The 228,104-nt window shown below is 71.6% G+C and carries 202 protein-coding genes and 1 pseudogene (1 of these 203 running past the window's edge); 91 read left to right on the top strand and 112 right to left on the bottom strand.

Features of this window, described 5'->3' with window-relative positions; translation table 11 throughout:
• Positions 1-1,002 (bottom strand): annotated as a pseudogene (locus AC27IY_RS42630) (RNA-guided endonuclease InsQ/TnpB family protein) (its annotated part extends 198 nt beyond the left edge of the window); the annotation flags it as partial.
• A 152-nt stretch (positions 1,003-1,154) separates the two neighbouring features.
• On the opposite strand from AC27IY_RS42630, the gene AC27IY_RS42625 reads away from it, so the two are divergent.
• From AC27IY_RS42625 to AC27IY_RS42615, 3 genes are read left to right on the top strand one after another with little or no spacing between them, the layout of a single operon-like run.
• Positions 1,155-3,359, top strand: a complete 2,205-nt coding sequence (locus tag AC27IY_RS42625) for an FdhF/YdeP family oxidoreductase (RefSeq protein ID WP_487181505.1) — start codon at positions 1,155-1,157, stop codon at positions 3,357-3,359.
• Positions 3,356-4,198 carry a formate dehydrogenase accessory sulfurtransferase FdhD gene (gene fdhD, locus AC27IY_RS42620; protein WP_487181504.1) on the top strand — a complete coding sequence of 281 codons (843 nt, stop codon included), beginning with the start codon at positions 3,356-3,358 and terminating at the stop codon, positions 4,196-4,198. The genes AC27IY_RS42625 and fdhD overlap by 4 nt, the downstream gene beginning before the upstream one ends.
• A 56-nt stretch (positions 4,199-4,254) precedes the next feature.
• Positions 4,255-5,337, top strand: coding sequence for an epoxide hydrolase family protein (locus AC27IY_RS42615; protein ID WP_423443409.1), 1,083 nt, complete (start codon positions 4,255-4,257; stop codon positions 5,335-5,337).
• 9 nt (positions 5,338-5,346) lie between these two features.
• Here AC27IY_RS42615 and AC27IY_RS42610 read toward each other — a convergent pair whose 3' ends face one another.
• From AC27IY_RS42610 to AC27IY_RS42600, 3 genes are all read right to left on the bottom strand, one after another.
• Positions 5,347-7,968 carry a phosphoenolpyruvate carboxylase gene (locus AC27IY_RS42610; RefSeq protein WP_487181503.1) on the bottom strand — a complete coding sequence of 874 codons (2,622 nt, stop codon included), beginning with the start codon at positions 7,966-7,968 and terminating at the stop codon, positions 5,347-5,349.
• Positions 7,969-8,036: 68 nt separating this feature from the next.
• Positions 8,037-9,611 (bottom strand): hypothetical protein, encoded by a 1,575-nt coding sequence (locus AC27IY_RS42605; RefSeq protein ID WP_487181502.1) that lies wholly within the window; start codon positions 9,609-9,611, stop codon positions 8,037-8,039.
• On the bottom strand, positions 9,608-10,468 hold the full coding sequence (locus AC27IY_RS42600) for an ABC transporter ATP-binding protein (RefSeq protein WP_487181501.1): 861 nt from the start codon (positions 10,466-10,468) through the stop codon (positions 9,608-9,610). The genes AC27IY_RS42605 and AC27IY_RS42600 overlap by 4 nt, the downstream gene beginning before the upstream one ends.
• A 36-nt stretch (positions 10,469-10,504) precedes the next feature.
• On the opposite strand from AC27IY_RS42600, the gene AC27IY_RS42595 reads away from it, so the two are divergent.
• Together AC27IY_RS42595 and AC27IY_RS42590 are read left to right on the top strand one after the other, a co-directional pair.
• Positions 10,505-12,094: an acyl-CoA carboxylase subunit beta gene (locus tag AC27IY_RS42595; RefSeq protein WP_344210371.1), complete on the top strand. Its 1,590-nt coding sequence runs from the start codon at positions 10,505-10,507 to the stop codon at positions 12,092-12,094.
• Positions 12,091-12,303 (top strand): acyl-CoA carboxylase subunit epsilon, encoded by a 213-nt coding sequence (locus tag AC27IY_RS42590; RefSeq protein WP_487181500.1) that lies wholly within the window; start codon positions 12,091-12,093, stop codon positions 12,301-12,303. Before AC27IY_RS42595 ends, AC27IY_RS42590 begins: the two co-directional genes overlap by 4 nt.
• 47 nt (positions 12,304-12,350) lie before the next feature.
• On the opposite strand, the gene AC27IY_RS42585 is transcribed toward AC27IY_RS42590, so the two are convergent.
• A complete protein-coding gene (locus AC27IY_RS42585) occupies positions 12,351-12,575 on the bottom strand; it encodes a hypothetical protein (protein WP_344210482.1) in 225 nt (74 codons plus the stop codon).
• Between AC27IY_RS42585 and AC27IY_RS42580 the strand changes: the two genes are divergently transcribed.
• The 4 genes from AC27IY_RS42580 (at position 12,501) to AC27IY_RS42565 (ending at position 16,266) form a co-directional block, all read left to right on the top strand.
• Positions 12,501-13,349 (top strand): NYN domain-containing protein, encoded by an 849-nt coding sequence (locus tag AC27IY_RS42580; RefSeq protein WP_344210478.1) that lies wholly within the window; start codon positions 12,501-12,503, stop codon positions 13,347-13,349. The two genes, AC27IY_RS42585 and AC27IY_RS42580, sit on opposite strands and share 75 nt — an antisense overlap.
• Positions 13,350-13,419: 70 nt before the next feature.
• Positions 13,420-14,838 carry an AlkA N-terminal domain-containing protein gene (locus AC27IY_RS42575; RefSeq protein WP_487181499.1) on the top strand — a complete coding sequence of 473 codons (1,419 nt, stop codon included), beginning with the start codon at positions 13,420-13,422 and terminating at the stop codon, positions 14,836-14,838.
• Positions 14,835-15,341, top strand: coding sequence for a methylated-DNA--[protein]-cysteine S-methyltransferase (locus AC27IY_RS42570; protein WP_364450065.1), 507 nt, complete (start codon positions 14,835-14,837; stop codon positions 15,339-15,341). Before AC27IY_RS42575 ends, AC27IY_RS42570 begins: the two co-directional genes overlap by 4 nt.
• Positions 15,342-15,378: 37 nt before the next feature.
• Entirely contained in the window at positions 15,379-16,266 is an 888-nt protein-coding gene (locus AC27IY_RS42565) for a hypothetical protein (RefSeq protein ID WP_487181498.1), read from the top strand.
• Between the two features lie 262 nt (positions 16,267-16,528).
• Here AC27IY_RS42565 and AC27IY_RS42560 read toward each other — a convergent pair whose 3' ends face one another.
• The 12 genes from AC27IY_RS42560 to AC27IY_RS42505 form a co-directional block, all read right to left on the bottom strand.
• The gene (locus AC27IY_RS42560) at positions 16,529-17,458 is read right to left on the bottom strand and encodes a hypothetical protein (RefSeq protein ID WP_487181497.1); all 930 of its coding nucleotides are present in this window, start codon (positions 17,456-17,458) and stop codon (positions 16,529-16,531) included.
• The gene (locus tag AC27IY_RS42555; protein WP_487181496.1) at positions 17,455-18,108 is read right to left on the bottom strand and encodes a hypothetical protein; all 654 of its coding nucleotides are present in this window, start codon (positions 18,106-18,108) and stop codon (positions 17,455-17,457) included. Before AC27IY_RS42555 ends, AC27IY_RS42560 begins: the two co-directional genes overlap by 4 nt.
• Positions 18,105-20,873, bottom strand: a complete 2,769-nt coding sequence (locus tag AC27IY_RS42550) for a BTAD domain-containing putative transcriptional regulator (protein ID WP_423443390.1) — start codon at positions 20,871-20,873, stop codon at positions 18,105-18,107. The genes AC27IY_RS42555 and AC27IY_RS42550 overlap by 4 nt, the downstream gene beginning before the upstream one ends.
• 80 nt (positions 20,874-20,953) lie before the next feature.
• Positions 20,954-21,355, bottom strand: a complete 402-nt coding sequence (locus AC27IY_RS42545) for an Rv3654c family TadE-like protein (RefSeq protein WP_487181495.1) — start codon at positions 21,353-21,355, stop codon at positions 20,954-20,956.
• Complete coding sequence (locus AC27IY_RS42540; RefSeq protein WP_344210387.1) at positions 21,352-21,744, bottom strand: TadE/TadG family type IV pilus assembly protein; 393 nt, start codon at positions 21,742-21,744, stop codon at positions 21,352-21,354. The genes AC27IY_RS42545 and AC27IY_RS42540 overlap by 4 nt, the downstream gene beginning before the upstream one ends.
• Positions 21,741-22,199, bottom strand: a complete 459-nt coding sequence (locus AC27IY_RS42535) for a TadE/TadG family type IV pilus assembly protein (RefSeq protein WP_344210389.1) — start codon at positions 22,197-22,199, stop codon at positions 21,741-21,743. Before AC27IY_RS42535 ends, AC27IY_RS42540 begins: the two co-directional genes overlap by 4 nt.
• Positions 22,168-22,401: a hypothetical protein gene (locus AC27IY_RS42530; protein WP_344210391.1), complete on the bottom strand. Its 234-nt coding sequence runs from the start codon at positions 22,399-22,401 to the stop codon at positions 22,168-22,170. Before AC27IY_RS42530 ends, AC27IY_RS42535 begins: the two co-directional genes overlap by 32 nt.
• Positions 22,398-23,321: a type II secretion system F family protein gene (locus AC27IY_RS42525; RefSeq protein ID WP_344210394.1), complete on the bottom strand. Its 924-nt coding sequence runs from the start codon at positions 23,319-23,321 to the stop codon at positions 22,398-22,400. Before AC27IY_RS42525 ends, AC27IY_RS42530 begins: the two co-directional genes overlap by 4 nt.
• A complete protein-coding gene (locus tag AC27IY_RS42520; protein WP_487181494.1) occupies positions 23,314-24,162 on the bottom strand; it encodes a type II secretion system F family protein in 849 nt (282 codons plus the stop codon). The genes AC27IY_RS42525 and AC27IY_RS42520 overlap by 8 nt, the downstream gene beginning before the upstream one ends.
• Positions 24,163-24,165: 3 nt before the next feature.
• The gene (locus AC27IY_RS42515) at positions 24,166-25,461 is read right to left on the bottom strand and encodes a TadA family conjugal transfer-associated ATPase (protein WP_371250708.1); all 1,296 of its coding nucleotides are present in this window, start codon (positions 25,459-25,461) and stop codon (positions 24,166-24,168) included.
• Positions 25,458-26,174 (bottom strand): CpaE/TadZ family protein, encoded by a 717-nt coding sequence (locus AC27IY_RS42510; protein WP_364450088.1) that lies wholly within the window; start codon positions 26,172-26,174, stop codon positions 25,458-25,460. The genes AC27IY_RS42515 and AC27IY_RS42510 overlap by 4 nt, the downstream gene beginning before the upstream one ends.
• A gap of 1 nt (position 26,175) precedes the next feature.
• On the bottom strand, positions 26,176-26,847 hold the full coding sequence (locus tag AC27IY_RS42505; RefSeq protein WP_344210402.1) for a hypothetical protein: 672 nt from the start codon (positions 26,845-26,847) through the stop codon (positions 26,176-26,178).
• Between the two features lie 369 nt (positions 26,848-27,216).
• Here AC27IY_RS42505 and AC27IY_RS42500 point away from each other — a divergent pair, with 369 nt between their 5' ends.
• Positions 27,217-32,745 (top strand): FtsK/SpoIIIE domain-containing protein, encoded by a 5,529-nt coding sequence (locus tag AC27IY_RS42500; RefSeq protein WP_487181493.1) that lies wholly within the window; start codon positions 27,217-27,219, stop codon positions 32,743-32,745.
• Positions 32,746-33,140: 395 nt separating this feature from the next.
• Here the strand turns inward: AC27IY_RS42500 and AC27IY_RS42495 are convergent, their stop codons facing one another.
• Together AC27IY_RS42495 and AC27IY_RS42490 are read right to left on the bottom strand one after the other, a co-directional pair.
• Positions 33,141-34,526, bottom strand: a complete 1,386-nt coding sequence (locus AC27IY_RS42495; protein WP_487181492.1) for a WXG100 family type VII secretion target — start codon at positions 34,524-34,526, stop codon at positions 33,141-33,143.
• A 4-nt stretch (positions 34,527-34,530) separates the two neighbouring features.
• Positions 34,531-34,917, bottom strand: coding sequence for a hypothetical protein (locus tag AC27IY_RS42490; RefSeq protein ID WP_364450098.1), 387 nt, complete (start codon positions 34,915-34,917; stop codon positions 34,531-34,533).
• 94 nt (positions 34,918-35,011) lie between these two features.
• Between AC27IY_RS42490 and eccB the strand changes: the two genes are divergently transcribed.
• Positions 35,012-36,448 (top strand): type VII secretion protein EccB, encoded by a 1,437-nt coding sequence (gene eccB / locus AC27IY_RS42485; RefSeq protein ID WP_449947844.1) that lies wholly within the window; start codon positions 35,012-35,014, stop codon positions 36,446-36,448.
• Between the two features lie 118 nt (positions 36,449-36,566).
• Positions 36,567-38,009, top strand: coding sequence for an alpha/beta hydrolase (locus tag AC27IY_RS42480; RefSeq protein ID WP_487181491.1), 1,443 nt, complete (start codon positions 36,567-36,569; stop codon positions 38,007-38,009).
• Between the two features lie 29 nt (positions 38,010-38,038).
• Here the strand turns inward: AC27IY_RS42480 and AC27IY_RS42475 are convergent, their stop codons facing one another.
• The 8 genes from AC27IY_RS42475 to eccD form a co-directional block, all read right to left on the bottom strand.
• Positions 38,039-38,788 (bottom strand): WXG100 family type VII secretion target, encoded by a 750-nt coding sequence (locus tag AC27IY_RS42475; RefSeq protein ID WP_423474097.1) that lies wholly within the window; start codon positions 38,786-38,788, stop codon positions 38,039-38,041.
• Positions 38,785-39,876, bottom strand: coding sequence for a pentapeptide repeat-containing protein (locus tag AC27IY_RS42470; RefSeq protein ID WP_423474095.1), 1,092 nt, complete (start codon positions 39,874-39,876; stop codon positions 38,785-38,787). The genes AC27IY_RS42475 and AC27IY_RS42470 overlap by 4 nt, the downstream gene beginning before the upstream one ends.
• The gene (locus AC27IY_RS42465) at positions 39,873-41,225 is read right to left on the bottom strand and encodes a WXG100 family type VII secretion target (protein ID WP_423474094.1); all 1,353 of its coding nucleotides are present in this window, start codon (positions 41,223-41,225) and stop codon (positions 39,873-39,875) included. The genes AC27IY_RS42470 and AC27IY_RS42465 overlap by 4 nt, the downstream gene beginning before the upstream one ends.
• Positions 41,225-41,623 carry a hypothetical protein gene (locus AC27IY_RS42460; RefSeq protein ID WP_344210422.1) on the bottom strand — a complete coding sequence of 133 codons (399 nt, stop codon included), beginning with the start codon at positions 41,621-41,623 and terminating at the stop codon, positions 41,225-41,227. Before AC27IY_RS42460 ends, AC27IY_RS42465 begins: the two co-directional genes overlap by 1 nt.
• A gap of 77 nt (positions 41,624-41,700) precedes the next feature.
• On the bottom strand, positions 41,701-42,009 hold the full coding sequence (locus AC27IY_RS42455) for a WXG100 family type VII secretion target (RefSeq protein WP_344210424.1): 309 nt from the start codon (positions 42,007-42,009) through the stop codon (positions 41,701-41,703).
• A gap of 5 nt (positions 42,010-42,014) precedes the next feature.
• Positions 42,015-42,359, bottom strand: a complete 345-nt coding sequence (locus AC27IY_RS42450) for a WXG100 family type VII secretion target (RefSeq protein ID WP_344210426.1) — start codon at positions 42,357-42,359, stop codon at positions 42,015-42,017.
• A 232-nt stretch (positions 42,360-42,591) separates the two neighbouring features.
• On the bottom strand, positions 42,592-43,026 hold the full coding sequence (locus AC27IY_RS42445) for a YbaB/EbfC family DNA-binding protein (RefSeq protein ID WP_423474093.1): 435 nt from the start codon (positions 43,024-43,026) through the stop codon (positions 42,592-42,594).
• A 10-nt stretch (positions 43,027-43,036) separates the two neighbouring features.
• The gene (gene eccD / locus AC27IY_RS42440) at positions 43,037-44,413 is read right to left on the bottom strand and encodes a type VII secretion integral membrane protein EccD (protein ID WP_487181490.1); all 1,377 of its coding nucleotides are present in this window, start codon (positions 44,411-44,413) and stop codon (positions 43,037-43,039) included.
• 283 nt (positions 44,414-44,696) lie between these two features.
• Between eccD and eccCa the strand changes: the two genes are divergently transcribed.
• Positions 44,697-48,683, top strand: coding sequence for a type VII secretion protein EccCa (gene eccCa / locus AC27IY_RS42435; RefSeq protein ID WP_423443368.1), 3,987 nt, complete (start codon positions 44,697-44,699; stop codon positions 48,681-48,683).
• 84 nt (positions 48,684-48,767) lie between these two features.
• Here eccCa and AC27IY_RS42430 read toward each other — a convergent pair whose 3' ends face one another.
• Positions 48,768-49,076: a hypothetical protein gene (locus AC27IY_RS42430; RefSeq protein WP_487181489.1), complete on the bottom strand. Its 309-nt coding sequence runs from the start codon at positions 49,074-49,076 to the stop codon at positions 48,768-48,770.
• Between the two features lie 79 nt (positions 49,077-49,155).
• Here AC27IY_RS42430 and AC27IY_RS42425 point away from each other — a divergent pair, with 79 nt between their 5' ends.
• From AC27IY_RS42425 to AC27IY_RS42410, 4 genes are read left to right on the top strand one after another with little or no spacing between them, the layout of a single operon-like run.
• The gene (locus AC27IY_RS42425; RefSeq protein WP_364450124.1) at positions 49,156-49,404 is read left to right on the top strand and encodes a hypothetical protein; all 249 of its coding nucleotides are present in this window, start codon (positions 49,156-49,158) and stop codon (positions 49,402-49,404) included.
• An 11-nt stretch (positions 49,405-49,415) separates the two neighbouring features.
• Positions 49,416-50,279, top strand: a complete 864-nt coding sequence (locus AC27IY_RS42420) for a hypothetical protein (protein ID WP_487181488.1) — start codon at positions 49,416-49,418, stop codon at positions 50,277-50,279.
• The gene (locus AC27IY_RS42415; RefSeq protein ID WP_487181487.1) at positions 50,276-50,659 is read left to right on the top strand and encodes a YbaB/EbfC family nucleoid-associated protein; all 384 of its coding nucleotides are present in this window, start codon (positions 50,276-50,278) and stop codon (positions 50,657-50,659) included. The genes AC27IY_RS42420 and AC27IY_RS42415 overlap by 4 nt, the downstream gene beginning before the upstream one ends.
• A 12-nt stretch (positions 50,660-50,671) precedes the next feature.
• On the top strand, positions 50,672-50,962 hold the full coding sequence (locus AC27IY_RS42410) for a YbaB/EbfC family nucleoid-associated protein (RefSeq protein WP_487181638.1): 291 nt from the start codon (positions 50,672-50,674) through the stop codon (positions 50,960-50,962).
• A gap of 66 nt (positions 50,963-51,028) precedes the next feature.
• Here the strand turns inward: AC27IY_RS42410 and AC27IY_RS42405 are convergent, their stop codons facing one another.
• The 3 genes from AC27IY_RS42405 to AC27IY_RS42395 form a co-directional block, all read right to left on the bottom strand.
• Complete coding sequence (locus tag AC27IY_RS42405; protein ID WP_487181486.1) at positions 51,029-53,263, bottom strand: serine/threonine protein kinase; 2,235 nt, start codon at positions 53,261-53,263, stop codon at positions 51,029-51,031.
• A gap of 131 nt (positions 53,264-53,394) precedes the next feature.
• Positions 53,395-54,546, bottom strand: a complete 1,152-nt coding sequence (locus tag AC27IY_RS42400; protein WP_487181485.1) for a S8 family serine peptidase — start codon at positions 54,544-54,546, stop codon at positions 53,395-53,397.
• A 109-nt stretch (positions 54,547-54,655) separates the two neighbouring features.
• Positions 54,656-54,928 carry a WXG100 family type VII secretion target gene (locus AC27IY_RS42395; protein ID WP_026214895.1) on the bottom strand — a complete coding sequence of 91 codons (273 nt, stop codon included), beginning with the start codon at positions 54,926-54,928 and terminating at the stop codon, positions 54,656-54,658.
• 144 nt (positions 54,929-55,072) lie between these two features.
• Here AC27IY_RS42395 and AC27IY_RS42390 point away from each other — a divergent pair, with 144 nt between their 5' ends.
• From AC27IY_RS42390 to AC27IY_RS42375, 4 genes are all read left to right on the top strand, one after another.
• A complete protein-coding gene (locus tag AC27IY_RS42390; protein WP_487181484.1) occupies positions 55,073-55,792 on the top strand; it encodes an SDR family NAD(P)-dependent oxidoreductase in 720 nt (239 codons plus the stop codon).
• Between the two features lie 29 nt (positions 55,793-55,821).
• Complete coding sequence (locus AC27IY_RS42385; RefSeq protein ID WP_487181483.1) at positions 55,822-57,570, top strand: acetyl/propionyl/methylcrotonyl-CoA carboxylase subunit alpha; 1,749 nt, start codon at positions 55,822-55,824, stop codon at positions 57,568-57,570.
• A gap of 102 nt (positions 57,571-57,672) precedes the next feature.
• On the top strand, positions 57,673-59,031 hold the full coding sequence (locus AC27IY_RS42380) for a hypothetical protein (RefSeq protein ID WP_423443353.1): 1,359 nt from the start codon (positions 57,673-57,675) through the stop codon (positions 59,029-59,031).
• A gap of 93 nt (positions 59,032-59,124) precedes the next feature.
• Positions 59,125-59,655 (top strand): GNAT family N-acetyltransferase, encoded by a 531-nt coding sequence (locus AC27IY_RS42375; protein ID WP_487181482.1) that lies wholly within the window; start codon positions 59,125-59,127, stop codon positions 59,653-59,655.
• Here the strand turns inward: AC27IY_RS42375 and AC27IY_RS42370 are convergent.
• The 12 genes from AC27IY_RS42370 to AC27IY_RS42315 all read right to left on the bottom strand — a co-directional run bounded on the left by AC27IY_RS42370 (position 59,636) and on the right by AC27IY_RS42315 (position 68,885).
• Positions 59,636-60,265 carry a TetR/AcrR family transcriptional regulator gene (locus AC27IY_RS42370; protein ID WP_344217041.1) on the bottom strand — a complete coding sequence of 210 codons (630 nt, stop codon included), beginning with the start codon at positions 60,263-60,265 and terminating at the stop codon, positions 59,636-59,638. The genes AC27IY_RS42375 and AC27IY_RS42370 overlap by 20 nt on opposite strands.
• Positions 60,266-60,292: 27 nt before the next feature.
• Positions 60,293-60,583: a gas vesicle protein K gene (locus tag AC27IY_RS42365; protein WP_364461766.1), complete on the bottom strand. Its 291-nt coding sequence runs from the start codon at positions 60,581-60,583 to the stop codon at positions 60,293-60,295.
• Complete coding sequence (locus tag AC27IY_RS42360) at positions 60,580-60,798, bottom strand: gas vesicle protein (protein ID WP_344217036.1); 219 nt, start codon at positions 60,796-60,798, stop codon at positions 60,580-60,582. The genes AC27IY_RS42365 and AC27IY_RS42360 overlap by 4 nt, the downstream gene beginning before the upstream one ends.
• Positions 60,795-61,553: a GvpL/GvpF family gas vesicle protein gene (locus AC27IY_RS42355; RefSeq protein ID WP_487181481.1), complete on the bottom strand. Its 759-nt coding sequence runs from the start codon at positions 61,551-61,553 to the stop codon at positions 60,795-60,797. The genes AC27IY_RS42360 and AC27IY_RS42355 overlap by 4 nt, the downstream gene beginning before the upstream one ends.
• On the bottom strand, positions 61,546-61,884 hold the full coding sequence (gene gvpJ, locus AC27IY_RS42350; RefSeq protein WP_344217032.1) for a gas vesicle protein GvpJ: 339 nt from the start codon (positions 61,882-61,884) through the stop codon (positions 61,546-61,548). Before gvpJ (AC27IY_RS42350) ends, AC27IY_RS42355 begins: the two co-directional genes overlap by 8 nt.
• A 13-nt stretch (positions 61,885-61,897) precedes the next feature.
• A complete protein-coding gene (locus AC27IY_RS42345) occupies positions 61,898-62,197 on the bottom strand; it encodes a gas vesicle protein GvpO (protein WP_423443345.1) in 300 nt (99 codons plus the stop codon).
• 3 nt (positions 62,198-62,200) lie between these two features.
• A complete protein-coding gene (locus AC27IY_RS42340; RefSeq protein ID WP_449956208.1) occupies positions 62,201-62,425 on the bottom strand; it encodes a gas vesicle protein GvpG in 225 nt (74 codons plus the stop codon).
• A 3-nt stretch (positions 62,426-62,428) separates the two neighbouring features.
• Positions 62,429-63,229: a GvpL/GvpF family gas vesicle protein gene (locus tag AC27IY_RS42335; protein ID WP_423443343.1), complete on the bottom strand. Its 801-nt coding sequence runs from the start codon at positions 63,227-63,229 to the stop codon at positions 62,429-62,431.
• A 3-nt stretch (positions 63,230-63,232) separates the two neighbouring features.
• On the bottom strand, positions 63,233-63,643 hold the full coding sequence (gvpJ, locus tag AC27IY_RS42330) for a gas vesicle protein GvpJ (protein WP_435875036.1): 411 nt from the start codon (positions 63,641-63,643) through the stop codon (positions 63,233-63,235).
• Positions 63,644-63,786: 143 nt separating this feature from the next.
• Positions 63,787-64,791, bottom strand: a complete 1,005-nt coding sequence (locus AC27IY_RS42325; RefSeq protein WP_364461752.1) for a LacI family DNA-binding transcriptional regulator — start codon at positions 64,789-64,791, stop codon at positions 63,787-63,789.
• A complete protein-coding gene (locus AC27IY_RS42320) occupies positions 64,788-67,559 on the bottom strand; it encodes a glycoside hydrolase family 3 C-terminal domain-containing protein (protein WP_487181480.1) in 2,772 nt (923 codons plus the stop codon). Before AC27IY_RS42320 ends, AC27IY_RS42325 begins: the two co-directional genes overlap by 4 nt.
• Before the next feature lie 99 nt (positions 67,560-67,658).
• Positions 67,659-68,885: an ROK family protein gene (locus AC27IY_RS42315; RefSeq protein WP_487181479.1), complete on the bottom strand. Its 1,227-nt coding sequence runs from the start codon at positions 68,883-68,885 to the stop codon at positions 67,659-67,661.
• Positions 68,886-69,070: 185 nt separating this feature from the next.
• Between AC27IY_RS42315 and AC27IY_RS42310 the strand changes: the two genes are divergently transcribed.
• From AC27IY_RS42310 to AC27IY_RS42300, 3 genes are read left to right on the top strand one after another with little or no spacing between them, the layout of a single operon-like run.
• The gene (locus AC27IY_RS42310; RefSeq protein WP_487181478.1) at positions 69,071-70,714 is read left to right on the top strand and encodes an extracellular solute-binding protein; all 1,644 of its coding nucleotides are present in this window, start codon (positions 69,071-69,073) and stop codon (positions 70,712-70,714) included.
• A 10-nt stretch (positions 70,715-70,724) separates the two neighbouring features.
• A complete protein-coding gene (locus AC27IY_RS42305; RefSeq protein WP_423443334.1) occupies positions 70,725-71,699 on the top strand; it encodes an ABC transporter permease in 975 nt (324 codons plus the stop codon).
• Entirely contained in the window at positions 71,696-72,616 is a 921-nt protein-coding gene (locus tag AC27IY_RS42300; RefSeq protein ID WP_449956191.1) for a carbohydrate ABC transporter permease, read from the top strand. The genes AC27IY_RS42305 and AC27IY_RS42300 overlap by 4 nt, the downstream gene beginning before the upstream one ends.
• 84 nt (positions 72,617-72,700) lie before the next feature.
• On the opposite strand, the gene AC27IY_RS42295 is transcribed toward AC27IY_RS42300, so the two are convergent.
• From AC27IY_RS42295 to AC27IY_RS42280, 4 genes are all read right to left on the bottom strand, one after another.
• On the bottom strand, positions 72,701-73,621 hold the full coding sequence (locus AC27IY_RS42295) for a hypothetical protein (protein ID WP_487181477.1): 921 nt from the start codon (positions 73,619-73,621) through the stop codon (positions 72,701-72,703).
• A 50-nt stretch (positions 73,622-73,671) separates the two neighbouring features.
• The gene (locus tag AC27IY_RS42290; protein ID WP_423443328.1) at positions 73,672-74,214 is read right to left on the bottom strand and encodes an RNA polymerase sigma factor; all 543 of its coding nucleotides are present in this window, start codon (positions 74,212-74,214) and stop codon (positions 73,672-73,674) included.
• A 124-nt stretch (positions 74,215-74,338) separates the two neighbouring features.
• Positions 74,339-74,797, bottom strand: coding sequence for a hypothetical protein (locus AC27IY_RS42285; protein ID WP_487181476.1), 459 nt, complete (start codon positions 74,795-74,797; stop codon positions 74,339-74,341).
• Positions 74,798-74,994: 197 nt separating this feature from the next.
• Entirely contained in the window at positions 74,995-75,201 is a 207-nt protein-coding gene (locus AC27IY_RS42280) for a DUF397 domain-containing protein (RefSeq protein WP_487181475.1), read from the bottom strand.
• 390 nt (positions 75,202-75,591) lie between these two features.
• Here AC27IY_RS42280 and AC27IY_RS42275 point away from each other — a divergent pair, with 390 nt between their 5' ends.
• The 3 genes from AC27IY_RS42275 (at position 75,592) to AC27IY_RS42265 (ending at position 78,197) form a co-directional block, all read left to right on the top strand.
• Positions 75,592-76,773 carry a helix-turn-helix domain-containing protein gene (locus AC27IY_RS42275; protein ID WP_449956179.1) on the top strand — a complete coding sequence of 394 codons (1,182 nt, stop codon included), beginning with the start codon at positions 75,592-75,594 and terminating at the stop codon, positions 76,771-76,773.
• Positions 76,770-77,303 carry a flavoprotein gene (locus tag AC27IY_RS42270; RefSeq protein ID WP_449956176.1) on the top strand — a complete coding sequence of 178 codons (534 nt, stop codon included), beginning with the start codon at positions 76,770-76,772 and terminating at the stop codon, positions 77,301-77,303. The genes AC27IY_RS42275 and AC27IY_RS42270 overlap by 4 nt, the downstream gene beginning before the upstream one ends.
• Before the next feature lie 645 nt (positions 77,304-77,948).
• Complete coding sequence (locus AC27IY_RS42265) at positions 77,949-78,197, top strand: hypothetical protein (RefSeq protein ID WP_449956173.1); 249 nt, start codon at positions 77,949-77,951, stop codon at positions 78,195-78,197.
• 306 nt (positions 78,198-78,503) lie between these two features.
• On the opposite strand, the gene AC27IY_RS42260 is transcribed toward AC27IY_RS42265, so the two are convergent.
• The 3 genes from AC27IY_RS42260 to AC27IY_RS42250 form a co-directional block, all read right to left on the bottom strand.
• A complete protein-coding gene (locus tag AC27IY_RS42260) occupies positions 78,504-78,980 on the bottom strand; it encodes a hypothetical protein (protein WP_487181474.1) in 477 nt (158 codons plus the stop codon).
• Positions 78,977-80,380 (bottom strand): AAA family ATPase, encoded by a 1,404-nt coding sequence (locus AC27IY_RS42255; RefSeq protein ID WP_487181473.1) that lies wholly within the window; start codon positions 80,378-80,380, stop codon positions 78,977-78,979. The genes AC27IY_RS42260 and AC27IY_RS42255 overlap by 4 nt, the downstream gene beginning before the upstream one ends.
• 359 nt (positions 80,381-80,739) lie before the next feature.
• Positions 80,740-83,406 (bottom strand): cellulose binding domain-containing protein, encoded by a 2,667-nt coding sequence (locus tag AC27IY_RS42250; RefSeq protein WP_487181472.1) that lies wholly within the window; start codon positions 83,404-83,406, stop codon positions 80,740-80,742.
• 189 nt (positions 83,407-83,595) lie between these two features.
• Here AC27IY_RS42250 and AC27IY_RS42245 point away from each other — a divergent pair, with 189 nt between their 5' ends.
• Positions 83,596-84,342, top strand: a complete 747-nt coding sequence (locus AC27IY_RS42245) for a glycoside hydrolase family 16 protein (RefSeq protein WP_487181471.1) — start codon at positions 83,596-83,598, stop codon at positions 84,340-84,342.
• Here the strand turns inward: AC27IY_RS42245 and AC27IY_RS42240 are convergent.
• The 7 genes from AC27IY_RS42240 to AC27IY_RS42210 form a co-directional block, all read right to left on the bottom strand.
• Complete coding sequence (locus AC27IY_RS42240) at positions 84,299-84,790, bottom strand: DoxX family protein (protein WP_487181470.1); 492 nt, start codon at positions 84,788-84,790, stop codon at positions 84,299-84,301. The genes AC27IY_RS42245 and AC27IY_RS42240 overlap by 44 nt on opposite strands.
• Before the next feature lie 123 nt (positions 84,791-84,913).
• Entirely contained in the window at positions 84,914-87,796 is a 2,883-nt protein-coding gene (locus tag AC27IY_RS42235) for a glycoside hydrolase family 3 protein (protein WP_487181469.1), read from the bottom strand.
• 10 nt (positions 87,797-87,806) lie between these two features.
• On the bottom strand, positions 87,807-88,628 hold the full coding sequence (locus AC27IY_RS42230; RefSeq protein ID WP_449956157.1) for a carbohydrate ABC transporter permease: 822 nt from the start codon (positions 88,626-88,628) through the stop codon (positions 87,807-87,809).
• The gene (locus tag AC27IY_RS42225; RefSeq protein ID WP_449956154.1) at positions 88,625-89,488 is read right to left on the bottom strand and encodes a carbohydrate ABC transporter permease; all 864 of its coding nucleotides are present in this window, start codon (positions 89,486-89,488) and stop codon (positions 88,625-88,627) included. Before AC27IY_RS42225 ends, AC27IY_RS42230 begins: the two co-directional genes overlap by 4 nt.
• Positions 89,489-90,793 carry an ABC transporter substrate-binding protein gene (locus AC27IY_RS42220; RefSeq protein ID WP_344216990.1) on the bottom strand — a complete coding sequence of 435 codons (1,305 nt, stop codon included), beginning with the start codon at positions 90,791-90,793 and terminating at the stop codon, positions 89,489-89,491.
• Positions 90,794-90,812: 19 nt separating this feature from the next.
• Positions 90,813-93,098 carry a TIM-barrel domain-containing protein gene (locus AC27IY_RS42215; protein WP_487181468.1) on the bottom strand — a complete coding sequence of 762 codons (2,286 nt, stop codon included), beginning with the start codon at positions 93,096-93,098 and terminating at the stop codon, positions 90,813-90,815.
• 141 nt (positions 93,099-93,239) lie between these two features.
• Positions 93,240-94,634, bottom strand: a complete 1,395-nt coding sequence (locus AC27IY_RS42210; RefSeq protein ID WP_344216986.1) for an NAD(P)H-quinone dehydrogenase — start codon at positions 94,632-94,634, stop codon at positions 93,240-93,242.
• A 71-nt stretch (positions 94,635-94,705) separates the two neighbouring features.
• Here AC27IY_RS42210 and AC27IY_RS42205 point away from each other — a divergent pair, with 71 nt between their 5' ends.
• The gene (locus tag AC27IY_RS42205; protein WP_423474045.1) at positions 94,706-95,152 is read left to right on the top strand and encodes a gamma-glutamylcyclotransferase family protein; all 447 of its coding nucleotides are present in this window, start codon (positions 94,706-94,708) and stop codon (positions 95,150-95,152) included.
• Positions 95,153-95,156: 4 nt separating this feature from the next.
• Here AC27IY_RS42205 and AC27IY_RS42200 read toward each other — a convergent pair whose 3' ends face one another.
• Entirely contained in the window at positions 95,157-96,461 is a 1,305-nt protein-coding gene (locus AC27IY_RS42200; RefSeq protein ID WP_423474044.1) for an MFS transporter, read from the bottom strand.
• A gap of 109 nt (positions 96,462-96,570) precedes the next feature.
• On the opposite strand from AC27IY_RS42200, the gene AC27IY_RS42195 reads away from it, so the two are divergent.
• The 7 genes from AC27IY_RS42195 to AC27IY_RS42165 all read left to right on the top strand — a co-directional run bounded on the left by AC27IY_RS42195 (position 96,571) and on the right by AC27IY_RS42165 (position 104,251).
• Positions 96,571-97,551, top strand: a complete 981-nt coding sequence (locus AC27IY_RS42195) for an Lrp/AsnC family transcriptional regulator (protein ID WP_423474042.1) — start codon at positions 96,571-96,573, stop codon at positions 97,549-97,551.
• On the top strand, positions 97,548-98,870 hold the full coding sequence (locus AC27IY_RS42190) for a M20/M25/M40 family metallo-hydrolase (RefSeq protein WP_487181467.1): 1,323 nt from the start codon (positions 97,548-97,550) through the stop codon (positions 98,868-98,870). The genes AC27IY_RS42195 and AC27IY_RS42190 overlap by 4 nt, the downstream gene beginning before the upstream one ends.
• A gap of 3 nt (positions 98,871-98,873) precedes the next feature.
• Positions 98,874-99,677, top strand: coding sequence for a purine-nucleoside phosphorylase (locus tag AC27IY_RS42185; RefSeq protein ID WP_344216976.1), 804 nt, complete (start codon positions 98,874-98,876; stop codon positions 99,675-99,677).
• Entirely contained in the window at positions 99,674-101,302 is a 1,629-nt protein-coding gene (locus tag AC27IY_RS42180) for a phospho-sugar mutase (RefSeq protein ID WP_487181466.1), read from the top strand. Before AC27IY_RS42185 ends, AC27IY_RS42180 begins: the two co-directional genes overlap by 4 nt.
• A gap of 81 nt (positions 101,303-101,383) precedes the next feature.
• Positions 101,384-102,076: a TetR/AcrR family transcriptional regulator gene (locus AC27IY_RS42175; protein ID WP_487181465.1), complete on the top strand. Its 693-nt coding sequence runs from the start codon at positions 101,384-101,386 to the stop codon at positions 102,074-102,076.
• Complete coding sequence (locus AC27IY_RS42170; RefSeq protein ID WP_487181464.1) at positions 102,036-103,514, top strand: class I adenylate-forming enzyme family protein; 1,479 nt, start codon at positions 102,036-102,038, stop codon at positions 103,512-103,514. Before AC27IY_RS42175 ends, AC27IY_RS42170 begins: the two co-directional genes overlap by 41 nt.
• Positions 103,511-104,251 (top strand): enoyl-CoA hydratase/isomerase family protein, encoded by a 741-nt coding sequence (locus AC27IY_RS42165; protein WP_487181463.1) that lies wholly within the window; start codon positions 103,511-103,513, stop codon positions 104,249-104,251. The genes AC27IY_RS42170 and AC27IY_RS42165 overlap by 4 nt, the downstream gene beginning before the upstream one ends.
• A gap of 119 nt (positions 104,252-104,370) precedes the next feature.
• Here the strand turns inward: AC27IY_RS42165 and AC27IY_RS42160 are convergent, their stop codons facing one another.
• Genes AC27IY_RS42160 through AC27IY_RS42145 form a run of 4 tightly spaced genes read right to left on the bottom strand, consistent with a single transcriptional unit; the run spans position 104,371 to position 107,115 of the window.
• On the bottom strand, positions 104,371-104,994 hold the full coding sequence (locus AC27IY_RS42160; RefSeq protein WP_364461673.1) for a hypothetical protein: 624 nt from the start codon (positions 104,992-104,994) through the stop codon (positions 104,371-104,373).
• Positions 104,991-106,064 carry an adenosine deaminase gene (locus tag AC27IY_RS42155; protein WP_344216963.1) on the bottom strand — a complete coding sequence of 358 codons (1,074 nt, stop codon included), beginning with the start codon at positions 106,062-106,064 and terminating at the stop codon, positions 104,991-104,993. Before AC27IY_RS42155 ends, AC27IY_RS42160 begins: the two co-directional genes overlap by 4 nt.
• Before the next feature lie 24 nt (positions 106,065-106,088).
• The gene (locus AC27IY_RS42150; RefSeq protein WP_423443277.1) at positions 106,089-106,439 is read right to left on the bottom strand and encodes a cupin domain-containing protein; all 351 of its coding nucleotides are present in this window, start codon (positions 106,437-106,439) and stop codon (positions 106,089-106,091) included.
• A 4-nt stretch (positions 106,440-106,443) separates the two neighbouring features.
• The gene (locus tag AC27IY_RS42145) at positions 106,444-107,115 is read right to left on the bottom strand and encodes an AMIN-like domain-containing (lipo)protein (protein ID WP_423443275.1); all 672 of its coding nucleotides are present in this window, start codon (positions 107,113-107,115) and stop codon (positions 106,444-106,446) included.
• 206 nt (positions 107,116-107,321) lie between these two features.
• On the opposite strand from AC27IY_RS42145, the gene AC27IY_RS42140 reads away from it, so the two are divergent.
• Positions 107,322-107,717: a MarR family winged helix-turn-helix transcriptional regulator gene (locus tag AC27IY_RS42140; protein WP_344216958.1), complete on the top strand. Its 396-nt coding sequence runs from the start codon at positions 107,322-107,324 to the stop codon at positions 107,715-107,717.
• Between the two features lie 18 nt (positions 107,718-107,735).
• Here the strand turns inward: AC27IY_RS42140 and AC27IY_RS42135 are convergent, their stop codons facing one another.
• From AC27IY_RS42135 to AC27IY_RS42110, 6 genes are all read right to left on the bottom strand, one after another.
• Positions 107,736-109,016 carry a thymidine phosphorylase gene (locus AC27IY_RS42135; protein ID WP_487181462.1) on the bottom strand — a complete coding sequence of 427 codons (1,281 nt, stop codon included), beginning with the start codon at positions 109,014-109,016 and terminating at the stop codon, positions 107,736-107,738.
• The gene (locus tag AC27IY_RS42130) at positions 109,016-109,417 is read right to left on the bottom strand and encodes a cytidine deaminase (RefSeq protein ID WP_091090459.1); all 402 of its coding nucleotides are present in this window, start codon (positions 109,415-109,417) and stop codon (positions 109,016-109,018) included. The genes AC27IY_RS42135 and AC27IY_RS42130 overlap by 1 nt, the downstream gene beginning before the upstream one ends.
• Positions 109,414-110,694 carry an ABC transporter permease gene (locus tag AC27IY_RS42125; protein ID WP_423443267.1) on the bottom strand — a complete coding sequence of 427 codons (1,281 nt, stop codon included), beginning with the start codon at positions 110,692-110,694 and terminating at the stop codon, positions 109,414-109,416. The genes AC27IY_RS42130 and AC27IY_RS42125 overlap by 4 nt, the downstream gene beginning before the upstream one ends.
• Positions 110,691-111,836, bottom strand: a complete 1,146-nt coding sequence (locus tag AC27IY_RS42120; RefSeq protein ID WP_423474026.1) for an ABC transporter permease — start codon at positions 111,834-111,836, stop codon at positions 110,691-110,693. The genes AC27IY_RS42125 and AC27IY_RS42120 overlap by 4 nt, the downstream gene beginning before the upstream one ends.
• The gene (locus AC27IY_RS42115; RefSeq protein WP_487181461.1) at positions 111,836-113,446 is read right to left on the bottom strand and encodes an ABC transporter ATP-binding protein; all 1,611 of its coding nucleotides are present in this window, start codon (positions 113,444-113,446) and stop codon (positions 111,836-111,838) included. Before AC27IY_RS42115 ends, AC27IY_RS42120 begins: the two co-directional genes overlap by 1 nt.
• Before the next feature lie 83 nt (positions 113,447-113,529).
• Positions 113,530-114,600, bottom strand: a complete 1,071-nt coding sequence (locus tag AC27IY_RS42110; protein ID WP_364461652.1) for a BMP family lipoprotein — start codon at positions 114,598-114,600, stop codon at positions 113,530-113,532.
• 260 nt (positions 114,601-114,860) lie between these two features.
• On the opposite strand from AC27IY_RS42110, the gene AC27IY_RS42105 reads away from it, so the two are divergent.
• Complete coding sequence (locus tag AC27IY_RS42105; protein ID WP_487181460.1) at positions 114,861-116,744, top strand: Xaa-Pro dipeptidyl-peptidase; 1,884 nt, start codon at positions 114,861-114,863, stop codon at positions 116,742-116,744.
• Here the strand turns inward: AC27IY_RS42105 and AC27IY_RS42100 are convergent.
• Positions 116,725-117,951: a M20 family metallopeptidase gene (locus AC27IY_RS42100; RefSeq protein ID WP_364461646.1), complete on the bottom strand. Its 1,227-nt coding sequence runs from the start codon at positions 117,949-117,951 to the stop codon at positions 116,725-116,727. The two genes, AC27IY_RS42105 and AC27IY_RS42100, sit on opposite strands and share 20 nt — an antisense overlap.
• 542 nt (positions 117,952-118,493) lie before the next feature.
• On the opposite strand from AC27IY_RS42100, the gene AC27IY_RS42095 reads away from it, so the two are divergent.
• Positions 118,494-119,846 (top strand): peptide ligase PGM1-related protein, encoded by a 1,353-nt coding sequence (locus AC27IY_RS42095; RefSeq protein WP_487181459.1) that lies wholly within the window; start codon positions 118,494-118,496, stop codon positions 119,844-119,846.
• Here AC27IY_RS42095 and AC27IY_RS42090 read toward each other — a convergent pair.
• Positions 119,833-120,027, bottom strand: coding sequence for an SCO4848 family membrane protein (locus AC27IY_RS42090; RefSeq protein WP_344216939.1), 195 nt, complete (start codon positions 120,025-120,027; stop codon positions 119,833-119,835). The two genes, AC27IY_RS42095 and AC27IY_RS42090, sit on opposite strands and share 14 nt — an antisense overlap.
• A gap of 84 nt (positions 120,028-120,111) precedes the next feature.
• On the opposite strand from AC27IY_RS42090, the gene AC27IY_RS42085 reads away from it, so the two are divergent.
• Positions 120,112-121,239 (top strand): D-alanyl-D-alanine carboxypeptidase family protein, encoded by a 1,128-nt coding sequence (locus AC27IY_RS42085; RefSeq protein ID WP_487181458.1) that lies wholly within the window; start codon positions 120,112-120,114, stop codon positions 121,237-121,239.
• Here AC27IY_RS42085 and AC27IY_RS42080 read toward each other — a convergent pair.
• Both AC27IY_RS42080 and AC27IY_RS42075 read right to left on the bottom strand, forming a co-directional pair.
• The gene (locus AC27IY_RS42080) at positions 121,228-122,181 is read right to left on the bottom strand and encodes a YihY/virulence factor BrkB family protein (RefSeq protein ID WP_487181457.1); all 954 of its coding nucleotides are present in this window, start codon (positions 122,179-122,181) and stop codon (positions 121,228-121,230) included. The genes AC27IY_RS42085 and AC27IY_RS42080 overlap by 12 nt on opposite strands.
• A 97-nt stretch (positions 122,182-122,278) precedes the next feature.
• Complete coding sequence (locus tag AC27IY_RS42075; protein ID WP_487181456.1) at positions 122,279-123,133, bottom strand: haloalkane dehalogenase; 855 nt, start codon at positions 123,131-123,133, stop codon at positions 122,279-122,281.
• An 80-nt stretch (positions 123,134-123,213) separates the two neighbouring features.
• Between AC27IY_RS42075 and AC27IY_RS42070 the strand changes: the two genes are divergently transcribed.
• The 3 genes from AC27IY_RS42070 to AC27IY_RS42060 all read left to right on the top strand — a co-directional run bounded on the left by AC27IY_RS42070 (position 123,214) and on the right by AC27IY_RS42060 (position 125,299).
• Positions 123,214-123,678 carry a MarR family winged helix-turn-helix transcriptional regulator gene (locus tag AC27IY_RS42070; protein WP_423474016.1) on the top strand — a complete coding sequence of 155 codons (465 nt, stop codon included), beginning with the start codon at positions 123,214-123,216 and terminating at the stop codon, positions 123,676-123,678.
• Positions 123,679-123,821: 143 nt separating this feature from the next.
• Positions 123,822-125,012: a helix-turn-helix domain-containing protein gene (locus AC27IY_RS42065; protein WP_423443249.1), complete on the top strand. Its 1,191-nt coding sequence runs from the start codon at positions 123,822-123,824 to the stop codon at positions 125,010-125,012.
• A gap of 92 nt (positions 125,013-125,104) precedes the next feature.
• Positions 125,105-125,299 (top strand): hypothetical protein, encoded by a 195-nt coding sequence (locus AC27IY_RS42060; protein WP_344216926.1) that lies wholly within the window; start codon positions 125,105-125,107, stop codon positions 125,297-125,299.
• 2 nt (positions 125,300-125,301) lie between these two features.
• Here AC27IY_RS42060 and AC27IY_RS42055 read toward each other — a convergent pair whose 3' ends face one another.
• On the bottom strand, positions 125,302-126,081 hold the full coding sequence (locus AC27IY_RS42055) for a TetR/AcrR family transcriptional regulator (RefSeq protein WP_364461623.1): 780 nt from the start codon (positions 126,079-126,081) through the stop codon (positions 125,302-125,304).
• A gap of 42 nt (positions 126,082-126,123) precedes the next feature.
• Between AC27IY_RS42055 and AC27IY_RS42050 the strand changes: the two genes are divergently transcribed.
• Positions 126,124-126,834: a VOC family protein gene (locus AC27IY_RS42050; RefSeq protein ID WP_487181455.1), complete on the top strand. Its 711-nt coding sequence runs from the start codon at positions 126,124-126,126 to the stop codon at positions 126,832-126,834.
• A gap of 46 nt (positions 126,835-126,880) precedes the next feature.
• Here AC27IY_RS42050 and trpS read toward each other — a convergent pair whose 3' ends face one another.
• Positions 126,881-127,885: a tryptophan--tRNA ligase gene (trpS, locus tag AC27IY_RS42045; RefSeq protein ID WP_329585177.1), complete on the bottom strand. Its 1,005-nt coding sequence runs from the start codon at positions 127,883-127,885 to the stop codon at positions 126,881-126,883.
• Between the two features lie 14 nt (positions 127,886-127,899).
• Positions 127,900-129,213: a hemolysin family protein gene (locus AC27IY_RS42040; protein WP_487181454.1), complete on the bottom strand. Its 1,314-nt coding sequence runs from the start codon at positions 129,211-129,213 to the stop codon at positions 127,900-127,902.
• Between the two features lie 86 nt (positions 129,214-129,299).
• On the opposite strand from AC27IY_RS42040, the gene galE reads away from it, so the two are divergent.
• Positions 129,300-130,247: a UDP-glucose 4-epimerase GalE gene (galE, locus tag AC27IY_RS42035; protein ID WP_344216918.1), complete on the top strand. Its 948-nt coding sequence runs from the start codon at positions 129,300-129,302 to the stop codon at positions 130,245-130,247.
• Between the two features lie 318 nt (positions 130,248-130,565).
• Here the strand turns inward: galE and AC27IY_RS42030 are convergent, their stop codons facing one another.
• Both AC27IY_RS42030 and AC27IY_RS42025 read right to left on the bottom strand, forming a co-directional pair.
• Positions 130,566-131,552, bottom strand: a complete 987-nt coding sequence (locus AC27IY_RS42030; protein ID WP_344216916.1) for a malate dehydrogenase — start codon at positions 131,550-131,552, stop codon at positions 130,566-130,568.
• A 55-nt stretch (positions 131,553-131,607) separates the two neighbouring features.
• Positions 131,608-133,773, bottom strand: a complete 2,166-nt coding sequence (locus AC27IY_RS42025; RefSeq protein ID WP_487181453.1) for a protein kinase domain-containing protein — start codon at positions 133,771-133,773, stop codon at positions 131,608-131,610.
• A 182-nt stretch (positions 133,774-133,955) separates the two neighbouring features.
• On the opposite strand from AC27IY_RS42025, the gene AC27IY_RS42020 reads away from it, so the two are divergent.
• Positions 133,956-135,083 carry a saccharopine dehydrogenase family protein gene (locus tag AC27IY_RS42020; protein ID WP_423474006.1) on the top strand — a complete coding sequence of 376 codons (1,128 nt, stop codon included), beginning with the start codon at positions 133,956-133,958 and terminating at the stop codon, positions 135,081-135,083.
• 17 nt (positions 135,084-135,100) lie between these two features.
• Here AC27IY_RS42020 and AC27IY_RS42015 read toward each other — a convergent pair whose 3' ends face one another.
• From AC27IY_RS42015 to AC27IY_RS42000, 4 genes are all read right to left on the bottom strand, one after another.
• Positions 135,101-136,135, bottom strand: a complete 1,035-nt coding sequence (locus AC27IY_RS42015; RefSeq protein ID WP_364461603.1) for a polysaccharide deacetylase family protein — start codon at positions 136,133-136,135, stop codon at positions 135,101-135,103.
• Between the two features lie 194 nt (positions 136,136-136,329).
• Positions 136,330-137,544, bottom strand: a complete 1,215-nt coding sequence (locus AC27IY_RS42010) for an NADP-dependent isocitrate dehydrogenase (protein WP_344216907.1) — start codon at positions 137,542-137,544, stop codon at positions 136,330-136,332.
• A 53-nt stretch (positions 137,545-137,597) separates the two neighbouring features.
• The gene (locus AC27IY_RS42005; protein WP_423443232.1) at positions 137,598-137,894 is read right to left on the bottom strand and encodes a DUF3017 domain-containing protein; all 297 of its coding nucleotides are present in this window, start codon (positions 137,892-137,894) and stop codon (positions 137,598-137,600) included.
• Entirely contained in the window at positions 137,891-139,012 is a 1,122-nt protein-coding gene (locus AC27IY_RS42000) for a citrate/2-methylcitrate synthase (RefSeq protein ID WP_487181452.1), read from the bottom strand. The genes AC27IY_RS42005 and AC27IY_RS42000 overlap by 4 nt, the downstream gene beginning before the upstream one ends.
• Before the next feature lie 181 nt (positions 139,013-139,193).
• Here AC27IY_RS42000 and AC27IY_RS41995 point away from each other — a divergent pair, with 181 nt between their 5' ends.
• Positions 139,194-139,844: an FHA domain-containing protein gene (locus AC27IY_RS41995; RefSeq protein ID WP_020543670.1), complete on the top strand. Its 651-nt coding sequence runs from the start codon at positions 139,194-139,196 to the stop codon at positions 139,842-139,844.
• A gap of 201 nt (positions 139,845-140,045) precedes the next feature.
• Here AC27IY_RS41995 and AC27IY_RS41990 read toward each other — a convergent pair whose 3' ends face one another.
• A complete protein-coding gene (locus AC27IY_RS41990) occupies positions 140,046-141,581 on the bottom strand; it encodes a glycoside hydrolase family 10-like protein (protein WP_487181450.1) in 1,536 nt (511 codons plus the stop codon).
• A gap of 87 nt (positions 141,582-141,668) precedes the next feature.
• Between AC27IY_RS41990 and AC27IY_RS41985 the strand changes: the two genes are divergently transcribed.
• The 4 genes from AC27IY_RS41985 (at position 141,669) to AC27IY_RS41970 (ending at position 146,156) form a co-directional block, all read left to right on the top strand.
• The gene (locus AC27IY_RS41985; RefSeq protein ID WP_487181448.1) at positions 141,669-143,099 is read left to right on the top strand and encodes a glycoside hydrolase family 3 protein; all 1,431 of its coding nucleotides are present in this window, start codon (positions 141,669-141,671) and stop codon (positions 143,097-143,099) included.
• Positions 143,096-143,959 (top strand): MurR/RpiR family transcriptional regulator, encoded by an 864-nt coding sequence (locus AC27IY_RS41980; RefSeq protein ID WP_371250653.1) that lies wholly within the window; start codon positions 143,096-143,098, stop codon positions 143,957-143,959. Before AC27IY_RS41985 ends, AC27IY_RS41980 begins: the two co-directional genes overlap by 4 nt.
• Positions 143,960-144,123: 164 nt before the next feature.
• Positions 144,124-145,179, top strand: coding sequence for a thiamine pyrophosphate-binding protein (locus AC27IY_RS41975; protein WP_487181446.1), 1,056 nt, complete (start codon positions 144,124-144,126; stop codon positions 145,177-145,179).
• Positions 145,180-145,562: 383 nt separating this feature from the next.
• Positions 145,563-146,156 carry a hypothetical protein gene (locus AC27IY_RS41970; RefSeq protein ID WP_423443220.1) on the top strand — a complete coding sequence of 198 codons (594 nt, stop codon included), beginning with the start codon at positions 145,563-145,565 and terminating at the stop codon, positions 146,154-146,156.
• Here the strand turns inward: AC27IY_RS41970 and AC27IY_RS41965 are convergent.
• Both AC27IY_RS41965 and AC27IY_RS41960 read right to left on the bottom strand, forming a co-directional pair.
• Positions 146,153-146,647 carry an XF1762 family protein gene (locus AC27IY_RS41965; protein WP_487181444.1) on the bottom strand — a complete coding sequence of 165 codons (495 nt, stop codon included), beginning with the start codon at positions 146,645-146,647 and terminating at the stop codon, positions 146,153-146,155. The two genes, AC27IY_RS41970 and AC27IY_RS41965, sit on opposite strands and share 4 nt — an antisense overlap.
• Positions 146,644-147,972 (bottom strand): 2'-5' RNA ligase family protein, encoded by a 1,329-nt coding sequence (locus AC27IY_RS41960; protein WP_487181442.1) that lies wholly within the window; start codon positions 147,970-147,972, stop codon positions 146,644-146,646. The genes AC27IY_RS41965 and AC27IY_RS41960 overlap by 4 nt, the downstream gene beginning before the upstream one ends.
• Before the next feature lie 713 nt (positions 147,973-148,685).
• Between AC27IY_RS41960 and AC27IY_RS41955 the strand changes: the two genes are divergently transcribed.
• Positions 148,686-149,057 carry a DUF4288 domain-containing protein gene (locus AC27IY_RS41955; RefSeq protein ID WP_423443210.1) on the top strand — a complete coding sequence of 124 codons (372 nt, stop codon included), beginning with the start codon at positions 148,686-148,688 and terminating at the stop codon, positions 149,055-149,057.
• Positions 149,058-149,130: 73 nt separating this feature from the next.
• Here the strand turns inward: AC27IY_RS41955 and AC27IY_RS41950 are convergent, their stop codons facing one another.
• Positions 149,131-149,586 carry an IPT/TIG domain-containing protein gene (locus tag AC27IY_RS41950; RefSeq protein ID WP_487181440.1) on the bottom strand — a complete coding sequence of 152 codons (456 nt, stop codon included), beginning with the start codon at positions 149,584-149,586 and terminating at the stop codon, positions 149,131-149,133.
• Here AC27IY_RS41950 and AC27IY_RS41945 point away from each other — a divergent pair.
• The gene (locus tag AC27IY_RS41945) at positions 149,578-150,111 is read left to right on the top strand and encodes a thiamine pyrophosphate-dependent enzyme (RefSeq protein ID WP_487181438.1); all 534 of its coding nucleotides are present in this window, start codon (positions 149,578-149,580) and stop codon (positions 150,109-150,111) included. The genes AC27IY_RS41950 and AC27IY_RS41945 overlap by 9 nt on opposite strands.
• Before the next feature lie 14 nt (positions 150,112-150,125).
• On the opposite strand, the gene AC27IY_RS41940 is transcribed toward AC27IY_RS41945, so the two are convergent.
• On the bottom strand, positions 150,126-150,971 hold the full coding sequence (locus AC27IY_RS41940; protein ID WP_487181437.1) for a bifunctional methylenetetrahydrofolate dehydrogenase/methenyltetrahydrofolate cyclohydrolase: 846 nt from the start codon (positions 150,969-150,971) through the stop codon (positions 150,126-150,128).
• Between the two features lie 210 nt (positions 150,972-151,181).
• Here AC27IY_RS41940 and AC27IY_RS41935 point away from each other — a divergent pair, with 210 nt between their 5' ends.
• From AC27IY_RS41935 to AC27IY_RS41925, 3 genes are read left to right on the top strand one after another with little or no spacing between them, the layout of a single operon-like run.
• Positions 151,182-155,420, top strand: coding sequence for a glycoside hydrolase family 38 N-terminal domain-containing protein (locus tag AC27IY_RS41935; protein ID WP_487181435.1), 4,239 nt, complete (start codon positions 151,182-151,184; stop codon positions 155,418-155,420).
• Positions 155,417-156,337, top strand: coding sequence for a DUF7158 domain-containing protein (locus AC27IY_RS41930; RefSeq protein ID WP_487181434.1), 921 nt, complete (start codon positions 155,417-155,419; stop codon positions 156,335-156,337). Before AC27IY_RS41935 ends, AC27IY_RS41930 begins: the two co-directional genes overlap by 4 nt.
• The gene (locus tag AC27IY_RS41925; RefSeq protein ID WP_487181433.1) at positions 156,337-157,245 is read left to right on the top strand and encodes an ROK family protein; all 909 of its coding nucleotides are present in this window, start codon (positions 156,337-156,339) and stop codon (positions 157,243-157,245) included. Before AC27IY_RS41930 ends, AC27IY_RS41925 begins: the two co-directional genes overlap by 1 nt.
• Before the next feature lie 137 nt (positions 157,246-157,382).
• Here AC27IY_RS41925 and AC27IY_RS41920 read toward each other — a convergent pair whose 3' ends face one another.
• The 3 genes from AC27IY_RS41920 to purN all read right to left on the bottom strand — a co-directional run bounded on the left by AC27IY_RS41920 (position 157,383) and on the right by purN (position 159,867).
• A complete protein-coding gene (locus AC27IY_RS41920) occupies positions 157,383-157,559 on the bottom strand; it encodes a hypothetical protein (protein WP_423443193.1) in 177 nt (58 codons plus the stop codon).
• A 143-nt stretch (positions 157,560-157,702) separates the two neighbouring features.
• The gene (purH, locus tag AC27IY_RS41915) at positions 157,703-159,241 is read right to left on the bottom strand and encodes a bifunctional phosphoribosylaminoimidazolecarboxamide formyltransferase/IMP cyclohydrolase (protein WP_487181431.1); all 1,539 of its coding nucleotides are present in this window, start codon (positions 159,239-159,241) and stop codon (positions 157,703-157,705) included.
• Positions 159,238-159,867, bottom strand: coding sequence for a phosphoribosylglycinamide formyltransferase (purN, locus tag AC27IY_RS41910; protein ID WP_344216877.1), 630 nt, complete (start codon positions 159,865-159,867; stop codon positions 159,238-159,240). The genes purH and purN overlap by 4 nt, the downstream gene beginning before the upstream one ends.
• A gap of 74 nt (positions 159,868-159,941) precedes the next feature.
• Between purN and AC27IY_RS41905 the strand changes: the two genes are divergently transcribed.
• Positions 159,942-160,361 (top strand): hypothetical protein, encoded by a 420-nt coding sequence (locus tag AC27IY_RS41905; protein WP_423443189.1) that lies wholly within the window; start codon positions 159,942-159,944, stop codon positions 160,359-160,361.
• Positions 160,362-160,367: 6 nt separating this feature from the next.
• On the opposite strand, the gene AC27IY_RS41900 is transcribed toward AC27IY_RS41905, so the two are convergent.
• The 3 genes from AC27IY_RS41900 to sucC all read right to left on the bottom strand — a co-directional run bounded on the left by AC27IY_RS41900 (position 160,368) and on the right by sucC (position 164,208).
• Positions 160,368-162,005 carry a cell division protein PerM gene (locus AC27IY_RS41900; RefSeq protein WP_423443187.1) on the bottom strand — a complete coding sequence of 546 codons (1,638 nt, stop codon included), beginning with the start codon at positions 162,003-162,005 and terminating at the stop codon, positions 160,368-160,370.
• A gap of 142 nt (positions 162,006-162,147) precedes the next feature.
• Complete coding sequence (sucD, locus tag AC27IY_RS41895) at positions 162,148-163,023, bottom strand: succinate--CoA ligase subunit alpha (RefSeq protein ID WP_329585244.1); 876 nt, start codon at positions 163,021-163,023, stop codon at positions 162,148-162,150.
• Between the two features lie 3 nt (positions 163,024-163,026).
• Complete coding sequence (gene sucC, locus AC27IY_RS41890) at positions 163,027-164,208, bottom strand: ADP-forming succinate--CoA ligase subunit beta (protein ID WP_364461553.1); 1,182 nt, start codon at positions 164,206-164,208, stop codon at positions 163,027-163,029.
• A 279-nt stretch (positions 164,209-164,487) separates the two neighbouring features.
• Between sucC and AC27IY_RS41885 the strand changes: the two genes are divergently transcribed.
• The 7 genes from AC27IY_RS41885 (at position 164,488) to AC27IY_RS41855 (ending at position 169,414) form a co-directional block, all read left to right on the top strand.
• Positions 164,488-165,282, top strand: a complete 795-nt coding sequence (locus AC27IY_RS41885; protein WP_344216867.1) for a hypothetical protein — start codon at positions 164,488-164,490, stop codon at positions 165,280-165,282.
• 64 nt (positions 165,283-165,346) lie between these two features.
• The gene (locus tag AC27IY_RS41880; RefSeq protein WP_487181428.1) at positions 165,347-166,810 is read left to right on the top strand and encodes a glutamate-cysteine ligase family protein; all 1,464 of its coding nucleotides are present in this window, start codon (positions 165,347-165,349) and stop codon (positions 166,808-166,810) included.
• A gap of 4 nt (positions 166,811-166,814) precedes the next feature.
• Positions 166,815-167,480, top strand: a complete 666-nt coding sequence (locus AC27IY_RS41875) for a neutral zinc metallopeptidase (RefSeq protein ID WP_487181427.1) — start codon at positions 166,815-166,817, stop codon at positions 167,478-167,480.
• A 98-nt stretch (positions 167,481-167,578) separates the two neighbouring features.
• Entirely contained in the window at positions 167,579-167,836 is a 258-nt protein-coding gene (locus AC27IY_RS41870) for a WhiB family transcriptional regulator (protein ID WP_329585258.1), read from the top strand.
• 55 nt (positions 167,837-167,891) lie between these two features.
• Entirely contained in the window at positions 167,892-168,584 is a 693-nt protein-coding gene (locus AC27IY_RS41865) for a CPBP family intramembrane glutamic endopeptidase (protein WP_449956045.1), read from the top strand.
• Between the two features lie 207 nt (positions 168,585-168,791).
• Positions 168,792-169,013: a type II toxin-antitoxin system VapB family antitoxin gene (locus tag AC27IY_RS41860; RefSeq protein ID WP_423443179.1), complete on the top strand. Its 222-nt coding sequence runs from the start codon at positions 168,792-168,794 to the stop codon at positions 169,011-169,013.
• Positions 169,004-169,414, top strand: a complete 411-nt coding sequence (locus AC27IY_RS41855; protein WP_423443177.1) for a PIN domain-containing protein — start codon at positions 169,004-169,006, stop codon at positions 169,412-169,414. Before AC27IY_RS41860 ends, AC27IY_RS41855 begins: the two co-directional genes overlap by 10 nt.
• Positions 169,415-169,433: 19 nt before the next feature.
• On the opposite strand, the gene AC27IY_RS41850 is transcribed toward AC27IY_RS41855, so the two are convergent.
• Complete coding sequence (locus AC27IY_RS41850) at positions 169,434-170,153, bottom strand: PIG-L deacetylase family protein (RefSeq protein WP_449956038.1); 720 nt, start codon at positions 170,151-170,153, stop codon at positions 169,434-169,436.
• 126 nt (positions 170,154-170,279) lie between these two features.
• Here AC27IY_RS41850 and pcrA point away from each other — a divergent pair, with 126 nt between their 5' ends.
• The gene (pcrA, locus tag AC27IY_RS41845; RefSeq protein ID WP_364461788.1) at positions 170,280-172,517 is read left to right on the top strand and encodes a DNA helicase PcrA; all 2,238 of its coding nucleotides are present in this window, start codon (positions 170,280-170,282) and stop codon (positions 172,515-172,517) included.
• Positions 172,518-172,602: 85 nt separating this feature from the next.
• On the opposite strand, the gene AC27IY_RS41840 is transcribed toward pcrA, so the two are convergent.
• From AC27IY_RS41840 to AC27IY_RS41830, 3 genes are all read right to left on the bottom strand, one after another.
• Complete coding sequence (locus AC27IY_RS41840) at positions 172,603-173,592, bottom strand: L,D-transpeptidase (protein WP_344216852.1); 990 nt, start codon at positions 173,590-173,592, stop codon at positions 172,603-172,605.
• A 121-nt stretch (positions 173,593-173,713) separates the two neighbouring features.
• On the bottom strand, positions 173,714-174,346 hold the full coding sequence (locus AC27IY_RS41835) for a response regulator (protein ID WP_423443171.1): 633 nt from the start codon (positions 174,344-174,346) through the stop codon (positions 173,714-173,716).
• Positions 174,343-175,557, bottom strand: coding sequence for an ATP-binding protein (locus tag AC27IY_RS41830; RefSeq protein WP_344216848.1), 1,215 nt, complete (start codon positions 175,555-175,557; stop codon positions 174,343-174,345). Before AC27IY_RS41830 ends, AC27IY_RS41835 begins: the two co-directional genes overlap by 4 nt.
• A gap of 113 nt (positions 175,558-175,670) precedes the next feature.
• On the opposite strand from AC27IY_RS41830, the gene AC27IY_RS41825 reads away from it, so the two are divergent.
• From AC27IY_RS41825 to AC27IY_RS41790, 8 genes are all read left to right on the top strand, one after another.
• A complete protein-coding gene (locus tag AC27IY_RS41825; protein ID WP_487181425.1) occupies positions 175,671-177,326 on the top strand; it encodes a PspC domain-containing protein in 1,656 nt (551 codons plus the stop codon).
• Positions 177,316-177,549, top strand: coding sequence for a hypothetical protein (locus AC27IY_RS41820; protein ID WP_344216844.1), 234 nt, complete (start codon positions 177,316-177,318; stop codon positions 177,547-177,549). Before AC27IY_RS41825 ends, AC27IY_RS41820 begins: the two co-directional genes overlap by 11 nt.
• 73 nt (positions 177,550-177,622) lie before the next feature.
• Positions 177,623-178,105 carry a (2Fe-2S)-binding protein gene (locus AC27IY_RS41815; protein ID WP_344216842.1) on the top strand — a complete coding sequence of 161 codons (483 nt, stop codon included), beginning with the start codon at positions 177,623-177,625 and terminating at the stop codon, positions 178,103-178,105.
• Between the two features lie 20 nt (positions 178,106-178,125).
• On the top strand, positions 178,126-180,501 hold the full coding sequence (locus AC27IY_RS41810) for a xanthine dehydrogenase family protein molybdopterin-binding subunit (RefSeq protein ID WP_487181637.1): 2,376 nt from the start codon (positions 178,126-178,128) through the stop codon (positions 180,499-180,501).
• Positions 180,498-181,352 carry an FAD binding domain-containing protein gene (locus AC27IY_RS41805; protein WP_449956029.1) on the top strand — a complete coding sequence of 285 codons (855 nt, stop codon included), beginning with the start codon at positions 180,498-180,500 and terminating at the stop codon, positions 181,350-181,352. Before AC27IY_RS41810 ends, AC27IY_RS41805 begins: the two co-directional genes overlap by 4 nt.
• A 93-nt stretch (positions 181,353-181,445) precedes the next feature.
• A complete protein-coding gene (locus AC27IY_RS41800) occupies positions 181,446-182,144 on the top strand; it encodes an SRPBCC family protein (protein WP_449956026.1) in 699 nt (232 codons plus the stop codon).
• A 93-nt stretch (positions 182,145-182,237) separates the two neighbouring features.
• Positions 182,238-184,874: a bifunctional glycosyltransferase/CDP-glycerol:glycerophosphate glycerophosphotransferase gene (locus AC27IY_RS41795; RefSeq protein ID WP_487181422.1), complete on the top strand. Its 2,637-nt coding sequence runs from the start codon at positions 182,238-182,240 to the stop codon at positions 184,872-184,874.
• The gene (locus AC27IY_RS41790) at positions 184,871-185,932 is read left to right on the top strand and encodes a glycosyltransferase (protein ID WP_487181420.1); all 1,062 of its coding nucleotides are present in this window, start codon (positions 184,871-184,873) and stop codon (positions 185,930-185,932) included. The genes AC27IY_RS41795 and AC27IY_RS41790 overlap by 4 nt, the downstream gene beginning before the upstream one ends.
• Here the strand turns inward: AC27IY_RS41790 and AC27IY_RS41785 are convergent.
• From AC27IY_RS41785 to AC27IY_RS41775, 3 genes are read right to left on the bottom strand one after another with little or no spacing between them, the layout of a single operon-like run.
• Complete coding sequence (locus AC27IY_RS41785; RefSeq protein WP_364461506.1) at positions 185,929-186,969, bottom strand: sulfotransferase family protein; 1,041 nt, start codon at positions 186,967-186,969, stop codon at positions 185,929-185,931. The two genes, AC27IY_RS41790 and AC27IY_RS41785, sit on opposite strands and share 4 nt — an antisense overlap.
• A 22-nt stretch (positions 186,970-186,991) precedes the next feature.
• Positions 186,992-187,843: a CDP-alcohol phosphatidyltransferase family protein gene (locus tag AC27IY_RS41780; RefSeq protein WP_344216832.1), complete on the bottom strand. Its 852-nt coding sequence runs from the start codon at positions 187,841-187,843 to the stop codon at positions 186,992-186,994.
• Between the two features lie 48 nt (positions 187,844-187,891).
• The gene (locus AC27IY_RS41775) at positions 187,892-189,337 is read right to left on the bottom strand and encodes a glycosyltransferase family 2 protein (protein ID WP_423443157.1); all 1,446 of its coding nucleotides are present in this window, start codon (positions 189,335-189,337) and stop codon (positions 187,892-187,894) included.
• Positions 189,338-189,487: 150 nt separating this feature from the next.
• Between AC27IY_RS41775 and AC27IY_RS41770 the strand changes: the two genes are divergently transcribed.
• Entirely contained in the window at positions 189,488-189,979 is a 492-nt protein-coding gene (locus tag AC27IY_RS41770; protein WP_487181418.1) for a GNAT family N-acetyltransferase, read from the top strand.
• On the top strand, positions 189,976-191,019 hold the full coding sequence (pseI, locus tag AC27IY_RS41765; protein ID WP_487181417.1) for a pseudaminic acid synthase: 1,044 nt from the start codon (positions 189,976-189,978) through the stop codon (positions 191,017-191,019). The genes AC27IY_RS41770 and pseI overlap by 4 nt, the downstream gene beginning before the upstream one ends.
• On the opposite strand, the gene AC27IY_RS41760 is transcribed toward pseI, so the two are convergent.
• Together AC27IY_RS41760 and AC27IY_RS41755 are read right to left on the bottom strand one after the other, a co-directional pair.
• Positions 191,012-191,983 (bottom strand): PseG/SpsG family protein, encoded by a 972-nt coding sequence (locus AC27IY_RS41760; protein WP_449956009.1) that lies wholly within the window; start codon positions 191,981-191,983, stop codon positions 191,012-191,014. The two genes, pseI and AC27IY_RS41760, sit on opposite strands and share 8 nt — an antisense overlap.
• Positions 191,980-192,717, bottom strand: coding sequence for a cytidylyltransferase domain-containing protein (locus AC27IY_RS41755; RefSeq protein ID WP_449956006.1), 738 nt, complete (start codon positions 192,715-192,717; stop codon positions 191,980-191,982). Before AC27IY_RS41755 ends, AC27IY_RS41760 begins: the two co-directional genes overlap by 4 nt.
• An 83-nt stretch (positions 192,718-192,800) precedes the next feature.
• On the opposite strand from AC27IY_RS41755, the gene pseB reads away from it, so the two are divergent.
• Together pseB and AC27IY_RS41745 are read left to right on the top strand one after the other, a co-directional pair.
• Positions 192,801-193,778 (top strand): UDP-N-acetylglucosamine 4,6-dehydratase (inverting), encoded by a 978-nt coding sequence (pseB, locus tag AC27IY_RS41750; protein WP_344216820.1) that lies wholly within the window; start codon positions 192,801-192,803, stop codon positions 193,776-193,778.
• Complete coding sequence (locus AC27IY_RS41745) at positions 193,778-194,902, top strand: DegT/DnrJ/EryC1/StrS family aminotransferase (RefSeq protein ID WP_449956003.1); 1,125 nt, start codon at positions 193,778-193,780, stop codon at positions 194,900-194,902. The genes pseB and AC27IY_RS41745 overlap by 1 nt, the downstream gene beginning before the upstream one ends.
• 9 nt (positions 194,903-194,911) lie before the next feature.
• On the opposite strand, the gene AC27IY_RS41740 is transcribed toward AC27IY_RS41745, so the two are convergent.
• The 3 genes from AC27IY_RS41740 to AC27IY_RS41730 all read right to left on the bottom strand — a co-directional run bounded on the left by AC27IY_RS41740 (position 194,912) and on the right by AC27IY_RS41730 (position 199,622).
• On the bottom strand, positions 194,912-196,798 hold the full coding sequence (locus AC27IY_RS41740) for a glycosyltransferase family 2 protein (RefSeq protein ID WP_487181416.1): 1,887 nt from the start codon (positions 196,796-196,798) through the stop codon (positions 194,912-194,914).
• A gap of 134 nt (positions 196,799-196,932) precedes the next feature.
• Positions 196,933-198,762, bottom strand: a complete 1,830-nt coding sequence (locus tag AC27IY_RS41735) for a hypothetical protein (RefSeq protein WP_487181414.1) — start codon at positions 198,760-198,762, stop codon at positions 196,933-196,935.
• Positions 198,759-199,622: a hypothetical protein gene (locus AC27IY_RS41730; protein ID WP_364461475.1), complete on the bottom strand. Its 864-nt coding sequence runs from the start codon at positions 199,620-199,622 to the stop codon at positions 198,759-198,761. The genes AC27IY_RS41735 and AC27IY_RS41730 overlap by 4 nt, the downstream gene beginning before the upstream one ends.
• A 137-nt stretch (positions 199,623-199,759) precedes the next feature.
• Here AC27IY_RS41730 and AC27IY_RS41725 point away from each other — a divergent pair, with 137 nt between their 5' ends.
• The 12 genes from AC27IY_RS41725 (at position 199,760) to AC27IY_RS41670 (ending at position 215,495) form a co-directional block, all read left to right on the top strand.
• A complete protein-coding gene (locus tag AC27IY_RS41725) occupies positions 199,760-200,008 on the top strand; it encodes an acyl carrier protein (protein ID WP_329585324.1) in 249 nt (82 codons plus the stop codon).
• 1,119 nt (positions 200,009-201,127) lie between these two features.
• A complete protein-coding gene (locus tag AC27IY_RS41720) occupies positions 201,128-201,964 on the top strand; it encodes an SDR family NAD(P)-dependent oxidoreductase (protein WP_487181412.1) in 837 nt (278 codons plus the stop codon).
• Positions 201,965-202,434: 470 nt separating this feature from the next.
• On the top strand, positions 202,435-203,727 hold the full coding sequence (locus tag AC27IY_RS41715) for an AMP-binding protein (protein ID WP_487181411.1): 1,293 nt from the start codon (positions 202,435-202,437) through the stop codon (positions 203,725-203,727).
• 70 nt (positions 203,728-203,797) lie between these two features.
• Entirely contained in the window at positions 203,798-204,823 is a 1,026-nt protein-coding gene (locus AC27IY_RS41710) for a LuxE/PaaK family acyltransferase (RefSeq protein WP_423473957.1), read from the top strand.
• A complete protein-coding gene (locus AC27IY_RS41705) occupies positions 204,823-205,188 on the top strand; it encodes a hypothetical protein (protein ID WP_487181410.1) in 366 nt (121 codons plus the stop codon). The genes AC27IY_RS41710 and AC27IY_RS41705 overlap by 1 nt, the downstream gene beginning before the upstream one ends.
• A 137-nt stretch (positions 205,189-205,325) precedes the next feature.
• Entirely contained in the window at positions 205,326-206,579 is a 1,254-nt protein-coding gene (locus AC27IY_RS41700) for an acyl-CoA reductase (RefSeq protein ID WP_487181409.1), read from the top strand.
• Between the two features lie 1,528 nt (positions 206,580-208,107).
• Positions 208,108-209,913, top strand: coding sequence for a hypothetical protein (locus tag AC27IY_RS41695; protein WP_487181407.1), 1,806 nt, complete (start codon positions 208,108-208,110; stop codon positions 209,911-209,913).
• Positions 209,914-210,024: 111 nt separating this feature from the next.
• Positions 210,025-211,338, top strand: a complete 1,314-nt coding sequence (locus AC27IY_RS41690) for a glycosyltransferase (protein ID WP_487181406.1) — start codon at positions 210,025-210,027, stop codon at positions 211,336-211,338.
• A gap of 4 nt (positions 211,339-211,342) precedes the next feature.
• Positions 211,343-212,041 (top strand): class I SAM-dependent methyltransferase, encoded by a 699-nt coding sequence (locus AC27IY_RS41685; RefSeq protein ID WP_344216796.1) that lies wholly within the window; start codon positions 211,343-211,345, stop codon positions 212,039-212,041.
• Positions 212,042-212,112: 71 nt separating this feature from the next.
• Positions 212,113-212,829, top strand: a complete 717-nt coding sequence (locus AC27IY_RS41680; protein WP_487181404.1) for a polysaccharide deacetylase family protein — start codon at positions 212,113-212,115, stop codon at positions 212,827-212,829.
• Positions 212,830-212,863: 34 nt separating this feature from the next.
• Positions 212,864-214,336, top strand: a complete 1,473-nt coding sequence (locus AC27IY_RS41675; RefSeq protein WP_487181403.1) for a hypothetical protein — start codon at positions 212,864-212,866, stop codon at positions 214,334-214,336.
• Between the two features lie 25 nt (positions 214,337-214,361).
• Complete coding sequence (locus AC27IY_RS41670; protein WP_487181401.1) at positions 214,362-215,495, top strand: carboxylate-amine ligase; 1,134 nt, start codon at positions 214,362-214,364, stop codon at positions 215,493-215,495.
• On the opposite strand, the gene AC27IY_RS41665 is transcribed toward AC27IY_RS41670, so the two are convergent.
• The 4 genes from AC27IY_RS41665 to guaA form a co-directional block, all read right to left on the bottom strand.
• Entirely contained in the window at positions 215,492-215,959 is a 468-nt protein-coding gene (locus AC27IY_RS41665) for a response regulator (RefSeq protein ID WP_423443122.1), read from the bottom strand. The genes AC27IY_RS41670 and AC27IY_RS41665 overlap by 4 nt on opposite strands.
• Complete coding sequence (locus AC27IY_RS41660) at positions 215,956-217,545, bottom strand: sensor histidine kinase (RefSeq protein ID WP_423443120.1); 1,590 nt, start codon at positions 217,543-217,545, stop codon at positions 215,956-215,958. The genes AC27IY_RS41665 and AC27IY_RS41660 overlap by 4 nt, the downstream gene beginning before the upstream one ends.
• Positions 217,542-218,720: a PP2C family protein-serine/threonine phosphatase gene (locus AC27IY_RS41655; RefSeq protein ID WP_487181399.1), complete on the bottom strand. Its 1,179-nt coding sequence runs from the start codon at positions 218,718-218,720 to the stop codon at positions 217,542-217,544. Before AC27IY_RS41655 ends, AC27IY_RS41660 begins: the two co-directional genes overlap by 4 nt.
• A gap of 152 nt (positions 218,721-218,872) precedes the next feature.
• Complete coding sequence (gene guaA, locus AC27IY_RS41650) at positions 218,873-220,420, bottom strand: glutamine-hydrolyzing GMP synthase (RefSeq protein ID WP_344216782.1); 1,548 nt, start codon at positions 220,418-220,420, stop codon at positions 218,873-218,875.
• Positions 220,421-220,517: 97 nt separating this feature from the next.
• Here guaA and AC27IY_RS41645 point away from each other — a divergent pair, with 97 nt between their 5' ends.
• On the top strand, positions 220,518-221,450 hold the full coding sequence (locus AC27IY_RS41645) for a hypothetical protein (protein WP_487181398.1): 933 nt from the start codon (positions 220,518-220,520) through the stop codon (positions 221,448-221,450).
• Between the two features lie 122 nt (positions 221,451-221,572).
• On the opposite strand, the gene AC27IY_RS41640 is transcribed toward AC27IY_RS41645, so the two are convergent.
• A complete protein-coding gene (locus AC27IY_RS41640; RefSeq protein WP_344216778.1) occupies positions 221,573-223,063 on the bottom strand; it encodes a DUF885 family protein in 1,491 nt (496 codons plus the stop codon).
• Positions 223,064-223,151: 88 nt separating this feature from the next.
• Here AC27IY_RS41640 and AC27IY_RS41635 point away from each other — a divergent pair, with 88 nt between their 5' ends.
• Positions 223,152-223,895, top strand: a complete 744-nt coding sequence (locus AC27IY_RS41635) for an N-acetyltransferase (protein ID WP_364461433.1) — start codon at positions 223,152-223,154, stop codon at positions 223,893-223,895.
• Here the strand turns inward: AC27IY_RS41635 and AC27IY_RS41630 are convergent.
• From AC27IY_RS41630 to AC27IY_RS41620, 3 genes are all read right to left on the bottom strand, one after another.
• Complete coding sequence (locus AC27IY_RS41630; protein ID WP_487181396.1) at positions 223,876-224,874, bottom strand: PLP-dependent cysteine synthase family protein; 999 nt, start codon at positions 224,872-224,874, stop codon at positions 223,876-223,878. The two genes, AC27IY_RS41635 and AC27IY_RS41630, sit on opposite strands and share 20 nt — an antisense overlap.
• Before the next feature lie 63 nt (positions 224,875-224,937).
• Positions 224,938-226,587, bottom strand: coding sequence for a GMC oxidoreductase (locus AC27IY_RS41625; protein ID WP_487181395.1), 1,650 nt, complete (start codon positions 226,585-226,587; stop codon positions 224,938-224,940).
• Positions 226,584-228,089: a succinic semialdehyde dehydrogenase gene (locus AC27IY_RS41620; protein WP_487181394.1), complete on the bottom strand. Its 1,506-nt coding sequence runs from the start codon at positions 228,087-228,089 to the stop codon at positions 226,584-226,586. Before AC27IY_RS41620 ends, AC27IY_RS41625 begins: the two co-directional genes overlap by 4 nt.
• Positions 228,090-228,104: the final 15 nt, after the last annotated feature.

Genomic DNA, 228,104 nt, shown 5'->3' with positions numbered 1-228,104 from the left:
CTCCTCCTGCAGGGTCCAGCAGACCGAGCACAGCTTGGAGGAGGGAAAGAAGCGGTCCACGACCGCCAGCGTGCGGCGATACCAGTCCGTCTTGTACTCCAGCATGCTGCGCAGCTCCCGCCAGCCAGCGTCGGAGATGGCGCGGGCCAGGGCGTGGTTCTTGAGCAGGTTGCGGACGGCCAGGTCCTCCACGGCGATCACTTGATTCTCGCGTACCAGCCGTGTGGTGACCTTGTGCAGGTAGTCGCGCCTGCGGTCGGCGATCCGGGTATGTACCCGTGCCACCTTCAGCCGGGCCTTGGCCCGGTTCTTCGAACCCTTCTCCTTACGGGCCAGCGCCCGCTGCGCCTTGGCCAGCCTGCGCCGCTCACGACGCTCGTGACGCGGGTTGGCGAGCTTCTCGCCGCATGCCAGTGTGAGCAGGGCGGTGAGGCCCGCGTCCAGGCCCGTCGACCGCTCGACCGGCGGCAAAGGCGCGATCTCCTCCTCCACCAGCAGGGACACGAACCACCGCCCGGCCGCGTCCCTTCTCACAGTGACCGTGGACGGCTCGGCCCCCTCGGGCAGCGGACGCGACCACACGATGTCCAGCGGCGCGCCCATCTTGGCCAGGGTGAGCCGGCCGTCACGCCAGCGGAACCCAGAGCGGGTGTACTCCGCCGACGCCCGCGACCGTTTCCTGCTCTTGAACGTCGGGTATTTGGCGCGGCGGGCGAAGAAGTTCGCGAACGCCGCCTGCAGATGCCGCAGCGTCTGCTGCAGCGGCACCGACGACACCTCGTTAAGAAACGCCAGCTCGGGTGTCTTCTTCCACGCGGTCAGCGCAGCCGACGACTCGGTGTAGGAGACTCCGCGGCCTTCCAGCTTGTAGGCGCGGGTCCGCTCTTCGAGTGCTTTGTTGTAGACCAGGCGCACGCAGCCGAACGTCCGGACCAGCTCTTCGGCCTGCTCAGGGGTCGGATAGAAGCGGTACTTGTAGGCCCGCTTCACCAGCTGCGCCACCCCTCGATCCTAGGTGCGAGATCACCCGCGCACCGGCCGATTCCGAAAGATGACGGCGGTCCGCCTGATGGCGTATCGCCTGCTCCTGCCCCGCTCCGCAGGAGTCCGATTCCTCCTCCGCCTGAAGGCGGGGGTCTCCTCGGAGGTATCTGATGAGCAAGCGTCTGGACCCGCGCAACTGGGCCTCGTGGCGGCCGTTCGGCCTGGGGCTGCGCAAGCCGAACAACTACCTGGAGCTGTGGAAGGCGTTCAAGTCGGTCAAGGGCAACAGACGCTACGCCTGGCGCATACTCAACCAGGGCACCTGCGACGGGTGCGCGCTCGGCACGCAGGGCATGCGCGACTGGACGATGGACGAGATCCATCTGTGCAACATCCGGCTGCGGCTGCTGCCGCTCAACACCATGCCCGCCCTGGACGTCTCGCTGCTGGGTGACGTCTCCGCGCTCGCCGGGCGGCGCAGCGCGGAGCTGCGGGAGCTGGGGCGGCTGCCCTACCCGATGCTGCGGCGGGCCGGCGAGCCCGGGTTCACCCGCGTGTCGTGGGACGAGGCGCTGCGCGTGGCGGCGGAGGGGCTGCGCGGCAAGCGGTCGGGCACCTACCTGACCAGCCGCGGCGTGCCCAACGAGAACTACTACGCGGCCCAGAAGGCGGTGCGGGCGCTCGGCAGCAACAACGTGGACAACGCGGCCCGCATCTGCCACTCGCCCTCGACGGTCGCGCTCAAGGAGACCATCGGCGCGGCGGCCACGACCTGCTCCTACACCGACTGGATCGGCTCGGACCTCATCGTCTTCGTCGGCTCGAACCCGTCCAACAACCAGCCGGTCGCGATGAAGTACCTCTACCACGCCAAGAAGGCCGGCACCCGGATCGCCATGGTCAACACCTACCGCGAGCCCGGGATGGAACGTTACTGGGTGCCGTCCAACGCCGAGTCCGCGCTGTTCGGCACGAAGATCACCGATGAGTTCTTCGGCGTGAACGTCGGCGGCGACATCGGCTTCCTCAACGGCGTGCTCAAGCACCTGGTGGAGAACGGCTGGGTGGACAAGGAGTTCGTGGACCGGCGGACGACCGGCTTCGAGGACGCCTGCCGGGCCGTCGCCGCCCAGTCGTGGGAGGAGCTGGAGGCGTTGTCCGGGGCTTCCAGGGACGACATGTTCCGCCTCGCGCGGCTGCTCGGCGAGGCGCGCTCGGCGGTGCTCGTGTGGTCGATGGGCATCACGCAGCACGCCTACGGCGAGGACAACGTGCGCGCGATCGTCAACCTGGCGCTCGCCCGCGGGTTCCTCGGCCGGGACAAGTGCGGACTTATGCCGATTCGCGGGCACAGCGGGGTGCAGGGCGGGGCCGAGATGGGCGCGTACGCGACCGGCCTCCCCGGCGGCCTGCCCGTCACCCCGGAGAACGCGGCCCGGTTCACCGAGCTGTGGGGCTTCGAGGTGCCGGACTCCCCCGGCCTGACCGCCACCGACATGATCGACGCGGCGCACCGGGGCGAGCTGGACGCGCTGATCTCCTCCGGCGGCAACTTCCTGGAGGTGCTGCCCGACCCGGCCTACTGCAGGGAGGCGCTGGAACGGCTGCCGCTCCGCGTCCACGTGGACATCGTGCTGTCGTCGCAGATGCTGGTGCCGGGCGCGGGCGACGTGCTGCTGCTGCCCGCCCAGACGCGCTATGAGATGGTCGGCGGCGTGACCGAGACCTCCACCGAGCGGCGGATCATCTTCTCGCCGGAGGTGGAGGGGCCGCGCGTCGGCGAGGCGTGGCCGGAGTGGAAGATCTTCACCGAACTGGCCTCCCGGGTGCGGCCCGAGGTCGCCGACCGGGTCAGGTTCACCGGCACGCCGCAGATCCGGGACGAGATCGAACGGGCGGTGCCGTTCTACGCGGGCATCGCCGGCCTCGCCCGCTTCGGCGACAACGTGCAGTACGGCGGGCGGCACCTGTTCGCCGACGGCCGCTTCCAGACTCCCGACGGGCGCGGCCGGTTCTCCGCCGTGACGCTGCCCGCGCTGGAGCGGCCGGACGGCACGTTCATGGTGGCGACGCGGCGCGGCAAGCAGTTCAACAGCATGGTCCACGAGCGGCGCGACGGCTTCAACGGGGCGACGCGCGAGGCGGTGCTGATGAGCGCGTACGACGCCGACCGCCTCGGCCTGCCCGACGGCGCCCGGGTCGAGCTGCGCTCGGGCGAGCGGACGTACGAGGGGAGGGTGCTGCGGGCTCCGTTGCAGCCCGGCAACCTCCAGATCCACTGGCCGGAGGGCAACGTGCTGCTGGACGAGAGCCGGCGCTCGCCGCAGGCGCGCATCCCCGACTACAACGCCCTCGTCACCGTGCGGGCGCTGTGAAGACCCGGCCCGGCCCCACGACCCGCGCCCGGATCCGCGAGCTCAACGGCTCGGCGGTCCGGGAGCGCCGCGACGACCTGGCCACCGAGGAGCCGCTGGAGATCCGGGTCACCGGGGCCGGTGGCGAGCAGCGGACCGTGGCGATCACCATGCGTACGCCCGGTCACGACTTCGAGCTGGCCGCCGGGTTCCTGCACGGCGAGGGGCTGGCCGGGCCGGGGGACATCGCGTCGATCGCGTACTGCACCGACGAGGACCTGCCGCCGGAGGCCCGCTACAACACCGTCACCGTGCGCCTGCGCGGCGCCGTACCCGACCTGCCGGCGTTGGAGCGGCACTTCCTCACCTCCAGCGCGTGCGGCGTGTGCGGCTCGGCCGGCCTGGACGCCCTGCGCGACCGCTGCCGGCCGCTGCCGGAGGACACGCTGCGGCTCGCCCCCGGCGTCCTGTACGGCCTGCCGGACGCGCTGCGGCGCGGGCAGGGCGTGTTCGGCAAGACCGGCGGGCTGCACGCGGCCGGCCTGTTCACGGCGGCGGGCGAGCCGGTGGTGGTGCGCGAGGACGTGGGCCGCCACAACGCCGTGGACAAGCTGACCGGGTGGGCCGCGCTGAACGGGCGGCTGCCGCTGGCCGGGCACGTGCTCGTGGTGAGCGGCCGGACCAGCTACGAGATCATGCAGAAGGCGCTGACCGCGAGCGTGCCGGTGGTGTGCGCGGTCTCGGCGCCGTCGTCGCTGGCGGTGGAGCTGGCCAGGGAGTTCGGGATGACGCTGGTCGGGTTCCTGCGGGGTGAGCGGTGCAACGTGTACGCGGGCGAGGAGCGCATTTTGGCGGAATGAATCATTCCGTTCTGCTATTCTTGGAACAGAACGAACCGTTCCGAGAGGATCTCGTCATGACGACCATCACCCCCTTCCGCGTCGCCGTCCCGCAGGCCGACCTCGACGACCTCCAGGCCCGCCTCGCCCTCACCCGCTTCACCGACGAGATCCCCGGCGCCGACCAGGGCGTGGCCGTCGAGCGGGTGCGGCGCCTGGTCACCCGCTGGCGCGACGGGTTCGACTGGCGCGCGGTGGAGGACCGGCTGAACGCGTACCCGCAGTTCACGACCGAGATCGACGGGCAGGACATCCACTTCGTGCACGTACGCGCCGCCGACCCCGACGCCCTGCCGCTCCTGCTCACCCACGGCTGGCCCGGCTCGATCATGGAGTACCTCGACGCGATCGAGCCCCTGTCGCGCCACTTCCACCTGGTCATCCCGTCCCTGCCCGGCTACGGCTTCTCCGGCCCGACCAAGGAGCTCGGCTGGGACAACCAGCGCATCGCCCGCGCCTGGACCGAGCTGATGTCCCGGCTCGGCTACGACCGCTACGGCGCTGTGGGCAACGACGCCGGCTCGATGATCTCCCCCGAGGTCGGCAGGCTCGCGCCCGAGCGCGTGGTGGGCGTGCACGTGACGCAGGTGTACTCCTTCCCCTCCGGCGACCCGGCCGAGTTCGCCGGGCTGAGCGAGGAGGAGCAGGCGGGGCTCGCCGTGCTCGACTGGTTCTGGAAGGAGAAGGGCGCCTTCAACGTCCTGCACTCCCAGCAGCCGCAGACCCTCGCCCACGCCCTCGCCGACTCCCCCGCCGGGCTGGTCGGCTGGCTGGCCCAGCTCTTCGACGAGGACCTGGACGACGACTTCGTGCTCGCCAACGCCGCCATTTACTGGCTCACCGGCACCGCCGGCTCCGCCCTGCGGCTGTACTGGGAGAACGCCCGCATGGAGCAGCCGAAGGAGCCGACGACGGTGCCGCTCGCGCTGGCGATGGGCGAGGGCGACTTCAAGTCGATCCGCCGCTTCGCCGACCGCGACCACAGCCGCATCGTCTCCTGGCGCACGCTCCCCGCCCCCGCACGCGGCCACTACACCGCCCACACCGCCACGGAAGCGCTCACCTCCGACATCATCGCCTTCTTCACCACCCTCCGCTGACCCCGCCGGTCAGCCGGTGTTCTGGAGGCCGGCGGCGACGCCGTTGACCGACAGGAGCAGGAGGGTGGACAGGCGTTCGCGTTCGCGCTCCGACGGGTTCTCGGTGCGGAGCGCGCGCAGGGCGCGCAGTTGCAGGTGGGACAGCGCGTCCACGTACGGGTCGCGCAGCTGCACGGCGCGCGAGAGCACCTTGCGGTTCTCCAGCAGCCGGGCGTGGCCGGTCACGCGGAGCACCAGGTCGCGGGTGCGGTCGTACTCCTCCAGGACCTGCCGGGCGAAGTCCTCGCGCCCGCCGAGCGCCAGATAGCGCTTGGCGATCGAGCGGTCGGTCTTGGCCAGCGACATCTCGGCGTTGTCCAACAGCGCGTTGAACAGCGGCCATTCGGCGTACGCCGCCCGCAGCTCGTCGAGCGAGTCCGCGGCGGCGAGGCCGGAGCCGAGGCCGTACCATCCGGGCAGGTTGACCCGGGTCTGCGCCCAGGCGAACACCCACGGGATGGCCCGCAGGTCGTCGAGGGAGCGCGGCGCGCCGAGGCCGCGGCGGGCCGGGCGGGAGCCGAGCCGCAGCGTGCCGATCTCCTCCAGCGGGCTCACCAGGCCGAACCACTCGGGGAAGCCGGGCGCCTCGGTGAGCGCGCGGTACGCCTGCTCCGAGGCCACCGCCACCCGCTCGGCGAGGCCGCGGAAGCGCTCGGCGGCGGCCGCCGTCGTGGCGCTCACCGTGGGCGAGGAGGCCAGCAGGACCGCGTTGGTGACCTGCTCCAGGTGGCGGCGGGCGATCGCGATGTGGCCGTAGCGAGCGAAGATGACCTCGCCCTGCTCGGTGACCTTGAACCGGCCCGCGACCGAGCCCGGCGCCTGGGCCAGCACCGCCCGGTTGGCCGGGCCGCCGCCACGGCCGAGCGCGCCGCCCCTGCCGTGGAACATGCGCAGCTTGACGTCGTGCTCGGCGGCCCAGGCGGTCAGCGCCTCCTGCGCCTCGTACAGGCGCAGGGTGGCCGCGGCCGGGCCGAGCTCCTTGGCCGAGTCGGAGTAGCCGAGCATGATCTCCATGCGCCGGCCGTTGTCGTCCAGCCTGCGCCGCATCTCGGGGATCTCCAGCATGCCGCTGAGCACGCGGGGCGAGTTGGCGAGGTCCTCGCCGGACTCGAACAGCGGCACCACGTCGAGCACCGGCGCGCCGTCGCCGGCCGCGTGCCTGGCCAGCTCGTAGACGGCGGCGATGTCGTCGGCCGAGCGGGTGAAGGACACGACGTAGCGGGAGCAGGCCGTTACGCCGAACCGCTCCTGGATCCAGGAGATCACCCGGATGGTGGCGAGGACCTCCTCGGTGCGCTCGGACAGCTCGCCGCCGGCCCGCAGCTCCTCAAGGGCGCTCGCGTGCACCTGCGAGTGCTGGCGCACCTCCAGCTCGGCCAGGTGGAAGCCGAACGTCTCCACCTGCCAGATGAGGTGCTGCAGCTCCCCGTACGCCTGCCGCGGCGTGGAGGCGGCCAGCGAGTCCTGCACCAGCCGCAGGTCCGCGAGCAGGTCGGCGGGCGAGCGGTAGGCCAGGTCGAGGTGGCGGCGCTGGGTGGCGGAGATGCGCGCGGCCACGTACAGCAGCCACTGCCGGTGCGGCTCGCGCGGCGAGCGGGTGGCCAGCTCGGAGACGATCTCCGGGTGCGCGGCCACGGCCGCCGCGAGCGCCCGCTTCAGCTCCGGCGAGCACGGCGTGAACTGGGCGGAGGCGGTCAGCGTTCGGCCGATGCGGGCGCAGGCGGTCTCCAGCGCGGCCAGCACGTGGTCGGACTGGATCTGGATGGTCTCGCGGGTGACCTTGGCCGTCACGTACGGGTTGCCGTCGCGGTCGCCGCCGATCCAGCTGCCGTACCGGATGAAGGGCCTGGCCTGCGGCGGGCGGGTGCCGGTGTCCGGGTCGAGCGCGGCGTCGAGCGCGCGGTAGACCTGGGGCACCATGCGGAAGAGGGTCTCGTCGAAGGCGGCCATGGCGGTGCGCACCTCGTCGAGCGGGTCGAGCTTGCTGGAGCGGAGCTGGGCGGTGCGCCACAGCAGGTCGATCTCCTCCAGCAGGCGGCGCCGGCTCTCGGCGCGCTCGGTGGCCCCGCGACCCGGGGTGTTGTACTCGGTGAGCTGGTGGCTGACGCGCTGGATGGCGGTGACGACGGCCCGCCTGCGCGCCTCGGTCGGGTGCGCGGTGAGCACCGGGTGCAGCTCCAGGTCGGTCAGCAGCTCGGTCACCCGTTCGTGGCCCAGCTCCTGGACGGCCTGCGCCAGCGACTCGCGCTGGACCCTGCCCTCGGCGTCCCGCTCGCGCAGCGTGCGGATCCTGTAGTGCTCCTCGGCCAGGTTGGCCAGGTGGAAGTAGCAGGTGAAGGCGCGGGCCACCTCGACCGCCCGCTCGATCTCCCAACCGGCGACGATGGCGGTGATCTCGTCGGCCGAGACCTCGCCCCTGCGCGCCGCGATGACGGCCTTGCGCAACCGTTCGACGTCGGCCAGCAGGTCTTCGCCACCTTGCTCCGCGAGCACCTGACCGAGCAGTTTGCCGAGCAGCCGCACGTCGTGGCGCAGCTCGTCCGGCATCTCCGTCACGGCCGCGCTGCGACGTTCGAACCCCTGGTCAATCATGCTTCGAAGGGTAGCGAGTCGGTTTTCGCGACCGCAGACCGGTCTCACTTATTGGACTAGACCACTGGTCAGGACGCCTTGCCGACGGCCGCCATCAGCTCCGGCAGGCGGGCGAAGCCGATCCGCGCCGCGAGGCGGCGGCCGAGGACCTCGACGAGGAGCCCGTAGAAGGGGGCCGCCACGCTCACCCACAGCAGCCCGAACCCCAGCGGCACCAGGAACGGCAGCGACAGCAGCGCGATGCCGGCCATCGCCCCCATCGAGGACGCGAACGCCTGCCCGCCCTGCCCGGGTGCGGCGCTGCTGAAGGCGTTCATGCGCTCGGGCACCCCGTACGGCAGCACCACGCTGGTCACCGACCCGACCCCGAGCCCGATGCCGAGCGCGCCCCATCCGGCCAGCATCGCGGGCAGGATCGAGCCGGGATGCCCGGTGAACAGCCCGGTGGCGACCGCGATCACGGCGAGCAGCGGCGTCGCGATGAGCGCGTTGGCGAGGTGGCGGCCGGCGAGGTCGGTGCCGAGCCCGCGTTCGGAGCCGAACGTCACGGCGTTCATCCAGAGCGAGCGGCCGTCGAAGCCGAACGTGTTGCCCGACTGCAGGGCGATCATCAGCGCGCCGAAGGCGGTGATGACGATCGGCAGCGCCGGTCCGCCCGGCCCGCCCTCGCCGGCGGTGCGGCCGAGCGAGAACGACAGGATGAGCGTGACGACGACGGCGCTGAACCAGCCCACGCGGAAGCGCGGCTCGCGCCTGATGTACTTCAGCTCCTTGCCCACGACGGCGGCGAGCGGCCCGTCGGGCAGCACCCGGTCGATCCAGCCGCTGTCCTTGCGGCGCACCGACGCCGCCTGCGTGGAGACGTCCGGCGTCACCAGCGCCCGGCTCAGCGCCTTGATCCACAGCCAGCCGATGGCCAGCGTGAGCAGCGCCAGGAGCACCAGCTCGCCCAGGCCGGTCAGGCCGCCGTCGGCGATCGCGTGCGCCGCCATGCCGGGCGGGGTCCAGCGCAGGACGCCGGCCAGCCCGTTCAGCAGCGCTCCGGGGTCGCCGAACCCGCGGTTGAGCAGCAGGTTGGGCAGCTGCGCGAGCAGGACGACGAACAGGGCGGCCACGGCCAGCACGTCCCGGCCGCGCCGGGTGCGGAGCGCGCTGGACAGCGCCGTGGTGATCAGGCGCGAGGTCACCACGCAGAGCGCGAACTGCAGCAGCACGGCGGGCACGCCGAGCAGCACGCCGCCGATCCCGGCGGGCAGCGCGATGAGCGCCCCGGAGGTGACGGCGAGCATCGTGAGCGGCCACACGCCGGTGACGGACGCGGTGAACATGCCGATCGCGAGGCGGCGCGGCGGCAGCGGGAACAGCGCGAGCTTGGCGGGGTCGAGCGTGTCGTCGAGGCCGAAGGCCAGCAGCGGCACGATCATCCAGCCGAGCAGGAACAGGGCGAAGGCGACGATCACCAGGTTGACGGCGAGGTCGTGGGGCGCGAGGCGCAGCAGGCTCATCAGGAGGAAGCCGACCACGGCCGTGCCGAGCGCGACGACCGTGGTGAGCAGGAAGCCGAGCTTGCGCTGGAGGTCGCCGCGCAGGTTGCCGGCGAGCAGGCGCAGCTTCAGTCGCGCGAAGAGCGCCACCGTGCTCACGGCGTGTCCTTCCCGGGCTCATCGATGGGGGCGGGCGCGGGGGCAGACGCGGGGGCAGGCGCGGGGGCAGGCGCGGGGGCTCCGGCGGGTTCGCGGGCGCCGGAGCCGAGCCAGGACAGGGTGCCGCCGCGGCCGTGCCCGGTGCCGCCGACCAACTCCAGGAACGCGTCGTTGAGCCGCCGCCCGCCACGGACCTGCTCCAGCGGCCCCTGCGCCACGATGTGCCCCTGGTTCATCACCGACACCCAGTCGCACAGCCGCTCGACGAGGTCCATCACGTGGCTGGAGAAGATGACGGTGGAGCCGGAGGCCGTGAAGCCGCGCAGCACCTCGGTGAGCGTGTTGGCGCTGACCGGGTCGACGCCCTCGAACGGCTCGTCCAGGAACAGCACCGACGGGTTGTGCAGCAGCGCCGAGGCCAGCCCGATCTTCTTGCGCATGCCGGTGGAGTAGTCGACGACGAGCTTGTCGGCGGCCCCGGTGAGGTCCATCACGGTGAGCAGCTCCTCCGCCCGCCGCTCGACCTCGGCCTTGGGGAGCCCGCGCAGCCGGCCGGAGTAGGTCAGCAGCTCGCGCCCGGACAGCCGCTCGAACAGCCGCAGCCCCTCGGGCAGCACGCCGATGCGGGCCTTGACCTCGACGGGGTCGCGCCAGACGTGGAAGCCGTCGATCTCGGCCGTGCCGCCGTCGGGGCGGAGCAGCCCGGTGATCATGCTGAGCGTGGTGGTCTTGCCCGCTCCGTTGGGGCCGACCAGGCCCGCGAAACTGCCGGCAGGGACCACGAGGTCCACCCCTGCCACCGCGATCTGCTGCCCGTACCTCTTGAACAGGCCGTGGGTCCGTACGGCATCCGTCATGGAGCCACTCTAGGAGGAGGTACTAGCCTTGCGCGCATGAGCGCTGCCGCCGAGTCGACACCGGAGAAGCCCGACATCCACACCACCGCCGGGAAGATCGCCGACCTGGAGCGGCGGCTGGACGAGGCGGTCCACGCCGGGTCGGCGGCCGCCGTCGACAAGCAGCACGCCAAGGGCAAGATGACCGCCAGGGAGCGGGTGCTGGCGCTGCTGGACGAGGGCTCGTTCGTGGAGTTCGACGCGTTCGCCCGGCACCGCTCGACGATGTTCGGCCTGGAGCAGCGGCGGCCGTACGGCGACGGCGTGATCGCCGGGCACGGCACGGTCGACGGCCGGCAGGTCTGCGTGTTCTCCCAGGACGTGACGGTCTTCGGCGGCTCGCTCGGCGAGGTGTACGGCGAGAAGATCGTCAAGGTCCTGGACCTGGCGCTCAAGACCGGCTGCCCGATCATCGGCATCAACGAGGGCGGCGGCGCGCGCATCCAGGAGGGCGTGGTGGCGCTCGGCCTGTACGCCGAGATCTTCAAGCGCAACGTGCACGCCTCCGGCGTGATCCCGCAGATCTCGCTCATCATGGGCGCGGCGGCCGGCGGGCACGTCTACTCCCCCGCGCTGACCGACTTCGTGGTGATGGTGGACCAGACCTCGCACATGTTCATCACCGGGCCCGACGTCATCAAGACGGTGACGGGCGAGGAGGTGACGTTCGAGGAGCTCGGCGGGGCGCACGCGCACAACACGAAGTCGGGCGTGGCCCACTACCAGGCGGCCGACGAGGACGACGCGCTCGACTACGTGCGGGCGCTGCTGTCGTACCTGCCGTCCAACAACCTGGACGACCCCCCGGCCTACCCGGCCGCCGCGGACCTCGATCCCGATCCCGAGCTGGACGAGCTGATCCCCGACTCGCCCAACCAGCCGTACGACATGCACCGGGTGATCGGGCGGGTGCTGGACGACGGGGAGTTCCTGGAGGTCCACGCGCGGTTCGCGCCGAACATCGTGGTCGGCTACGGGCGGGTGGACGGCCGGCCGGTGGGCGTGGTGGCCAACCAGCCCATGCATTTCGCAGGTTGTCTGGATATCAACGCATCCGAGAAAGCGGCACGCTTTATTCGAACATGTGATGCGTTCAATATTCCTATCCTGACTTTTGTGGATGTCCCGGGTTTCCTCCCAGGCACCGATCAGGAATGGAACGGAATCATCCGCCGCGGCGCCAAGCTCCTCTACGCCTACGCCGAGGCCACCGTCCCGCTGGTCACGGTGATCACCCGCAAGGCGTACGGCGGCGCGTACGACGTCATGGGCTCCAAGCACCTCGGCGCGGACGTCAACCTCGCCTGGCCCACCGCGCAGATCGCGGTCATGGGCGCGCAGGGCGCGGTCAACATCCTCTACCGGCGCGAGCTCGCCGCCGCCGAGAACCCCGACGACCAGCGCGCCAGGCTCGTCACCGAGTATGAGGACACGCTGGCCAACCCGTACATCGCGGCCGAACGTGGCTACGTGGACGCGGTGATCCGGCCGTCCGAAACCCGCCCCCAGGTCGTCCGGGCGCTGCGCGCGCTCCGCAACAAGCGCGCCACGCTCCCGCCCAAGAAGCATGGGAACATCCCGCTGTGACCCCGCCACCGGCACCCGGACTGCGCGTCGTGCGCGGCGACGCCACGCCCGAGGAGCTCGCCGCCCTGGTGATCGCGCTGGCCACCCGGCAGGCCCCGCGGAAGCCCGCTCCGCAGGCCCCGCCGCAAAGATGGCGAAACCCAGCTAGAGGTATGCGTAAGCCTGTCCTCCCAGGGAAGTCGGCATGGCGGATGAGCGCCCTGCCCTAGATAGATCCTGGGAATCGGGTGTCAAGTTCCCCGGGAGTTGGGACTATCTAGAGAAAGTAGGCGTATATAGTCAGCCGATCAACTAACACCGCGGCCTGGAGGACGACATGGCCATCCCAGACCTCATGCCGCATCCTGTGGCAGCCAAGTACGCAGTCCTGGTGGATGTCGGTTATCTCTACGCGGCGGCCGGTGAAGTGCTGCTGGGCGCGAAGGAACGCAAGGAATATCGGGTGGCCGCGGATGAGCTCATCCAGAGTCTGCAGAAACATGCAGAGGAACGTATTTCTGGCGAACTCTTGCGGATCTATTGGTATGACGCCGCCCGTGACCGCGTGCCCACCGTCGATCAGCGGGTCATCGCCCAGCTTCCCTGGGTCAAGGTAAGGCTTGGCAACCTCAACGCCCGTGGCCAGCAGAAAGGCGTGGACGCCCAGATCAGGAGCGATCTGGAGGCGCTGGCCAGGCACCACGCGGTCACCGACACCATCCTGCTGGCCGGCGATGAGGACATGGTCCCGGCGGTGGAGGCGGCGCAGGCGTACGGCGTGCGCATCCACCTGTGGGGCGTCGAGCCTCCTTACGGCACCAACCAGGCCGAACGCCTGGTGTGGGAGTCCGACACCGTAGAAGTGATCTCCGCTGATTTCCTGAGGCCCTTTTTCAGCCGTGCTCCGCAGCCCGTGGCGGTCGCCCCGCCGGTCACGCCGTCGCCCGCCCAGGTCTTCGCCGGCCGCGCGCCGGTCAAGCCGCACGCCAAGCCCGGCCAGGTGGCCAAGCTCGGCCCGAGCCGCCCGCGCGTCGAGGACGTCGGCGAGCACGTGGCGCAGAAGTGGATCCTCACCCGTGGCCGTGACAACATCCGCGACCTGCTGCCGGGGCCGATCCTGCCGACCGTCATCGACACCGAGCTGCTGATCGAGGCCGAGAAGGAGCTCGGGCACTCGCTGCGGCCGTTCCCCGAGGCGCGGGTGTGGCTGCGCGACGGGTTCTGGGCGCGCGTCTACCGGGAGTTCGACCTGGGGGTCGGCGTCTCCTCCAAGTAGCCGGACGTCGCGGACGATCAGGTCCGAAAACCGCCGGTCGCCGCCTTCTGGCAGCGCGTACCGTCGAAGTATGTCTCCACTGGAGCTCGACTTCGACTCCTGTTACCGGGCCGTCTCCGCCAGGGACGCCCGGTTCGACGGGCGCTTCTACACGGCGGTGACGACGACGCGCATCTACTGCCGTCCGATCTGCCCTGCGCGTACGCCCGCGTCCAGGAACGTACGTTTCTACCGGCACGCGGCCTCGGCGGAGGCGGCCGGGTTCCGGCCGTGCAAGCGCTGCCGTCCCGAGCTGTCGCCCGGCGACCCCGGCTGGGACCTGCGGGGCGACCTCGTGGGCCGGGCGCTGCGGCTCATCGACGACGGCGCGGCCGACGAGCGGGGCGTCGCCGGGCTGGCCAGGCGGCTGCACATCACCGAGCGGCACCTGCACCGGCTGTTCGTGGCCGAGCTGGGGGCCGGGCCGCTGGCGGTGGCGCGGACGAAGCGGCTGCTGCTGGCCAAGCAGCTGCTGACGGAGACCGTGCTGCCGATCACGGACGTGGCGTTCGCGGCCGGGTTCGGCAGCGTGCGGCAGTTCAACGCGACGATGCGGGAGACGTACGGGTTCACGCCGAGCGAGCTGCGCGCCACGGCGGGGGGACGTCAGGTCGCCGTGCCCGACTCCGGGGCGGAGGCCGCTGGGCCCGCGCCGTTGCGGCTTCGGCTGCACCGGCGGGAGCCGTACGACGTGGACGCGGTCTTCGCGTTCCTCGCCGCGCGGGCGATCCCGGGGCTGGAGAGCGCGGACCGGACCTCGTACGCGCGGGCGGTGCCCGGCGGGACGATCACGCTCACGCCCCGGCCCGACCACGTGGCGCTCGACGTGGCGGTGGCCGACACGCGGCAGCTCGCCCGCGTCGTGGCCCGCTGCCGCCGGCTGCTCGACCTGGACGCCGACCCTGAGGCGATCTCCGAGGCGCTCGGCAGGACCTCGCTCGGTCCGCTGGTCGCGGCCCGGCCTGGGCTGCGGGTGCCGGGGACGTTCGACGGGTTCGAGCTGGCCGTGCGGGCGGTGGTGGGGCAGCAGGTCTCGGTGGCCGGGGCCCGTACGCTGCTCGGCCGCATCGTCGCCCGCGCCGCCGCGCCCGGCGGCCTCTTCCCCGCCCCCGGCCACCTGCTGGAGACCGACCTCACCGGGCTCGGCCTCACCGGCCGCCGCATCGCCACGCTCAAGGAGCTGGCCTCCCGGATCACCGCGGGCCACCTCGACCTCGACGGCGGCCAGGACCCCGCCGAGGCCGTGGCGACGCTGCTGGAGGTGCCCGGCATCGGCCCGTGGACCGCCGGCTACGTCGCGCTGCGGGCGCTGCGCGACCCCGACGCCTGGCCCGCGGGCGACCTGGTGCTCAGGAAGCGGATGGCCGCCCTGGGCATTCCCGACGACGAAACCGAGCGGTGGCGGCCCTGGCGGGCCTACGCCGCCCTGCATCTCTGGAGCTCATCATGATCGCTGCACAGCTCGTCCCGACCCCGATCGGCCCGCTCGCCCTGCTGGCCCGTGACAAGGTGCTGGTGGCGGCCGGGTTCACGGCCGACCCCGAGCAGATGTTCGCCCGGCTCGCTCCCGAGCTGCGCGCGGAGGGGCTGGAGGTGGTGGACGACCTCGGGCCGGCCGTGGAGGCGGTGCGCGCGTACCTGGCGGGCGACTTCGCCGCGCTGGACGACGTACCCGTCGAGCAGCCCGGCTCCCCCACGCGCAAGCGGCTGCACGCGGCGCTGCGCGAGGTCCCGGCCGGCACCACGGTCTCGTACGCCGAGCTGGCCGAACGCGCCGGCCTGCCGCGTACGGCGGCCCGCGTGGCCGGCTCTGCCTGCGCCCAGAACCTCATCGCCCCGTTCGTGCCGTGCCACCGGGTCCTGCCGAGCTCGGGCGGCTACGGCGGCTACTACTACGGCGTCCCGGTCAAGGAGTGGCTGCTGGCGCACGAATCAGGACGAAACGCTAACTGAGTGTGATGAGTCGAATGCATTCGGTAATGTGTTCGGCATGTCCCCCACCCAGGAGCATGAGTTCCTGCTCGAACTAGTACGGAATCGCCCATCGCTGGTGGCCACGCTGCTCACCGAGATGGGCGTGCCGGTGCCCGCGTTCGACGAGGCCCGGCTCGAAAGCCCCGACTTCACCGACTGCGTCCCGACCGAATACCGCGCGGACTCGGTCGTGGTCCTGGCCGACGGCAAGCCGCTGTCCGGCATCGTGCTGGAGGTCCAGCGGGCGTATCGCGACGAGAAGACCTGGTCGTGGCCCGTCTACCTGGCCACGCTACGGGCTCGGCTCAAATGTCCGTGCACGCTGCTCGTCTTCTGCCCGGACACGCGGGTGGCGGCCAAGTGCGGCCGTCCCATCGACATGGGCCACCCGGGATGGTCCCTCCGGCCCATCGTCCTCGGGCCGGAGCAGGTTCCGATGATCACCGACCTCGAAAGGGCCGTCGCCGAGCCGGAGCTCACCGCTCTCTCCGCGATCGTGCACGGCCCGACCGAGGAGGGTTTCAAGGTCCTGCAGACATTCCACGATGCGCATGAGCACCTGCCCGAGGAGCTCAAAAGTTATTCTGACCTCGTGCTCTCGGTGCTGCCGGAGTTCGTCGTCGCCAAGTTCAAGGAGATCTCGATGGCCATGGACATCAACTACGAGCCCCGAAGCAAGCTGGTCCGCGAGTGGGTCGACCATGGCATCACCCAGGGGATCGCGCAGGGGGAGGCCAAGGCCGTTCTGCGCATCCTCGAAGGGCGGGGCCTCGCCGTTCCCGAGGAGGCGCGGGAACGTATCCACACCTGCGAGGACCCGGAGCTCCTGCTCGCCTGGGTCGACAAGGCCCTCACCGTCACGAGCGTGGACGAGCTCTTCGAGGAGGCGGACTCTGATCACTGAGGAGCCCCGAAGCAAGCTGGTCCGCGAGTGGGTCGACCATGGCATCGCGCAGGGGGAGGCCAAGGCCGTTCTGCGCATCCTCGAAGGGCGGGGCCTCGCCGTTCCTGAGGAAGCGCGGGAACGCATCCACACCTGCGAGGACCCGGAGCTCCTGCTCGCCTGGGTCGACAAGGCCCTCACCGTCACGAGCGTGGACGAGCTCTTCGAGGAGGCGGACGACGCGGAGTGAGTGGGGCGCGGCGCCCCACTCACCGCCGTCTCGTCACTGAGGTCGGACGTTGCTCTGGATCTCGCCGACCGGGACGTCCCGGCTCGTGCCCACCTCGACGGGTGCGAACTGCACCGCCACGTCCCCCTGGACGGCGACCGGCCACACGGTGGTGACCGTGAGCGTGTACTTCTCCTGCGGCTGGTCCACCGACGAGCGCAGATAGCGCACGCCGCAGGAGAACGTGCCGCCCTTCACGTACGGCTTGCCCTGGGCGCCGCAGCCGCTCACGGTGACCTCGGCCCGGTCGTCGCCGGTGCCGGGGTCGATCTTGATCTCCTGAAGGGTGGCGACCACGGTCGCGCTCATGACCCCGGGGATCGTCGCCGTCACCGACCTGCGCGGCGCGCCGATGCCCTCCACCCACACCCAGGTCGGCAGGTTGACGTAGCTCTTGGCGTCGGGGCTCAGCCTGACCGTCGGCTCCGGCACGGTCAGCGCGGCCCGCGCGATCTCGGCCAGCTCCCGTACGGTGATCCCGGCCGGCGGCGTCTGCCCCGGCGGCACGAACACGAACGGGTCGAGCGCGCTGAAGCACGCCAGGCCCTTGGGGTCGGAGGAGTCGTACGCGGGGCCCCACCAGCGGCCGTCCTGCCCGATCCGCTCCTTGAACTGCTCCAGGAACTTCTCGAACTTCTCATCGGTCGCGTCCTTGGTGAACTTGAAGAAGAAGTCGCGCAGGCTCTCCTGCGTCTTCAACATCTCCTCGGCCCCCTGGCCGGGCTCGTACCAGCAGGGCCGCTTGAGCACGTAGCCGTCGGACTTACCGCCCTTGGCGTCACCCGAGATGACGATCTTCGAGTGGGTGAGCACGATGCCCTTCGTCCGCCCCTCGTCGATCGTCCGGCCGGGGTCCGGCCGCGGCGCCAGCCCTGCGGTGACGGCGAGCAGGCCCACGACGGCCGCGGAAAGGAGGGGGTTCATGCGGGGCACCCTTTCAGGTCGGCGCGGACGTCCCTGATCCACCACACGTCGTCGTCGCCCCGATGCAGGGCCAGGGACTGGAGGTACGGAGTGTCGAGCCAGTCGGGGCGGGGCGAGATGGCCTTCCCGGTGCGTGCCGAGACGAACCGCATGCCCGTCTCGTCCACGCACATGTCGATCACCGCACCTTTGCCCGTCCTGGAGACACGCAGGTCGTAGAGCCGGGCGACGCCGCGCACCGTCTGTTTCCTGTCGAGGAAGTACTTCACCCACTCGTACGCGGCCGGGGCGGCGGTGAGTTCAATGTCGATGTCCTGCAAGGGCCGATCGCTGCCGGCGACGATCGCCTTACGCATGGCCACCATGTAAGCGGCGCCCACCTCTGCCAGCGGGTCCCGCTTCGCGGGCCAGTCGATCTCCATCCGGAACTTGCCGCCGCCCATGGTGACGGTCTCCTTGCCCTTCCCTGCGAGGGTCCCCTCCTCGGAGGGCTCCTCGCTGGTCCCCTCCTGGGGGGTTTCCGCAGGCGCCGCCGCGCGGGCGGTGCCGCTGCCGTCCGCCGAGGGCTCGGCCCCCGGCGAGTACGGCCGCTCCGGCTGGCCGCAGCCCGCCAGAGCCAGTAAGACCAGCGCCATCGCTGCTCGTCTCATGCCGATGACTCCCTCACGACGTGGATGCGCCACGTGGGCAGCAGTTCTTCGATCAGCGCCTCGGTCTCCGGGGCGAGTGCGCCGCCGTACGGGTGCGAGGCGGCCCGCCGGGTCAGGCCCTCGACGACAGCCCGCAGCCGTACGCCGTCCTGGGTGGCGTGCGTGGCCCGCAGCAGGTCGCGCCAGAGCCCTTCGTCGTCGGCCGCGAGCAGCAGCGCCTGGCGGACCGCGGCGACCGCGGCGTCCGGCCGGTTCTGGGCGAGCCGGAGCTCGCAGAGCTGGTGGGCGGCGTCGGCCACCCCGGCGGCCACGTCGTACTCCAGGTCCTCGGCGGCCAGCCAGGCGTACCTGCCGGGCGGGCGACCGGCCAGCAGCGGGCCCCTGACCAGGCCGAGCGCCTTCTCCAGGAGGACGGGCCTGGCCATCGCGTCGCCGCGCGCGCGGCGGACCAGCTCGCGGAACAACATCCAGTCCGTACGCACCTCCGGCCCCAGCCGCAGCCGCCCGGCCTCGTCCGTGAGCAGGTGGTCGGGCCCCAGCCACTCCGCGACCCGGGCGATCGTGGCGTCCCTGACCAGGTCCTGTACGCCGCGCGGCCACAACACGCCGCCGAGCACGACGGGGTGCACCCCGCCCGGATGCGTGGCCAGGTAGACCAGCATCTCGGCGGCCAGCGCCAGCCGGCCCTCCTCCAGCGGGCGCAGCCCCCGCACCTCGACCGGGCCGAGCAGGCGGATCTCGACGGCCGGCGCGTGCAGCCCGACCAGCGGCTCCGGCTCGGGGATCGGCTCGCCCTCCATGCGTCCGGCGGTGCGGAACAGCTCGACCAGAGCCCGGTAGTGGCGGCGGGGCAGGAGCTGGGCCTCCACCTCGAAGCCCAGCTCAGCGATGCGGGCCTTGCCGTCCTCGGTGATCTCCAGGGTCCAGGTGGCGTGCGGGATGTCGCCCGCGACGACGTACCCGGCGGTGTCCCTGCGGGCCAGCAGCGCCAGCCGGCGCGCCTCCTCGTGCGTGGGCGCGACCGCCGACAGCAGGTAGTGGGCCTCGCGCGGGCTGCCGGTGACCCGGCCGGTCAGCACCTGCTCGCGCGGCGCGGCGGCGGCCTCCAGCTCGGGCAGCACCTCGGCCAGGCCGCCGACGGCCCTGATCCGGTCGGGCGCGATGGCGGTCAGCTCCTCGCCGAACCCGACGAGCGTCACCCGCATGCGGTCGGACCAGCGGTTCGTGGCCAGCTCGACGGCGATCGCGGCGAGCGCGGCCGTGGTCTGCGGGCCGCGGACGTTGATGAGGCCCTGCGCCGCCTCCAGGTCCACGAGCACCCGGCCGCCCGCGTTGGCGCCGATGGACACGAGCCCCGGGTACGGCGCGCCGCCCGGCTGGTCCTCCAGCAGCCGGCCCTCGTGGGCGGGCAGCCGCCACACCTGGCCGCCGTCCTGGGCGGTCCAGGGCGCGGGCGGGTCGGGGTCGGGCGGGTGCACCCACAGGTCGAGCGTGCGCGCGGACAGGTGGGCGGCGTACACGGTGGGCGGGGTGCGGTGCCTGGCGGCCAGCTCGGCGCCGAGCAGCCGCAGGCCGATGTCGAGGATGCGGGCGCCCGGCGCGTCGGCGCCCAGCCGGAGCGCGACCTCGGCCTCGGCGGCGTCGCCGCGCGGGCGGGCGGTGCGGCGGCCGGGCAGCCGGTTCCACAGCTGCTCGCGGCGGCGGCGGGAGAGCACGAACAGCAGCCCGGCGGCGGCCAGCGAGGCGGGGGCGAGGTAGTCCATGAGCGCGCCGGACTGGGCCTCGCGCACCACCGGCTGCTCCCGCCGCTCCTGCTCGGGGAGCCGGCGGTCCTGCTCGGGGAGGCGGTGTTTGGCCCCGCCCCTGTTCTCGGCGCGGCGCTCGACGTCCTTCTTCTGCTCGGCTTTCTCCTCCGCCCGGTCGGCGCGTTGCTCGACGGAGCGGGGAACCTCCGCGCGGCCCGGATGGTCGCGCAGGGTCTGCTCGCGCGGCTGGCCGACGGGGACGGTGTGCGTGTGGCGGGCGTCGTCCGGCATGTCGAGCACCCAGCCGGGCCTGATCAGGTCGGCCATCCGCAGCTTGGAGCCGTCGGGCTGCTCCTTGGCCTGGTTGAGCCGGTAAATCTCGTGGTAGCGGCGGCCGTCGCCGAGGCACTTCTCCGCGATCTCCCACAGGCTCTCGTGGTGGCGCCCGTGCGGCGGCTGCACCACGTACACCTTCTTGGTCTGCTGGGTGTCGAGCGTGGCCTTCTCGACGATCGGCGCCGAGTACGCCACCGCCGTCATCGGCGGCGGGGCGGGCGCCGGCGCGAGCTTCACGATCGGCGCGACCATGGCCCCGGTGGTGAACAGCAGCAGCACGGCCCCGACGAGCTTGTTGGCGAGGGCCTGGGTGCCCCCGGACATGGGCACGCGGGCGGGCATGCCGACCCTGCGGACGCCGGCGTACACCTCGACGAGCACGCACACGAACAGCTGGAACCAGGCCAGCCACACGAGCAGGACCAGCACCGCCGTGATGGTGCTCGGCCCGGCCTGGCTGAGCAGCGTCCGCACGTCGAACTGCTCGGGGTCGATCGGCGGCCCGACGTACTTGAGCAGCGCGTACGGCACCCCGCCCACGAGCGCGACCAGCAGGACCAGCGCGCCGAGCCCGGCGAGCACGTCACCGAGACCGCGCCTGGCGGGGCGGCGGGCGGGGCCGTGCCGCCCGTGGGCACGCCCGGCGGGGCGCCCGTGGGGCCGCGCTGGCTCTCGCGTCGGCATCGCCTCTCCTTTCGCCCGCTCAGCGTCGTGCCTCACGCGTTCCGCGTGCCACTGAGTGAAGTCATTCGGTCTAGCTCGCTTTATCTCGCTTGGGGCGCGGCCGTGGCCTCGCCGGTCATGTCCGATCCCGCGAAGCCGATCGCACCGAGGAAGAACGCCTGCCAGCGCACCGACACGCTCACCGTCACCTGCTCCTGCTGGACCTCGCAGCGGCCGGCGCGTACGTCGTCGCCCTGGGCCGCGACGATCTCGTCGGCCCGCCCGCACACGCGGTCCTCGCCGAGCAGCCGGGCCTCGCCGCTGGTGCGCAGCACGTCCTCGTCGATCTGGTCGGCGCCGGCCCGCGCGGCCTGCTCGGCCACGTCGGCGGCGCGCAGCCGGGCGTTGATTGCCCCGCCGCCGTCCACCAGCAGCCCCGCCAGCAGGAACGCGACCACCGAGAACAGCACGGTGAACACCGACATGGACCCCCGCTCGCTCACTCGACCCTCCTGAACTGCTCCAGGGGCACGACGGCGGTGCCGGTGAGCCGCTTGGCGCCGAACCCGGCGAAGCCGAGGTCGAGCTCGCAGGTGACGACGGCCTCCACCTGCCCGCCCTGCTCCCACGCGGAGCCGTCCAGCGACACGGCCGGCGACCCGCAGGGGCCGGTGAGCGTCGCCCGGGTGATGGCGTCGGCGGCCCCCTGGGCGTCGTCGAACGTACGCTGCACGGAGGCGGCGCGGGCGGCGTCCCTGGCCGCGCCGTTGACCCGGCCCTGCGACTCCACCAGCACCCCGGCCCCGGCCAGGAACAGCAGGAACAGCAGGAAGACCGGGGCCAGCATGACCGTCTCGACGGCCATGGACCCGCGCTCGCGATCGGCGCTCATTCGCAGTCCTCGCCCCCGTTGTCGGGACGGAAGCACTCGACGGGCCCGCCGGCGGTCGCGCTGATCGTGAACGTGAGCGACGGCAGCAGCGGGATGACCTGTACGGCGCTGCCGGTCACGGTGACGAACCGCTCGTCGGGCTCCCTCTCGGAGGTCGTGGCGGTCGCGCCGCCGAGCAGCCGCGGCCCGATCGCGCGGACGATCTCGGTGGCCTTGGCCGTGGCGGTGCCCTCCCAGCCGGCCGAGTCGATCGGCGCCGCCCTGGCCACGCGCGCCCCCTCCTGGGCGGCCGCCTCGGCGACCTGACGCGCGTGGAACCAGAGCGCCACCTGCACGATGAGCAGCGCCACCGCGAGAATGACCGGCATGAGCAGCGCCAGCTCGACCGCGCTGGCGCCACGCTCGCGGGCGCGGCGGCGCGGGCTACTGGTCGCCGCCACCGCCACCGCCGCCACCGCCGAAGCTCTGCTCGATCTGGCCCTGCTGCTGCTCCACCAGCGTCCTGATCAGCGTGGCCAGCCCGAGCGCGACGCCCGCGATGATGGCGGTGATGATCACCCACTCGACGGCGGAGGCGCCCCGGGTGGGGGCGGTCCTGGCCCGGTGGACGCGTACGGCGAGGCACGCACGGAGATAGACGATCCAGGGATGGTTCATGAGACCCCCAACATCTTCATCGCGGCGGGATAACTGAGAAAGATCACGAAACCGGCGCAGAGCAGGAGCTGGGCGACGAGCATCGACTGCGAGCGCTCACCCGCGCGTCCCTCGATCTCGGCCAGCTCCCTGCGGCGCAGGGTGGCGGCCCTGGCCGTGAGGGACGAGCGGACCTTGGCGCCGTCGTCGGCCACCAGGCCGAGCGCCGCCGACAGGTCGCGCAGCTCGTCGACGTTGATCTCCTCGCCGAGCTGGCCGAGCGCCTGCCAGGGGGTGATGCCGACGATGCGCGCGCCGCTCAGCGCGTCGCGGATGCGGCCCATCGCCCAGTTGGGCTGCTCGCCGCTGACCGTGACCGCCATCATCAGCGCCTCGGGGACGCCGCGGCCGCCGGCCAGGTTCATGGAGACGAGGTCGAGGAACGCGCCGACCACGTGACGGAAGTCGCGCCTGCGCGCCGCGGCCTCCTTGCGGATCTGCAGGTCGGGCAGGAAGAAGAAGACGACCGCGGCCAGCACCGCCACCCAGAACGGGATGGCCGGCGAGCTGCCCCACCCCATGAGCACCAGCCAGCCGAGCAGCAGCGGGAACGCCAGCAGGCCGGCGGCGCCGAGGAGCGCCTTGGTCGCGAGGAACGCCTCGAAGGAACGGCCGAGCAGCGCCAGGTCCGACCGTACGGACCTGACCTCCCAGCCGCGGGCGGCGTAGAGCGCGGCCATGCGTACGCCGAGGTTGCGGCGGAACGCGCCGACCTCCTCCTCGGGCAGCAGGAGCTGGATGCGCGGCGCGCCGGCGTCCTCGCGCACGGCGTCCAGCGCGAGCAGCCGCGCCACCAGCCCGGGGCGGGCCGGGAAGATCGCGCGTACCAGTACGAACAGGCCGAGCCCCAGCGCGGCTCCGGCCAGCGCGCCCTCAACCATCGCCGCCCCTTCCCGTCAGCAGCCGCGTCGGCTTGTCGAACCCGGCGAGCCGGCGCATCCACGCGAACCCCGCGCCGAACAGCGCGGCGACGACCACCAGGACGGCCTGGCCGAGCGGGTCGTCGTACTCCTCGACGTAGTCGCCGTTGAACAGCACGAGGAGCGCGGCGAAGCCCAGCGCGGTGATCACCACGATCTGCACGCTGCGCCGGGTCGCGCGGCGCTCGGCCTCGACGCGGCGGCGCATGTCGAGCTCCTCGCGGGCCGAGACGGCGAGCGCGCCGAGCACGTCGCGCAAACCGGGGCCGCGCAGCTTGGAGTTGAGTATGAGCGCGGCCACCACCAGGTCGGCCGAGGGGTCGTCGAGCTCGTCGGCGAACAGCGCGAGCGCCTCGGGCAGCGCCATCCTGGTGTGCAGCCGGTCGATCATGGCGCGCAGGTGCGGGCGGAGTGTCGGCGCGGCGGCCCTGATCGACGACGGGATCGCCTGCTCCAGCCCGGCCGCGCCGGCGATGGTGTCGCGCAGCGACTCGGTCCAGGCGGCGAGCCCTTCGAGGCGGCGCATGGCGGCCCGCTCCTCGGCCGCGCCGCCCGACAGCCCGCGCCAGGCGAACACCAGCAGCACGGTGCCCACCGCCGCGACCGGCCACCGGGTGATGAGCAGGACCAGCGAGGCGGCCACGGCGGCGACCGCGCCGCGCGTGGTCAGCATCCTGATCAGGTGGCGCTGCGGCTGCGGCGGGCGGGGGCGCATGCCGTACAGGGAGAGGATCAGCAGGAACAGGCCGCCGCCGGCCATGGCGCCGGCGAGCAGGGCGAACGGGTCCATGGTCAGGCCCATCGGTCACCAGCCTCCCGGGGTGTAGCCGTGCGCCATGAGCTCGTCCAGGCACGAGACGGGCGCGTGCGGCACGGCGGAGCCGTCGGGTCCCGGCGCGAACACCTCGCTCGACAGGACGCGGCCGTCGCAGCCGTTGACCTCGCGGACGCTGGAGACGTAGCGGCGCAGGGTGCCGCCGCGGTGGTAGTCGTTGCGCTTCTCGACGAAGACCACGAAGTCGATCGCGCCGGCGATGAGCATGTGGGTGGCGTCGATGGGCAGGCGTTCGCCGGCCTGGAGCGCGTACGTGGCGATGCGGTTGAAGACCTCCATGCTGGAGTTGGCGTGGATGGTCGACAGGGAGCCGTCGTTGCCCTGCGTCATCGCGTTGAGCATGGTGACGATCTCGTCGCCGAGCACCTCGCCGACGATGACGCGGCTGGGGTTCATCCGCAGGGAGCGGCGGACCAGCTCGGCCATCGAGATCTCGCCCTGGCCCTCGGAGTTGGGCAGGCGCTGCTCGAAGGCGACGACGTTGGGATGCAGCTCGGGGAACTGGTCGAGGCCCAGCTCCAGGGCGCGTTCGACGGTGATGAGGCGCTCGCCCGGCGGGATCTCGTTGGCCAGGGCGCGCAGCAGGGTGGTCTTGCCGGCGTTGGTGGACCCGGCGATCATGATGTTCTTGCGGGCGGCGACGGCCGCGCTGAGGAACCTGCCGAGGTCGGGGCCGACCGTGCCGTTGCCGACGAGGTCGCTGAGGAAGACCTTGCCGAGGCGGGCGCGGCGGATGGAGATCGCGGGCCGTACGGTGACGTCCATGACCGCGCTCAGCCGCGAGCCGTCGGGCAGGCGCAGGTCGAGCTGCGGGTTGGCGGTGTCGAACGGCCGGCTCGACAGCCCCGAGTACGCGGCCAGGATCTGGATCAGCTCGACGAGCTCCTCGTCGGACTCGGCGACCGGGTCGTGCATGGACTCCTGGCCGTCGGCGTAGCTGACGAAGACGCGGTCGCAGCCGTTGATGTCGATGTTCTCGACCTGGGCGTCGTCGAGCAGCGGCTGGAGGCGACCCACGCCGAACAGCGCGGCGTGGATGCCGGCCGCCAGCGCCTCCTCCTCCTCGACCGTGGGCGGCGTGCGGCCGGAGCCGATCTCGTTGCGCGCGTGCTCCTCCAGGACCTGCGAGATCAGCGCCCTGGCGAACTGGCGCTCGTCCTCGCCGGTCATGGCGGGCAGGCCGTTGGCCTGGTCGAGCCGGCGCTGGTGGGCCAGGCGGTCGCCGACCTCCTGGCGGAAGCGCTTGACCAGCAGGTGATCGATCATCGGTGGCTCACCAGCCTCGCCGCGAGGTCGCGGGCCGTACGGATGAGGAGGGAACGGTCGAGCCGGCCGCCCCACTGGCCGCGCAGCAGCTCGGCGCCCTTGGGGTCGTGGGCCAGGCCGTAGACGAACTGGACGCTCGGGCCGACGATCCTGCGTACGTCGTCGATGGAGGCGCGGTAGGCGCGCGGGTCGGCGATGACGACGACGCCGTGGGCCTTGGTGATCTGGAGGCGTTCGCGCAGGTGGGCGACGTGGTCGAGGGTGGCCCTGGTGAGCAGCACGACCTGCTCGGCCTCGGCCAGCAGGTCGCCGAGCTGGGGATGGGCGCCGAGCCGGCCGCAGTCGGCGATGACGTCGGCGTCGGGGATCGCGGCGAGCGCCCGGCCGAGCGGGCCCCACAGCCAGGTGAGGCCGGCGGCCTGCTCGGCGTGGGTGAGCCCGGCCAGCACGTCGAGCCCGCCGACGATCTTCTGCGTGTGCTGGTGGATCTGGGCGGGCTCCAGGCCGCGCCGGGCGGTGGCGCCCAGGGTGAGCAGGCCCCTGCCGGGGTTGAGCACCCCGCCGTCGGCGGCGGGCAGGCGGTAGGCGAGGTCGCCGCCGGCCGGGTCGCACTCGGCCAGCAGCACCGGCCGCGGCCATACGGCGGCCAGTGCCGTCGCGGCCGTGGTGACGCCCGGCGCGCCCTTGTCGGCGGCCAGCACGATCAGTCCCACGTCAGCGTGCCCCCGGTAGCTCGGCGACGGCGATCTCGCCGCTGGAGGCGAAACCCACTATTTCCGGTGCGGCCGTTGAATCCACCACCACCGTGATCTGGCCGGAATTTCCGGACCTGGACTTGTCGCCGCCTGCGGAGAAGACGAGCGCATTGGGGGCGAGCACGCGGGTTTGCCCCTGGCTGGTGCGGCTGGGCACGTAAATGACCTGAACGCGGTCTCCCTGCTGAATGCCCGCCGGCATTTGGCCGGGTTTAAGCGCCAATCCGACGGTGGCCTTTCCCTCGCCGAGCTCGGTGCTGGCGCGGACGCCCATGCGGTTGGTCAGCAGGGTGCCCGGGAGGATCGTGACCGTCGCGAAGCTGCGCGTGACCAGCTCGCGCTGCGACCAGCTCACGTAGTCGACGCCCTCGCCGGCGACCTTGACCTCTTCGAGCGCCTCGGGCGGGAACTTCTGACCGGCGCCGACCTGCTGGACGACGCGGATGGCCGAGACGCGGCCGCCGCTGTTGAGCACGAGCAGGGTCGTGGCGAGCGCGCCGCCGAGTATGAGCAGGACGGCGAGCGCGGCCAGGGCCGGCTTGCGTTCTCTGGGGGGCACGGGGAGCTTGCGCGAGGCCGGGCCGGACAACCCCGCCGCCGCGTTGACGGCAGGCTTTTCACTGGTCCTCATGGGTGGGGGGCTCCCAAAGTGAATTAAGGAATCCCCGCCATTATGTGGGGCATGTCGGTGCGGCGTGGCCGGAATGCGAGGACCAATGCTCGTTTCGCAGGTGGCGAGATGTCAAGACGCGGTAATCGATGCCTGATGTTTCTATCCAGTTGACGGAAGGGCATTTTCCCCGTTATGTCAGTCACTTCCGTCACATAAGTCACTCGGCTCGCGTGCGTTTATCCACAGAACCGCGTTCTCATGCCGGTGACGTCAACCGGCGGGTCTAATCTCACGGCGGGCGTTACCTTGGCGCCCGGCAGCCATGCCGTCCGGCGTGCATGCCGTCCGGCGTGCATGCCGTCCGGTGTCGAGCGAGGGGACTCAGCGATGCGGATCATGCTCACCGTGCTCGGCGGGCAGGGCGAGCGCGACGTCGTGATCGACGGCGACGACGACGCCACCGTGGCCGCGATCGGCGCGGCGCTCGGCGACCCCGCGCCCCTGGCGCAGGTCGTCCGGCTGCCCAGGTCCCGCTCCCCCTACGGGCCGGCGTCCGGCGCCGACGCGGTGCGCGTGCCGCCGCCCCGCCGGGCCAACGCCCTGTCCGCCCCGCCCGTCGGGCACGAGCCGGTCGTGTGGCGCGACGGGCGGCCGCTCGACCCGCGCGCCCGTGCCGCGTCCGTGCTGCGCGACGGCGACAAGATCACGCTCGATCCCCGCCTGGCCAGGGCCACGGTGATCGAGGAGCCCGGCGGGGTGGCCGAGGTGCGCGTGGTGGGCGGTCCCGGCGCGGGGGCCGTCCACCGCCTGGGGCTCGGGGCGCACGTCATCGGCGCCGACCCGACGTGCGCGATCGCCGTCGCCGACCCGGCGCTCGCGCCCGAGGCGGTCACCGTACGCGTGACCCCCGACGCGATCACCGTCGAGCGCACCTGGCGGGCCCAGGACGAGGCGCCGAAGATCAAGCTCAAGGGGCGGTGGGCCGACGAGGTGGCCGAACTGACGGCGCGGGTCGCCGAGCGCGAGGCGGCCGAGCACGCCGCCGGTTACACCGAGGTGCCCGAGCTCGACGGCCGGCCGCTCACCGAGCCCGTCTCCTGGCTCGACCAGGCGGTGCTCACCTGCGGCTCGTCGGTGTTCGTGCTGACCGCGGTCGAGCCCAAGGACGCGCACCTCGCGCCGCTCGGCGAGGGCGGCGTGGCCTACAACCGGCCGCCTCGGCTGCGCAGGCCCGAGCCCCAGCGCGCGTTCGTCCGGCCGAAGGAGCCGTCGAGGAGCGAGGGGATGCGGCTGCAGCTGCTGGCCGCGTTCCTGCCGGCCGTGCTGGGCGTGACCCTCGCCCTGGCGCTCCAGGTCTGGTACTACCTGCTCGTCGCCCTCATGACGCCGGTCATCATGATCGGCCAGTGGTGGAGCGACCGCCGCCACGGCAAGAAGCAGCACAAGAAGGCGCTCAAGGAGCACCGCGAGCGGCTCCAGGAATACGACGCCGCCGTCGAGCGCGCCCGCGTGGCCGACGAGGCCGCCCGGCGCGCCGACGCGCCCGACCCCGCCCAGGTGCTGCTCACGGCCACCGGGCCGCGCCGGCGGCTGTGGGAGCGCCGCATCCACGACTCCGACGCGCTGCGGCTCCGGGTCGGCCTCGCCGACCTGCCCGCCGACCTGCAGCTGACGGAGGAGCAGGGCGGGCCGCTCGACCCGCCGCTGTGCCGCTCGGTGCCGGTGGCGCTGCCGATGCGGCGGCTCGGCGTGGCCGGCGTCACCGGCCCGCGCGCCTTCGCCGGCGGCCTGGCGAGCTGGCTCGTCGCCCAGGCCGCCACCCTGCACAGCCCGCGCGACCTCGCCATCGTGCTCATCTCGGCGCACCCCGACGCCGAGCGCCGCTGGGGCTGGCTGCGCTGGCTCCCCCACTGCGGGCCGCGCGGCGGCGAGGAGTGCCTGGCGCTGATCGGCGTCGATCCCGAGTCGGCCGCCCGCCGCGTCGCCGAGCTGGCCGCCCTCATCGACGAGCGCCAGAACACCAAGATCCCCGAGCTGGGCAAGATCCCCACCGGCTGGGACGACCTCGGCGGCACCGGCGCCGACAAACCGGCCTTCTCCTCCTACGACGTACGCCCCTACGACATCCTGGTGATCCTCGACGGCGCCCAGGTGCTGCGCGGCCTGCCCCACATGCCGCAGGTGCTGCGCCAGGGGCCGCGCTCGGGCGTCTACACCCTCGCCATCGACGACGACCAGCGCCTGCTGCCCGAGGAGTGCCAGACGGTGGCCGCGTGCGGCCCCGACGGGCTGGTCCACCTGCGCGGCGGCGGCCTCGACGTCATCGGCCCTGTGCTGGGCGACGCCGTCTCGCCCGCCTGGTGCGACCGCCTGGCACGGGCACTCTCCCCCATCCGCGACGTCAGCCGCGACGCCCCAGGGGGCGACCTGCCCGACGCGGTCCGCCTGCTCGACCTCATGAACCTGCAGAGCCCGTCCGGGCCCGAGCTGGCCGCGCGGTGGCGGGCCCGCGGCTCCACACAGGCGCTCATCGGCGTCGGCCCCGACGGGCCGTTCTCCGTCGACCTCCGGCTCGACGGCCCCCACGGGCTGATCGCCGGCACCACCGGCGCGGGCAAGTCCGAGCTGCTGCAGACGCTGATCTGCGCGCTGGCCGTCGCCAACCGGCCCGACCAGCTCACGTTCGTGCTGATCGACTACAAGGGCGGGGCGGCGTTCAAGGAGTGCGTACGCCTGCCGCACACGGTCGGCATGGTCAGCGACCTCGACGGCCACCTGACGCAGCGGGCGCTCGACTCGCTGGCCGCGGAGATCCGCCGCCGCGAGCGCCTGCTGTTCCAGGCGGGCGCGAAGGACCTCGACGACTACGCCGGGCCCGTCTCCCTGCCGCGGCTGGTGCTGATCATCGACGAGTTCGCCGCGCTGGTGGCCGAACTGCCCGACTTCGTCACCGGGCTGGTCGACATCGCCCGCCGGGGTCGCTCGCTGGGCATTCACCTGATCCTCGCCACGCAGCGGCCCGCCGGGGTGGTGACCGCCGACATCCAGGCCAACACGTCGCTGCGCATCGCGCTGCGGGTCACCGAGCCCGCCGAGTCGTCCGACGTCATCGACCTGCCCGACGCCGCCCAGATCTCCAAGAACACCCCCGGCCGGTGCTACGTGCGCTCGGGGGTGGGGGCGGCGGTCGCCGTACAGACGGCCCGGGTCGGCGGACGCAGCCCCCTGCCCGCCGGGGACGGGGCGCGGGCCGCCGACGTCCGGGTGATCGACGTGGGCTGGCGCGCCCTGGGCCGGGCCCTTCCCCGGGCGCCGCGGTCGGAGGAGGAGTCGACGGTCACGGACCTGACACTGGTGGCCGACGCCCTGATCGAGGCGGCCCGGCTGACCGGCGTCCCACCCCAGCCCAGCCCCTGGCTCGACCCCCTCCCCACCCTGTTCGTCCTCCCCCTGCCCGCCGCTTCCGGCGTGCCCGGTTCCGCCATCGGCGGCGCGCCTTCGTACGACGCCTCCGGGTCGCCGGCGGAGAACGCCGTTGGAGCGCCTACAGGCGACAGCTCCGGGGCATCTGCGCGCAACGCCGCCGGAGCCCCCATGCTTGGCAACGCTGGGGCGTATGCCCGCGACGGCGACGGAGCATCCGCACATGACAGCGTTGGAGCGCCTGGGCGCGATGTCGCTGGAGCATCCGCGCACGACAGTGTCGGAGCGCTCGGGCATGACAGTGCTGGAGCATCCGCACATGACAGTGTCGGGGCGCCTGGGCGCGACGTCGCTGGAGCATCCGCACACGACAGTGTCGGAGCGCCTGGGCGTGACGGTGCTGGGGAGCCTGCGCGGGGTGGTGGCGGGGCATCCGCGTCGGGCGTGTTCGATGGGCCGCCGTTGCAGGCGTCGGGGGTGCCCTTCCGTGGTGATCCGCTTCAGGCGCGGGCCAGGGTGAAAGGCTCCGGGCAGCCGTCGTTCGACAGTTCCGGGCGGCCGGGGAAGGCGAACGTGCATCCGGCGTCCGTGACCGGAGCGCCGCCCGTGTCCCGGCCTGCTCCGACGCCGCCGTCCGGTTTCGGGGGCCCGCCTGCCGCGGACCCCGCCACTCCCCCGACCACCGGCCCTGCCGCCCCGCCGACCAACGATCCCGCCATCCCGTCGGCCACCAGCCCCGACGCCCTGGCAACTCCCAGCCCCTGCATCCCACCAGCCATCGGCCCCGGCATCCCGCCAGCCACCGGCCCCGGCGTCCCGTCAGCCAACGGCCCCGGCATCCCGCCTGCCGCCGACCGTGACGGCTCGTCCCGCATGGGTGCCCGTAGTGGGGAGGAGGACGTGTTCGTCGAAGTGGAGCCGGTGCCGTTCGGGATCACGGACCGTCCGTGGGCGCAGGACAGGAAGCCGTTGACGCTGGATCTGGCGCACGGTGGGCATCTGCTCATCGCGGGTGCCGCGCGGAGTGGCAGGTCCACGGCGTTGCGGACGATCGCCGGCTCCATCGCCGCCCACGCCTCTCCCGCCGATGTCCATCTTCACGCGATCGACTGTGGGTCCGGGGCGCTGCTGCCGCTGGTGGCGATGCCGCATTGCGGCGCGGTGGTGACGCGGGACCAGCTCGATCGGGTCGAACGGCTGCTCAACCGGCTCCGCGCCGAGATCGGCCGCCGTCAGCAGCTCCTGGCCGAGGCGGGCCATGCCTCGCTGGCCGAATACCGGCAGGCCGGGCATCGGCTCCCCTGGCTGGTGTTCATGATGGACCGGTGGGAGGGCTTCGTCGCCGCCTTCGAGAGCTACGACTACGGACGATTGATCGAGGCGCTGCTGCAACTGCTGCGCGAAGGGCCGGCCGTGGGGCTGCGGGCCGTGATCACCAGTGATCGGTCAGGGCTGCTGGGTCAGGTGTCCACCGTGTTCGACGACCGACTGCTGCTCCGTCTGTCCGACTCCGCCGACTACGGGCTCGCCGGGTTCCCGTTGAAGGGGCTGCCCTCTTCGGTGCCGCCGGGTCGGGCCCTGTCCCTCGGGGATCACGGCATCGTCGAGCATCACATCGCGCTGCTTTCCCCCGATCCGGCGGGGCCCGCGCAGGTGGCGGCGTTGCAGGCGCTCGCCCGTGCCGTCCCCGCTCCCGTCCATCTTTCGTACGACTCCGCCGCCGCCGGCACAGGTGCAGGGAGCGGGGCGGGGCACGCGGGCTCGTCGTCCGGAGGGCGGGGTGGGTGGCGTTGGCCGGGGCGGGCGCCGCTGCGGGTGGACGCGCTGCCGATGCGCATCACCGTGGCCGAGACGTTCGACCTGGATCCGTCGTTCAGGCCGCCGTCGCCGCTGTGGGCCCTTGTGGGGGCCGGGGGCGATGCTCTGGCGCCGCTGGGGCTCGATCTGCTCGCCCACGGTCCGGCCGCGGTGATCGCCGGGCCGGCTCGCTCGGGGCGGTCGTCGGCGCTGCTGACGGCGGCCCGATCCTTGATCGAGCGGGGGACGCCGGTCATCGCCGTCACGCCCCGCCGCAGCCCGCTGCGCGGGCTGGACGGGCTGGTGGCGGTGCTGGACGGCAATGCGGGCAACCTGGCTGAGCTTGTCGCCGACCTGCACGATTACGTCGTCCTCGTGGACGATGCCGAGCTCGTCAACGCCGACTCCCCCTTGGGGATGGCTCTGGAGGAGGTGCTGCGGTCGGGGCGGGACGGTGATCACGGGCTGCTCGTCGCGGGCACGACCGGGGATCTGGCCGTCGCCTATCGCGGGTTCGTCGCCGAGGCCCGCAAGTCCCGTACGGGGGTGCTGCTCGCGGTGCAGGGGCAGACGGACGGGGACCTGTTCAACATCCGGTTGCCGCGCGGGACGGTGGGCGGGCCGCCCGGTCGTGGCTTCCTGGTGACGACCGGCACCATCACGCCCATCCAGGCTGCTCTCCCCGACGTCGGCTGACTCGTCCGCAGGAGGGGCGGCGGCCGGTCCGGCGGTCTTCGCGGGAGGGGCGGGTTGGGCAGGTCGTTTCCGTAGGAGGGACAGGTCAATCCGGCTGCTTGCGCGGGGGGACAGCCGGTCCGGCCGTTACCGCAGGAGGCGCGAGTGGAGTCGGCCGTTTCCCTAGGGCGGGCAACTCGATCCGGCTGCTTCCGTAGGAGGGGCGGCGGCCGGTCCGGCGGTTTTTGCGGGAGGGGCGGGTTGAGCAGGTCGTTTCCGTAGGAGGGGCGAGTGAGTTGATCCGGCTGCTTGCGCAGGAGGGGACAGACGGCCCGGCCGTTACCACAGGAGACACGAGTTGAGCCGGCTGCTTCCGTAGGAGGGGCAGCCGGTTCGGTTGTTGACTCAGGAGATGGTCAGCCGATTTGGCTGTTTACCACTGAGTCGGGGTTGGTGCCCCAGACGTCGTCGTCCTCGTGGAGCCAGGTTGTCGACTCCTGTTTCTCGGAGCTCTGCGCCCCGCCGCCCCCGCCACCGGCGCCCATCGGGAGGAAGGGCATGCCGGTGCCGGCGGTGGTGGCGCGGGTGGCGGCGGTCGTGACGGCCGGGTTCGCGCCTGTGAACCCTCCGCCCGTGGCCGTGCCGGGGCCGCTCGCGGTGGTGGCCGGCGGGTACGACGTCGAGGGCATGCTGTACGCGGTGTTGCCCGTGGTGGTGGGGTGGGCGGTGCCGGTGGTCGGGGTCCAGCCGTTGGTGTTCGTGGGGGTGAAGTCCTGGAGGCTGGTGGTGCGGTTGGCGGACGGGTCCTGGTACGCGGCCGGGTTGAACGCCGGGTTCGAGCCGTTCGGCGAGGTGGAGCCGAGGGACGAGGTGTCCGGGTTCTGGAAGGTCGGCGAGCCGGGGTTGCCCGTTCCGGTGCCGTTGTTGCCGTTCGTACCGTTGGGGTCGCCGTTGCCGGACGGGTGGTTGCCGTTCGGATAGGTGCCGTTCGGATTGGTGCCGTTCGGGTTGGCGGCGTTCGGGTCGAAGGCGTTCGGGTTCGTCGGGAAACGGTTGCTGGGGTCCGTTCCCGACGGATCGTAGTTGGTCGGGAAGGTGCCCGGTCCGTACGGGTCGGGGTTGCCGTTCGGGTACGGGCCGCCCTTCGGGTACGTGACCGGCGGCGGGGTGATCTGCGGCCCCGTCGGGTAGTCGATGTCCCTGAGGACCTTCTCCACGGTGTCCGGGATCTTCGCGTGGACGTGCGCCAGGTCGTTGGCGAACGTCTGCAGGTGGAGGCCGGCCAGCTCGTCCTGCGAGCCGAAGTCGTTGTTCGCCTTGTCGCCGTTGTAGACGCCGCTGTAGGTGCTGAAGAGGCCGGCGACGCTGTCGTCCCAGGTGCCCCCGAGCAGCCCGCCCTGGTTCACCCAGGTCCCCAGGACGCCCTTGACGTCGTCGTCGATGAACTCCTGGTGCTTGCGCACCACGGTGGAGAGGGCCTCGACGGGCTCGTGCATCTTCTGGAGCTTGGCGGCCAGCTCGCCCAGCGTCACGTGCAGGACGCCGAGGGCCTTCTGCGCCTCGACGGAGGCCTTGCCGTTCCACACCTTCGCGAGCTGGCCGGCCTGCTCCTCCAGAGCCTTCTGGACGTCCCCGACGGCCTTGTGCGCGTCCTTGTACGCGGTCGCGGCCTGGGCGATGTGCTTGGCGTCGAAGCCCTTGATGAAGGTCACGACCTCCTCGACGCTGCGACCGCCCGTCTCCACGGACCAGTCGCCGCAGCTGGACTTCAGCCAGTGGGTCTTCTTCTTCTCGCCGCCCATGGGCTCAGCCCCCGCCCTCGTTGGCCGCGTTCGTGATCTTGTAGTTGCCCGCGCCCGCGTCCACCAGGGAGATGGCGACGGACATGTTCTTCAGGACTTCCTCGTAGACGTTCAGGAACTCCCGGTGGGCCTGCTCCAGCGTGGTGGCGAGGGACTCGCCGGCCTGCCATCGGCTGATGCTGCGCAGATGGTCGCTCTCGGCCTTGAGCGAGCCGTTGAAGCTGAGATCCTGGATGGAACCCGGGTATTCGCCGTAGGTGCCTCCGCCGATGGGCTTCATGGCTTCGCGCAGCGCCTCGGCGATGCTGGCGATCTTCTTGGCGTCGTACGTGACGCCGTCACGCTCGGCTTCCAGGCCGGGCCAGTTCTTGGGCGGTTGTGTTTCTCCCACGAGACCTCCCCCTCGGCACTCGATCAAGCACCTTACTTGAATGTTCCTTTTCCGTACAGAAGACTCAGTGTCAACATGCGTAACATGATGCGCTATGCAGACGCAGAAAGATCTTTATCAGGCGCATCGCCTTATGACGCAGCGCCTGGGTCTCGCGTTGCTGCAGGGGGAGCCGGACGTCCCCGAGTCGCCCATGCGCCGGCAGAACGTCGCCACGTTCGCGGGCATCCTGATCTCGGTGCTGGTCGTGGCCGCGTTCGGGATCTGGGGGCTGCTCAAGCCGGGCAACGCCACCAAGCTCACCGAGCCGGGGCAGCTCCTGATCGAGGAGGAGACCGGCGCCTCCTACGTCTACAACCAGCAGTCGGGCAAGCTCCAGCCGGTCGCCAACTACGTCTCGGCGCGGCTCCTGCTCGACACCGACGACGTCAAGGTGCGGACGGTCTCCACCGACTCGCTGGCCGGGTTCGCGCGCGGGCAGAAGGTGGGCATCCAGGGCGCGCCGGACTCGCTGCCGAAGCGTGAGCGGCTGGTCAAGGCCCCCTGGTCGGCGTGCGTGGTCGAGGGCTCGGACGCCTCGGGGGTGCGCAAGCCGTTCGTGACGCTCGTGGGCGGCATGGACGTCGGCGGCACGCCCGTCGGCGGCGAGGCGATGGTCGTCAACGACGGGCAGCAGAGCTGGGTGCTCTGGGCCAACCAGCGCATGCGCGTGACGAACGTGGACCGCCTCACCGACCAGACGCCCCGCCGCGTCCCGGCGTCGTGGATCAACGCGATCCCGGCCGGCGTCGACTTCGCCGCCCCGGCGATCCCGCAGCGGGGCAAGAAGGTGGCCGGGCCGGGCGGCAGGGCGTCCAGGGTCGGGCAGGTCTACAAGGTGGCGTCGGTGGCGGGCGCGAGCGAGCGCTGGTACGTGCTCCTCGCCGACGGGCTGGCGCCGATCAAGCACACGCAGGCGATGATGCTGCTCCTGGACCCGGCCAGCAAGACCGCGTACGGCCGGCAGCCGGTGCGCGAGACGGCGATCGACGCGGCGAGCGCCAACGCGGCCAAGGCGTCGGCGCACCAGATGGTCAACGGCGGGCTGCCGGACACGATGCCGCGCTTCCGCTCGCCGGGCGTCTCCGCCCCGCTCTGCGCGGTCTACCGCGACACCCAGAAGGGCTCGGCGCGGGCCGTGCTGACCACGGGCGGCGCCATGCGCATCCCGACGCCGGGCGCGAGCGCCGGCGCGGAGAAGGTGGACCAGGTGCTGCTCCCGGCGGGCAGCGCGGTGCTGGCCGGGACCCTGCCGGGCGACGGGCAGCTCGCGGCGGTCCAGCAGTACTCCCTGATCACCGAGCAGGGCCGCAGGTATCCGCTGGTGTCGGCGGACCTGGTGACCAAGCTGGGGTACGACGCCGCGGACGTCGCGCCGGTGCCCGCCCACCTGCTGCGGCTGATCCCCGACGGGCCCGCGCTGGACCCGGCGGCGGCCAGGACGCCGGTGCAGGAGGTGCAGGGCATCCAGCCGCAGACGCCCGCCCAGTGACGGCGGGCGGTCCCTGACCGGACGGGACGGTCAGGGGCCGTGGTTATGGCGAGGTTACGCGGGTGGCCGCATGATCCTGTGGCGTTGCCCGCCCGTGCTTCGCCGACCGAAGGATCACATGAAGAACCACCTCGTGCTCGCGGCCGTCTCGTCCCTGGTCATCAGCCTGCCCCCAGGAGCCGCCGCCGCTGCCGCCGCGCCGCGGACCATCGCCTGGGCGCCGTGCCCCGAGGACACGACCGCCGAGTGCGGCACGCTGAAGGTGCCCATCGACTGGGACAACCCCGGCGGCGCCGCCATCGACCTGGCGGTGGCCCGCCGCAAGGCCACGGGACCGGCCTCCCGGATCGGCTCGCTGGTCGTCAACCCCGGCGGGCCGGGCGCCTCCGGCGTCGACTTCGTGGTGCACGGCAGCGGCTACTTCAGTTCCAAGCTGCGCGGCCGCTTCGACCTCGTCGGGTTCGACCCGCGCGGGGTGGGCCGCAGCCACCCGGTGAAGTGCTCGGCGGCGCTGGTGCGCGAACGTCCGCACCCGCTCATCGGCAGCCAGGCGGACATGGACGCCTGGGTGTCGTACAACCGGCGGCTGCGGGAGGACTGCCGGGCCCGCACCGGGCCGCTGTACGACCGCGTGAGCTCGCTCGACGTGGCGCGCGACGTGGAGGCGCTGCGGGCCGCGCTGGGCGACGACAAGCTCACCTACTACGGCGTCTCGCACGGCACGCTCATCGGCCAGGCGTACGCCGAGCGCTTCCCCGGCAGGGTCAGGGCGCTCGCGCTCGACTCGAACTTCGACCACAGCGTGGACACCGCGGCCTACCTGAGCACCGCGGCCGCGCAGACGGCGGGGGCGTTCGACCAGTTCGTGGCCTGGTGCGAGGCGACGCCGTCGTGCGCGCTGAACGGGAAGGACGTCCGGGGGTTCTGGAAGGGGCTGCTGGAGCGGGCCGACCGCGGTGAGCTGCACGAGCCGGGCGTGCCGGACGCGCCTCTGGGCGCGTACGAACTGGTGAACACGGCTTTCGCCGGCCTCTACAACCCCAACTGGGCGGAGCTCGCCGAGCTGCTGGCGGCCATCGACGGCGGCGGCCCGCAGCCGGCGGCGAGCGCCGCGAGGGACGAGGAGGAGGTGCCGGTCAGCACGCCCGTGTTCTGCCAGGACTTCCACCTGCCGGTCGCCGACCACGCCGAGTACGCCTCGCTCCTGCGCCGGCAGGCCGGGCAGGCCGGGGACATGAGGTACAGCCCGCCCGCACTGGGCCGGATCGCCGGATGCCTGGGACAGCCCACGCCCGTGCCCAACCCGCAGCACCGGCTGCGCGTGGACACCGCCGCGCCGATCCTGCTGGCCTCCTCGCTGCACGACCCCGCCACCGGCTACCAGTGGACGCTCAGCACGGCCAGGCAGATCGGCGCCGCGGCCCGCGTGCTCACGTACGAGGGCTCGGGGCACACCGTGTACGGCCGGAGCGCGTGCACCGCCGGCGCGATCGACCGCTATCTGATCGCGCGGTCGGTCCCGGCCGGCGGGGTGCGCTGCCCGGAGGTGCGGCCCTCCTGACCGGCGACGCCAGGAGGGAGGCCACCGCCCTACGCCTTCATGGACTTGTCCATCTTCGGCATCAGCGAGCCGGCGTCCTCGTTGTACTCCAGCCCGCCCTGGCTGAACGGCGGCCCTCCGCCGTTCTGCATGGTGGCCATCTCGGTCGGGATGGCCTTGAGGCTGGGGAAGACCTTGCCGGCCATCTCGCTCGCCTGGATGGCGGTATACAGGGCGTAGGTGAGACCGCCCGCCACCAGGATCTGCTTGCCGAGGACCTTCTTGATCGCGGTCAGCGTGATCTTGCCGAACGCGGCGGCCACGCCCTCGGAGAAGGCGGCCGTGAGCGGGCTGGCCTTCGAGGCCACCTTGTAGACGGCGAGCCCGGCCATGGAGAGCGCGATGGCGTTGCAGAGGTAGGTGCACACCTTGTAGAAGCCCGCCGTCGAGTCGACGCCGTCGCCCGTGGCGTTGCGGACCTCCTTGAGCTGTTTGAGCGAGTCCTTGTAGCTCGTGTGCACGGCCTCGAAGGACTTGAACGCCTCGCCCTCCCACGTGCCGTCGTTCTGGAGCTGGGTCTTCAGGCCGGCGAGCTCGGTGTCCAGCTTGTCCAGTTCCTCGACCTCGCCGTTGTGGTCGGACGTGCGCCAGTTCTTGGCCGCGGTCTCCATGCCCTCCGGGTCCGAGACCAGGGTGCCGATGGCGCTGGCGACGTAGAAGGCCCAGGGCTGGCCGATGAAGAAGGCCGAGCCCAGGGCGGTGCTCGCGGCGAACATCGACATCTCTTTGTAGATGCTCACAACAGATCGTCCTCCTGGCCGAGCACCGGTGGCGCGATGTCCTCGTCACCGCCCCAGACACCCTCGTCCTCGCCGAGGCCGACAATCTTGTCGCGGTCGCGTTCCTGGTTCGCGTTCCCCGCGCCGCTCATCGGCATCATCGGCATCATGGGCATGCCGGACGCGCCTGCCGTGGCGCCGCGCAGCCCGGCGGCGGCCGCGTTGCCGGGTACGGCGCCGAGGCCCCCGCCGACGCCGGTGCCGGGAACCGTGCTGGTGACGGGCACTCCGAGGGTATTGGGGACGCCCGTCCGGGTGCCGGGCCCGTTGACGCTGGGGTCGAACCCGGGCACCTGCGGCGTGGGCGTGGCCGTGGGCTTGAACGACGACAGGTCGGTCTTGTTCGGGTTCAGCGCGGCGTCGAGGTCGGGGACACGGGTGTCGGCCGGGTCCATACCTGGCAGGTTCGTCTTCGGCAGGTCCGTGCCGGGGAGGTTCGCGCCGGGCGTGTTGGTGCCGGGCAGGTTGGCGTTCGGCAGGTCCGTGCCGGGGACGTTCGTGTTCGGGAGGTTGCCGTCAGGGACGTCGGTGTTGGGGAGGTCCGTGTTCGGCAGGTTCGTGTTGGGGAGATTCGTGTTCGGCAGATCGGTGTTCGGGAGGTTCGTCTTCGGCAGGTCCGCGTTGGGCAGGTTGGTGCTGGGCAGCTTGGTGTTCGGGAGACCGCCGTTCGGCAGGCCCCCGCCCGGGAGGGTTGTCTTCGGCAGGTTGTTGGGATCGCCGCTGGCGTCGTCCGCCTTGGTGTAGTTCTTGTCGGCCGCGCGCAGGGCGGGATCCCAGCTCTCCAGCGCCTCCTTGGCCCTCGCCAGCGCCTCGCGCTGGCTCTGGATGGCCTTCTCGTGCACGTTCTGCACGCCCCAGCCGAGCACCCCGAAGTGCGGCCAGGGCACGGGCAGGTTGGCGGACCGCCCGTCCACCTGGCCGATCAGCTTGGCCTGGTCGGTGATCTTCCCGCCGGCCCTGGCCAGCTCGTCCTTCGTGAAGGAGATCTGCGACGACGGCTTGCCGTCGGGGGTGAGGCTCGGCATGCCCGGGATGTAGGGGTTGCTCATCCGATCACGGGATCCGTGGTGTCATGCGCCGTCGTCCAGCAGTTCGGGTCCTCGGACAGGAACGTGCTCCGCTCCAGGTCGTTGCCCTCGCCTCCGCCGGCGCCGCCTCCCGTGAGCGGCATGAGCGGCATCCCGCCCGCCGCCCCGCCCGCGCCGCGCAGACCGGCCGCCGCCATGGGCGACTGCCCGGCGATGAGGCCCGGCGAGCCGATCACGGAGGGGACGCCGCCCGGCGTGATGCCTCCCGGCGTGTAGCCGATGCTCGGCGGCGGGGTGATCGTGGTGACGGCCCCGGGCGTGGTGCCGGTGAACGACGGGGTGAGGGTGGTCGGGTTCAGCGTGGGGGTGGCCTGCGGCTGGAAGCTGGCCATGTCGGTGCGGCGCGGGTCCGTCACCGAGCTGCCGTCGGTGCTCGTGCGGTCCTCGTTGCCGATGACCGGGGGGACGGTGCCGTCGCCGGGGTTCGTGCCGGGGTTGGTCCCGGGGTTCGTGCCGGGGTTCTGGCTCTGGCCCGGGTTCGAGCCGTTGGGGTCCGATCCGTTCGGGTTCGAGCCGTTGGGATCAGAGCCGTTCGGGTCCGAACCGTTGGGGTTCGAGCCGTTCGGGTTGGACCCGTTCGGGTTGGAGCCGTTGGGGTTCGAGCCGTTGGGGTTGGAGCCGTTCGGGTCGGTGCCGCCGGGGTTGGTGCCGCCGGGGTTGGTGCTCGTGGAGCCGGAGCCGAAGGAGCCCGAGCCGTTGGAGCCGCCGTTGCCGGACCCGAGGGTGGGGCCGTTCGACCCCGATCCGGTCGGATAGTTCACGGTCTGCGGATTGATCGGCGACTGGAGCGTCACAGTCGGCAGCTCGTACGAGACGTCGTGCGGCACCTGGATGTTGTAGAGGTTGACGATCTCCTGGTTGAGCTCGTGCAACGCCTTCTGGGCCTGCAACGTCTCCGCCCGTTCCACCTCCAGGGCGGTCTTGGTGACCCGGTCCGTGAGCACCGGCTCGTTGACCTTGCTCTTGGTCTCCGTGAGGCGTTCGGCGTAGTTCTGCAGGGCCCCGCCCATGAGGCTGAGCTTGGTCGACAGCTCGCGGCCCGAGGCGTGCAGCATCTCCAGCGCGTGGCGGGCCTTGGCGGCGTCCGGCCCCTTCCAGACGGCAGCGATCTTGGCGGCGTGCTCCTCCAGGGAGCTGACCGCCGCGTCGACCTTGGTGGAGGCGTTCATGTACGTCTGGCCCGCGCCCGTGATCGTGCCCGGGTCGGTGTTGCCGAGCAGCTGTTTGATCTGGTCGCCGGTCTGGCTGGGCTTCTCGCCCTGCGGCATCCTCTCGAAGGAGAGGATGACGACGACCTCCCGCTTACTCATCAGGCGTCACCCTCGTTCCCCCTGCGGGCGCGGTCCAGGTTCTCGGCGCTGAGCTCGACGGCCTCGACCACGCTCTGGTACGCGTCGATGAACTTCTGGTAGACCTCGGCGAACTTCGCGCCCGCGTTGTTGGACCCCACGGTCGCCGCGAGGGCGAGGGCGTCGTTCCACTGCCCGATCTGCGCCGCGCCGAGCTCGTTGCCGGTGGACATCTGGTTGATGTTGCCGTTCGGCCGCCCGCCGTTGCCCAGCATGGCCTCGTAAGCGGTCCGCAGCTCCTGCGCGACCGCCCGGATCGCCTGCGGGGAGTTCTCCCGCGCCTCCCCATCGCCGTCGAAGAGACTCTTGTCGACGGCCAGAGGGTCGGGACCGCCCTCCATCGCGTCTTTCTGCGTCATGCCTCACCCTCAAACGACAGAGCTCTCGGCCACCGCGCGGCAGGCCGGGCGATGGCCGAGGAGAAGAACGAGCCGGGCTAGTCCGTCCAGATGCTGATGTTGCGCTGCTCAGCGGCCTGGTAGTTGCCCTTGGCGACGTCGACGGCGTTGGCGGCCTTGAACAGCTGCTCGCCCATCGCCTTCTCGTGCGCGTTCCACTCCGCGCGCTTCGTGTCGAAGTAGTTCTGGGCCTCGCCCTCCCAGTTCGAGCCGAGGGTGTTCTTGATGTCGGCGTAGAGGTCGTCGGTGACCCGGTCGAGCTCCGTGACGACCTTCTTGAGCTCTTCGTAGGCCGACCCGAGGGAGCCGAAGTTGACGTAGGTGTAGTCGTCAGGCTGGACGGACATCAGGGTCAGCTCCCGTTGTTGGCGTTGATGAGAGAGTCGATGCGGCCGCCGGAACCGGCGGAGGCGAAGCCGCCGACGATGTCCATGTTCTGGTCGGCGGCGTTGCGGTAGACGCCGGCGCCGATGTTCAGCTTGTCGTAGATGCCTTCAAGGATCTTGATGACGCCCTTGAACTCGACGTCCCACTGGTCCATGGCCTCGCTGAACTTCTTGTAGGCGCCGCCCTGCCACTGGAGACCGGCCTTGATCTCCACCACTCTCTGGCGCATGCCCTCGATGTACTGCGCGGTGTCCTGGCAATAGCCCGCCGCCGTCGTCAGCTGAGTCGGGCTGGCCCCGTACAGTGACACTGGACCTCCAAAGGTCGTCCTGCTTCGTCAGTCGCGGCGAGCGGTCTCCCCCGTGAGGACGGCCTACCACCGCAGACAACATCAAGTGGCATGTTAGTCACCATCCGCCCCTCAAATCCCAGAAATATCGAATAACGGATTGATCGCACGAAGGCGGCCTTCTGGTGAATCCGCTGGTAGATGCCGTAATATGCCCTGACTTCCGGGAAAAGATCTCTGTCGGTGACGGGCGTCAAAGTTCCAGCCGCCGCCGGATGCGGTCGAGCTCGCCCATCACGTCGGTGAAGGCCCGGTCGTAGATCTCCTCCGCCTGCTTGACGTCGTCCAGCATGGCCTCCGGGCTCTTCGCCAGGTCGACGTCCTGGCCGAGGATGTCGGTCATCATGGCGGCGAACGCGCGCTGGTAGTCGGCGGTGGCCTCGGCCAGCGTGGTCTTGATCAGCTCGGCCAGCTCGCCCGAGGACAGCCGCATGGCCTTCGGGTGCAGCTCCAGCAGCTGGACGCCGTTCTGGCCGTGCTCAACCTTGACGAAGCCGTTCTCGTCCTCGGCGCGGCCCACGCACTCGCCCACGCTCTCCTGAAACTTCTCCAGGCGGCCGAGCTGGTCGTCGATGCCCTTCATCAGCTTGTCGACGTCGATCTTGGCGAAGTCCCCGAACTCCTGCATACCTGCCTCCTCAGCCGGACAGCCCGCGTACCCACGTGTAGACCTCAAGGACGCCCAGCGCGAGCGGGAAGAGCTGGACGATCAGCGCGACGTCCAGGATGTCGGCCGCGCGGCCCCAGAACGGCGACGGCTTGCCCGTCGCCAGCCACATCCCGATGCCGACGGTCATCAGCGCCAGCCACAGGATCCCGATGGCCACGGCCAGCGAGCCCACGATCCCGCCCTGGCCGAACAGCGAGACCGCCAGCACGGCGAACCCCGTCAGCCCGACCCCGATCAGCCACAGGCGCTGGCCGCGGCCGCGGAACACCCGGGCCCGCATGATCAGCGTGAGCGACAGCGAGACCGTCATGACGTCGGCCACCCAGCCGTCGGCCAGCACCAGCAGCACCAGCGTCACCAGCGCGCAGATGCCGATCATCGCGATCATGCCGGTGGCGTAGCCCTGCGCGACCCTGGTCCGCTCCTGGATCGCGCCCGCGTCCAGGCGCTGGTTGTCGTTGCGCAGCTCCTCGGCGGTGGTCGGCATCGCCGGCAGCGGCACCTTGGCCAGCCGGAACGACAGCGTCGGCACCAGCGGGCTGAGCGCCAGCAGCAGGGCGATGGCCAGGGCGGCCACGCCCGCGGGCGGCGGCGACCACACCATGATCACGGCCGCGCAGACGCCGCCCACGGTGGCCGCGCCGGCCGTGCCGAGGAATCCGGGCACGCCGTCGGAGATGAGCGCGCCGGCGATCCCGGCCACCAGCGCGGTGGTGGCCAGCGCGGCGAGGAAGTGGGGCGCGCCGAAGCCGGCGGCGGTGCCGGGCGCGAACAGGCCCGCGACGAACCCGTACGGCAGCGCCGCGTGCCCGACCAGCGCGCCGGCCAGCGAGTCGCCGACCGCGCGGGACAGCAGCGTGCCGGTCACGACCAGCAGCAGCGCCAGCAGCCCCGCGACGATCGTGACGGTCAGCGCCGGCATGCCGGACACCGTCAGGCCAGCCGAGCCCAGCGCGAGCAGGGCGGCGGCGCCGCTCGCGCCCACGGCCCTGGTGTGCCTGGCGCTCCACGCGCCGCGGCCCTCGCGCACGCCGCTCGCGACCACGTCGGCGACGTCGTCGTACAGGGCGGGCGGCAGGATCGCCTCACGCGGACGCAGATAGAGGATCTCGCCGTCGAGCACGCCGAGCGAGCCGAGGCTCTGGCCAAGGTCGAGCGGCTGGCCGCCGAGCCGCTGCAGGGTCCAGCCGGGCGCGGCCGCGGCCTCGCCGCCCACCTCGCCCAGCGCGCGCAGCAGGCCGGGCAGCACGTTCGGCAGCGGGATGTCGGCGGGCAGCGCCAGGTCGGCCTTGCGGCGCGGCCCGACGATCGTGATGTGGCACTGCGCGGGCAGCGGCACCGGCACCTGGGCCAGCGCGCCCTGCTGGAAGGGCCCCTGGGGCGGCCCCGGAGGCCCGAAGGGTCCCGGTGGCCCGAAAGGCCCCGGAGGTCCCGGCGGACCGGGCGGCCCTGGCGGGCCTGGCGGGAATGCGGGCGGCCCGCCGCCGTAGCCGGGTGGCGGCCCCTGAACCGGGGGCGGTGGACCGGGCGGAGGCCCCTGAACGATCTGTCCCACTCTCAACTCCGTCCCCACCAATGGTCACGGACAACAGAGAACATATCGGGTCTCTTCTGATAAGAACGTCTCGATGAGCATCGTCGTCGTACGTCGCCCTGAACGCCGCCCCGGCCCCAAACCCCCGCGCGGCGAAGTCCTGCTCGAGTCTCCGCCGGAGATTCCCGAGGTCCAGCCGCAGGGTTTCACCGCCGTCCTCACCTACCTCCCCATGGTGGCGGGCGCGGCGGCGATGGCCCTCATGTTCACGGCCTACGGCAACGCCAACCCGATCATGTACGTCGCCAGCGGCCTGTTCGCGCTGTCCATGGTCGGCATGAGCATCGGCCAGATCGGCCGCCAGGCGGGCGAGCGCAAATACCGGCTGAACGGCGCCCGCCGCGACTACTTCCGCTATCTGAGCCAGGTGCGCAAGCGGACCAGGCGCGCGGCCAAGCAGCAGCGCGAGGCCCTGGAGTGGAGCGGCCCCGAGCCGGACGCGCTGTGGTGGATCGCCATGAGCCCGCGCCTGTGGGAGCGGCGACCGCGGGACGACGACTTCGCCACCGTACGCCTCGGCACCGGCGTCCAGAAGCTCGCCATCCAGCTCATCCCCCCGGACTCCAAGCCCGTCGAGGACCTGGACGCGCTGGCGGCCGGCGCGCTGCGCCGCTTCATCAGGGCGCACTCCACGGTCGCCGGGCTGCCGGTCGCGGTGGCGCTGGGCTCGTTCGCCAGGATCAGGATGACCGGCGACCCCGAGACCGTACGCGACCTGGTGCGGGCCATGATCTCCCAGCTCACCGTGTTCCACTCGCCGGACGACATGCGGATCATGGTGTGCGCGGGCGCCGAGTGGATGCCGTACTGGGAGTGGGTCAAGTGGCTGCCCCACGCGCTGCACCCGGAGGAGATGGACGCCGCCGGCCAGGTGCGGCTGATGACGGAGAACATGAGCGAGCTGGACCGGCTGGTCGGCGACGAGCTCAGGGAACGCGCCCGGTTCCGGCCCGGCGCGGCGGCCGACTCGCTGCCGTACCACGTGCTCATCGTGGACAACGGGCACGTGCCGCAGGACTCCCAGCTCGGCAGCGACGCCATCCAGGGCGTGACCGTGATCGACCTGTCCGGCTCGACCGGCGAGGTGGAGGAGAGCAGCACGCTGCGGCTGGACGTGCACGCCGACGGCTTCCACATGGTCAAGATCGACCACGCGGGCAAGGAGCACCGCACCCGGCTCGGCGACCCCGACCGGCTCGACTTCCTGCGGGCCGAGGGCCTGGCCAGGCAGCTCGCGCCGCTCCGCACCTCGATCGGCTCCGGCGGCGGCGGCGAGGTCGAGGACGTGCTGGCGGCCAACACCACGCTGACCGACCTGCTGGGCGTCGGCGACCCGTCCCTCGTGGACCCGGCGATCGTCTGGCGTCCCCGCGCGGGCCGCAACCGGCTGCGCGTCCCCATCGGGCTCGGCGCCGACGGCCGGGTCGTGGAGCTGGACATCAAGGAGTCCGCGCAGGGCGGCATGGGCCCGCACGGGCTGGTGATCGGAGCCACCGGCTCCGGCAAGTCGGAGCTGCTGCGCACGCTCGTGCTGGGCCTCGCGGTCACGCACTCCTCGGAGATACTCAACTTCGTCCTGGTGGACTTCAAGGGCGGCGCGACCTTCCTCGGGCTGGAGTCGCTCTCCCACGTCTCGGCGGTCATCACCAACCTGGAGGACGAGCTCCCGCTGGTGGACCGCATGTACGACGCCCTGCACGGCGAGATGGTGCGCCGCCAGGAGCTGCTGCGCGCGGCCGGCAACTACGCCTCGCTCCGCGACTACGAGCGCGCCCGCGAACAGGGAGCCGAGCTCGCGCCGCTGCCCACCCTCTTCGTGGTGCTGGACGAGTTCAGCGAGCTGCTGTCGGCCAAGCCGGAGTTCATCGAGCTGTTCGTGATGATCGGCCGGCTCGGCCGCTCGCTGGGCGTGCACCTGCTGCTGGCCTCGCAGCGCCTGGAGGAGGGGCGGCTGCGCGGCCTGGACACGCACCTCTCCTACCGGATCGGCCTGCGGACCTTCTCGGCGATGGAGAGCCGGGTCGTGCTCGGCGTCGCCGACGCCTACGAGCTGCCCTCCGCGCCGGGCAACGGCTACCTCAAGTTCGACACCACGGGCATGACCAGGTTCAAGGCCGCCTACGTCTCCGGCTCCTACCAGTCGGACAGCCGCCGGCCCGGCTCCAGCGACGGCAACACGATCCTGCGCCAGGTCGTCGAGTACGGCTCCGGCTACGTGCCGCTCCCCGTCGTGCCGCAGCCGGTCGAGGAGGCCCCGTCCACCGAGGTGGACGAGCGCGGCCCGCAGGCCAGCCTGCTCGACATCGTGGTGCAGCGCCTGGCCGGGCACGGACCGGCGGCCCACCGCATCTGGCTGCCGCCGCTCGGCGAGCCGCCCACGCTGGCGCACCTGCTGCCGCCGCTGTCGGTCACGCCGGAGCTCGGCCTGTCCACGCCCGGCTGGCAGGGCCGGGGCAAGCTGCACGCCGTCGTCGGGATCATCGACAAGCCGTTCGAGCAGCGGCGGGATCCGTACTGGCTGGATCTGTCCGGCGCGGCCGGGCACGTCGGCGTGGCCGGCGGACCGCAGAGCGGCAAGAGCAACGTGCTGCGTACGCTCATCACCGGCATGGCGCTCACCCACACGCCGCGCGAGGTCCAGTTCTACTGCCTCGACTTCGGCGGCGGCGGCCTGGGCGCGCTGGCCGGGCTGCCGCACGTGGGCGGCGTCGCCACCCGCCTCGACGCCGAGCGGGTGCGCCGCACCGTGGCCGAGATCGTGACCATCATGCGCCAGCGCGAGCGCGCCTTCGCCGACCGCGGCATCGACTCCATCGCCACCTACCGGCGGATGGTCGCCGACGGCAGCGCCGACAGCGACGGCTTCGGCGACGTGTTCCTCGTCGTGGACGGCTGGCTGACCATCCGGCAGGAGTTCGAGAACCTGGAGGCCGTCATCACCGACCTGGCCGCCCGCGGCCTCGGGTACGGCATCCACGTGGTGGCGGCCACCAACAAGTGGTCGGAGTTCCGGCCGAGCATCAGGGACCTGTTCGGCACCAGGATCGAGTTCAAGCTCGGTGACGCGTACGAGTCGGAGATCAGCAGGAAGGCGTCGCTCGCGGTGCCGGACGGCGTGCCGGGGCGCGGCCTGACCAAGGAAGGCATGCACTTCCTCGCCGCCCTGCCGCGCATCGACGGCCAGCGCGGCTCCGAGGACGCCTCCGACGCCATGCGCGCGCTCGTGGACGTCGTACGGCAGTCGTGGCAGGGCCCCGGGGCGCCGCCGGTGCGGCTGCTGCCCTCGCTGCTGCCCGTCGCCGACCTGCCGGGGCCCGAGCAGACGGGGCCGGGCCGGATCGCGATCGGCATCGACGAGGACAGCCTCGCGCCGGTCTCGCTCGACTTCGACAACGACCCGCACTTCGTCGTGTTCGGCGACAACGAGTGCGGCAAGTCGAACGTGCTGCGGCTCGTCATGGAGGGCCTGGTCGCGCGGAAGACGCCGAGCGAGGCGATGATGATCGTGATCGACTACCGGCGCTCGCTGCTGGACACGGCGGTGACCGACCACCGCATCGGCTACGCCGCCTCCAGCACGGCCGCCGCCGAGCTGATCCAGGACGCCCGCTCGGCGCTGCTCAAGCGGCTGCCGCCGGCGGACCTGACGCCCGAGCAACTGCGTTCGCGGAGCTGGTGGCAGGGCTCGGACCTGTACATCGTGGTGGACGACTACGACCTCGTGGCCACCTCCAGCAACCCGCTCGCGCCGCTCGCCGACCTGCTGCCGCAGGCCCGCGACATCGGTCTGCACCTGGTGCTGGCCCGGCAGGCCGGCGGCGCCAGCAGGGCCATGTTCGACCAGGCCGTGCAGCGCATGAAGGAGATGGCCAGCCCCGCGCTGATCATGTCGGGCAACCGCGAGGAGGGTCCGCTCTTCGGCAACATCCGGCCGACGCCGCTGCCCACCGGGCGTGGCTACTACGTCGACCGCCGGCAGGGGGCGCGCCTGATCCAGACGGCGTACATGGGAGAGGCGTGACGTCCTGAGGAAACAGCGGGTTACGCGAATGTGAATGGCATTCGCATATTGTCTCCCAACAGGGCGAATGGCCATTTATGCGGGTTAATGCGGTGATACAAAGATCATCGTGTCGACCGATCCGTCCACCGCCGCCCCTTCGGCGACGCCGTCAGGGAGCCCGCAGCCCAGCCTCACACCGTCCGCGGTCCCGTCCCCGAGCACGTCGGCGGTCCCGTCCCCGAGCACGTCGCTGAGCCCTTCCGCGTCACCGAGCCCTTCCGCGTCACCGACGCCGACGGTCACCAGCCCGTGCCCGCACACCCCCACGTGCCCGCCCCCGGTCTGCCTGCCCCCGTCGCTGCGCCCCGTCGCGTCCCCGTCCGCCTCGCCCTCGGCGAAACCGCCGGGCAAGCAGGACACCGCGCCCGACAAGTCGAACCTCCCCGGCTACGAGACCAGCACCGCCCCCATAGACGCCTTCGCCGGTGCCATGACCGATTCCGGGGACGCCGTGCACCTCATCAAGCAGCGCACGCCCCGCTTCGAGGGCTGGAACCTCGCCCCCCTCGCCGGCCTGCCCGTCGTCGGGCTGATGTTCACCAACCGGTTCAACACCATCGCCGACACCTGGAGCGACAGCGCCCGCATCCTGGGCGACCTGCTGCGGAAGGACGCCACCAAGGTCGCACTCTCCGCGCACAACTACCGGCTGGCGGAACAGGCCAACAGGAAGAATTGAGTGCCACCCTGATGACCACCCCGTCACACCAGCCGCCCAAGCTGATCGTGCCCGGTCAGGGCGCCACGCCCCAGGGCAACCAGCAGCTCTTCCTGGCGAACAGGAACGGCACCGTCACCGGCGCCGTCCAGGTGAAGCCCGTCGCGGCGGCGGCCCGTACCGATCCCGGCTTCTTCAAGCGCCTGGTCACCGGGCTCAACCCGCTGCGCCAGAGCAACCGGACCGCGATGGCGATGTCCGGCCTCGGCGGTGCCGCACTGGCTCTGGACGTGGCGGCCACGCTCAACCTGGGCAACCCCTTTCTCTTCTACGACCGCCGGGAGACCTGGAAGGAGATGTCCGAGGCGCTGAAAGGCAACGGCCTGAACCTGTGGCGCGCCTACTTCGACAAGGTCCCGGCACATTGGAAGGGCACCGCCTCCGAGGCCATCGCGCAGTACATGCGGTTCAAGGTCAACGACCTGTTCGGGGAGCTCGGCAAGGTCGGCGACGAGATGAGCGGCGCGATGCACGGCCAGTACAAGGAGGTGCTGGAGTACGACCTGTCGGTCTTCGGCCTCTACGCCGCCACCGCGCCGGTCCTGCGCTCCCTGGCCACCATGAGCACCACGCACCCCGTCGCCAAGGTCGCCCTGATGACCCAGGTCGGCGTCTTCACCACCGCGCTCGGCAACCTGGTCAAGCAGTTCGCCGACGTCTACAACTCCTACGAGGGCGATCTGAACAAGCTGGAGCTGAAGCTCAACAGCCTCAGGGCCGCCTTCTACAACTCGGGCGACCCCGCGCAGGGCCCCCGCGACCTGCAACTCTCCCCCGCTCTCACCGACCCCCAGCGCGTGGGCGACATGTGGATGCCGAAGGGAGCCGACGTTTGAGCCAGATCGACGCCTTCGCCGAGGGCAGGGAGGGCGACGTCCCCGGCCTGCTGCGGGAGGTGAACGCCTGGTCGGCGCGGATCGCCGGCGCGCTGGGCGAGCTGTCCGAGGAGCGGATGGAGGGCACGGACGCGAGCGGCGCCGTCCGGGCCCGGGTGTCCGGGACCGGGCGGCTGCTGGGGCTGCACCTCGACGCGAAGAAGCTGCGGGAGCTGGACCACGTCCGGCTCGCCGAGGCCGTCAAGGAGGCGGTGGCCGCCGCCCAGGGCAGCCTCGGCGAGCGCCTGGAGGAGCTGACGGCCGCCCTGTCCGGCCCGTACGGCGGCGGCCCGGACGATCCGCTGGCGGCGCACGTCGAGCGCGTCATGCGGGAGGGATGAGCGGTGGGCGAGATGGACGAGGCGATGGCCCGGCTGGAGGCGCTGATGGCCACCGCGCGGCAGGCCGAGGAGGCGGTGGCGGAGTGGAGCGCCCGCCGCTTCACCGGCCGCGCCGACGAGGGCCGGATCGAGGCCACGACGGACGCCCTCGGCGTCCTGCTCGACCTGCGGATCCACCCGGTGAGCCGGGCCCGGCTGGACGCGCGGCGACTGGCCGACGCGATCACGTCGGCGATCGTCCGGGCCGAGGAGGCCGCCGAGGCCGCCAGGAACGCCCTGGTGCCCGGCCTTCCCCGCGCCTGAGCGGGCCCGTACGACGAGAAACCCCCTCCGGTGCCGTCCGGAGGGGGTTTCTGGCGCTGTCGCGGGTCAGCCGCAGTTGGCCCAGCCGGCGCTGGTCGACGCGGAGCCGACGCTGCCGGAGAAGCGGACGCACTTGCCCTTGCCGTTCAGCTTGACCGGCCCGGCGTAGTACTCGAAGTTGCCGCTCTGGTTCTTGGAGCCGCCGCCCTGGACCTCCAGGGTGACGCTCACCGGGGTGGACTTCCCGACCTCGGACGTCTTCATCGTCACCACGCAGTTCTCACCGGTGGAGGCGTTGTAGAGCTGGAAGGTCTCGCCGGTGCTGAACGCCTGCTTGCGCTGCACATAGAAGCCCTCGCCGCAGACCTGCGTCGGCGTGTACGGGTTCCTGATGACCGGAGACACGGTCGTCGGGGCCGCCGTCGGGCGGGCGGACGGGGTCCGCGTCTGCGTCGGCCGGACGGTCGGCTGCACCGTCGGCCGGGCGGTCGGCGTCTGCGTGCGGGTGATGGTCGGCCTGTGGGTCGGGGTGGCCGACGGCGCGCGACGGGTCGGGGTGGCCGACGGGGTCGTGGACGGGACAACCGTGGGGGTCGGGGTCTCCGTGACGGTCGGCGTCGGCGTGGCCGTGACGGTGACCGTCGGGCCGGCCGTCGGCGTCTCCGACGGTCCCATGGTGCTCACGTTCGAGTTCGACGGCGTCGGCGTCGGCGTCTCCCGGGCCGTCACGGTCACCGTGGGCTGGGGCGCGGCGGTCTGGGTCGGGGCCGGCTGCGTGGTGACCGGCGGCTGCGCGACCGGCTGGGTGTTGATCGGCAGCGGCGACGGCACCGTGCTGTACTCGGGCGGCGTCGGCGCCTGCGAGGTCCAGTCGCTGGGCAGCGTCATGGGGCCGACGTCGTTCTGGTCGGTGCCCGGCGTGTTCGCCCAGGGAACGGTGACCTCGGGCTGGTTCTGCCCGGTCTGGTCCTGGTTGTTCGGCTGGGGCAGGCCGTTCTGGTTGGTGTTCGCGTTGGTGTCGCCGGCCCCGGCGGGGCCCTGCGTCTTCTGGTCGCCCGCGGCGGCCACCGGCTCGAACTTCTGCGTGGCGGCGTACTGGTTCGCGCCCCACAGCCCGGCGCCGGACAGCAGCGCGAGCGCGCCCACGGCGGCGGCCAGGCCGAGCGGGAACTTGCGCGGCGGGCGCGAGGGGACCGTCTGCCCCTGCACCGGCGTCTGCCGCTGCTGCTCGCGCGGCGGCTCCCACATCGGCGGGGGCGGCGGCAGCGGCACGCCCTGCACCGGCTCGGGACCGGCCGGCGCGAGCCCGCCCTGCGGCGGCACGGGCGGCGGGCCCCAGGTCTGCTGCGGCGGCACGCCGTCCATCGGCAGGCCGGGTACGGGCGCGCCGGGACCCGGCAGCCCCTGCATGGGCACCCCCTGCGGCACGCCGTCCATCGGCCGGCCGGGGACCGGCGCGCCGGGAGCGGTCAGGCCGGGGATCACCACGCCCTGCAGCGGGATGCCGTCGAGGACGACGTCCGGTCCGGGCTCCGGCTTCTGGGCGGCGACGCCGCCCCGCTTGTCGCCGAGGAGCTGCAGCAGCGCCATGTACGTGGTGGGCCGCTGCCCGGTGTCCTTGGACAGCGCCGCCTGCACGACCCGGCGCAGCGGCTCGGCGAGCGAGCCCAGCTCGGGCTCGCCGTTCAGCACCGCCTCCTCGTCCTGGCCGAAGGGCGCCTGCCCGGTCGCGGCGAAGGCGACGGTGGCGGCCCAGGCGAAGACGTCGGCGTACGGCCCGTAGGCCAGGCCCCTGAGCTGCTCCGGCGCGCGGTAGCCGATCTCCCCGGCGGGCTCGCCGAGGTCGACGTCCGTGACGCGGGGACCGTCGGGACCGAGGATCACGTTGTGCGGGGTGAGTCCCCGGTGGGTGATGCCCGCCAGGTGCACGGCGGTCAGCGCGGTGAGCACGCCCACCGCGACCCGCTCCAGGGTGTCGGCGTCGAGCGGGCCGTCGGCCGCCACGGCCTCGGCCAGGCTGCGGCCCTCGACGTGCTCGCGGACCACGAAGGGGCGGCCCTCGTGGAGGCCGGCCTCGAGCGTGCGGGCCACGTACGAGCTGGACACCCGTTGCACCCCGGTGAGCCGAGCGACATCGTCGCTGCCCGCCTCATGAGCCGAGGGCAACACCTTGATCACTCTTAACGGCGCGTCGTCGGACTCCTTGCCGAGAAAGGCCGCGCCGCGCGGCCCATCGGTGAGACGTCCTGCGATGTCGTACGCGCCCAGCTTCGCGGGATCACCCGGACGCAGGGGGTGCATCTCCATCCCTTCGGTGAAAGATAGATCTTGAAGGGACATTCAACCGCATCCGCCACATTTACATCAGCGGTTTCACTAGCGAATTGACAATTCACCCACAAGTAACGCTTTGGGACACCGTGGAGTAACAGTTAGGACGCCCGTCCGGGACGCCAGCCACGCTGCCGCCCGCGCGGGACCAGCAGCACGAGCGCGCCCGCGACCAGCATCGCCATGAGCGCGCCCGCTCCCACCGCCATCGCGACGCCGATCGCCGTCTCGTCGCGCGGCGGGGCCTTCGCCACGGCGTCCGCCGGCAGCGCGGCGGGCGGCGGCTCGGCCACCACGGGGCCGTTCGCGTCCTCGTACGGCAGCACGGCGGTGAGCGCGAGCAACGGGTTGACCATGCCCGTCCCGGTGCCGGCGCCGGAGGTGCCGTCGGCGGTGGCGATGATGCGCCGGCGCACCTGCTCCTGGTTGAGCCGGGGGAAACGGGCCCGGACCAGGGCGGCGGTGCCCGCCACGTACGGGGAGGCGAAGCTCGTGCCCTGCAGCCCGCGCATGAAGGAACGGCCCGGCCAGGGGGCGGTGATGTCGGTGCCGGGGCCGAGCACGCCGACCGGGGTGGCGGCGTTGGAGGAGTCGGCGCGGCGGCCGTCCGGCGTGGCCGCGCCCACCGCCAGCACACCGTCGTAGGCCGCCGGGTAGGCGGGTTCGGACTCTTCGTCCGGTTTGGTGATGTTGCCGGCGGCGGCCACCACGACGATGTCGTTGTCCAGCGCCCGCTGGATCGCGGCCCGCAGCGACGGGTTGTCGGAGGCGCGTACGGACACGTTGATGACGTCCGGCTTGGCGTCCACCGCGTCGTTGATGGCGTTGACGAGGTTGGCGAGCACGCCTTCGGGCTTGTTGCTCTGCTTGAACATGAGCAGCCGGGCGTCCGGCGCGACGCCGTGGAACGGGACCCCGGCCACGTAACGGGCGCCGATGATGCCGGAGACGGCGGTGCCGTGGCCGACGCAGTCGCGGTAGCCGGTGTGCGTCTCGTCCACGAACTTGGAGATCTGGACCTGCGGGTGGTAGTCGGCGCCGCTGTCGACGACCGCCACCGTCACGCCCGCGCCCCTGGTGAGCTGCCAGGCGGACTTGATGTCGAGCCGTTTCTGCGCCCACGGCTCGGTCGCGGGGATCTTGACGGTCCCCTTCTTCGGCTTGCAGTCGTCGTCCGCGACGGTGGCCGCCGCGGCGGGGGCCGCGGCGAGGTTCAGCGCGAGCAGGCTCGCCAGGAGGGCGCGACCGATCATGTCGAAAGAGGGTATATCGCCCGGCCCGTCCGGGTTCAACGGATCGCCCGGCCCGCCCGGGTTCAACGGAAGGAAGCCCCGGCCGGTCGCCAGGGCCTCGTTCCGTTGCTCACTTCGTGGCGGACTCGATGTTCTGCCGGTAGGTGCCGATGACCCGCGAGGCCTCCTGCAGCTCCTCGGTCATCCGCTGGAACGCGGTGCGGTAGTTCTGCCAGGCCTGCTGGAAACGCTGCGCGCCCGGGCCCGTCCACGCGGTGCCGACCTTGGCCGCCTCGCGGTCGAGCGCGGTCATCGTGGTGCGGACCGCTTCTGACTGCTGGGTGAACTGGCTGGCCATCTGCTGCATTTCCGCGGGGTCGCCGCCGAGCATACTCTGGCTCATGCATACCTCCTGGACCGGGTGAACTGGACCGTGTGAAAGCGCCATCACACTAAGCGGGCCCACTGGTCTTCGTCCGGGTTATGCCGAGCGGCTATGGTCTACGCGAGGAACATTCGGGATTTTCACGCGGAGGTTCGTCCGGTCATGCGCGAAGTTGTGGTGACGGGCGGCGGCACCGGCATCGGTTACGCGATCGCCGCGGCGTTCGCCTCACGGGGCGAGCACGTCACGATCACCGGCCGCCGCGAGCACGTGCTGAAGGAGGCCGCGGGCCGCATCGGCGCCGACCACGTGGCCTTCAACGCCGCCAGCCCGGTCGCCGTCCAGGAAGCGCTCGCCGCCCTGCCGCAGCGCGTGGACGTGCTGGTCAACAACGCCGGCGGCAACACCAACCTCGACCGCAAGCAGCCCGGCGACCTCATGGACGTCGCCGAGGCGTGGTGGGCCAACCTCAACGCCAACCTCATGTCCGCGGTGCTCGTCACGACCGCGCTGGCCCCGCGCCTGAGCGACGGCGGGCGGGTGATCTCCATCGGCTCGATCGCCGCCCGCGGCACCGGCTCGGGCTCGTACGGCGCCGCCAAGGCCGCCCTGGAGTCCTGGACCGCCGACCTGGCCGCCGAGCTGGGGCCGCGCGGCATCACGGCCAACGTGGTCTCCCCCGGCCTCGTCCTCGACACCGAGTTCTTCCGCGGCCGCCTCACCGAGGACGGCATCAGGGCCCGGGTGGACAACACCCGCAACGGCCGCCCCGGCACGCCCTCCGACGTGGCCGATACCGTTCTGTTCCTGGCCGGCGAGGGAGCCGGGCACGTCACCGGGCAGGTGCTCCACGTCAACGGCGGCGCCTACCTGGGCCGCTGAACCATCGATTTCTGGAAGGACGGTCGTCGGTGCGGAAGGTGCTGATCGCCAATCGCGGGGAGATCGCCGTACGGGTGGCCCGCGCGTGCAAGGACGCCGGGATCGGCAGCGTGGCGGTCTACGCCGACCAGGACCTCGACGCCCTGCACGTCAGGGTCGCGGACGAGGCGTACGCGCTGGGCGGGCAGTCGCCCGCCGAGACCTACCTCGACATCGCCAAGCTGCTCGACGTGGCCGCCCGCAGCGGCGCCGACGCCGTGCACCCCGGCTACGGCTTCCTGTCGGAGAACGCCGCCTTCGCGCAGGCGGTCATCGACGCCGGGCTGACCTGGATCGGCCCGCCGCCCGCCGCCATCGCCGCGCTCGGCGACAAGGTGCAGGCCAGGCACATCGCCCAGAAGGTCGGCGCGCCGCTGGTCGCCGGCACCAAGGACCCGGTCTCCGGCGCGGACGAGGTCGTCGCCTTCGCCGAGCAGCACGGCCTGCCGATCGCGATCAAGGCCGCGTACGGCGGCGGCGGACGCGGCCTGAAGGTCGCCCGCACCCTGGAGGAGATCCCCGAGCTGTACGAGTCCGCGGTCCGCGAGGCGGTGGCCGCCTTCGGGCGCGGCGAGTGCTTCGTCGAGCGCTACCTCGACCGGCCCCGCCACGTCGAGACGCAGTGCCTGGCCGACGCCCACGGCAACGTCGTCGTGGTCTCCACCCGCGACTGCTCGCTCCAGCGCCGCCACCAGAAACTGGTCGAGGAGGCCCCGGCCCCCTTCCTCACCGCCGAGCAGGAACGGCTGCTGCGCGACTCCTCCAAGGCCATCCTGCGCGAGGCCGGCTACGTCGGCGCCGGCACCTGCGAGTTCCTGGTCGGCCAGGACGGCACCGTCTCCTTCCTGGAGGTCAACACCCGCCTCCAGGTCGAGCACCCGGTCACCGAGGAGGTCGCCGGCGTCGACCTGGTCCGCGAGATGTTCCGCATCGCGGGCGGCGAGGCCCTCGGCTACGACGACCCGCCGCTGCGCGGCCACTCCATCGAGTTCCGGATCAACGCCGAGGACGCGGGCCGGGGTTTCCTGCCCGCGCCCGGGACGCTCACCTCGATGCGCCCGCCGGCCGGTCCCGGCGTGCGCCTGGACGCCGGCTACGAGGCGGGGATGACGGTGCCGGGAGCGTTCGACTCGCTCGTGGCCAAGCTCGTCGTCACCGGGCGCGACCGGCGCGAGGCGCTCGACCGGGCCCGGCGGGCGCTGGCGGAGTTCGAGATCGACGGGATGCCGACCGTGCTGCCCTTCCACCGGGCCGTCGTGACGGATCCGGCGTTCACCGGGGAGCCGTTCTCCGTCCACACCCGGTGGATCGAGACCGAATGGGACAACACGGTCGAGCCGTACCAGGGAGCCGTGGCCACGGGCGAGGAGGCGGCGCGCGAGCGGGTGACCGTGGAGGTCGGCGGCAAGCGGCTGGAAGTCCTCCTGCCGGCCGGGCTCGGCGCCGCTACCGCTACGCCCTCGGCGAACAGAGCGCCCCAGAAGCGCGCCCGCGCAGGGGCCCGCAAGCCGGCCGCCGGCGGCGACACCCTGGTCAGCCCGATGCAGGGCACCATCGTCAAGGTGGTGGCCGCCGACGGCGACACCGTGGCCGAGGGCGACACGATCGTGGTGCTGGAGGCCATGAAGATGGAGCAGCCGCTCACCGCGCACAAGTCCGGCACCGTCACCGGTCTGGCGGCGGCCATCGGGCAGACGGTGACCTCCGGCGCGGTGATCTGCGAGATCAAGGACGCCTGACGCCAGGAGGCCCGAGCGGCGCGGACAGATCCGGTAGCGTGAACGGTGAGGAACTTTGCCGACCGCCCGTTCGTCCTCATGGGCGAAGGAGGCTTGCTGCCAATGACCCATTCGCTGCGCCGAGCAGGGGCCGCGATCGCGGCTCTGATCGCCGGTCTATTCGTCGTTCTTGCGCTGTCCCCTGCCGCCAACGCGGCGGCTCCCCCTGATGCCCAGTCGGTGGTGTCGCATTGGAAGAAGGCCCCGCTCTATACGGAGTCCGGCTCCCCGTTGACGTCCGACCAGCAGAGCGAGATCAATGACGCGCTGAAGGGGGCCGACAGCAAGATCTATGCCGTGGCGTTGCCCGACGGCACGATCGACCAGAGCAACGTCGCGTCCTACACCGGCCAGCTCACCTCGGCTCTGAAGAGCGCGGGCCGGCCCAGCGCCACCGTCGTGGTGCTCGACGGCATGACGATGTTCGTGGCGTCCACCGCCATGCCGCAGAACCTCGCGGCCCAGTTGTCCAACCGCGCCACCAGCGCCAACTCCGACGTCGTCGACGGGTTCAAGGACTTCGCCCACCGCGTCGACCTCGCCATGGCCCGCGACAAGTCCGCGCTCAGCCCGAGCAGCCAGGCCAACCCCGGCGCCGGCGGCACCGCCGCGCTGGTCGGCCTCGGCACTCTGGCCCTGGTCGGCGGCGGCGGCTACTTCCTCTACTCCAGGAACAAGAAGAAGAAGCAGGCCATCCAGGACGCCAAGGACCTCGCCGCGGTCAAGCAGACCGTCGACGAGGACGTCACCAAGCTGGGCGAGGAGATCACCGCGCTCGACACCGACGTCAAGCTCGCCGGCGAGGGCGGTCAGCACATCCAGGAGTGGGAGACCGCGCTCGACTCCTACGAGAAGGCCAAGACCCAGCTCGCCACGGTGGAGCGCGCCGACCAGGTGCGCGACGTGACCCAGACCCTTGAGGACGGCCGCTACGCGCTGGCCGTGGTCAAGGCCAAGGTCAACAACCAGCCGGTGCCCGAGCGGCGCGCCCCCTGCTTCTTCAACCCGCAGCACGGCCCGTCCGTCCGCGACGTGCGCTGGGCCCCGCCCGGCGGCGCCGTCCGCGACGTGCCCGCCTGCCGGGCCGACGCCGAGGCCGTGGAGCGCGGCTTCGACCCGCAGATGCGTGAGGTCATGGTCGACGGCCAGCGCCGCCCCTACTACGACGCGGGCCCGGCCTACCAGCCCTACGCCTACGGCTACTACGGCGGCTTCGGCGACGTCATGACCGGCATGTTCATCGGCACCATGATGGGCAGCATGCTCGGCGGCTTCGGCCACGGCGGCTACGGCGCCGGCTACGCGGAGGGCTACGCCGACGGCGGCGGTGGCGACTTCGGCGGCTTCGGCGACTTCGGTGGCGGAGGCGACTTCGGCGGCGGTGACTTCGGCGGCGGCGATTTCGGCGGCGGCGACTGGTAACCGCTCACCCGAGCACCCGGCGACGCCCCTCGCGGACCATCCGCGAGGGGCGTTTCCCTTTGCGGGGCGGGCGGTATGCGTAGGATCGGGCGAATGAGCTACCTCGCGTACGGCGACCGGGTCGGCCTTCGTCACCTCGTCATGGACGACGCGGCCGAGGTCGTGGCGCTGAACAAGGAGAGCCTCGGCCTGCACGGCCCGTGGCTGCCCGGGGCGCCGATCATCACCCGCGAGGAGTTCGAGAGCTACCTGGGGCGGTTCGACGGCGGCGCGCACGAGGGCTTCGTGGTCTGCCGGCTCGACACCGGCGGGATCGCCGGCCGGATCAACGTCAACAACATCATCCGCGGCACCCACCAGTCCGGCACCGTCGGCTACGCGGCCTACGCCTCGACGACCGGCCGCGGCTACCTGACCGAGGGACTGCGGCTGCTGGTTTCGTACGCCTTCGGGGAGCTGGGGCTGCACCGGCTGGAGGCCAACATCCAGCCGGGCAACACCGCCTCGATCAACCTGGCCAAACGGGCCGGCTTCCAGCGCGAGGGCTATTCGCCGAACTTCCAGTTCATCGACGGCGCCTGGCGCGACCACGAGCGCTGGGCCGTCACGGCGGAGATGGTGTGAGACCGGCGGGCGCCCGGGTCGCCAGGTCGAAGGCCGTGGCCAGCTCCCGCGCGTAGACCTCCAGGTCCAGCTCGGGCCGGGTCTGGAGCAGGAACGGCAGCCCGTCGATGCTCCGCTGGATCGCCGCGGCCATGACGAAGGTGTCGAACGGGCGGAACTCGCCGCGTTCCTGCCCGTCCCGCAGGATGGCCTCCAGGTGCCCGAGCGTGTCGCCGTCCTCCTCGGGGCCGTAGAAGGCGCGCTCGCCCCGGGGATGCAGGAAGATCTCCATGACCGCCTTCATCCGTTCCCGGTGCTCCGCGACGAACCCGACCAGCCCGGTGATGTAGGCCCGCAGCCGCCCCCGGGCGTCGGGGGCCGCGCCCACCTGCTCGGTCATGTGCCGGCCCAGCTCCCCCAGCACCTCCGCCAGCACGGCCGCCATCAGCTCGTCCTTGCCCGCGAAGTGGTACGAGATCAGCCGCGTGCTGCTCAGCCCCGCCCGCGCGGCGATCCTGGCGAAGCTCGCCTGGTTGTAGCCGAGCTCGGCGATCGTGTCGATGGTGGCGGCCACGATCTGCGCGCGCCGGGCCGCCCCCGTGAAGGTGTGTCCGCCGGACGTTACTCGCATGAGTAATTCGTACCACTCGCGCGGAGGTCACTCGGCCGGCAGGAGGGTGCCGAGCGGGCCGAGGTCGAGGTTGAGGTCGGCCGGGGTCAGCTCGAAGCGCTCGCACAGGTCCCCCATCGCCTCCTCCAGGCGCATCAGGGTGATCCCCAGGGCCTCCACCTGCTCGTCGGTCAGGTTGCCCGCGTCCATCCTGCGGACGCACTGGCGCTCGACGAGCTGGCGTACCAGCTCGACGATGGTGAGGACGAGGCGGGACAGGTCGCGCTGGACCGTGTCCGGGTCGGCGGCGATGCGCCAGCGGGCGCCTTCCTCGCTCATCCGTCCTCCAGGGTGTCGGCGGAGGCGAAGACCGTCCGCAGCGAGATGCACACCAGGTCGATGTCCGCGATGGACAGGACGATGTCGCCGCTCAGGACGACCCCGCCGGCGAGCAGCCGGTCCAGCAGGTCCACGAGCGAGACCCGCTCGGCCGGCAGCCGGTCGCTCAGGATGATCTCGTCGGCGGACGCCCCCTTCAGCAGCGCCTCCGTCACCGGGTCTCCATCACCGTGAACGAGTACGGCGCCCACGGCCCCGTCACCGTCACCTCGACCCCTCCGCCGCCCAGCTGCCCGGCCATGGTCGAGAACTCCGCGACCCGGCCCTCGTCCACCAGGTAGGCCCCGTTGAGCAGCATCCAGTCCGTACGCCCCGACAGGCGCGGATCCTGCGGGCGGTGCCGCCGGCTGGCGACGGCGACCGTGGCGAGGGCGGCGTGGATGTGCTCGGCCCGCGCCAGCGCCTGCCGCCTGTTCTGCTCGCGCCCGCGCAGGTTCGCCCGCCGCCGCTGGAGGTAGGCGGTGCCCGGTTTGCCGGGCTTCTCGCAGGAGGGCCGCTCGTCCGGCCGCTCCTCCGACGTGGGGTCGGCGAACGCCTTGACGCCCCACTCCCTGCGCCCGGTGACCTGCTCCAGGACCTCGGCGAAGTCGGCGGCCCGGCGCTCCAGCAGGTCGCTCACCTGCTCGTCGCCGTCGTAGACGGTGACCAGGCGCACGGGCGCGGTCGGGGTGGCGGCGGCCACGGCGTCCACCACGCGGTGGTGGGCGCGGGCGGTGCCGGCCAGCCAGTCCATGTCCTCCAGCGAACGGCGCAGCGGCTCCTCGGCGAAGCGTTCCATGGGCACGCTGCTCACGTACGCGACGAGCCCGCCGTGCACGATGGTGCGCACGTCGGCGTCCGCGACGCCCGGCGGGCAGGCGGCCACCTCGTCGCGGGCGACCGCGTACAGGTAGGTCCCCGTGTCACTCATCGACGGCCCTCCGGTCCTCGATGGCGGCGAGGCGGCGGCGCAGCCGGCGGTTCTCGTCGACCAGCTCCCTGTCCCTGCCGGACAGGAACGGGTCGTGCTTCCACCAGTCGATGCCGAGCTCCCGCGCGGTGTCCACGGACGCGATGACCAGCCGCAGCTTGATCGTCAGCAGCTCGATGTCGAGCAGGTTGACCCGGATGTCGCCGGCGATGACGATGCCCCGGTCGAGCACCCGTTCCAGGATGTCGCCCAGGTTGGCCGCCTCGTGGCCGGTCGAGCTCGGCCCGTACGAGGGGCGGCCGACCGGCCCGCGGCTCGCTACCGTGTCCACGTCACGCCCGCGCTCATGCGTTCTCCCCGTTGTCGCTGCTGCCTCGCCGGTAGCGGCGCAGCCTCTTGTATGCCAGCAAGTTCCCCTCCTCGTCGAGCTCGACCTGGTACAGCGCGAGGATGTCGCCGGTGGAGGGGATCCGGCGGTCCTCGACGACCTCCACGCTGACGATCCAGCCGTCCTCGGCCGGGGTGACCGCGGTCACCCCCTCGGTCTCCTTGGTCGTGAGGTCGGCGATGAGACGCAGCGCCGCCTCGCCGGCCGTGCCGGCGCTCAGCGCGCCCGCGGCCCGCCGCTCATCCGTTTCGGGCATCGGTCACCTCCCTGTAGCTCTGCGGAGCACGAGGGTGACGGCCTCGTCGTGCTCCTCCTCCGAGATCTGTCCGGCCTCCAGGGCCGCGTCGATCTCCTCCAACTGCCGCCGGATCGCGACGGGGCTCTTCGTCTGCTGCTCCGCCTGGTCCTGGATGATCTCGCCCAGCTTGACCACGAACCGCACCGGCGCGATCGGCAGGAGGAGCAGCTCGACGAACAGGTTCACGCCTCACTCCTCGTCCGCCTGCGCGACGACGAAGTCGTACGGCGCGAGCGGCCCGAGCAGCCGGATGTTCACCCGGCCGGCCCAGCTCTCGGCGAAGTCGCCGAGCTTCCGCTCCAGGGTCTCCTGCTCGTCGGCGCGCATGAGCAGGGCGAGGTTGACCGCGTCCTGCTCGTGCGACGGCTCCCTGATGACCGCCTGGGCGTAGCAGCCGTCCAGGGCGTCGAGCATCGTGCGCGTGTCCAGGTCGCGTTTGGCCTCGACGCTCGCCGCGATGATCTCGCCGAGCCGGATGCGCTCGTTCCTGGTGGCGTCCTCGGAGGTGCCGCGGATGGCCTCGCGCAGGCTCGCGGCCTCCGGGTTCTCGGCGAGGATCTCGCCCATGAGGGCCTCCTCGACGTAGCGGCCCTTGACGATGTACTCGGCGCAGCCCTCCAGCTCGTCGAGCGCGGCGAGGAAGTCGTCGTGGTGCGGCGCGAGCAGCTCCTCCGTGACGGCCTCCTCGTTCGTCAGCACCGAGCCGAAGCGGAACGGCAGCACCGCGGCCGTGCGGGAGACGGCGTCGAGCAGCCTCTCGTGGGCGAGGAAGTCGCCGGGCCTGCCGAGCGGCCGGTCGACGTCGACCTCGCTGACGAGGGCACCGATGTCGCCGTGGCGGACGAGGCGCACCTCGCCGGCCGGGTCGCCGAGTCCCTGCTCGTCCGGCGGCACCTTCGTGCCCGCGGGCACGATGCCGTAGACGTAGACGCCGAGGGTGACCTCGGCGTCCTGCTCGGGCGCGCCCCGCGCCTTGGCCGGTCGTCCCATCTCCTACCTGTCCTCTCGCTCGACGCGGGTCTCCTGCTGCTTGGCCGCCTGGACGGCGGGGTCGGCGGGCTCCTCGCGGGCCGACTCCAGCACGCCCTGGATCACTTGCTTGTTGTCGTCAGCGGCGGGCGCTCCGCCCTTGACCTGGGCGACGACCTCCGGCAGCCCCTTCTCGGTCTTCGTCAGGTCGAGCCGGTTCACGGCCTCGGCGAAGCGGAGATAGGTGTCGACGCTGGCGATGACGACCCGGGCGTCGATGGTCAGGATCTCGATGCCCACGAGGGAGACCCGGACGTACGCGTCGATCACGAGACCCTTGTCGAGGATCGTGTCGATGACGTCGGCCAGGCCCGACGAGGACGACTTGCCGCCCATCTGCCCGCCGCCGCCGGCCGGCTGCACTGACGTGGTCATGGCTTTCCCCTCCCGCCGCGGCCGGCCCTCCCCTCGGGAGGGCGGCGGCGGCCCGCCACAGCCGACTTCCCCCGCGGCAGGCGACAGCCAACGCCATATGGCGAGATATCGGGCAGCCTTGACCTGCGGCTGAACGCCCGGCGTCAGGTGCTGCTACGTACGGCCAGCAGCGGGGGCAGCAGCGTCGAGTCGGGGACCACGCGGCCCTCCAGCTTGTCCATGACCAGCCGCACCGCCTCCCGGCCCACCTCCTCGGCCGGGATCAGCACCGAGGTCAGCGGCGGGCTCGCCCGCTCGGCTACGTCCTCCGGGCAGATGGCCACGACGGCCATGTCCTGCGGCACCCGGCGGCCGAGCTGGCGCAGCGCGGCCAGCACGTGGCTGACCGCGGCCTCGTTGTGCACGACCACGCCGGACAGGCCGGGGTGGTCGAGCAGCAGGTCGCGTACGGTCTCGTAGACCTCGTCGAAGGTCTCCTCGCAGGGCAGCGCCACGCCCTTCAGCCCGAGGTCGGCCACCGCGGCCGCGAAGCCGTCGCGGGTGCGGGTGGCGAAGCCGGTGCCCCGGTCGTAGACCACCGAGGGCGCGCCGAGCAGCGCGATCTCCTGGTGGCCGCGCTCGGCCAGGTGCTCGGCGCAGCGCGCCCCGGCCGCGTGGAAGTCGAGGTCCACGCAGGTCAGCCCGGCCGGGCGGGCGGGGAAGCCGATGAGCACGCTCGGCTCGGCCAGCTCGCGCAGCAGCGGGACGCGGCGGTCGTCCAGCTCGACGTCCATGAGGACCAGCGCGTCCACCAGCGCGCTCGCCGCCACCCTGCGGATGCCGGCCGTGCCCTCGTCGGCGGTCAGCAGCAGCACGTCGTGGTCGAAGCGGCGGGCGGCGGTGACGACCGCGCTGGCGAAGCGCATCAGCACCGGCACGTGCATGCCGGCCCGCAGCGGCAGCACCAGGGCGATCACGTTGGACCGTTTGCTGGCCAGCGCGCGGGCGCCGGCGTTGGGGTGGTAGCCGAGCGCGCTGATGCTGTCGAGCACGCGCCGCCGGGTGTCGGCCGAGATCGTGCGCTTGCCGCTGAGCACGTACGACACCGTGCTCACCGCCACGCCCGCGTGCTTGGCGACCTCGGAGATGGTGACGGTGCGCCGGCTCAAGCCCCGGCTCCGAAGTCGAGCCGGACCAGCCGCACGCCGTCGTTCTCGAACACGACATAAAGATCGTGCACTCCGTCGGCGGGCGCAAGGGAGGAGGTGATGGCCTGGTGGTCGTACCGGTCTGTCCTGGGGACGGGGAAGGTCGCCAGCTCCTGGCCGTGGAGCGGGTCGCCGCGGCGCAGCGTGATCATGCCGCCCTCCGCGCCGCCGGCCGTGGCCACGCAGCTCCGCACGCCGGTGAGGTCCACTTGGCGGAACAGGATCCAGGCGCCCTCGGCGTCGGCGCGTACGGCGTCGCCGGCCTGCCGGGTCTCGGCCGTGAAGGTGATGGCGTCGTACTCGTCGTGGGCGGCGGCGCGCAGCGGGCCCCGCTGGGGCGGGACGACCTCGCCTTCCACCTCGAAGCGGGCGCTCAGCCGCAGGTCGGTGGCGCTGCGGCCGACCATGAGCTGGTGCGGGGCGCGCTCCACGACGAACCGGTCGCGGGTGACGTCCCAGAAGGACAGCTCGGCGACCGGCAGGGCGAGCGTGACGACGCGGCTCTCGCCGGGCTCCAGGCGTACCTTCTCGAAGCCGCGCAGCCGGCGCAGCGGCTGCTTGACGCGGGAGCGCTGCTGGTGGGTGTAGAACTGCACGACCTCGACGCCGGGCCGGCCGCCGGTGTTGGTCACCGTGGCCCGCGCCGTGACCGTGCCGTCCTCGACCGACACCCGCAGGTCTGCGTAGTCGAAGGTGGTGTAGCTGAGGCCGTGGCCGAAGGGGTGCAGCGGGGTGCCGCGGAAGTACAGGTAGGTGGCGTCGGAGGCGATGATGTCGTAGTCGAGCAGGTCGGGCAGCTCCTGCTCGGAGCGGTACCAGGTCTGGGTGAGGCGGCCCTCGGGGTCGGCGTCGCCGAACAGCACCTCGGCCAGGGCGTGGCCGTACTCCTGGCCGCCGTGCGCCGACCACAGCACGGCCGGCACCTCGTCGTCGGTCCAGGTGAGCGGGTAGCCGCTGGTGATGACCATGACGGTGCGCGGGTTGGCCTTGCGCACGGCGGTGAGCACGGCGTTCTGGGCGGGGGCGAGGGCGAGGGTCAGGCGGTCCTCGGTCTCGCGGCCGTTCACCAGCGGGTGGTCGCCGACCACGACGACCGCCACGTCGGCCGCGGCGGCGAGCGCCGCGGCCTGCTCGACGCCGCTGCGCACCACGTCCATGGCCAGCCAGACGGCCTGGTCGGCGTCGTCCACCAGGCGCAGCACGCCGTCGTGCGCGGCGCCGACGTAGCAGCCGGACGAGATGTGGCGCAGGGCGAGCGTGCCGCGCGGGCGCTCCTCCATGCGGAACGTCTCGCGCACCTCCCACCCGTTCGGGCCCGGCTGGTCGTTGACCAGGGTGCCGTCATTCACGGAGACGTAGCGGCCGGTGGTGACCGAGCGCAGCGCGTACGCCCCGCCGCCCCAGTCGAACAGGTCGAACGCGCCCGCCTCGGCCGCTCCGGCGCTGAGCGGCCCTCCGGCGGGGTCGGCGCTGACCGGGCCGGCCTCGGCCGTGAACGTCACCCGGTCCACGGCCTCGCAGAAGACCGTCTCGCCGCGCTCGGCCAGCCCGGCGCGGGCGGTGACGGAGTAGGGCAGGGTGCCGCTGTACCAGTCCTCCATGAGCGTGTCGCCGAGCTGCCCGATGACCGCGATCCGAGGGCGGCCGGAGAGCGGCAGCAGGCCGTCGTTGCGCAGCAGCACGATCGACCGGCGGGCGGCCTCCCTGGCCAGCGCCTGGTGCTCGGGGCAGTTGACCACGCCGTCGGTGATCTCGTCGTACGGCCTCGTCGGGTCGAACTCGCCGAGCCTGAACCTGATCGACAGCACGTGCCGCACCGCCGTGTCCACGTCGGACTCGGCCAGCAGCCCCTGGTCGAGGGCGGCGCGCAGGTGGGCGAGGGTGGTCTCGGGGCGGTCGTCGTCCTGGGTGAAGCTGTCCAGCCCGGCCTTGACGGCGTGAGCGTACGCCTCGGCGGACGTGTCGTGGTAGCCCTGGATGCCGGTGAGGTTGCCGGGGGCGTACGCGTCGCTGACGACCAGCAGCTCGTCCGGCGCCCAGGCGCGCAGGACCTCGTTGATGAGCGGGCTGAGGTGCGCGGGCCGGCCGTTGACCAGGTTGTAGGAGGGCATGACGGCCACGGCCGCGCCCTGTTCGACGGCCGGGCGGAAGGCGGGCAGCTCGTACTCGTGCAGGACGCGCGGCGGCAGGCCGCTGGAGGTGGTGCAGCGGTCGGTCTCGTTGTTGTAGGCGAGGAAGTGCTTGAGGGTGGGGGCGGTCCTCAGCCTTTCGGGAGCGCTCCCACGCAGGCCGTGCGCGTACGCCGCCCCCATGACGCCGGTCAGCCAGGGGTCCTCCGAGTAGCCTTCCTCGTTCCTGCCCCAGCGCGGGTCGCGCAGCGGGTTGACCACGGGGGCCCACACGTTGAGCCCGGCTCCGGCCGGGTCCTTGTGGTGGAAGGCCACGACCTCCTCGCCGGTGGCCTCGCCGACCCGGCGGACGAGGTCGAGGTCCCAGGTCGAGGCCAGGCCGACGGCCTGCGGGAACACCGTGGCCGGGCCCAGCCACGCCAGCCCGTGCAGCGCCTCGGTGCCGGTGCGGAACGGGCCGAGGCCCAGCCGCTCGACCGGCGCCTGGTACTGGTGGAGCAGGCCGACCTTCTCCGCGAGGGTGAGCCTGCGCACCAGGTCGTCGATCCGGTCGGTCAGGGGGGCCGACGGGTCTCGGAAGGGGGGTTCGTGCATGGTCATCCCTCGAAAGAGTGTCGAAGCGCTTCGACGACCGGCCTGGGGAAGTTACGCGGACATTTCGGTGGGTTGACTGAAGGGTGCACTTCCGCGTGACCAAGGTCAAGGGATTCGCGACAATCCTCCGGGCAATCTTCCCGAGTCGACGGAGTCGAGCACCCGCGCCGCGCCCCCCAGCGCGGCGGCGTCCTGGCCGAGCGTCGAGGCCACGACCCGGCAGCCGCCCGCGTCGGGGGCGAGCACCCGGTGGCCCAGCTCGGCGTGCACGGCGGGCAGCAGCCAGGGCGCGAGCGGGACGTAGTGGCCGCCGAGCACGACCACCTCGGGGTCGAGCAGGTTGGCCAGGATGGACACGCCCCTGCCGAGGCTCCGCCCGGCCGCCGACAGCGTGGCGAGCGTGCCGGCGTCGCCCGCGCGGGCCAGCCGGACGACCTCCTCGATCTCGATCTGGATCTCGGCGGGGTGGATCTCGGCGGGCACGGACGCCCCGCGCAGCACGGACCCGATGCCGGCCATCACCTCCAGGCAGCCGCGCCGCCCGCAGTGGCACGGCGGGCCGTCGGGGTCGAGCTGGACGTGGCCGATCTCGCCGCTGTAGCCGAGGCCGCCCCTGCGCAGCCGGCCGTCGAGGATGATGCCCGCGCCGACGCCGATCTCGCCGGTCAGGTAGACGAGGTCGGCCGCGCCGGCGTGCGCGCCGAAGCGCTGCTCGGCCAGGGCGGCGAGGTTGGCGTCGTTGTCCACCTGGATCGGGAAGCCGGGGTCGCGCAGTGCCTTGGCGAGGTCTCCGCCGAGGTCGGCGTCACGCCAGCCGAGGTTGGGCGCCAGGCGTACGGTGCCCTGCACGTCGACCAGCCCCGGCACCGCGACGGCGAGGCCGAGCACCTGGCGCTCCTCCTTGGCCATGCGGTTGATCACCCGCCGGACGATCGCGCCGACGCTCGCCACCCCCTGGCTGACCGAGTCGCCGGCCGAGAACGAGCGCCGCCAGGTGAGCAGCCGCTCCCCCGCGAGGTCGGTGGCCACGGCCGAGACGTGATCGACGTTGATCTCCACCCCGATGGCGGCGTAGGGGGAGCCGTCGAGGACGAGCATGGTGGCGGGGCGGCCGACGCGGTTCTCGGTGAGCCCGGTCTCGCGGACCAGGCGGCGGTCGATGAGGTCGGCCACCAGGCTGGAGACGGTCGCCTTGTTGAGCCCGGTGGTGGCCGCGATGTCGGCCCGCGAACAGGGCGCGTGCTCGCGGACGAACCGCAGCACGACCGCGAGGTTGGTGGCCCGTACGTCGGCGAAGTCGGCCGGCTGCGGGCCGGTCGTAGAAGTGATCAATATCAGCCCCGTTCCCGCCATGAGATGACCCAAGCATGCCGCATCGTGGGCCTCCTTCACCAACCTGTGACCGCTCCGGTCCCTTGTGGCCGCGCCATCAGTCTACTAATTTGTTTGGTCGGAATACCAACTAACTTTCAGGCTGATTTTCCTCGGGCCCCTCCCGCCCATTGAAGGGACGAGCCATGCCATCAACCCCCACGACCCGCCGCGGTTTCCTCGGCCTCGTCGGCGCGAGCATCCTGGTCGCCGGCTGCGCCGAGAAGCAGTCGGCGTCCAAGGGCACCGCCGTCGCGGCCGACAAGCTGAAGAGCCTGGTGCCGACGCGGGTCCCCTTCGAGATCGCCGGGCTCAAGCCCGACCTGCCCGGCAGCGAGTTCGTCGCGCCCGGCTTCCTGACCCGCCCCGCCACCATGGCGCAGGCCGTCACCACCAAGCCGCTCACCAGCGGCAAGGAGGTGACCGCCATGACGCCGCTCTGGGGCACCGTGCCGCCCGGCCTCGGCGACAACTCCTACTACGACATCGTCAACGAGCGCCTCGGCGGCCCCGTCCGCTTCAACATCTCCGACGGCAACACCTACGGGCAGAAGCTCAGCACGCTGCTGGCCAGCGGCGACGTGCCCGAGATGGTGTGCGTGCCGCAGTGGGAGCTCATCAAGATCGCGCACTTCACCGAGGCCGCCAACAAGCTCTTCGCCGACCTGTCGCCCTACCTCGCCGGGGACAAGGCCAAGGAGTTCCCGCTCCTCGCCAACTACGACACCGCCGCCTGGCAGTACAGCGTCTTCGGCGGCGTGCTCCAGGGCATCCCCTGGCAGAACGACCCGTTCCCGTTCGCCACCTTCGTCCGCCAGGACATCCTCAAGGAGCTGGGCCTGGAGCAGCCGAAGAGCGGCGACGACCTGCTCGCCCTCGGCAAGGCCATCACCGACCCGAAGAAGAAGCGCTGGGCCTTCGGCGGCGGCATGGAGCAGGAGATGCAGCGGGCCTTCGGCGCGCCCCGCGAGTGGCGCAAGAAGGCCGACGGCACCCTGGAGTACAAGTACGAGACCCCCGAATTCGCCGCCGCCATCGAGTTCATGACCAAGCTCTTCGCGGCCGGTCACGTGCACCCCGACATCGTGGCCAACAAGGACGCCGACAACAAGGGCATCTTCGGCAGCGGCCAGATGGTGATCTACCGCGACGGCCTCGGCTCCTGGCACGAGAACCTGGGCCGCTTCCAGGCCGACAACCCCAAGTTCGACCAGCAGATCGTCGCCCCCTACCCGGCCCAGGCCGGCGGCCGGACCATCGTGTGGCGCAACGAGCCCGCCAGCATGTTCGCCTTCATCAAGAAGGGTCTCGGCGACGCCCGCACCCGCGAGCTCATCGCGCTCGCCAACTGGACCTCCGCGCCGTTCGGCACCCAGGAGTACGAGCTGGTCTTCAACGGCGTCGAGGGCAAGCACTACACGGTCGAGAACGGCAAGATCAAGCAGACCGCGCTCGGCCGCAAGGAGGTCGCGCCCACGTACATGTTCCTGTCCGGCCGGCCAAGCGCCAACGAGAAGAGCCAGTACGAGGGCCTGGTCCAGGCGCTCTACGACTGGGAGACGCAGGCCGCCACGCTGCTGGAGAACGACCCCTTCGTGGGCATCCGGGTCGAGACGCCGTCCAAGATGGCGGGCCTCGTCACCCCCACCGAGGACAAGATGCAGGAGATCCTCCGCGGCAAGCGCCCGATCTCGGAGTGGCCGAAGATCGTCAAGGAGTGGCAGGACCAGGGCGGCAACGAGGCGCGCGAGTTCTACATGAAGGTCGCGCGCGAGAACGGGCGGCTGTGAGGGGCCCGGCGTGGGCGTGATGACCGAACGGCCGATCAAACTGGGCAATCCCCCGGCACGGGACGAGCACAAGCTCACCTGGCGGGCCAAGCTGCGGCGCGACCGGTCGCTGCTGCTCATGAACCTGCCGATGCTGCTGCTGGTGCTCGCCTTCTGGTGGGTGCCGGCGCTCGGCAACATCATCGCCTTCCAGGACTACAACCCGTACACGGGGGGCATCGCGGGCAGTCCCGTCATCGGCTTCACCAACTTCGCGCTGCTCTTCCAGGACCCCCAGTTCCTGCGCGCGATGCTCAACACGCTGTCGATCACCGCCTTCCAGCTCGTCTTCTACTTCCCCGTGCCGATCATGCTGGCGCTGCTGCTGCACAGCATCGTCTCGGCCCGGCTGCGGGCGTTCGTGCAGGGCGTGGTCTACATGCCGTACTTCTTCTCCTGGGTGCTGGTCGTGGCCATCTTCCAGCAGATGTTCGGCGGGGCCGGGCTGCTCGCCCAGCTCCTGCGCGAACGCGGCCACGAGGGCGTGGACTGGATGACGAACTCCGACACGTTCATCCTGCTCATCACCACCCAGACCATCTGGAAGGACGCCGGCTGGGGAGCGATCATCTTCCTGGCCGCGCTCAGCACCATCGACCCCAACCTGTACGAGGCCGCCGCCGTGGACGGGGCCCGCCGCTGGCGGCGCCTGTGGCACATCACGCTGCCAGGGCTGCGCCCGGTGATCGTGCTGCTGCTCATCCTGCGGCTCGGTGACGCGCTCAACGTCGGCTTCGAGCAGTTCATGCTGCAGCGCAGCGCGGTCGGCAGCGGGGCGTCGGAGGTGTTCGACACGTTCGTGTACTGGTCGGGGCTGCGTACCGGGGACCTGGGGTACGGGGCGGCGGCCGGCCTGTTCAAGGGGCTGGTCGGGCTGCTGCTGATCCTGGCGGCGAACCGGGTGGCGCACGCGCTCGGCGAACGAGGAGTGTACTCGCGATCATGACCACTCTGACCTCCCGGCCGGGGCGGCGGCCCGCCCGGCTGGCTCCCTGGGAGGAGCGGCCCTCCCCCGCCGGGCAGCTCGGCAAGGGCGCGATCATCACGCTGATCGTGCTCGCCGTGCTCGGGCCGCTCTACACGATCGTCCTGACCAGCCTCAGCCCGGCCGCCACCGTCAACCGGGCCGGCGGGCTGGTGCTGGTGCCGGACGGCATCACCCTGGAGGCGTACCGGCAGATCTTCTCCGACACCGTGGTCAGCAGGGCCGTGCTGGTGAGCACGGGGGTGACCCTCGTGGGGACGTTGATCAGCACCGGGGTGAGCGTGCTGGGGGCGTACTCGCTGTCGCGCCCCGGCTCCTTCCTGCACCGGCCGCTGCTGTTCAGCATCCTGCTGATGTTCGTCTTCTTCCCCGGGATCATCCCCGTCTACCTGATGGTGAGCGGGCTCGGGCTGAAGGACAGCTACTGGTCGCTGATCCTGCCGACGGCCGTGTCGGCGTTCAACGTGGTGGTGCTGCGCTCGTTCTTCATGAACATCCCCGGCGAGGTGCTGGACAGCGCCCGCATCGACGGGGCCGGCGAGTGGCGCATCCTGTGGCGGATCGTGCTGCCCATGTCGAAGGCGGTGACGGCGGTCGTCTCGATGTTCTACGCCGTCGGCTACTGGAACGCCTGGTTCAACGCGATGCTCTACATCGACGACACCCGCAGGTGGCCGCTCGCGCTGATCCTGCGCCAGTACGTCGTCGACTCCAACCCGCTGCCGGCGGCGACGGCCGGGGTCACCGGGGACGCCCCGCCGACCCTGGCCATCAAGATGGCGATCGTGGTGATCGCGGTACTGCCCGCCCTGATCATCTACCCGTTCGTCCAGCGGCACTTCACCAAGGGCGTCATCGTCGGCGCCGTGAAGGGATGACGCCCGTGGTGGTGTCCGGCGGCCGTCCCCGCCGTCGAGCCTCCGCCCGCGCCGGGCGGAATCGGCGGCGCGGTCCACGACTGGCTAGTGCCACCAGTCGCTGGCCGGGGGATCGATCATGGGCAGCGAGTCCTTGGGCAGGCCGGCGGGGGCGGTGACGGAGACGGTGACGGCGTCGGAGGCGATCCGCTCGACGTCCTCCACGAGCCACTCGTCCTTGACATGCGCGGGATCGACGGCGTAGCCGCCGCCGGTGCCGTCCGGGTTGTCCCACATCACCACGTACCCGACCTTCATCCCGGCGGCCTTCAGGTCGGCGCTGACCCGCGCGACCGGCTTGCCCCTGGGTCTGTACCCCTTGATCACGCTCGCGCCCGGAGCGACGTCGATCTGCACCGGGGTGGCATAGAGCTCGCCGGGGGCCGCCGGACGGCCGATCCCGACGACGAGCCGCCCCGTCACACCGACCGGGATGGACACCTTGCCGCACCAGACCGAGCGGCAGCCGTCCTGCCTGGTGCTGATCATGATGCCGCCGCCCTTGGGATACGTGCCCTCCACGAGCGCCGGACCGATCAGCTTGCCGACGTCCTCCGGCGCGACCGGGGCCTTGCGCACGTCGACGTCCAGGCCGATCGCACGGAACGCCTCGGCGAACTTGCCCACGTCGGCCGCGGGGTCGTTGATCTCCACCTCGATGATCTCGCCGCCGGTCCTGCCGTCGTCGCCGGTCCTGAGCGAGACGGCGGCGTTGGCGTACTCCGTGGCGGGGCCGCCGAACGGCGTCCAGACGACCAGCGCGGCGGCCAGCCCGGCCGCCACCACCCCGAGCCCGAGACCGCGCCGCACGGCCACGCGCCCGCGCCCGCGCCCGCTCCGGACGGGCTGACGCTCCGTCTCCATGATCGACTCCATCAGCGCCCGCGCCCCCGCGCCGGACGCCTGCCCCGCGGGCTCGCCATCCAGGTCCTCGTCCCGTACGCGGGCGAGATCGGCGATGTTCACAGCGTGCTCCCTCCGGGCAAAGTTCATGGCCGGCTTCCTCCGGGGGATGTTCACAGCCGGCTCCCTTCGAACGCGACGGCGCGCGAGTGCTGGACGCCTGCCTCGGCCAGTCTCCGGGCGAACCTCCTGCGCGCGCGATAAAGCCTGACTCGTACGACATTTGCTGATATCCCGAGCACCTTGGCGATCTCCGAAGGGCTCAGCCGCTCCCACGCGACCAGCGCCAGCAACTCCCTGTCGTCATCAGGCAGCGACCTGAACACCTGCCCGAGCTGGGAGAAATCCTCGCCCGGCAGCTCGGCGGCGAACGGCGAGGCGGCGAGCTGCGCCCGCAGCGCGGCGGTGCGTTGCTCGTGGCGGCGCTCGCCGCGCCGCTGGTTCGCCAGCACCTTCCTGGCCACGCCGAAGAGCCACAACCTGGCCTCGTCTTCTTCCGGGACCTCCTCGATGCGGCGCCAGGCGACCATGAACGTCTCGGCCACGACGTCCGCCGCGTCGTCCGGGTCGGGACAGCGGCGCAACGCGTACCCGAGCAGAGGGCGGTACGAGGAGGCGTAGAGCTCCTCGAAGCGCCTCTCGGGATCTGCTCCCACTTGGGCTCCTCACTTGGGGCGTTCGACACACAACCCCATGTCCGGCAATTCCGGAGCATTACCGAACGGAAGGAGATTTCCCGATATGGGCGTTGATCGCGTCGTCCCGTCCCGAGGAACGGCGTCAGCGCCCGCCGTAGTGACCTCCGGTCGCCAGGCGGTAGGCGGCGTACGCGGTGACGCCGTACGCCAGGTGCGGCACGGCGTCCGAGATCCAGTCCGTGGCCGACCACGAGCGCGGGTCGGTGGTGCCGAGCATCGCCAGCGGGGCGTTGGAGCCCACCATGGCCAGCGCCGTGAGCGCCAGCACCCCGACCGGCCACGACGGCCGCCACCGCGCGGCCGCGAGCCCGTAACAGAGCGCCGCCCCGGCCCCGGTCGCGTAGCCGAGCAGCGACCCCAGCGCCTCCTTGCGGTTGTCCGCCCGCTCCCCCTCCCCGAGGCCCACGTCGGCCAGGCCCGCCATCTTCTCCACGGCCTGCTGGGGCGTGCTGCTGGCCGGGCGGGCGCGGATCGCCATGTCGAGGTAGGTGACGACGTTGAGCGCGCTGGTCCCGGCCGCTCCGGCGATCAGACCTCTCACGAGCGTGTGCATGCCCGCCCGCTACCCGGGGGTCCTCGCGTTACGCTCGTGCTACTGCTGTGACGGACGAAGGGCGGATGTCGTGGGAGAACACACGTCCTGGGCCGGCAGGAGGGCCGAGATCATGAGCCGGCCGGGCGCAGGGGCCGCGTACGAGGCGGCGAAGGTCAGGTTCGAGGACTCGTTGGCGGAGGCGGTCAGAGGTCGAACTCACCCCGACGGGCCCCCGACAGGAACGCCGTCCATTCCGCAGGAGTGAAGATCAGCCGGGCTCCGTCGGGATCCTTGCTGTCACGCACGGCCACGACGCCGGGGAGGTTGGTCGCGACCTCCACACACTGCCCGTTGTCGCCACTGGCACTGGACTTGCGCCATTCGGCCGCGTCGAGGTTCAGCTCGTCCATGTGGTGATCGCATCCTCTGGCCTGTTGTGTGACGTCTCTCGGCTGCCCGTCCGCTCTGATCGTGTCATATCGCTGCCGCATGACAAGGCCGCGGCCGTCGTCCGTCCAGTGTTCGCCGGATGGCGGATCATGCGCAGCGACGCCCGGACGCGCGCCGTACGGTCGACGCCTACCACCCGAGGTGTGCCAGGGCGTCAGCCTTCGCGCATGGTGACACAGCCTGTGTCACTTCCGGCCCCCTACCGGCCCGAAACTGGGCCGTCAGGGCCGGGGCAGCCGAGGTTCACGTAGCCGACTGCCGCTGACCCGGCGTGAACAGGGCTTCCGCCGATCAGCGGGTTCGGTGATGCTGGCTGTGGAAGCCCGAGCGCACGACGACTGAGGTGCCGGATGAATGATCGCGAACTGGGCCAGCGAGTCGCGTACTGGCGGCGTCGGCGGGGCCTCACTCAACGGATTCTCGCCGACCGGCTGGGACGATCGGTCAGTTGGCTGCGCAAGGTGGAGTCCGGTGTCCGGAACGCCGACCGGCTTTCCGTCCTGGGCTCGCTCTGTGAGGCGTTGAACGTCGATCTCCATACCCTGATCGGTGCGGAGCCCACGCGAAACACGACCCTGTGCATTGACGATGCGCAAGTCGAACGCATCAGGGATGCGATGGAGAGCTACCCGTTCGATGACGGGACGGGTGATCTCATCCGGCTGCGTCGCCAGGTCGCCTACGCGTGGAACGCTTTCGAGGTGGCGGACTACGACGTCATCAGCCAGGTGCTCCCGGAGACATTGGAGAACGCGCAGAGCACCCACGCCGCGCTCAGAACCGAAGAATCGGCCCGGCTGCTCGCCGAGGTCTATCAGATAACGGCCAGCACGCTGCGAAAGCTCGGTGAGCACTCGCTGTCGTGGCTGGCCGGAGACCGGAGCATGGCGACGGCCCGCCAGATCGGCGACCTTTCGCTCCTGACCGCCGCCGGATGGCGGATCGCCAATGCCCTGCTGTCCATGGGCCGGGCTGAGCCTGCGCTCCACATGCTTGACGGACTGGCGAATCGCCTTGACGTCGAAGCGCACGACGAGGAGCTGCGCGCCTTGTACGGGCACGTGCTGTTGCAGGCGGCGATGGCCGCCGCGGCGCTGGGAAGGCACGCCACGGTGCGAGATCTGCTTGCGGAAGCGCGGGAGGCGGCCCGGTTTGTGGACGCCGGCAGGAACCATTGCTGGCTCGCGTTCGGCCCGGCCAACATCACAGCCCACGAGGTGGCCGCTCTGGTCGTGCTCGGTGAGGGCGGTCTGGCGGTCGAGGCCGCGCATGCGGCTGATCCGACGGAGATCGCGCGGATGCGTCGTGAGCGTCAGGCCGCGTTCCTGCTGGATGTGGCGCGGGGGTACAGCCAGTGGGGTCAACGGGAGGAGGCCGTACGGACGCTGCTGGAGGCTGAGCGGGTGGCCTCCCGCGAGGTGCGCTGCCGTCCTCTCGCCCAGACCCTCATCGCCGACCTCGTGCACCGCGCCCGAGGCCCGGTGTCCTCCGACCTCGTACGGCTGGCCGCTCGTGCGGGGATACAGGCGTGAGCGGGCGCGTTCTCTACGTGATCGCGTGTGGGGCGCCCCCGGCAGGCGAGGTGAGCACGCTGGTAGCGATGGCTCAAGGGAGAGGGTGGGAGGTATGCCTCCTGACCACCCCGACGGGGCGGCGGTTCGTCGACGCGGTCGCGCTTGAACGTCTGACCGGCCATCCCGTACGCAGTGAGTACAAGGAGCCCGGCACGCCGGATGTGCTTCCGTCACCTGACGCCATCATCGTCGCGCCGGCCACCGTGAACACCATCAGCAAGTGGGCGCTGGCCGTGTGCGACACGCTCGCGCTGGGCATCTTGGTCGAGGCCATCGGCAAACAGCTGCCGGTCGTCGCGCTGCCGTTCACGAACTGGGCGCATGCCGCCCATCCCGCCTTTCGGGAGCACATCGGCAAGCTTCGATCCTGGGGGGTCGAGGTGCTGTTCGGGCCAGAGGTGTATCCCCTCCATGAGCCGGGAACCGGGAGCCGCCACCTGCATCTCTTCCCTTGGGAACGAACCTTGGACTGCCTCACGGGAGAGTAGCCACACGATGTCCGCGCTGGTCGGTGCGGTGACGGCGCTGAGCTTCGACACCCGGCCTCGATCTCCAAGCGACGTAGAGAGATCGTGATGACGCGGGCATGATCGAACCTGCTGGCGCACCCCATGGGAAACGTTCTACGTCGGCGATGGCTATCCGGGAGCTTCTGCGAAACACACGCTGTGTCACTGATTGATTACTCTTCGCTCCAGAATGGGGCCATCCCAGCAGTGATGCGGGCAGGAGCCTAAAGGCCACTGCCTGCGTGAAGCGGACCCGCCGGCGATGCCCTAAATCGCCGACGGGTCCCTGATCAGGATGGTGGTCCTGACCATGACACACGATAGGGCTACAGCCGCCGTCGGTCCGGTGTTCGCCGGATGGCGGATCATGCGCAGCGACGCCGGACGATTCTGGGCGACCCGCGAGCAACCATTCCCCAGGGCCGTCGAGGACGCCGGCGCATACCGTACGGTCGACGCCGACGACCTCGTGAGATTGTGCCAAGTCATCGCGGAGCAGGAGGGCATAGCCGAGCGAAAGCGCTGGATCGGGCGGACAATACGGTGACCGCATCCACCGCCGTTCTCGCTCCGTCTGACGTCCTCACGGATGAGGACTGCCCAGGGATCTCGCCGCATCCGGCCGTGCCCCGCCCCGGGCGTACGGCGCTGTGGTGGATCGAGCAGAGCCTTGGGCCCGGCCGGGTCGTCGCGTACACCTGCTCCTGCCGGATGACAGCCTATGAGCTGGTCGTCTGTGGCGGCGTCTACCAGATCCGCCGCCGGACCGTTCCCCGCCGGGGCGTGCCGCCCGTGTCCTGGACGGCCGCGCGATGGCGCCGCGAGCAGGCGCTCGAATGGTGGCGCCGCCTGCTCGCCGGTCAGGCCCGATGAGCCGCCCCGCCCGTAAGACCCGCCCGCACACCCCGTCCAGTTGTCGGCGGCGACCAGGAGAGGGAGAGCTCCGCGAAGGGCATCGCGCTGGGCCCATATGGCGGCAGATTCCCTGGTCCAGGGCAGCTGATGGCCGGCATCCGGGAGAGCGGCTGGAGAAGCCCTCTCGACCGGGGCTCGGGGCACCCCGAGCGGAGCAAGGACCTTTCGGGTAGCTCCGCAGGCGGTGGCGCAGGTGAGGGTGGGGGTGGTGGCAGTGACGGAACCGTTGAAGCCGAACGAGGGTTCGTGGGCGTGGCCCGTGCGTCAGCCACCGCAGATTTCTATGACCACGATGTTGTTTTGCGTCAGTTCCTGCGCAGCCTGCCGCCAGTCCGAGTCTGCGCAATTGACGATCACAGATTTCCACTCGTCCGCTATGACCGTCGCCACGAACTTGTGGTCGGACGGGTCGAAGGCTCGTAAGCCCCCAGGAATCTCCTCGTAGGAGCCGTTGCCGTCAGGGGTTATCTGGACCTTCTGGACACGGCGCGGGTCTGCCTGCCGACGGTGCAGGTGGAGGAAGAAGTGGTCACCGAGGCCGGGCTGCCCCTTGAACGAGCAATATCTCTCGTACTCTTCGAAGATCTGCCCAGAGCCGTCGAGAACGACGATGGCGCGGCTCTCGGCGTGCTCCAGGAACTCGATCGCCGAGTTCTTGCAGCTGGAACTCATGTGATCGGCCTTGCCATTGGCGACGATCAGCACATTGGTGTCGATGACGACACGTGACGGATGGTTCAACCGGTTTTCTCGTCATTCGCTCGGTTACGGGCTGCGCGGTTCATGGCGGCGGCCTCCTCGAAAGGGTTGCCGAAGAAATCATCCGGCCAGTTCGTGATGTTACCGAAGGCATCGAGGTCGAGCCGGTCGATCGTGGATGCCGCGCCATCCGTCTGGCAGAAGTAGAGCAGGCAGTCCTCAGGCTCGAGTCTTATCCCTCTGCCGACGTCCCTTTCGGCGATGCGGCGTTGCAGGCGCGTGAGAAAGTGCTCGGAGTGACTTTCGACGACGACTTGGATGTTGCGGACCTTCGCCGCCTCGATGATCACGTCGGCGAGCCTGCTCTGCACCGCTGGATGCAAATGAATTTCCGGCTGTTCGAGAAGGACCGTGGACCCTTCCGGCGCATAGGCCAGAAGAACCAATACCGGAAGTACCTGGCTGACGCCGAATCCGACATCCGTGAGGAGAACAGGCGTGCTGCCGACCGAGCGGGTCACCTGAACACGGTAAATAGTCCCTCTGTCGTCAACCGATTCCACCGTGAATGAATGAATCAGCCCGAGCTCTTTGAGCCAGGAGGCCACATGTTCTTCCACAGTGATCAGCCTCGTACGGCGTGGACCGTCTTCTTGTCTGATGAATCCACGCACGTTGGTCTTTCCGTCGGCCTGTGAGGCGATCAACGCCTCGACCGCGAGTTCACCTCTTCGGCCCACATCGCTGGGTCGGCCCCCCGACCAGATGTACTGGCGTGCGGGGTCCTGCCGCAAGGGGCCGAGGTAGTAGATCCGGCTACAGAGGTTCTCGAATTGCAGCTCCAGATCGGACAGGAAGGCGGCATTCTGATAATATGCCCGCACCTGGTCGGGAAAACTATAGAACTTTCCGGGAGAGGGCAGCAGCCACGGCCTCTCCGGCACGTGCTTGAACGGGTAATCATTGGATTCCAGCGCGTACTCGTCCTTGCCGCTTCCGCTGCGCGTCAGCGAGAAACGCAGGTCGCCGAGTCCGTATTCGACACGTTGGACGACCGGGAAGTTTCGTATCTCGCGAACCCGGGTGGACAGACTGAGGTCATCACTTGCGGCGATGGCGCTTCGCTCCTCGGTCTCCGTGCTCCGGATCTGAAAAGGCTCGTCCTCGCGCCACCCGATATCGATTCCGACAGCCCGCTCGGAGTCGTGCCGGAACGTGATGTCATTGAATGTCCCCAGGCTTACCAGCGATGCCGGGCCACCCATGTCAAAAACGCGGCCCCGGTCCGCCGACTCTACTGTCTGCTTGAGCAGCAGCATGCTCTGCAGAAAGGTTGTCTTCCCGGACGAATTACTTCCGAAGAAGGCAGTGATAGGGCCGAACTGAATCTTTCCGCTATCCGCCCAAGCCTTAAAGTTCTGCAGCCTGAGATATGTTATCATCGACCTTCGTCTCTCCAGCGGCCCGCACCGAGCGCCATAGCATTCCCAGCAGGCACTTTAGTGGTCATGAGCCGGGCAAGTCACCGATCTCGCCAGTATGAGAGGCGTTCAAAACCTCGCGTTCGAGACGCTGAGGGCGCACCCTGGGCCATAAGGCGGCGGAATTCCTGGTCCAGCGCATCCGGCGAGCCGGGCATCCGGGAGAGCGGGAGAGGGCTGGAGGCCCTCTCGCCCGGGGATCGGGGCGGAGCCTCGATCCCCGAGGAGGGGCGCCCGAGCGGAGCGAGGACCTTTGGGGGTGGGCTCCCGGCGGCCCACTTGGTGAACGGGCAACGGGTGGGTGCCGGGGAGCCCACCTACTAGGCAGGGGTGCAGGTGAGGGTGGGGGTGGTGGCGGTGCCGGAGCCGTTGAAGCCGAACGATGTCGAGGCGTTCGCCCCCAGGTTGCCGTTGTAGCCGACGTTCGTCACGGTCACGTTCGTGCCTGACTGAGTCACGGTGCCGTTCCACAGGGAGGTGATCGTCTGGCTGCCGGGCCAGGTCCAGGTGACCTTCCAGCCGGTGATCGACGAGGAGCCGGTGTTCTGGACGGTGACTTCGGCGCCGAAGCCGCCCGGCCAGTTGTTGCCCGGCTTGTACGTGGCCGTGCAACCGGTGCCGGTCGTCGGGGTCACGGTCGGGGTGGCCGTCCCCGTCGGGGTGACGGTGGCCGTCGGGGTCACGGTCGCGGTCGGGGTGACGGTGACCGGGGGGCCGGTGCGGTCGCCGTAGATGATGCCGCGCCCGTTCGTGCCCAGGTAGACCCGGCCGTACACGCGCGGGTCGCCCGTCAGCGCCTCGCCCATGTTGCCCCACTGGTGCTTGTCGTCGTTGATGCGCAGCCAGCTCGACCCGCCGTTGTCGGAGCGGTAGAGGCCGGTGACGTTGTCGATCGTGGCGACCGTGTAGATCGCCTGGTACGTCGCCCCGGGCGCCGCCTTGCCGAAGCCGACGTTCACCGACTTGGTGATGCCGCTGACCTTGGTGAAGGACGTGCCGCTGTTGGTGGAGTGCCAGAGGCCGCCGTCGCCGGCGACCCACAGGTCGCCCTCGATGCCGGGCACGGCCTTGAACTTGCCCGTAGTGGGCAGGCCGGTCGCGGCGGTGGCCGTGAACGTGGCGCCGCCGTTCGTGCTGAGGTAGAGGCGGCCGCCGCTCAGGCCGTAGAACTTGCTCGCGTTGACCCGGTCGGACTCGACCACGGCGTCCGTCGGCAGGCCGGAGGCGGTCTGCCAGGAGTTGCCGTAGCCGACCGAGTAGACGGGCGTGACGCCCTTGGGCGCCCACACGAAGCGGGAGCCGTCGGCCGCGGCGGCCACCGTGCCGCCCTCGTTGACGCCGCCCGGCTCGGTGCCCTGGAACCAGTTCGCGCCGCCGTCCGTGGAGAAGGCGACGTGGCTGTCGTTGGGGCGGTCGGCGTCGGTGAAGTTGCCGGCCCTGACCATCACCGACGGGTTCTTCTCGGCGTAGTCGAGGCTGGTGGTCGAGGTGAACAGCGGCTGGGTGAACATCATCGGCGGTACGGCGTCCAGGTTGGTGTGGCGGAAGCCGGCGATGTCACCGAGGCCGCTGATCAGGGGCGCGCCGCTGGGCGGGCTGATCAGGTCGAGTACGGCGGTCTCCTCCAGCCCCTTGGCCATGGGCCGGATGGTGAACTGGCCGCCCGCGTCCCACTGGGTGAGGTTCTCGGTGCCGTAGACGGTGGCGCCGGTGCCGTACATCATGCGGTTGGAGTCGAACGGGTCGATCTCCAGCGACTCGGTCATCCAGCCGAGCTTGGGGGTGACCTCGGGCGGCTGCGGGTTGGTGCCGAAGGTCAGCCACGGGTTCTCGGTGATGTTCATGGTGTAGCGGAAGCTGCGGTTCGGGTACGACGTCCAGTCCCAGACCCGGGTCCAGGTGGCGCCGGAGTCGGTGGAGCGGAAGAAGATGACGTCCGGCCACCAGGAGATCTGGGTGGCGACCATGAGCGTGCCGGGCTTCTGCCGGTCGATGGTGAGGCCGCTGTAGCCGAAGTAGTCGTCGCTGGAGGAGGAGGGGACGGGGCTGATCTGCGTCCACGTCCCGGTCGCGGTGGCGTAGCGCCACACGTCGCCCTTGGCCCCGTCGTACGGGCCGCCGGTGTCGCTGGTCGCGATGTACAGGTAGCCGTTGACGGTGTCGAGCACGCCCTTGTGGGCGATGTACCCGGTGGGCTGGCCGGCGAGGCGCGACCAGGTGGCGCCGCCGTCCGTGGTGCGGTAGACGGTGTTCTCCTTGTCGGCGACGCCCACGTAGATGGTCTTGGTGGCGGTGCCGGCGCTGGAGGAGCGCTTGTCGTAGGTCACCCAGACGACGCCGGGACGGTGGCTGAGGTAGCCGTTGGCGTCATTGGGGTCCTGGGCGTAGTTGCCGGCGTTGGGGAAGCCGGCGACCTTGGCCCAGGTGGCGCCGTAGTCGGTGCTGCGCCAGAGGCCGTTGCCGTTGGGCGTGCCGAAGTAGAGCACGCGGTTGTCGTTGGGGTCGACCGACAGCGCCTCGCCCATGCCGCGTCCCGGCATGTTGCCGCCGAGCTTGAACGGCAGCGCCGTGACCTGCCAGGTGTCGCCCTTGTCGGTGGAGCGCAGGATGGCGCCGTTGTTGGGGTCCCAGCTGTTGGTGTACATGCCGACGGCGGCGTACACGCGGTTGGTCTGTACGGGGTCGGTGGCGAGGCTGATCACGCCGTTGTAGCCCCATTTGTCCCAGCCGACCCAGTCGAGCAGCGGGGTCCAGGACTTGGTGGACTGGTTCCAGCGGTACGCGCCGCCGATGTCCGTGCGGGCGTAGATGAGGTTGCGTTCGGTGGGGTTGAAGACGATCCCGGGGACGAACCCGCCGCCGTCGATGCGCACGTTCTTGTACGCGTACGGATCCGAGGCGACCGCCGAGACCGGCGTCATCCTGACGACGGCCACCACCAGCAGGACGGCGAACGTCGCCAGGCAGGCCAATAACCTTTTTCGCATGCGCGGCTCTTCCTTTCCGGGCACGCCGGAGGGCGGCCCCAAGGCATCGGATGACCGCCATGCACGAGCAGAGTGCGAGACCCTGACCGTCTCCGCGCCTTCCGCGCATGAGCTTCCCCAGAAGGCTCACACATCGCGGCGCCGAAGGTCAATAGTTTGGACGTACAACGAATTAAAGGAGCAACTGACGTGCTGGAGTTCGAGGACACCTTCGACGGCGACCGTCTGGACGAGACGAAGTGGGTCCCCTACTACCTGCCCCAATGGAGCGGCCGGGAGGCGGCGCGGGCCCGCCACCGGCTGGGCGGCGGCCTGCTGCGGCTGCGTGTCGAGGAGGACCAGCCCGCGTGGCACCCGGAGGCCGAGGGCGAGCTGCGGGTCTCCTCGCTCCAGACGGGCGTGTTCTCCGGGCCGGTCGGCAGCGCCGTCGGCCAGCACGGGCGCGGCGGCCTGGTGGTCCGCGAGGAGCAGGCCGCGCGGCGGCTCTACACCCCGCAGTACGCCCGGATCGAGATGCGCGCCAAGGCCCTGGACGACCCCGACTCGATGGTCGCGCTCTGGATGATCGGCTACGAGGACGCGCCGGAGCGCTCGGCCGAGATCTGCGTCGCCGAGATCTTCGGCAAGGACGTCGGCCCGGACCGTTCAAAGGTCGGCATGGGCGTGCACCCCTTCGGCGACCCGTCCATCACCGACGACTTCACCGTGGAGGAGCTGCCGATCGACGCCCGCGAGTTCCACGTCTACGCCGCCGACTGGACCCCTGAGCAGGTGTCGTTCGAGGTGGACGGGCGGCACGTGCGGACGGTGCGGCAGTCGCCGGCCTACCCGATGCAGCTCATGCTCGGCGTCTACGAGTTCCGTCCTGGCTCCGGCACGTACCCGAAGGAGTTCACCGTGGACTACGTGCGAGGCTACGCGCGCGGACCTCGATAGCCGCCCAGAGCGCGATCGCGATGTAGAGCACCTGCTCGGGGACGCGCTGCCACAGCGGGGTCGCGGGCTCGCCGCCGAGGGTGACGTCGTTCAGCGCGGCGTACACGTTCGCCGGCAGCATGGCGGCGAACAGCAGCGCCAGGCAGATCCCCGCGGCCCGCCGGGTGCGCTCCAGCACGAGCCCGGCCGCCCCGGCCAGCTCCAGCACGCCGGTCAGGTAGACCACGAAGGCGGGGAACGGCACGAACGGCGGCACCATCGCCACCATGTCGGCGTGGTTCGGCATGAACGTCACGCTCGCCGGGACGAAGTGCGCACTGGCCGTCATGACCAGCATGACGGCCAGCCCGTGGGCGGCGCTGACCCGCCAGGTGGCGAACCGGGTCACGCCCAGCGCGCCCAGCGACCGGCACGCCAGGGTGGCGACCAGCAGGACGATTACCGTCATCACGACTCCCTCATTGGATAGCAGCACTATCTATACACTAGATAACTGTACTATCCAAGCGGAGGTTCCGTGGCGGCCACGACCATGCTCATGGCCGCCACGGAACGTCTCATCGGGCCGGGCTCATCGGGCCAGGGCGAAGTCCCTCAGCCGCAGATCGCCCTTGAACACCAGGTACAGCGCGCCCGAGCCGGCCTTAACCGTCGCGCTCACCGACCCGTACTGATAGATCCCGCCCGTGGCGGGCACCGGCACGGTGGCGAGCAACGGGCCGGTCGGCGAGCCGGAGCGCACCTCGAACGAGCCGCCGCCCGCCGACGCCACCGCCGCCGTCAGCCGGGAGCCCCACGACGCCTTGGTGAACGACACCCAGTCGCCCGCCGAGCCCTCGACGACCTCGCCGGCGACCTTGCTCTCGTCGGCGAAGACGACGCCGGAGTAGTCGTCGAAGTCCATCGCCCGGGTGGTCCGCGTCAGGTCGCGGACCGGGACGCTCTCGCCGGACACGCGCAGCGTCGTCGTCTGCCTGATCCGGTCGGAGGCCGAGCCGACGAGCACGTCATGGGTGGCGGTCTCGACGACCCACTTGCCGCGCGTGTGGTCCCACACCGCGAGGTCGGACTTCTTCAGCGGGAAGGTGAGCGTGCGGCTCTCGCCCGGGTTGAGGGTGACCCGCTGGAAGCCGCGCAACTGCTTGACCGGCTGGACGAAACGGGACTCGCGCTGGTGCGTGTAGAGCTGCACGACCTCGTCGCCACGGACCCGGCCGGTGTTGGTGACCTTGACGCTCACCTGCTCGCCCTGGACCCTGAGCGCCTGGTAGCCGAAGCTGGTGTAGCTCAGCCCGTGCCCGAACGCGTAGAGCGGCTTGTCCTTCCCGTACAGGTAGGTCATGCCGGTCTTGGTCAGGTCGTAGTCGAACCTGCTCGGCAGGTCGTCGCTGGCCGGCCAGGTCTGGGTGAGCCGGCCCGCCGGGTTGACGTCGCCGAAGAGCACGTCGGCGACCGCGTGCCCGGTCTCCGCGCCCGCGTGCGTGGTCCACAGCAGCGTCGGGGCGTCCACGATGACCGGGTAGCTGGTCTCCAGCACCACGACGGTCCTCTTGTTGGCCTTGCGCACGGCCTCGATGAGCCGCCGCTGCCCCTCGCCGAGCTGCAGGTTCGGCCGGTCGTGGAACTCGCGGCCGGACACGAACGGGTGGCTGCCCACGACCACGACCGCGACCTCCGCCTTGGCGGCCTGCGCGGCGGCCTCGGCGATGCCGTCGGAGACGACCTCCTTGCCGAACTTCGCCGCCTCGGCCTTCGGGGCGAGGGCCAGGGCGCCGTCCGCGGTGACGGTCACGTACGGGTCGGACAGCCCGAACCAGCCCTCGACCGTCTCATAACCGGCGTACCGGATGAGGTAGCTGCCGTCGGACTGCCGCTCCAGGGCGAACTGCTGCTGCACGTACCAGCCGTCGGGCTCGGCGTCGTCGGTGTCGAGCGAGCGCCAGTCGCCGCCGAGCAGCTTGCCGTTGCCCGCGTTGCGCAGCGTGGAGACGCCGCCGGTCCAGTCGGTGAGGTCCCACTGGGAGGCGGCCGTGGGCGCGGTGTCGAGCAGCGCGGCGTTGTCGTCGGGGCCGGTGCCGGTGGCGGTGACGTACTTGCCGGAGGCCAGGTGCTTGAGCGCGACGCGCTCCAGCCCCTGCCCGGTGCTGACGTCGCTCACCCGCTCCTTGATCCCGGCCAGCGGCGTCACCTGGTACGGGAACTGCCCCGAGTACCAGTCACGGTGCAGCCGGTCGGCCAGCGGCCCGACCACGGCCGCCGACTTCGGCTTCGCCAGCGGCAGCGTCCCCGAGTTGCGCAGCAGCACGGCGGCCTTGGCCGCGGTCTCCCTGTTGAGCTTCTGGTTCGCCGGAGTGTTGATCACCGCCGGCGTGATCTTCTTGTAAGGCCCGCCGTCCGGGTCGAAGTGCCCGAGCCTCGTCCTGATCGACAGGACGTGCCGCACCGCGTCGTTGACGTCGGACTCGGCGATCAGGCCCTGGTCCAGCGCCGACTTGAGATGCGTGATCATCGGGCCGCTGTTGCTGTCGTCGATGGTGTAGCTGTCGAGCCCCGACTTCAGCACGGCGGCGAACGCCTCGGGCTTGTTGTCGTAGTAGTGCTCCAGGTCGGTGAGCGCGTGCGGCCCCCAGGCGTCGCTGACGTTGTAGAGGGTCTTGCCGGTCCACGAGCGGACCACGGCGTCGAGGTCCGGGTTGACGTGGTTCGGGCGGCCGTTGACCAGGTTGTAGGAGGCCATGACGCCGGTCGCCGCGTCCGCCGAGATCGCCGTCTTGAACGCCTGCTCGTAGTACTCGTGCTTGAGCTTGGGCGTCAGGTTGGAGGAGGTGATCCCGCGGTCGGTCTCGTTGTTGTAGGCGAGGTAGTGCTTCAGCACCGGCGCGGTCTTCAGGTAGAAGGGGTCGTCGCCCTGGAGGCCCTTGCCGTACGCGGTCGAGATCGCCCCCGTCAGGTACGGATCCTCCGAGTAGCCCTCCTCGTTGCGCCCCGCCCGCGGATCGCGCAGCAGGTCCACCACGGGAGCCCACACCTGGGTGCCCCACACCACCGGGTCGGCGGCGTTGTAGCCGCGCGCCTCGTCGCCGACGGCCGAGCCGACCTTCTTGATGAGGGCCGGGTCCCAGGTGCTGGCCAGGCCCACGGCCTGCGGGAACACCGTGCCGCTGGCGAACTTCTGCCGCCAGCCGTCGTTCAGGTCGTTGGACCAGGCGACGCCGTGCAGGGCCTCGGTGCCGTTCTTGTGGTAGGCGATGCCGAGGCGCGGGATCGCGGCCTGCGACTGGTGCAGCAGGCCCAGCTTCTCGTCCAGCGTGAGCCGGCCGAGCAGGTCGTCCACCCGCTGCTCCAGGGGCAGGCGCGGGTTCTGGAACGGGAAGTCCGCCGCCTGGGCAGGCGGGACCGCGAGCAGCGAGGCCGCCAGGGTCAGGGTGGCTAACAAGGGGACACGTGAACGCATGGGCACTCCGTCACTTGATGGCGCCGACCGTCACACCTCGGGTCAGCGTGCGCTGGAAGATCAGGAAGAAGGCGACCGCCGGCACGATGCCGAGCAGGGCGGAGGCGCTGGACATGGTGGCGTCCATGTACTTCTCCCCCTGCAGGACGGCGAGGGCGACGGGCACCGTCTGGGTGTCGTTGGAGATGAGGAAGACGAGCGGCAGGAAGAACTCGTTCCAGGTCCAGATGAAGAAGAAGATCAGCAGGACGTTGAGCGTGGGCCTGCTGATCGGCACCACGATCTGCCACAGGGAGCGCAGCCGCCCCGCGCCGTCGATGGCCGCGGCCTCCAGGATCTCCTTCGGGAACTGGCCCAGCACCGCGCTCAGCAGGTACGTCCCGAACGCCGCCTGGATCACGGTCATGACGATGATCACGGCGAGCTGGGTGTCGTACAGCCCCACGGCCTTGGCCAGGTAGTAGAGCGGGTAGGCCAGCGCCTCCTGCGGCAGCGTGTTGGCCACCAGGAACAGCACCAGGATCGACAGCCGCCCCTTGACCCGGCCGATGCCCAGCGCGTACGCGTTGAGCACCGACAGCACCACGGCGAGCACCGCCACGGAGCCGCTGATCAGGAAGCTGTTCCAGAGCTTGCCGCCGAAGCCGACCCGGTTCCAGAAGTCGACCAGGCCCTGGAAGTAGAGCCCGTCCGGCAGCGCGAGCGGCCCCTGCGTGCTGTAGTCCGCCGGCGACTTGACCGCGTTGAGCGCCACCAGCGCGAACGGGAACAGCATGACGACCGCGAGCACGGCCAGCGCGGCCAGCACCGCCCAGCGCCCCGGCCCCCTCACTGCTCACGCTCCTGGACCCGCAGGAACAGGAACGTCACCACGATGATGATCAGCGCCAGCACCGTGGCGATGGCCGAGCCGTACCCGACGTTGCTCTTCTGGAAGAAGTTCAGGTATGAGAAGTACGACGGCACCATGGTCGCGTTGCCCGGCCCTCCCCTGGTCAGCACGAAGATCGGCCCGAACACCTTGAGCGCGGCGATCGTGCACGTCAGCAGCACCACGAAGATCTCCGGCCGGATCTGCGGGATCGTGATGTGCCAGAACCTCCGGAACCAGGAGGCCCCGTCGATCTCGGCCGCCTCGTAGTAGGCCGGATCGACGCGCTGCAACCCGGCCATGAAGATGACGACCGGGTAGCCGAGCTGGAACCACACCATGACGGCCATGACCGTGGCCAGCGCCAGGTCGGGGTCGCCGAGCCAGTCGAGGTCCAGGCCGAGCATCTCGTTGACGGCGCCGTACGACGGGTGCAGGAGCCAGCCCCACACCACGCCGGCCACCGCCACCGGCAGGACCTGCGGCAGGTAGTACGCCGCGCGCAGCGCCGAGGCCGTGCGCGGCCCGAACCGCTTGCCGATGTAGTCGAACAGCGCCGCCGCCAGCACGAGGCCGATCGCGGTCGGCACGACGGCCATCGCCACGATCAGCCCCGCGTTGTGCTGGAACGACTGCCAGAACCGCTCGTCCTTCAGCAGCCGGGCGTAGTTGTCGAACCCGACCCAGCGCGGCGTGCCCACCCCGGACCAGCGGGTGAGGCTCGCGCCGACGTTCATCAGGAACGGCACCACGATCACGGCCGTGAACAGGACGAGGCTGGGGACCAGGTAGAGCCAGTATCCCCTCGTGCGCACTCTCATCTAGTTGCCAATGTCGGCGAGGTTGTCCTCGTACGGCCCCGCGATCTCGTCCAGCACCTGCTCGGGCGTCTTGCTGCCGTTGATGAGGTTCTGGACGCCGGCCACGAGGACGTCGTAGTAGCCGGGGGCCGGCCAGTCGGGGTAGAAGGCCAGGCCGTCGGTGCTGGTGAGCTTGTTGAAGGTCTCGATCAGCTCCTTGCTCCGCGCGTCGGTGATCGCGGCCGGGTCGGCGGCCACGGGCAGCCCGCCGGAGTTGCCGAGCAGGTTCTGGATGTCCTTGCTCATGGTGATGTCGATGAAGTCGTAGGCCAGGTCCTTGTTCTCCGACTTCTCGGGGACGATCCACAGGTTGCCGCTGGAGCCGGGTGAGAGCGTGGTGCCGGGGAACAGGAAGTGCCCCCACTCGAAGTCCTTGATCGTGGCGGCGACGCGGCCGAACCACCAGCTCCCGCTGATCATCATCGGGAACTTGCCGTTCATGAACGCCACGCCCATGTCCTCGGCCTTGAGACCGGAGGAGTTCTTGGCGATGTAGCCCTTCTTCACCCAGTCGGCGAAGGTCTGCGCGCCGTAGGTGAACTCGGGACCGTGGAAGTCCACCTTGCCCTGGTAGGACTGGAACGCCGACAGCCACGGCTTCTGCGCCTTGGTGAGCGCGAGCTGGTAGAGGATCTGCTGCGCCGGGTATTCGGCGCCGGCGTTGGCGATGGGCGTCACGCCCGCCTTGACGAAGGTGTCCAGGGCCGCCGTGAACTCCTCGAACGTGGTCGGGACCTCGACCTTGTGCTTGGCGAACAGGTCCTTGTTGTAATAGACCATGACGAACTCGCCGTAGTTGGGGACGCCGTACCAGTTGCCGTTGCCCATGACGCCGCGGTCGTCGTACTTGGCGGTGGTCTGGAGGCCGCCGGGCAGGAGCTTGTCCCAGCCGCGCTTGGCTGCCTCCTCGGTGAGGTCCGTCAGCAGGCCCTGCTTGGACAGCAGCCCGGCGGTGGCGTTGCCCTTGTTGTACTCCATGATGTCGGGCGCCTCGTCGGAGTTCAGCACCATGCTGGCCGTCTTCTGGATCTGCTCGAAGCCCTTGGCCTCGAACTGGACCTTCACGTTGGGGTGCGACGCCTCGAACTTCTTGATCGCCTCGTCCCACGCCTTGCCCATGGCGCTGTCGGCGCTCTCGTAGTGCCAGAGCTTCAGCACGCGCGGCTGGGAGCTCGACGCGGGCGCGGGGGTCTCCGAACCCGAGCCGCAGGCCGACAGGACCAGGACCGCGGCGGCCAGCACCGCGGCGCCTCTGAATCTCACCATGATCCCTCCAAGGGGGGTGTTACTGAAGGACGGCCCGTGCGGGAGCTCCGGCCACCGGGACGATCTCGATCCCGGTGACGCGCTTCGGGCCGGTGACGGCGACGCGCAGCTCGTCGCCGTGCCTGGTGGCGACGGCGAACGTCACGCCGTCCTCGTCGTGCACGCTGGTGGTGCCGTCGCCGCCCCCGAAGGCGACGAGCGTGATCTCCTCCGGCACGGTCACGGTGTCGCCCGCGTCGGTGACGGGGATGAGCGCGCCGTGCCGGACGTACAGGGGGATCTGGTCGAGCGGCTTTTCCACGGTGATGTACCGGCCGCCGCCCAGGGTGTCGCCGGTCCAGTAGTCGATCCACGTGCCGCGCGGCAGGTAGACCTGGCGTACGCCCTCCGGCGAGGTCATGGGCGCGACGAGCAGGTCAGGGCCGAGCAGGTACTCCAGGTCGGCCTGCCAGGCGACCGGGTCCTCGGGGAAGTCCACGCAGAGCGCCCGCATCATGGGCGCGCCGGTGGCCGCCGCCTCGACGGCCGCCGAGTAGAGGTAGGGCATGAGCCGGTAGCGCAGCTTGAGCGCGGCCACGGCCTGCTCCTCGACGGCGGGGAACTCCCACGGCTCGCGGGTGGTCGTGCCGTGCAGGCGGACCAGCGGGGACAGGGCGCCGAACTGGGTCCAGCGGACGTAGAGGTCGTCGCTGGGGCGGCCGGTGAAGCCGCCGGCGTCGTGGCTCCAGAACGGCACGCCGGACAGGCCGTGCGCGAGCCCGCCCCTGATCGTGCTGCCCATGGCGGCGTAGCTGGTGTAGGTGTCGCCGTTCCACTGGGCGCTGTGGCGCTGCCCGCCCAGGTACGACGAGCGCGCCCACACGAGGGAGTGCCCGTTGACCTCGCGGGTGACGTCGGCGACGGCGTCGTTGAACAGCAGGGTGTAGACGTTGTGCAGGTCGGTGCCGGTCATGCCGTTGGCGGCCACGGCGTCGGCCGGCACACCCTCGGCGAAGTCGGTCTTGAAGGCGTCCACGCCCTGGCGCAGCAGGTCGCGCAGCAGCCCCTGGAACCAGGCGACGGCGGCCGGGTTGGTCAGGTCGACGATGCCGCAGGCGGGGAAGGAGCCGTGCCAGCAGTCGGCGACGTACGGCTCACCATGCTCATTTTTCAAGAAATATCCGGCGTCGGCGGCCGGCCCGAACGCCGGGCTCAGGTGCGACACGTACGGGTTCATCCACAGACAGACCTTGAACCCCATCCCGTGCAGCTCGTCCAGCATCCGCTCCGGCTCGGGGAAGTTCACCGGGTCCCACCGCAGGTCCGACCAGTGCCCGTCGCTCTGCCAGTACGTGTCCAGATGCAGCACGTCGCACGGGATCCCGCGCTCCCTGATCGTGCGCGCCCGGTTCAGCACCCGCTCCTGGCTGTCCACGCAGAACCCGGAGGAGATCCAGGTGCCGAACGCCCACTTCGGCGGCAGCGCGGGCCGGCAGGTCAGCCGGTCGTAGCGGTCCAGGATCTCCGGCGGCGTCGGCCCGGCGATCACGTAGTAGTCGAGGACGTCGTCCGGCACCACCAGCTGCACCACGCTGTGCGTGGACTGGCAGACGTCGAACTCGCTCGGCGCGCCGCTGTCGACCAGCACGCCGTAGCCGCGGCTGGACAGGTAGAGGGGGACGTTCTTGTAGGCGCGCTGCGACTCCGCGCCGAAGGCGTCGAAGTTCCACATGAGCGGCCGCTGCCCGCGCTTGTCCAGCCGGGTGAAGGACTCCCCGAAGCCGGTGAACGCCTCGTCGGGCGCGGCGACGAAGCTCTCGTGATAGGCGACGGCGCTCCCGCCCGCGCTGGAGCGGCCGAACGGCAGCGTACGCAGCCGGCCGCTGATGTCGATGTGGCCGCGGTCCTGCTCGACCAGCGTGCGCCCGGCGGCGTCGGTGAAGCGCAGGTGCCAGGGGGCGAGCCGGATCTCGGCCCGGAGCGGGCCCGCGTCCACGACGATCGGCTCGCCCGGCGCGACCCCGGCACGGGCCCCTGAGTACGTGCCGGGGGTCACCAGCTCGATGGCCGCCGCCGAGCGGGGGCGGGCCGCCGCGTCCTCAGAGAGCCGCACCCGGATCACGCCCTCGCCGGCCACGCCCACCTGGACGACCAGCGTCTCCTCCGCCGTGGTGACCGCCTTGAGCATCACCTCGGCGCCGTCGGCCGCGACCAGCTCGGCCGAGGTCACCGCCGACAGGCCGCCCTCGCCTCGCGTACGGACCGGCAGCTCCGGCGGGTCCGCGACGAAGTACTCGTGCGCGACCAACGGGGGGCGATAGGGCATGGGAGCTCCTTTGAACGGCTGCGCCAACTCCGTGAGTTAGTTTGGTGCCCATACCAACAAACGTCAACGGTTGAGCACGGCCGAGGAGCACAACAAAGCACCGCCGGGGGTCGGCCCCCCGGCGGTGTTCGTGGAGTGAGGTCAGATGCCCGAGTCGGTCTGCGGCTGCATGAGGCGGCGGGCGGCCTCGGTGATCGAGCCCGACAGCGACGGGTAGACCGCGAAGGTGTGGGCGAGCTGGTCGACCGTCAGCCGCTGCTGCACGGCCACCGACACCGCGAGGATCAGCTCGGAGGCGCGCGGCGCCACCACGACGCCGCCGAGCACGATGCCGGTGTGCGGGCGGCAGAACACCTTGACGAAGCCGTCGTTGAAGCCCTGCATCTTGGCCCGCGCGTTGGTGGCGAGCGGCAGCTTGACGACGTTGGCCTCGATCTCGCCGGCCTCGATGGCCCGCTGCGCCACGCCGACGGCCGCGATCTCGGGGTCGGTGAAGATGTTGGAGGCCACGGTGGCCAGCCGCAGCGGCTGCACGGCCTCGCCGAGCGCGTGCCACACCGCGATGCGGCCCTGCATGGCGGCGACCGAGGCCAGCATGAGCACGCCCGTGCAGTCGCCGGCGGCGTACACGCCGGGCGCGGAGGTGCGCGAGACCTTGTCGACCTTGATGAAGCCGCCCCGGTCGAGCTGGACGCCGGCCTCCTCCAGCCCCATGCCGGAGGTGTTGGGGACCATGCCGACCGTCATCAGCGCGTGGGTGCCCTCGGCCGTGCGGCCGTCCTCCAGGGTGACCACGACGCCGTCGGCGGTGCGCTTGACGGAGGAGGCACGGGAGCGGCCCATGACGTTCATGCCGCGCCGGCGGTAGACCTCTTCGAGCACCTCGGCGCCGTCGGCGTCCTCGTTGGGCATCATCCGGTCGCGGCTGGAGACCAGCGTGACCTCCGAGCCGAGCGAGCGGTAGGCGCCGGCGAACTCGGCCCCGGTCACCCCGGAGCCGACCACGATCAGGTGCTCGGGCAGCTCCTCCAGGTCGTAGAGCTGCCGCCAGTTGAGAATGCGCTCGCCGTCGGGCTCGGCCCCCGGCAGCACGCGCGGCGTCGCGCCGGTGGCCACGAGCACCACGTCGGCCCTGACGGTGCGGTCACCGGCCCGCACGACCTGCGGGTCGACCAGCCGGCCGCGGGCCTTGATGATCTCGACGCCCTCGGCCTCGACCCGGGCCGCGATGTCGGCGGACTGGGCCCGCGCGAGCTCCTTGACCCGCTTGTTGACCAGCGGCAGGTCGACGCCGACCGTGCCGGCGTCGCCGTCGAGACCGCCGTCGAAGGAGATGCCCAGCGAGGGCGCGTCGAGCAGCGCCTGCTTGCGGACGGAGGTCGCGATCAGCGTCTTGGACGGCACGCAGTCGGTCAGCACGCACGCGCCGCCGGGGCCGTCCTGCTCGACCATCGTGACCTGTCCGCCTAGTTGAGCGGCCACCAGCGCCGCCTCGTAGCCGCCTGGTCCGCCACCGATGATCACGATCCTCGTCACGTGTCCATTCTCGCCCATGCTCCGGCGTGACATCGAACGGGTCGGCCCTCCAAGCGCTAGTCTTGGCTGCTGTGCCTGTGTACGCCGCCTACGGCAGCAACCTCGATCCAGAGCAGATGGCCATGCGCGCCCCGCACTCCCCGATCCGGGGGGTCGGCTGGTTGCCGGGCTGGCGGCTGACCTTCGGCGGGCACGACCCGGCCTGGGGCGGAGCGCTCGCCACGATCGTCGAGGACCCCGATGAGCACGTGTTCGTCGTCCTCTACGACGTGCCCGAGTGGGAGGAGACCTCGCTCGACCAGTGGGAGGGCGCGGTCCGCGGCGCCTACCACAAGGTGCGGCTGCGGGTCCAGACGCTCGATGGCGACGTGCTCGCCTGGTTCTACGTGCTCGACGGCTACGAGGGCGGCCTGCCCTCGGCCCGCTATCTCGGCAGCCTGGCGGAGGCGGCCGAGCGGGCGGGCGCTCCCGACGACTACGTCAAGGAGCTGCGGGAGCGCCCCTGCGCCTCGTTCTGAGGTCTCAGCTCAGCGGCTGGTCCTTGGTCTCGCGCAGCACGAAGACGTAGACCAGGGTGGAGATCAGCGCCAGCGCCGACATGTACCACGGGAAGAGGCCGGGGTTGCCGGCCTCCTGCAGCGCGGTGCCGATGAGCGGCGCGGTGCCGCCGAAGAGCGCCACGGTCAGCGAATACGGGAACCCCGCCCCCGCCGCCCGCACCCGCGTCGGGAAGAGCTCGCTGTTGACCGCGGCCGAGATCGAGGTGAAGCAGCCGAGGAACACCATGCCGATCAGCTGCACGGCCAGCAGGCTGCCGTACGACGTGGTGAGCAGCCCGAGCAGCGGCACCGGCAGCACCAGGAACCCGAGCCCGAACGCGATCAGCATCGGCCGCCGCCCGATCCGGTCCGACAGCATGCCGAGCAGCGGCTGCAGGATCATGAAGAAGACCAGCGAGATGGTGCCGATCTGGAGCGAGTCCGCCTTGTCGAAGCCCACGGTGATCTGCGCGTAGGTCGGCAGGAAGCTGGTCCAGGTGTAGTACGCCACGGTGCCGGCGACCGTGATGCCGACGATGGTGGCCGCCGAGCGCGGGTGGTGCCTGAGGAAGTCGAACAGCTTGGGCCGCTCGGTCCCGCCCCGCCTGATGTCCTCGGCCACGGCCGAGGTCTCGTCGGCGCCCTTGCGGATCCACAGGCCCACGAGGCTGAGCACGGCGCCCACGACGAACGGGATACGCCAGCCGTAGGAGCTCATGTCGCTCTCGGCGAGGGCCGTGGCCAGCAGCGCCGCCAGGCCGGAGGCGAGGAGCTGGCCGATGGTGGTGCTCACGTACTGGAAGCTGGAGAACAGGCCGCGCCGGCCGGGCGGGGCCGACTCCACCAGGAACGTGGTCGCGGCCGCGAACTCGCCGCCCACCGACAGGCCCTGCACCAGCCTGGCGAGGGTCAGGATGATCGGCGCGAGCACGCCGACGGCCTCGTACGTCGGGGTCAGGCCGACCAGCAGCGAGCCCGCGCCCATCAGCACGATGGTGAACGTCATGGCGGACTTGCGGCCGTAGCGGTCGGCGAACGCGCCGACCAGCAGACCGCCGAGCGGGCGCATGAAGAACCCGACCGCGAAGACCGCGAACGAGCTGAGCAGCGGCACCAGGCTGTTGGCCGTGTCGCTGGGGAAGACCTGGGAGGAGAAGTAGATCGCGAGGAACGTGTAGGCGTACCAGTCGTACCACTCGACGACGTTGCCGATGCTCGCCGCCATGAGCTGACGGACCCGGCTCTTGGGGATGCCGAGCGGTGATCGCGACAGAGGGGGTGTCGCCACGGAGGCTCCTTTGCTGACGGGTGGCTGATGGCTTACTGTGCAGGGGTAAGCGCTAATCCGTCAATTATCTCGTTATTCTTTTACTTTCCCGACATGGAGAGGGTCGCGGGTGGACGTTCTCGACCGGCGCCTGGTCGCCGCCCTTCAGGTGAGCCCGCGCGCCTCGTGGGGCGAGATCGCCCGCGTCGTCGGCGAGCACGAGCGCACGGTCGCGCGCCGCCTCCAGCGCCTCATCACCGAAGGCGTGGTCCGGGTCACGGCCATCTACGACGACTTCCGCACCGGGCACGGGCGGCCCGCCCACCTGCACGTCCACGTGCGGCCCGGCAGCGCGCCCAAGGTCGCCGAGGCGCTGGCCGACCGGCCCGACACGCGCTCGGTCTACGCCCTGACCGGCGCGGCCGACCTCGGCTGCGAGCTGGTCTCGCCGTCGCGGGAGGCCCTGCACCGCACCCTGTCCACCGAGATCAGCGCCGTCGGCGGAGTGCTGCAGACACAGACGCAGGTCGTCCTCCACACCTTCCGCACCGTCGCCGAGTGGCACGCGCCCTACCTGACCGAGGAGGAGGTCGCCGAGCTGAGCCCGCCGCCGCCCCCGGACGCACTGCCCGACGTCGAACGGCTGACACCTCTGGAGCAGGAGATCGCCGAGCTGCTCACCGCCGACGGCCGCATCGCCTTCACCGCCGTCGCCGAACGCCTCGACGTGTCCGTGCCGACCGCCCGCCGCCGGCTCTCCTCCCTTCTGGAGCGGCGGCTGCTGCTGCCCCGCGCCGAGGTCGAGCCCGCGCTGCTCGGGCTGGAGGTGGAGGCCATGCTGTGGCTCAAGGTCCGGCCGTACGCGCTGGACCTGGTCGGACAGCGGCTGGCCGCGCACCCCAACGTGCGCTACTGTGCCGCCACCTCGGGCACCCACTCCCTCATCGTCCAGGTGGTCACCGCCCACGAGGCCGACCTCTACCGTTTCATGACCGGCGTCGTCGGCTCGTACGACGAGATCGCCGACAGCGACCTGACCCTGATCACCCGCGCCTACAAGCGCGGCCACCTCCGCAAGTCCGGACTGCTCACCCTGGAGAAGACGACATGACATCAGCCGAGTCCCTGACGCCCGCCGAGAAGGAGGTCGCCGACCTCTGCGTGGAGCTGATCCGCGTGGACAGCAGCAACTACGGGGACGGCAGCGGCCCCGGCGAGCGGGCCGCGGCCGAGGTCGTCATGGCGCGGCTGGCCGAGGTGGGCATCGAGGCCACCTACGTGGAGAGCGAGCCGGGCCGCGGCAACGTCGTCACCCGCGTGGAGGGCACCGACCCGTCGCTGCCCGCGCTGCTCGTGCACGGCCACCTGGACGTGGTGCCGGCCAACGCCGCCGACTGGTCGGTTGACCCGTTCGCCGGTGAGGTGCGCGACGGCTACATCTGGGGCCGCGGTGCGGTGGACATGAAGGACATGGACGCGATGATGCTGGCCGTGCTGCGCCAGCTCAAGCGCGAGGGCCGGCGGCCCCGCCGCGACCTCGTCTTCGCCTGGGTGGCCGACGAGGAGGCGGGCGGCGTGTACGGCGCCAAACACCTCACGGCCCACCACCCCGAGCTGTTCGAGGGCGTCACCGAGGCGATCAGCGAGGTCGGCGGCTACTCGCTGGAGGTGGACCCGTCGCTGCGGCTCTACCTCATCGAGACCGCCCAGAAGGGCCTGGCCTGGATGAAGCTGATCGCCGACGGCACCGCCGGGCACGGCTCGATGCTCAACGGCGACAACGCGGTCACCGAGGTCGCCCGCGCGGTGGCGCGGATCGGCGAGCACGACTGGCCGCTCACGTACACGCCGACCGTGCGCACCTTCCTCACCGAGGTGGCCGACGCCTTCGGGATCCCGTTCGACGAGGACGACCCCCAGCCGGTGCTGGACAGGATCGGGCCGCTGGTGCGCTTCGTGGGCGCGACGCTCCGCCACACCACCAACCCCACCCAGCTCACCGCCGGCTACAAGTCCAACGTCATCCCCGGGCAGGCCAGCGCGGTGATCGACGGGCGCTTCCTGCCCGGCTTCGAGGAGGACTTCTTCAAGACGATCGACTCCCTGCTCGGGCCGAAGGTGCGGCGCGAGTTCATCCACCACGACATCGCGCTGGAGACGTCGTTCGACGGGGCGCTGGTGGAGTCGATGATCGCGGCGCTGAAGGCCGAGGACCCGACGGCGCGGGCGATCCCCTACTGCATGTCGGGCGGCACGGACAACAAGACGTTCTTCGCCGACCTGGAGGTGCGCGGGTTCGGGTTCGTGCCGCTGCGCCTGCCCGCCGGGATGGACTTCGCGGCGATGTTCCACGGCGTGGACGAGCGGGTGCCGGTCGAGGCGCTGCAGTTCGGCGTTCGGGTGCTGGACAGGCTGCTCCTAAACTACTGAGATGTGAGCAAAGACGCATACACCCTGGCCAGTGAGGCCGCCGCGGCGCTGCACGCCGCGACCGGCCTCGACACCTTCGACGTGGCGCTCGTCATGGGGTCGGGGTGGGTGCCCGCCGCCGACGCGATCGGTGAGACGGTGAGCGAGGTCCCGTTCACGGACCTGCCCGGGTTCCGGGCTCCGGCGGTGGCCGGGCACGGCGGCAAGATCCGCGTCGTGCGCACCGCCGCCGGGCGGCACGCCCTGGTCTTCCTCGGGCGCACGCACCTCTACGAAGGGCTCGGCGTGGACGCCGTCGTGCACGGCGTGCGCACCGCCGCGGCGGCCGGCGTCCGCACGCTCGTGCTCACCAACGCCGCGGGCGGCCTGCGTCCCGAGACGCAGAACGTCGGCGACCCGGTCCTGATCAGCGACCACATCAACCTCACCGGCGCCAACCCGATCACCGGCACGACCTTCATCGACCTCACCGAGGTCTACTCCGCCCGCCTGCGCGCCCTGGTCCGCGAGGTGGACCCGACCCTCGCCGACGGCGTCTACGTCGCCTTCCGCGGGCCGACGTACGAAACGCCCGCCGAGATCCGCATGCTGCGCACCCTCGGCGGGGACATGGTCGGCATGTCCACCGTGCTTGAGGCCATCGCCGCCCGCGAGGCCAACCTGGAAGTGCTCGGCGTCTCCCTCGTCACCAACCCCGGCGCGGGCCTGGCGGGCGAGCCGCTGAACCACGAGGAGGTCCTGGAGGTCGGCCGGGCCACGGCCGCCCGCATGGGCGTGCTGCTGGCCAAGGTGGTGGACAAGCTGTGAACCTGATCGAGCGGGCGCTCGCCTGGCTGGCGCAGGACCCCGACCCCGACACCCGGGCCGAGCTGGGCACGCTGATCGAGCGCGAATACCTCGACGAGCTGCAGGACCGCTTCGGCGCCAAGCTGGAGTTCGGCACCGCGGGGCTGCGCGGCGAGCTGGGCGCCGGGCCCAACCGGATGAACCGCGTCACCGTCATGCGCGCCGCCGCCGGGCTCGCCGCGGTGCTCGGGCCCGGCAAGCACGTCGTCATCGGCTACGACGCCCGGCACAAGTCCGACGTGTTCGCCCGCGACACCGCCGCCGTGCTGACCGGCGCGGGGCTGCACGCCACCCTGCTGCCCTGCCCGCTGCCGACGCCCGTCCTCGCCTTCGCCGTCCGCCACCTGGGGGCCGACGCCGGGGTGACGGTGACGGCCAGCCACAACCCGCCGCGCGACAACGGCTACAAGGTCTACTGGGGCGACGGCTCGCAGATCGTGCCGCCGATCGACAGCCGCATCTCGGCCGCCATCGACGCGGTCGGCCCGGTCGACCAGCTCCCGCTCGGCGCCCCCGGCACGCTGACCGAGCTGGGCGAGGGCATCGTGGACGACTACCTCGACGCCATCACGGCGCTGCCGCTGGGGGACGCCCGTGACCTGCGGGTGGCGTACACGCCGCTGCACGGGGTGGGCGCGGCCACGCTCACGGGGGCGTTCCTGGCCGCCGGCTTCCCCTCGCCGATGTCGGTCGAGGAGCAGCGCGACCCCGACCCCGACTTCCCGACCGTCGCCTTCCCCAACCCGGAGGAGCCGGGCGCGATGGACCTCGCCGTCGCCCTGGCCGCCGCGACGGGCGCCGACCTGGTGCTGGCCAACGACCCCGACGCCGACCGGTGCGCGGTCGGCGTGCCGCTGCCCGGCGGCGGCTGCCGCATGCTGACCGGCGACGAGGTCGGCGGGCTGCTGGCCGAGCACGTCATCACGCACACCACCGGCGACCGCATGGTGGCCACCACGATCGTCTCCTCGACCCTGCTCGGCAAGATCGCGGCCGCGCACGGCGTCCGGTACGGCGAGACGCTGACCGGCTTCAAGTGGATCATCAAGGCTGGTCCCGGCCTGGTGTTCGGCTACGAGGAGGCCATCGGCTACAGCGTGGGCTCCGACGCCGGGCTGCCGGTCCACGACAAGGACGGCATCGGGGCGGCCCTGACCGTGGCGGCCATCGCCGCCGCCGCCAAGCGCGACGGCCGCACCCTGCTCGACCTGCTGGACGACCAGGCCCGCCGCTACGGCCTGCACGCCACGACGCAGCTCTCCTTCCGCGTCGCCGAGCTCTCCCAGATCGCCGGCGCGATGGCCCGGCTGCGCGACCACCCTCCGGCGGAGCTGGGCGGGCGCAAGGTCCTCGCCGCGGAGGACCTGGCGGAGGGCGCGGGCGGCCTGCCGCCTACTGACGGCCTGCGCTACCGGCTGGAGGGCGACGCCCGCGTGGTGGTCCGCCCCTCGGGCACCGAGCCGAAGCTGAAGTGCTACCTGGAGGTCGTCGTCCCGGTGACCGGCGAGGTCACCGAGGCCCGCGCCGTCGCCACCGCCGCGCTCAACGCGGTAGGAGCCGATCTCACGGTCGCCCTCGGGCTCTGAGCCCTCCGATCTATGGCGATTCGCCATGGATTGAGGTATTTTCGCGGCAGAGGTACGACCGAACGTTCGGTAGGAGCCGTCATGGACCTCAAGGACCGGGATGCGGACGCGAGCCGGCGCATCAGAACGGCGGCGGTGCTGCTGTTCGCCCGGCGCGGCTACGCCGCCACCAGCGTCCGCGACCTGGCCCGCGAGGTCGGCATGACCAACGCCGGCGTCTACCACCACGTGGCGAGCAAGGAGGCCCTGCTCGCCGACCTCATGCGCAGCGCGCAGCAGGGGCTCATCGACGCCACCGAGCGCATGCTGAGCGACGTCCACGCCCCCGCCGGCCGCCTGGCCCTGCTGATCAGCTCGCTCACCGCCACCCACGCCCTCAGCCCCATGACGACCCGGGTCATGGACGGCGAGCTCCGCTCCCTGACCCCCGGCTCCCCCGCCCGCGACGAGATCATCGCCCTGCGCGACGCCTACGAGGACCACTGGAGACGCGCCATCGCCGACGGCGTCGCCGACGGCGTCTTCCGCATCGCCGACCAGCGGCTCACCCGCCTCGCCCTCATGTCCATGTGCACCGGCACCAGCGAGTGGTACCGCCCCGACGGGGACTCCACGCTGGAGCAGGTGTGCGCGGAGTTCGTGGCGATCGGGCTGGCCGCCGTACGCGCCTCCGTCCGGGTCGCCGCCACCCCCGACCTCACTCTGCTGCCCGAGTTCCCCTGGGAGCCGCCGCATGTCAGAAACGATCCCCCACCTGCTGAGGCAGGCCGCTGACCGGTACGGCCGCCGCGAGTTCCTCCGCTTCCCCGGTCACCCCTCACTGACCTTCGCCGACGCCGACGCCGCCACGGACCGGCTGGCCGGCGCGCTCGCCGCGCGCGGCGTCCGGCCCGGCGACCGGGTCGCGATCATGCTGGACAACGTCCCCGGCTGGCCCCTCACCTGGCTGGCGGTCCTCAAGGCGGGCGGCGTCGCGGTGCCGGTCAACGTCCGCTACCGGGCCGCCGACCTGGAGCACGTGCTGCGCGACTCCGGGGCCGTCGCCACCGTCACCAGCGCCGGGTACGCCCCGCACGTGCCGGGCGTCGTGCACCTGTTCGACGCGCTCACCGGCGACGCGCCCGCACCCCGCGTCGCCGCCGGGCCCGAGGACGTCGCCAACTTCCAGTACACCTCCGGCACGACCGGCTTCCCCAAGGCGTGCCTGCTCACCCACGACTACTGGCTGAGGACCGCGCGCATCGTGGCCGACGCCGTACGGCTGCGCGACGACGACGTGCTGATGATGGCGCAGGCGTACTCGTACATGGATCCGCAGTGGGCCACGCTGGTCTGCCTGGCCGGCGGGATTCCGCTGGTCGTGCTGCCGCGGTTCTCCGCCTCCGGCTTCTGGCCGGCGGCGCGGGAGCACGGGGCGACGCTCACGTACGTGCTGGGCACCATGCCGCTCCTGCTGCACAAGCAGCCGCCCGCCCCCGAGGACCGCGCCAACCGCATGCGCCTCGTGCTCTGCTCCGGCATCCGCCCCGACCTGCACAGGGAGTTCGAGGAGCGCTGGGGCGCGCCCTGGCGCGAGCTGTACGGCTCCACCGAGACCGGCCCCGACCTGCTCGTCCCCGTGGACGACGCGGAGTGCGTCGGGACCGGCGGGATGGGCCTCCCACCAGCCGGCAAGGAGGTCACGCTCGACGAGGAGACCGGCGAGATCCTGGTCCGCGGCCTGCCCATGATGAAGGGCTACTGGAACCACCCGGAGGCCACCGCGCGGGTCCTCCGCGACGGCTGGTACCACACGGGCGACCTCGGGGTCCGCGACGCCCGGGGCCAGATCGTGCACGCCGGGCGGATCAAGGACATGGTCCGCAGGGGCGGCGAGAACATCTCGTGCGCCGAGGTCGAGAACGTGCTCACCCAGCATCCCGCGGTGCTCCAGGCGGCGCTGGTGCCGATCCCCGACGAGCTGTGGGGCGAGCTGCCGAAGGCGTTCCTGCGGCTCCGCCCCGGCCACGCCGCCGACGCGGCGACGGCCAGGAGCGTGGCCGAGCACGCCAGGCAGCGGCTGGCCCGGTTCAAGGTGCCCGCCTACGTCGAGTTCGTCGAGGCGTTCCCGCTGACCCCGTCGGCCCGCATCGAGAAGCGCCACCTGCTCCCGCCCGGCCGCGACCAGCGCGGCGCCCCCGCCATCCCCGTCCTCCAGGAGGAGAGCCGATGATCGAGGTAACCGTCCGCGACGAGGTGGCCGTGATCACGCTGGCCCGCCCCGGCAAGCTGAACGCGCTCACCGCCGCCATGCGCGCCGACCTCGCCGCCGCCGTCCGCGAGCACGGCCGGAGCGGCAGGGGCATCGTGGTCACCGGCGCAGGGCGGGCGTTCTCGGCCGGCGAGGACCTGCACGAGGGCGCAGGGCGCTCGCTCGTCGCCGAGGTGGAGCTGTTCCACGACATGACGAGGGCGGTGCTGGAGAGCCGGGTGCCGGTCGTGGCCGCCGTCAACGGCCTGGCCGTGGGCGGGGCCGCCGAGTGGACGCTCTGCTTCGACGCCCGCATCGGCGTCGCGGCGGCCGAGTACTTCTTCCCCGAGAACCACATCGGCCTGTCGATCTCGAACGCCGCGAGCCTGCTGCTCCCCCGCCTGGTCGGCGGCGGCCGGGCGCTGCGGCTGGTGCTCGACTCGGCCCGGCTGGACGCGGCCGGCGCGCTCGCGGCCGGCCTGCTGGACGAGCTCGTCGCCCCGGAGGCGCTGGTGGACACAGCTGTGGCGCGGGCGCGGCGCTGGAGCGAGCCCGGCGCCGCCACCGCCGCGCACCTGGCGCTGCTGCGCCCACCGATCGCCGAGGTCGAACGCGCCTTCGCCGCCGAGACCGCGGCGGCGGAACAGGTCGAGGCGAGCGGCATCGCCCAGGCGGGCATGGCCCGCTTCATCGAGTCGCGACGCCCCGGGGAACGCTGACCAGCCGGGGCGGCGGTGGTCAGGGGAAGGCTGACCGCTGGAGCCGCGGCGGTCAGGGAAACGCTGACCAGCCTGGGCGGCGAGTGTCAGGGGAACGCTGACCGCCGGGGCGGCGGCGGTCAGGGGACGACGATCGCGGCGATCACCAGGGCCAGGGCGGCGGCCGCCGCCGCGATGGCGTCGTAGGCCCACGTGGTGCGGACCTCGACCGGCTGCTCGCCGGTGCGGCGCCGGGCCGCCTCGGCGCGCTCGCGGATCTGGTCGCCCACCCAGTCGGCGTGCGTCCGGCCGGCCAGCGCCTCCTGCGCCGCCTGCTCGGCCCGGCTCACCGTCGGCTCGGTCGCGAACCGGCCCCGCCGCCCCTGGCTCGGCATGCCGCGCCGCTGGGCCTTGGCCCGCTCCCTGGCGCTGCTCATCGGCGTCCACAGACGCAGCACGCCGCCGTCACCGTCACCGTGGTGCACGCTGATGGCGTGGGACACGGTGACGTCGTCGATCGCCGCCCACGGCACCCGGATCGTACGCAGCGGGTTGCGGCCCACCAGCTCGTGCTCGGTGAGCACGGTCGCGGGCCGCAGCGCGACGACGTAGACGACGACCGTCAGCACGGCCAGCACGGCGAGCGCCACCATCGACGCCTTGCCGGTGTACTTGTTGATCAGGTCGTAGACGTTGAAGGCGACGAACGCCAGCCAGAGCCACGCCATCACGAACGCGGACCTGGACCGGTAGGTCTGCTTCACGGCTGCCACTTGAGCTGGGCGAACCCGGGCTTGATGCGCCCGTTGATGAGCGCCAGCCGCTCGTCGAACGGCAGGAACGCCGACTTCATGGCGTTGACCGTGAACCACTGCAGGTCGTCCCAGCCGTAGCCGAACGCCTCCACCAGCTTGGCGAACTCCAGCGACAGGCTGGTGCGGCTCATCAGCCGGTTGTCGGTGTTGACCGTGACCCGGAAGTGCAGCCGCCGCAGCAGCCCGATCGGGTGCTCGGCGATGGACGCGGCGGCCCCGGTCTGCAGGTTGGACGTGGGGCACATCTCCAGCGGGATGCGCTTGTCGCGGACGTAGGCGGCCAGCCGCCCGAGCTTGGCGCCGCCGTCGTCGCCGACCGCGATGTCGTCGATGATGCGCACGCCGTGGCCGAGCCGGTCGGCGCCGCACCACTGGATGGCCTGCCAGATCGACGGCAGCCCGAACGCCTCGCCGGCGTGGATGGTGAAGTGGGCGTTCTCCCGCTGGAGGTATTCGAAGGCGTCGAGGTGCCGGGTGGGCGGGTAGCCGGCCTCGGCCCCGGCGATGTCGAAGCCCACCACGCCCACGTCGCGGTAGCGCACGGCCAGCTCGGCGATCTCCATGGACCTGGCCTGGTGGCGCATGGCGGTCAGCAGCGTGCCGACCCGGATGCCCCGGCCGGCCGAGCCCCGCGCGAAGCCCTCCAGCACCGCCTCCACCACCTGGTCGAGGCTCAGCCCCATGCTGGTGTGCTGCTCGGGCGCGAAGCGCACCTCGGCGTAGACGACGCCGTCGGCGGCGAGGTCCTCGGCGCACTCGGCGGCGACCCGCTCCAGCGACTCGCGCGTCTGCATGACGGCCACCGTGTGGTCGAACGTCTCCAGGTAGCGTTCGAGCGAGCCCGAGTCCGCGGCCTCCTCGAACCACTGCCGGAGCTGATCGGAATCGGTCGTGGGCAGCCGGTCGTAGCCGCACTCCCTGGCCAGCTCGACGATCGTCTCGGCGCGGAGCCCGCCGTCGAGGTGATCGTGCAGCAGCACCTTGGGAGCCCGCCGGATGTCGTCAAGCTGAGGACTCATCCGCCCATGATATGACCAGCGGCGTCAGTCGCGGCCAGCGCTGTCGGGCGAGAACGCGGGCAGGCACACGGCGACGTATTCCGCCCCTTCGGGGCCGGCGCTGTAGCGGACCCGCTCGCCCGGCTCGGTGACCACCGTCTGCCCGGCCGCGACCTCCGTACGGCCGCCGTCGTGCTCGACGATCACCGACCCGCGCAGGACGAGGGTGTACTCGGTGAACGACGGCGTCTGCGGCGGCTCCTCCCAGCCGGGCGGGGCGGTCATGTGGGCGATGGAGACCGCCTCGTCGCCGCTGTTGACGCGGCCGATGTGCTCGTCGATGAGCTTTCCGCCAGGGACGGGGATGCGGGCCGGGCCCTCGATCTTTCTCACCACGGGGTCAGTGTGCCACGTCGAGCACCAGCCGGTTCGGCCCGCCCTGCTCCTCGATCTGGAAGGCCGCCTGTCTGGCCAGCACGAGGCCGACGCCGACGCGGCCCTCGAAGTCGCCGGTGCGTACGACGTCCGTGAGGTTGCCGAGGTCGGCCGGGTAGACCGGGCCGCCCTTCCAGGTGGGCACGCCGTTCTCGTCGTGCGCGTGCGCGGGGAAGAGCGTGATCTGCAGGTAGGCGCCGCCGCGCACGTCGATCCGGCGGCCGGAGCCGTCCTGCACGAACTCGTCCACCCACTTGACGTTGTAGCCGGGCACGTCGCCGTCGAGGTCGATGACGACCCGGTCGTAGGTGTCGTGGGCGGCGTAGCGGACGGAGGTCACGATGGCCGGGTCCATGTCGTCGCGCTCGACGTCCACCTCGCTGGTGCTGGTCGAGGTGCTGCCGCCGGAGTCCGTGGAACCGCCCGACGGGCCCCGGTCCGCGTCCTCGGACGGGTCCTCCGGTGACTCCTCCCGCGGGTCTTCCGACGCGGACCGGGAGGCGGGCGGGCCGCCCGGGAAGGCGGTCTGGGTCGCCGGGCCGCACGCGGTGAGCACGGCGAGCGCGGCGATGCCGGCGAGCTGGACGGCGACGCGGAAGGGCGACGGCCGGACGCCGGACGGGGAAGACGGTCGCATGCCCGGTAAATGCCCACCGCGCGCCACCGCAAGCAGCGTTTCCCCTGATGGATGGGCGTTTTTCCGGCCCCGTCCGACCGCCGGGATCCGCATATATGCGGCCTTGCCCGGACGCCGCCGCACAGAATGATCACTTGCGTGTGCATCTATTGCACACGCAGTAGATGTCATTGCATGATGTTTGGCCGAATGGTACTCTCCGCGACATGGACGACGAAGTCGTGGTCGGCACCTGGCGTTACGTCCTGGCGACACACGCCAAGGCCATGTGCGCGCTGGAACGCGAGCTGGGCGATCGGCACGGCCTGGGGCCGAGCGAGTTCGAGGTGCTCGACCGGATCGTCCACCATGACCGCAAGCTCCGGCTGCAGGAGCTCTGCGACGAGGTCCACCTGAGCCAGAGCGCGCTCTCGCGGGTGGTCGCGCGGCTGGAGAAAGCCGCGCTGGTCTCGCGCGACGCCTGCAGCTCCGACCGGCGCGGCGTCTTCGTGTGCATCACGCAGGAAGGACGCACGCGCCACGCCGAGGCGCTGCCGACGCAGCGCGCCGTCCTCCGGGAGATCTTCGCCGAGGTGCCCGTCCTCCCCGGCCTGGCCCGCTGACCGGGAGGCCGGGGAGGGCTACGCGGCGGTGACCCGGTCGATGACCAGGGGCAGGTGGTCCGCGGCGGCGGCGCTCACCGCGTAACCGCCGTCCAGCGCCTCAAGGGCGCGCTCGAAGCGGGACGCCTCGTCGGCGTGCAGGGTCAGCAGCGGCTGACCGGCCCGCACCGGGTCGCCGGGCTTGGCGTGCAGGGTGACGCCCGCGCCGAACGACACCGGGTCCTCCTTGCGGGCCCGTCCGGCGCCGAGCCGCCAGGCGGCCAGGCCCACCGCGTACGCGTCCAGCCGGCTCAGCACCCCGGAACCGGGCGCCTCCACGGTCAGGCTCTCGGCGGCGCGCGGCAGCGCGGCGTCCGGGTCGCCGCCCTGGGCGGTGATCATCCGCCGCCAGGCGTCCATGGCCGAGCCGTCCTGGAGCGCCTTCGCCGGGTCCTTGGCCCCGGACACCCCGGCGGCCTCCAGCATCTCCCGCGCCAGCCGCACAGTCAGCTCCACCACGTCCTCGGGCCCGCCGCCGGCCAGGACCTCGACGGACTCCTCGACCTCCAGCGCGTTGCCCACGGCCCGCCCGAGCGGCCGGTCCATGGCGGTCAGCAGCGCGACCGTGCGGACCCCCGCGTCGGTGCCGAGCGCGACCATGGTCTCGGCCAGCTCGCGGGCGGTCGTGACGTCCTTCATGAACGCCCCGGAGCCCACCTTGACGTCGAGGACCAGCGAGCCCGTGCCCTCGGCGATCTTCTTCGACATGATCGACGAGGCGATGAGCGGGATGGACTCGACGGTGCCGGTGACGTCGCGGAGCGCGTACAGCTTCTTGTCCGCGGGGGCCAGCCCCGAGCCGGCCGCGCACACGACGGCGCCCGCCGTGCGCAGCACGTCCAGCATCTCGTCGTTGGAGAGCGAGGCCCGCCAGCCGGGGATGGACTCCAGCTTGTCGAGCGTGCCGCCGGTGTGGCCGAGGCCACGCCCGGACAGCTGCGGCACGTACGCCCCGCAGGCCGCCACGAGCGGCGCCAGCGGCAGCGTGATCTTGTCGCCGACGCCGCCGGTCGAGTGCTTGTCGGCGGTCGGCCGGTCCAGCGCCGACCAGTCCATCCGCTCGCCCGAGCGGATCATGGCCTGCGTCCAGTCGGCGATCTCGCGCCGGTTCATGCCGTTGAGCAGGACGGCCATGGCCAGCGCGGACATCTGCTCGTCGGCCACGTCGCCGCGCGTGTAGGCGGCGATCACCCAGTCGATCTGGGCCGTGGTCAGCTCGCCGCGGTCGCGCTTGGCGCGGATGACCTCGATCGCGTCCATCAGGAGCTCCGGCTGAGGTCCTGCGGCCCGAACGCGTACGGCAGGATCTCCGTCATCGTCTTGGGACCGTCGACGGTCTCGACCAGCAGGTCGTCGCCGCCGAACTCGTAGAGGAGCTGACGGCAGCGCCCGCACGGCATCAGCAGCTCGCCGTGGCCGTCCACGCAGGTGAAGGCCACGAGCCGGCCGCCGCCGGTGCGCTGCAGCTCCGACACGAGCCCGCACTCGGCGCACAGGCCGACGCCGTAGGAGGCGTTCTCGACGTTGCACCCGGTGACGACCCGCCCGTCGTCGACGAGGGCGGCCGCCCCCACCGGGAACTTCGAGTAGGGCGCGTACGCGTACCGCATGGCCTCGGCCGCGGCCTCACGCAGCGGCTCCCATTGGATGTGCTCGCTCAATGCTGTTCCCCCCGGCGGTAACGCACGCCGTCGGCCTTGGGCATCCGCAGCCGTTGCGAAGCCACCAGCAGCACGAGCAGCGTGAGCACGTGTGGTGTGATGTAGACGAACTCGTTCGGAAGCCGCTCGACGGTCAGCCAGAGCCAGAACAGCACGATCATACCGAGGGCGGCGAACGCCATCCGTACATACTGCCGGGAGGCGCCGGCGGCCAGGTCGGCGGGCCGGTCGGGCGCGGTCAGGCGGCGGATCTGGATCACCAGGTAGGCGAGCAGCAGCACCGCCCCGAACAGGAAGAAGGAGACCACGGCCTCCTTGCTGCGCAGTTGCAGGCCGTCGGCGTAGCCGAACAGCGCCGCGCCGGCCGCGAGACCGCCGGGACGCCAGTTGCCGAAGATCATGGTGGCCAGGCCGATGAAGCCGCGCCCCTGCGTCTGGCCCTCGACGTACTTGTTGGCGAAGAAGACCAGGAACACGCCGCCGAGTCCGGCGAACGCGCCGGAGATGACGACCGCGACGTACTTGATCCGGTAGACGTTGACGCCCAGCGACTCGGCCGCCCACGGGTTCTCCCCCGCCGAGCGCAGCCGCAGGCCGAAAGCGGTGTGCCAGAGCACAAAGTACGTCAGCGGCAGCAGCAGCACCGCCAGCACGACCAGCAGGTTGACCTCGTGCGTCAGACCGCGCAGCAGGCCGGCGAGGTCGGACAGCAGGAACCAGTGCGTGCTCTCCAGCTTGCCCAGCAGGTCGGGCCCGTCCGACAGCAGCGGCAGGCTCGGCGTGGGCGGCGGCGAGCTCATCGGCGGCGAGGTGGTGATGCCCGCGCCGGCGACCGAGGCCGGAGTGCCCTCCTTGTAGAGCACTTCGGACAGGAAGCGGGTGACGCCGGGGCCGAGCAGGTTGATGGCGACGCCGCTGATGATGTGGTCGACGCCGAAGGAGATGGTGGCGACGGCGTGGATGAGCCCGCCGATCGCGCCGGCTAGCAGACCGGCGACGAGCGCGGCCCACGGGCCCCACTGGTAGCCCGCCCAGCCGGCGGACCAGGTGCCCAGCACCATCATGCCTTCGAGACCGATGTTCACCACGCCGGCCCGTTCGGCCCAGAGGCCGCCGAGCCCGGCGAGGCCGATGGGCACGGCCAGCAGCAGGGCCGCGGAGAACATGCCGGACGAGGTGATGTCCTCGTAACCGGTGATGACCCGCACCAGCGACACCACCACCAGGAGCGCGGCGACGCCGATGAGCGTCAGGTGGTATTTGCGTACCCTGGTCATGCGGTCACCTCAACCGGATCCTTGTCCCTGCCGAGCTGCTGCGCCGCCCGGCGCTCCTCCATGCGCAGCGCCAGCCGCTTCGTGACCTCGTTGGCGATCACGACCAGCAGCACGGTCACCGCCTGGATGATGGTGACCACCGACGCCGGCACCCCGGCGAACTGCAGCGAGCCCTGCGCCCGGTCGAGGAAGGCGAACAGCAGCGCGGCGAACGCGATGCCGACCGGCTTGTTGCGGCCGAGCAGCGCCACGGCGATGCCGAGGAAGCCGAGGCCCGCGGTGAAGTTGGAGTTGAACGCGCCCTTGTCGCCGAGGATCTCGGGCAGGCCGATGAGCCCGGCGATGCCGCCGGACATGACCATCGCCGCGATGATCATCTTTTTGGGGTTGACGCCGGAGGCGAGCGCCGCCGGGCCGTTGAGCCCGCTGGCCTTGACGTCGAAGCCGAAGCGGGTGCGCTCCAGCACGATCCAGACGATCACGCCGAGCACGATCGCCACCAGCAGGAAGCCCTGCAGACCGCCGCCACGGGTGGGCGCGACCAGCCCGAACCAGTCGAAGAGGACGTTGAGGTTCGGGAACATGGCCGACTCCGGCAGCTCCGGAGTGGTCGTGGTGAGCTGCCCCGCCGCGCGCTCGCCCGCGAACGGCCCTCGCACCAGGTACGACGTCAGGTTGATGGCGATGTAGTTGAGCATGATCGTGGCGATGACCTCGTTCACGCCCCTGGTCACCTTCATGACCGCGGGGATGAGCGCGTAGAGGCCGCCGGTGGCCGCCGCCACGATGATGATCACCGCGATCTGGATCGGCGCGGGCGCGGTGAACGTGGAGCCCACGTAGGCCGCGACGATCGCGGCGAGCCGGTACTGGCCCTCCACGCCGATGTTGAAGAGGTTCATGCGGAAGCCGACGGCCACGGCCAGCCCGGCGATGAACAGCGGCACCGCCCGGTTGATGAAGGTCGCGATGCCGTTCGACTGGGCCCGCCCGACGTCGCCGAAGTTGAAGAAGGCGGCGAAGGCGTCCAGCGGGCTGGCGCCCGCCGCGAGGATCGCCACGCTGGAGATCGCGATGGCCAGCACGATCGCGATGACGACGCCGGTCACGGTGAGCAGCGCCCGGTTGAGCCCCGCGGGCATCACGTCTCCTCAGTGCCGGCGATGGCGCCGGTCATGTAGCCGCCCAGCCGCTCGGGCGTGATGTCGGACGGGTCGAGCGTGGCCACGAGGCGCCCGCGGTAGATGACCCGGATGGTGTCGGACAGGCCGATCAGCTCGTCGAGGTCGGCGGAGATCAGCAGCACGGCGAGGCCGGCGGCGCGGGCGTTGCGGAGGTGGTCCCAGATGGCGGCCTGCGCGCCGACGTCCACGCCGCGGGTGGGGTGCGCGGCGATGAGGAACTTGGGCTCGCCGCTCATCTCGCGGCCGACGATGAGCTTCTGCTGGTTGCCGCCGGACAGCGCGAGCGCCAGGGTCTCGACGCCCGGGGTGCGGACGTCGTAGTCCTTGACGATGCGCTCGGTGTCGTTCCTGGCGGCGCGCCGGTCGATCCAGATGCCCTTCCTTGCGGGCTTCCTGGTCTGGTGGCCGAGCACCCGGTTCTCCCAGAGCGAGGCCTCCAGGAGCAGTCCCTGGCGGTGGCGGTCCTCGGGGATGTAGCCGATGCCGGCCTCGCGGCGGCGCAGCGTCGGCCAGGAGCTCACGTCGTGCTCGCCGAGCGTGATCGTGCCGTGCGCGGCGCGGATGCCCATGATGGCTTCGATCAGCTCGGACTGGCCGTTGCCCTCGACGCCGGCGATGCCGAGGATCTCGCCCTCGTGGATGTCGAACGACACGTCGTCCAGCAGCAGCCGCTTGCCGTCGGCGCGCAGCGTGGCGACGTACTCCTCCGCAGGGACGCCCTTGGGCGCGGGGTGGTGGCCGTCGGCCTCCACCGTGAGGTGCGCGACCCGGAACGCCGTCCGGTCGGTCACGGTGGACTCGCGGGTCTCGGGGGTGGGCAGCTCGCTGCCGACCATCAGCTCGGCGAGCTGGCGGGCGCTGGTCACCTCGGCGCGCGGCATGGCGGCGACGGTGGTGCCGCGCCGGATCACGGTGATCGCGTCGGCGATGCCGAGCACCTCGTCGAGCTTGTGGGAGATGAAGATGACGGTCAGGCCCTCGGCCTTGAGCTCGCGCAGGTTCTGGAAGAGCTCCTCGACCTCCTGGGGCACCAGGACGGCCGTCGGCTCGTCGAGGATGAGGATGCGGGCGCCCCGGTAGAGCACCTTGAGGATCTCGACCCGCTGGCGGTCGCCGACGCCGAGGTCCTCCACGAGCCGGTCGGGGTCGACGCGCAGGCCGTGCGTCTCGGCCAGCTCCGCGATGCGGGCGCGGGCCCTGCCGGTGTCGAGCAGCCCGGCCCGGGTGGGTTCGGCGCCGAGAACGATGTTCTCCAGCACGGTGAGGTTGTCGGCCAGCATGAAGTGCTGGTGCACCATGCCGATGCCGACGGCGATGGCGTCGCTCGGCGAGCGGAAGCTCACTTCCTCGCCGTTCACCTTGATGGTGCCCTCGTCCGGCTTCTGCATGCCGTAGAGGATCTTCATCAGGGTGGACTTGCCCGCGCCGTTCTCGCCCACGATGGCGTGCACCGTCCCGGGTGCGACGGTGATGCGGATGTCATGGTTGGCGACGACACCGGGGAAACGCTTGGTGATGCCCTCCAGCTCTACGGCGGGTCGCGCCGTGGCCAGGGTGTCAGCACTCATTTCGCCTCTCCTAGGAGCAGGGCGGAGGTAGACGAGAGGGCCCGAAGCTGACTCCGGGCCCTCGATGTCGGTCCTGCCCAGGGTTACGGCTTGGCCGGAACCGTGATCTTGCCGTCGACGATGTCCTTCTTGGCAGCGTCGAGCTTGTCCTTGATGTCGTCGATCTCGCCACCGGTGGTGGAGAGGCCCACGCCGTCGACCTTCAGGTCGTAGACGGTGTCGGTGCCGCCCTTGGCGCCGCCCTGGATGGCCTTGATGAACTCGAAGACGCCGACGTCGACGCGCTTCAGCATCGAGGTCATGATGACGCTCTGGAGGTCGGTCTCCTTGACCGTCTGGCGCTGGTCGGAGTCGACGCCGATGGCCTTCTTCTTGGCCGCGGCCGCCGCCTGGAACACGCCGAGGCCGGAGTCGCCGGAGGCGTGGTAGACGATGTCCGCGCCGTCCTGGTACATCTTCTCGGCCGCGATCTTGCCCTTGTCGGGGGCCTTGAAGCCGGAGAAGTCGCCGTCGGGGCTGATGTACGTGACGTCGATCTTGGCGTCCGCCTTGACCGACTTCACACCCGCCTCGAAGCCTGCCTGGAACTTCTTGATCAGGTCGTTCTCGACGCCGCCGACGAAGCCGACGTGGCCTTCCTTCGACTTGAGCGCGGCCGCGACGCCCGCCAGGTAGGAGCCCTGCTCCTCGGCGAACAGCAGGCCGGTCACGTTGGGCCCGTTGGAGGCGGAGTCGACGACCGCGAACTGGATGTCCGGGTATTCCTCGGCCGTCTTCTTGATGTCATCGCCGTAGGCGAAGCCCACGCCGATGATCGGGTTGTAGCCCGCGTCGGCGAGCTGACGCAGCAGGTCGCCGCGGTTGGAGCCGTCGGCCGCGGGGCTCAGCTCCTTGATCTCGGCGCCGAGCTCCGTCTTGGCCTTCTCCAGGCCCGCGTACGCCGCGTCGTTGAAGGACTTGTCACCGCGCCCGCCAATGTCGAAGGCCAGGCCGACCTTGAGCGCGCCCTTCGCCGCCTCGCTGGAGGCGCCGGCGCTGCTCGGCGCCTCGCTGGCCGTGGTTCCCCCGCTGTCGCCGCCGCAGGCGGCCGCTGCCATGAGCATGACGCCGGCCACGGAGCCGAGCGCCATCCTGTTGAATCGCTTGCCGAGCAAGGCGACTCCCTTCCATTTCCCCGCCGTCGGGTTCATCGCAGGCGCGAATAAACGTACGGCACCTGCACGGAAGATAGTTGCTTGACCAGGGCAGACCAAACCGGCGCACAGGGTCGCAACCGCTCCGTTATCGACATCAAGCGCGACCGTGACCTGAGGTCCGCGCCAGCGAACACGCTAGCGGGGCTGTGATGTTTTGCCCAACTTTGGGGCGGGAATCACCTCTTGCTTGACGGCCGATCTTGGCGGAGATTCCAAGCATGCCCTCCCGTAAGGCACTGGCCGTGCCGCTCGCCGCGCTCCTCGTCGCGGCTCTGACCGGCACCACCCCCGCCGCAGCAGCAGACACCCCCACGATCAAGGTCGAGAACAACGCGACCCAGCCGGTCTTCTCCCGGGCCGACGCCGTCAAGCAGACCGTGTACGTCGAGGTCGCCGGCACCGACAGCGACAACGACGGCGCCCCCGACCGGGTCGCCGTCGACATCCTGCGTCCCAAGGAGACCGACGCCGGGCTCAAGGTCCCGGTCATCATGGAGGCCAGCCCGTACTACGCGGGCGGCAACGACGTCGCCAACCACACCGTGGACGTGGACGAGAACGGCAACCCGCTCCCCACGCTCAGGTCGCTGTCGAGCAAGCTCGCCGCCGAGCCCTTCGCCGGCTACTACGACAACTACTTCCTGCCCCGCGGCTACGCCATCGCCCTGGTGGAGAACCTCGGCAGCGGCCGGGCCACCGGCTGCCCGACCTCCGGCGACCGCAACGAGACCGCGGGCCCGAAGGCCGCGATCGACTGGCTCAACGGCCGCGCCCGCGGCTTCGACGCCGACGGCAACCCGGTCGCGGCCACCTGGTCCACCGGCAAGGTCGGCATGATCGGCGTCTCCTACAACGGCACCCTGCCCAACGCCGTCGCCGCGACCGGCGTCGAGGGGCTGAAGACGATCGTCCCGATCGCCGCGATCTCCAGCTGGTACGACTACTACCGCGCCAACGGCGGCGTCGTGGCCCCCGGCGGCTTCCAGGGCGAGGACCTGGACGTGCTCGCCAAATACGTCCTGACCAGGCAGAACGGCCAGGAGGCGTGCGGCGCGCTGATCGACTCCATCACCACGGGCCAGGACCGGATCACCGGCGACTACAGCCCGCTCTGGGACGCCCGCAACTACCTCGACGACGTGAACAAGGTCAAGGCCAGCGTCTTCGTCGTGCACGGGCTGAACGACTGGAACGTCAAGACCAAGCAGTTCGCCCAGTGGTGGTACGCCCTGGCCAAGCGGCACGTGCCGCGCAAGATCTGGCTGCACCAGGGCACGCACATGAACCCGTTCTCGCTGCGCACCGCCGAGTGGCTGCGCCAGCTCCACGGCTGGTTCGACTACTGGCTGCACGGCATCGACTCGGGCATCATGCGCGAGCCGCAGGCCGACGTCGAGATCGGCCCCGGCCAGTGGGGGCGGCACGCCTCGTGGCCGCTGCCCGGCACCGCGGCCGTCCCGCTCCACCTGGGCTCCGGCGGGCACCTGGGCCTGATGCCGCGGCCGCTGTCGCCGCGCGAGACGTTCACCGACCAGAAGACGAGGACGGCCGAGCAGCTCGTCGAGGCCACCGGCGCGGATCCGAACCGGCTCGCGTACACGACCGGTGAGCTGCCGGCCGACGTGCGGATCTCCGGGACGCCGACGGTGTCGGTGCGGGCCTCGGTGAAGGACGGCTCATCGCCGTACCTGACGGCGCTGCTCGTGGACTACGGCTCCGACGTCCGGGCCAACGGCACGCTGGTGCCGACGGGCGAGACGCTCTGTTACGGGCAGGGCGTTCCTGGCGACACCGGCTGCACCGCGCTGCGGACGCTCGGCACGGCCACGACCCCGTACAAGATCGTCACCCGGGGCTGGCTGGACGTGCGCAACCGCGTCCACGCGGACCGCACGCAACCGCTGCGTGCGGGCAAGGAGTACGACTTCACCTGGGACTTCCAGCCCACAGATCATGTGTTCAAGAAGGGCCACCGGCTGGGCCTGGTGATCATCTCCACCGACTACGACTACACCCTGCGCTACCCGCCGGGCACGACGTTCACGGTCGCGCCCGGCCGGTCGGCGCTGAAGCTGCCGGTGGTCACGCCAGCGCGCTGGTGACCGTCGAGTCGAGCGGCCCGACCTCCCACAGGGCGGTGAACGCGGTGGCGGCCATGACGCGCACGCCCATGGCGATCGCCTGCTCGTCCACGTCGAACGTGCCCTGGTGGATGTCGTAGGTGACGCCGTCGGGCGAGCGGGTGCCGAGGCGGGCGAACGCCCCGGGGACCGACTCGAGATACCAGGCGAAGTCCTCGCCGCCGAGCGACTGCTGGGTCGGGACGACCGCGCCCGCGCCCAGCACGCGCTCGGCGGCCTCGCCCAGCATCTCGACGCTGACCTCGTCGTTGACGACCGGCGGCACGCCGCGGGTGTAGTCCATGGTGGCCTCGATGCCGTAGGCGCTCGCGACCGACTCCAGCAGCGACTTGATCAGGTCGGGGGCGGCGTGCCAGGCCTCCTCGTCGAGGCAGCGCACGGTGCCCTCGGCCACGCCGTCGTCGGGGATCGCGTTGGCGGCCGAGCCGGCCTCGACGCGGCCCCAGACGAGGCTGAGCGAGGAGCGCGGGTCGACCCGGCGCGACAGCGCGGCGGGCAGCTCGGTGAGGATCTTGGCCAGCGCGAAGACGAGGTCGGCGGTCAGGTGGGGGCGGGCGGTGTGCCCGCCGGGGCCGGAGACCCGGACGGTCAGGCGGTCGCAGGCGGAGGTGATCGGGCCCACGCGCAGGCCGAGCTGGCCGACGTCCACCCGCGGGTCGCAGTGCAGGCCGAAGATGCGGTCCACGCCGCTGATGCCGCCGTGCGCCATGACCTCAAGGGCGCCGCCGGGGGCCTCCTCGGCCGGCTGGAAGATCAGCCGGACCCGGCCGGGCAGGAGGCCCGCCGCGGCCTGCTGGGCGAGGAAGAGCGAGGTGCCGAGCAGCACGGTCGTGTGCACGTCGTGGCCGCAGGCGTGGCAGACCCCCGGCACGGTCGAGCGGTAGGGCACGTCCTTCTCGTCCTGCAGCGGCAGCGCGTCGATGTCGGCGCGCAGGGCGATCGTGGGGCCGTCGCCGCTGCCGACGTCGCAGATCAGGCCGGTGCCCTTGGGCAGCACCCGCGGGCTCAGCCCGGCGGCGGTGAGCCGCTCGACGATGCGCTGTGTCGTGCGATATTCGGCGAAGGCCAGCTCGGGGTGCATGTGGAGGTCGCGGCGGAACGCCACGAGATCCTGCTCACTCTCGGCCAGGAACGCGTCGAGTTCGCCCCGCAGCTCACGTCCCCGCATATGTCACCACTCCGTCCCAATGCCGCGCGCCCTGGAATCAACTGAAGCCGGCGCGGCTAGTGCGCTGTCGTACTCGTCATCCCGCCGTGGGGCCGCCCCCCGGTCGAGCGGCCGACTCGGCGAATCAAAAAACACCCGCTGGTTCGGGTGCGTGAGATCGTCGGCATGGGCTTGCGTGCGTCGGTCGCGCTGCCGCTGTGCAGCCAGGGAGCACAGCGGTCGGCCGTGAGCCCGGTGGCGATGGTCTCGACTCTATCGCTCGTCCGCGGCTCCGCGCCGACAGATACACCAAAAGTTAGCCGACTGCAGGTCCGTAACCCCTGCTTGTCACCTTACGTGATGTTCCGCCTGGTCCGGAAATAGTCACAAGGGATCAGTAGATGGTGACCCGTCGTCGCTACTTCCAAACGTGGTGCGCGATTCCGAATCCTGTCACCTTCTGTCATGGTCATCACACTTCGCGGCTGGCTGTTTTTGGGGTGAATCGGTGTTTCACTCGCAATATGATCACTACTATCCCGTTCGGGGAGAAGTATGCTGGGTTGAGCATCTTCGAGCCGAGTGAGGGGACCCTGGTGGTCGTACCCTCGCTCTCCCTTCCCCAGGACGAGCTCCGCCGCATCAAGGCGGCCAGGTCCTACGAGGAGCGTTTGCTCTTCCTCCTGCTGACGCTCCGGGAACCCGGGGTAAAGGTGGTCTACCTCTCCTCCGCGCCCATCGATCCCGGCATCATCGACTACTACTTCTCGTTCCTGCCCGATCCTGACGACGCCGCCAAGCGCCTCACGCTGATCACGCTCGACGACCCCTGGTCCCAGCCGCTGACCAGGACCCTGCTCGGCCGTCCCGACGTGCTGGAGCAGCTGCGGGCGGAGATCGACGGCGACGCCTGTCTGGTGCCGTTCGTGCTGAGCGAGCTGGAGGAGGAGCTCGCCTCGTCACTCAACGTCCCCATCTACGGACCGGCCACCTCGTACGCCTACTACGGCTCCAAGAGCGGGGCCCGCGAGATCGGCCACGAGGCCGGCGTGCCCATGGCGCGCGGCTTCGGCGACCTGCGGACGCCGCTGGAGATCGAGGAGGCCGTCGAGGCCCTGCCGGGCGAGCGGGTGATCATCAAGCTCAACGACGCCTACTCGGGGCTGGGCAACGCCATCGTCACCAAGTCCGACCGGTCGCGGATCGACTTCTCGGCCGGCGACGAGACCTGGGAGGCGTTCTCCGCCAAGATCAGGGACCGGGGCGCGGTGGTGGAGGAGTACATCGAGCACCGGCCGCTCTACTACCCGAGCGCCCTCGCGGCCATCTCGCCGGGCGGCCACGCCCGCGTGCTGGCCACGCACGACCAGGTGCTCGGCGGCGACAGCGGCCAGGTCTACCAGGGCTGCACGTTCCCCGCGGCCCCCGAGTACCGCGCCGAGGTGGACGCGTCCGCCGGGCGCATCGCTCGGGTCCTCGCCGAGCGCGGCGTGGTGGGCGTGTTCGGCATGGACTTCTTCGCGCTCAAGGCCGATGCGGGCTACGCGGCGCTGCTGTGCGAGATCAACCTGCGCATCGGCGGCACCACGCACCCGTACGGCGCCGTCACGCTGACCACCGGCGCCGTCTACGACCCCGGCACCGGCCTGCTCATGGCCGGCGGCCAGCCGAAGTTCTACACCGCGACCGACAACTACGCCGCCGGCTGCCTGCGCGGCCGCACGCCCCGCGAGGTCATGCGGACGGCCGAGCGCCTCGGTCTCGGCTTCGACCACGAACGCCGCACCGGCAACGTCTTCCACCTGCTCGGCGCGATCCCCGAGCACGGCAAGCTGGGCTTCACCTCGATCGGCGACTCCAGACAGGAGGCCGACGAGCTGCACGCGCTCACCCGGCGCCTCCTCAGCGCACTCTGAGCGCGCGGACCCCGAGGAACATCAGCACCAGGCCGAGCACGATGTTGACCGCGATCAGGATGCCGTGGACCACGTAGAAGGCGGTGGGGTGACCGTCGGCCAGGTTGAAGCCGAGGTTGATCCATTCAAAGATCATGAACGCGCCCAGAGCGACGAGGAACGCGGCGATCTTTCGTGACATGACCATCTCTCTAGTATCGAAGGTGGATCTTCGGGGGATGTGTCGCCACATGGGCATTCATCCAGGGCTACGCTGAGACCCGCCATGTGGACCAAAACCGTACTGATCACGGCGTTCGTCACGTCGGCCTCGCTCACCGGCGGGACCGCGTACGCCGCCCCGGCCACCCCGGTGGGCGGTCCGGCGCTGGGCAGCCGTGGCCTGGTCGCCCCCGAGGGCGTCAAGAAGCCGCCCAAGACCAAGGCTACGTCGTACGTCATCGCGGACGTGGACACGGGCCAGGTGCTCGCCGCAAAGGACGCCCACGGGCGCTACCTGCCCGCCAGCACCCTGAAGACGCTGACCGCGCTCACCCTGATCCCGAAGCTGAACAAGAACCTCAGGATCCGGCCCAGCCAGAACGCCTGCAACCAGGAGGGCAGCGCGGTCGGGCTCACGCCGAAGGCCACCTACCGGGTCGAGGACCTGTTCAGGGGCCTGATGATGACCTCGGGCAACGACGCGGCCATGGCGCTCGCCGAGGTCAACGGCGGCCTGGCCAAGACCATGCGGGAGATGAACGAGGAGGCCAGGCGGCTGCAGGCGAACGACACCGTCGCCAAGACGCCGAGCGGCCTCGACAAGCCCGGCCAGAGCAGCTCGGCCTACGACCTGGCGCTCATCGCCCGCGCCGGCCTGGCCAATCCCGACTTCCTCCGCTACATCAGCACCAAGACGGCGAACTTCCCGGCCCCGAAGGGCAAGACGTACCAGATCAGCAACCACAACAAGCTGCTCTGGCGCTACCAGGGCATGATCGGCGTCAAGAACGGCTGGACCTCCAAGGCCCTCGGCAGCTTCGTCGGCGCGGCCACCCGCGGCGGCCACACGATCGTGGTGAGCGTCATGCGCCACGAGGGCTACTTCTGGGAGGAGGTCGGCGAGCTCATGGACTGGGGATTCTCGGTGCGGGGCAAGGTGACCCCGGTCGGGCAGCTCGTGGACCCGCTGCCGGCCCAGCAGCCGGCCGCGCCGCAGGCGCGGGCCTCCGGCGGCCCGGTCACCCAGGTGACCCCCGCCCAGCAGCCGCCGCTGCTGGACGCCGCCGCCCGGCAGCAGACCGACCGCACCAAGGCGATCGGGGCGGCCGTGATCGGCGGCGGGCTGCTGTTCGGGACCGTCTGGCTGGTGTACGGGATCCGCCGCCGACGCCGGGCCGGCTCACGTCTCTGAGCCCTCCTCCGACGGCCGCGTGATCGGCGAGGGCACCGGCGTGGGCGCGGGCGGCGGGCAGTAGCCGGCCGTGGCCGTCCAGGCGGCCACGTGCAGGACGAGCCGGGCCGAGAAGTTGATCCAGACGAGCAGGCCCACGATCACCGCGAACGTGCCGTAGACGGGGTTGCCGAGCGTCGTGGCGAGCAGCAGGGTGGCGAGCTGCTTGAGCACGCCGAACCCGATCGCGCCGATCACCGCTCCCTTGGCGATCACCTTGAACGGCTGGACCGGCTTGGCCACCCAGCCGAGCAGGATGACGAACAGCACCCAGTCGGCGGCGAGCCCGGCCACCACGCCCGCCAGCCGCAGCCCGAAGGTCGCCAGGGGCGACTCGCTGCCGAAGACGAGGTGCAGGACCTTGTCGGTCGCGCTGGTGGCGAACCCGCCGACCAGCACGGACGTGATCATGGCGATCCCGATCATCAGGAGCGAGGACAGGTCGCGCAGCTTGCCGACGAAGAAGTTGAGCGGCGGCTGGGTGGTCATGTAGATCTCGCGGAGCGCTCCGCGCAGGGCGTCCAGCGCGCCGAGCCCGGCGTAGAGCAGGCCGAGCAGGCCGATGACGCCGGCGGTCGCCTTGGCCTCGGCGATGGCCTTGAGGTTGAGCTGCTCGGCGATGCCGGGCAGCCGCTCGGTGATCGCGGCTTCGAGTGCCTGCCTGGTGGTCTCGCTGGTGGCCACCATGTAGCCGAGCACCGCGTACGCGAGCGCCACCAGCGGGAAGAACGACAGGAACGCGAAGTAGGTGACCGCGCCGGCCAGCCGGTCGCCGTTCTGGCCCTGGTAGCGCTGCACGCCGCGGATGAGGTGGTCGAGCGAGAGCCTGCGCACCCGCCAGTGGTCGACCGTCCGGCGCCCCCAGGCCCGGACCGCCTCGACGCGCCGCCACAGACTCGCCATTCCACGCCTCCAGGCCTCACCAGATCACGGTGGAGCATCTGCCCAGCCCGGCGCGCCGCACGCCCGCCGACCGGCGAGCCTACAGGCGCGGCGCCTGTCAGAGATCGTGGCGGGCGGCCCAGGCCGCGATCGCGGCGGCGATCTCGGCCGGCCGGTCCTCGGTGGCGTGGTGCCCGGCCGGGCCGAGGTGCAGGGTCTCCAGCGCCGCCATGTTGTCCGCGCACCACTCGGCCACTGCCGGGGTGATCAGCAGCGTCGGCGAGGAGTCGAAGGTGAGCAGCAGCTTCGGCACCTCGTCCGAGGCCCCCAGCCACTTGCCGAAGAAGGCCACCCGCTCGGCCACGTCGGCCGGCTCCCCGTCGAGCGGCAGCGAGCGCGCCCACTCCAGCAGCGGCCGGCGGCTCTCGCGCGTCGGGTAGGGCTCCAGGTAGGGCCGCAGGTCCTCCTCGCTCAAGGGCGTCAGCACACCGCCGGTGTAGGCGGAGCGGATGAGGAAGTCGCCGTCGAGCACCAGCTTCTCGCCCTCGGGGCCGCGGATGGTCTCGGCGCGGCTGCGCGGCGCCTCGCCCAGCTCGTCCAGGCTCGTCCCGCGGACGACCGCCTCCATGAGCGCCACGCCCCGCACCCGTTCCGGATGCCGGGCCGCCCAGTCGCAGGCGAGCGTGCCGCCCCAGTCGTGGCCGATGAGCACCACGTCCTCCAGGCCGAGCGCGTCGAACCAGGCGTCCAGGTAGCGGGCGTGGTCGCCGAAGCGGTAGGGCAGGTCGGGCTTGCCCGAGCGGCCCATGCCGATGAGGTCGGGGGCGAGCAGGCGGCGTCCCGGCGCGGCCACGCCGGGCAGCACGTCCCGCCACGCGCGGGAGGAGGAGGGGTTGCCGTGCAGGAAGACGAAGGGGACGCCCTCGTCGGAGTCCTCGTAGTGGAGGGAGGAGCCGAGCACGTCGATCATCATGACGTCAATCCGTTCGTGTGACTAACGTTTGTCGCACTAACGATAAGTCGTTAGGGCGACTAACGCAATAGGCTCTGCGCATGACGGACGACGACCCCATGGCGGGGCAGCCGACCCCGGCCGCCCTGCGCGCCCTGGCCAGCCGTACGTTGTCGCTGGTCGCGATGCAGTCCGACCGGATGGTCAACGAGGGCCTGGCCCGCCTGGACGCCCGCAAGTGGCACTACGCCGCGCTCGTGGCCCTGCGCGAGGGCGGGCCCGTCAGCCAGGCCGAGCTGAGCCGGCGCACCGGCATCTACCGCAGCGACCTGGTCGCGGTCATCAACGAGCTGGCCGAGCGCGGCCACGTCGAGCGCTCCCCCGACCCCGCCGACCGCCGCCGCAACGTCATCCGGCTCACGGCACGGGGCCGGGAACACCTCGACCGGCTCCAGGAGGTGGTCACCTCCCTCCAGGACGAGTTGCTGGCCCCGCTCACACCCGCCGAACGCGAGCAGTTTTCGGACCTGCTGACCCGCATTTATCAGCACCACGCGTGCCGCTGAACACGAACCCCTTTCACCTTTGTGACCTGCGAAGACACCGAACGCCCTTCACCTTTTTCGGCTGTGCCGAAACCACTCACAGGCGGAGTCCTGGAGCCCTAGCCTGTGGGCAGTTGCGACAGAGCCAGGAGGCGCCACGTCCCATGACCGAGATCACGACCGGTCAGATGGTCCGGCTTCAGCGCGAGCGAAGGGGCATGAGCACCACCGCGCTGGCCACCCAGTCCGGATGCACCCCCAGACACATCGAACTCATCGAGCACGGCAAACGCACCCCCTCGCTCCCCCTCCTGCGCGAGATCGCCAAGGTGCTCGGCGTACGGACCGCGGTGCTGCTCGGCGAGACGCCCCGCGACTCGCACGAGCCCAGCAGGCCGCAGATCAGCGACATCGAGCGGGCCATGTTCACCTGCCGGCCCCTCGCGCCCGACCTCGAACCGCCGGACGCCGAGCAGCTCTCCGAACGGGTCGCGGCGGCGCGCGACGCCTGGTTCACCTCGGCCAGGCGCTACTCGATCCTCATGGCGGCGCTGCCGTCCCTGGTCTCCGACGCCGAGAGCCTGGCCGCCGAGCGCACGCCGCGTGCCCGCAGCGTCGCCACGGACGCGTACATGCTGGCCAGGGGCGTGCTCAAGCACCTGCAGCGGGTGGACCTCGCGCACCTCGCGGCCGACCGGGCCATGCGCCTCGCCGAGGAGTCCGAGGACCCGCTGACGATCGCGTGGGCGTACTGGAACCTCGGGCAGTCGATGTTGTCCGACGACATGCACCAGATCGCCTACGACGTCGCCAGGCAGGGCATCGAGCTGCTCGAACCGCACGTGCCCGACGGCGACGAGCGGCATCTCAAGGCGCTCGGCGCGCTGCACCTGCTGGCCGCCATCGGCGAGTCCCGCTCGGGCGACGACGACCGGGCGCGCGAGCGCCTGCGCGGCACCGCGAGCCGGCTCGCCGAGCGCGTACGCGACCACTCCGACGTCTACGACCTCGCCTTCTTCGGCCCCACGAACGTCGCCATCCACCTCGCCAGCGTCGAGAACGACGCCGGCCGCCCCGAGGACGTGCTGCGCATCGCCGACGACATCGACCTCACCGCGACCCCGTCCATCGAGCGGCGCACCACCCACCTCGGCGAGGTCGCCCGCGCCTGCGAGGACCTCGGTGACGACGCCGCCAGCCTGCTGCACCTGCTGCGGATCGAGCGCGAGTCCCCCGAGGAGCTGGACCACAAGCTGCTGCTCAGGGAGATGGTCCGGGCGCTGGCGCGGCGGGCCAGGCCGTCGTGGGCGCCGGAGGTCCGCCGGCTCGCCGAGCGCCACGGCATCCAGAACTGATCGAGGCCGAACTCGTAGTTCGGTCCTGGCGAACCGGGAGTTCTTTCGCCCGAGTTCGTCACGGACCGGCGTCTCGGTGCCACGCTGCGTTCATGACCACAGCGCCGAGTGCCGACCTCGTCATGGAACGACTGCTTGAGGAAGCCGCACGGGAGTTCCCCGGCTGGGCGTTCGAACGACACCACGCCGGCTGGACCGCCGCCCGCGGCGACCTCCGGCTCACCAGGCCGAGCCTGGCCGCCCTCCGCGCGCTCCTGCGCGTGCACCGGGAGGCCAGGGAAGGCTGACGTCAGGACGCCCGCCCCGGACCGGCCGCGATCCGTCCGGCCACCGCGTCGAGCACCAGGCCGAGGCCGAGGGCGAAGCGGTCCAGGGCCCGCTGCAACGTGTACGGCAGCGCGGTGTCCGACACCCCGAACGCCCCGGCCTCCTCCAGCGCGGCGAGCAGCGGGAAGCGCCCGTTCATGCGCTCCTCCAGGAACGGCGCCCGCCGCTCCCACCACTCGTCGTCGCTGCTGCCGGTCTGCGCGGGCGCCTGCTCGGCCTCGACCACGGCCGCCGCGGCGCCCCTCGTGTACGAGTCCACCGCCGCCACACAGCCCACCACGTCCGCCGCGGCCAGCCCGTGCCCGTGCAGCAGCGCCAGCGTGGCCTCGTACCGGGCGAGGACGTGGGGGCCGAAGACGGTGCGCGAGGTGGACACCTGCAGCAGCCACGGGTGGGCCCGGTAGGCGGCCAGGTCGGCCTCGGCGACGCCGCGCAGCCCGGCCCGCCAGCCCGAGGTGGCGTCGGGCAGCGGCTGCCCGCCCACCACCCGGTCGACCATCAGCTCCAGCAGCTCGGCCTTGCCCGGCACGTACGTGTAGAGCGACGCCGTGCCGATCCCGAGCTCCTGGGCCAGCGCCCGCATGGACAGCGCGGCCGGCCCGGCCCGGTCGGCCACGGCGACGGCGGCGTCCACGACGGCGGCCAGCTCCAGCCGCTGCCTGGGCCCGCGCCGGGGGGCCGGGAGCCCGTCCCAGAGCAGGGCCATGGTCCGTGCGGGGTCGCCCCGGCCCGCGTACTCCATGACAGGGGCCTCCTTAAACTCCGAACAGCGTACGATGTTTTCATGAGCGAGACCGTCATCCCCCTCCTGCCCTGCCGGCAGCTCGACGACGTCCTGCCCTTCTACCGCGCGCTCGGCTTCGACGTCACCTACCGCCAGGAGCGCCCCAACCCGTACGCCGCCGTCCGCCGGGGCGGCGTCGAGCTGCACTTCTTCGGCGTGCCCGGGTTCGATCCCGAGCAGTCCATGGGCAGCGTGGTCGTGGTGGTGCCGGACACGGGGGCGCTGCACGCGGCGTTCGCGGCGGGGCTGCGGGCGGCGTTCGGCAAGGTGCCGGTCTCCGGGATCCCGAGGATGACCCGGCCGCGGCGCGTGCAGGGCACGTCGGGCGGGTTCGTCGTGGTGGACCCCGGCGGCAACTGGGTGCGGATCAGCCGCCGCAAGGAGGACGACGCCGGCGAGCCGGACCCGGCGGAGGGGCGGCTCGCGCGGGTGGTCGCGGCCGCCGCCCGCCAGGCCGACGCGCGCGGCGACGTGGCGGCGGGCGTCAAGCTGCTGGAGACGGGCCTCGCCAGGCACGCGGCGGCGCCGCCCACGCAGCGACTGCCCGCCCTGGTCTATCTGGCTGAGCTGCGGCTGCGCGCCGGCGATCGGGACGCGGCGGCGGCGCTGCTCGCCGAGGCCGCCGCGCTGGAGCTGACGGAGACGGAGCGTGAGGCCCTGGCCGAGGACCTCGCGGCCGCCACCGACCTCGCGAGCCGCCTCGGCCCCTGAGCCGGGGGTCGGAGCTTGGGCAGCTCCTCGGCCCCTGAGCCGGGGGTCAGAGCTTGGGCAGGAAGCCGACCCGGTCGCGGACCTGCTCCATGGTCTGCCGGGCGACCGCCCCCGCGCGCTCGGCGCCGACCGCGAGCATGCGGTCGAGCTCCGCCTCGTTGGACAGCAGCTTCTCGACGCGCTCGCGGATCGGCGTGAACGTCTCGACGACGGCCTCGGCGACCTCCTTCTTGAAGGTGCCGTAGCCCTGCCCGGCGTAGCGGGCGACCAGGTCGGGGATCGGCGTGCCGGTCAGCGCCGACTGGATGCGCAGCAGGTTGGAGATGCCCGGCTTGTTCTCCTCGTCGAACAGGACCTCGGTGCCGGTGTCGGTGACCGCCCGCATGACCTTCTTGCGCAGCGGCCCCGGCTGCTCCAGGACGTCGAGGATGCCCGCCGGGCTGGAGGACGACTTCGACATCTTCGCCGTCGGGTCCTGGAGGTCGGTGATCTTCTCGACCTCCTTCAGGATGTAGGGCTCGGGCAGCGTGAAGGTGTCGCCGAAGCGGTGGTTGAAACGCTGGCCGAGGTCGCGGGTCAGCTCCAGGTGCTGCTTCTGGTCGGCGCCCACCGGCACCTTGTCGGCCTGGTAGATGAGGATGTCGGCGGCCTGGAGGATGGGGTAGGTGAACAGCCCCACGCTGGCCGCGCTCTCGCCGAACTTGGCCGACTTGTCCTTGAACTGCGTCATCCTGCCCGCCTCGCCCATGCCGGTGAGGCAGATCAGGATCCAGGCGAGCTCGGTGTGCTCACGCACGTGCGACTGCACGAAGACGGTGGCCTGCTCGGGGTCGAGACCCGCGGCGAAGAGCTGCGCGGCGGCCACGCGGCTGCGCCGGCGCAGCGCTGCGGGCTCGGTCGGCACGGTGATCGCGTGCAGGTCGACCACACAGTAGAAGGCGTCGTGGGTCTCCTGCATGGTGACCCACTGACGGACCGCACCCAGGTAGTTGCCCAGGTGGAAGGAGTCCGCGGTGGGCTGGATGCCGGAGAGAACACGAGGTCTGGCCATAGCAGGCAATTGTGTCAGGAATCCTGGTCGGGCGGCGACTCAACGGCCGGTCGGCGTTTCACCCGCACCCGGGCGATCCGCCGCCCGTCCAGCTCGATGACCTCCAGGTCGAAGCCGGCCACCTCGACCCGCTCGCCGAGCGCCGCCACGTGGCCCAGCATGGCCATGACGAATCCGCCCAGCGTCTCGTACGGGCCGTCGGGCAGCCTGATGCCGGTCTCGCCGGCGAAGTCGTTGAGGTTGGTCAGGCCGTCGATCTCGATCTCGCCGGCGGGCAGGACGACCACGTCCTCCTCGATGTCGTACTCGTCCCTGATGTCGCCGATCAGCTCCTCGACCAGGTCCTCCAGGGTGATGATGCCGGCGGTGCCGCCGTACTCGTCGACCACGATGGCGAGGTGCTGGCCCTCGTCGCGCATCTCGTTGAGGGTGCTGAGCAGGCGCTTGGAGGCGGGCACGAACTTCGCGGGGCGGATCGGCACGAGCGCGCTGACCGGCTCGTCGCGCCCGGACAGCTCGGGGTCGAGCAGGTCGCGTACGTGCACGAAGCCGATGATCTCGTCGTAGGAGGTGCGGTAGACGGGGAAGCGGGAGTGCGGCAGCCGGGCGGCGACCGCGGCGGCCTCGGCGAGCGGCGTGTCGGCCTCCATGAACTCGACCTCGGTGCGCGGCAGCATCACCTCCCTGAGCTGCCGCTTGCCGGCGGCGAAGACCTCGCCGATGAGCTTGCGTTCGTCGGAGGTCAGGTCGTGGTGGCCGACCACCATGTCGCGCAGCTCCTCGGTGGTGACCTCCTCGCGGTCGGCCTCCGGGTTGCCGCCGAGCAGCCGCACCACGCCGTCGGTGGACTTGGAGAGCATCCAGATGATCGGCCGCGACAGGCGGGCGACCCAGTCGAGGAACGGGGCCACGAACAGCGAGAGCCCTTCGGCCCGCTGGAGCGCCAGACGTTTGGGCGCCAGCTCACCGAGCACGAGGGAGACGTACGAGATGGCCAGCGTGACCAGCACCAGCCCGAGCACCGGGGCGACGCCTCCGGGCACGCCCCAGCCCTGCAGCACGGGGGTGAGCTGCGCGCCCAGCCGGTCGGCGCCGAACGCGGCCGAGAGCATGGTGGCCACGGTGACGCCGATCTGGACGGCGGAGAGGAACCGGTTGGGGTCGCGGGCGAGCTTGGCCACGCGTTCGCCCCTGCGGCCGCGCTCGGACAGCTTGCGGATCTGGCTCTCGCGCAACGAGACCATCGCGATCTCGGCGGCGGCGAAGAAGCCCCCGATCAGGACGAAGAGCAGGACCAGGGCGACGTTGGCCGCGACGGTGTCAAACATGGTGGTTGGCAGCGTATACGGGTGCTTTCCCGCGTATGCTGAACGGCAAGCCTTACAAAATCAAACATATTTGAACAGGAGTCCACATGAGATTGCTGGTCACCGGCGGGGCGGGGTACGTCGGCAGCGTCGTCGCGGCCCAGCTCGTCGAGGCGGGGCACGAGGTGACCGTGCTCGACGACCTGTCCACCGGGCATGAGGACGCGGTGCCGGAGGGCGCCAGGTTCGTGCGCGCCGACATCGCCGAGCCCGGTGACGCGCTCGACGGTGTGGACGCGGTGCTCCACTTCGCGGCCAAGTCGCTGGTCGGCGAGTCGGTGGAGAAGCCCGGCCTCTACTGGGCGAACAACCTGGGCGGCACCCTCGCACTGCTGGAGGCCATGCGGGACAAGGGGGTCGGCCGGATCGTGTTCTCCTCGACGGCGGCGACGTACGGCGAGCCGGAGCGCGCGCCGATCGAGGAGAGCGACCCGACGCGCCCGACCAACCCCTACGGCGCCTCCAAGCTCGCCGTGGACACGGCGCTGAGCGCCTTCGCCGGCATCCGCGGCCTGGCCGCCGTGAGCCTGCGCTACTTCAACGTGGCCGGCGCCTACGGCCGCTTCCGCGAGCGCCACGTGGTCGAGACCCACCTCATCCCGAACGTGCTGAAGGTCGCCACCGGCGAGCGCGACTCGGTCAACGTGTTCGGCACCGACTACCCGACCGCGGACGGCACCTGCGTCCGCGACTACGTGCACGTCGCCGACCTGGCGCGGGCGCATTTGCTGGCGCTGGAGGCGCTTACGCCCGGCGAGCACAAGATCTACAACCTGGGCAGCGGCTCCGGGTTCAGCGTGCGTGAAGTGATCTCGGTCTGCCGCGAGGTCACCGGCCACGAAATCCCGGCGGCCTTCGGCGAGCGGCGGCCCGGCGACCCCGCCGTGCTGGTCGCCTCGTCCGCGAAGATCCAGCGCGAGCTGGGGTGGAAGGCCGCCCGGCCGTCGCTGCACGACATCGTCTCGGACGCCTGGGAGGCGCTTTCCGGCAAATGAGCCATATGGCGGCGAGATATGTGCTGTAGTACCGAAACGTGAAGAGCATTTCACCAAGGGTCACGAAACCGATCTTTGGCGCTCTCATCGTGGCAGGCAGCCTGCTCGCCGCCGCGGGGGTGGTGTTCGCCACCCCGGAGGCGGCCCGTCCCGGCCCGCAGGCGACCTGTCCCGCGCAGAGCGACGGCACGGACGGCCGGTGAGCCGGGCGCCACGGGACGGCGAACGAGCCGGGCAATGCGGACGGCCGGTGCGCCGGGCAACGCGGACGCCCCCCGCCGATCGTCGGCGAGGGGCGTCCGGCACGGGCGGGGCGGCTCAGATGAGGCCGAGCTCCTTGACCGCGGTGCGCTCCTCCTCCAGCTCGCGCACGCTGGCGTCGATGCGCTCGCGGGAGAAGGCGTCGATCTCCAGGCCCTGGATGATCTCGAAACGCCCGCCGGCGGCGCGGACGGGGAACGACGAGATGAGGCCCTCGGGCACGCCGTACGAGCCGTCCGAGACGACCGCGGCGGAGGTCCACTCGGTGCCGTTGACCCAGTCGTAGACGTGGTCGATGGCGGCGTTGGCGGCCGAGGCGGCCGAGGAGGCGCCGCGGGCCTCGATGATGGCCGCGCCGCGCTTGGCGACGGTCGGGATGAAGGTGTCCTTCAGCCACTCGTGGTCGACCTGCTCGGCCGCGACCTTGCCGCCGACCTCGGCGTGGAACAGGTCGGGGTACTGGGTGGCGGAGTGGTTGCCCCAGATCGTCATCTTCTTGATCTCGGTGACCGACACCTGGAGCTTGGCCGCGAGCTGCGAGAGCGCGCGGTTGTGGTCGAGCCGGGTCATCGCGGTGAAACGCTCGGCCGGCACGTCGGGGGCGTGCTGCTGCGCGATCAGCGCGTTGGTGTTGGCCGGGTTGCCCACGACCAGGACGCGGATGTCGTCGGCGGCGTGGTCGTTGATGGCCTTGCCCTGCGGGCCGAAGATGCCGCCGTTCGCGCCGAGCAGGTCGCCGCGCTCCATGCCGGCCTTGCGCGGCATGGCTCCGACGAGCAGCGCGACGTTGGCGCCGTCGAACGCGACGTCGGGGCTGTCGGTGATCTCGATGCCGGACAGCAACGGGAACGCGCAGTCGTCCAGCTCCATCGCGGTGCCCTCGGCGGCCTTCACGGCGGCCGGGATCTCCAGCAGGCTGAGCTTGACCGGCACGTCGGCGCCGAGAAGCTGACCCGAAGCGATGCGGAACAGCAGTGCGTAGCCGATCTGGCCGGCGGCTCCGGTGACGGTCACCTTGACGGGCGCAGTGGCTGACGACGCCATGGCCTTTCCCCTAACTCGCAGCAGAATGTCGGACGTTGGGGATGTTACCCGCTCGTCATCCGCAGGTTTCCATCGCGGGTTGCCGTAGCTCGGGTTTGAAGTCGACCTTGCCGAAATACTGGTCGATGAGTCCCTTCATGGCGCCGGTGCGGTAAAGGTCGGCGATGATGCCGTTGACCGCCTTGCAGGTGGCCGCGTCACCGGGGCGGATGCCGACGCCGTAGCGCTCGTTGCTGAGCTTGGCGCCCAGGATCTTGTAGCGCAGCGGCTCGCGGTTGGCGAAGCCGGCCAGGATCACGTCCTCGCCGGGGACGGCGTCGACCTTGCCGGTGCGCAGGAAGTCCATGCACTCGGCGTAGTTGCTCGCGAGCACGGGCTTGACCTTCACGCGGTCCTGGACCTCGCCGACGGACGGGCTGCTGGGGGCGCAGACCCGCTTGCCCGCCAGGTCGTCGAGCTCGTCGACGCCGCCGCCCGCGCGGACGAGCACGTCGCGGTGCGCGAGGTAGTAGGGGCCGGCGAACGGGCTGCGGCCGTCGATCACGTACGTCGCCACGACCAGGTCGAGCTTGCCCTGCGCCAGCCCGGCGGGCCGGTCGTCCCTGCTGACCCGGACGAACTCCGTCTCCCTGGCCCCGAGTCCTGTCGCGATGCGCCGGGCGAGGTCGATGTCGAAGCCCTCGAACGCCTCGCCGTTCTGCAGCCCGACGCCCGGCAGGTCGCCCTTGACGCCGATGACGATCTTGCCGGTGGTGGCCACCTTGTCCACCACGGAGGCGTACGACGGCTCCCCGGCCTTGGTCGGCTCGGCGCCCTGCTCGCGGAAGGCCAGGGGCCAGCCGTTCATCGCGGCGACCATGGCGGCGCCGGCGACCAGCACGAGCACGCCGGCGAAGGCCGCCCACAGCCGCCACCGGGAGCGCCGGCGCGCGGGCGCCGACGACGGCTGGGTGGGCGCGGGGTAGGCCGGCTGCCCGGCCTCGCCCGGCCCGCCGGCGACGTCGCCGGTCCGCGGCACGGGCGGAGTGGTCAACGCCGCCGCCTGGCTCTCGTGCGCCCGCCCGCCGGCGACGCCGGCCTGCCCCTGACCGGTGGTCCCGGCATGCCCCTGGCCAGCGGCACCGGCATGGCCGTGGCCGGTGGTGCCGGGCTGCCCCTGGCCGGTCACTCCGGCATGGCCCTGGCCGGTGGCACCGTGCTGCCCCTGCCCAGTCACTCCGGGCTGTCCCTGGCCGGTGGTGCCGGGCGGTTCCTGGGCGGGCGGGCCGTGCTCGGTCTGCACCAGGGAGCCCGTGCCCCTGCGGGCCGGCAGGTCGGTGACGGACCTGGCGTTGACCCGGCTGAACGGCGTGGTGTCGTCGCCCGCGACCTGCACCCCGCGCGTGAGCACGGCCGTGGAGGCCCCCACGCCGGTGGACTGCCCGAGCAGCCGCAGCAGGATCTGGTCGGCGGAGGGCCGCTCGGCGGGCGCCTTGGCCAGCGCCCCCGCCACCACGCCGCGCAGCGGCTCCGGCAGCATGGTGACGTCGACCTCGTGGTTGAGGATCCGGTTGAGCACGGTCGCGATGGACTTGCCCTCGAAGGCCGCCTGACCGGTCGCGGCGTAGGCGATCGTGGCCCCCCACGAGAAGACGTCGGTGTAGGGGCCGACGTCGTCGCCCGCGATCTGCTCGGGGGCCATGTAGGCGGGCGTGCCGATGGCCCGGCTGGTGATCGTGCCGGTGGAGTCGATGATGCGGGCGATGCCGAAGTCGACCACGCGCGGCCCGTCGGCGGCGATCAGCACGTTGTCGGGCTTGAAGTCGCGGTGGACGATCTGGGCGTGGTGGATGGCGGTGAGCGCGGTGGCGGTGCCGATCGCGAGCCGGTCGAGCGGGGTGCCGCTCAGCGGCCCGTCGGTCTCGATCAGCTCCCTGAGCGAGCGGCCCTCGATGTACTCGCTCGCGATGTACGGCGTGTCGCCGTCGAGGTCGGCCTCGATCACCCGCGCCGTGCAGAACGACGCCACCCGCTGCGCCGCCTTGAGCTCGCGGGCGAAGCGGGAGCGGGCGATGGTGTCGCCGGAGAATTTCACGTGCAGCAACTTGATGGCTGCGCGCTCGCCCTCGTCATTGACACCGAGGTAAACGATGCCTTGACCGCCTTCGCCGATGCGTCCGGACAGCCGGAATGATCCCAGGTGGGGGGGATCACCGGCCACCAGTGGCGCGATCTGCGGCATTCGTCTGTCCCCACGTTTACTCGATCCCAACGAGGCAAACTTTACGACGCCCAGCTACTTCACAGGGATCCGTTAACCGTTCGTGACGTCACGGTTCGCCACACTTTGTCACCAAAACCGGCAATTTGCCGAGTAACGCAGGCCCTTGCGCGGGCGCGACTCGGCGGAGAGGCTTGAAGATCATGGACCGTCCCTACGACATCGTGCTCTTCGGCGCGAGCGGCTTCACCGGCGCGCTGACCGCCGCCTACCTCGCCGCCGCCGCTCCGCCCGGCACGCGTTGGGCGCTGGCCGGCCGCGATCCCGCCAAGCTCGAACGGCTCGGGCTCGACGTGCCGATCCTGCTCGCCGACGCGGCCGACCGGGCCGCGCTCGCCGACCTGGCCGCCGGGACCAGGGTCCTCGCCACCACGGTCGGCCCGTACATCGTCCACGGCGAGCCGCTGGTGGCCGCCTGCGCCGAGGCCGGCACCCACTACCTGGACCTGACCGGCGAGCCCGAGTTCGTCGACCGGACCTACCTGCGCCACCACGACCTGGCCGCGCGCACCGGCGCGAAGCTCGTGCACGCCTGCGGCTTCGACTCGATCCCGTGGGACCTCGGCGTGCTCCACACCGTCGGCCTGCTGCCCGAGAACGTCCCGCTCACCGTCAGCGGCTTCCTGCGGGGGAACGGCCGGCCGTCAGGCGGCACGCTGTCGACCGTGCTCACCGTCGCGGGACGACCCCGCCAGGCGGCCGAGGCCGCCGCACAGCGCCGCGCGGCCGAGCCCCGCCCGAAGGGCCGCAGGATCAGCTCCAGGGCGGGCGGCGTGCGTTACGTGGGCGGCTGGGCGCTGCCGATGCCCACCCTCGACCCGATGATCGTGGGCCGCTCGGCCCGCCTGCTCGACCGCTACGGCCCCGACTTCACCTACCGCCAGCACTTCGCGGTCCGTACGCTCCCCCGCGCCCTCGCGGTGGCGGCGGGCGCGGGGGCGCTGGCGGTGGCCGCGGCGCTCCCGCCGGCCCGCGACCTGCTCCGCGCCCGCCTGCGGCCCGGCCAGGGCCCGTCGCCTGAGCAGCGGGCGAAGAGCTGGTTCCGGGTCACGTTCCTGGGCGAGGGCGGCGGCGAGCGGGTGATCACCGAGGTCGCGGGCGGCGACCCCGGTTACGACGAGACGGCCAAGATGCTCGGCGAGTCGGCCCTGTGCCTGGCCTTCGACGACCTGCCGGAGCGGGCGGGCCAGCTCACCACCGCCTCGGCGATGGGCCAGGCGCTGATCGACCGGCTGGTGCGCGCGGGCATCTCGTTCACCACCCGGGGATGAGCGTCAGTACGGCCCCGTCAGTACGGCAGCGCCCAGGTCGCGAACGTCTTGCGCAGGTACGGGTTCTTGAACTTCGGATACGCGACCGTCCGCGGATCGCCGTCCGAGACGTACCGCATGTCCTGGTTCTTGTTGAGCCAGTCCAGCCACGCCTCCGAGCAGAACTGGGAGCAGTCGCCCTTCTTCTCCATGACCTTGATCCGCGGGATGCCGGCCGGCTCGAACGCCTTGCTGAACGGCGCCGCCGAGGGCGTGTACCCGGCCAGGAACGCGCCGTCGTGGTGGTAGCCCGGGCCGTGCAGCGCCCAGTTCTTGTTCTTCGGCTGGTTGCCGTACGGCAGCGCGATCGTCGTGGGCTTGACGCCCGACAGCGAGGTGATCTGCTTGCCGATCGTGCTGATCTGCTCCTCGACCTCCTTCTGCGACCGGCCGCGCAGGTTGATGTGGTCGCGGGTGTGGTTGCCGAGGTCGAAGCCGTTGTCCTTGAGCCACTGCAGCGTCTGGGCCTGCTCCTCGCGCACGGTCTTGCCGAACATGTCGCGGGTGATGTACATGGTGGCGACCGGACGGAAGCCCGGGTGCTTGGCCGCCACCTCCTTGAGTATCGCCACCGCCGTGTCCTTCTGCGGGACGCCCACCTCGTTGAGCGTGAGCTGCGAGGGCGAGGAGTCGTCGAAGGTCAGGACCACCGGGTGCTTGCCGGCCGGGATGTCGATCTTGCCGGCCACCATCTCGGCGGCCGTGATCGGCACGTATCCCTCCCTGACCAGCCGTTCCAGGTCCGCGCGGAACTGCGCGGGCGAGCGGTCGTCGGTCGTGGCCGGCTTCTCCACGATGCGGTGGAACATCAGGACCGGGATCTGGCCCAGCTCGTTGGCCTTGACCGCGGCGGCGCGCTGGACCTTGGCGGCCTTGCTCGCCTTGGCCTTGGCGGCCGCGTCGGCCTTGCTGTCCGCCATCTTGACGGTGTCGGCGGGCGGCGAGTCGCACCCCGTCGTCAGGATCGTCGCGGCGGCGAGCACCCCCAATCCGCCCAGAAAACGCAGTCGCATTCGAACCCCCCGAGACGCGCACGACTGTTACGAGGGGGCTCTTACCCAGGTGATCAACTGTGCCACGCCGGGTGACCGTCAAGACTGGGCAAGGCCGGACGGCGGGGGGCGCCCGTACCGGCCCACATCATGCGAAACGGCCTCCGCCCGGCGGCACGCCGCGGGGTGGAGGCCGTTCCGTCTCGGGGTGGCCGTCAGGCCATCTTCTTCTTCAGGTTCTCGTCCAGCGCGCCCAGGAAGTCCTGGGTGGTCAGCCACTCGGCGTCGCCGCCGACCAGCAGCGCCAGGTCCTTGGTCATCTGGCCGCCCTCGACCGTCTCGACGCAGACCTGCTCCAGCGTGTTCGCGAACTCGGTGACGGCGGGGGTGTTGTCCAGCTTGCCGCGGTGGGCCAGGCCACGCGTCCACGCGAAGATCGAGGCGATCGGGTTGGTGGAGGTCGGCTTGCCCTGCTGGTGCTGGCGGTAGTGGCGCGTCACCGTGCCGTGCGCGGCCTCGGCCTCGACCGTGCGGCCGTCCGGGGTCATCAGCACCGAGGTCATCAGGCCGAGCGAGCCGAAGCCCTGCGCGACCGTGTCGGACTGCACGTCGCCGTCGTAGTTCTTGGCCGCCCAGACGTAGCCGCCCTCCCACTTGAGCGCCGCGGCGACCATGTCGTCGATGAGGCGGTGCTCGTAGGTCAGGCCGGCCTTCTCGAAGTCGGTCTTGAACTCGGTCTCGTAGACCTCGGCGAAGATGTCCTTGAAGCGGCCGTCGTAGGCCTTCAGGATGGTGTTCTTCGTCGAGAGGTAGACCGGGTAGTTGCGCGCCAGGCCGTAACGCATCGAGGCGCGCGCGAAGTCGCGGATCGACTCGTCCAGGTTGTACATCGCCATCGCGACGCCGGCGCCGGGGAAGTCGTACACGTCGAGCTCGATCGGCTCGGAGCCGTCCTTCGGCGTGTACGTCAGCGTCAGCGTGCCCTCGCCCGGGATCTTCAGGTCCGTCGCGCGGTACTGGTCGCCGAAGGCGTGACGGCCGACCACGATCGGCTTGGTCCAGCCCGGCACCAGCCGCGGCACGTTCGACATGATGATCGGCTCGCGGAAGATCACGCCGCCGAGGATGTTGCGGATGGTCCCGTTGGGGGACTTCCACATCTTCTTGAGACCGAACTCCTCGACCCGCGCCTCGTCCGGGGTGATGGTGGCGCACTTCACGCCGACGCCGTGCTTCTTGATGGCGTTGGCGGCGTCGATGGTGACCTGGTCGTCCGTCGCGTCTCGGTGTTCGATGCCGAGGTCGTAGTACTTCAGGTCGACGTCGAGGTAGGGAAGGATCAGCTGGTCCTTGATGAACTGCCAGATGATCCGGGTCATCTCGTCGCCGTCAAGCTCGACGACCGGACCCTCCACCTTGATCTTGGGCATGCGAATGGTTCCCCTTCGATGAAATGATGCGTTGAGGCTATCGGACGGCCAGCTCATCGGGCGAAAAGGGACAGGATCATCGCCTTCAGCTGATCGTCGTCCAGCAGCAACGAGGTCAGGACCAGCACGAAGCCGAAGACGGCCAGCGTGGTGACGTCGGTCCTCCTGCTCCTGATCGCGAGTTGACCGGCGTAGCCGGCGAACCGCAGCGCGGCGGCGACCATGATGACGCCCCCGAGCGCGAACCCGCCCCAGCGCGGGTCCACCAGGAAGGTCACGGACACCCCGACGGCCGCACCCGCCAGAATCAGCGGGTACGGCCCCCAGCTCTCACGTTCGTTGGCGCTCAACGTTCGTCTATCGGCTTCCACTTCTGGTCGGTCTCACCGATGTACTCGCTGTCCGGGCGGATGAGGCGGTTGTCGGCGTGCTGCTCGATGACGTGTGCCGTCCAGCCGGACATGCGGCTGATCGAGAAGACCGGGGTGAACAGGTCGGTCGGGATGCCAAGGTAGTGGTAGACCGAGGCGGCGTAGAAGTCGACATTCGGATAGAGACCCTTGGCCTCGAAGACGACCTCCTCCATCTCCTTGGACATCCGGTAGTACGTGTCGTCGCCGGCGGCCTCGGCCAGCTCGGCGGACATCCTGCGCAGGTGCGTGGCGCGCGGGTCCTCGGTCTTGTAGACGCGGTGCCCGAAGCCCATGATCTTCTCGCCTGCGGCGAGCTTCTCACGTACGGCCTGCGCCACGCCGTCGGCGGGGATCGACTCCAGCGTCTTCATGACCTGCTCGTTCGCGCCGCCGTGCAGCGGGCCCTTGAGGGTGCCGATGGCGGCGACGATGGCGGAGTGCATGTCCGAGAGCGTCGCGGCGCACACCCGGGCGGCGAACGTGGAGGCGTTCATGGTGTGGTCGGCGTGCAGCACCAGGCACTCGTCGAAGATCTCGACCTGGCGCGGCTCGGGGCGGCGGCCGGTGACCTGGAGCAGGAAGTTGCCCGCGACGCTCAGCTCGGGGTCGGCGTCGGGGACGCTGCCCCCGGTGCGGGCGGCGTGGTAGCGCGCGACCAGCACGGGCTGCTGGGCGGTCAGGCGGGCGGCCTTGCGCAGGTTGGCCTCGTGCGCGGTCGAGTCCTTGTCCGGGTCGTCGGCGGCCGCCAGCGAGACCAGCGAGCGCAGCGCCTCCATGGGCGTCTGCTTCCCGGCGATCTCGGCGATGTTGGCCGCGGCCAGCGGGCCGGGCTCGCGCCCCGCCGCCAGGGACTCGGAGTAGGCGGCGAGCTCGGCGCGATCGGGCAGCCTGCCGCGCTGGAGCAGGTGCGCGACCTCCTCGAACGTGGCACGGCCGGCCAGATCGTGGATGTCGTATCCGCGATAGAAGAGGCGACCGGCCTTTCCGTCAATGTCGCTCAGCGCTGTGGACGCGGCTACGACATCGGCGAGACCTTTCGTGGACTTGTCCGCCATGACTGCTTCCTCCGCTTATCTCCCTGCGAAGTCTACCCGTGAGCAGGCAAAACCGGCCGCGAAGGTCAAGACCAATTTCGCGTACGATTCTCCTTTCGGCAAAGGCGATTCCCCATCCCCTCGTTTGGGTAAGCCGGAGCTGTAGTAATAGTTACGGCGGGCTACCTGGGGAGGAACTGCCGTGGAGGGGCCGTTCATACGCATCGAGGACACCGGTGAGGTGATCCCGTTGCGCCCCGAGATCACGACGGTCGGAAGAGGCCGGGGTGTCGACATCCGGCTCACCGATCCCAGCGTGTCTCGACTCCATGCCGAGTTCGTCAGACGAGGACCCTACCTGTACGTCGTCGACCTGGGACTGTCCAGGAACGGCACGCGGGTGAACGGCAGGCCGATCGCCCGGAGGGTCCTTGACGACGGCGACGTCGTCTCGTTCGGCGCGGCGCGGGGTCGCATCGGTGGAGTCCCCCGTGAGGACTTCACCCCCGAGGTCGAGCTGCGCAGGGCCGCGGCGCCCGAGCTCACCAGGCGCGAGGTCGACGTGCTGACCTCGCTCTGCCGGCCGGCGCTGTCGGACGAGGCGTTCGTCGCCCCCGCCACCGCGCGTGAGATCGCCGACGACCTGGTCGTGACGGAGGCCGCGGTCAAGCAGCACCTGCTGCGGCTCTACCAGAAGTTCAGGATCCCGGAGGGCACCAACCGGCGCACCCGCCTCGCCAACGAGGTCGTCGCGCTCGGCCTGGTACGCCCGACCCCTGTGGTCCCCCCGCAGCGGTCATCGGGAGCCCCGGCCGAGCAGCAGCCGTCACCGGCGGGCCGCAGGGCTTCGTAGGCGAGATCGTCGCGACCGGGGCTACGGCGAGGGGTTCCGGCAGCGTTCGGAGCCACGGCGTGGGTCGAAGCAGCGGCGAGCGCCGCGCACCGGATCCTCACGAGATCCGGTGCCGTCGCCCGCCGTGCTCGTCGCCGCTCAGGTACGGGCCGGCGACGCGCGTACGCGGAGCACGCCCGCGAAGCGCGAGGCCGGTTTCGCTTACAGGACCCGGAAACCGTTGCTGGGCTTGCTGGTCCGGTTGGCCCGGTCCACCGCCACGGCGTAGTAGTGGTCGCCGCGCTTGCCGTCGGGGTCGGTCCACCGGATCTGGCGGTCGCCCGGCACGACCGCGACCAGGTTGCGGGCGTCGGCGAAGGCGCTGTCGGCGGCGTGCTTGTCGAAGCGGAAGATCGCGAACAGGAACGGCTCGTCCTTGCCGGTGGCGACGGCCCGCACCTCGACGCCGCCAGGGCGGCGCAGCGCGTACGCGACCACCGGGCGGCGCGGCGGCTCGCCGTCCGCCAGCCTGGGCAGGACGGGCGCGAGCGCGGGCCGCTGGTAGTGGTCCTTGACCGCGGTCGAGATCGAGCCGATCCTGTCGACCTTGACGTCGTTGGCGTTGTACCAGATGTCGCCGCTGATCTCCGGGTGCTCGCGGTTGAGCGTGAGGTGCCTGGACAGCTCGCCCGGCGCCTGCCACTCGGCGGCCTGCGCGGGGTCGCCCGCCTTGTACGCGGCCTGCCCGATCCACAGCAGCGTACGGGTGCCGCTCGCCACGTCCGACCACCACGGGACGAGCTTGGAGTAGTCGGCCGGCGGCTGGCCGATGTACCAGTAGAGCTGCGGCGCGATGTAGTCCAGCCAGCCCTTCTTCACCCAGCCGCGGGTGTCGGCGTGCAGGTTGTCGTAGGACTGCCCGCCGTTGGTCTCGGAGCCCAGCGGGTCGGTGCCCTTGTTGCGCCAGATGCCCGACGGGCTGATGCCCCACGCGATGTCCGGCTTGGCCTGGAGCACGCGCTGCTGCATCTCCTGGACCATGAGGTCGACGTTGTTGCGCCGCCAGGCGGCGAGGTCGGGGAAGCCGGCGCCGTACTGGGCGAAGGCGGCGCTGTCGTCGAAGGCCGTGGTGTTCGTCGGGTAGAAGTAGTCGTCGAAGTGCAGGCCGTCGATGTCGTAGCGGGTGACCGCGTCCATCATGGCGTCCTGGCAGAACTTCCTGACCTCCGGCATGCCGGGGTTGTAGTAGAGCTTGCCGCCGAACGGCACGATCCAGTCGGGGTGCTTGCGCCCGGGGTGGTCGGGGTGGAGCTTGGCCGGGTCGGCCTGCATCGACATCCGGTAGGGGTTGAACCACGCGTGGAAGGCCAGCCCGCGCTTGTGCGTCTCCTCGACGGCGAAGCCCAGGGGGTCGTAGCCGGGGTCCTGGCCCTGCTTGCCGGTCAGGTACTCCGACCACGGCTCGAACGGCGACGGCCAGAAGGCGTCGGCCGTCGGACGGATCTGCACGAACACCGAGTTGAGCCCGCGCTGCACGGCGAGGTCCAGCCAGGCGAGATACTCGGCCTTCTGCTGGTCGGCGGTGAGCCCCTGCTTGGACGGCCAGTTGATGTTGACGACGGACGCGATCCACATGCCGCGCATCTGGTGCAGCGGGGGCACGTACGCGGCGTCGGTGTCGGCGAAGGCGGGCAGCGGCACCGCCGTGGCGGCGGCCGCGAGGGCGAGACCCTTCAGAAGAGTCCTTCTGCTCGGCATGGGGGGTGGCCTCTCGGAAGTGGTTGTATCGAAGGCGACGATGACAGAAAATTACCTTCAGATCAACAACTGTGAAGGAAAATGCCGATGAGCCGTGACCTGTACAGACTGGCGCTGGCGGTGCTGCACCCGGGGTTCGAGGGAACCTCCGCCCCCGACTGGCTGCGCCGCGCGCTGGGCGAGGGTCTCGGCGGCGTCGTGCTGTTCGCACGCAACGCCATCGGCGCGCCGCTCGTCAAGGAGCTGCGCGCCGAGAACCCCGGCGTCGTCGTCGCCATCGACGAGGAGGGCGGCACCGTCACCCGGCTCGAAGTGGGCGAGGGCAGCTCCTTCCCCGGCAACAGGGCGCTGGGCGTCGTGGACGACGCCGGGCTCACCGAGCGGGTGGGCCGGCAGATCGGCCGCATGCTCGCGGAGCTGGACATCACCCTCGACTACGCGCCTTCCGCCGACGTCAACGCCAACCCCGCCAATCCGGTCATCGGGGTCCGCTCGTTCGGCCCCGACCCCGACCTGGTGGCCCGGCACACGGCGGCGTTCGTCCGGGGGGTGCAGGGCGCGGGCGTGGCCGCCTGCGCCAAGCACTTCCCCGGCCACGGCGACACCGTCACCGACTCCCACCTGGCGCTGCCCACCGTGCACGCCTCCCGCGAGGAGCTGATTGCCCGCGACCTCCCGCCGTTCCGCGCCGCGATCGAGGCCGGGGTTCAGGCCGTCATGACCGGGCACCTGCTGGTGCCCGCGCTCGACGCCGACGCGCCGGCCACGCTCAGCCGGGCCGCGCTGACCGAGCTGCTGAGGGGTGAGCTCGGCTTCGACGGCATGGTCGTCACCGACGCCATCGAGATGCGGGCGGTGGCCGCGATGGCCGCACCCGGCGAGATCGCCGTACGCGCGCTCAACGCGGGCGCCGACGCCATCTGCATCGGGGTCGTCGACGAGGACGGGCTGCGCGAGATCGGCGACACCGTCGTGGCCGCCGTACGGGACGGTCTTCTGCCCGAGGAGCGCCTGGCCGAGGCGGCCGGGCGGGTGCGGGCGCTGTCCGACTGGTACGCCGCCCGCCCCGCCGACCGCGAGGCCGCCCGCGCCGACGTCGATCCCGGCGTCGGCCTCGTGGCCGCCCGCGCGGCGCTCACCGTGACCGGGACCGCCCGGCTCGACCGGGCGCCGCTCGTCGTCGAGGTCAACACCCGGCTCAGCCAGGCCGTGGACCCGGACACGCCGACCGGCATCACCGCCGCGCTGGCCGCGCTGCTGCCCGGCACGACCAAGATCCGCCTGGACCGCGACGCCCCCCTGCCCGACCTCGGCGGGCGGCCTGTGGTGCTGGTGGTGCACGACGCCGCGCGGCACGCCTGGGTGCGGGACGTCGTGGACGCGGCGGTCGCGGTCCGGCCGGACGCGATCGTCGTGGACACCGGCGTCCCCGGCCCGCCCACCGGCGCCGCGCACGTCGCCACGCACGGCATCTCCCGCGTCTCCGCCCAGGCCGCGGCCGAACGGCTGACCCGATGAGCGCCGTAGAACCGGCCAGCCCCGTCGCCGCCGTACGGGCCGTGCTGCCCTCGCTCACCCCGGCGGCCCAGGCCATCGCGCGCATCATCCTCGACGACCCCGGGCTGGTCGTACGGAGCACGATCACCGAGTTCAGCGCGGTGTCCGGCACCAGCGAGGCCACGATCGTACGGACCGCGCGGGCCCTCGGCTTCGCCGGCTACTCGCAGATGCGCTTCGCCCTCGCCGCCGCCGTCGCCAAGGAGCCCGAGCGGCTGGTGCCCGGCGACCTCGGCCCGGACGACCCCCTGACCGACGTGATCGCCAAGGTCGCGCGGGCCGAGTCGGACGCGCTCGCCGACACCGCCGCCCAGCTCGACCCGGAGCAGCTCGGCGAGGTCGTCTCGGCCATCGCCGCCGCCCGCAGGGTGGACGTGTACGGCGTCGCCGCCTCGGGCCTGGTCGCCGCCGACATGTCGCAGAAACTGCTGCGCATCGGGCTGTCCAGCCACCCCTTCAGCGACGCCCACCTGGCCCTGACCAGCGCCGCCCTGCTCAAGGACGGTGACGTGGTGGTCGCGATCAGCTGCAGCGGGGAGACGCCCGACGTGCTGGTGCCCGCCCGCACCGCGGCCGAGGCGGGGGCGGCGGTCGTCGCGATCACCAACAACCCGCGCTCGTCGCTCGCCGAGCTGGCCGATCACACGCTGGTGTCGGCGGGACGCGAGACGGCCTTCCGCCCCGGGGCGCTGGCCAGCCGGATCAGCCAGTTGCTGATCGTGGACTGCATCTTCGTGGGGCTCGCGCAGCGCACGTACGACCGGGCCGACGCCGCCATCCGGGCCACCCGCGAGGCGACCGACCGCTACCGCGCCCGCTGAGGAGCGACCGTGATCCCTTGACCCGCGGTCTCCTGACACGAGCTCGGAGCGGCGTGGCCGGCGGGCTCGGGCTGCCGGCCCTGTTCCGTCAGGTGGAGCGGCGGGTACTGGCGTGGTACCACGGCGGTGGGGCGGGCATGGGCTCGGCGGGATAGGGAGGCGCGGTGGGCACCGTCAGGGAGGCCACGTTCGACGTGCTCAGGCGGCACGGGCTGACCACGATCTTCGCCAACCCCGGCTCCACCGAGGTGTCGCTGCTGACCGGGCTCCCCGACGACCTGCGCTTCGTCCTCGCCCTCCACGAGGGGTCGGTGGTCGGCGTGGCGACCGGCTTCGCCCTCGGGCGCGAGGCCCCCGCCCTCGCCGTGCTGCACACCACGGCCGGGCTCGGCAACGCCGTCGGGGCCATCGCCACCGCCCGGGTCAACCGGGCGCCGCTGGTGATCCTGGTCGGGCAGCAGGACCGGCGGCACCTGGCGCTGGAGCCGTTCCTGGCCGGACGGCTCGCCGGGCTGGCCGGCGACTACCCCGTACGGGTGGACCAGCCGGTACGCCCCCAGGACGTCCCCGGAGCCGTCGCGCGAGCCTGCCACGAGGCGGTCACCGGCCGCGGGCCCGCCCTGGTCGTGGTGCCGATGGACGACTGGGACGCCGAATGGGCCGAGGACGTCGTCGCCGCGCCCACGCGGGTGGTCCGGCCCGCCGGCGTGGCCGACGCCGACCTCGCGCCGCTCGTGACGCTGCTGTCCGGGGCGCGCGCGCCGGCGATCGTGTCCGGGGCGGGGGCGGACTGGGGGTCCCTGGTGACGCTGGCGGAGCGGCTGGGGTGCCCGGTGTTTCAGGAGTCGTTCGGCGGGCGGGCCGGGTTCCCGCAGGACCACCCGCAGTACGCCGGGGTGCTGCCCGCCGACCGGGCGCGGCTGCGGGCTGTGCTGGGGGCGTACGACGTGGTGCTGGCGGTGGGGGCGCCGGTGTTCCGGCAGTACCCGTACGTGCCGGGGCCGCTGGTCGCGCCGGGGACGACGGTCGTGGTCATCACCGACGACCCTTCGGAGGCCCATCGAAGCGCGGCCGACCTGGCGTACCTGGCGTCGCCGGCCGCGCTGTGCACCCGCCTGTCAGCCCTCCTCCCCGCCCCCGGACCCCCTGACGCGGCATCCGTCGTCGAGGGTTCTGCGCCGGCCATCGGGGCGGACGGGGCGCGGCCTTCTGCTCGGTGACGATGAACGCCTGGATCTCCTCGGCGCGCTCGACGCTCTTGAGGTAGTCGGAGTGCATCTCCTTGGACATGACGAAGTGGCCGCGGCCCGTCTCGTCCTTCATGCTGTTCTGGATGCGCTCGATCTTGGCGCCCTCTTCGGCCAGGAGACTCTTGAGCTCCCGGATCCGCGCATTCTCTGCGACGGCAGTCATCTGCCTTACCCCCCGGTTTGGCTGACATCGGTGTGCGGTTGTGTGCGATCCGCGCCCGGTCAGCACCGGGACACCCCGTGATCAAGGCGGCAAGCTAGGCCGAATCGGTGCTAACGTCGCGCCGCCCAGCGCCACTAGGGTGATCAAGCTCGGGGTGAGTGGAACGATCCGAAGACTCTTGGAGGTCCTCATGCGCCTGCACCGACTCGCCGCCCTGCCCGCCGCCGGCTTACTCGCGGCGGCCGCGCTCACCGCCGCCCCCGCGTCGGCGAACGCCACGGCGACCACCGTGGCGGCGGCTCCGAAGGTGCTGAAGTTCGGCCAGTCGATCCGCATCAAGGGGGAGAAGGGGCGCCCGCTCCGCATCACGCCGGTCGGCGTCTACTACCACCGGCCGAGCGACGCGAAGTTCACCCAGCCGCGAGAGAAGTGGTTCGTCGCCATCGCGGTCAAGGTGACGGCCCTGTCCAAGACTGAGCGCATCCCCAGCACGCCGGAGCGGAGCGGCTGGCGGATCAGGATCGGCGGCCGCGCCTACACCGACACCTCGGGCAACGCGATGAGCAGCCCGTGGGTAGGTCGTACGGACGGCCCCTGGATCAACATTCAGCCGGGCAGCCCCGAAGTGCTCTACTACTCGTTCGACGTGCCCAAGCCGGGCGGCACCCTGGAGTGGTCGACGCCGACCGGCGTGACCCGCTGGAAGATTCCCACCAGCAAGTACGGCAACGCGGCCGTGATCAAGCCCGTCCTCGACGCCATCGACGACTACGAGGGCCGCTAGGCCGATCCTGGGGCCTCCCACAGGGTGCGCCCGATCCGCTCCACGCCATCATCGCCGCGCGGCCTCGACGGGCAACTCCACGAGCCGCGCGGCCGCCGTGCCGCGATCTCCTTCCAGCCGGCGGCCTTCAGCGATGCCCCGTTCTCGTCGGCCCGCGTGTAGGTGATCATCCGCGTGAAGCCCATCGCCCGCCCAGCACGCCAGGCCGTCGAATACAGCCGCGAGCACGCGTTGCGGGTGCCGTCCGTTGCGCACCGGGTGACCTCCAGCGTCCGGCCGTTGTCGAGCAGCCTCGCGACCGGACGGCCGACGATCACGACCCCGACCAGGCTTTCGCCCTCGCTCATCTTCCCGGTACGCGGGTCGATCACGTCCACCATGGCGCCGATCGAGAACTTGTGCCCTCTCGGAGCCCGTAAGTGCCGGTGCTCGCCGTCCACGTACGCGCACGCCTGCGCGAAGCTCACCGGCACCAGCCGCAGCACGTTCACCCCGCCTCCGCGAGGAAGTCGAGAATCGCCTTGCCCGCGTGCAGCTGCTCGACGGTGAGCGTCTTCACCTCCTCGGGCAGCGCTGAGGGCGCGGTCGAGTCGGGGTGAGTCATCGGCTCGGGCGGCAGCTCCGGCGCCTGACGGCGGGCCGGGTCGTGCTCGTCGGCGACCTCGACGCCGGCCTCCCGCATGATTTCCTTGAGGATGTCCAGGGCCTGCGCCATCCTGCGCAGGTTGCGGTCGGACAGGACACGTCCGGCCTTGACCTCCAGGCCGGGGGAGTGGCGCTTGACGGCCAGGCCGTCGCCGTCCTCCGGCGTCTCCAGGTTCTCCAGCGGCCCCGCAGGCTCCGGCGCGGGTGCTGGCCCCGGCTCCGGCGCGGGCTCGGCCGGACCGGCGGCGAGCGGGAAATCCTCGTGGTCGTCCTCGACCGCGAGCGTCAGCGCCCCGAACGTGACCGGCGTGACCTCCACCGGCGCGGGCATCGGGTCGCCCGGGGCGAGGTAGGTGAGCGTCATGTGCGGGGTGAACCCGTGATCGACCGCGTACCAGATGCCGGCCTCGTCCAGCGCGGCCACGACCTTCTGCCGGAGCTCGGCCAGGCCGGGCACGTCCACCGGCACCCACGCCGGGATGCCGTCGTCGCCCTCCGGGAAGACGCCGACGCCGCCGATGATTCCCGACAGCGGGCCCGACTCGGCCGCCACCCGCTCCACCACCAGCGCCGCATCGGCCAGTGCGGCATCGTCCAAGCCCTCACCGAGGTAGGCGAGCGTCACGTGCAGCTCGGCCGCCGGTAGCCCGCCCTCGACTGCGACGGCCTGGGCGATGTCGGCGGGGATGGTGAGCGACACCATCGACCGCAGCTCGTCCACGCTGCGCGCCTGCTCGGCCTCGGCCGTGGCGGGAGGCTCGTCGTAGCCGTCGAGCAGGTCGCCCCACTCGTCGGCCGCGGGGTCGGCTTTCCGCTCCGTCTTGGGCATGCCGGACTTCACCGACAGGGTCATGGTGTGCGAAGCCGCGCCGAAAAGCACCTGGCTGTACTCGAACCAGTCCAGGTCGTAGATGCGGCGGACACCGATCTTGGGGTCCTTGCGGGCGCCGCCGGGCGGCACCGAGTAGCCGATGCTCCACTCCTGCTCATTCGTCTCGGAGTAGAACGCGGCCTCCTCATACGCCTGACGGCCGCGCTTCGCGTTCAGGTTGAAGAACGCCCGCACGAACATCGCGCCCGCCCCCGCAGGCCACGGCTTGCCGTCCTTCGTCTCCTTCGGCAGGCGCGGATCGCCCGGCAGCCACTCCTCGTACTCCTCCGCGCGGGACACCCACGCCTTGGTGTCGTGGGAGTGGATGCCCTTCGGCTTGCGCAGGGCGATCGTGCGGGAAGAACGCGCCCGGCATGATGATGTCGCCGACGTTGTCCTCGATGCCCGTGATCGCGACCAGGCAGCGGATCGTCCCCACGGGATCGTCTGCCGCCGCGGCGATCGGCGAGACCGCCACCGACTTGTGTTCAAGCTGCACGCTCACTTTGGGCCCCCTCCCGACGAATGACCAGGAGAGCGTGCCAGTGTCAACCCTTAATGTCGCGCCGGATCCACACCTTCTGTCCCAGCGAGAGGATGCCACGCAGTGTAACTACATAAAATCTATATGCACTCTAGTGAAGTCAACGCCACAGGCAGAGGCAAATAGAAAATTCACAGTTCCCAATTCCCTGAATGACCATTGACATGCATAAACTCAGCCGCCTTAAGCGATCTCACCGCAGATGTCAACACCTTGATTGCGAGCAAACCGTAACTTTATCGCACGGTGCCGAATCGGCCGGATTCTGCGCGAGTTCCCCGGTGAGTACCTCGGTGCGACACTCGCCCAGATCAAGGTGGACAGAACCACGAAGGGCCGGAAAGCCTGGAAGCTGCTCACCGACGGCCGGTTCGCCAAGCCGTAGTCTAGGCACGACAGCCTAGATCTCTAGTGCGCGCCGACCTCGTGCGTTGGGGTCGGCGCGCCACATTCAGGAGTAGGGTCCGGCATGAGCGACCATCCGAAAAGCCCGCATATCGCGATCCTGGTATATGCGACACAGGTAGAAGGCAATTACGCACCCCCTCGCTACAGCGAGGACATCGTGTTAATCCACGCCACATCGGTCGAGGAAGCCCGTATCGCCGCTGAAGCGATGGGCCGCGAGGAGACCAGTTCCTATAAGAATGTCTACGACGAGACGGTCATCTGGTCTTTCGTAGGCGTCGCGGACGTACGTGCTGCCCTTTACGACGACCTGCACGAAACGACCGTCTTGTACTCACGCAGCTTTGATGACCTTGATCAGTATCGGGAGACCTTCTCTCTCACGTCATTGACGAAACCCTCAACGGGCTCCGGCGATACTGCGAGTGGATGAGCTAGAGTCGCCTCACCCACACGGCCGCGCTCATCACACGAGCGCGGCCGTGTCTGCGGCGTAAGGCTCAATTTCAGGCGTAGGTGAAGCCGCCTGCCTTCGTCGCCGCGCCCGCGTCCGTGATGACTACGACGGCCACCGCGCCGGCGGCGTGCGCCGGGGCCTTGCACTCGATGAGGGTGTCGTTCACCACCACCACGTCGGTGGCGGCCGTGCCGCCGATCGTCACGGTGGTGCCGGGCGTGAAGTTGCGGCCCCTGATGGTGAGGGCGGTGCCGCCCGCAGCCGCGCCCGACGCCGGGAACACCGAGTCGGTGGTCGCGTCGGGGAAGCACCTATCGAACACCGACTTGCGGACGACGCTGCCCGCCGGGAACCGCACGCTCATCCGGCCCTCCGGGAACGCCGTCCCGTCCGGCCGCGTCCCCTCCAGCAGGTCCTCACTGATCTTGATCAGCGGGTCGTTCTCATCGGGCTGCCTCCTCTGCCCGTCGGCGGGCGGCCGTTGCGGGCCGCGCACGTGCTGCACGAGCTGGCGCTGCGGCTGCCCGCCGACGCCGTGCTCGTCGAGGAGACCCCGTCCTCCCGCCCCGACCTGCACCGGCTCGTCCCCGCCAGGAACCCGCTCGGGTTCGTGTCGGCCGCCATGGGCGGCCTCGGCTTCGCCCTCCCCGCGGCGGTCGGCCTGCGCATGGCGCTCCCCGACCGGCCCGTGGTCGCGGTCGTGGGCGACGGCTCGGCGTTGTACGGCGTGCACGCTGTGTGGAGCGCCGTCCACTACCGGGTGGGCGCGCTGTTCCTGGTGCTGGCGAACGGCAGGTACGCGATCATGGACCGGCTGGCCGACCAGCGAGGCGGCAAGGCCCCGTGGCCGCCGTTCACCGAGGTGGACCTGGCCGCCCTGGCCCGCTCGCTCGGCTGCCCCGCGCGCAAGGTGGACGGCCACGCCGAGCTGGTGGCGGCGCTGGAGGAAGTGGTGCCCACGCTGGCCGCCCGAGAGGAGCCCCTGCTGCTCGATGTGGACGTGACCGTCGACCCCGGCTTCCAGCCCTGAACCGTCCTGGGGCGTCAGAGGCGTTCGGCGGCCTCGACGACGTTGGACAGCAGTAGCGCCCTGGTCATCGGGCCGACGCCGCCCGGGTTGGGCGTGAGGAATCCAGCGACCTCCTCGACCTCGGGCGACACGTCACCCGCGATCTTGCCCTCGACGCGGGAGACGCCGACGTCGAGCACGGCCGCGCCCGGCTTGATCATGTCGGCCTTGATCAGCTCGGGCACCCCGGCCGCCGCCACGACGATGTCGGCCATCCGGGTGTGCGCGGCGAGATCCTGCGTGCCCGTGTGGCAGAGGGTGACGGTGGCGTTCTCGCTGCGGCGGGTCAGCAGGAGGCCGAGCGAGCGGCCCACGGTGATGCCGCGGCCCACGACGACGACCTCGGCGCCCTTGATCGGCACGTCGTACTCCTGCAGGAGCAGCACGATGCCGTGCGGGGTGCACGGGAGCGGGGCGTCGACCATGTGGACGAGCCGGCCGAGGTTGACCGGGTGGAGGCCGTCGGCGTCCTTGGCCGGGTCCATCCGCTCCAGCAGGGCCATCGTGTCGAGGTGCTTGGGCAGCGGGAGCTGGACGATGTAGCCGGTGCACTCGGGGGAGGCGTTGAGCTCGTCGATGGCCGACTCGACCTCGGCCTGGGTGGCGGTGGCCGGCAGGTCGACGCGGATGGAGGCGATGCCGACCTCGGCGCAGTCGCGGTGCTTGCCCGCCACGTAGATCTGGCTGCCGGGGTCGTCGCCGACGAGGATGGTGCCGAGGCCCGGCGTGATGCCGCGCTCCTTGAGCGCGGCCACCCGGGTCGTGAGGTCTGCCTTGATCTTTGCGGCCGTGGCCTTGCCGTCGAGTTTCACTGCGCTCATGCCGCAATCCTTCCATGCCGGGTCCCATCCACCGCACACCCGCTCCCCCTTCCCGGGCGTTGTCCACAGGGTGCGGGAGCGGGGTCGGCGTTGTCCACAGGCGGCGTATGACATCGTTGTCATGGCCACCACGAGGGCTTAGTGTTACGGGCGCCGGCATGCTCTTCCACCTTCCACCCGGAGGTCCGCGCTTCACCCCGGAGGTTCCCCTTGCCTTCCCGCCGCCTGCTCTCCGCCGAGCCGACCGACCTGTTCGTCGGCACCGAGGCCGCCCCGCACCAGGTCCTGCGCCTCACCCTCGCCTCCCGGGCCGACCGCGAGGCCGTCCTGGAGCTGCGCGGCGACGGCGTACGCCTGGCGGACGGAGCGATCACCGTCCCCGCCGACGCGGCCGGCGTCCTGGAGGTGCCGCTGGAGGTCGCCGTGCCGCCCGGCACGGCGGTGCCCTGCCTGCTGACCCTCGACGGCGAGGAGTCCCTGGAGGTCACGGTCACGGCCGAGGAGCCCGGCTGGACCATGCACCTGATCTCCCACTTCCACTACGACCCCGTGTGGTGGAACACCCAGGCCGCCTACACCAGCCCGTGGGAGCTGCTCTCGGCCGACGCCACCACCAGGCCGCTGTGGGAACGCAACGCGTTCGCGCTGGTCGAGGCGCACATCGAGCTGGCGCTGCGCGACCCCGACTACCGTTTCGTGCTGGCCGAGGTCGACTATCTCAAGCCGTTCTTCGACACCTGCCCCGAGCGCCGCGCCGACCTGCGCGCCCTCATGGCCGAGGGCCGGGCCGAGCTGGTGGGCGGCACCTACAACGAGCCCAACACCAACCTCACCGGCGCCGAGACCACGATCCGCAACCTCGTCCACGGCATCGGCTACCAGCGTGACATCCTCGGCGGCGATCCGCGTACGGCCTGGCAGCTCGACGTGTTCGGGCACGATCCGCAGTTCCCCGGCTACCTCGCGGCGGCCGGGCTCACCGGGAGCGCGTGGGCGCGCGGACCGTTCCACCAGTGGGGCCCGATCAGCAAGAACTTCCGCGAGGCCAAGAAGGACGCGGCCCTCATGCAGTTCCCTAGCGAGTTCGAGTGGATCTCGCCGTCCGGGCGGGGCGTGCTCACCCACTACATGCCCGCCCACTACTCGGCGGGCTGGTGGATGGACTCCGCGCCCACCCTGGAGGACGCCTGCCAGGCGGTCTACGACCTCTATCGCTCGCTCAAGCCGGTGGCCGCGACCAGGCACGTCCTGCTGCCGGTCGGCACCGACTACACCCCGCCCAACAAGTGGGTCACCGACATCCACCGCGCCTGGGCGGCCCGCTACGTGTGGCCCCGGTTCGTCTGCGCCACGCCGCGCGACTTCCTGGACGCCGTACGCGCCGAGCTGCCGCGACACAGCCCCCAGACCCGCGACATGAACCCGGTCTACACCGGCAAGGACGTCTCCTACATCGACACCAAGCAGGCCCAGCGCGCCGCCGAGGTGGCCGCGCTGGACGCCGAGCGGCTGTCGGCGTTCGCGGCGGCGCTCGGTCTCGGCCGCTACCCGCACACCGCGCTCGACAAGGTGTGGCGGCAGCTCTCCTACGGCGCGCACCACGACGCGATCACCGGGTCCGAGTCGGACCAGGTCTACATCGACCTGCTGACGGGGTGGCGGGAGGCCTATGACCTGGCGGGCGCGGCCAGGGACAACGCGCTCGACGCGCTCACCGGGCAGGTCGGGCTGACCGGGCCGGGCGTGGTGGTGACCAACACGCTGTCGTTCGCCCGCGACGGCCTGGTCCGCGTGCCACTGCCGCCGGGGCACACCGTGGCCGGCCCGTCCCCGGAGGAGGTGCCGGCGGTCGCCGAGGACGGCATGCTGACCTTCCTGGCGCGGGACGTGCCGTCGCTGGGCTGGCGGACGTACCAGGTGGTCGAGGGCTCGCCGCCGGCCTGGCGTCCGCTCGACGGCGCCACCATCGCGAACGAACGCTGGCGGGTGAGCGCCGACCCGGCCAGGGGCGGCGCGCTGGCCTCGGTCGTCGACCTGTCCACCGGGCGCGAGCTGCTCACCGGGCTCGGGAACGAGCTGCGCCTCTACTGCGAATATCCGACTCATCCGGATATGGGGGAAGGTCCGTGGCATCTCATCCCCACGGGCGCGGTCACCGGGTCCGGTGAGGCCGCCGCGCGGAGCGTACGCGCCGAGCAGAGCCCGCTCGGCAGCCGCCTCACCGTCACCGGCCAGGTCGGCGAGATCGCCTACGAGCAGGTCGTCACCCTGCTGACCGGCTCCAACCGCATCGACTTCACCACCCGCGTACTCGACCACACGGGCGCCGACCGCCTGCTGCGGGTGCGTTTCCCGGCCTTCGTCGAAGGTGCGCTGCCGGTGTCCGACGTGGCGGGGGCGGTGGTGGGCCGTGGGTTCGCGCTGCCCGACGTCGACACGGCCGAGCACCCGTGGACGCTCGACAACCCGGCCAACACCTGGTTCGGCCTGTCCGCCACGGCGAAGGTCGATCTCGGCGAGGCGGGGGCGCGGGCGCTGGGCGTGGCCGAGGTCGTGGTGCCCGACGCCGCCGACGCCCCGGCGGCCCGCGACCTGGTGGTGGCACTGGCGCGGGCGGGCGTGACGGCGACCACGTCCACCGCGCCCGGCACCCGCTACGGCTGGCTCGACGTCGACTCCAACCTGCCGGACGTACGCATCGTCCTCGGCGGTCCCGACACCAATCCGGTGGCCGCCGAGCTGCTGGACCGCGCCGACCCTGCCTATCTCGACGCGCTCAAGTCCGGCGTGCCCCGGGTCTGGGTCCCGGCAGAACGGCCGCTCGCCGAGGTCTGGCAGCCCAGCGCCGACCTGCGCGACCTGCGTGCCCTGCCCGCCCTGATCGTCGCCGGCCCGGTCGAGGACCTGGTGGCCGATCTCGCCGACGCCACGATCGAGGCCCTGTGCCCGCTGGGCCGCGAACGCCTCGACGCACGCACGGTCGCGCTCCTCACCTACGGCCTGCCCGGCTTCGCCGTCGATCCCTCGGGGGCGCTGCACCTGTCGCTGATGCGGTCGTGCACGGGGTGGCCGTCGGGCATCTGGCTCGATCCGCCGCGCCGTACGGCGCCGGACGGCTCCGGGTTCCAGCTTCAGCATTGGACGCATGAGTTCGCGTACTCGCTGGTGGCGGGCGAGGGCGACTGGCGCGCCCTGCACCTGCCCGCACGGGGGCAGGAGCACATCACCCCGCTGCTCCCCCGCGTCCTGGGCCCCCAGGACGGCCCCCTCCCCCCGGCCCACTCCCTTCTGACCGTCACCCCGCCGCGCGACGTCCTGCTGAGCACCCTGAAGTCCACCGGCAACCCCCACGCCCACGGCCACCTCCCCGACCCACCCCTCCCCTCAACCACCGCCCCCACCAGCACCTCCGGCTCCGGCTCCGCCTCTGGGGGCGGTGTCACTCTCCGTCTGATCGAGTCCACCGGCCTCGGGAGCCAGGTCACGCTCAGCTCCCCGGTCCTTCCCCTCGACACCCTCACCCCCGCCGACCTGCTCGAACGCCCGGAAACTCGCGAGGACGCCGGAAGCCCCGTACGCGACCTCGCCCTGACCGGCTTCGAGGTCGCCACCTACCTGACCCCCGCTCCACCCCCACCCCCCGAAGCACCCGACCTCGGCGCCACGGCCGAACGCGCCCAGCCCGTCTACAGCCGCTACTGGCTGCACAACAAGGGTCCGGCCCCGCTCGGCTACCTGCCGATCGCCGTGTCCGTCACGCCGGGTCTCGTCCCCGCCACGAGCGAGCCGTTCGAGGTGGAGGTGGTCCTGTCCTCCCAGCTCACCGCCGACAGCCACGAGGGCGTGGTGGACCTCCGTGTTCCCGCCGGCTGGGCCGTCACCCCGTCCCGGCGTCCCTTCCGCCTTCCTCCCGGCGGCCACCTTCGCTTCCCGGTGACCGTGACCCCGCCCCCCTCCCCCGCCACGGGCCTGCACTTCGTCTCCGCCCGCACCACCGTGGGCGGTCAGCTCATCGAGGACGTCGCCACCGTCGCCGTCGGCGACGACCTCCCCGAGCTGCCCGTTCCCGGCCCGCCGCCGTCCACGGGCGACGCCCTCGGGGGCACCACCGCCGACGATGCCCGGCCCACCGGCCTGTCCGTCACCCCGGCCGCCGACGCCCTCAGTCTGCGCCCCGGCGACCGCGCCGCCCTCACGCTCCGGCTGTGCAACTCCACCGCCGACGAGATTCGCGGCGAGGCGCAGCTCGCCTCCCCCTGGGGCACCTGGTCCCTGCTCCCGGAGGTCATCCGGGGGTTCGCCGTGGGGGCCGGCGAGACTGCCGAGGTGTCGTTCCCTGTCCGGGTCCCCGTGGACGCGCCGGCCGGCCACGCCTGGGCCCTGGCCAAGGTCATGTGGTACGGCCGCTGCCAGTACACCCCGGCCATCCGCCTGGAGGTGACCCGATGACCTCCCACCCTCACGCCCGGCCGCTCGCCACCCCCACGGCCGGTGATCCCCGTCCTCCCGCCACGGGAGCGGCCACCGCGCCCGGTGTCGGTCAGGTGATGGGCTGGGTCGGCGGTCGTCCGGTCCCGCGTGAGCTTCTCGACCGCCGCATCGCCGACCTCCGGCACGGCCCGCTCCAGGCCGCCCTTCCCTCGCCCGGCACCGCCGAGGCCCGCCAACTGGCCAGGTGGTTGACCCAGGTCGTCCTGACCGAGGTCCTGTGCGAGACCATCGCCAGAGCCGAAGGGCTGGCTCCCCTCGAAGGCCCGCCGCTGGACCGTCTGGCGGCCGTCGAACTGGGCTCGATCAACGCCGCCGCCTACAACGGCAACCCTTGGGTGCGGGCCGTGTTCGAGCATGTCACCACGGCCACCGCGGTGCCCGCCGAGTGGCGGCCCCGGCCGTCCCGCCCGAGCGCCGGCGCCCACCACGTACGCCATCGCCTGTTCTCGGACCGCGCCGCCGCAGAGCGCGCCACCGCGGACGACCTGGAGTCACTCGGCCAGGTGGACTTGGCCTCGCTGCCGGCCGCCCTCGCCGAGGCCATCACCCGCCACCCGTACGGCGCTCTGGTCGGCCCGGTCCAGGACGGGTTGGGCTGGCACGTAGCCCTCGTCACGCCGGACCCCCCGGCACCACCACCGTCTCCGACACGACCGCCGGATGAAGGAGAAGCGATCCCGCCGATGCCAGAATTGCCACAGCCACAGCAGCGGCCACGTTCACCAGAGGCCGCTTACTCCGATCTTCTGCAGGCCGCCCGCCGGAGAACCTTCGCCCGGTGGCTCGACCGGACGCGTGCCGAGAAGGTCGCGCTGGTGCCCGGACTGGAACACCCTGGCGATCCTCGCCAGCCCGACAACCACCACAAACACTGATGCCCTACGTACTCGCGATCGACATCGGAGGGACCAAGCTCGCCGCCGCGCTGGTGGACGAGGAAGGGTCCGCGTTGCGTTCCGGCACCCGGCCCACGCCGCGTACGGACGTCATGACCGCCTTGACGGCGCTGATCGAGGAGGTGACCGGCGACGGGCCGCCGGCGGTCGCCGTCGGGATCGGGTGCGCCGGGCCGCTGGACCTCGCCACCGGCGCCGTGAGCCCGGTCAACATGCCGAGCTGGCGCGGGTTCCCGCTGCGCGACGAGGTACGGAAGGTGACGGGCCTGCCCACGGTGCTGGCGGGCGACGCGCAGTGCTTCGTGCTCGGCGAGCACTGGCTCGGCGCGGGCCGGGGCAGCGGCTCGCTGCTCGGGATCGTCGTGTCGACGGGGATCGGCGGAGGCCTGGTGATCGACGGCGCTCCGCTCCTCGGTCCCACCGGGAACGCCGGACATGTCGGTCATATGAGCATCGATCCGTGGGGCGAGCGCTGCACGTGCGGCGGGCGCGGCTGCGTCGAGCACTATGCCAGCGGCCCCAACCTCGTCCGCTGGGCCCTTGCCAACGGCTGGACCCCCGAGGACGACCCGGCGAAGGCGGACGGTCGGCTGCTCGCCGAGGCCGCGGTCGCCGGGGAGCCTGTGGCGGTGGCCGCGTTCGAGCGCGGGGCCCGGGCGCTGGCCGGGATGATCGCGTCCACGGCGGCGGCGGTCGAGGTCAGCACCGTGGTCGTCGGAGGGGGCGTGTCGGCGGCGGGGAAGGTGCTGTTCGAGCCGTTGGAGCGGGCGCTCGACGACGTGGCGGGGCTCGCCTTCGTCCGGGCGGTGCAGGTCAGGCAGAGCACGCTCGGCGTCCGCGCCTCACTGGCCGGCGCCGCGAACCTGGCCTGGCAGACCCATGCCTGAACGACGAACACCCACGGACGGCGCCGTCGCGAAGCGGCCGGCAGCGAGATGAGGGACGCGTAGCCCGGCGCCTGATTCTGGACACCGGTGCCGCCTGACCGCCGTTGCGGCTCAGAGGCCGCAGGAATACGGGCGGGTCAGTCGCGGTTGGCGAAGCGGGCCTCGCGGCGTTCGATGATGCGGCGGGTGAAGGGCACGATCTCCACGACACGCATGCCGAGATAGGCGCCGGCGAAGGCGACGACCAGCAGGACGAAGGGGCTGGTCGCCACGCCGTTCAGAGTGACGAAGGCCTGCAGCATCGTGTCGAGCAAGGGTTACTCCGGAGACTCGATGGGTAGATGAGCGGGTTTCAGGCTAACCGGTCATGACCAATGCTTGCCCCGGAAATTGCCAAAGGGCGGCATGATCTCCTCATGCCGCCCTTTAGTGGATCATGTCGCCCTTTCGGGGACGATCAGTGGAAGAAGTGCCGGGCGCCGGTGAAGTAGAGGGTGATGCCGGCCTTCTCGGCGGCCTCGATGACCTGGTCGTCGCGGATCGAGCCGCCAGGCTCGACGATGGCCTTCACCCCGGCCTCGGCCAGCACCTCCAGCCCGTCGGGGAACGGGAAGAAGGCGTCGGAGGCGGCCACCGAGCCGCTCGCGCGCTCGCCCGCGCGGGTGACGGCGAGACGGCAGGAGTCGACGCGGTTGACCTGGCCCATGCCCACGCCCACGGTGGCCCCGTCGTCGGCCAGCAGGATGGCGTTGGACTTCACCGAGCGGCAGGCCCGCCAGGCGAACTCCAGGTCGGCCAGCACCTCGGGCGAGGCCGGCGCGCCGGCCTTGAGCTCCCACCGGTCGGTCGCGTCGCCGGGCGCGTCCACCCGGTCCACCGTCTGCACGAGCAGGCCGCCGTCCACGCGGCGGAACTCGGTCGGCGCGGACGGGCCCTCCGGGCAGGCCAGCAGGCGCAGGTTCTTTTTCTCGCGCAGCACGTCGAGGGCCTCGGCGTCGTACGCGGGCGCGATGACGACCTCGGTGAACACCTCGGCGATCTGGCGGGCCAGCTCGACGGTGACCGGCCGGTTGACGGCGATCACGCCGCCGTACGCCGACACCGGGTCGCAGGCGTGCGCCTTGCGGTGCGCCTCGGCGACGTCGGCCCCGACGGCGATGCCGCACGGGTTCTGGTGCTTGATGATGGCCACGCACGGGTCGGAGAAGTCCCAGGCCGCCCGCCAGGCGGCGTCGGAGTCGAGGTAGTTGTTGTAGGACATCTCCTTGCCGTGCAACTGCTCGGCGCCCGCGAGGCCGCCCGTGCCGCCGCTGTAGAGCGCGGCGCTCTGGTGCGGGTTCTCGCCGTAGCGGAGGGTGGCCTTGCGCTCGTACGCGACCCCGGCGAAGACCGGGAACTCCTCCCCGCCGTACGTCTGCCCGAACCAGTTGGCCACGGCCACGTCGTAGGAGGCCGTGTGCGCGTACGCGATGCCGGCCAGCCGCCGCCGCTCGGTCAGCGTGAAGCCGCCCTCGCCCAGCGCCTTGAACACCTCGCCGTAGGCGCCGGGATCGACCACGACGGCGCAGGTGCTGTGGTTCTTGGCCGCGCCGCGGATCATCGCGGGCCCGCCGATGTCGATCTGCTCGACGCACTCCTCGTCGGCCGCGCCGGAGGCCACCGTCTGCTGGAACGGGTAGAGGTTGACCACGACGAGCTGGAACGGGTCGATCTCCAGCTCTTCGAGCTGGGCGATGTGGTTGGGCTTGGTCATGTCGGCCAGCAGCCCGGCGTGCACGCGCGGGTGCAGGGTCTTGACCCGCCCGTCCAGGCACTCGGGGAACCCGGTCAGCTGCTCGACCTTGGTCACCGGGATCCCGTACGACGCGATCGCGGCGGCCGTGCCACCGGTCGAGACGATCTCCACTCCGGCGCCGTCGAGGGCCCTGGCCAGTTCCTCGAGGCCGGACTTGTCGTAGACGGCGATCAGCGCGCGCCGGATGGCGATGCGAGTCACGTGGATTCCCCTCCTGATTGGTTGCCGATGCGGACGGTGCGTCCGCTGACCGTCCAGCCCTCGCGGGCCATGCGGCCGACGATCTCGACGAGCAGGCGGCGCTCGACGGTCTTGATGCGCTCGTGCAGGACCGCCTCGTCGTCGTCCGGAAGCACGGGCACCGCCTCCTGGGCGACGATGGGGCCGGTGTCGATCCCCTCGTCAGCCAGCATGACCGTGCAGCCGGTGACCTTGACCCCGTGGGCCAGCGCGTCACGCACGCCGTGGGCCCCGGGGAACGACGGCAGCAGCGCCGGATGCGTGTTGAGCACGGGAAAAGCCTGGAGCGTGGGCGCGCCCAGGATCTTCATGAAGCCCGCCGACACGACCAGGTCGGGCTCGTACGCGGCGATCCTGGCCGCGATGGCCGCGTCCCAGTCCGCACGCGTCGGATGATCGCCTAGTTTTTCAACAAAAGTCGGGACTTGTGCCCTGGTAGCCCTGGCCAGCCCTTCGATTCCCTCCCTGTCGGCACCGACCGCTACCACGCGAGCACCGTACGCCGGGTCGGCGGAAGCGTCCAGAAGGGCCTGTAGGTTGGTTCCAGAGCCGGAGACGAGGACGACGAGCCGCCCAGCCTTTGACACGCACACTCCAATGAGGAAACAGGGTGGGGCTGCCAGGGTATCTGTTCCTGGTCCGGCGACGCAGAGGAGGTCAGGTGTCGACACCGGTGCAGGCACCGGCAGGCCAGCAGCCCGCCGAGTCGGCGGGACGCCGCGCGATCTGGTTGGCGATCGCGGCGCTCGCCATGACGTTCATGTTGCCGCTGGCCGGTCTGGTCATGGCGTTGTTCGCGCTCGTGGCGGGCCTGCGGGCGCTGCCACTGCTCAGGGGGGCGGGCAGACCCACGGGGGCGGCCGTCGGCGGGATCACCGTGTCCTCCATAGCGCTGGTGCTGTCGGCCCTGGCCACGGGCATGCAGCTCTACCTCATGAACGAATACTCCGCCTACCAGGAGTGCATGAAGGGCGCGACCACGGTCTCGTCCCAGGGCGAGTGCTTCGCGCAGTTCAGGGAGGCGGCCCAGCGCAAGCTGCCGCCCGACGTGCTGGAGCTCCTGGGCGCCATGCAGACCTGAGCCCGCTCAGTCGCGGTCCCAGGCGTACGGGTCCACGTAGATGACGTGGCCGCCCCGGTCGTCGGACTCGTCCACGATGTCCTTGCGGGCCGGGCGGGACCCCTCGGGGCCCGGCTCCTGCAGGCGCGGCCTGGCCTGGGCCAGGGTCTCGGCCTCGGCCGTGGCGTGCTCGTCCTGCCAGTCGTCCCTGATGACCGGGATCTCCTGGGTGTCGGCCTCGGTGGCGTCCATCCAGTGACCGGGCAGCGGGCGCGGATCGGCCTCGGCGAGGCCGACCTTGCTGGCCGCCTTGGCGATCGCGGCCCCCGCCTTGCGCACGGGCACCGCGGCCTTGTCCAGCGGGGTGCGGGCGCGCTTGCTGAGCAGCAGCAGGTTGGTCACGCCCGCGGAGATCCCGGAGGCGACCCCGACCTCCAGCGCGACCGACAGCGCCACCTCCCAGGGCGAGGGCCCCACGGTGGCCAGCCGGCCGCCGCCGATCGGGCCGCCGGACAGCGCCGCCAGCACGCCCGCGACGACGCCCGCGGAGACGCCGGTGAGGAACCCCCAGAGCGGCGCGGCCTCGTACGACGGCGACGGCGAGATCCGGGCCACGAACACCCCGGCCACCGCCCCCGCCGCGAACGGCAGCGCGATCACCGCCATCATCCACGCGGGCACCGGCCCGCTCTCCGGCAGCGCGCCCAGCAGCGGCAGGCTCGGCACCGTGCCGAGCTGCACCCCGGTGGGCGCGACCAGGGTGTCGGCGCCGATCGCGAACCCGGGTCCCGAGATGTACGACGAGGCCCAGATGACCGCGTTCGGCAGGTAGAGAAGCTGGAGCAGCGCCAGCAGCACGCCGCCCACGAACCCCGGCGACAGGACGTCGGAGAGCTGCTTGACCTGGCCGAAGTTGAGCACGACGGCGACCAGCACCAGGGCCAGGCCGGCCACCAGCAGCAGCGCGGTGGCGACCGCGGTGCCGACGGTCAGCGCGCGCACCCGCTCGGGCAGCAGCCGCAGCATGACCCGCCACGGCCCGATCATCCGCGCGGTGGCCAGCGCCCCCGCGAGGAACGCCAGCACGAAGTGGCTGAGCAGCACCTCGCCGAGGAACGGCTGGGTGATCTCGTTGCTCGCCACGAGCGCGATCAGCCCGGCCAGCAGCGCGTAGGGGGCCGCGAGCGACACCCCGGCCTGGGCCACCAGCACGAGCTGCGCGCGGCGGCGGGCCCTGGCCTGCTCGCGGGGGCTGTTCTTGGGCAGCCGGGCGGGCAGGCGCAGCCGCAGGTCGGCGTCGCGGGCCATCCACCGGCCCGCCCGGTAGAGGAGCATGGCGGGCAGGATGGTGAGGCCGAGCGGCAGCAGCCCGACCCGGCCTCCGGGGATGGCGAACCCAGCGTGGTGGGCGGCCAGCCAGAGCTGCGCCGCCGTACGGAAGACGCCCGGCAGGCCCGCGCCCAGCGCGCCACGCGGGGCGGCGATCCAGCCGACCAGGGTGAGCGTGGTGAGGGCGGCCAGGCCGACCCCCAGCGTGCAGGCGGCGGCCAGCATGCCCGAGACCGGCAGCGGCCTGCGGGTCTCGTCGTCGTCGCCGGAGACCCCGGGGAGCTTGCCGAGGACCGAGCGGGGGGCAGTCCGCAGCTGGTCGAGAATCGCCGTCACAGTAGGCGATTTTCTCAATCTTTCCCAACCAAAGCTTGGTTGACGCGCCGCCGATCGGCATTTACCTCAAAGCACCCGTGACCCGCGCCGGCGACACGGCCTCCGTGCCGCCGGCGCGAGAAGGTCAGCGCGGCCACCTGACTCAGCGGGACTGCATGACCTCGCGCATGAGGCGGGCCGTCTCGGAGGGGGTCTTGCCGACGCGGACGCCGACCTTCTCCAGGGCCTCCTTCTTGGCCTGGGCCGTGCCGGCCGAGCCGGACACGATGGCGCCGGCGTGGCCCATGGTCTTGCCCTCGGGCGCGGTGAAACCGGCCACGTAGGCGACGACGGGCTTGGTGACGTGCTGCTCGATGTAGGCCGCGGCCCGCTCCTCGGCGTCGCCGCCGATCTCACCGATCATCACGATGGCGTCGGTGTCAGGGTCGTCCTGGAACGCCTGGAGCGCGTCGATGTGCGTGGTGCCGATGACGGGGTCGCCGCCGATGCCGACGCAGGTGGAGAAGCCGATGTCACGCAGCTCGTACATGAGCTGGTAGGTGAGGGTGCCGGACTTGGAGACCAGTCCGATGCGGCCGGCGGTGGTGATGTCGGCCGGGATGATGCCCGCGTTGGAGGCTCCGGGGGAGGCGATGCCGGGGCAGTTGGGGCCGATGACGCGGGTCTTGTTGCCCTTAGCGACGGCGTAGGCCCAGAACTCGGTGGAGTCGTGCACCGGGATGCCCTCGGTGATGACCACGCAGAGCGGGATCTCGGCGTCGACGGCCTCCTTGACGGCGGCCTTGGCGTGGGCCGGCGGCACGAAGACGACCGACACGTCGGCGCCGGTCTGCTCCATGGCCTCCTTGACCGTGCCGAACACCGGCAGGCCCTCGTGGGTGATGCCGGCCTTGCGGGCGTTGACGCCGCCCACGACCTTGGCGCCCGAGGCGAGCATGCGGCGGGTGTGCTTGGTGCCCTCACCGCCGGTCATGCCCTGGACGATGATCTTGCTGTTCTCCGTCAACCAGATGGCCATAAGTCACGCACCTACCGCAGCGAGCTCGGCGGCACGCTTGGCCGCTTCGTCCATCGTGTCCACCAGCTCGACCCGCGGGAGCGCGGCGTCGGCCAGAATCTGCCGCCCGAGCTGGGCGTTGTTGCCGTCGAGGCGGACCACCAGGGGGTGGGTCACGGCCTCGCCACGGCTCTCCAGCAGCTTGAACGCCGCGACGATGCCGTTGGCGACGGCGTCGCAGGCGGTGATGCCGCCGAAGACGTTCACGAAGATCGACTTGACGTCGGGGTCGGAGAGGATGATCTCCAGGCCGGCCGCCATGACCTCGGCCGAGGCGCCGCCGCCGATGTCGAGGAAGTTGGCCGGGGAGGGCTTGCCGGGGAACGCCTCGCCCGCGTAGGCGACGACGTCGAGGGTCGACATGACCAGGCCCGCGCCGTTGCCGATGATGCCCACGTCGCCGTCGAGCTTGACGTAGTTGAGGTCCTTCTCCTTGGCCCGCGCCTCCAGCGGGTCCTCGGCCGCCTTGTCGGCCAGGGCCTCGTGGTCGGACTGGCGGAAGGCGGCGTTGTCGTCGAGCGTGACCTTGCCGTCGAGCGCCTTCACCTGGCCGTCGGCGGCCAGGATCATGGGGTTGACCTCGACGAGCGTGGCGTCCTCGTCGACGAAGCAGTTCCAGAGCTTCTCGATGAGCTCGGCGGCGCCGTCGAGCGCCCGCTCCGGCAGGCCGCCGGCCTGCGCGATCTCGCGGGCCTTGGCCCGGTCGACGCCGTCCAGCGCCGAGACCGGCACCTTGGCGACCTTCTCCGGGGTGTTGTGGGCGACCTCTTCGATGTCCATGCCGCCGGCGGCGGAGCAGATCGCGAGGAAGGTGCGGTTGGCGCGGTCGAGCAGGAAGGAGAAGTAGTACTCCTCCGCGATCGCGCTGGCCTCCTCCACGAGCACCTTGTGGACCGTGTGGCCCTTGATGTCCATGCCGAGGATGGCGGTGGCCTTCCCGACGGCGTCGGCGGCGTCGTCGGCCACCTTCACACCGCCGGCCTTGCCCCGGCCACCCGTCTTGACCTGGGCCTTGACAACGACGCGGCCGGTCAGCTCCTCGGCCGCCGCCCGCACCTCCTCCACGGTGTTGGCGACGATGCCGCGCGGCACCGGGATGCCGTAGTCAGCGAAGAGCTCCTTCGCCTGATGTTCGAACAGGTCCACGAGGGTCCGTCCTTGCTTATCCGACTGATGTTCGACGGCCCGGGCAACCCCGTGCGTGCCGGGCGTTTCCGCCAGTGAAGCCTAGCCCGAAGCGCGCCCTGCCCAGGTCATCGGGTCGCGGTTCTCCCCTTGTGTGACGGTCATCTCACTTCCCGAGGGAGACCGCCTGCACGAATTGCGCACCGAATCGGCACCGCCGTACGCGGACGTCGAGATATGCTCGTGATCTTCGATTGACAGGATTCCCGGACCCCTCAATAACCGAATCAAGGGAATCCCATGAAGCGATTTCTCGCGGGCCTGACGGCGGCCTGCGCCGCGACACTCGTGATCGCGGCGCCCGCCGCCCAGGCCGCGCCGATCGACCCGGTCAAGGCGCTGCGCAAGCAGTACGTGCCCGGTCACGGCGTGCGTTTCACCGAGACGGCCAGCACCAAGGTCAACGGAAAGACCATGGCCAATGAGAAGTCGAGCGGCCGGCTCGCGTTCGGCAAGAGCGGCGTCGTCGCCGTCGACGTTTCCACCAAGAACCGCCGCAGCACGTCCTTCAGCCCCGACCGGCTGATCAGCGTGGGCGGTCACACGTACGTGCAGGGCGGCATCTACGGAAAGGATCTGCCCGAAGGCAAGAAGTGGGTGCGTTATTCCGACTCGCCCGCCGGCGCCACCATGAACCAGCCTGTCGACGTCTTCGAGCCGAAGGTGCTGAGGCTGCTGCTGACGAAGGCGAAGAGCAACAAGGGCGGCACGTACAAGGGCGAGATCTCCTACAAGGACATCGCCAAGGCGTACGGGAGCAAGCTGACCGGACCGGTCAGCAAGATCAAGGTGTCGTACGCGCTCGGCGTCAACGGCAAGGGGCTGGTCACCCTGCTGCGGACCTCCTGGACGCTCGACTTCGGCGTGCTCGGCAAGACCGTCGGCGTCACCGAGACCCGCTACACCGGCTGGGGCTCCCGCGTGAGCGTCAAGGCTCCGGCCGAGAGCGCGTGGGTGGACGTCAAGGACCTCGAAGAGGGCGCCGGCGTGCCGGAGGAGATCCCGCAGAGCGCCTTCGACGTGTACGCGTACTGAGCTTTCCCGTCGATCGGCGCGTCCCGCCTGTTCATGTGGCGCTCGGCATGCGACATTGCATGATATGGGCAGGGACGTGCCGGTCGTCGTGTTCAGCCGTGAGGACCGCAGGAAGTACCGCGAGAAGGTACGCCAGTGCCTCGACGTCTTCGCCCAGATGTTGCGCGAGTCCAGGTTCGAGCTCGAACGCCCGCTCGCGGGCCTGGAGATCGAGCTCAACCTCGTGGACGCACGCGGCGAGGCCGCCATGTGCAACGCCGAGGTGCTGGCCGCCATCGCGCGCCCGGACTGGGCGACCGAGCTGGGCCAGTTCAACATCGAGATCAACGTCGAGCCGCAGGAGCTGGGCGGCGACGGGCCGCGGCGGCTGGAGGACGACGTACGCGCCCGGCTGAACCACGCCGAGGAGCGCGCCCGTTCCCTCGGCGGCCACCTGATGCTGGTCGGCATCCTCCCCACCCTGCGCGAGCGGGACGTCGAGGAGGGCTCGCTGTCGGCCAACCCCCGCTACCGGCTGCTCAACGAGCAGATCTTCGCCGCCCGCGGCGAGGACCTGCACCTGTGCATCGAGGGCACCGAACGCCTCGACACCCGCGCCGACAGCATCACGCCGGAGGCCGCCTGCACCAGTGTCCAGCTCCATCTGCAGGTCAGCCCCGAGTCGTTCGCCGCGCACTGGAACGCGGCCCAGGCGATCGCGGGCGCGCAGGTCGCCGTCGCGGCCAACTCGCCGTACCTGTTCGGCAAGGAGCTGCACCACGAGACCAGGATCGCGCTGTTCGAGCAGGCCACGGACACCCGGCCGACCGAGCTGAAGGCGCAGGGCGTACGGCCGCGCGTGTGGTTCGGCGAGCGGTGGATCACCAGCGTCTTCGACCTGTTCGAGGAGAACGTCACCTATTACCCCGCGCTGCTCCCCCTCTGCGCGGACGAGGACCCGCGCGCCGAGCTGGAGCAGGGCCGCATCCCCCAGCTGCACGAGCTGACCCTGCACAACGGCACGGTCTACCGCTGGAACCGGCCCGTGTACGCGGTCGTGGACGGCCTGCCCCACCTGCGGGTGGAGAACCGCGTCCTGCCCGCCGGGCCCACCGTCGCGGACGTGGCCGCCAACGCCGCCTTCTACTACGGGCTGATGCGCGTGCTGCCGTACGACGAGCGGCCGATCTGGAGCCGGATGTCCTTCAGGACCGCCGAGGACAACCTGGCCGCCGCCGCCCGGCACGGCCTCGACGCGCGGCTCTACTGGCCGGGACTCGGCGAGGTGCCCGCGTCGGAGCTGATCCTGCGCCGGCTGCTGCCGGCCGCGCACGAGGGGCTGGCCCTGTGGGGCGTGGACCGCCCGGTCGCCGACCGGCTGCTCGACATCATCGAGGAACGCTGCCTGAGCGGCGTCACGGGAGCCGACTGGCAGGTACGCCGGGTGCGTGCGGAGGGCGGCGACCGGCACGAGGCGCTGCGGGCGATGACCTTGGACTACATCGGGCGTATGCATACGAATGAGCCCGTGCATACGTGGGAAGTCTGAGCTGGTGACCCGCGCGCCCCTCCGCTTCGTGCTCGCCCTGCTCGTCCTGGCCGCCTCCGTCCTGTCCTGCGGCCTGACCCGGCCGCCGTCGATGAACCCGCCCGGCGACGCGCAGCAGGACGACACGTTCGAGGACGACGTCGTCTCGGCGCGGACGCTGAGCGAGCAGTTCTGGAAGCAGCAGTTCGCCCAGCTCGGCCGGACCTACCGGCCGATCACCGAGTTCATCCCCTACTCCGGCTCCGCCGGGCCGAGCTGCGGCGGCCAGCCGGCCGTGCCCAACAACGCCTTCTACTGCCCGGTCGGCCACTTCATCGCCTTCGACCGGGACTGGATGGAGGGGCTGTGGAACGACATGGGCGACGGCTCGGTGTACGTGATCATCCCGCACGAGTTCGGTCACGCGGTCCAGGCCCAGCTCCGCTCGACGTTCCAGCTCAACGTGCAGGCCGAGCTGCAGGCCGACTGCTACGCGGGCGCCACCCTGTCGGGCCTGGTGAGCGGGGGCGCGCTGCGCGCGGAGCCGGGCGACGAGGACGAGCTGCTGCTGAGCCTGGAGGCGGCCGGCGACCCCACGGACGACTGGCTCGACCCGGCCGCGCACGGCACCGCCGAGCAGCGGCAGTCGGCCTTCGCCGAGGGGTACCGGAGCGGCGTGGGCGCCTGCTGACCCCGGCGTTCCTGGCAGCGGAGGTCATCCCGGGGCGTATTCCCCCATCAACCCGGAGGATGATGTGGTCGATCATGTCGGAGCCGTACGGTGGGTCCATGCCACTGGAGGAGATCGGCTGGCTGCGCCGGGGGGCGTGCAGGTCCAGCGACCCTGACCTCTTCTTCCCGCTCGCCCCCTCGCCGCAGCAGGAGGCGCGGGCCAAAGCGGTCTGCGCGAGCTGCCAGGTGCTGGAGGAGTGCCGCGCGTACGCGTTACGAGCGGGCGAGCCGGACGGCATCTGGGGCGGCCTGACCCCGCAGGAGCGCCGCCGCTCCCGCTTCCCGGCCGGCTGGCGCGACTCCGCCGCCTCCTGACCCGACGGGCCCCACGGGACCGCCGGGCGGGCGGGGGCCGACGTAGCCTGCAGAGGTGATCCTCCGCTCCGTCGCCGTGCTGGCCGCCGCCAACGTCATGAACAACAAGGTCGCCCCCCGCCTGGGCCCGCTCACCTCCGCCCTCGCCACCGCCGCCCTGGTGGCGATGGCCCGCAGGTCGGGCGCCACGTGGGAGGAGATGGGGTTCGAGCACGGCCGGCGGGGCGCGGTCACGGGCGGCGTTCTGGCGGGCGCCGTGGCCGCCGTCTACACCGCCGGGGTCGCGCTGCCCCGCACCAGGCCGCTCTTCCACGACGAGCGCGCCCTGTCGCTGTCCCGCGCCCGCCTGCTGGAGGAGGCCCTGATCCAGGTGCCGCTGGCCACGGTCCTGCTGGAGGAGGTCGGCTTCCGCGGCGCCCTGTACGCCATGCTGCGCCGCCGGCACGGCACGGCGGCGGCCACGGCGCTCTCCTCGGCCCTGTTCGGCCTGTGGCACATCCTCCCGGCCGTCGACATGGCCCGCGCCAACCCGGCGCTCGGCGCCCTGACGGCCGGCGAGTCGCCAGCGCGGCTCGACACGGCGCGGGTGGTGGCGGGGAGCGTGGTGTCGACGGCGGCGGCGGGCGTGCTCTTCTGCGAACTGCGGCGCCGCCGTGGCCTGCTGGCTCCCGTCATGTTGCACCTGTCGACGAACTCGCTTGGCTACTTTTTCGCCCGGATCGCAGCGAAAAAGGACGACAAAAAGTGATTGCTTGCTCAGTGGGTCACCACCCCATCTGAGAAGGAAGATCCTTACCTGCCAGGACGAGGATCCTGCACTGCCGTTGGACCGCTCCAAAATTCCGTCATCTCGATGCTCTACCTTCCGTGATCGCGCGCTTCCCACGGCCGGTGCCGCCGGAGGGAAGCGCGTCCAAGATCACTCGTTCTGTGGAGGGTACGGAGGTCATGCCGCATGCGCACGGTCATCGACATCGACAAGGAGCTCCTGGAAGCGGCCCAGCACGAGCTGGGCACTTCGACGATCACGGAAACGGTCAATGCCGCCCTGCAGGAGATCGCCGGTCGGGCGGGGCGTCGCGAGGCGTTCGAGTTCTGGCGGACGAGGAACAGCGAGGATCTGCTGAACCCGGAGATCATGAAGCATGCGTGGTGCCACCAGGACGGATGTACCTGATCGACAGGAGCGCCCTGGCCCGCCTCCGCACGAGTGAAGTCGTCGCCAGGGCGCTGCGCCCGCTCTTCGCGGCCCGGGCCGTGGCCACCTGCGCCATCATCGACCTTGAGGCGGTCCACGGCGCCCGTGACCTCGCCCAGGGCCGCGCCGCCCTGGCAGCCCAGCGGCAGTGCGTCTGGCTCCCCCTCGACCTGGCGGTGGCGCGGCGGGCCCTGGAGGTGCAGCAGCAGCTCCTCGCACGAGGGCGGCACCGTGGGGTCGGGGTGCGCGATCTGCTGGTCGCCGCCTGCGCCGAGGTGCACAGGGTGACCGTGCTGCACTACGACCGCGACTTCGACCTCATCGCCGAGGTGACCGGGCAGCCCGCGCTCTGGGTGGCGCCGCCCGGCTCCATCCCCTGAGCACGCGCGCCTGCCCCGGTCAGGCCGTGGGGACGACCTGGAACGCCTCCGCGTAGCGGCCAGGACCGAACCCGGCCTGCTCGCCCCAGGCGGCGAAGCGGCTCTTGACCCCCTCGGCGAACCCCTCCACGTGCGCCACCTGGCTCACGTGCGACAGCAGGGCCGCGAGCTTGCGGTCGATGACGTCGGTGACGTCCACGTAATGGTCGGGCGTGGCCCCGCCGGTCAGCCAGACCTCGCGGACCGTCCACGCCTCCAGCCCCTCCTCCAGCAGCAGCTCCGGGAAGGCGTACGGGTTGCGGGCGTCGGGGTAGACGGCGTCCAGGGCGGCGCCGCCGACGGCACGGTGGTCGGGGTGGCTCGGCGCGACGAACCGGTAGTTGCGGTCGGGGTGGTGGGTCACCACCAGGTCGGGACGCACCTGCCGGATCACGCGGGCGATCGACCGCCGCAGCTCCAGGGACGGCACGACCTGGCCGTCGGGATAGCCGAGGAAACGGACGTCGGTGACGCCCACGGCCTTCGCCGCGGCGCGCTGCTCGGTCCGCCGCAGCTCGGCCATCCCCGTGTTGTCCAGCGTGCGCTCGTTGCCGCCCGCGTCGCCGTCGGTCACCAGCAGGTAGGTGACCTCGACCCCCTGGTCCACGAAGAGCGCCGCGCTCCCGGCCGCCCCGAAGTCGACGTCGTCGGGATGCGCGGTCACGTACAGCACCCGGTTGATCTCGGTCTGCGGCAGCATGACTCCCCTTTCGCACGGTGTTCTTGAGGGAGAACCGGCGTCCGGCGGATCGCATTCCGGGCGCCGTTTGTCGGTGGAGCGTCTTAACCTAGGTAGGTGCCGACCCAAGTCTCTGTTGACCACCCCTTGCTCGACGGCCTCAACCCGCAGCAGCGCGAGGCCGTGATCCATCACGGCAGCCCCCTGCTCATCGTGGCGGGAGCGGGGTCGGGGAAGACTCGGGTGCTCACCCACCGCATCGCCTACCTGCTGGCCGAGCGTGACGTGCATCCGGGCGAGATCCTGGCGATCACGTTCACCAACAAGGCCGCCAAGGAGATGAAGGAGCGCATCGACAAGCTCATCGGGCCGCGCTCGCGGGCCATGTGGGTGATGACGTTCCACAGCGCGTGCATGCGCATCCTGCGGCGGGAGGCCAAACGGCTCGGGTTCCCGTCCAGTTTCTCCATCTACGACCAGGCCGACTCCCAGCGGCTCATGGCGATGGTCTGCCGCGAGATGGACCTCGACCCCAAGCGCTACCCGCCGCGCTCGTTCTCCGCCCAGGTCAGCAACTTCAAGAACGAGCTGATCGACTACGAGAGCGCGATCGAGCGGGCCGGCTCGCATTTGGAGAAGACGCTCGCGCAGGCCTACAAGTCCTACCAGCTCAAGCTCACCGAGGCCGGGGCGATGGACTTCGACGACATCATCATGAACACGGTGACGTTGTTCCAGCTCTTCCCCGACGTGGCCGAGCACTACCGCATGCGGTTCAGGCACGTCCTGGTCGACGAATACCAGGACACCAACCACGCCCAATACATCCTGATCAGGGAGCTGGTCGGCCACCCCGAGCTGCGCACCGCCGACGGCGAGCAGGTGCGCTCCGGCACCAGCCAGTCCGAGCTGTGCGTGGTCGGCGACGCCGACCAGTCGATCTACGCCTTCCGCGGCGCGACGATCCGCAACATCCTGGAGTTCGAGCGCGACTACCCCGACGCCCGCACGATCCTGCTGGAGCAGAACTACCGCTCGACCCAGAACATCCTGGCCGCGGCCAACGCCGTCATCGCCCGCAACGAGTCGCGCAAGCCGAAGAACCTCTGGTCCGACCAGGGCGACGGCCCCAAGATCGTCGGCTACGTCGCCGACAACGAGCATGACGAGGCCATGTTCGTGGCCCAGGAGGTCGACCGGCTGAGCGACGAGGAGGGCGTGCGGCCGGGCGACGTGGCGGTCTTCTACCGCACCAACGCGGCCTCCCGCGTGTTCGAGGAGATCTTCATCCGCACCGGGCTGCCCTACAAGGTGGTCGGGGGCGTGCGCTTCTACGAGCGCAAGGAGGTCAAGGACCTGCTGGCCTACCTGCGGGTGCTGGCCAACCCCAGCGACGTCGTGTCCCTGCGCCGCATCCTCAACGTGCCCAAGCGGGGCATCGGCGAGCGGGCCGAGGCGATGGTCGAGGCGCTGGCGGCGCGCGAGCGGATCACCTACTGGGAGGCGCTGCGGCGGGCCGAGGAGGCCTACGGCATGGCTACGCGCTCGCTCAACGCGGTGCGTGAGTTCGTCGCGATGCTGGAGGAGCTGATCGCCAAGGCCGAGGGCGTGCCGCCGTCGGCGCTGGCCGAGGAGGTGCTGGTGGCCACCGGCTACCGCGCCGAGCTGGAGGCGTCCGAGGACCCTCAGGACGAGTCCCGCCTGGAGAACCTCAACGAGCTGATCTCCGTGGCCTCCGAGTTCGAGGAGGCCAACCCGGAGGGCACGCTGGTGGAGTTCCTGGAGCAGGTCTCGCTGGTGGCCGACGCCGACCAGATCCCCGAGGCCGACGGCGGGCAGGGGGTCGTCACGCTGATGACCCTGCACACCGCCAAGGGCCTGGAGTTCCCCGTGGTGTTCCTGACGGCGATGGAGGACGGCGTGTTCCCGCACGTCCGGTCGCTGGGCGAGCCCAAGGAGCTGGAGGAGGAGCGGCGGCTGGCCTACGTCGGCATCACCCGGGCGCAGCAGCGGCTCTACCTGACGCGGGCGGCCGTGCGCAGCTCGTGGGGGGCGCCGGCGTTCAATCCGGCCTCGCGCTTCGTCAACGAGGTGCCGGGCACGCTCATCGACTGGCGCACCGATCCGGAGAAGTCGGCGTGGAGCGCCGCCACCCGCAGGGAGCCCGCGGCGCGGCCGGCGCCGGCCAGGGGCGGCGCGGCGGGCGCGGGCGGGCGCAAGGTGCCCTCCCTGACGCCCGGTGACCGGGTGACGCACGACCAGTTCGGCCTCGGCACGGTGGTGTCGGTCGACGGCGTTGCGGAGAAGACCAAGGTCAAGGTCGACTTCGGCAGCGGCGGGGAGAAGACGTTGCTGCTGGCGTACGCGCCGCTGGAGAAGCTGTAGCGGCGGTTGTAGGTACGCCGACGCGAAGGCGCGCCGCCGGCGTCCAGGATCTGCCGGCGGCGCGCCTTCACGCTTTCGGGGTGCTCTACTTCAGGGCGCTGCCCTTCTTCCACTGGCTGTAGCTGAGCTGCCAGTAGCTCCAGCCGTTGTTCCACTGCAGCTTGCGCTTGGTGCCGGTGATCTTCACCACGTCGCCGCGCTGGGCGATCGTGTAGAACCACTTGGCGCCCTCGGGCGTGGCGCGGACGCAGCCGTGGCTCTGGTTGGAGCGGCCGAGATACTGGTAGTAGCCGGCGCTCTGGTGGACGTACTCACCGCTGTCGGAGATCCGCACGGCCCAGGGGATCTCCTCCTTGTAGTAGCGCGGGTCCTTCGGATCCGTCACGCCCATCCAGGAGGAGGTCATGGTCTCGACGGCCTTCTTGCCCATGGTGAGGTGGGTGCCGCTGGTGGTGAGGTAGACGTCCACGCCGCCGCGCATCAGGCCGCCGCGGCCGGCGCTGATCGGGATCTTCTTGGCCAGCTTGCCGTTGCGGTAGACCTTCATGACGTGCTTGCGCGTGTCGACGAGGGAGATGTTCTGGGAGCCGACGGCGAAGCGGCGGGAGACGTCCTTGCCGCCGGTGTTGCCGGGCAGCTCGGACAGCCGCGCGGTGAAGAGCACCTTCTGGTACGGCTTCCAGTACGCCTTCGTCCGATAAATGATCTTGCGGGCCGACACCCACCGCCAGGCGCCCTCGTTGGGCTTGTCGGACTCGACCTGCAGCAGGGCCTCGACCGTGGCGCGGTCCTTGGTCTTCACGTCACGGTCGAACGTGACGATGATCGGGAAACCGACGCCCACCTTCTCGGTCTTCTCCCCCATCGGGGTGATGTCCGCGATGCCCAGCTTGATCTTGGCCGTGGTCGTGGGGGTGGGCGACGGGGTGGTGGTGGCCGCGACCGGGGCGACGGCGGCCTGGCCCTGGGGGGCCGCCGTGGGGCGGGCTTGCGGGATGGGGGCGGTCTCCGCCGCACAGGCCGTCGCGACGACCAGGGCGAACAGAGCCGGAAGCATCCGGGTGACGCGCTTCAAGGGGGTTACTCCTGGACTAAGTGCTCATTCGGTACCTCTCTGTGTGACAAACGAGACGCCTGATTCGTAGGCAGCTAGCCGATAACTATCCTGTAACGGTCCAAATCCGGCCGAATCGGCCTCAGACCAGGCGGCGGGCGGTGGCCCAGCGGGACAGCTCGTGGCGGTTGGAGAGCTGGAGCTTGCGCAGCACGGACGACACGTGCGTCTCCACGGTCTTCACCGAGATGAACAGCTCCTTCGCGATCTCCTTGTACGCGTAACCCCGCGCGATCAGCCGCAGCACCTCCCGCTCGCGCTGGGTCAGCGAGTCGAGCTCCGGGTCGATCGAGGGCGCCTCGGAGGAGGCGAACGCGTCCAGCACGAACCCCGCCAGCCGCGGCGAGAACACCGCATCGCCCTCGGCCACCCGGCGGACGGCGTCGGTCAGCTCCTTGCCGCTGATGTTCTTGGTGACGTAGCCGCGGGCGCCGCCCCTGATGACGCCGATGACGTCCTCGGCGGCGTCGGAGACCGACAGCGCGAGGAAGCGGACCTGCGAGCCGGCGCCGAGCACCCGGCGCAGCACCTCCTGGCCGCCGCCGCCCGGCATGTGCACGTCCAGCAGGACGACTTCCGGCTGCAGCTCGGCGATCGCCTTGACGGCCGACTCGACGTCCTCGGCCTCGCCCACGACCTCGATCGAGTCGCCGAGCTCGGCGCGTACGCCCGAGCGGAAGAGCCGGTGATCGTCGACGATCAGCACGCGCGTCATTCGTTCTCCACCTTCATCTTCAACATCACTTCGGTGCCCTCGCCCGGTTCGGTGCGGATCCTGGCCGAGCCGCCGTGGCGTTCCATTCTGCCGATGATGGACTCCCTGATCCCCATCCGGTCGAGGGGGACCGCGTCGAGATCGAAGCCCTTGCCCCGATCCTTCACGAAAACGGCCACTTCTTCACCCTCTACTTCGGCGTACACCGAGATGGAGTCGCTCTCGCTGTACTTGGCCGCGTTGACCATGGCCTGGCGGGCCGCCTTCATCATGGCCGCGAGCCGGCCGCCCGAGTCGAACGGCACGTCACCGACGCACACCACCTCGATCGGCACGCCGTGCGCGTCCTCCTCCTCGGCCGCGATCCTGCGCACGGCCGCCGCCACCGTCGCGTCGGCGTCCTGGGCCGGCTGGTAGAGCCAGTTGCGCAGGTCGCGCTCCTGCGCGCGGGCCAGGCGGGTGACCTCGCGCGGGTCGTGCGCGACGCGCTGGATCAGCGTCAGGGTGTGCAGCACCGAGTCGTGCACCATGGCGGCGACCTCGGCGCGCTCCTCCTGCCTGATGCGCTCGCGCCGTTCGAGCTGGAGCTCCTTCCACAGGCCGGCCAGCCAGGGCGCGGCGATGACCGCCAGGCCGCCGACCACCACGACGGTGAACAGCAGCCCCTGCTGGGCCTGGGCCAGCTCGCCCTGCCAGTAGAGGAACCCGATCGCGCCGATCACCACCAGCCCCACGCCGAGCAGCGTGCGCACGCGGTTCTTCCTGATGCTGAGCGTCGCCCCGCTCATCCAGCTCCGGCGGCGCTCCGGATCGGCCTGCTGCCACAGGATCAGCGCGCCGATCCCGCCCGCGGCGAACGGCAACATGCCGATGCCGCCCGCCGACGCCCCGGTCAGCCAGCCGAACGCGGCCAGCGCCATCCCGATCGCGGTGAACGCGGCGAGCTGGCTCCAGTCACGCTGCGGCGGCGGCCCCTCGTGCGGCTGACGCGGCGTGACCATCCACAGCACGGCGTAGGCCACCATGCCGACCCCGTTCACCACGCTGAGCAGCACGAACATCAGCCTGATCACCACGGGATCGAGCTTGAGCTGCGTGGCCAGTCCCTGGGCCACCCCGCCGAGCAGGCGGCCCTCCATCGGGCGCATCATCCGCCGGAACGGCGCTTTTTCGCCGGTGCCCGGCTCGGCGAGTGTCTTCTGGTCAGCCATAACACCGTCATCGTCACATGTAAGGGGCGGACCGGGCATCAGGGAACGACCCCCGGGTCGGGTCAGGGGTCTCCCGGATGCGAGTGGTGCGCCGGTGGGGCCACGATGGTGGCATGACAGAAGCTCCGCCCAGGGATCCGGCCGCTCCCCCCACCGTACTGCGACGCAGCAGCGAGGGGCGCATCGTCATGGGGGTGTGCGCGGGGCTGGGCCGCCACACCGGGATCGACCCGGTGGTGTTCCGGGTGGCCTTCGCCGTGCTGCTGCTCGGCTCGGGCGTGGGGCTCTTCTTGTACATCGCGGCGTTCCTGTTGATGAAGGAGCCGAACGGGAGCCCGGGCATCATCGAGCAGTGGACGCGGCGCGACTTCGACGCCGAGACCGTGCTGGCGTTGCTGACGGCGGTGCTCGGTCTCGGGCTGGGGCTCAACCTGGCGACGGTCTGGATCGACGATGGGACGCTCGTGGTGGGCGTGTTCCTGGCGGTGTCGCTGCTGGCCGCGCACGTCAACGGGGTCGATCTGCTGGGGCTGGCCCGGTCGATGCCGGAGCGGCTGAGGCAGCGGCCGCGGGCGGGGCAGCCCGCGCCGACGTATGCGAGCCCGCCGCCCACGCCCCCGGTCCGCCCGGCTCCCCACCCGATGCCCACCATGCCCTCGGCGCCGACCGCGCACTTCGCGCCCACGACGCCCCCGACGCCCCCGGCGCCCGCGCACGAGACGGGGCTGAGCGCGGCGGACCGGGACGAGATACGCAGGGAAGACGCGGTGACGGCGGAGCATCCCGTGCCGCCGTACGAGCCGGTCGCGCACCAGGCCGAGCATGAGGCCGCGCATGAGGCCGAGGACGAGCCGGACACGCACGAGACCGCGCACGAGCCGGCCGCGCACAAGGCCGAGGACGAGCCGGGCGCGCACGAGGCCGGGCCCGGGCCGGCCGGGCGGCAGGAGGCCGGGCAGCGGTCGGCCGAGGACGAGCCGGGCGCGTACCGGCCGCGGACCGCACTCGCCTACGGCGAGCCGTTCGCGCCCAACGGCCCCTACCGGCCCCTCGACCCCGCCAGGCGCGCCGGCGCCGGCGGCTACTCCTCGCCGTACGACCCGGCCCTGTACGTCCGCCCCACGCCGCGCCGCCCGAAGCGCGCGCCTCGCCCCAAATCGTTCATCGGCGGCATCACCATCCTGCTCGCCATCATCATTGGAGGGATCGTCGTGGCGGTCCAGACCAGGTCCGCCGCCGGCGTGAGCCCGACCATCGTCGGCGGCGCGATGCTCATCACCATCGGCGCCGGCCTCCTGGTCGCCACCTGGTGGGGCCGCGGCGCGGGGCTGGTCGCCGCCGGCGCCGCGGTGGCGCTCGCGGTCAGCGTCGGCCTCGCGGTGGGCGGGCTGCCGCGTAATTTCGGCCCGTCCGAGTGGGCGCCGAGCACGCTGAGCGAGCTGGCCGCGGTCCCCGTGTACGACGTCGGCGCGGGCCAGGGCCTGCTGGACCTGTCGGAGCTGGAGCTGCCACCGGGCACGACCGCGTCCGTCGAGGCCAGGATCTCGATGGGCGAGCTGGAGGTGATCGTGCCTCCCACGGTGCGGCTGGAGCTGCACGCCAGCAACAGGGTCGGCGACATCCGCATCGACCAGCGGATCCACGGCGGCGTGAACGTCCGCGTGAACCAGGTGCTGGAGCCGGAGACGAAGCCGGAGGGCAAGGTCTCGACGATCGTGCTCGACCTGAAGGGCGGGCTCGGCGACATGGAGGTGCGGCGTGCCGCGTGAGACGGACCCGTGGGACGGGATAGCTTACGAGGTGGAGCGGCCCCGGCGGGTGCACCGTACGGACTGGATGGCGCTGTTGAGCGGCGTGCTCTTCGTCGCGCTCGGGATCTTGGTGGTGACCCGTGCGCTCACGGATGCCCTGGTCCTGATGGGTGTCCTGGTGCTCGGGCTGGCCTTCGCGGGCCTCGTGGCGATCGTCGCGAGGGCGGTCCGCGGTAAGTGACCCTTGACCGGGCGTAACACAAGCGTAATTTCGGGTGTGTCCGCCTTTCCCCGCTCCTTGAGAGGGAGGACGTATGCCCCGAATCTCCGTCACCGTGGACGGAATCACCTACGAAGAGGACGTCGAGCCGCGACTGCTGCTCGTCCATCTGCTCAGAGAACGCCTCGGCAAGACCGGCACCCCGGTCGGCTGCGACACCAGCAACTGCGGCGCCTGCACCGTCATGCTGGACGGCAAGAGCGTCAAGAGCTGCTCGGTGCTGGCCGTGCAGGCCGACGGCTGCGAGGTCGTCACCATCGAGGGCCTCGGCACGGCCGGCGCTATGCACCCGATGCAGCGGGCCTTCCACGAAGAGCACGCGCTGCAGTGCGGCTACTGCACGCCCGGCATGGTCATGGCGGCGATCGACCTGCTCCGGGACGACCCGGACCCGTCGGAGGACGCCATCAGGCAGGGGCTTGAGGGCAACCTGTGCCGCTGCACCGGCTACTGCAACATCGTCCGCGCGGTACGCCGTGGCGCCCAGGAGATGGGGCAGGCGGTGAGCACGCAGTGAGCGAGCTGGACACCGGCGCGGTGGCCGAGCAGATAGCGCAGAGCGACCAGGTCAACGAGCCTGCGGCCACGCCGGAGCTGGGCCGGCCACGGCGGCGCAAGGAGGACGCGCGGCTGCTGACGGGGCGTACGCGGTGGACGGACAACCTGACCCGCCCCGGCCTGCTGCACGTGGTCTTCCTGCGCAGCCCGATGGCGCACGCCAGGATCACCCGGGTGGACGTGTCAGGGGCACGCGGGCTGCCCGGGGTCGTGGCGGCCTTCAGCGGCCAGGACTTCGCGGACGAGCAGGGCAGCCTGCCGTGCGCGTGGCCGGTCAGCGAGGACATCGTCATCCCCGACCACCCGCCGATGGCGGTCTCCGAGGTCCGGTACGTCGGCGAGGCCGTGGCCTGCGTGGTCGCCACCGACCGCTACAAGGCGGCCGACGCGCTGGAGGCCATCGAGGTCGACTATGAGCCGCTGCCCGCGGTGCTCGACATGGAGGAGGCGCTGACCGAGGGCAGCCCGAAGGTGCACGAGGCGGGCAACAAGGCGTTCAGCACCAAGATCGTCTCGGGCGACGTCGAGGCGGCCTTCCGTGACGCGCCGGTCGTCATCGAGCGCACCTTCCGCCAGCAGCGGCTCATCCCGAGTGCGATGGAGCCGCGGGCGGTGCTCGCCGACACCGACGGCGACACGTTCACCATGTGGACCTCCACGCAGATCCCGCACGTCCTGCGGGTGATGCTGGCCGTGGTGACCGGCATCCCCGAGCACCGGCTGCGGGTGGTCGCGCCCGACGTCGGCGGCGGGTTCGGCTCGAAGCTGCAGGTGACGGCCGAGGAGGTGCTCTGCCTGCTGCTGGCCCGCAGGCTCGGCAAGGCGGTCAAGTGGACCGAGAGCCGCTCCGAGGGCAACCTGACCGTGCACCACGGCCGGGACCAGCTCCAGCGCCTGCGGCTGGCCGCCGACGCCGACGGGCGGCTGCGCGGGCTCCGGGTGGATCTGCTGGCCGACATGGGCGCGTACCTGATGCTGGTCACGCCGGGCGTGCCGATGCTGGGCGCGGCCATGTTCAACGCCATCTACAAGATGGACGCCTACGAGTTCGCCTGCACCGGCGTGTTCACCACCAAGATGCCGACCGACGCCTACCGGGGCGCGGGCCGGCCGGAGGCGACGTTCGGCATCGAGCGCATGATGGACGAGCTCGCCGCCGAGCTGGGCGTGGACCCGCTGGAGGTGCGCCGGCGCAACTGGATCAGGCACGAGGAGTTCCCGTACACCACGATCGCGGGGCTCACCTACGACTCGGGCAACTACGAGGCGGCGACGGACAAGGCGCTGTCGATGTTCGGCTACGACAAGCTGCGCGCCGAACAGGCCGACCGGCGGGACCGGGGCGACCCGGTGCAGCTCGGCATCGGCGTCAGCACCTACACCGAGATGTGCGGGCTGGCGCCGTCCCGGCTGCTCGGCGAGTCGAACTACGGCGCGGGCGGCTGGGAGCACGGCTCGATCCGCATGCTGCCGACGGGCAAGGTCGAGGTCATCACCGGCACCAGCCCGCACGGGCAGGGCCACGTGACGTCGTGGAGCCAGATCGTGGCCGACTCGCTCGGCGTGCCGTTCGAGGACGTCACGGTGCTGCACGGCGACACGGCGATCTCCCACAAGGGCATGGACACCTACGGCTCGCGCTCGCTCGTCGTGGGCGGCATCGCCGTGCTGCGGGCGTGCGACAAGGTCAAGGACAAGGCCCGTACGCTGGCCGCGCACCTGCTGGAGTGCTCCCCGGACGACCTGGAGTTCGCCGGGGGCGCGTTCAAGGTGCGGGGCACGGACGCGCAGCGGACCATCCAGGAGCTCGCCTACGCCGCGTTCACGGCCCACGACCTGCCCGAGGGCGTGGAGGCGCGGCTGGACGCCGACGCCACGTTCGACCCGGACAACTACTCCTTCCCGCACGGCACCCACCTGTGCGCGGTGGAGGTGGACACCGAGACGGGCATGGTGCGGATCCGCTCGTACGTGGCGGTGGACGACGTCGGCAAGGTGGTGAACCCGCTCATCGTGGAGGGCCAGGTGCACGGCGGCATCGCGCAGGGCGTCGCGCAGGCCCTGTACGAGGAGGCCGTCTACGACGCCGACGGCAACCTGCTCACCACGACGATGGCCGACTACCTGCTGCCGTCGGCGGCCGACCTGCCGACGTTCCAGCTCGACCGGACCGAGACCCCGGCCACCAGCAACCCCCTCGGCGTCAAGGGCGTCGGCGAGGCGGGCACGATCGCCTCGACCCCGGCCGTGGTGAACGCGATCGTGGACGCGCTGCGCCCGTCCGGCGTGCGCGACGTCGAGATGCCGTGCACGCCGGAGCGGGTGTGGCGGGCACTGGAAGGAGCGCGCCGATGATCCCCGCGCAGTTCGAGTACGTGCGCCCGGACTCGCTGGCCGAGGCGTCGCGGGTCCTCGCCGCCGACGAGGACGCGAAGGTGCTGGCGGGCGGGCAGTCGCTGCTGCCGCTGCTGCGGCTGCGGCTGGCGTACCCGTCGACACTGGTGGACGTGGGACGGCTGGCGGAGCTGCGGGGCGTGCACGACCGCGGCGACCACGTCCACATCGGCGCGCTGACCACGCACGACGAGGTGATGCGCTCCGAGGTGGTCAACGAGGGCTGCCCGCTGGTGGCGCTGGCCACCGCCCATGTGGCGGATCCGGCGATCCGGCACCGGGGCACGTTCGGCGGCTCGCTGGCGCACGCCGATCCGGCGGGCGACCTGCCCGCGGTGGTGCTGGCGCTGGACGGCGTGTTCGTGGCGAGCTCGGCCCAAGGCGAGCGGGAGATCCCGGCGGCCGAGTTCTTCGTCGACTACCTGGAGAACGCGCTCGACGCCGGCGAGATCCTGACCGGGGTCAAGATCCCGAAGCTGGGGCCGGACTGGGGCTTCCACTACGAGAAGTTCCACCGTACGGCGCAGGCGTGGGCCATCGTCGGCGTGGCGGCGGCGGTCAGGCGGTCGAACGGCTCGATCACCGAGGCCAGGATCGGGCTGACGAACATGGGCTCGACGCCGGTCCGGGCCCGCGCGGCCGAGGCCGCGCTCCAGGGCGCGGAGCTCGGTGACGGGTTGCGGCAGGCCTGCGCGGAGGCGGCGGCGGACACCGATCCCCCGGCCGACCTGCACGGCCGGCCGGACTACCGCAGGCACCTGGCCAGGGTGCTGACCCATCGGGCGGTGCGCGCCGCCACGGGCGCGCCCTGACCGGCCTGTCCGGATGACCTGGCGGGGGCGTCTCTTCCGGGGCGCCCCCGCCGCGTCGTAGTGTCGGGAACCATCGGCAGAAGGAGCGGATCGATGGCGATGCGGTTCGAGCACGAGTTCACTGTTCCGGTTCCGGTCGAGCAGGCGTGGGCCGTGCTGCTCGACGTCGAGCGGATCGCCCCCTGCCTGCCCGGGGCCACGCTCGACAGCTACGAGGGTGACGAGTTCACCGGCAGGATGAAGGTCAAGGTCGGCCCGATCACCGTCACCTATCGAGGCTCGGCCAAGTTCGAGGACGTGGACAAGGACTCCCGCTCGCTCACCATCCAGGCGTCGGGCAAGGAGGCCCGCGGCTCCGGCACGGCCTCGGCCACCGTCAGGGCCCGGCTGACGCCGCGCGAGGAGTCGACGGCGGTGACGGTGGAGACAACGTTCCACGTGACGGGGCGGCCCGCGCAGTTCGGCCGCGGGGTGATGGCGGAGGTGGGCTCGCGGCTGCTGGACAAGTTCGCCGACAACCTCGCCGAGCTGCTGTCCGAGCCGCGAGAGCAGGCCCAGGTCGAGGACCAGCCGAAGGAGGTGGAGGAGGAGCGGCACCTGACGGCCGTACCCGCTCCCGAGCCGCCGCCCCACGCCCAGGGCACGGTGCGCACCTCGCGCTCGCCCGACGAGGAGGCGCTCGACCTGCTGGAGATCGCCGGGCAGCCGGTGCTCAAGCGGCTGGCGCCGGTGGCGGGCGCGCTCGCGGCGCTGCTGATCGTCATCTGGGTCGTCCGTCGCCTGCGGCGCTGATTTTCGGCAAATAGTCCATCAAGTCCGGACACTTCCCCCAGCTCGGGGGCAGGGCCCTCCCCGCAGGTGGTTCGACCAGCGGGGGGACTTGGGATGCCGGACTGCAGCGTGGTCGTCATCACGTACAACGACGCCGCCCGCCTGCCCAGGGCCGTGCGCTCCGTGCTCCGCCAGTCGCTGCGCGACCTCGAAGTGGTCATCGCCGACGACGCGAGCACGGACGGCACGCCGGAGGTGGCCGCGAGCCTGGTCGCGCTGGACCCACGGGTGCGCTACCTGCGCAGGAAGGTCAACAGCGGGCACTGCGGGGCGCCGCGCAACGACGGCGCGGACGCCGCGGCGGCCCCGTACGTCATGTTCCTCGACAGCGACGACGAGCTGCCCCGGCACGCCTGCAAGAGCCTGCTCGCCGAGATCGAGCGCACCGGCGCGCAGTTCGTCTCGGGCCAGATCTCCCGCCTGTACGAGGCCGTCGGCAAGCTGCGGCCGTACTACCCGTCGCTGTTCGCCCGCCGCCGCGTGGTGGAAGGCATCCGCGAGGACCCGGAGCTGTTCCTCGACTCCTTCAGCACCAACAAGCTCTACGACGTGGCCTGGCTGCGCGAGCGGGGGCTGCGCTTCCCGGAGGACATCGACTACGAGGACCACGTCTTCGCCGCCGACCTGTACGCCCTCGCCCGCCGCTTCGCGATCGTCCCGTGGACGGTCTACCACTGGCACCGCGCCTGCGACGGCGTCTCGATCTCGCTGAGCGTGGACGACCTGGACAACGTCCGGCAGCGGGTCCTCGCCGCCCGCATGAGCGACGACCGGCTGCGCGCCCACGGGGCCGGCGACCTGGTGCCGCACCGGCAGCGCCGCTTCGTCCGGCAGGACCTGCGGGTCTACCTCAACCCGCTGCCCTCCCGCGACCTGGTGTGGGTCAAGGAGTTCGCCTCGATCGTCCGGCCGTACCTGGCGCGGATCCCGGCCGAGGTGCTGGAGCAGGCCGCGCCCCTGGAGCGGGTGTGCTGCCGGCTCATCCTCGACGACCGGATCGAGGATTTGCGCGTCGCGGCCGGCTCGCTGACCGGGCCGCGGGCCGCGCCGCGGGCGGCGGTACGGCTCGACGGGCGCACGTACTGGGGGACGACGGTCTCCCCCGGCCTGGACATCACCGCGCTGCGGCTGGCCGAGCTGCCCTTCGCCGCCGCCCGGCTGCGGCACGAGGCGAGCGAGCTGGTCCGCGACGGGGACCGGGTGCGGATGACCGTGCGCACCTTCGACCCGTTCGGCGCGCTGCCGCCGGACTGGACGGCGTTCCTCCAGGTCGGCAGGGTGCGCGTGCCGATCAGGCCGGAGCCGTCGGGCGAGGGCGGCTACGTCAGCGAGGTCGCCTTCACGCCCGCCGGGAAGTGCGAGCCGAGGATCGGCTTCACCCGCGCCTCGGACGGGCACACCACGACCGACCGGATCATCGTGGACCCGCGCCTGCGGCCGATCGAGCTGCCCGGCGGCCGGGTGCAGGCCGAGGGACACGCGGGCTACCTGTGCGTACGGGCCACCCGCACCGGGCGGCGGCTGCGCGAGCGGCTGTGGCGGGCGTTCGTGCGGCGGGTCGGCACGCCGGGGAACAAGCTGCGGGCGTACAAGGTGCTCGTCAAGGTGGTGCGCCCGCGCCCGGACCTCGCCCTGTTCGAGTCCGACGTCGGCAAGGGCTGCTGCGGCAGCCCGCGCGCGCTCTACGAGGAGCTGCGCCGCCGCGACCTGCCGATCGAGGTCGTCTGGTCGCTGGCCAAGGGCCGGGGCGACGTCCCGCGCGGCGCCCGCCGGGTACGCCGCGGAAGCTGGCGCCACCTCTGGACGATGGCGCGGGCCGGCATCTGGGTGGACAGCCACGGCTTCCCGCTGGACTACCCGAAGCCGCGCGGCACCCGCTACCTGCAGACCTGGCACGGCCAGGGCATCAAGTCGATCGGCTTCGACGCGCCCGACCTGCGCTCCGACTTCGACCGGCCGCGCGCCCAGTGGCGCGCGGCGGTGGCGCGGTGGGACGCGCTGGTGTCGCCGAGCGCGGAGTTCTCCCGCCTCTTCGTGCCGTCCAACGGCTACACCGGCAAGGTCTACCGGTACGGGACGCCGCGCTGCGACGCCCTGGTGCGCGGCGAGCCGACCGGCGACGTACGCGGGGTCCTGGACCTTCCGCCGGGGCGGCGGGTCCTGCTCTACGCGCCCACCTACCGCGACCGGGCCATGGGCAGCGGCCGATCGGTACGGGCCGACCTGGAGCTGCTGGCGGAGGAGCTGGCCGGGGAGTGGGTGGTGGTGCTGCGCACGCACCCGGTCGAGCGCTACGAGACGCCCGAGCACCTCAGGCACTTCGTCCGCCCCGCCGGGCGCTACCCGGAGGTCAACGACCTGATGCTGGCCTCGGACGCGCTGCTCACCGACTACTCGTCCCTGATGTGCGACTACGCGATCACCGGCAGGCCGATGGTGTTCTACCTCGACGACTGGGACGACTACCGGCTGTCCGAGCGCGGCGTCTACCACGACCTGCCCGCCATCGCCCCCGGCCCGTGCGTCACCACCACCGAGGAGCTGGTGGACGTGCTGCGGCGCCTGGACGAGGAGCACGCGGCCCACGCCGGACGCTACGCGGCCTTCCGCGAGCTGTGGTGCGCCGAGGAGCGTGGCGACGCGGCGGCGCGGATCGTCGACGACTTCTTCCGGGTGGGGGCCCGCCGATGAGCCGGGTCGTCTTCGCCTGCGTGGACGCCGACACGCTGGGCGGCATCCAGCAGGTCACGCACACCCTCGCCCAGGGCCTGGCGGGGCGCGGCCACGAGGTGCACGTCATCGGCCTGCACCGGGCCCGCTCCCCGTTCCGGTACGTGGACCGCCCGCGCTACCACCACCACGTGATCAGCCGCGCCGAACCCGGCAACCGCCTGGCCCGCGTCCGCGCCGACCGGCGGCTGCGCCGGCTGCTCGGCCGCATCGCGCCCGGGTACGCGGTGATGACCTCGCCGTCGGCGGTGATCCGGGTGCGCGACCTGCTGCCCGCCGGTCTCCGGTCGATCGGCCAGTACCACGGCTCCTACGACCACGCGCGCGGCTGCTGGCACCTGGGCTCGATCAGGAAGCACTACGCCGACCTCGACCAGGCGGTCTTCCTGAGCGAGGACGACGCCTGGAGCTTCGCCGAGCACGCCCTGCTGCCGAACGCCCGCGCGCTGCCCAATCCGCTGGCCCGCTGGCCGGAGCGGATGGCCGCGCTCGACGTCCCCCGGGTGCTGGGCGTCGGCCGGCTGGAGGGGGTCAAGCGGTTCGACCGGCTGATCAGCGCTTTCGCCCGTGCGGGCCTGCCGGAGCCGTGGGAGCTGCACCTGATCGGCGACGGCGGCGAGCGGGAGCGGCTGCGCGCGCACGCCGGGCGGGAGGGCGTGGCCGGCCGGGTGGTCTTCCGCGGTCTGGTCCCGGCCGCCGAGATGTCCGCCGAGTACCTGTCGGCGTCGGTGCTGGCGCTGACCAGCGAGCACGAGGGTTTGCCGGTCGTGCTGCTGGAGGCAGGGGCGCACGGGGTGCCGTCGGTGGCCTTCGACGTCTCGGGCGGCGTGCGCGCGGCGGGCCAGGTGCTGGTGCCGCCGGGGGACGTGGACGCCTTCGCGGCCGAGCTGCGCCGGCTCGCGGATTCCGTGGAGGAGCGGCGGCGGCTGGGGGCCGACGCCCGCGCACGGGCCGAGGCGTTCCGCCTCGACCACGTGCTGGACGACTGGGAGCGGCTGTTCGCCCACGTCGATCGTTAGATGGCGGGCTCGGTGATCTCGGTGCGCTGGCGCGGCACGCCGGCCAGCGAGCGCTGGCGCGTGGTCAGCAGGGCGGCCACCGGGCTGGGCTCGCGCAGCCGGTTGAAGCGGTCGCGCATGTGCTTGCGCATGCGGCTGGCCCTGCGCTTCTGCATGGTCTTCTGGGCGGCGATGATGTGCTCCTTGGCCGGCCTGGCCGCGCCCGTCAGCTCGTAGCCCAGGGACTCCAGGCGGTCGCCGAGCATGTGCTCGCACAGCGAGACCTCCCAGTCGTCCAGCCGGTTGGCCCAGCTCCCGACGCGGCTGCGGATGACCTCGCCGTGCGTGTTGCTGTGCCAGACCTTGTGCTCGGGCACCGCGACGCTGGCCGCCTCGCGCGGGGAGATCATCGCGGCGGAGAAGTCCTCCTCCAGGAAGTGGCAGAGCTTCTTCAGCTCGGTCGCGGGGTCGTCGGTGAGGTCCTCGTAGCGCAGCTCGTAGTAGGTGTCCTCGGGCAGGGTGCGCTTGAGCTTGACCCCCGCGTCGATCGCCTCGGCCCAGGTGGAGACGGCGTGGAAGGAGTCCAGGGTGTACCAGGGCATCTCCTTCAGCGAGGCCACGCAGTCGCGGCCGTCCCTGATGAGGTGGACGAACTGGGCGTCGGGGAAGAGCCGCAGCAGCATGTCGACCTGCTTGACGTAGCTCGGGCGCTTGTCGCCCCAGCGGGCCTTGTCGAAGCGGTCGGCGTACATCCGGAAGGCCGTGCCGATCACGGAGCCGAGCGAGCCGGGGCCCTCGACCGCCTGCTGGACGAACTCGTCCTTGTCGATCTTGAGCTCGCGGAACTTGGTGCTGCGGTCGGTCGCGATCCACTGCGCGAGCGCCCTGCGGCGCGAGGCGATCCGCAGGTCGCCCCAGGCGCGGCGGCGGTAGTAGGCGGGTACGAGGAAGCGGGTCTCGGGCGGCACCGCCATGTGCGGGTGCGAGTGCAGCATGAGCTGGAGCATCGTGGTGCCGGAGCGCGGGCATCCGATGACGAAGACTGGCCTGTCGGACATTTCGTACTTACCCCCGAAAAACTTAGACGAGAACGTGCTCTCGGCTCTCCCGAGAGGAGGCGACGGCGTGCCTGCGCGTGAAGCGCCACATCCGGTAGACAAGAAAGACCTCGTTGGCCAGCAGCAGCACCCCGGCCGCCGCGGCGAGCGGGATCAGCGCCCATGCCCCCGCAAGAGGCGCGACCACGAACACCGCCGCGTGGAACTCGATGCCGCTGATCAGGTGCGAGCGCACCCGGTGCCGGGCCAGGAACCTGTTCAGCCGGCGGAAGAAGCCGGACGGGCGCGGGACCCGCTCCAGCGGCTGGGTGTCATCGTCCGGCTCCGGCGGCCCCATGGGCTCCAGTGCCGGTCCCAGCGGCTCCGCCGGCCCGTGCGCCACCCCCTGGCGCTCGTCCCTGACGGCCTCGCGGACCCGCTTCATCTGCGGCGCGTTGACGTACCTGAACAGGTCCAGCACGGCCACCGCCGCGCCGAGGACCACGTAGCCGACCTCGCCGGTCAGCGCGTACTGCCCGTACGCCAGGCCCGCGGCGCACAGCACGACCCTGATCCGGTCCCCCACGTAGTCGAGCCAGAGGCCGAAGGGCGTCCCCGTGCCCTTCAGCCGGGCGATTTTGCCGTCCACGCAGTCGATCATGAAGCTGAGATAGAAGACCGCGGCGCCCGCTACGAGCTGGTTCATAGCGAAACAGGTGGCCGACGCCACGCCGAGGACCAGCGAGAGGACGGTCAGCCCGTTGGGCGTGATCCGGGTGTGGTTGGCGACGGGGAGGGCGACCCGGCAGGCGACCGGGTCCACGAAATACACGGTCCACCAGGAGTCTCTCCGCTTGCGTGTCTCGTGGACGTCATCGAGCGAATAGGTCCTCATGCAGACCAGCATGAACACGGGCCGCGCTCCGGTGATTACTGTCTGGAACTACTGGGGGATGTCCTGGCCGGTTCTTGACCAACCCGGCACGGTGAATCGCCACGTGCCCCCGGCCTCGCCGTCCCTGCACCAGCCCTTCAGCACCAGGCCGCGGGTCTCCGTACGGGCCTGGAGCCGCCAGACCTCCCCGCCGCCCGCCAGCCGGGCCGGGTCGAACGCGGCCACGAACCCGCCGCGGCCCGTCCTGCTCACCTCCAGCGGCACCTTGCGGCGGCCGTCGCTCAGCCACAGGTTCATCCGGTCGATGCGGCGGTCCACGCGGTGGACGGCCAGCTCGCCGCGCACGCGGTACTCCGCGCCCGTCCACGCGCAGTCGTCGACCCTGGCCAGCAGCCTGAGCTCGTCGCGGGCGTCGAACACCTCGTCAGGGATGCGCAGCCGGCGGTCGCGGAAGAACGGGTAGTCGCCGTACCAGCCGGTGGTGCGCCAGCCGCGCGGCACCACGCGGGTGCCGGACTCGGCGCGGGCGCGGCGGAAGTCGCGCACCTTCCGCAGCTCCGCCACCAGCCCCCGGGTCATGAGGTGCAGCTCCAGGCGGCGCAGCGACGGCGCGGTGGCGACCGCCCGCGGCCCCAGCTCGGCCACCCAGGCGCGGGCCAGGTCGAGCAGCGGGCCCGGCTCCGCGCACCTCTCCAGCGCCTGGAACAGGAAGAGGATGTCCTTCTCCAGCACCAGCGCGTCGAACCCGTCGAGCAGCTCGGGCGCCCGCTCGTCGAGGAAGGCGCGCACCGAGCGGATGGCGGCCAGGCGCTCGTTGAGGTTGGACAGCTCGTTGCGGCGCTGGGTGATCGAGTCCTCCCCCTCCTCACGCCGCCGCCAGTGGTAGACCACCTCGCCCAGCATGTCCACGCTGCCGGCCAGCACGTGGGCCTGCATGGCGACCGGCACGTCCTCGTAGATCCCGGCGGGGAAGGTCAACCCGGCGCGCTCCCAGAAGTCGCGCCGGTAGACCTTGTTCCACACCGTGCGGTCGCGTACCAGCACCTGCTTGTCGGTGATGTGCGTGCACAGCACCGGCCGCCTGAACACCTTCTCGTGCAGCGTGGACTCCTCCAGCACGCCGTCCACGAGCCGCCCCACCGCCCCGCAGGCGAGGTCGGAGCCGGTCTCGGCGAGCTTGGCGACCAGCCGCTCGTACGCCTCCGGCGGCACGACGTCGTCGGCGTCGGCGAAGGCCAGGTACGTGCCCCGCGCCAGCCGGATCCCGGCGTTGCGGGCCGGCCCGGGGCCCTGGTTGCGCTGCGTGACCAGCACGAACCGGGGGTCGGCGGCCGCGAAGTCCTCGGCGACGCGCCGGCTGCCGTCGGCGGAGCCGTCGTCCACCATGACGACCTCCAGGTCGTCCAGCGTCTGGGCGGCGAGCGACTTCAGGCACTCGGTGATGTAGGGCTCCACGTTGTGGAACGGGACGATGACGCTGAGCAGGGGGATCATGGCCGATGGGGCTCCTTGACCTCGCGGGAGTGCGTTCGAGGGCAGCATGCCGCGCCGCCCGCGCCGGGGACGCGCGCCTGAAGAGCTCTTTACCGGCGGCGCGATCGGCTACGTTGAGCACCAGGACGAGCACGAACGGTAGGGGGCGGAATGCTTCGCGGCGCGCACGACGACGACCTCCCGGCCATGCGGCGCTGGCGCAACCACCCGCGGGTGCGCGCCGCCAGCTTCACCACGCACGAGATCGGCGCCGACGAGCACGCCCGCTGGTGGGCGGCCGTCCGCGCCGACGCCACCCGGCAGGTGCTGATCTACGACCACGACGGCGTCCCCGCCGGCGTGGTCGCCTACTCCGACCTGACGCCCGCGAGCGCCGACTGGGGCTTCTACCTCGACCTCGACGGCCTCGAACGGTCGGGCGCGCTGCTGCGGGCCTGGGCCGGGCTGGAGCGCGAGGCCATCGCCCACGCCTTCGGCCCGCTCGGCCTCACGGTCCTGCGGGGCGAGGTGCTGGCCGACAACGCGCCGGTCAGGTCGCTGCACCGGCGTTTCGGCTTCGCCGAGGTCGCCGCCTACCGCCGGGACGTCGACGGGGTGCCGCGCGACGTCGTCGCCATCGAGCTCAGGAGGGAAGACACATGATCTCCATCGCGGGCCGGGCCGTCGGGCCCGGTCATCCGCCGTACGTCGTGGCCGAGCTGTCCGGCAACCACAACGGCAGCCTGGAGCGGGCCCTCGCCATCGTCGACGCGGTGGCCGACGCCGGGGCGCACGCGGTGAAGCTGCAGACGTACACACCGGACACGCTGACCGTCGACGCCGACGGGCCGGCGTTCCGGCTGGGCGACGCGCACTCGCTGTGGGGCGGCGAACGCCTCTACGACCTCTATCAGCGGGCCCGTACGCCGTGGGAGTGGCACGAGCCGCTGTTCGCGCGGGCGCGGGAGCGGGGGCTCGCCGCCTTCTCCTCGCCGTTCGACCCGACGGCGGTCGAGTTCCTGGAGAAGCTGGACGTGCCGGCGTACAAGATCGCCTCGTCCGAGCTGGTGGACCTGCCGCTGATCCGGCTCGCGGCGGCCACCGGCAAGCCGCTGATCATCTCGACCGGCATGGCGACGGCCGGCGAGATCGGCGCGGCCGTGACCGCCGCCAGGGAGGCGGGCTGCACCCGGCTCGCGGTGCTGGCCTGCACGGCCTCCTACCCGGCCGCGCCGGCGGAGAGCAACCTGCGGGCGCTGCCGCTGCTGGCCGCGCTCACCGGCGAGGTCGTCGGCGTCTCCGACCACACGCCCGGCATCGGCGTTCCGCTGGCGGCGGTGGCGCTGGGGGCGTGCCTGATCGAGAAGCACGTCACCCTGGCGCGGGCCGACGGCGGGGTGGACGCCGCGTTCTCGCTGGAGCCGGCCGAGCTGGCGGCGCTGGTGACGGAGAGCGCGCGGGCCTGGGAGGCGCTGGGCGAGCCGGTGCTCGGGCCGCGGCCGTCCGAGCGGGAGGGGCTGCGCTTCCGCCGCTCCCTCTACGTGGTGCGCGACGTGCGGGCCGGCGAGGAGGTGGGGCCCGGCAACATACGGTCGGTCCGGCCCGCCGGGGGGCTGCCGCCTGACGCGGTGCGCGAGGTGACGGGGCGGCGTTTCGTCCGTGACGTGCCGAAGGGCACGCCGCTGACCTGGGACCTCATCTGATCAGAGCCAGGAGGGCGTCGGCGACGCGCTCCCTGCCCCGGCCGTCCACGAGCCCGCCGCCCCGGCGGCCGTGCTCCTCGCGGGCGGCCGGGTCGGACAGCAGGCGGGTCAGGACGGCGACGGCCTCGGGGCCGGGCGCGCGGCCGAGACCCGCCGCCACGCCCCTGCCCACCAGCTCGTCGTAGCCGATGAGCTGGTTGTCGGCCACCCAGCTGAGCGCCGTGGGCACGCTGAGGTAGAGCAACTCCCAGATGGCCGAGCCCGCGGCGGTGACCACGAGGTCGGCGGCGGCCATCAGCTCAGGCAGCCGGTCGGTGGGCGGGATGACGGTGATCGGCGTCCCGGCTGCGAACGGGGCAGGACTCACCACCGTGGCGGTGAACGGCACGCCGGTCGCGCACAGGGCCTGCGCCCAGGCGGGGGCGACCCCGGCGGCGTCGGTGCCGCCGAAGAAGCACAGGACCTCCGGGACGCGGTCCGGGCGTCGGGGGGCGCGGGCGCGTCGCCGTACGCTGTCGCGCAGCAGCACGTAACGGGCGCCGGCCAGCACGGGCCCGGCGGGGAACGGGCGGCGTTCGGCGCCGAGGTTCTGGTCGAGATAGAGGTCGGCGTGCTGGCCGAGCGGGTCGCCGTCGACGACGGCGAGCACGGGCAGCCCGTGACGGCGCAGCTCCTCGCCCGTGCCGGGCGGCAGGCGGTAGGAGTCGAGGACGACCGCGTCCAGCCGGAGCGCGCGGGCCAGCGCGGCCAGGGCGGCCGGCGGCTCGGGGGCCGGGGTGAGCGGGAGCACGCGCTCGCGGAGCTGGGCGAGCGCCCAGGGCGAGTCGCGCACCGCCCCCAGGAAGACCGGGCGCGCGCCGCGCGAGCGCAGCTCCTCGGCCAGGGCGACGCAGCGGACGAGGTGGCCGACCCCGCTGTCCGCGCCCGCGTCGCAGCGGATCCCGACGCGCGGCCCGGCGCTCACGCGTCCTGCAGCGCCTTCTGGCGTACGTGGGCGTTGAGCCCGCACACCTCGGGGCGGGCGCGCAGCCAGCTCACCAGCGCCCGCATCGGCACGCAGCGGTCGCCCAGCTCGCTCACCACGCGGGAGATGAGCAGCCAGTCGTCCTCGGTGTCGAGCGTCAGCCTGAGGTCGGCGGCGACCGGGTGGTAGGCGAGCCCGAGCAGCCGGGCGTCGTCTGCGGCCTCGGTGTAGATGTGGGAGGTGACGTGGACGCGGTGGTGGGCGACGGCCTCGCGGTCGCAGCGCTCCAGCGCCGCCCGCGCGATGATCTCGACGTCGAGGCCGCGCGGCAGGGTGCGGGCCAGGCTCGTGCTGAGGTAGTCGAGCCCGGGGACGGCCTGGAAGACGAGCGCGGCCTCCTTGACGACCGTCGGGTCGAGCAGCGGACAGTCGGCGGTGAACCGCATGACGGCCTCGCCCGGCCGCTCCTCCAGCGCCTGCGTGAACCGGGTGAGCACGTCGTCGACCGGGCCGCGGTGGCAGGGGACGCCGAGCGCGGCGCACTCGGCGGCCACGGCGTCGTCCTCGGGGAGCGTGGTGGTGGCGACGATCAGCTCGTCGAGCGCGGCCGACTCGCGGGCCGCGCGGACCACCCAGCCGAGCACCGACCGGCCACCGTCGCCGAGTTGTCGGAGCACCTTGCCGGGCAGCCGGGTGGATCCCATCCTGGCCTGAACGATTCCGACAATACGCACGAAAGCCCCATTCCCCCGTGTGACAGTGCGTCATAGGCCGATCGCGTTATGCTACCGCCCGGCACACGATTTCAGGGGGCGACGTGAGCATTCTCCATGGGTCGTCGATGTTGATCACCGGGGGCACGGGGTCGTTCGGAAAGGCCTTCATCCGCCACGCGCTCGACTCGGTCGGGGTTCGGCGCCTGGTGGTCTTCTCCCGCGACGAGCTCAAGCAGTACGAAGTGCGCCGGCTCTTCGCCGACGACGAGCGGCTGCGCTGGTTCATCGGCGACGTCCGCGACCGCGACCGGCTGACCAGGGCCATGCACGGCGTCGACCACGTCGTGCACGCCGCCGCGCTCAAGCAGGTCGACACGGCCGAGTACAACCCGTTCGAATACGTCCGCACCAACATCGCCGGCTCCCAGAACGTGGTGGAGGCCGCCATCGACTGCGGCGTGCGCAAGGTGGTGGCGCTCTCCACCGACAAGGCCTCCAGCCCGATCAACCTCTACGGGGCCACCAAACTGGTCGCCGACAAGCTGTTCGTCTCCGCCAACCACTACGCCGCCGCCCACGAGACCCGCTTCTCCGTGGTCCGCTACGGCAACGTCGTAGGCAGCAGGGGCTCGGTCATCCCGCTCTTCCAGCGCCTCGCCGAGCAGGGCGACAGCCTGCCGATCACCGACAAGCGCATGACCCGGTTCTGGATCACCCTCGACCAGGCCGTCCGGTTCGTCGTCGACTCCTTCGAGCTGATGCAGGGCGGCGAGCTCTACGTCCCGCGCATCCCCAGCATGCGCATCACCGACCTCGCCGAGGCGCTGGCGCCGCAGAGCCCCCTCTACGAGATCGGCATCCGGCCCGGCGAGAAGCTGCACGAGGAGATGATCGGCCCCGACGACGGCCGCCGCACGCTGCGGCTGGCCGACCGCTACGTCGTGCAGCCCACGATCGCCACCTGGGGCTACCGCCCGCCGCAGAGCGGGGAGCTGCTGCCCGAGGGGTTCGCCTACCGCTCCGACACCAACGACCAGTGGCTCACCGTCGACGACCTGCGCGACATGGTGACCGGCTGATGCTCCCCTACGGACGGCACTCCGTCGACGAGAGCGACGTGGCGGCGGTGACCACCGTGCTGCGCGGCGACTGGCTGACCACCGGGCCCGCGGTGGCCGCGTTCGAGGCCGAGCTGGCGCGCTGGACCGGCGGCGTGCCCTGCGTGGCGGTCACCTCCGGCACGGCCGCGCTGCACGTCGCCTACGTCGCGGCGGGCGTGCGGCCGGGCGACGAGGTCATCACCACGCCGCTGACGTTCGTGGCGACGGCGGCCACGGCCGCCCTGCTCGGCGCGCGGGTGCGCTTCGCCGACGTGCAGCCCGACACCGGCAACCTCGATCCCGACGCGGTGACCGCGCTCGTCACCGGCCGCACGCGCGCGGTCACCGCCGTCGACTACGCGGGCCATCCCGCCGACTACGACCAGCTCAGGGAGGTCGCCGAGCGGGCCGGGGCGCGGCTGATCGCCGACTCGGCCCACTCGCTGGGCGCCTCCTACAAGGACCAGCCGGTGGGGACGCTCGCCGACCTCACGACGTTCTCGTTCTTCCCCACCAAGACCGTGACGACGGCCGAGGGCGGCGCGGTCGCCGCGGCCGACCCCGAGCTGCGGCTGCGGGCCGCCCGCTTCATGAACCACGGACTCGTACGCGAGCCGGCCGCGCAGCGCGATCCCGGCGTGGGCGGCTGGCACCAGGAGGTGCACGCGTTCGGGCTCAACTACCGGCTGCCCGACGTGCTGTGCGCGCTCGGCGTCAGCCAGCTCCGGCGGCTGGCCCGCTTCCGCGAGCGCCGCGCCGAGCTGGTGGCCCGCTACAACGTGCTGCTGCGCGACGTTCCCGGGCTCACGCTGCCCGCGCGGCGCGCGTACGTGTCGCCGAGCTGGCACCTCTACCCCGTGCGCGTCCGGCACGGGCGGCGGCGCGAGGTCTACGACCGCATGCGGGCGGCCGGCATCGGCGTGCAGGTCAACTACATCCCGGTCTACTGGCATCCGGTGTTCGAGGATCTCGGCTACCGGCGGGGCATGTGCCCGGCCGCGGAGGCCTACTACGCCGAGGAGCTGTCGCTGCCGCTCTTCCCCGACCTGACCGACGCCGAGCAGGACCACGTGGTCGACACGCTGGCCGCGATCCTGCGTTAGCCGTTCCGGCTAGCGCTCGGCGAGGAGCAGGCAGCCGTCCTCGCTCCGGTCCACCAGGAAACGCCGGTCGGCCACCAGGGCGACCGGCCGCTGCCCGGTGCGCACCAGCGGGCGCAGCGCCTTGCCCTGGTCGATCACGACCTCCCACCACGACTCCTGGCCCACGCTCTCGTCGAGGTCGGCGAGCGGCACCCTGGCGTGGAAGTCCTGCCCGGCGAGCGCCACCGGGAAGTACATCTCCTCGCCGTCGCTCCTGCGGCGCAGCCGCAGCACCGGCTCGCCGTCGCCGACGTCGGCCAGTTCCCCCGAGAACACCAGGTCGCCGCCGTCCACCCGGCACTCGCCGATGATCACCTCGGCCAGGCGCAGCCGCAGACCCCAGGCCCCCCGCGCGGTGCGGACCGGCACCACCCACACGCCCGACGCGCGGCGCGGGGCGGGGATGCCGGGCGGCAGCCAGCGCGGCCCGGCCACCCGGCCCTCCAGCCGCAGCCCGTGCCCCCTGAGCTGCAGGCGCAGGTCCCACTGGCCGCGCCGGGTGAGCTGGGCGGCCGAGAGCGCGGCCGGGTCGAAGGCGAAGGCGAACGGGAACACGTGCTGCGGCAGCCGCACCCCTTCCTCCTCCTCGACGCTCTCCCAGACGGGCGCGGACTCCTGGTCGGACAGCCGTACGCGCTCGCCGGTGCGGCGCTCCTCCAGCCACACGCGTACGCGCGCCCGGCGCACCACGCCGATGTCGAAGCTGCCGACGCCGACCCGGCCCTCGCCCACCAGGACGCCGCGCCTCCAGCCGAGCTCCACCAGGCGGGCGGCGAGGCCCAGCTCCTCGGAGACGTCCGACAGGCCGCGCGGCAGCCAGGGATGCCAGGCGTGCCAGCGCCTGCGCAGGATGCCCGCCGGCCGTACCGGTGGCCGCAGCCGGCCGTCGCGGGCCTGCGCGTGCACGTCGCCCAGCTCGGGCAGGCGGTGCCCACGGAGGAGGTGGAGCTGCAGCCGGTGCGCGAACGGCACGCTCAGCCACGCCTCGCGGGACACGCCGTCGAGGTAGCGGACGATCAGCTCGACCAGCTCGGGATCCGCTTCGGCGCCCATCCCGGCCACGGCCTCGGCTGCCACCCCCATGTCGATGTCCATGGTGTCGCGGTCGAAGGCGGGTTTCAGCCGGGGGGCGCGGCGGGCCAGCAGGTCGGCGGTCTCCAGCACCGACAGCAGGCGGTCGCGCAGGTTGCCCGCCTCCAGGCTGCGCTGGGTGATCGAGGTGCCCGGCTCGTCGCGCTCGCGCCAGTGGTAGACGACCCTCGCGAGGACGTCCACCGAGCGCGCGCCGACGTGGGCGGCCATGGCGACGGGCTGGTCCTCGTACATGCGCTCGGGGAAGCTCAGCCCCAGCCGGTCCCAGAAGGAGCGGCGGTAGACCTTGTTCCACAACATCCGGTCGCGGATCAGCAGCGGGTGGCGGGTGATGTGGGTGCGCCGCTTCGGCTTGGCGAACGCCTCCCGGTGCGCCCACGACGGGACCAGCAGGTTGCGGTGCAGGCGCATGACGTTGCCGCAGGCCAGGTCCGAGCCGGTGGCCTCCAGCGAGGCGACCATCCGCTGGAACGCCTCACGCGGGACCGTGTCGTCGCCGTCCACGAACGCCAGGTAGCGGCCCGTCGCCCGGGCGAGGCCGACGTTGCGGGCCCGGCCCACGCCCTGGTTGGCCTGGATGACGAGGGAGATGCGCGGGTCCTCGGCCTGCCTGGCCCGTACGACGTCGGGTCCGTGGTCGTCGCTGCCGTCGTCGACGCAGATCACCTCCAGGTCGTCCAGGGTCTGGGCGCGGATGGAGTCCAGGCAGGGGCCGATGTACTTCTCGACGTTGTGGAACGGGACGATCACCGAGAGAACCGGCACGTGTACTCCTCGTCGTCGCTGCGTCATCTGTCGTCGTCTGTCGTCTGGGTCGGTCGGGTGGTCCGGGCTTGTGGGGTGGTCCGGGCCTGTGGGGTGGTCCGGGCGTGTGGGGTGGTCCGGGTCGGCTTGTCGCCTCAGCCGGACAGCAGGCGGATGACCTTCTTGGCGACCCGGCGCGGCCGGGCCAGGCGGCGCGAGAGCCGGTAGCCGAGCGTGCGCCGGTAGGCGGTCGCCTTCCGCTGGGTCCTGCGCAGCTTCCCCTTGGCGCGTACCAGCTCGCGCTCCCGGTAGGAGAGCTTGGTCTCCAGCCGCGCGATCCTGGCCAGGGCCGCGGTGAGCTGATCCGCCAGCCGGTCGCGGGCGCCCAGCAGGTCGCGGTACGTCGGCGCGTGCCCGGCCGGCTCCGCCGGCTGCCCCAGCTCGGCGTCCAGCTTGCGGGCACGGTCGAGGTCGCCCGGGTCGCAGGAGCGGCCCGCCATGCCGCACAGCGTCAGCGTGAGCTCGTCGGCGTCGAGCGGCCACGGCCACGGGTGGTGGTGGCCGGCGGCCTGGAGGCGTACGGCGAACCGCAGCAGGATCCGGCACAGCACGATCCGGGGATCGGGCGGGACCGCCGGGCCCTGGAGGTCGCCTATGGGGGCGAACCGGGCGCCGTCGTACACCAGGCTGTCGGTCGCCGCCGCCGCGTCGCCGCCGTCCTCCACCCAGTCCGCGAGGGCGGTCAGCAACTCGCGGACGGTCGCGGTGTCCTCGCGGGCGCACGCCTCGACGAGGATCTCCTCCAGGACGCGGCCGGCGGGGATGGGACGTTCGCCGCCGTCGGGGAGGCGTCTGAGGCCGGTGTGGGTGAGCTCGTACAGGGTGCCGCCCTCCTGGACCAGGCCGAGGGGCAGTGCCGGGTACGAGCGCTCCTCGGCGTCGCTTCGCTCCTTGGTGAGCAGCGGGGGCCGTACGGTGACGGCGAGCCACGCCGGGGCCAGCTCCTCGCCCAGGCGGTGCCTGAACACCAGGCGGGTCAGGCGCAGCGGGTCCGCCACCAGCATGCGGTCACCGTCTCTGGCGCCCAGCGGGAACGCCAGCGCGTCCGGCAGGTCGAAGGCCAGCGCCTCGCGGGCGAGCAGCGCGCGCGGCGCCTGCCGCGCCGGATAGGCCGCGTAGCAGCGCTGCACGCTCAGCCCCGCCGACTCCAGCGCGGCGTCCAGCGCTCCCGGGCCGCTGGGGTAGCTGGGGTCGAAACCGTGCGGCGCCCACTGGTCGTCGCCGCCGTCGCGGTCGGCCGGGCGCGCCTCCAGGATGCGGTCCACGCCCAGGTCGTTGTGCACGCCGAGCACGAGCCTCCCGCCGGGCGCGACCAGGGCCGACAGCGCGTCGAGCGACTCGGCCCAGGACGCGGCCGGGGCCTCGGCGGAATGCGTCCGCAGGAGGCCGTCGAGCGCCAGCACGAGATCGTACGGCTCGTCGGCGGCGAACGCCTCCAGCCGGCCGCAGAAGACGTCCAGGGCGGGGTGGCGTTCGGCGAGGGCGCAGGCGTCAGGATAGGACCGCACCAGCACGGCCACCCTGCCCGCCAAGGGGGTGAGGGTTGTCTCGTCCACCGACAGCGCAGCTTGGGCGGTTGACGTTTCCCCCAGCAGGCCGGGTCGGGCGGTCAGCGCCTCCCCCGCCAGCCCGGCCTGGGCTGTCAGCGCCTCCCCCGTCAACCCGGCTGTCGGTGCCTCTCCGGTCAGCCCGGCTCGGGCGGTTGGCGCCTCCCCCGTCAGCCCGGCTTGGGCGACCACCTCGTCCACCACCGTCTCCGGGTGTGGTCCGACCAGCAGCACCTTGCCGCTCGCCGGCACCATCCGCCTGATCAGCTCAAGTGCCGCCCCTCGCCAGTCGGTGACGCCGCCGGACATGTCGGCCATATCCGACCACAGCAGCATCTCCCCCCCGACCAACCGGACGTTCTCGGGTGCCTCGTTCACGCGTACCGCACCCGCTTCCATCCGAACATGCGCCGTAGCTCCTCCGGTGTCGCCTGATACTCGAATCCCAGCTCCCGCCCCGCCACCTCGGCCGCCAGCCCCGGATCGACACGCACGCCGTGCAACTCGGGCCATAGCCGCATCCGGCGCGCGGTGCCGCCGTACTCGGGGCGTTCGTCCTCGTACTGCATGGGGTCCCCGTACACCGCGACCTCGCAGCCCACGGACGCGCCGTAGAACAGCGCGCTGCCGAGCCGATTGGAGGCCACCCTGCGATGACGCCGCAGCTGGATCAGCTGCTTGCGCAGGAAGTCGCGCCCCTTGCTCTCCCAGCGGGAGCCGCGCTCACCATGACAAATAACCCGAAATCCCCGCGATTCATACGCCTGCCGGATGTCCAGGTTTGCGAATTCCAGCCAGTAAAGGCAGACCGTTACCGGCCCTGTCTCGACATCTCGGATTTCGGCGGCGAGCCGGTCGTGATCGCCCCTGACGGAGCTCTTCTCCCAGCCATGGAAGGGATACCAGATCGTACCCTCGCGTTTTGTGGTGACGCCGAGTTCGGGCTCCAGATGGAGGAGGTAGATCCAGGGCGCGCCGATGAGGTAGTGCCCCCTGCGGCCCATCGACCAGCCTCGCCGGCGCAGCACGTCAGACCATACGAAACGCGGATAACCCGGGCTGCACCAGTGGTCGTTCGGCGGGAATCCGTGCAGATAGTTCCATCCATGCTGAAGGAAACCCTGGATGCGTTTCGGCGTTTCGTCCGGCATCTCACAGTATCTGCCGAGTATGCGCGAGTGCCCGTACCAGTGATTGGATTCGTCCATCATTCCCCCGTAGCGGTTGGCGCGCCCCATGCGACATTCCCAGCCCCGAACATGCCTCACTCGCCGTTATACGGTTCCATTACTCCCGGCGGGGCCTTGGTTTCTCCGGACCCGAAAGTGCCGCTACACTCGGTCGTGGCCTGAGAACAGAGAGTTAGCGAGTGATCATGAGCCATCTCGACCGGTTGCGGGCCGTCTTCCGCAGATCTCTCAACCTTCCCGCCGACGCACCCGTCGACGACCTCGAATACCGCGCCATCCAGCAGTGGGACTCGCTGGCTCACATGGCGCTGGTCGCCGCGATGGAGGACGAGTTCTCCATCATGATCGACACCGACGAGATGATCGACATGAGCTCGTTCGCCGCGGCGGCCGAGCTCCTCGAAAAGCACGGCATCGGCACCGCCGCCGTCTGAACGCACCTCCGGGCATCGCATCGGGGTTCACGCAGACGCGCCGAAGGCACACGCAGGCGTCGGGGGACGCCACGACGCACTTCGCGACGCACATCGACTCACCTCCGGTCCACCGGGGGTGTCATAGACCGGGCCAGCCATCGTCCGAGCCATTGGGGGCGGCATGACAACGGACCAGGCAGCGTCTACCGCACACGGGAGGACGCGATGACACCGGACCCAGGACCGGGCACAGCACCGGACGCAGCGCCGGAGCCAGTACCAGGCGCAGTACCGGCCGCAGCACCAGATCCAGCACCGGACTCAGCATCAGGCTCAGGACTGGGCGGGGCGCTGGGCGCAGCATCGCACTCAGGACCGGGCGCAACATCGGACCCTGGGCCGGGCTCAAGGCCGGATGCAACATCGGACTCAGGACCGGGCGCAACGCCGGACCCAGGACCGGGCTCGTGGCCGGGCGCAGCATCGGACTCAGCGCCGCCGAACCCAGGACCGAGCACAACATCAGACTCCGCGCCGGACCCAGTGCTGGGCCGGGAGGCGGCCGGGCGCCGCAGCCTCGCGCCACCGTCCAGGGACATCGGCGACACCACGGCGACACCGCATGGCGGCAGCGCCGCCGCCGACGCTCCGGCAGCCCATTCCCAGAGCGCCCCTCCCGCCGAGGCGTCCTCTCCGCACGCCCACACCACCGACGCAGCCTCCGCACACGGCTCCACCGCCCGGGCAACCTCTCCGCAGGGCTTCGCCGCCGCTGAGGCAACCTCTCCACAGGACTCCACCGCCGCCGAGCCGACCCCTTCCGGTGGTCACGCCATCACACCGGCGTCTCCCAGCGGGCCCTGCACCGGAGCGGAGCTCACAGGCGGCCCAGCAGGCAACGTCGCTTCTCCGTACGAGTTCACGGCTGAAGCGGCGTTCCTGGGCGAGCCGACCACCGCGCCGGCTTCCGCCAGTGCCCCCAGCGCGTACGTCGTCGAAGCGCCGTCTCCTGGCGGTCCTACCCCTGCGGCGCCTTCTGCTGATGGCGAAGCAGCGGCCGTCCCACGGCCAGAGCAAAGCCGCAACAGCCCGACAGGAGCGACGGCCGCCCCCAGCCCGCGCACCACCGGCACCGCCATGGACTACGCAACCGCGTGGACCGGCCTGGGCACCCGCCGCACAACAGCCGAACCCTCCTCCGGCCGCTACGCGGATCGGACCATGAGCCTGGCCACCGCCTCCCCCCGCGTCGTCCTCATCACCGGCTCGACGACCGGGATCGGCCGCGCGACCGCAGCCCGGCTGGCCGCCCACGGCGACCGCGTCGTGCTCCATGGCCGCGACGAGGAATGCGCCGAGAAGGCCGCCGCCGAGGTGGCGGCGCAGACCGGCGGCCTGACGGACGCCGTCCACGGCGACGTCGCCGATCCCACCCTCGTCTCGGCGATGATGCGGCGGATCCACCAGCGCCACGGCCGGCTGGACGCGCTCGTCGTCAACGCCGGCATCCACGCCGCCGGTCTCCTCGGCATGGTCCGCACCGAGACGGTCGGCCGCCTCTTCGAGATCAACGCGATCGGCGCGACCCACACGCTGCAGGCGGCGCTCAGGCTCCTGCGACGCGGGACCTCTCCGTCGGTCGTCCTCGTCTCCTCGGTCATGGGCCGCGCGGGCGGCCCGGGGCAGGCCGTCTACTCTGCCTCCAAGGCGGCGCTCATCGGCCTCACCCTCGCCGCCGCCAAGGAGCTGGGTAGCTCCGGGATCAGGGTCAACGCCGTGGCCCCTGGTTACATCCAGACCGACATGCTGTCCACGCTCGAACCCGACGCCCGTACCGCCACGATCGCCGCCACGCCGCTCGGCCGCCTCGGCCGTCCTGATGACGTCGCGAGCGCTGTGGCGTTCCTGCTCTCCCCCGACGCCGACTTCATCACCGGCCAGGTCCTCGGCGTGGACGGCGGTCTGGTGCCATGACAGGAAACGACCAGCTCAACGACCAGCGGGACGGCGGGTCCAACGACGAGCAGCCGCTCCAACCGGCACAGGGGAAGCCGCCCCAGCCGCCGACACCGTCGCATCTGGGCCCTTCCGCGGGGTCAGCGGCGTCGAAGGCGCCAACGACCTCTCCAGCAGGGCAGATCACCTCGAAGACGGCATCCCGAACGCCGGCAGGACCGGGCACCCCGAAAGCGGCAGCCGTTCCCTCGGCAGGGCTGGGTGCTCCGAAGCCGGTGGCCGTTCCCCCGGCCCAGCCGGTGCCGGCGAAGGCGGTCGGCACGCCGGTGACGGGGTTGATCGCCACCGGGACAGCAGCCGTCCCATCCACAAAGCCAGGGCCAAAGCCAGAGTCGGAGTCGGAGTCGCGGACAGGGGCGAGGATTTCGGAGATGGGAGAGGTCCCGGGAGTCGCCGAGGGAGGGGTTTTTCCACATCCTGAGGCGCAGGTGATCATCGCCGGGGAGGGGGTGGTGCTCGGAGCCGGTGAGCTGGAACGGCGGATCGTGCGGACAGTCGAGATCCTGGCGCGGCTGCGGCCCGGCCCGCTGTTCTGCGGGATGCGCAACAACCTCGCCTCGGTGCTCCGCTACCTGGCCGCGTTCCGTTCCGGGCGGCCGGTGGCGCTGCTGGATCCCGACCTGTCGCCGGGCACGCTGGCAGAGCTGGCGGCGCGGTTCCGGCCCGCGGCGCTGCTCGGGTTCACGCACGCGGCCGACGGCTCGTCACCGGCCCGCCGCGACACGCCCGAGCCGCATCCCGACCTCGCCGTCCTCCTCGCCACCTCGGGTTCCACCGGCAATCCCAAGCTCGTACGCCTGTCCCGCCAGGCCGTCCTCGCCAACGCCGCCAGCATCGCCACCGCCCTGTCGATCACCCCGGACGAGGTCGCGCCCACGAGCCTGCCGCTGCACTACAGCTACGGGCTCTCGGTGCTCAACAGCCATCTGGCGGCGGGCGCGACCGTGATGCTCACGGAGGCGGGGCTGCTGGAGCGATCGTTCTGGGCCCATCTGGACGCGCACCACTGCACGTCCCTGGCCGCCGTCCCCTATCAGTACGAGATGCTCCGCCGCCTGCGCTACGACCGTGCCGAGCATCCGTCCATCGCCACGCTCACGCAGGCCGGCGGGCGGCTCGCTCCGGAGGCCGTCACCGAGTTCGCGGCGAAGGCGGACCGGTTCTTCGTTATGTACGGGCAGACGGAGGCCACGGCCCGCATCGCCGTCCTGCCTCCGGACCGGCTGGCCGACAAGCTCGGTTCGGTGGGGCGGGCCGTGCCCGGCGGGTGGCTGGAGATCGACGGCGACAGCGACGGCGAGGTCGTCTACCACGGGCCCAACGTCATGATGGGCTACGCGGAGACCGCCGCCGACCTGGCCCGCGGGGACGACCTCGGCGGCGTCCTGCGCACCGGCGACCTCGGGCGGCTGGACGCGGAGGGCTTCCTCCACCTCACCGGGCGGCTCAAACGCATCGCCAAGATCTTCGGCGTACGGGTCAACCTCGACGACGTCGAACGCCTGCTGCGCAACGCGGGCCCGGCCGCCGCCACCAGCGGCGACGACCGGGTGACGGTCTGGGCCGAAGGGCTGGACGCGGCCGGCTGCGCGGGGCTTGCCCGGCGGCTGGGCGCCGAGCTCCGGCTCCACTGGAGCGGCTTCGACGTACGTCCCATCGACCGCCTGCCCCTGCTCGCCACGGGAAAGGTCGACTACCGCTCCCTGGAAGGACGCACATGAACACGCCCGGAAGCCGTGCGGCGCGGCCGGCCGGCAGGCGGTGGGGCCCGGTGAAAGCGAGGAGCTCGGGGTGAGCGTTTTCACGTTGCGCGAGGAGGAGCGGGAAGCTCGGCTTGTGAGGGAGCTGGCCGAGCTGACCGAACGGCATCGGGCGGCGTGCCCGCCGTACCAGCGCATTCTTGACGCGATCGGGGCGCGGCCGCCGTACGAACGGCTGGTGGATCTGCCCTGGCTGCCGGTGCGGCTGTTCAAGACGCACGAGCTGCGCAGCGTTCCGCCGGAGCGGGTGTTCCGGGTGCTGACCTCCAGCGGCACCACCGGGCAGCGGCCGAGCCGGGTCTACCTCGACCGGGAGGCGGCGGCTGCGCAGACACGGATGCTCGCGGCGACGCTCAGGGAGGTGCTGGGCGAGCGGCGGCTGCCCATGCTGGTGGTCGACAGCAGGTCGGTCGTACGCGACGCGACGCTCAGCGCCCGCGGCGCGGGCGTGCTCGGGATGATGAACTTCGGCCGTGACCACACGTTCGTGCTGGACGAGCAGGGGCGGGTGGATGCCGAGGCGGCCAAGGCGTTCCTGGCGCGGCATGGTGGCGGGCGTTTCCTGGTGTTCGGGTTCACCTTCATGGTGTGGCTCTACCTGCTGGATCTGGGCCTGGATCTGTCGCAGGGGGTGCTGATCCACTCGGGTGGGTGGAAGCGGCTGGCCGAGCAGGCGGTGGACAACGCGGAGTTCCGGCGGCGGCTGGGGGCGGAGTGCGGGCTCGTACGGGTGCACAACTTCTACGGGATGGTCGAACAAATCGGGACGATCTTCCTTGAAGGGCCCGACGGGGACGGCCTCTACTGCCCGGACTTCGCCGACGTCGTAATCCGGGACCCGGAGACCTGGGAGGAGGCGCCACCCGGAGTGCCGGGGCTGGTCGAGGTGGTCAGCACGCTGCCCACGTCCTATCCGGGCCACGTGCTGCTCACCGAGGATCTGGGCGTGGTGCGCGGCGTCGATGACGGGGCCTGGCCGGGAAAACGGTTCGAGGTGCTGGGCCGGCTGCCACAGGCCGAGGCACGCGGCTGCAGCGACACCTTCGGACAGCACTGATGGCGAGCGGAACCCCGCCCACCGGAGAGAGGCCGGCGACCCGGGGCAAGGACGGGTGCCTCGGGGACGACGGTCAGGACGGCCGGGGCAGGAGCGGGCGCCTCGGCGACAGCGGCCAGGCAAGCTGGGGCAAGGGCGGGTGCCTCGGGGACGACGACCGGGACGTCTGGGACAAGAGCAGGCGCCGCAGTGACAACGGCCAGAACGGCTGGGGCAAGGGCGGACGTCTCGGTGGGGACGACCGGGACTTCCGGGTGAGTGCGGGTGTCACGGTGGCGGCAGTCGGGATGCGCAACGAGCTCGGGCGCATGAGACGGCGGGGACGGCGGCGGGAGTTGCTGGGGTGGCAGGGATGGCTGCGGTGATGTCGAACGGGAGCGGTGGCTCGGGGCAGGGCGATCGGGGACACTCCCGCCAGGTGCAGGTGTTGTTTCCCAGTGCAGGCGTCGTACCCCTGGTGGATGGGCGGTCGCGGGCGGAGGCCGGAGCCCGTGAGAGGGCTGTGTCTGTCGCCAGGGACGTGGGTCTTGGGGAGGGCGCGTCCCTCGGCGGCGAAGCTGGGGGTCGTCAGGGCGTCGTCCCCGTTGAGGTGCTGCTTGGTGGGTTGCGGGGTGGTGAGCTCGCGGTCGGGGATGAGCGGGTTCGGGGGTTTTTGGCGGCGTTCGGGAAGCGGTTGTTGCGGTCCGCGTCGGCGCGGCGGCATCCCGAGCTCGGGTCGCTCGGATTCTTCCTGCGCCCCAGCGAACTGACGCGCACCCTGGACTCGCTTAACGGCGAGCACGTACGGGTGCCGCGCGGGCTGGTCTTCCACATCCCGCCGGCGAACGTCGACACCGTCTTCGTCTACTCCTGGGCCCTGTCCGCGCTCATGGGCAACCGCAACGTCGTACGGCTGTCGCCACGGGCCGGGGCGGTTGTCGGGGTGATCCTGGAGGCGTTGCACGAGGCGTCGGCCGAGGCTGATCCCATCGTGGGCGAGACGCAGCGCATCGTCACCTATGACCGGTCGGATGAGGAGGTGACAGCGGCCTTGTCGGCGGCCTGCGATCTGCGGGTGGTGTGGGGCGGCGACCGTACGGTGCTGGACGTGCGGCGGTATCCGCTCGCGCCGCATGCCCGGGAGCTTGATTTTCCCGATCGGTCGTCGTTCGCGGTGGTACGGGCGGCGGCCTGGTTGTGCGCGGAACGGGCGGTTCGGGTGAACGTGGCCGAAGGGTTCGTCAACGACGCCTACTGGTTCGACCAGGCCGCCTGCTCGTCGCCGCGGACGGTGTTCTGGGTGGGGGCGGAGCAGGACTGCGACGCGGCTCGGGCCGACTTCATCGATCACGTGGCGCGGGTGCTCGATGGGCGCGGGTGGGGCGTGGAGCCGGGGATGGCGGTGGAGAAGCGGGTGGCCACGTACGGGCTGGCCGCCGACGGGGTGGCTGAGCGTGTGGAGTTCCGGGGGAACGCGCTGGCGAACGTGATCCTGGTGGAGGAAGCGGTAATTCCGCGGCGGTGGTTGGGGGCCGGGACGTTCGTGCACTGCCGGCTCGGGGGGCTGGCGGAGCTGGGCGCGGTGGTGGAGCGGCGGGATCAGACGATGACGCACTTCGGGTTCGGGCGGGAGGAGTTGGAGGAGCTGGCCAGGGGGTTGGGCGGGCGGGGGGTTGATCGGATGGTGCCGGTGGGGAGTGCGCTCAGCTTTGGTCGGGTTTGGGATGGGGTTGATTTGCCGGTCGAGTTCACGCGGTTGGTGAGCGTCGTTCGGTGATGTTGCTGGGTGATGTTGCTGGGTGATGTTGCTGGGTGATGTTGCTGGGTGATGTTGCTGGGTGATGTTGCTGGGTGACGTCCCTTTGGCGACGTCCTTCGGCGGTGTGTTTAGGTGACGTCGTTGGGCGACATGCTTCTGATGACGTCTTTAGGCGACGTCCCCTGGGCAGCGCTTTGGTGACGTCGTTGGGCGATGTCGTTGGGCGATGTCGTTGGGCGATGTCGTTGGGCGATGTCCTAAGGCAATGTCCTTGGCGACATGCTCAGGAGACGTGCTTTACGTCCCCCCAAGGGAGGCCGGGTGGGCGAATGCGGGGTGGGGCCGCTTGGGATGTCTGGGGACGACATGACAGGCAGGCGGTGCTCAGCTGAGGTGCTCAGGGTCGTGCCCACTGGTGGCTTCAGGTAGACGGTGACCGGCGGGGTAACCCGTGGTCCGGCGGAGTGCCCACCGTCCGGCGGGAGTGCCCCACGGTCTGGAGGAATGTCCGGCGGGTGTTCGGCGGGTGCCCGGCGGTCCGGCGGGCGGTCGGCGGGTGTTCGGCGGTCGGCGGCGGTCGGCGGGTGTCCGGTGCAGATGCTCAACACTCGGCTGCCAACAGGCGGCCTCCCGGTTGTCCAGCGGGCGGTGGTGCTTGGGCTGGCTGCGGGCGGCGACTCTTGGGCTGGCTGCGGGCGGTGGTGGCAGCGTGGCGGTGTCGGGTCCAGTGATGCCGACGCGGTGATGCAAGCGCGGGGGCGTGCGGGGGCGGAGAGTGGTTGGGGGTTTGGTGCGGGGTCCTCTGGTGCGGCGATTCGTGGGGTGGTTGCCTGCGCTGGCGGTGAGTGCCGGTGTGGTCGTGGTGTTTCTGTGCTGCGGGGTCTCCGTGCGGGACCTGGTCGTGTTCGGAGGGTACCTCGGCGGTGGGGTCGCGCTGCCGGGGGTGCTGTTGTGGCGGGCGTTGACCGGTGGTCGTGCGTGGGCGGGGTTGGAGGAGCTGGCGGCCGGGTTGGCGGTCGGGTATGCGGTCGAGGTGCTGGCCTACCTGCCGGCTCGGGCGGCTGGGATGCCGCGGTTGGTGCTGGTTTCGTCCGTGCTGGTGGTCGGGGCTTTCGTGGTGGTGCCCGGGTTGCGGCGGTTCTGGGGGCACGTAGGGCGAGTGCGGGCGCGGGGGTGGTGCGGGCGGGAGCGGACGTCCGGGCGATGCGGGCGCAAGTGGTACGGGCAGGAGCGGGTCCCCGGGTGGTGCAGGCGGGAGCGCGAGCGGGAGTCATGCGGACGGGAGCAGGAGCCTGAGTGGTGCGAGCAGGAGCGGGAGCAGGTGTCTCGGCAGTGCGGACGGGAGCGGGAGTCCGGGTGGTGGGGGCGGGAGCGGGAGTCTCGGTGGGGCGGGCGAAAGCGGGAGCCGGGGTGGGGCGGGCGGGAGGGTGAGCAGGAGTGGTGCGGGCGGGAGCGGGAGTCTCGGTGGTGTGGGCGGGAGGGGGTGCCGGCGTGGTGTGGGTGGGCCTTGGGTGGGGTGGTTGGGTATTTGGTGGCTTGGAGTGCGTTGTTCCTGTATCGGGTGCCGGTGGGGAAGGCGTACGTGGATATGCCCTATCACCTGGCGCTGCTTGGGGAGGTCAAGCGGCAGGTGCCGCCCACGTTTCCGTCGGTGCTGGGTGAGGCGCTTCCCTATCACTGGTTCGTGTACGCCGAGATGGCGGCGACGAGCTGGGTGACCGGGATTGAGCCCGTCACGTTGGTCTATCGGCTCTCCACGTTGCCGATGATGGCCGCCCTGGTGGTGCTGGTGGCGGCGGTGGGGCGGCGGGTGGGTGGGAGCTGGGTGGCCGGGGTGGCGGCGGTCGGGGTCACGTACTTCCTGTTCGGGCCCGTGTTGCAGGACGGTGTGGTGTTCACGACGCGGTCGATGTTCACGGCCTGGGCCAGTCCTACGCAGACGTTCGGGGCGCTGCTTTTCGCGCCTGTGGTGTTGTTGCTGGTGAGTGGGGTGCGGGGGCGGGGTTGGGTGGTGCTGGTGCTGCTGGTGGCGGTGCTGGCGGGGGCCAAGGCGACGTTTCTGCCGGTGTTGCTGGCCGGGGCGGTGCTGGTGGCGGGGGTTCGGTGGGTGGTGGAGCGGCGGGTGCCGGGGCGGTGGTTGGGGGTGGCGGGGCTCGCGCTCGGGGGGCTGGTGGTGGCGCAGGCGGTGGTGTTCGGGAGGGGGACTCAGGGGATGGAGGTCGCGCCTTTCGCGACTATGCGGGTGTTGTGGGGGGTTGTGACCGGGGTTGCTCAGGGCGAGTCGGCGGTGCTTCCAGCAGAGGTGGGGGCGGGGGCGGGGGCGGTGTGGGTTTTTGGGGGGCTGGCGGCGGTGCAGTTGTTCTGTTTTGCGTGTGTGTGGGGTGGAGTCGCTGGGCTGGGGTGGCAGCGGATGGTGGAGCCGGATGTTCTGTTGCTGGTGGGGATGGGGGGTGCGGGGGTCGGTGCGGTTCTGGTGCTGGGGCATCCGGCGGGATCGCAGTTGTACTTCCTGGAGAGTGTTCGGCCTTATCTGTCGGTTGCGGCGGTTTGTGGGGTGGTGGTGGCTGGGCGGGCTTGGGCGGGTGAGGGGAGGTTGGCTGCTCGGGTGGTGAGCGCAACGGTGGCCCTGGGCGCGGGGGTGGCGGTGGTGGTCGCCGGGGGGCAGAAGCTGTTGCGCGGGTCCGTGCGGATTGAGGCGGATCTGGGTGGGTTGATGTGGGTGGTGGGGCCCTACTTGGTGGTGGCGGCTTTTGTGGTGCTGGTTGTGGTCACGGGGCTGGGGGCCACCACGGTGGTGCGGAGGAGGCCCGTTGGGCCCGCTCGGGTGGTGTTGGTGGTGGTGGGGGTCATGGCTGGGTACGGGGTGCCGGCGTCGGCGGTCGAGGTCGTTCGGCATGTGGTGCCTGATGAGGGGCGGCGGGAGCGGGTGGTGCCGAGTGGTGGGCGGGAGGCGGCACGGTGGTTGCGGGAGCACTCGCGGAGCGGTGACGTCGTCGCGACCGATCTGCACTGTCGTCCGGTCATCTCGCCGGGGTGCGACAGCAGGCATTACTGGGTGGCGGGGTTCAGTGAGCGGCGGGTGCTCGTTGAGGGGTGGGCGTATGCCGAGAGCACGTTGTCCCGGGCCAGGGAGTACGGCGGGTCGTACCTGAGCGTGCCGTTCGCGGATGCGGCGCGGCTCGCGGCCAACGACGCGGTGTTCGCGGCGCCGACGCGGGAGAACGTCCAGCGGCTCGCCGGCGAGTACGGGGTCCGGTGGCTTTTCACCAGGGTCAATCCACGGCTCGACGGCTATGCCGTTCTGCGCTTCCGTAACAGGGCGTTCTCCGTGTACGAGCTTCCCGCCGGGTAAAAGGATGCTCCCCTTCGGGGCATGCGCGCAGAAAACGCGCCCGCCCCGCGAGGGGCCCCAGCAGCATTTCCCTGAACGACGGCCACCCTAGGCGAAGGATCGGGGAGCTCGATGGACACGCGTGCCGCCATGCAGCCGACCTTCCGCGTCCTGGACGCGGCGGCCCGTCCGGCGAGCGTCGACATCGTCATCCCCGTGCTCAACGAGGAACGCGCCCTTCCTGGCTGCGTCCGTACGCTGGTGGCCTTCCTCGACGGCGGGTTCCCGCTGCCGTGGCGGATCACGATCGTGGACAACGGCAGCACCGACGCCACCTGGCCGGTCGCGACGGCACTGGCCGGCGAGTACGACCGCGTCCACGCGCGCAGGATCGACGTACGCGGCCGGGGCGCGGCGCTGCGGGCGGCCTGGCGAGAGAGCCAGGCCGACATCGTGGCGTACATGGACGTGGATCTGTCCACGGACCTCGGTGCGCTGTTCCCGCTGGTCGCGGCGGTGGCCAGCGGGCATTCCGAGATCGCGATCGGCACCCGGCTGGGCCGTGGCGCGCGCATCCGCCGATCGGTACGCCGGGAGGTGATCTCGCGCGGGTACAACGCGCTGCTCAGGCACGGGTTCCGGGCGGGGTTCAGCGACGCGCAGTGCGGGTTCAAGGCGGCGAGGGCCCGCGTGGTGCGGCCGCTCATGGACAAGGTCGAGGACGACGGCTGGTTCTTCGACACCGAGTTGCTGCTGCTCGCCGAGCATAACGGGCTGCGCGTGCACGAGGTGCCGGTGGACTGGGTGGAGGATCTGGACTCGCGGGTCCAGCTGGTTCGTACGGCGGTCGACGATCTGCGGGGCCTGGCCCGGGTGGCGTGGGCGATGGCGGTGGGGCGGGCGCGCGTTCCGGTGGTCCGGCCCGAGCTGGTGCCGTGCCATCCGGACGCGCTGCCGGCAAGTCCGCGGAGAGCGCGGTCGCGAGGAGGACGCCTCCAGGGAGGACGCCCCCAGGGAGAGCGGTCGCGAGCAGGACGCCCCCAGGGAGGGTGGTCGCGAGCAGGACGCCCTCAGGGCGAGCGGTCGCGAGCAGGACGGCCCCGGGGAGGGCGGTCGCGAGGAGGATGGCCGCCGGGCAGGGTGTTCGCCGGCTCGGTGCACGTGTTGTTCTCCGCCGTTCTCTATGCGATGGTTTATTGGCCGATGCGGGATTTCCAGGAACCCGCTACGGCGGCCACGTGCGCGCTTGTCCTGGCTGGCACCGCCGGCGCCGTGCTCAGTTTCCGCACGGCGCTGTTCTTCGCCGTGAATCTCGCGCTCACCGTGGCCCTCCTGCACACGCTGCCGCCACAGGCCGGGCGGATGGCCGAGGTGGGCGTGGTCGTCGCCGCGTACTGCCTGCTCATGGTGATCCGCGCCGCCACATCACCCCTCACGAGGAACTGAGAACATGGAGACCGAGGAGATCCGCCGGCTCATCGCGCTGGAGGACGCCCACTGGTGGTACCGCGAGCGCCGCGCGATCCTGCGCAGGGAGCTGCGTGAGCTGGGCCGGCCCGGAGTGGCGCTGGACATCGGCGCGGCGGGCGGAGGCAACACCCGGGTGCTCGCCGAGGCGGGCTGGGACGCGACCGCCACTGACACCGACGAGTCGGCTCTGGAGATGGCGCGGCAACGCGGGGTCCCGGCGGTCCGGGCGGACGCGCGGGCGCTGCCGTTCGGGTCGGGCAGCGTCGATCTGGTGACCGCGTTCGACGTGCTGGAGCACATCCGCGAGGACCACCTGGTCACCGAGGAGATCGCGAGGGTGCTGGCGCCGGGCGGGCACGTGCTGATCGCGGTGCCGTGCGACATGGCGCTGTGGTCGTCGCACGACGACGCGGTGGGGCACGTACGCCGCTACCGGCGGGAGTCGCTGACGACCGTGGTCGAGAAGGCCGGGCTGCGGGTGGACCGCGTCTGGAGCTGGAACGTGCTGCTGCGGCCCGTGGTCAAGTGGCATCGGCGGCGGTCGGTGGGAAGCGATCTGAGCAAGGTGCCGGCGTTGCTCAACGCGGGGTTGTCGGCGGTGATCCGGGCCGAGCGGTATCTGCCGGTCGGGTCGTTGCGCGGGGTGAGCCTGTTCCTGCGGGCCCGCCTCCAGCGCTGATCCGGAGCCGAGTGATCTTGGCGGGAGGGTGAGGGCGCCGGGCGGGTCCGGTTGGCTCTAGGCTTGCGGTCGTGGTGACTCATGCCCTCCTCGCCGCCGCCCTGACCCTGTCGTCCGCCCCGGCCGCCGCCTCTGCCTCCACCTCCGCCGCCGTCGAGGCGTCCGCCGAGGCACGGGTGGACTGCGCCCGCGTGAAGTGCCTGGCGCTGACCTTCGACGACGGTCCCGGCGCGCAGACCCCCGCGCTGCTCAAGACGCTGCGCAAGGCGAACGCCAAGGCGACGTTCTTCCTGGTCGGCAAGCGGGTCGAAGAGCTCCCGAAGATCGCCAGGCAGACGCTGGCCGAGGGGCACGCGATCGGTGACCACACCTACTCGCACCAGTCGCTCAGGGCGCTGCTGGACGAGGAGATCAGCCAGGAGATCCGGGTCGGGCGGGACGCCATCCAGCAGGCCACGGGATACCGGCCGACGATGTTCCGCCCGCCGTACGGGCACACCGACGACCGCGTGCTGCGGATCGCCGACGAGGCCGGGATGTCGCAGATCATGTGGACCGGCACCACGCTCGACTGGTCGCTGCGCGACGCCCGCAAGATCACCGCGACCGTGCTCAAGCTGGCCAAGCGCGACGGCGTGATCCTCATGCACGACACGGTCCCGGCCACCGTCAAGGCGATGCCGGGCATTCTCAAGGAGCTGAAGAAGCAGGGCTACCACCTCGTCACGGTCCCGACGCTGGCCCGCGGCGGCGGCAAGGCGCTGGAGCCCGGAGTGAGCTACCCCTGACGACGCCCGACTCCCGGTTCCGATGGCGAGAATCATGGGGAGCGACGGCGCCCCGGCGGGCCTGACCCGCCTCCGGCACCCCTGGCCGGCGCTCGCCACCTTCATCGTCGCCCAGGTGGGGCTCGCGTCCTGGTGGGCGGCCTACTACCCGGGTCTGTTCAGCCGCGACTCGGTGCTCTACCTCAGCCACACGATCGCCGGGCCCTGGGTGAGCGATCATTCGGTGCTCTACGACGCGCTGATGTGGCTGAGCTTCACGAGGACCGGTGACCTGGGCGCGGTCACGTTCGGGCAGACGACGGCCATGGCGGCGGCGCTGACGTTCCTGGCGCAGTCGCTGAAGGCGTTGGGGGCGCCGCGCCGGCTCACCACCGTGGTGGCGATGCTGATGCCGCTCACGCCGCCCGTGGGGGCGTTCACGGTCACGTTGTGGAAGGACGTGCCGTTCACGATCTGCGCGGTGGCGATCGCGGGCGTGTGCGCGCGCTTCGCGGCGGCGCGGCGGGTGAGCGGGCCGGGGCTCGCCGGGCTGGCGGCGCTGACGCTGGCGCTCGGGCTGTTCCGGGCGAACGGCTTCCTCGTGGTGGGCGTGGCCGTGGCGGTGCTGGCCCTCGTCGTACGGGCCGGCCGGGTGCGGCTGCTGCTGGCGGGCGCGGTCGCGGCGGCGCTGCCGCTGGTGCTGACGAACGCGGTGTTCCCCCGGTTCGGGATCGTCGCCCCGTCCTCGACGTACGTGTACCACACGGCCTTCGGCGACGTCGCGGTGGCCTTCCGTGACCGGCCGAAGCTGTTCGGCGAGCGGGACCGGGCGTTGCTGGAGTCGGTGGCGCCGCTGGACCGCTGGTGGTGGGGCGGCACCTGCTCCACGGTCAACACGCTGATCTGGCGGGAGGACTTCAGCTGGCAGCAGGCCGACGCGCACGCCGCCGAGCTGCTCGCCCTGTGGCGGCGGCTGCTGGTCGACGACCCCGGGCTGATGGTGGAGACCCGGCTGTGCCGGGGCGCGATCGCCTGGCGGCCGGTGGGCGATCCGCTGCTGACGGGCGGGACGACGTACCGGCTGTCGCTGCGGCCGACCGCCGACACCTACGTCGGGCCCGGCAAGGTGACGGACTTTCCCGGCCGGTGGGTGTTCTCGCTGCGCCCGCTGTCGTACGAGCTGTACCAGGTGGCCGATCCCTGGCTGACGGGGTCGCTGGCCCCCGAGTACGACTGGGCGCTGTGGCGGGGGGCGTCGTGGGCGTACCTGTCGTACCTGGCGGTGGCGGCGGGGGCGCTGGCCGGGCGGAACCGGTATGTGCTGGGCGTCGCGGCCGTGGTCGCCGGGCAGCAGCTGGCGGTGCTGGCCAACATCTCGGCGCAGGACTTCCGCTACATGGCCGCCCCGATCCTCATCGGGGCGCTGCTGACGCCGTTGCTCCTCGGCAGCCTGTGGCGCCTGGCCCGCTTCCCGGATGCCGTCAACAGGTGCAAAAGGCTCATTTCTGGAAAGAAGACGGCTCCTTGAACTGGGCATAGAGGCGGGAGAGATCATGGCAGGTCGGACGGGATCCTTCACGGTGGGCGTCGAGGAGGAGTTCCACATCGTGGACCTGCGGACCAGGCACCTGTCGACCCGCTCGGGGCCGCTGCTCGACGCCCTGCCCAAGGGACGTTTCACCGAGGAGTTGCAGCGTTCCACGATCGAGGCCAACAGCGCGCCGTTCGCCCGTCTTGAGGACCTCGCCGCCGACCTCTGCGAGCTGCGCGGCCAGCTCGTGCAGGCCGCGCACGAGCTGGGGCTGGGCATCGTCGCGGCCGGCACGGTGCCGCTTGCCGACAAGTCGCGCATGAAGGTGTCGGACGACCCGCGCTACGAGCGCATGCTGGACGACTACCAGCTGCTCACCCGCGAGCAGCTCATCTGCGGCACGCAGGTGCACGTCGAGATCGAGGACAAGGACCTCGCGACGGCGGTGGCGCACAGCGTGACGCCGTGGCTGCCGCCGCTGCAGGCGCTGTCGTGCAGCTCGCCGTTCTGGTTCGGGGAGGACACCGGGTACGCCAGCTACCGCACGCTCGTGTGGCAGCGCTGGCCCACGTCGGGGCCGATGGCCAAGTTCGACTCCGCCGCCGACTACGAGCGGATGGTCCAGGACCTCATCCAGGCCGGCACGATCACCGACCCCGGGATGATCTACTTCGACGTGCGGCCGTCCGCGCACGTGCCGACGGTGGAGCTGCGGATCTGCGACTCCTGCCCGCGGGTGGACGACATCGCGCTCATCGCCGGGCTGTTCCGGGCGCTGGTCATCCGGGAGCTGGCGGCGGTGCGGCGGGACCCGTACCGCGAGATGCAGTTGGAGCCGGTGCGCGCGGCCACCTGGCAGGCGACCAGGTCCGGGCTGGAGGGCGACCTCGTGGACCCGGTCGAGGGCGTGCCGCGGCCCGCCGCCGAGGTGTTCATGAACCTGGTGGACGGGCTGCGGCCGGAGCTGGAGGAGACGGACGACTGGGAGCTGGTGTCCACCCTGGCCCGCGAGGCGCTGGCGCGGGGCAGCTCGGCCGCCCGGCAGCGGCGTGCTTACCAGCGGGAGGGTCGCCTGTCGGACGTGGTGGACCTGCTGCTCGACGAGACCCGGGAGTGCTCGTGGAACGGCCCGTCGTCCTACCGGCCGGCGGCCTAGGCGCCCGGCATGCTGCCCGGCGCCTGGAGGCGGCCGGGCAGCCGGACCACCGTGACGAAGAACTCGTCGATCTGGCGGATGACGGCCAGGAAGCGCTCCAGGTCGACGGGTTTGGTGACGTACGCGTTGGCGAACAGGTCGTAGCTGCGCAGGATGTCCTCCTCGGCCGAGGAGGTCGTGAGGACGACGACGGGGATCGCGCGCAGGTCCGGATCGCCCTTGATCTTCTCCAGGACCTGACGGCCGTCGTACTTCGGCAGGTTGAGGTCGAGCAGGATGAGGTCGGGGCGGGGGGCGTCGGCGTACGGGCCGCGCCGGTAGACGAAGTCGAGCGCCTCCAGGCCGTCCCTGACGACGTGGAGGTTGTTCTGGATCTTGTTGTCCTCGAACGCCTCGCGGGTGATCAGCTCGTCGCCTGGATCGTCCTCGACGAGGAGCACTTCGATGGCCTGCGCAGTGGTCATGAGTCGCTTTCTTGGTGGGTGGCGGCCTCGGGCCCAGAGGTGGGCAGGGTGAAGCGGATGCGGGTGCCTCCGGTGTAGCCGGTGTCGAGCCAGATGCGGCCCCCGTGATTCTCGACGATCTTCCGGCACATCGCCAGGCCGATGCCCGTGCCGCCGTAGGTCTCGCGGTTGTGCAGGCGCTGGAAGATGACGAAGATCTTCTCGGCGAACTCGGCCTCGACGCCGATGCCGTTGTCCTCGACCGCGAACGCCCACTCGCCCTCGTCGCCGGGCTCGCAGGTGACGCGGATCTCCGGGGTCTCCCCCGCGCGGCGGAACTTGATCGCGTTGCCGAGGAGGTTCTGCCAGAGCAGGCCGAGCATCGTCCGGTCGCCCATGACGCTGGGCAGCTCGGCGGGGCGCTCGACGCGGGCCCCGGACTCCTCGACGGCCGCGCCGAGGTCGTCGAGCGCCTTGTCGAGCACCTCGTCCAGCTCGACCGGCTTGCGGTCGTCGTACATGCGGCCCACGCGGGAGAAACTGAGCAGGTCGTTGATGAGCACCTGCATGCGGGTCGCGCCGTCCACGGCGAAGTGGATGTATTGGGCGCCGCGCTCGTCCAGCACCGAGCCGTAGCGTTTCTGCAGGAGCTGGCAGAACGTGGCGATCTTGCGCAGCGGCTCCTGGAGGTCGTGCGAGGCGACGTACGCGAACTGCTCCAGCTCGGCGTTGGAGCGGCGCAGCTCCACGGCCTGCGCGTCGAGGTCGGCGGCCTGGGCGCGCAGCTGGCCCTGGTGCTCGTGCGACTCCTGCAGCGCGTGCACCATCTTCTTGCGCATCAGGTCCACGTCGCGGGACAGCTCGCGGATGTCGGCCGGGCCCCGCTCGGGGATCGGGTGGTCGAAGTCGCCGGTCGCGATGTGCCGGGAGGCCACCCGCAGCTCGTCCAGGGGCCGGCCGACCGCCCGGCGCAGCAGGATCGCCATCGCGAGGCCGGCCAGCAGGAACAGCACGACCATGGCGAGGAAGGCCCAGTCGCGGATGCGCTGCGCCGCCCGCAGGTCGGCCTGCTCGGCGGCACGGGCCTCGGTCAGCTCCGTGGAGAGCCGGTCGAGGCGGGACCGGATGGCGTCGAAGGTCTGTTTGCCGCTCTCGTTGCCCGCGTCGCGGACGACGGCGTCGGCCCGCTTGGCGGCGATGGCGGGCTCGGCGTACGCCCGCCGCCACGACGCGGCCTCGGCGCGGACCGCCTCGACCTCCGCAACGAGCTCGGGATGCTCCTGGAGCAGTGCCGCGATGCTCTCAACGCTGCTCTGCTCGGCCCGCACACCCTCGGTGTACGGGTCCAGGAAGTCACGCCGCCCGGTGAGCAGATAGCCGCGGACGCCCGTCTCCTGGTTGAGCAGGGCGTTCTCCAGCTGGGCGGCCTCGATCCTGGCCGGGGAGAGCCGCCCGATGAGCTGGTCGGACAGGCGGGCGGTGCGGTCCAGCATGAGGGTGGCGACCACGGCGCAGACGATCACCAGCACCGCCGCGACCGCCAGCACGGCGACGAACCAGGCGTGGACCGTCAGGCGGCGCCAGCCGCGCACGGGGGAAGCGTTCACAGCTCGTCTTTCCAGCGGAGGTGGACCACGGCGAGGTCGTCGGCGGCCGTCTCGGGGGCGGCGGTCTCGACGTCCTCGACCAGCGCGTCGATGAAGGACTGACCGTCGAGGTGCGCCCGCCGCCTGGCCAGCTCCAGCAGGCCCTCCTCGCCCAGCCAGCGGGCCCGCTCGCCGGGCAGGCGGCGCTCGAACAGGCCGTCGGTGAACAGCGTCAGCCCGCCGCCCGGCGGCAGCTCCATGACGTGCTGCTCCCAGTCGCTCTCGACGGGCAGGCCGAGCGCGAGGCCCTGCGCCGGCTCGGCCAGGGAGATGCCCTCGGGGGTGTGGACGAGCATGCCGGGGTGGCCGGCCCGCCAGACGCGGATCGTGCGCTGGTCCGGCTCCAGCACGAGCGTGGACATCGTCACGAAGATCTCGGGGCTGGACCGCTCGGCGTCGAGGATGCGCTGGAGCTGCCGCAGCAGCGCGCCGCCCTCCAGGCCGCTCAGCACCAGCGCCCGCCAGGCGATGCGCAGGCAGACGCCGAGCGCCGCCTCGTCGGGGCCGTGACCGCACACGTCGCCGATCACCGCGTGCACGACCTTGTCGTCGGACTCGACGACGTCGAAGAAGTCGCCGCCGAGGGTGAGGGAGCCGCGGCTCGCCTGGTAGCGGGAGGCCACCTGGATCGGCATGGTCTCCAGCAGCGGGGTCGGCAGCAGGCCGCGTTCGAGGCGGGCGTTCTCCTTGGCGCGTACGCGCTCGGCGTGCAGCGCCACGGCGGCCTGCTCGGCCTGCTTGCGCTGCATGGCGTAACGCAGCGCCCGGCCCAGCCACTCGGCCTCCACCCGGCCCTTGACGAGGTAGTCCTGCGCGCCCGCGGTCACCGCGGCGAGGCCCGCCTGCTCCTCGGCGAGGCCCGTCAGCACCACGACGGCCGCGTCGCCGGCCTCCTCCAGCACGGCCGACAGCGCCGAGAACTCGTAGGCGTCGGGCAGGTCGAGATCGAGCAGCACGCACTGGGGGCGCAGCCGCGCCAGCGCCTGCCGCGCCTGCTTCACCGAGCGCGCCCACTCCAGGCGTACGGCCAGGCCGCTGTCCTCCAGCAGCTCGCGGACGATCAGCGCGTCCTGCGGGTCGTCCTCGACCAGCAGGACCAGCGGCGCCGCGTCGCTGTGCTCGTCAGCTTGGGGCATACAGGCGTGTCATCCTTCCCGCCCGCGCCGGTGCCCCCGCGCCGGCCGGCGCCTCGGGCGTCCCGTCACCAACCTGGTCGCGAGTTGGCGCAGAGCCAGATTCACTTCCCCCCGTCGTCACGATTATGCGTGCGCGCGCCAGATCGATGCGCTCACTCCCACTCGATGGTGCCCGGGGGCTTGCTGGTCACGTCGAGAACCACCCGGTTGATGTCGCGTACTTCGTTGGTGATGCGGGTGGAGATGCGCGACAGGACGTCGTAGGGGACCCGCGACCAGTCGGCGGTCATCGCGTCCTCGGAGGTGACCGGGCGCAGCACCACCGGGTGGCCGTAGGTGCGGCCGTCGCCCTGCACGCCCACCGAGCGCACGTCGGCCAGCAGCACCACCGGGCACTGCCAGATCTGCCGGTCGAGGCCGGCCCGCGACAGCTCCTCGCGGGCGATCGCGTCGGCCTCGCGCAGGATCTCCAGCCGCTCGCGGGTGACCTCGCCGACGATGCGGATGCCGAGACCGGGGCCGGGGAACGGCTGCCGCCAGACCATCGCGGCCGGCAGGCCCAGCTCCTCGCCCACGCGGCGGACCTCGTCCTTGAACAGCGTGCGCAGCGGCTCCACCAGCGTGAACTGCAGGTCCTCCGGCAGGCCGCCGACGTTGTGGTGCGACTTGATGTTGGCGGTGCCGGTGCCGCCGCCCGACTCCACCACGTCGGGGTAGAGGGTGCCCTGCACCAGGAAGTCGACCGGGCCGTCGGCCATGATGGCGCGCTGCTCGTCCTCGAAGACGCGGATGAACTCGCGGCCGATGATCTTGCGCTTCTCCTCGGGGTCGGTGACGCCCGACAGCGCCTTGAGGAAGCGCTCGGCGGCGTCGACGACCCGCAGCTTGACGCCGGTGGCGGCCACGAAGTCGCGCTCGACCTGCTCGGCCTCGCCCTTGCGCAGCAGCCCGTGATCGACGAAGACGCAGGTCAGCCGGTCGCCGATGGCCCGCTGGACGAGCGCGGCGGCCACCGCGGAGTCGACCCCGCCGGACAGCGCGCAGATCGCCCGGCCGTCGCCGACCTGGCGGCGCACCGCCTCGACGGACTCCTCGACGATGTTGAGCATCGTCCAGCTCGGCCGGCAGCCGGCCGCCTCCAGGAAGTGCCTGAGCACCGCCTGGCCGTGCTCGGAGTGCAGCACCTCCGGGTGGAACTGCACGCCGTAGAGGCCGCGGCCGGGGTGCTCGAAGGCGGCGACCGGCGTCTCACCGGTGGAGGCGGTCACCGTGAAGCCCTCGGGCGCAGCCGCGACGCTGTCGCCGTGGGACATCCAGACCTGCTGGCTGGCCGGCAACCCGGCGAAGATGACGCCCTCGTCGAGCACCTTGAGCGAGGTGCCGCCGTATTCGGCCACGCCGGTGCGGGCGACCGTGCCGCCGAGCGCCTGGGCCATGGCCTGGAAGCCGTAGCAGATGCCGAACGTGGGCACCCCGGTCGAGAACAGGCCGTGCGGCACCGGCGGCGCGCCCTCGGCGTAGACCGAGGAGGGCCCGCCGGACAGGATGATGGCCTTGGGGTTCTTCGCCATCATCTCCTCGACGGACATCGTCGACGGGACGATCTCCGAGTAGACGTGGCACTCGCGCACCCGCCGGGCGATGAGCTGCGCGTACTGTGCGCCGAAGTCGACCACCAGCACCGTGTCGAATTCTGACACCGAGAGAACCCCCCAAAGGCGAAGTGCGGTGACTCCAGTCTATCGGTCCCGGATATTACGCCTGGCCTGCCGGAGGCTCTCGTGCTAACACAGAACAATGGATCTTGTCTGGCCGGCGACCGCCTGGGCACTCTGGGTGGCCGCGCTGGCCGCGGCCGTCGTGGTGGCCGGCAGGGAGCGGCCCGCCGCTTTCCCCGCGCCCGCCGGGGAGCCGGATCCGCGGGCGGTGGGCGAGCTGCTGCGCGGGATGCGGGCGCAGGAGGTGTTCCACGCGACGCTGTGCGAGCTGGCCGAGCTCGGGCCGGCGCGGATCGAGGGCGACCGGCTCGCCCTCGTGCCCTTTCCTGTGGAGGAGGCGTTGCCGGCGTACCAGCGGTGGGCGCTGGAGCGGGTGCGGGCGCGGCTGGCGGGCCGCGACCTCGCCGACGCGGACGAGGCGCCGCTCGTCGCGCTCATGCCGGACGGGGCCGAGCTGGAGGGCGAGTTCGCGCCGCTGGTCCGGCGGCGGGCGATCGACCTGGGGCTGGCCCGGCGGCGCTGGCCCAGCCTGATCGTGCCGGTCGGGCTGGCCGTCGCGCTGGCCGTCCCCTGGTACGTCACCGTCGCAGACGCCGGGGTGTCGTGGCTGGGCGGGATCGCGACGATGGTGTCGTTCGTGGCGGGCGGGAGCCTGCTGCTCGGCGGGCGGGGGTTCCTGCTCACCGCGCGCGGCAGGGAGCTCGCGGCCCGGCCGTCGCCGCAGCGGGAGTGGATCTTCACCGGCAGCGGCTGGCAGGGGGCTGACGTCGAGCCCGCCGGGTACGCCGCCGGCGGCCCCCGCCGCCGTGAGGTGGCCGGGCACGTCGTCAAGCGGTGGCACGACGACGGGGCGCGCTATCTCGCGCTGCACGACGGGCGTTCGGCGCGGGCCAAGGCGGTCGCGGTGGACCCGGGCACCTACAAGGACGTCCTGCCGGGCGACTGCGTACGCCTGCTGGTGCGGCGCGAGGGCGACGTGGTGCGGGTCCTGGCCCACGAGCGCCACTGGTGACGGCGGGCCCGCCGCAAACCCGGCGGGCCGCCGTGAAGGCGGGCCCGTCGTGAAGGCGGGCCCGTCGTGAAGGCGGGCCCGTCGTGAAGGCGGGCCCGTCGTCAAGGCGGGCCCGCCCGGACCTACAGGATCGCGCCGATCAGCCCCAGCGGCGGCGCGCCGAGCGCCAGCAGCTCCCGGTGGAAGCGCTGCACCGTGAAGCCCGTGCCCCACTCCTTGCGGGCCTGCTCGCGTAGGTCGAGGATGAGCAGCTTGCCCCAGGTGTAGCGGCCGTACGTGGGGTCGAACGTGGCCCGCCTGGCCTCCGACAGCGCCGCGGGGCCGAGCAGGTGCGTGTCGGACTCGAAGCGCCGCGCGCCCTCCTCGACCGTGAACTGCCCGGTGTGCACGCCGATCGCGCAGGCGAGCCGGGTGACGCGGAGCAGCGCCTCCAGCCAGACGCCGATCTCGAAGCGCGGGTCGTCGGGCTCGAAGCCCTCCTCGACGCACAGCTCCTCGGCGTAGTGCGCCCATCCCTCGACGAAGGCGCTCGACATGAGCAGCCTGCGCACCTCGGACGGGGCGTGGCGCATGGCGCGGGCGTGCGAGAAGTGCCCCGGCGCGACCTCGTGGACGTTGATCGCCGGCAGCGTCGTGTGACTGAAGACCTCCAGCCACTCCTCCTGCTCCTGCCGCGGCCAGGACGGGTCCGGCGGCGTGATGTGGTACCAGGACGGGCCCTCGGGCTCGGCGGGCGCGTTCCACGCCATCATCGCCATGGCCCAGCTCCGCGACTCGGGCGCGGGGCCGACCAGGCACTCGCCGTCGTGGTACGGCACCAGGTCCTTCTCCCTGGTGAACGCGATGGCCTTGGCGGTGCCGACCCGGGCCGCCTCGATGACCTCGTCCGCGCCGGGGTGCTCCTTGACCAGCTCCCTCGCGACCTCCAGCGGCGGCTCGGCGCGGCCGAGCTTGGCGCAGGACTCGGCGAGCAGCGACATGAGCCGGTCGCGCTCGGCGTCGGCGCGCTCGGCCAGCCGCCCGAGGTCCACGGGCAGGCCCTCGGCCGTGCCCATGAGCCTGCTCAGGGCGTCGGCGCCGAGCGCGGCGTCGGGGTCGCCTTCCGCGGCGGCGCGTTCGAGGTGGGCGACGAGCCGGCCGTGCGCGGCCAGCGCGGCCTCGTCGGTGACGCCGGCCGCGAGGCCCTTGACCGCGCCCATGAGCGAGCGCGCGACGGGGGCGCTGACCTGGTCGAGCGAGGCGATCGCGCCCTCGACGGCCTCGGGCCAGCGCGCGAGGTGGGCGGCCTTGGCCCTGGCGCGGTCCTCGGCGGGGCCGTAGTCGCGGTCGTAGCAGGCCAGTTCGAGGTTGGACAGGTGCGGCATCGGGTTCTTCCGGTGCAGCTCCAGCTCCCCGAACTGGAAGCGCAGGCTCTCCTCGAACACCTGGAGGTGCTCGGCGTCGTGCGGGTCGCCGGGCGCGGCGCCCTCGCCGAGCCGCGCCAGCCCGGCGCGCACGCCCTCGGGCGACAGGTCCTGGACGTGGCCGTCGTACTCGTGCCTGCCGCCGGCCTCGCGCGCCTCGGCCACGATGAGGTCGGCGACCGCGCGCAGCCTGGGGGTGAGTTCTGTCATGGGCCGACGGTAGCGCACGCCGATAAGTCCCATTAAGTGGTGAAAAAGCAGGCGCTTGCCGGTGAAGGGTGATGTGACAATGATCGGCATGGCCCTGACGATCACCACTCTCGCCGAGCGGCCGGAGTTCGCTGCGACGCTGTGGGAGATGGACCACACCTGGCCGGAGTTCGCGCTCAACGACCCGATCGCCGACCTGTTCTACCCCTTCACCGACACCACGTACGCGGACTACGTGCTGGTGGCCGACGACGACGCCGAGCCGGGGCGGGTGGTGGCGCGGGCCTGCATGATGCCGTACCGGTCGGAGGCCGCCGAGCTGCCCGACGACGGCTGGGACGGCGTGATCAGGCGCGGCTGGCTGGCCCGCGCGCGGGGGCGGCGCGCGAACGGCGTCTCCGCGCTGGAGATCAGCGTCCGCAAGGACCGGCAGGGCGAGGGGCTGTCGGGCGTCATGCTCCGGGCGATGCGCGAGCGCGCCGCCCTCCTCGGCTTCGCCGAGCTGGTCGCCCCCGTCCGCCCCAACCGCAAGCACCTGGAGCCCGGCACGCCCATGGCCGAGTACGCCTGGCGCGTCCGCGAGGACGGCCTGCCGTACGACCCGTGGCTGCGGGTGCATGTACGGGCGGGCGGGAAGATCGTCAAGGTGGCCCCGCGGTCGATGGTGGTGGCGGGCACGCTGGCCGAGTGGCGGACGTGGACCGGCCTGCCCTTCGACCGCTCGGGCGAGGTCGAGGTGCCGGGCGCGCTGACCCCCGTGCACTGTCGCGTCGAGCATGACCACGCGGTCTACGTGGAGCCGAACGTCTGGGTCAGCCACCCTCTGAGCTGACGGGCCCCTGAACGCGCTCGCGGAGCGTGCCCAGGTGCCGGTCCACGTCGAGGCCCTTCGCCGCCGCCCAGGCGTCGTCGTGGCAGGTCGCCAGGTGGCGCTCGGCGGCGTCGCCGATCAGCGACACGACCGTGCCGCCCTCGCCCCGGGCGCGCAGGCGTTCGACCAGCTCCAGCGCCGCCCAGAGGGCGGTGCCCGAGGACGGGCCGACCGGCAGGCCGGTGACCTCGCGCAGGCGGCGGGCCGCCGCGACGCTCGCCGCGTCGGGCACGGGGATGACGAGGTCGACGAGGTCGAAACGGAAGCCGGGCTCGACGCGGGGGCGGCCGATGCCCTCGATCCGCGACGGCATGCCCGTGGCGTAGTCGGCGGCGTCGAGGGTCCAGCCGGGGAAGTAGGCGGAGTTGTCGGGGTCGGCGACCACGACGCGGCAGGGCAGGCCGTGCTCGCGGGCCCACGCGCCGAGACCGGCCGAGGTCGCGCCGGTGCCCGCGCCCGTCACCACCCAGTCGGGCCTGACCTGGCCGAACAGCTCGCCGGCGAGGTCGTGCGGCGTCGCGCGGCCGAACTGGTCGAGGAAGTGGCCGCCGAGCGCGCGGGCGGCGTCGTAGATGGCGAGCGGCGGCGTCACGAAGCGGCACTCGCCGCCCAGCGCCTCGACCGGCCGCGCGCGGGCCTCGGTGCGCTCGCCCGGCATCACCACGACGTACGGCAGGCCGAGCCGCCGCGCGAACCACGCCTGCGCGACGGCGGCGTTGCCCCCGGTGGCCTCCACCACGGTCGTGCCCTCGGTGATCAGGCCCTCGGCGATCGCCCGCCGGAACAGGGCCCGCGCGTGGCGGTGCCGGAGACTGCCCGTCGGCTGCCGCGACTCGTCCTTCAGCAGGAGCCGGACGCCCGGCGCGGCGACCGGGAACTCGATCAGCGGGGTCGGCGGCTCGGGCCCGAGGAGCGCGAGCGCGGCCGTGGTCCAGGTCACGCCCTCACCCTGCCATCCTCCGGCCCGCCGGAGCCCGCGCGTTCGCCAGGGGCCTATTCGGGCCTATTCCGGGAGTGCGGCGGGGGCGCCCGCAGGGACCGCCGGGCGGCGGGGGCGGACCGGGGCGAGCCGCGCGTACGCCGCGCCGAGCGGCGGGCGCGGATCGGGCTCCCCCGCGTTGGGCCAGAACGACAGGGCGCGCTCGGCCTGGGCGGTGATGGTGAGCGACGGGTTGACGCCCAGGTTGGCCGAGACCGCCGAGCCGTCCACGACGTGCAGCCCCTCGTGGCCGTACACGCGGTGGTAGGGGTCGATGACGCCGGTGCCCGGCGAGTCGCCGATCGCGCAGCCGCCGAGGAAGTGGGCCGTGGTCGGGATGTCGAACAGGTCGAGCCACGTCCCGCCGGGCATGCCGTCGATCTCGGCGGCGGCGTGCCGCACGGCCTCGTGCCCGGCGGGGATCCAGGTCGGGTTGGGCTCGCCGTGCCCCAGCGAGGAGCGCAGCCCGAACCGGCTCCTCCGCACGGTGATCGAGTTGTCCTTGGCCTGCATGACCAGGGCGATGACAGTCCGCTCGGACCAGCGGCGCAGGTCGAACAGGCGTAGTGTGCGCAGCGGACGCCTGGCGGCCTCGCGGGCGAAGGCGCGCAGGCGGTTCTGGCCGCCGTCCACGAGCAGGGTGCGCAGCAGGCCCATGGCGTTGGAGCCGTCGCCGTAGCGTACGGGCTCGATGTGGGTCTCGGCGTCGGGGTGGATGGAGGAGGTGATGGCCACGCCGCCGTTGAGCTTCTCGCCGCCGCTCCCCAGTCGTTCGACGCCGAGCAGCGCCTCGGAGTTGGTCCGGGTCAGCGCCCCCAGCCTGGACGACAGGCGCGGCAGCACGCCCTCGTCGCGCAGCTTGTGGAGCAGGCGCTGGGTGCCGTACGTGCCCGCCGCGAAGACCACCTGCCGGGCCGTGAACGTACGGCGGCGCAGCGGCGAGCCCGTCCGGTGCGCGGACACCTGGTAGCCGCCGGACGGCAGGGGCCGCACCGAGGTGACCGTGCACTCCGGGTAGATCCTGGCCCCGGCCCGCTCGGCGAGATGGAGGTAGTTCTCGGTCAGCATGTTCTTGGCGCCGAAGCGGCAGCCGGTCATGCACGCCCCGCACTCGACGCAGCCGCGCCGCTCCGGTCCGGCCCCGCCGAAGTAGGGGTCCACGCCGTCCGGCCCGAAGTAGACGCCGACCGGGGCGAGGCGGAAGGTGCCGGCCACGCCCATCTTCGCGGCGACCCTGGTCATGATCTCGTCGGCGGGCGTGAAGGTGGGGTTGGGCACCACGCCCAGCATGCGCTTGGCCTGGTCGTAGTGGGGGGCGAGCTCGGACCGCCAGTCGGTGATGCCCGCCCACTGCGGGTCGTCGAAGAACGGGGCGAGCGGCTCGTACAGCGTGTTGGCGTACACCAGGGAGCCGCCGCCGACCCCGGCGCCCGCCAGCACCATCACCTTGCTACCGCGCTCGCCGCGCAGCAGGTGGATGCGCTGGATGCCCTTGAGCCCCAGCCACGGGGCCCAGAGGAAGTCGCGGATCCGCCAGGAGGTGACGGGCAGGGTGGTCGCGTCGAAGCGGCGGCCCGCCTCCAGCACGCCGACCCGGTAGCCCTTCTCGGCCAGGCGCAGCGCCGCGACGCTGCCGCCGAACCCCGAGCCGATGACGAGGACGTCGAAGCTCATCGGACGCCGAGCCTCCGCATGGCCTTGAGCGTGCCGGCGAGGACCCCGGCCCACGCCTCGGCCGTCAGGTCGAACGGCGGCTCGAAGCCCAGCCAGCCCGCCTGCGCGGCCACCGTCTTGGACTCGGTGTAGCGCAGCAGGCCCTCCGCGCCGTGCCGGCGGCCGAGTCCGGAGGACTTCATGCCGCCCATGGGGGCGTCGTAGGAGGCGTACGCGGCGCCGTACCCCTCGTTGATGTTGACCGTGCCGGCCTTGATCCGGGCGGCCAGCCGGCGTCCGCGCGCCACGTCGGAGGTCCAGACGGAGGCGTTGAGCCCGTAGACCGTGTCGTTGGCGAGCTCCACCGCCTCGTCGTCGGTCCCGAACGGGTAGAGCGCCACGACCGGGCCGAACGTCTCGTTCCTGCACAGCTCCATGTCCTCGGTGACGCCGGTGAGCACGGTGGGCTCGTAGAACAGCGGGCCGAGGTCGGGGCGGGCCCGGCCGCCGGTCAGCAGCCGCGCGCCCTTGGCGAGGGCGTCGTCCACGTGCGCGGTCACCGCGTCGAGCTGCCGCCGCGAGGACAGGGAGCCCATCTGGACCGACCAGTCGTGGCCCGCGCCCAGCTTGAGGTTGCCGACCTGCTTGACGAAGCGGCGGGCGAACTCCTCGAAGACGGACTCGTGCACGTAGAGGCGCTCGGTCGACAGGCAGAGCTGGCCCGCGCTGGTGAAGCAGGCGCGCAGCGCGCCCTGCACGGCCACGTCCAGGTCGGCGTCGTCGAGCACCAGCATCGGGTTCTTGCCGCCGAGCTCCAGCGAGCAGCCGATGAGCCGCTTGGCCGCCTCCTCGGCGATCTTCCTGCCGCCGCGCGTGGAGCCGGTGAACGCCACGTAGTCGGCGTCGTCCAGCAGCGCGTCGCCGATGTCGGCCGGCTCGCCCAGCACGACCTGCCAGATCTCGCGCGGCATGCCCAGCTCGACGAGCAGGTCGATGGTCCACAGCGTGGACCGGGCGGTCTGCGTGTCCGGTTTGTGGACGACGGCGTTCCCGGCCAGCAGCGCGGGGACGATGTCGGTGACGCCGAGCGACAGCGGGTAGTTCCACGGGGAGATCACCGCGACCACGCCCTTGGGCTGGCGCAGCTCGGTGACCCGGGTGGCGAGCGGGAAGATGCCCTGGCGGCGGGCCGGCGCCAGCAGGCGGGGGGCGCGGCGGGCGTAGTAGAGGCTGCAGCCCGCGACGTCGAGCACCTCCTCCATGGCGTGCTTGCGGGCCTTGCCGGTCTCGTCCTGGACGAGGTCGAGGATCTCGTCGCGGCGGTCGAGTATCGCGTCGTGCAGGCGCAGGAACGGCTCCGCCCGCGCGGCGGCGGGCCGGGCGGCCCACGCGGCCTGGGCGGAGCGCGCCCGCCGGTAGGCCGCCTGGACGTCCTCGACGTCGCTGAGGGCGAGCTCGGCGATGGTCTCGCCGGTGAAGGGCGAGATGATGTGCTGGGTCCTGCCGGGGGCGGTGGCACGCATGGCAGAAGGATATTC

It is taken from the genome of Nonomuraea sp. B208 (assembly GCF_057536035.1).
Note: the sequence above shows the minus strand (reverse complement) of the source record. Positions and strands in the feature narration are given on the sequence as shown.

Excerpts from the sequence above, each read along its gene's own strand:
- AC27IY_RS42625 (WP_487181505.1), top strand. The coding sequence starts at position 1,155 with ATGAGCAAGCGTCTGGACCCGCGCAACTGGGCCTCGTGGCGGCCGTTC.
- AC27IY_RS42615 (WP_423443409.1), top strand. The coding sequence starts at position 4,255 with ATGACGACCATCACCCCCTTCCGCGTCGCCGTCCCGCAGGCCGACCTC.
- AC27IY_RS42610 (WP_487181503.1), bottom strand. The coding sequence starts at position 7,968 with ATGATTGACCAGGGGTTCGAACGTCGCAGCGCGGCCGTGACGGAGATG.
- AC27IY_RS42600 (WP_487181501.1), bottom strand. The coding sequence starts at position 10,468 with ATGACGGATGCCGTACGGACCCACGGCCTGTTCAAGAGGTACGGGCAG.
- AC27IY_RS42595 (WP_344210371.1), top strand. The coding sequence starts at position 10,505 with ATGAGCGCTGCCGCCGAGTCGACACCGGAGAAGCCCGACATCCACACC.
- AC27IY_RS42585 (WP_344210482.1), bottom strand. The coding sequence starts at position 12,575 with ATGTTTCTGCAGACTCTGGATGAGCTCATCCGCGGCCACCCGATATTC.
- AC27IY_RS42575 (WP_487181499.1), top strand. The coding sequence starts at position 13,420 with ATGTCTCCACTGGAGCTCGACTTCGACTCCTGTTACCGGGCCGTCTCC.
- AC27IY_RS42570 (WP_364450065.1), top strand. The coding sequence starts at position 14,835 with ATGATCGCTGCACAGCTCGTCCCGACCCCGATCGGCCCGCTCGCCCTG.
- AC27IY_RS42565 (WP_487181498.1), top strand. The coding sequence starts at position 15,379 with ATGTCCCCCACCCAGGAGCATGAGTTCCTGCTCGAACTAGTACGGAAT.
- AC27IY_RS42560 (WP_487181497.1), bottom strand. The coding sequence starts at position 17,458 with ATGAACCCCCTCCTTTCCGCGGCCGTCGTGGGCCTGCTCGCCGTCACC.
- AC27IY_RS42555 (WP_487181496.1), bottom strand. The coding sequence starts at position 18,108 with ATGAGACGAGCAGCGATGGCGCTGGTCTTACTGGCTCTGGCGGGCTGC.
- AC27IY_RS42550 (WP_423443390.1), bottom strand. The coding sequence starts at position 20,873 with ATGCCGACGCGAGAGCCAGCGCGGCCCCACGGGCGCCCCGCCGGGCGT.
- AC27IY_RS42540 (WP_344210387.1), bottom strand. The coding sequence starts at position 21,744 with ATGAGCGCCGATCGCGAGCGCGGGTCCATGGCCGTCGAGACGGTCATG.
- AC27IY_RS42530 (WP_344210391.1), bottom strand. The coding sequence starts at position 22,401 with ATGAACCATCCCTGGATCGTCTATCTCCGTGCGTGCCTCGCCGTACGC.
- AC27IY_RS42525 (WP_344210394.1), bottom strand. The coding sequence starts at position 23,321 with ATGGTTGAGGGCGCGCTGGCCGGAGCCGCGCTGGGGCTCGGCCTGTTC.
- AC27IY_RS42520 (WP_487181494.1), bottom strand. The coding sequence starts at position 24,162 with ATGGGCCTGACCATGGACCCGTTCGCCCTGCTCGCCGGCGCCATGGCC.
- AC27IY_RS42515 (WP_371250708.1), bottom strand. The coding sequence starts at position 25,461 with ATGATCGATCACCTGCTGGTCAAGCGCTTCCGCCAGGAGGTCGGCGAC.
- AC27IY_RS42505 (WP_344210402.1), bottom strand. The coding sequence starts at position 26,847 with ATGAGGACCAGTGAAAAGCCTGCCGTCAACGCGGCGGCGGGGTTGTCC.
- AC27IY_RS42500 (WP_487181493.1), top strand. The coding sequence starts at position 27,217 with ATGCGGATCATGCTCACCGTGCTCGGCGGGCAGGGCGAGCGCGACGTC.
- AC27IY_RS42495 (WP_487181492.1), bottom strand. The coding sequence starts at position 34,526 with ATGGGCGGCGAGAAGAAGAAGACCCACTGGCTGAAGTCCAGCTGCGGC.
- eccB (WP_449947844.1), top strand. The coding sequence starts at position 35,012 with ATGCAGACGCAGAAAGATCTTTATCAGGCGCATCGCCTTATGACGCAG.
- AC27IY_RS42480 (WP_487181491.1), top strand. The coding sequence starts at position 36,567 with ATGAAGAACCACCTCGTGCTCGCGGCCGTCTCGTCCCTGGTCATCAGC.
- AC27IY_RS42470 (WP_423474095.1), bottom strand. The coding sequence starts at position 39,876 with ATGAGCAACCCCTACATCCCGGGCATGCCGAGCCTCACCCCCGACGGC.
- AC27IY_RS42465 (WP_423474094.1), bottom strand. The coding sequence starts at position 41,225 with ATGAGTAAGCGGGAGGTCGTCGTCATCCTCTCCTTCGAGAGGATGCCG.
- AC27IY_RS42460 (WP_344210422.1), bottom strand. The coding sequence starts at position 41,623 with ATGACGCAGAAAGACGCGATGGAGGGCGGTCCCGACCCTCTGGCCGTC.
- AC27IY_RS42455 (WP_344210424.1), bottom strand. The coding sequence starts at position 42,009 with ATGTCCGTCCAGCCTGACGACTACACCTACGTCAACTTCGGCTCCCTC.
- AC27IY_RS42445 (WP_423474093.1), bottom strand. The coding sequence starts at position 43,026 with ATGCAGGAGTTCGGGGACTTCGCCAAGATCGACGTCGACAAGCTGATG.
- eccCa (WP_423443368.1), top strand. The coding sequence starts at position 44,697 with ATGAGCATCGTCGTCGTACGTCGCCCTGAACGCCGCCCCGGCCCCAAA.
- AC27IY_RS42425 (WP_364450124.1), top strand. The coding sequence starts at position 49,156 with ATGACCGATTCCGGGGACGCCGTGCACCTCATCAAGCAGCGCACGCCC.
- AC27IY_RS42420 (WP_487181488.1), top strand. The coding sequence starts at position 49,416 with ATGACCACCCCGTCACACCAGCCGCCCAAGCTGATCGTGCCCGGTCAG.
- AC27IY_RS42410 (WP_487181638.1), top strand. The coding sequence starts at position 50,672 with ATGGACGAGGCGATGGCCCGGCTGGAGGCGCTGATGGCCACCGCGCGG.
- AC27IY_RS42405 (WP_487181486.1), bottom strand. The coding sequence starts at position 53,263 with ATGCACCCCCTGCGTCCGGGTGATCCCGCGAAGCTGGGCGCGTACGAC.
- AC27IY_RS42400 (WP_487181485.1), bottom strand. The coding sequence starts at position 54,546 with ATGATCGGTCGCGCCCTCCTGGCGAGCCTGCTCGCGCTGAACCTCGCC.
- AC27IY_RS42395 (WP_026214895.1), bottom strand. The coding sequence starts at position 54,928 with ATGAGCCAGAGTATGCTCGGCGGCGACCCCGCGGAAATGCAGCAGATG.
- AC27IY_RS42390 (WP_487181484.1), top strand. The coding sequence starts at position 55,073 with ATGCGCGAAGTTGTGGTGACGGGCGGCGGCACCGGCATCGGTTACGCG.
- AC27IY_RS42380 (WP_423443353.1), top strand. The coding sequence starts at position 57,673 with ATGACCCATTCGCTGCGCCGAGCAGGGGCCGCGATCGCGGCTCTGATC.
- AC27IY_RS42375 (WP_487181482.1), top strand. The coding sequence starts at position 59,125 with ATGAGCTACCTCGCGTACGGCGACCGGGTCGGCCTTCGTCACCTCGTC.
- AC27IY_RS42370 (WP_344217041.1), bottom strand. The coding sequence starts at position 60,265 with ATGCGAGTAACGTCCGGCGGACACACCTTCACGGGGGCGGCCCGGCGC.
- AC27IY_RS42365 (WP_364461766.1), bottom strand. The coding sequence starts at position 60,583 with ATGAGCGAGGAAGGCGCCCGCTGGCGCATCGCCGCCGACCCGGACACG.
- AC27IY_RS42355 (WP_487181481.1), bottom strand. The coding sequence starts at position 61,553 with ATGAGTGACACGGGGACCTACCTGTACGCGGTCGCCCGCGACGAGGTG.
- AC27IY_RS42345 (WP_423443345.1), bottom strand. The coding sequence starts at position 62,197 with ATGCCCGAAACGGATGAGCGGCGGGCCGCGGGCGCGCTGAGCGCCGGC.
- AC27IY_RS42335 (WP_423443343.1), bottom strand. The coding sequence starts at position 63,229 with ATGGGACGACCGGCCAAGGCGCGGGGCGCGCCCGAGCAGGACGCCGAG.
- gvpJ (WP_435875036.1), bottom strand. The coding sequence starts at position 63,643 with ATGACCACGTCAGTGCAGCCGGCCGGCGGCGGCGGGCAGATGGGCGGC.
- AC27IY_RS42320 (WP_487181480.1), bottom strand. The coding sequence starts at position 67,559 with ATGACCATGCACGAACCCCCCTTCCGAGACCCGTCGGCCCCCCTGACC.
- AC27IY_RS42310 (WP_487181478.1), top strand. The coding sequence starts at position 69,071 with ATGCCATCAACCCCCACGACCCGCCGCGGTTTCCTCGGCCTCGTCGGC.
- AC27IY_RS42300 (WP_449956191.1), top strand. The coding sequence starts at position 71,696 with ATGACCACTCTGACCTCCCGGCCGGGGCGGCGGCCCGCCCGGCTGGCT.
- AC27IY_RS42280 (WP_487181475.1), bottom strand. The coding sequence starts at position 75,201 with ATGGACGAGCTGAACCTCGACGCGGCCGAATGGCGCAAGTCCAGTGCC.
- AC27IY_RS42275 (WP_449956179.1), top strand. The coding sequence starts at position 75,592 with ATGAATGATCGCGAACTGGGCCAGCGAGTCGCGTACTGGCGGCGTCGG.
- AC27IY_RS42255 (WP_487181473.1), bottom strand. The coding sequence starts at position 80,380 with ATGATAACATATCTCAGGCTGCAGAACTTTAAGGCTTGGGCGGATAGC.
- AC27IY_RS42250 (WP_487181472.1), bottom strand. The coding sequence starts at position 83,406 with ATGCGAAAAAGGTTATTGGCCTGCCTGGCGACGTTCGCCGTCCTGCTG.
- AC27IY_RS42240 (WP_487181470.1), bottom strand. The coding sequence starts at position 84,790 with ATGACGGTAATCGTCCTGCTGGTCGCCACCCTGGCGTGCCGGTCGCTG.
- AC27IY_RS42235 (WP_487181469.1), bottom strand. The coding sequence starts at position 87,796 with ATGCGTTCACGTGTCCCCTTGTTAGCCACCCTGACCCTGGCGGCCTCG.
- AC27IY_RS42225 (WP_449956154.1), bottom strand. The coding sequence starts at position 89,488 with ATGAGAGTGCGCACGAGGGGATACTGGCTCTACCTGGTCCCCAGCCTC.
- AC27IY_RS42220 (WP_344216990.1), bottom strand. The coding sequence starts at position 90,793 with ATGGTGAGATTCAGAGGCGCCGCGGTGCTGGCCGCCGCGGTCCTGGTC.
- AC27IY_RS42215 (WP_487181468.1), bottom strand. The coding sequence starts at position 93,098 with ATGCCCTATCGCCCCCCGTTGGTCGCGCACGAGTACTTCGTCGCGGAC.
- AC27IY_RS42190 (WP_487181467.1), top strand. The coding sequence starts at position 97,548 with ATGACATCAGCCGAGTCCCTGACGCCCGCCGAGAAGGAGGTCGCCGAC.
- AC27IY_RS42175 (WP_487181465.1), top strand. The coding sequence starts at position 101,384 with ATGGACCTCAAGGACCGGGATGCGGACGCGAGCCGGCGCATCAGAACG.
- AC27IY_RS42170 (WP_487181464.1), top strand. The coding sequence starts at position 102,036 with ATGTCAGAAACGATCCCCCACCTGCTGAGGCAGGCCGCTGACCGGTAC.
- AC27IY_RS42165 (WP_487181463.1), top strand. The coding sequence starts at position 103,511 with ATGATCGAGGTAACCGTCCGCGACGAGGTGGCCGTGATCACGCTGGCC.
- AC27IY_RS42155 (WP_344216963.1), bottom strand. The coding sequence starts at position 106,064 with ATGAGTCCTCAGCTTGACGACATCCGGCGGGCTCCCAAGGTGCTGCTG.
- AC27IY_RS42145 (WP_423443275.1), bottom strand. The coding sequence starts at position 107,115 with ATGCGACCGTCTTCCCCGTCCGGCGTCCGGCCGTCGCCCTTCCGCGTC.
- AC27IY_RS42140 (WP_344216958.1), top strand. The coding sequence starts at position 107,322 with ATGGACGACGAAGTCGTGGTCGGCACCTGGCGTTACGTCCTGGCGACA.
- AC27IY_RS42135 (WP_487181462.1), bottom strand. The coding sequence starts at position 109,016 with ATGGACGCGATCGAGGTCATCCGCGCCAAGCGCGACCGCGGCGAGCTG.
- AC27IY_RS42125 (WP_423443267.1), bottom strand. The coding sequence starts at position 110,694 with ATGACCAGGGTACGCAAATACCACCTGACGCTCATCGGCGTCGCCGCG.
- AC27IY_RS42120 (WP_423474026.1), bottom strand. The coding sequence starts at position 111,836 with ATGCCCGCGGGGCTCAACCGGGCGCTGCTCACCGTGACCGGCGTCGTC.
- AC27IY_RS42115 (WP_487181461.1), bottom strand. The coding sequence starts at position 113,446 with ATGAGTGCTGACACCCTGGCCACGGCGCGACCCGCCGTAGAGCTGGAG.
- AC27IY_RS42105 (WP_487181460.1), top strand. The coding sequence starts at position 114,861 with ATGCCCTCCCGTAAGGCACTGGCCGTGCCGCTCGCCGCGCTCCTCGTC.
- AC27IY_RS42100 (WP_364461646.1), bottom strand. The coding sequence starts at position 117,951 with ATGCGGGGACGTGAGCTGCGGGGCGAACTCGACGCGTTCCTGGCCGAG.
- AC27IY_RS42090 (WP_344216939.1), bottom strand. The coding sequence starts at position 120,027 with ATGTCACGAAAGATCGCCGCGTTCCTCGTCGCTCTGGGCGCGTTCATG.
- AC27IY_RS42085 (WP_487181458.1), top strand. The coding sequence starts at position 120,112 with ATGTGGACCAAAACCGTACTGATCACGGCGTTCGTCACGTCGGCCTCG.
- AC27IY_RS42080 (WP_487181457.1), bottom strand. The coding sequence starts at position 122,181 with ATGGCGAGTCTGTGGCGGCGCGTCGAGGCGGTCCGGGCCTGGGGGCGC.
- AC27IY_RS42075 (WP_487181456.1), bottom strand. The coding sequence starts at position 123,133 with ATGATGATCGACGTGCTCGGCTCCTCCCTCCACTACGAGGACTCCGAC.
- AC27IY_RS42070 (WP_423474016.1), top strand. The coding sequence starts at position 123,214 with ATGACGGACGACGACCCCATGGCGGGGCAGCCGACCCCGGCCGCCCTG.
- AC27IY_RS42065 (WP_423443249.1), top strand. The coding sequence starts at position 123,822 with ATGACCGAGATCACGACCGGTCAGATGGTCCGGCTTCAGCGCGAGCGA.
- AC27IY_RS42060 (WP_344216926.1), top strand. The coding sequence starts at position 125,105 with ATGACCACAGCGCCGAGTGCCGACCTCGTCATGGAACGACTGCTTGAG.
- AC27IY_RS42055 (WP_364461623.1), bottom strand. The coding sequence starts at position 126,081 with ATGGAGTACGCGGGCCGGGGCGACCCCGCACGGACCATGGCCCTGCTC.
- AC27IY_RS42050 (WP_487181455.1), top strand. The coding sequence starts at position 126,124 with ATGAGCGAGACCGTCATCCCCCTCCTGCCCTGCCGGCAGCTCGACGAC.
- trpS (WP_329585177.1), bottom strand. The coding sequence starts at position 127,885 with ATGGCCAGACCTCGTGTTCTCTCCGGCATCCAGCCCACCGCGGACTCC.
- AC27IY_RS42040 (WP_487181454.1), bottom strand. The coding sequence starts at position 129,213 with ATGTTTGACACCGTCGCGGCCAACGTCGCCCTGGTCCTGCTCTTCGTC.
- galE (WP_344216918.1), top strand. The coding sequence starts at position 129,300 with ATGAGATTGCTGGTCACCGGCGGGGCGGGGTACGTCGGCAGCGTCGTC.
- AC27IY_RS42030 (WP_344216916.1), bottom strand. The coding sequence starts at position 131,552 with ATGGCGTCGTCAGCCACTGCGCCCGTCAAGGTGACCGTCACCGGAGCC.
- AC27IY_RS42025 (WP_487181453.1), bottom strand. The coding sequence starts at position 133,773 with ATGCCGCAGATCGCGCCACTGGTGGCCGGTGATCCCCCCCACCTGGGA.
- AC27IY_RS42020 (WP_423474006.1), top strand. The coding sequence starts at position 133,956 with ATGGACCGTCCCTACGACATCGTGCTCTTCGGCGCGAGCGGCTTCACC.
- AC27IY_RS42015 (WP_364461603.1), bottom strand. The coding sequence starts at position 136,135 with ATGCGACTGCGTTTTCTGGGCGGATTGGGGGTGCTCGCCGCCGCGACG.
- AC27IY_RS42010 (WP_344216907.1), bottom strand. The coding sequence starts at position 137,544 with ATGCCCAAGATCAAGGTGGAGGGTCCGGTCGTCGAGCTTGACGGCGAC.
- AC27IY_RS42000 (WP_487181452.1), bottom strand. The coding sequence starts at position 139,012 with ATGGCGGACAAGTCCACGAAAGGTCTCGCCGATGTCGTAGCCGCGTCC.
- AC27IY_RS41990 (WP_487181450.1), bottom strand. The coding sequence starts at position 141,581 with ATGCCGAGCAGAAGGACTCTTCTGAAGGGTCTCGCCCTCGCGGCCGCC.
- AC27IY_RS41985 (WP_487181448.1), top strand. The coding sequence starts at position 141,669 with ATGAGCCGTGACCTGTACAGACTGGCGCTGGCGGTGCTGCACCCGGGG.
- AC27IY_RS41980 (WP_371250653.1), top strand. The coding sequence starts at position 143,096 with ATGAGCGCCGTAGAACCGGCCAGCCCCGTCGCCGCCGTACGGGCCGTG.
- AC27IY_RS41970 (WP_423443220.1), top strand. The coding sequence starts at position 145,563 with ATGCGCCTGCACCGACTCGCCGCCCTGCCCGCCGCCGGCTTACTCGCG.
- AC27IY_RS41955 (WP_423443210.1), top strand. The coding sequence starts at position 148,686 with ATGAGCGACCATCCGAAAAGCCCGCATATCGCGATCCTGGTATATGCG.
- AC27IY_RS41940 (WP_487181437.1), bottom strand. The coding sequence starts at position 150,971 with ATGAGCGCAGTGAAACTCGACGGCAAGGCCACGGCCGCAAAGATCAAG.
- AC27IY_RS41930 (WP_487181434.1), top strand. The coding sequence starts at position 155,417 with ATGACCTCCCACCCTCACGCCCGGCCGCTCGCCACCCCCACGGCCGGT.
- AC27IY_RS41925 (WP_487181433.1), top strand. The coding sequence starts at position 156,337 with ATGCCCTACGTACTCGCGATCGACATCGGAGGGACCAAGCTCGCCGCC.
- sucD (WP_329585244.1), bottom strand. The coding sequence starts at position 163,023 with ATGGCCATCTGGTTGACGGAGAACAGCAAGATCATCGTCCAGGGCATG.
- AC27IY_RS41885 (WP_344216867.1), top strand. The coding sequence starts at position 164,488 with ATGAAGCGATTTCTCGCGGGCCTGACGGCGGCCTGCGCCGCGACACTC.
- AC27IY_RS41880 (WP_487181428.1), top strand. The coding sequence starts at position 165,347 with ATGGGCAGGGACGTGCCGGTCGTCGTGTTCAGCCGTGAGGACCGCAGG.
- AC27IY_RS41870 (WP_329585258.1), top strand. The coding sequence starts at position 167,579 with ATGCCACTGGAGGAGATCGGCTGGCTGCGCCGGGGGGCGTGCAGGTCC.
- AC27IY_RS41860 (WP_423443179.1), top strand. The coding sequence starts at position 168,792 with ATGCGCACGGTCATCGACATCGACAAGGAGCTCCTGGAAGCGGCCCAG.
- AC27IY_RS41855 (WP_423443177.1), top strand. The coding sequence starts at position 169,004 with ATGTACCTGATCGACAGGAGCGCCCTGGCCCGCCTCCGCACGAGTGAA.
- AC27IY_RS41850 (WP_449956038.1), bottom strand. The coding sequence starts at position 170,153 with ATGCTGCCGCAGACCGAGATCAACCGGGTGCTGTACGTGACCGCGCAT.
- AC27IY_RS41835 (WP_423443171.1), bottom strand. The coding sequence starts at position 174,346 with ATGACGCGCGTGCTGATCGTCGACGATCACCGGCTCTTCCGCTCGGGC.
- AC27IY_RS41830 (WP_344216848.1), bottom strand. The coding sequence starts at position 175,557 with ATGGCTGACCAGAAGACACTCGCCGAGCCGGGCACCGGCGAAAAAGCG.
- AC27IY_RS41825 (WP_487181425.1), top strand. The coding sequence starts at position 175,671 with ATGACAGAAGCTCCGCCCAGGGATCCGGCCGCTCCCCCCACCGTACTG.
- AC27IY_RS41815 (WP_344216842.1), top strand. The coding sequence starts at position 177,623 with ATGCCCCGAATCTCCGTCACCGTGGACGGAATCACCTACGAAGAGGAC.
- AC27IY_RS41805 (WP_449956029.1), top strand. The coding sequence starts at position 180,498 with ATGATCCCCGCGCAGTTCGAGTACGTGCGCCCGGACTCGCTGGCCGAG.
- AC27IY_RS41800 (WP_449956026.1), top strand. The coding sequence starts at position 181,446 with ATGGCGATGCGGTTCGAGCACGAGTTCACTGTTCCGGTTCCGGTCGAG.
- AC27IY_RS41795 (WP_487181422.1), top strand. The coding sequence starts at position 182,238 with ATGCCGGACTGCAGCGTGGTCGTCATCACGTACAACGACGCCGCCCGC.
- AC27IY_RS41790 (WP_487181420.1), top strand. The coding sequence starts at position 184,871 with ATGAGCCGGGTCGTCTTCGCCTGCGTGGACGCCGACACGCTGGGCGGC.
- AC27IY_RS41785 (WP_364461506.1), bottom strand. The coding sequence starts at position 186,969 with ATGTCCGACAGGCCAGTCTTCGTCATCGGATGCCCGCGCTCCGGCACC.
- AC27IY_RS41780 (WP_344216832.1), bottom strand. The coding sequence starts at position 187,843 with ATGAGGACCTATTCGCTCGATGACGTCCACGAGACACGCAAGCGGAGA.
- AC27IY_RS41775 (WP_423443157.1), bottom strand. The coding sequence starts at position 189,337 with ATGATCCCCCTGCTCAGCGTCATCGTCCCGTTCCACAACGTGGAGCCC.
- AC27IY_RS41770 (WP_487181418.1), top strand. The coding sequence starts at position 189,488 with ATGCTTCGCGGCGCGCACGACGACGACCTCCCGGCCATGCGGCGCTGG.
- pseI (WP_487181417.1), top strand. The coding sequence starts at position 189,976 with ATGATCTCCATCGCGGGCCGGGCCGTCGGGCCCGGTCATCCGCCGTAC.
- AC27IY_RS41745 (WP_449956003.1), top strand. The coding sequence starts at position 193,778 with ATGCTCCCCTACGGACGGCACTCCGTCGACGAGAGCGACGTGGCGGCG.
- AC27IY_RS41730 (WP_364461475.1), bottom strand. The coding sequence starts at position 199,622 with ATGGGGCGCGCCAACCGCTACGGGGGAATGATGGACGAATCCAATCAC.
- AC27IY_RS41725 (WP_329585324.1), top strand. The coding sequence starts at position 199,760 with ATGAGCCATCTCGACCGGTTGCGGGCCGTCTTCCGCAGATCTCTCAAC.
- AC27IY_RS41720 (WP_487181412.1), top strand. The coding sequence starts at position 201,128 with ATGGACTACGCAACCGCGTGGACCGGCCTGGGCACCCGCCGCACAACA.
- AC27IY_RS41705 (WP_487181410.1), top strand. The coding sequence starts at position 204,823 with ATGGCGAGCGGAACCCCGCCCACCGGAGAGAGGCCGGCGACCCGGGGC.
- AC27IY_RS41690 (WP_487181406.1), top strand. The coding sequence starts at position 210,025 with ATGGACACGCGTGCCGCCATGCAGCCGACCTTCCGCGTCCTGGACGCG.
- AC27IY_RS41685 (WP_344216796.1), top strand. The coding sequence starts at position 211,343 with ATGGAGACCGAGGAGATCCGCCGGCTCATCGCGCTGGAGGACGCCCAC.
- AC27IY_RS41675 (WP_487181403.1), top strand. The coding sequence starts at position 212,864 with ATGGGGAGCGACGGCGCCCCGGCGGGCCTGACCCGCCTCCGGCACCCC.
- AC27IY_RS41670 (WP_487181401.1), top strand. The coding sequence starts at position 214,362 with ATGGCAGGTCGGACGGGATCCTTCACGGTGGGCGTCGAGGAGGAGTTC.
- AC27IY_RS41665 (WP_423443122.1), bottom strand. The coding sequence starts at position 215,959 with ATGACCACTGCGCAGGCCATCGAAGTGCTCCTCGTCGAGGACGATCCA.
- AC27IY_RS41655 (WP_487181399.1), bottom strand. The coding sequence starts at position 218,720 with ATGCCCCAAGCTGACGAGCACAGCGACGCGGCGCCGCTGGTCCTGCTG.
- AC27IY_RS41645 (WP_487181398.1), top strand. The coding sequence starts at position 220,518 with ATGGATCTTGTCTGGCCGGCGACCGCCTGGGCACTCTGGGTGGCCGCG.
- AC27IY_RS41640 (WP_344216778.1), bottom strand. The coding sequence starts at position 223,063 with ATGACAGAACTCACCCCCAGGCTGCGCGCGGTCGCCGACCTCATCGTG.
- AC27IY_RS41635 (WP_364461433.1), top strand. The coding sequence starts at position 223,152 with ATGGCCCTGACGATCACCACTCTCGCCGAGCGGCCGGAGTTCGCTGCG.
- AC27IY_RS41625 (WP_487181395.1), bottom strand. The coding sequence starts at position 226,587 with ATGAGCTTCGACGTCCTCGTCATCGGCTCGGGGTTCGGCGGCAGCGTC.
- AC27IY_RS41620 (WP_487181394.1), bottom strand. The coding sequence starts at position 228,089 with ATGCGTGCCACCGCCCCCGGCAGGACCCAGCACATCATCTCGCCCTTC.